This is a genomic window from Chryseolinea sp. T2 (genome assembly GCF_037203685.1).
In the GTDB taxonomy this organism is placed as follows: domain Bacteria; phylum Bacteroidota; class Bacteroidia; order Cytophagales; family Cyclobacteriaceae; genus Chryseolinea.
The window spans coordinates 1-206,632 of the sequence record NZ_JBBCAU010000011.1 but is presented as its reverse complement, the minus strand read 5'-3'; the positions used below and the strand labels follow the sequence as shown (position 1 = coordinate 206,632).

163 protein-coding genes are annotated in these 206,632 nt (G+C 46.5%); 72 read left to right on the top strand and 91 right to left on the bottom strand.

Going from position 1 to position 206,632, the window contains the following annotated elements; genetic code table 11:
* Positions 1–704: 704 nt before the first annotated feature.
* A complete protein-coding gene (locus WBG78_RS28545; RefSeq protein WP_337329948.1) occupies positions 705–959 on the bottom strand; it encodes a hypothetical protein in 255 nt (84 codons plus the stop codon).
* Between the two features lie 22 nt (positions 960–981).
* On the bottom strand, positions 982–2,289 hold the full coding sequence (locus WBG78_RS28540; RefSeq protein WP_337329947.1) for a hypothetical protein: 1,308 nt from the start codon (positions 2,287–2,289) through the stop codon (positions 982–984).
* Positions 2,290–2,739: 450 nt separating this feature from the next.
* On the opposite strand from WBG78_RS28540, the gene WBG78_RS28535 reads away from it, so the two are divergent.
* The 4 genes from WBG78_RS28535 to WBG78_RS28520 are packed head-to-tail and all read left to right on the top strand — an operon-like array spanning position 2,740 to position 4,373.
* Positions 2,740–3,078 carry a hypothetical protein gene (locus WBG78_RS28535; RefSeq protein WP_337329946.1) on the top strand — a complete coding sequence of 113 codons (339 nt, stop codon included), beginning with the start codon at positions 2,740–2,742 and terminating at the stop codon, positions 3,076–3,078.
* Positions 3,041–3,484 carry a hypothetical protein gene (locus WBG78_RS28530; RefSeq protein WP_337329945.1) on the top strand — a complete coding sequence of 148 codons (444 nt, stop codon included), beginning with the start codon at positions 3,041–3,043 and terminating at the stop codon, positions 3,482–3,484. Before WBG78_RS28535 ends, WBG78_RS28530 begins: the two co-directional genes overlap by 38 nt.
* Positions 3,481–3,660 carry a hypothetical protein gene (locus tag WBG78_RS28525; protein WP_337329944.1) on the top strand — a complete coding sequence of 60 codons (180 nt, stop codon included), beginning with the start codon at positions 3,481–3,483 and terminating at the stop codon, positions 3,658–3,660. Before WBG78_RS28530 ends, WBG78_RS28525 begins: the two co-directional genes overlap by 4 nt.
* The gene (locus WBG78_RS28520) at positions 3,657–4,373 is read left to right on the top strand and encodes a hypothetical protein (protein WP_337329943.1); all 717 of its coding nucleotides are present in this window, start codon (positions 3,657–3,659) and stop codon (positions 4,371–4,373) included. Before WBG78_RS28525 ends, WBG78_RS28520 begins: the two co-directional genes overlap by 4 nt.
* A 7-nt stretch (positions 4,374–4,380) precedes the next feature.
* Here the strand turns inward: WBG78_RS28520 and WBG78_RS28515 are convergent, their stop codons facing one another.
* Complete coding sequence (locus WBG78_RS28515) at positions 4,381–5,262, bottom strand: hypothetical protein (RefSeq protein ID WP_337329942.1); 882 nt, start codon at positions 5,260–5,262, stop codon at positions 4,381–4,383.
* 411 nt (positions 5,263–5,673) lie between these two features.
* Between WBG78_RS28515 and WBG78_RS28510 the strand changes: the two genes are divergently transcribed.
* Positions 5,674–6,507, top strand: a complete 834-nt coding sequence (locus WBG78_RS28510; protein WP_337329941.1) for an Abi-alpha family protein — start codon at positions 5,674–5,676, stop codon at positions 6,505–6,507.
* Here WBG78_RS28510 and WBG78_RS30815 read toward each other — a convergent pair.
* From WBG78_RS30815 to WBG78_RS28495, 4 genes are all read right to left on the bottom strand, one after another.
* On the bottom strand, positions 6,496–6,903 hold the full coding sequence (locus WBG78_RS30815; protein WP_443092811.1) for a phage virion morphogenesis protein: 408 nt from the start codon (positions 6,901–6,903) through the stop codon (positions 6,496–6,498). The genes WBG78_RS28510 and WBG78_RS30815 overlap by 12 nt on opposite strands.
* Positions 6,904–6,905: 2 nt before the next feature.
* Entirely contained in the window at positions 6,906–7,382 is a 477-nt protein-coding gene (locus WBG78_RS28505) for a hypothetical protein (protein WP_337329940.1), read from the bottom strand.
* A gap of 67 nt (positions 7,383–7,449) precedes the next feature.
* Positions 7,450–8,841 (bottom strand): PBSX family phage terminase large subunit, encoded by a 1,392-nt coding sequence (locus tag WBG78_RS28500; RefSeq protein WP_337329939.1) that lies wholly within the window; start codon positions 8,839–8,841, stop codon positions 7,450–7,452.
* The gene (locus WBG78_RS28495) at positions 8,842–9,297 is read right to left on the bottom strand and encodes a hypothetical protein (RefSeq protein WP_337329938.1); all 456 of its coding nucleotides are present in this window, start codon (positions 9,295–9,297) and stop codon (positions 8,842–8,844) included.
* 215 nt (positions 9,298–9,512) lie between these two features.
* Between WBG78_RS28495 and WBG78_RS28490 the strand changes: the two genes are divergently transcribed.
* From WBG78_RS28490 to WBG78_RS28470, 5 genes are all read left to right on the top strand, one after another.
* Complete coding sequence (locus tag WBG78_RS28490; protein WP_337329937.1) at positions 9,513–9,914, top strand: LPD29 domain-containing protein; 402 nt, start codon at positions 9,513–9,515, stop codon at positions 9,912–9,914.
* A 66-nt stretch (positions 9,915–9,980) separates the two neighbouring features.
* Positions 9,981–10,652 carry a recombinase family protein gene (locus tag WBG78_RS28485; RefSeq protein ID WP_337329936.1) on the top strand — a complete coding sequence of 224 codons (672 nt, stop codon included), beginning with the start codon at positions 9,981–9,983 and terminating at the stop codon, positions 10,650–10,652.
* Positions 10,653–10,695: 43 nt separating this feature from the next.
* Positions 10,696–11,565: a hypothetical protein gene (locus tag WBG78_RS28480; RefSeq protein WP_337329935.1), complete on the top strand. Its 870-nt coding sequence runs from the start codon at positions 10,696–10,698 to the stop codon at positions 11,563–11,565.
* Between the two features lie 42 nt (positions 11,566–11,607).
* Positions 11,608–12,168 (top strand): hypothetical protein, encoded by a 561-nt coding sequence (locus tag WBG78_RS28475; protein ID WP_337329934.1) that lies wholly within the window; start codon positions 11,608–11,610, stop codon positions 12,166–12,168.
* Between the two features lie 69 nt (positions 12,169–12,237).
* Complete coding sequence (locus WBG78_RS28470; protein ID WP_443092809.1) at positions 12,238–14,271, top strand: phage portal protein family protein; 2,034 nt, start codon at positions 12,238–12,240, stop codon at positions 14,269–14,271.
* Here the strand turns inward: WBG78_RS28470 and WBG78_RS28465 are convergent.
* A complete protein-coding gene (locus WBG78_RS28465) occupies positions 14,252–14,440 on the bottom strand; it encodes a hypothetical protein (protein WP_337329932.1) in 189 nt (62 codons plus the stop codon). The genes WBG78_RS28470 and WBG78_RS28465 overlap by 20 nt on opposite strands.
* 73 nt (positions 14,441–14,513) lie before the next feature.
* Here WBG78_RS28465 and WBG78_RS28460 point away from each other — a divergent pair, with 73 nt between their 5' ends.
* From WBG78_RS28460 to WBG78_RS28365, 20 genes are all read left to right on the top strand, one after another.
* The gene (locus tag WBG78_RS28460) at positions 14,514–15,551 is read left to right on the top strand and encodes a Clp protease ClpP (protein WP_337329931.1); all 1,038 of its coding nucleotides are present in this window, start codon (positions 14,514–14,516) and stop codon (positions 15,549–15,551) included.
* 32 nt (positions 15,552–15,583) lie between these two features.
* Positions 15,584–16,531 (top strand): hypothetical protein, encoded by a 948-nt coding sequence (locus tag WBG78_RS28455; protein WP_337329930.1) that lies wholly within the window; start codon positions 15,584–15,586, stop codon positions 16,529–16,531.
* Positions 16,532–16,570: 39 nt separating this feature from the next.
* A complete protein-coding gene (locus tag WBG78_RS28450; RefSeq protein WP_337329929.1) occupies positions 16,571–17,722 on the top strand; it encodes a DUF2586 family protein in 1,152 nt (383 codons plus the stop codon).
* A gap of 28 nt (positions 17,723–17,750) precedes the next feature.
* Entirely contained in the window at positions 17,751–18,209 is a 459-nt protein-coding gene (locus WBG78_RS28445; RefSeq protein ID WP_337329928.1) for a hypothetical protein, read from the top strand.
* Positions 18,210–18,310: 101 nt separating this feature from the next.
* Positions 18,311–18,640 carry a hypothetical protein gene (locus WBG78_RS28440; RefSeq protein WP_337329927.1) on the top strand — a complete coding sequence of 110 codons (330 nt, stop codon included), beginning with the start codon at positions 18,311–18,313 and terminating at the stop codon, positions 18,638–18,640.
* Between the two features lie 198 nt (positions 18,641–18,838).
* Complete coding sequence (locus WBG78_RS28435) at positions 18,839–20,722, top strand: phage tail tape measure protein (protein WP_337329926.1); 1,884 nt, start codon at positions 18,839–18,841, stop codon at positions 20,720–20,722.
* Positions 20,723–20,724: 2 nt separating this feature from the next.
* Positions 20,725–21,303 (top strand): DUF6046 domain-containing protein, encoded by a 579-nt coding sequence (locus WBG78_RS28430; RefSeq protein WP_337329925.1) that lies wholly within the window; start codon positions 20,725–20,727, stop codon positions 21,301–21,303.
* Positions 21,303–22,259, top strand: a complete 957-nt coding sequence (locus WBG78_RS28425) for a hypothetical protein (RefSeq protein ID WP_337329924.1) — start codon at positions 21,303–21,305, stop codon at positions 22,257–22,259. The genes WBG78_RS28430 and WBG78_RS28425 overlap by 1 nt, the downstream gene beginning before the upstream one ends.
* 28 nt (positions 22,260–22,287) lie before the next feature.
* Complete coding sequence (locus WBG78_RS28420; protein ID WP_337329923.1) at positions 22,288–22,767, top strand: hypothetical protein; 480 nt, start codon at positions 22,288–22,290, stop codon at positions 22,765–22,767.
* A 240-nt stretch (positions 22,768–23,007) separates the two neighbouring features.
* Complete coding sequence (locus WBG78_RS28415) at positions 23,008–23,316, top strand: hypothetical protein (RefSeq protein WP_337329922.1); 309 nt, start codon at positions 23,008–23,010, stop codon at positions 23,314–23,316.
* Positions 23,313–23,882, top strand: a complete 570-nt coding sequence (locus WBG78_RS28410; protein ID WP_337329921.1) for a hypothetical protein — start codon at positions 23,313–23,315, stop codon at positions 23,880–23,882. Before WBG78_RS28415 ends, WBG78_RS28410 begins: the two co-directional genes overlap by 4 nt.
* Positions 23,883–23,885: 3 nt before the next feature.
* Positions 23,886–24,524 carry a hypothetical protein gene (locus tag WBG78_RS28405; protein WP_337329920.1) on the top strand — a complete coding sequence of 213 codons (639 nt, stop codon included), beginning with the start codon at positions 23,886–23,888 and terminating at the stop codon, positions 24,522–24,524.
* A 15-nt stretch (positions 24,525–24,539) separates the two neighbouring features.
* Positions 24,540–25,352: a hypothetical protein gene (locus WBG78_RS28400; RefSeq protein ID WP_337329919.1), complete on the top strand. Its 813-nt coding sequence runs from the start codon at positions 24,540–24,542 to the stop codon at positions 25,350–25,352.
* Positions 25,352–25,846 carry a hypothetical protein gene (locus WBG78_RS28395; RefSeq protein ID WP_337329918.1) on the top strand — a complete coding sequence of 165 codons (495 nt, stop codon included), beginning with the start codon at positions 25,352–25,354 and terminating at the stop codon, positions 25,844–25,846. Before WBG78_RS28400 ends, WBG78_RS28395 begins: the two co-directional genes overlap by 1 nt.
* 35 nt (positions 25,847–25,881) lie before the next feature.
* Positions 25,882–27,057, top strand: coding sequence for a hypothetical protein (locus tag WBG78_RS28390; RefSeq protein WP_337329917.1), 1,176 nt, complete (start codon positions 25,882–25,884; stop codon positions 27,055–27,057).
* 1 nt (position 27,058) lies between these two features.
* A complete protein-coding gene (locus WBG78_RS28385; RefSeq protein ID WP_337329916.1) occupies positions 27,059–28,063 on the top strand; it encodes a hypothetical protein in 1,005 nt (334 codons plus the stop codon).
* The gene (locus WBG78_RS28380; protein ID WP_337329915.1) at positions 28,063–28,458 is read left to right on the top strand and encodes an NUMOD3 domain-containing DNA-binding protein; all 396 of its coding nucleotides are present in this window, start codon (positions 28,063–28,065) and stop codon (positions 28,456–28,458) included. The genes WBG78_RS28385 and WBG78_RS28380 overlap by 1 nt, the downstream gene beginning before the upstream one ends.
* Positions 28,458–31,736: a hypothetical protein gene (locus WBG78_RS28375; protein WP_337329914.1), complete on the top strand. Its 3,279-nt coding sequence runs from the start codon at positions 28,458–28,460 to the stop codon at positions 31,734–31,736. The genes WBG78_RS28380 and WBG78_RS28375 overlap by 1 nt, the downstream gene beginning before the upstream one ends.
* Positions 31,736–32,494 (top strand): glycine-rich domain-containing protein, encoded by a 759-nt coding sequence (locus WBG78_RS28370; protein WP_337329913.1) that lies wholly within the window; start codon positions 31,736–31,738, stop codon positions 32,492–32,494. The genes WBG78_RS28375 and WBG78_RS28370 overlap by 1 nt, the downstream gene beginning before the upstream one ends.
* 44 nt (positions 32,495–32,538) lie before the next feature.
* On the top strand, positions 32,539–33,201 hold the full coding sequence (locus tag WBG78_RS28365; protein WP_337329912.1) for a HEPN domain-containing protein: 663 nt from the start codon (positions 32,539–32,541) through the stop codon (positions 33,199–33,201).
* Here the strand turns inward: WBG78_RS28365 and WBG78_RS28360 are convergent, their stop codons facing one another.
* Positions 33,202–33,534 (bottom strand): hypothetical protein, encoded by a 333-nt coding sequence (locus WBG78_RS28360; protein ID WP_337329911.1) that lies wholly within the window; start codon positions 33,532–33,534, stop codon positions 33,202–33,204. It abuts the gene before it with no gap.
* A complete protein-coding gene (locus WBG78_RS28355) occupies positions 33,521–33,766 on the bottom strand; it encodes a hypothetical protein (RefSeq protein WP_337329910.1) in 246 nt (81 codons plus the stop codon). The genes WBG78_RS28360 and WBG78_RS28355 overlap by 14 nt, the downstream gene beginning before the upstream one ends.
* A gap of 295 nt (positions 33,767–34,061) precedes the next feature.
* Between WBG78_RS28355 and WBG78_RS28350 the strand changes: the two genes are divergently transcribed.
* Positions 34,062–34,586: a hypothetical protein gene (locus WBG78_RS28350; RefSeq protein WP_337329909.1), complete on the top strand. Its 525-nt coding sequence runs from the start codon at positions 34,062–34,064 to the stop codon at positions 34,584–34,586.
* Here WBG78_RS28350 and WBG78_RS28345 read toward each other — a convergent pair.
* Positions 34,583–34,957 (bottom strand): hypothetical protein, encoded by a 375-nt coding sequence (locus WBG78_RS28345; RefSeq protein ID WP_337329908.1) that lies wholly within the window; start codon positions 34,955–34,957, stop codon positions 34,583–34,585. The genes WBG78_RS28350 and WBG78_RS28345 overlap by 4 nt on opposite strands.
* Positions 34,958–35,146: 189 nt before the next feature.
* Positions 35,147–36,502 carry a hypothetical protein gene (locus tag WBG78_RS28340; protein WP_337329907.1) on the bottom strand — a complete coding sequence of 452 codons (1,356 nt, stop codon included), beginning with the start codon at positions 36,500–36,502 and terminating at the stop codon, positions 35,147–35,149.
* A gap of 1,231 nt (positions 36,503–37,733) precedes the next feature.
* Here WBG78_RS28340 and WBG78_RS28335 point away from each other — a divergent pair.
* From WBG78_RS28335 to WBG78_RS28295, 9 genes are all read left to right on the top strand, one after another.
* Entirely contained in the window at positions 37,734–39,293 is a 1,560-nt protein-coding gene (locus WBG78_RS28335; protein ID WP_337329906.1) for a hypothetical protein, read from the top strand.
* A gap of 113 nt (positions 39,294–39,406) precedes the next feature.
* Positions 39,407–40,396, top strand: a complete 990-nt coding sequence (locus tag WBG78_RS28330; RefSeq protein ID WP_337329905.1) for an alpha/beta hydrolase — start codon at positions 39,407–39,409, stop codon at positions 40,394–40,396.
* Entirely contained in the window at positions 40,365–41,423 is a 1,059-nt protein-coding gene (locus WBG78_RS28325) for a polysaccharide deacetylase family protein (protein WP_337329904.1), read from the top strand. The genes WBG78_RS28330 and WBG78_RS28325 overlap by 32 nt, the downstream gene beginning before the upstream one ends.
* A complete protein-coding gene (locus WBG78_RS28320; protein WP_337329903.1) occupies positions 41,420–42,838 on the top strand; it encodes a neutral/alkaline non-lysosomal ceramidase N-terminal domain-containing protein in 1,419 nt (472 codons plus the stop codon). The genes WBG78_RS28325 and WBG78_RS28320 overlap by 4 nt, the downstream gene beginning before the upstream one ends.
* A gap of 101 nt (positions 42,839–42,939) precedes the next feature.
* On the top strand, positions 42,940–44,241 hold the full coding sequence (locus WBG78_RS28315) for a hypothetical protein (RefSeq protein WP_337329902.1): 1,302 nt from the start codon (positions 42,940–42,942) through the stop codon (positions 44,239–44,241).
* 32 nt (positions 44,242–44,273) lie between these two features.
* Positions 44,274–45,845, top strand: coding sequence for an FG-GAP repeat domain-containing protein (locus WBG78_RS28310; RefSeq protein ID WP_337329901.1), 1,572 nt, complete (start codon positions 44,274–44,276; stop codon positions 45,843–45,845).
* Positions 45,846–46,397: 552 nt separating this feature from the next.
* Positions 46,398–47,318 carry a PKD domain-containing protein gene (locus WBG78_RS28305; RefSeq protein WP_337329900.1) on the top strand — a complete coding sequence of 307 codons (921 nt, stop codon included), beginning with the start codon at positions 46,398–46,400 and terminating at the stop codon, positions 47,316–47,318.
* A 48-nt stretch (positions 47,319–47,366) separates the two neighbouring features.
* A complete protein-coding gene (locus tag WBG78_RS28300) occupies positions 47,367–50,774 on the top strand; it encodes a SusC/RagA family TonB-linked outer membrane protein (protein ID WP_337329899.1) in 3,408 nt (1,135 codons plus the stop codon).
* A 14-nt stretch (positions 50,775–50,788) separates the two neighbouring features.
* The gene (locus WBG78_RS28295; protein WP_337329898.1) at positions 50,789–52,495 is read left to right on the top strand and encodes a SusD/RagB family nutrient-binding outer membrane lipoprotein; all 1,707 of its coding nucleotides are present in this window, start codon (positions 50,789–50,791) and stop codon (positions 52,493–52,495) included.
* Between the two features lie 87 nt (positions 52,496–52,582).
* Here the strand turns inward: WBG78_RS28295 and WBG78_RS28290 are convergent, their stop codons facing one another.
* Positions 52,583–53,599: a hypothetical protein gene (locus WBG78_RS28290; RefSeq protein ID WP_337329897.1), complete on the bottom strand. Its 1,017-nt coding sequence runs from the start codon at positions 53,597–53,599 to the stop codon at positions 52,583–52,585.
* A 61-nt stretch (positions 53,600–53,660) separates the two neighbouring features.
* Positions 53,661–54,488: a helix-turn-helix domain-containing protein gene (locus WBG78_RS28285; protein WP_337329896.1), complete on the bottom strand. Its 828-nt coding sequence runs from the start codon at positions 54,486–54,488 to the stop codon at positions 53,661–53,663.
* A gap of 225 nt (positions 54,489–54,713) precedes the next feature.
* Between WBG78_RS28285 and WBG78_RS28280 the strand changes: the two genes are divergently transcribed.
* Both WBG78_RS28280 and WBG78_RS28275 read left to right on the top strand, forming a co-directional pair.
* Positions 54,714–55,865 carry a YncE family protein gene (locus tag WBG78_RS28280; protein ID WP_337329895.1) on the top strand — a complete coding sequence of 384 codons (1,152 nt, stop codon included), beginning with the start codon at positions 54,714–54,716 and terminating at the stop codon, positions 55,863–55,865.
* Positions 55,866–56,276: 411 nt separating this feature from the next.
* On the top strand, positions 56,277–56,879 hold the full coding sequence (locus WBG78_RS28275) for a hypothetical protein (protein ID WP_337329894.1): 603 nt from the start codon (positions 56,277–56,279) through the stop codon (positions 56,877–56,879).
* Here the strand turns inward: WBG78_RS28275 and WBG78_RS28270 are convergent.
* Complete coding sequence (locus WBG78_RS28270) at positions 56,876–57,835, bottom strand: nitrilase family protein (RefSeq protein WP_337329893.1); 960 nt, start codon at positions 57,833–57,835, stop codon at positions 56,876–56,878. The two genes, WBG78_RS28275 and WBG78_RS28270, sit on opposite strands and share 4 nt — an antisense overlap.
* Before the next feature lie 112 nt (positions 57,836–57,947).
* Here WBG78_RS28270 and WBG78_RS28265 point away from each other — a divergent pair, with 112 nt between their 5' ends.
* On the top strand, positions 57,948–58,226 hold the full coding sequence (locus tag WBG78_RS28265; protein ID WP_337329892.1) for a hypothetical protein: 279 nt from the start codon (positions 57,948–57,950) through the stop codon (positions 58,224–58,226).
* 52 nt (positions 58,227–58,278) lie between these two features.
* Here WBG78_RS28265 and WBG78_RS28260 read toward each other — a convergent pair whose 3' ends face one another.
* Positions 58,279–59,202, bottom strand: a complete 924-nt coding sequence (locus tag WBG78_RS28260) for a hypothetical protein (protein WP_337329891.1) — start codon at positions 59,200–59,202, stop codon at positions 58,279–58,281.
* A 161-nt stretch (positions 59,203–59,363) separates the two neighbouring features.
* On the opposite strand from WBG78_RS28260, the gene WBG78_RS28255 reads away from it, so the two are divergent.
* Positions 59,364–59,774 (top strand): 3-hydroxyacyl-ACP dehydratase FabZ family protein, encoded by a 411-nt coding sequence (locus tag WBG78_RS28255; RefSeq protein ID WP_337329890.1) that lies wholly within the window; start codon positions 59,364–59,366, stop codon positions 59,772–59,774.
* A 65-nt stretch (positions 59,775–59,839) separates the two neighbouring features.
* Here WBG78_RS28255 and WBG78_RS28250 read toward each other — a convergent pair whose 3' ends face one another.
* The 3 genes from WBG78_RS28250 to WBG78_RS28240 all read right to left on the bottom strand — a co-directional run bounded on the left by WBG78_RS28250 (position 59,840) and on the right by WBG78_RS28240 (position 65,478).
* Entirely contained in the window at positions 59,840–62,419 is a 2,580-nt protein-coding gene (locus tag WBG78_RS28250) for an ABC transporter permease (protein ID WP_337329889.1), read from the bottom strand.
* Between the two features lie 150 nt (positions 62,420–62,569).
* A complete protein-coding gene (locus WBG78_RS28245; protein WP_337329888.1) occupies positions 62,570–65,149 on the bottom strand; it encodes an ABC transporter permease in 2,580 nt (859 codons plus the stop codon).
* Positions 65,150–65,154: 5 nt separating this feature from the next.
* Positions 65,155–65,478, bottom strand: a complete 324-nt coding sequence (locus WBG78_RS28240; RefSeq protein ID WP_337329887.1) for a PadR family transcriptional regulator — start codon at positions 65,476–65,478, stop codon at positions 65,155–65,157.
* A 402-nt stretch (positions 65,479–65,880) separates the two neighbouring features.
* On the opposite strand from WBG78_RS28240, the gene WBG78_RS28235 reads away from it, so the two are divergent.
* Together WBG78_RS28235 and WBG78_RS28230 are read left to right on the top strand one after the other, a co-directional pair.
* Positions 65,881–66,693: a hypothetical protein gene (locus WBG78_RS28235; protein ID WP_337329886.1), complete on the top strand. Its 813-nt coding sequence runs from the start codon at positions 65,881–65,883 to the stop codon at positions 66,691–66,693.
* Positions 66,694–66,881: 188 nt separating this feature from the next.
* Positions 66,882–69,425, top strand: a complete 2,544-nt coding sequence (locus WBG78_RS28230) for a PIG-L family deacetylase (RefSeq protein ID WP_337329885.1) — start codon at positions 66,882–66,884, stop codon at positions 69,423–69,425.
* Positions 69,426–69,593: 168 nt separating this feature from the next.
* Here the strand turns inward: WBG78_RS28230 and WBG78_RS28225 are convergent, their stop codons facing one another.
* The 5 genes from WBG78_RS28225 to WBG78_RS28205 form a co-directional block, all read right to left on the bottom strand.
* Positions 69,594–69,866 carry a hypothetical protein gene (locus WBG78_RS28225; protein ID WP_337329884.1) on the bottom strand — a complete coding sequence of 91 codons (273 nt, stop codon included), beginning with the start codon at positions 69,864–69,866 and terminating at the stop codon, positions 69,594–69,596.
* Positions 69,867–70,068: 202 nt separating this feature from the next.
* Positions 70,069–73,080 (bottom strand): sensor histidine kinase, encoded by a 3,012-nt coding sequence (locus WBG78_RS28220; RefSeq protein WP_337329883.1) that lies wholly within the window; start codon positions 73,078–73,080, stop codon positions 70,069–70,071.
* 132 nt (positions 73,081–73,212) lie between these two features.
* Positions 73,213–73,923, bottom strand: a complete 711-nt coding sequence (locus WBG78_RS28215) for a LytR/AlgR family response regulator transcription factor (protein ID WP_337329882.1) — start codon at positions 73,921–73,923, stop codon at positions 73,213–73,215.
* Complete coding sequence (locus WBG78_RS28210; RefSeq protein WP_337329881.1) at positions 73,920–75,152, bottom strand: sensor histidine kinase; 1,233 nt, start codon at positions 75,150–75,152, stop codon at positions 73,920–73,922. The genes WBG78_RS28215 and WBG78_RS28210 overlap by 4 nt, the downstream gene beginning before the upstream one ends.
* Complete coding sequence (locus WBG78_RS28205) at positions 75,127–76,272, bottom strand: sensor histidine kinase (protein WP_337329880.1); 1,146 nt, start codon at positions 76,270–76,272, stop codon at positions 75,127–75,129. The genes WBG78_RS28210 and WBG78_RS28205 overlap by 26 nt, the downstream gene beginning before the upstream one ends.
* Before the next feature lie 377 nt (positions 76,273–76,649).
* Here WBG78_RS28205 and WBG78_RS28200 point away from each other — a divergent pair, with 377 nt between their 5' ends.
* Positions 76,650–77,048 carry a rhodanese-like domain-containing protein gene (locus WBG78_RS28200; RefSeq protein WP_337329879.1) on the top strand — a complete coding sequence of 133 codons (399 nt, stop codon included), beginning with the start codon at positions 76,650–76,652 and terminating at the stop codon, positions 77,046–77,048.
* 37 nt (positions 77,049–77,085) lie between these two features.
* Positions 77,086–78,432: a vanadium-dependent haloperoxidase gene (locus WBG78_RS28195; RefSeq protein WP_337329878.1), complete on the top strand. Its 1,347-nt coding sequence runs from the start codon at positions 77,086–77,088 to the stop codon at positions 78,430–78,432.
* 110 nt (positions 78,433–78,542) lie between these two features.
* Here WBG78_RS28195 and WBG78_RS28190 read toward each other — a convergent pair whose 3' ends face one another.
* The 8 genes from WBG78_RS28190 to WBG78_RS28155 form a co-directional block, all read right to left on the bottom strand.
* Positions 78,543–79,391 (bottom strand): phosphate/phosphite/phosphonate ABC transporter substrate-binding protein, encoded by an 849-nt coding sequence (locus tag WBG78_RS28190; protein WP_337329877.1) that lies wholly within the window; start codon positions 79,389–79,391, stop codon positions 78,543–78,545.
* A 117-nt stretch (positions 79,392–79,508) separates the two neighbouring features.
* Entirely contained in the window at positions 79,509–80,327 is an 819-nt protein-coding gene (locus WBG78_RS28185) for an SDR family NAD(P)-dependent oxidoreductase (RefSeq protein WP_337329876.1), read from the bottom strand.
* A gap of 161 nt (positions 80,328–80,488) precedes the next feature.
* Positions 80,489–83,131 (bottom strand): ABC transporter permease, encoded by a 2,643-nt coding sequence (locus WBG78_RS28180; RefSeq protein ID WP_337329875.1) that lies wholly within the window; start codon positions 83,129–83,131, stop codon positions 80,489–80,491.
* 27 nt (positions 83,132–83,158) lie between these two features.
* On the bottom strand, positions 83,159–83,491 hold the full coding sequence (locus tag WBG78_RS28175; RefSeq protein WP_337329874.1) for a PadR family transcriptional regulator: 333 nt from the start codon (positions 83,489–83,491) through the stop codon (positions 83,159–83,161).
* 99 nt (positions 83,492–83,590) lie between these two features.
* Positions 83,591–84,817 carry a hypothetical protein gene (locus WBG78_RS28170; protein WP_337329873.1) on the bottom strand — a complete coding sequence of 409 codons (1,227 nt, stop codon included), beginning with the start codon at positions 84,815–84,817 and terminating at the stop codon, positions 83,591–83,593.
* A complete protein-coding gene (locus WBG78_RS28165) occupies positions 84,804–87,290 on the bottom strand; it encodes a DUF2339 domain-containing protein (RefSeq protein ID WP_337329872.1) in 2,487 nt (828 codons plus the stop codon). The genes WBG78_RS28170 and WBG78_RS28165 overlap by 14 nt, the downstream gene beginning before the upstream one ends.
* A gap of 103 nt (positions 87,291–87,393) precedes the next feature.
* Positions 87,394–89,535: a prolyl oligopeptidase family serine peptidase gene (locus WBG78_RS28160; RefSeq protein WP_337329871.1), complete on the bottom strand. Its 2,142-nt coding sequence runs from the start codon at positions 89,533–89,535 to the stop codon at positions 87,394–87,396.
* Between the two features lie 121 nt (positions 89,536–89,656).
* On the bottom strand, positions 89,657–90,247 hold the full coding sequence (locus WBG78_RS28155) for a hypothetical protein (protein WP_337329870.1): 591 nt from the start codon (positions 90,245–90,247) through the stop codon (positions 89,657–89,659).
* 320 nt (positions 90,248–90,567) lie between these two features.
* Between WBG78_RS28155 and WBG78_RS28150 the strand changes: the two genes are divergently transcribed.
* Positions 90,568–91,056 carry a hypothetical protein gene (locus WBG78_RS28150; RefSeq protein WP_337329869.1) on the top strand — a complete coding sequence of 163 codons (489 nt, stop codon included), beginning with the start codon at positions 90,568–90,570 and terminating at the stop codon, positions 91,054–91,056.
* A 21-nt stretch (positions 91,057–91,077) separates the two neighbouring features.
* On the opposite strand, the gene WBG78_RS28145 is transcribed toward WBG78_RS28150, so the two are convergent.
* Positions 91,078–91,449: a DoxX family protein gene (locus tag WBG78_RS28145; protein ID WP_337329868.1), complete on the bottom strand. Its 372-nt coding sequence runs from the start codon at positions 91,447–91,449 to the stop codon at positions 91,078–91,080.
* Between the two features lie 171 nt (positions 91,450–91,620).
* Here WBG78_RS28145 and WBG78_RS28140 point away from each other — a divergent pair, with 171 nt between their 5' ends.
* The gene (locus WBG78_RS28140; protein WP_337329867.1) at positions 91,621–91,929 is read left to right on the top strand and encodes a winged helix-turn-helix transcriptional regulator; all 309 of its coding nucleotides are present in this window, start codon (positions 91,621–91,623) and stop codon (positions 91,927–91,929) included.
* 30 nt (positions 91,930–91,959) lie between these two features.
* Here WBG78_RS28140 and WBG78_RS28135 read toward each other — a convergent pair whose 3' ends face one another.
* Together WBG78_RS28135 and map are read right to left on the bottom strand one after the other, a co-directional pair.
* A complete protein-coding gene (locus WBG78_RS28135) occupies positions 91,960–92,715 on the bottom strand; it encodes a DUF6544 family protein (RefSeq protein WP_337329866.1) in 756 nt (251 codons plus the stop codon).
* 269 nt (positions 92,716–92,984) lie between these two features.
* The gene (gene map / locus WBG78_RS28130; RefSeq protein WP_337329865.1) at positions 92,985–93,746 is read right to left on the bottom strand and encodes a type I methionyl aminopeptidase; all 762 of its coding nucleotides are present in this window, start codon (positions 93,744–93,746) and stop codon (positions 92,985–92,987) included.
* A gap of 107 nt (positions 93,747–93,853) precedes the next feature.
* Between map and WBG78_RS28125 the strand changes: the two genes are divergently transcribed.
* From WBG78_RS28125 to WBG78_RS28105, 5 genes are all read left to right on the top strand, one after another.
* Positions 93,854–94,534, top strand: a complete 681-nt coding sequence (locus tag WBG78_RS28125; RefSeq protein WP_337329864.1) for a PAS domain-containing protein — start codon at positions 93,854–93,856, stop codon at positions 94,532–94,534.
* Between the two features lie 121 nt (positions 94,535–94,655).
* Positions 94,656–95,495, top strand: a complete 840-nt coding sequence (locus WBG78_RS28120; protein ID WP_337329863.1) for a sugar phosphate isomerase/epimerase family protein — start codon at positions 94,656–94,658, stop codon at positions 95,493–95,495.
* 59 nt (positions 95,496–95,554) lie between these two features.
* Positions 95,555–97,198 carry a DUF5597 domain-containing protein gene (locus WBG78_RS28115; RefSeq protein WP_337329862.1) on the top strand — a complete coding sequence of 548 codons (1,644 nt, stop codon included), beginning with the start codon at positions 95,555–95,557 and terminating at the stop codon, positions 97,196–97,198.
* A gap of 11 nt (positions 97,199–97,209) precedes the next feature.
* Complete coding sequence (locus tag WBG78_RS28110) at positions 97,210–98,253, top strand: NAD(P)-dependent alcohol dehydrogenase (protein ID WP_337329861.1); 1,044 nt, start codon at positions 97,210–97,212, stop codon at positions 98,251–98,253.
* Positions 98,254–98,310: 57 nt separating this feature from the next.
* Entirely contained in the window at positions 98,311–99,264 is a 954-nt protein-coding gene (locus tag WBG78_RS28105; RefSeq protein WP_337329860.1) for an acetyl-CoA carboxylase carboxyltransferase subunit alpha, read from the top strand.
* 50 nt (positions 99,265–99,314) lie between these two features.
* Here WBG78_RS28105 and WBG78_RS28100 read toward each other — a convergent pair whose 3' ends face one another.
* The 5 genes from WBG78_RS28100 to dctA form a co-directional block, all read right to left on the bottom strand.
* Positions 99,315–100,316 (bottom strand): amidohydrolase family protein, encoded by a 1,002-nt coding sequence (locus WBG78_RS28100; RefSeq protein ID WP_337329859.1) that lies wholly within the window; start codon positions 100,314–100,316, stop codon positions 99,315–99,317.
* Positions 100,317–100,456: 140 nt separating this feature from the next.
* Entirely contained in the window at positions 100,457–102,721 is a 2,265-nt protein-coding gene (locus tag WBG78_RS28095) for an alpha-galactosidase (RefSeq protein WP_337329858.1), read from the bottom strand.
* 178 nt (positions 102,722–102,899) lie between these two features.
* A complete protein-coding gene (locus tag WBG78_RS28090) occupies positions 102,900–103,517 on the bottom strand; it encodes a hypothetical protein (protein ID WP_337329857.1) in 618 nt (205 codons plus the stop codon).
* Between the two features lie 211 nt (positions 103,518–103,728).
* Positions 103,729–106,164 carry an ABC transporter permease gene (locus WBG78_RS28085; protein ID WP_337329856.1) on the bottom strand — a complete coding sequence of 812 codons (2,436 nt, stop codon included), beginning with the start codon at positions 106,162–106,164 and terminating at the stop codon, positions 103,729–103,731.
* 161 nt (positions 106,165–106,325) lie between these two features.
* Positions 106,326–107,603 (bottom strand): C4-dicarboxylate transporter DctA, encoded by a 1,278-nt coding sequence (dctA, locus tag WBG78_RS28080; protein WP_337329855.1) that lies wholly within the window; start codon positions 107,601–107,603, stop codon positions 106,326–106,328.
* Between the two features lie 73 nt (positions 107,604–107,676).
* Here dctA and WBG78_RS28075 point away from each other — a divergent pair, with 73 nt between their 5' ends.
* Positions 107,677–109,980: an AAA family ATPase gene (locus tag WBG78_RS28075; protein WP_337329854.1), complete on the top strand. Its 2,304-nt coding sequence runs from the start codon at positions 107,677–107,679 to the stop codon at positions 109,978–109,980.
* 70 nt (positions 109,981–110,050) lie between these two features.
* Positions 110,051–110,521 (top strand): VOC family protein, encoded by a 471-nt coding sequence (locus WBG78_RS28070; protein WP_337329853.1) that lies wholly within the window; start codon positions 110,051–110,053, stop codon positions 110,519–110,521.
* A gap of 24 nt (positions 110,522–110,545) precedes the next feature.
* Here the strand turns inward: WBG78_RS28070 and WBG78_RS28065 are convergent, their stop codons facing one another.
* From WBG78_RS28065 to WBG78_RS28020, 10 genes are all read right to left on the bottom strand, one after another.
* Entirely contained in the window at positions 110,546–110,881 is a 336-nt protein-coding gene (locus WBG78_RS28065) for a T9SS type A sorting domain-containing protein (RefSeq protein WP_337329852.1), read from the bottom strand.
* A gap of 57 nt (positions 110,882–110,938) precedes the next feature.
* Positions 110,939–113,521: a M43 family zinc metalloprotease gene (locus WBG78_RS28060; RefSeq protein ID WP_337329851.1), complete on the bottom strand. Its 2,583-nt coding sequence runs from the start codon at positions 113,519–113,521 to the stop codon at positions 110,939–110,941.
* A 326-nt stretch (positions 113,522–113,847) separates the two neighbouring features.
* A complete protein-coding gene (locus tag WBG78_RS28055; protein WP_443092807.1) occupies positions 113,848–115,395 on the bottom strand; it encodes a RagB/SusD family nutrient uptake outer membrane protein in 1,548 nt (515 codons plus the stop codon).
* A 20-nt stretch (positions 115,396–115,415) separates the two neighbouring features.
* Complete coding sequence (locus tag WBG78_RS28050) at positions 115,416–118,499, bottom strand: SusC/RagA family TonB-linked outer membrane protein (RefSeq protein ID WP_443092812.1); 3,084 nt, start codon at positions 118,497–118,499, stop codon at positions 115,416–115,418.
* A 477-nt stretch (positions 118,500–118,976) separates the two neighbouring features.
* Complete coding sequence (locus tag WBG78_RS28045) at positions 118,977–120,305, bottom strand: NAD(P)/FAD-dependent oxidoreductase (protein WP_337329848.1); 1,329 nt, start codon at positions 120,303–120,305, stop codon at positions 118,977–118,979.
* A gap of 99 nt (positions 120,306–120,404) precedes the next feature.
* Positions 120,405–121,952, bottom strand: a complete 1,548-nt coding sequence (locus WBG78_RS28040) for a RagB/SusD family nutrient uptake outer membrane protein (RefSeq protein ID WP_337329847.1) — start codon at positions 121,950–121,952, stop codon at positions 120,405–120,407.
* Positions 121,953–121,987: 35 nt separating this feature from the next.
* A complete protein-coding gene (locus WBG78_RS28035) occupies positions 121,988–125,512 on the bottom strand; it encodes a SusC/RagA family TonB-linked outer membrane protein (protein ID WP_337329846.1) in 3,525 nt (1,174 codons plus the stop codon).
* A 125-nt stretch (positions 125,513–125,637) separates the two neighbouring features.
* Positions 125,638–126,600, bottom strand: a complete 963-nt coding sequence (locus WBG78_RS28030) for a FecR family protein (protein WP_337329845.1) — start codon at positions 126,598–126,600, stop codon at positions 125,638–125,640.
* Between the two features lie 353 nt (positions 126,601–126,953).
* Positions 126,954–127,532 carry an RNA polymerase sigma-70 factor gene (locus WBG78_RS28025; protein WP_337329844.1) on the bottom strand — a complete coding sequence of 193 codons (579 nt, stop codon included), beginning with the start codon at positions 127,530–127,532 and terminating at the stop codon, positions 126,954–126,956.
* 198 nt (positions 127,533–127,730) lie between these two features.
* Entirely contained in the window at positions 127,731–128,870 is a 1,140-nt protein-coding gene (locus tag WBG78_RS28020) for a hypothetical protein (RefSeq protein WP_337329843.1), read from the bottom strand.
* A gap of 41 nt (positions 128,871–128,911) precedes the next feature.
* Between WBG78_RS28020 and WBG78_RS28015 the strand changes: the two genes are divergently transcribed.
* Both WBG78_RS28015 and WBG78_RS28010 read left to right on the top strand, forming a co-directional pair.
* Positions 128,912–129,637: a DNA alkylation repair protein gene (locus tag WBG78_RS28015; RefSeq protein ID WP_337329842.1), complete on the top strand. Its 726-nt coding sequence runs from the start codon at positions 128,912–128,914 to the stop codon at positions 129,635–129,637.
* A gap of 21 nt (positions 129,638–129,658) precedes the next feature.
* Positions 129,659–133,036: a hypothetical protein gene (locus tag WBG78_RS28010; protein WP_337329841.1), complete on the top strand. Its 3,378-nt coding sequence runs from the start codon at positions 129,659–129,661 to the stop codon at positions 133,034–133,036.
* A gap of 149 nt (positions 133,037–133,185) precedes the next feature.
* On the opposite strand, the gene WBG78_RS28005 is transcribed toward WBG78_RS28010, so the two are convergent.
* Entirely contained in the window at positions 133,186–134,154 is a 969-nt protein-coding gene (locus WBG78_RS28005; protein ID WP_337329840.1) for a sugar phosphate isomerase/epimerase family protein, read from the bottom strand.
* Between the two features lie 115 nt (positions 134,155–134,269).
* Between WBG78_RS28005 and WBG78_RS28000 the strand changes: the two genes are divergently transcribed.
* Positions 134,270–135,037, top strand: a complete 768-nt coding sequence (locus tag WBG78_RS28000; RefSeq protein WP_337329839.1) for an NUDIX hydrolase — start codon at positions 134,270–134,272, stop codon at positions 135,035–135,037.
* 94 nt (positions 135,038–135,131) lie between these two features.
* Here the strand turns inward: WBG78_RS28000 and WBG78_RS27995 are convergent, their stop codons facing one another.
* The 4 genes from WBG78_RS27995 to WBG78_RS27980 form a co-directional block, all read right to left on the bottom strand.
* Positions 135,132–135,566: a hypothetical protein gene (locus WBG78_RS27995; protein WP_337329838.1), complete on the bottom strand. Its 435-nt coding sequence runs from the start codon at positions 135,564–135,566 to the stop codon at positions 135,132–135,134.
* A gap of 66 nt (positions 135,567–135,632) precedes the next feature.
* Positions 135,633–136,229: an RNA polymerase sigma factor gene (locus tag WBG78_RS27990; protein WP_337329837.1), complete on the bottom strand. Its 597-nt coding sequence runs from the start codon at positions 136,227–136,229 to the stop codon at positions 135,633–135,635.
* Between the two features lie 229 nt (positions 136,230–136,458).
* Positions 136,459–137,097, bottom strand: coding sequence for a response regulator transcription factor (locus tag WBG78_RS27985; RefSeq protein ID WP_337329836.1), 639 nt, complete (start codon positions 137,095–137,097; stop codon positions 136,459–136,461).
* Between the two features lie 197 nt (positions 137,098–137,294).
* A complete protein-coding gene (locus WBG78_RS27980) occupies positions 137,295–137,807 on the bottom strand; it encodes a hypothetical protein (protein WP_337329835.1) in 513 nt (170 codons plus the stop codon).
* 147 nt (positions 137,808–137,954) lie between these two features.
* Here WBG78_RS27980 and WBG78_RS27975 point away from each other — a divergent pair, with 147 nt between their 5' ends.
* The 6 genes from WBG78_RS27975 to WBG78_RS27950 all read left to right on the top strand — a co-directional run bounded on the left by WBG78_RS27975 (position 137,955) and on the right by WBG78_RS27950 (position 145,641).
* Positions 137,955–139,349, top strand: coding sequence for a sensor histidine kinase (locus WBG78_RS27975; protein ID WP_337329834.1), 1,395 nt, complete (start codon positions 137,955–137,957; stop codon positions 139,347–139,349).
* A gap of 199 nt (positions 139,350–139,548) precedes the next feature.
* Positions 139,549–140,796, top strand: coding sequence for a TolC family protein (locus WBG78_RS27970; protein ID WP_337329833.1), 1,248 nt, complete (start codon positions 139,549–139,551; stop codon positions 140,794–140,796).
* A gap of 7 nt (positions 140,797–140,803) precedes the next feature.
* On the top strand, positions 140,804–141,766 hold the full coding sequence (locus WBG78_RS27965) for an efflux RND transporter periplasmic adaptor subunit (protein WP_337329832.1): 963 nt from the start codon (positions 140,804–140,806) through the stop codon (positions 141,764–141,766).
* A gap of 10 nt (positions 141,767–141,776) precedes the next feature.
* The gene (locus WBG78_RS27960) at positions 141,777–142,076 is read left to right on the top strand and encodes a DUF190 domain-containing protein (protein ID WP_337329831.1); all 300 of its coding nucleotides are present in this window, start codon (positions 141,777–141,779) and stop codon (positions 142,074–142,076) included.
* Between the two features lie 3 nt (positions 142,077–142,079).
* The gene (locus WBG78_RS27955) at positions 142,080–145,223 is read left to right on the top strand and encodes an efflux RND transporter permease subunit (RefSeq protein WP_337329830.1); all 3,144 of its coding nucleotides are present in this window, start codon (positions 142,080–142,082) and stop codon (positions 145,221–145,223) included.
* Between the two features lie 19 nt (positions 145,224–145,242).
* Positions 145,243–145,641 carry an OsmC family protein gene (locus tag WBG78_RS27950; RefSeq protein ID WP_337329829.1) on the top strand — a complete coding sequence of 133 codons (399 nt, stop codon included), beginning with the start codon at positions 145,243–145,245 and terminating at the stop codon, positions 145,639–145,641.
* Positions 145,642–145,663: 22 nt separating this feature from the next.
* On the opposite strand, the gene WBG78_RS27945 is transcribed toward WBG78_RS27950, so the two are convergent.
* The 12 genes from WBG78_RS27945 to nirB all read right to left on the bottom strand — a co-directional run bounded on the left by WBG78_RS27945 (position 145,664) and on the right by nirB (position 161,305).
* Positions 145,664–146,164, bottom strand: a complete 501-nt coding sequence (locus WBG78_RS27945; RefSeq protein WP_337329828.1) for an iron chaperone — start codon at positions 146,162–146,164, stop codon at positions 145,664–145,666.
* Positions 146,165–146,172: 8 nt separating this feature from the next.
* Entirely contained in the window at positions 146,173–146,667 is a 495-nt protein-coding gene (locus tag WBG78_RS27940; protein ID WP_337329827.1) for a GNAT family N-acetyltransferase, read from the bottom strand.
* Positions 146,668–146,675: 8 nt separating this feature from the next.
* The gene (locus WBG78_RS27935) at positions 146,676–147,110 is read right to left on the bottom strand and encodes a VOC family protein (protein ID WP_337329826.1); all 435 of its coding nucleotides are present in this window, start codon (positions 147,108–147,110) and stop codon (positions 146,676–146,678) included.
* 53 nt (positions 147,111–147,163) lie between these two features.
* A complete protein-coding gene (locus tag WBG78_RS27930; RefSeq protein WP_337329825.1) occupies positions 147,164–147,736 on the bottom strand; it encodes an NADAR family protein in 573 nt (190 codons plus the stop codon).
* Positions 147,737–147,870: 134 nt separating this feature from the next.
* Positions 147,871–149,352, bottom strand: coding sequence for a rubredoxin (locus WBG78_RS27925; protein WP_337329824.1), 1,482 nt, complete (start codon positions 149,350–149,352; stop codon positions 147,871–147,873).
* 1 nt (position 149,353) lies between these two features.
* A complete protein-coding gene (locus WBG78_RS27920; RefSeq protein WP_337329823.1) occupies positions 149,354–152,863 on the bottom strand; it encodes a molybdopterin-dependent oxidoreductase in 3,510 nt (1,169 codons plus the stop codon).
* Positions 152,864–152,873: 10 nt separating this feature from the next.
* Positions 152,874–154,355 carry an alginate export family protein gene (locus tag WBG78_RS27915; RefSeq protein ID WP_337329822.1) on the bottom strand — a complete coding sequence of 494 codons (1,482 nt, stop codon included), beginning with the start codon at positions 154,353–154,355 and terminating at the stop codon, positions 152,874–152,876.
* Positions 154,356–154,359: 4 nt separating this feature from the next.
* A complete protein-coding gene (locus WBG78_RS27910) occupies positions 154,360–155,682 on the bottom strand; it encodes an MFS transporter (RefSeq protein WP_337329821.1) in 1,323 nt (440 codons plus the stop codon).
* 121 nt (positions 155,683–155,803) lie between these two features.
* Positions 155,804–156,460, bottom strand: a complete 657-nt coding sequence (locus WBG78_RS27905; protein WP_337329820.1) for a response regulator transcription factor — start codon at positions 156,458–156,460, stop codon at positions 155,804–155,806.
* Positions 156,461–156,481: 21 nt separating this feature from the next.
* Positions 156,482–158,344: a sensor histidine kinase gene (locus WBG78_RS27900; RefSeq protein ID WP_337329819.1), complete on the bottom strand. Its 1,863-nt coding sequence runs from the start codon at positions 158,342–158,344 to the stop codon at positions 156,482–156,484.
* Positions 158,345–158,420: 76 nt separating this feature from the next.
* Positions 158,421–158,795, bottom strand: coding sequence for a nitrite reductase small subunit NirD (gene nirD, locus WBG78_RS27895; protein WP_337329818.1), 375 nt, complete (start codon positions 158,793–158,795; stop codon positions 158,421–158,423).
* Positions 158,796–158,812: 17 nt separating this feature from the next.
* Positions 158,813–161,305 (bottom strand): nitrite reductase large subunit NirB, encoded by a 2,493-nt coding sequence (nirB, locus tag WBG78_RS27890; protein ID WP_337329817.1) that lies wholly within the window; start codon positions 161,303–161,305, stop codon positions 158,813–158,815.
* Between the two features lie 108 nt (positions 161,306–161,413).
* On the opposite strand from nirB, the gene cobA reads away from it, so the two are divergent.
* Positions 161,414–162,202 (top strand): uroporphyrinogen-III C-methyltransferase, encoded by a 789-nt coding sequence (gene cobA / locus WBG78_RS27885; RefSeq protein WP_337329816.1) that lies wholly within the window; start codon positions 161,414–161,416, stop codon positions 162,200–162,202.
* The gene (locus tag WBG78_RS27880; RefSeq protein ID WP_337329815.1) at positions 162,199–162,678 is read left to right on the top strand and encodes a nitrate reductase associated protein; all 480 of its coding nucleotides are present in this window, start codon (positions 162,199–162,201) and stop codon (positions 162,676–162,678) included. The genes cobA and WBG78_RS27880 overlap by 4 nt, the downstream gene beginning before the upstream one ends.
* Positions 162,679–162,688: 10 nt before the next feature.
* On the opposite strand, the gene WBG78_RS27875 is transcribed toward WBG78_RS27880, so the two are convergent.
* On the bottom strand, positions 162,689–163,273 hold the full coding sequence (locus WBG78_RS27875) for an NTP transferase domain-containing protein (protein ID WP_337329814.1): 585 nt from the start codon (positions 163,271–163,273) through the stop codon (positions 162,689–162,691).
* Between the two features lie 286 nt (positions 163,274–163,559).
* On the opposite strand from WBG78_RS27875, the gene WBG78_RS27870 reads away from it, so the two are divergent.
* Positions 163,560–164,147 (top strand): TetR/AcrR family transcriptional regulator, encoded by a 588-nt coding sequence (locus WBG78_RS27870; protein ID WP_337329813.1) that lies wholly within the window; start codon positions 163,560–163,562, stop codon positions 164,145–164,147.
* Between the two features lie 32 nt (positions 164,148–164,179).
* Here WBG78_RS27870 and WBG78_RS27865 read toward each other — a convergent pair whose 3' ends face one another.
* The 4 genes from WBG78_RS27865 to WBG78_RS27850 form a co-directional block, all read right to left on the bottom strand.
* A complete protein-coding gene (locus WBG78_RS27865; protein WP_337329812.1) occupies positions 164,180–165,838 on the bottom strand; it encodes a sensor histidine kinase in 1,659 nt (552 codons plus the stop codon).
* A gap of 205 nt (positions 165,839–166,043) precedes the next feature.
* Complete coding sequence (locus WBG78_RS27860; RefSeq protein ID WP_337329811.1) at positions 166,044–167,582, bottom strand: sodium:solute symporter; 1,539 nt, start codon at positions 167,580–167,582, stop codon at positions 166,044–166,046.
* Positions 167,579–168,844, bottom strand: a complete 1,266-nt coding sequence (locus WBG78_RS27855; protein WP_337329810.1) for a sugar MFS transporter — start codon at positions 168,842–168,844, stop codon at positions 167,579–167,581. The genes WBG78_RS27860 and WBG78_RS27855 overlap by 4 nt, the downstream gene beginning before the upstream one ends.
* Positions 168,845–168,946: 102 nt before the next feature.
* Positions 168,947–169,843 (bottom strand): AraC family transcriptional regulator, encoded by an 897-nt coding sequence (locus tag WBG78_RS27850; protein WP_337329809.1) that lies wholly within the window; start codon positions 169,841–169,843, stop codon positions 168,947–168,949.
* A 301-nt stretch (positions 169,844–170,144) separates the two neighbouring features.
* Here WBG78_RS27850 and WBG78_RS27845 point away from each other — a divergent pair, with 301 nt between their 5' ends.
* Entirely contained in the window at positions 170,145–171,086 is a 942-nt protein-coding gene (locus WBG78_RS27845; protein ID WP_337329808.1) for a dihydrodipicolinate synthase family protein, read from the top strand.
* A gap of 26 nt (positions 171,087–171,112) precedes the next feature.
* Positions 171,113–172,291 (top strand): AraC family transcriptional regulator, encoded by a 1,179-nt coding sequence (locus tag WBG78_RS27840; protein WP_337329807.1) that lies wholly within the window; start codon positions 171,113–171,115, stop codon positions 172,289–172,291.
* Between the two features lie 424 nt (positions 172,292–172,715).
* Here WBG78_RS27840 and WBG78_RS27835 read toward each other — a convergent pair whose 3' ends face one another.
* The 19 genes from WBG78_RS27835 to WBG78_RS27745 form a co-directional block, all read right to left on the bottom strand.
* A complete protein-coding gene (locus WBG78_RS27835) occupies positions 172,716–173,927 on the bottom strand; it encodes a DegT/DnrJ/EryC1/StrS family aminotransferase (protein ID WP_337329806.1) in 1,212 nt (403 codons plus the stop codon).
* Positions 173,928–173,950: 23 nt separating this feature from the next.
* Complete coding sequence (locus WBG78_RS27830; protein ID WP_337329805.1) at positions 173,951–175,210, bottom strand: hypothetical protein; 1,260 nt, start codon at positions 175,208–175,210, stop codon at positions 173,951–173,953.
* Positions 175,211–175,229: 19 nt separating this feature from the next.
* Positions 175,230–176,591 carry a sialidase family protein gene (locus tag WBG78_RS27825; protein ID WP_337329804.1) on the bottom strand — a complete coding sequence of 454 codons (1,362 nt, stop codon included), beginning with the start codon at positions 176,589–176,591 and terminating at the stop codon, positions 175,230–175,232.
* Positions 176,584–177,450: a glycerophosphodiester phosphodiesterase family protein gene (locus WBG78_RS27820; protein ID WP_337329803.1), complete on the bottom strand. Its 867-nt coding sequence runs from the start codon at positions 177,448–177,450 to the stop codon at positions 176,584–176,586. Before WBG78_RS27820 ends, WBG78_RS27825 begins: the two co-directional genes overlap by 8 nt.
* Positions 177,451–177,517: 67 nt before the next feature.
* Complete coding sequence (locus WBG78_RS27815; RefSeq protein WP_337329802.1) at positions 177,518–178,873, bottom strand: PhoPQ-activated pathogenicity-related family protein; 1,356 nt, start codon at positions 178,871–178,873, stop codon at positions 177,518–177,520.
* 108 nt (positions 178,874–178,981) lie between these two features.
* Positions 178,982–180,232, bottom strand: coding sequence for a hypothetical protein (locus WBG78_RS27810; protein WP_337329801.1), 1,251 nt, complete (start codon positions 180,230–180,232; stop codon positions 178,982–178,984).
* 131 nt (positions 180,233–180,363) lie between these two features.
* Positions 180,364–181,884, bottom strand: coding sequence for a metallophosphoesterase family protein (locus WBG78_RS27805; protein ID WP_337329800.1), 1,521 nt, complete (start codon positions 181,882–181,884; stop codon positions 180,364–180,366).
* 165 nt (positions 181,885–182,049) lie between these two features.
* Positions 182,050–183,702, bottom strand: coding sequence for a SusD/RagB family nutrient-binding outer membrane lipoprotein (locus tag WBG78_RS27800; protein WP_337329799.1), 1,653 nt, complete (start codon positions 183,700–183,702; stop codon positions 182,050–182,052).
* An 11-nt stretch (positions 183,703–183,713) separates the two neighbouring features.
* A complete protein-coding gene (locus tag WBG78_RS27795) occupies positions 183,714–187,106 on the bottom strand; it encodes a SusC/RagA family TonB-linked outer membrane protein (RefSeq protein WP_337329798.1) in 3,393 nt (1,130 codons plus the stop codon).
* 247 nt (positions 187,107–187,353) lie between these two features.
* A complete protein-coding gene (locus tag WBG78_RS27790) occupies positions 187,354–188,208 on the bottom strand; it encodes an ROK family protein (protein WP_337329797.1) in 855 nt (284 codons plus the stop codon).
* A gap of 108 nt (positions 188,209–188,316) precedes the next feature.
* Positions 188,317–190,935, bottom strand: coding sequence for a family 20 glycosylhydrolase (locus tag WBG78_RS27785; RefSeq protein ID WP_337329796.1), 2,619 nt, complete (start codon positions 190,933–190,935; stop codon positions 188,317–188,319).
* Complete coding sequence (locus WBG78_RS27780) at positions 190,932–192,029, bottom strand: acyltransferase family protein (RefSeq protein ID WP_337329795.1); 1,098 nt, start codon at positions 192,027–192,029, stop codon at positions 190,932–190,934. Before WBG78_RS27780 ends, WBG78_RS27785 begins: the two co-directional genes overlap by 4 nt.
* 13 nt (positions 192,030–192,042) lie before the next feature.
* A complete protein-coding gene (locus WBG78_RS27775; protein WP_337329794.1) occupies positions 192,043–194,319 on the bottom strand; it encodes a hypothetical protein in 2,277 nt (758 codons plus the stop codon).
* A 316-nt stretch (positions 194,320–194,635) separates the two neighbouring features.
* Complete coding sequence (locus tag WBG78_RS27770; protein WP_337329793.1) at positions 194,636–196,906, bottom strand: ligand-binding sensor domain-containing protein; 2,271 nt, start codon at positions 196,904–196,906, stop codon at positions 194,636–194,638.
* A 48-nt stretch (positions 196,907–196,954) separates the two neighbouring features.
* Positions 196,955–198,739, bottom strand: a complete 1,785-nt coding sequence (locus WBG78_RS27765; protein ID WP_337329792.1) for a metallophosphoesterase family protein — start codon at positions 198,737–198,739, stop codon at positions 196,955–196,957.
* Positions 198,740–199,079: 340 nt separating this feature from the next.
* Positions 199,080–200,006, bottom strand: coding sequence for a bifunctional helix-turn-helix transcriptional regulator/GNAT family N-acetyltransferase (locus WBG78_RS27760; protein WP_337329791.1), 927 nt, complete (start codon positions 200,004–200,006; stop codon positions 199,080–199,082).
* Between the two features lie 531 nt (positions 200,007–200,537).
* Positions 200,538–202,499: an FtsX-like permease family protein gene (locus WBG78_RS27755; protein WP_337329790.1), complete on the bottom strand. Its 1,962-nt coding sequence runs from the start codon at positions 202,497–202,499 to the stop codon at positions 200,538–200,540.
* On the bottom strand, positions 202,448–202,933 hold the full coding sequence (locus WBG78_RS27750; protein ID WP_337329789.1) for a hypothetical protein: 486 nt from the start codon (positions 202,931–202,933) through the stop codon (positions 202,448–202,450). Before WBG78_RS27750 ends, WBG78_RS27755 begins: the two co-directional genes overlap by 52 nt.
* A 405-nt stretch (positions 202,934–203,338) precedes the next feature.
* Complete coding sequence (locus tag WBG78_RS27745) at positions 203,339–203,815, bottom strand: group II truncated hemoglobin (RefSeq protein ID WP_337329788.1); 477 nt, start codon at positions 203,813–203,815, stop codon at positions 203,339–203,341.
* A 415-nt stretch (positions 203,816–204,230) separates the two neighbouring features.
* On the opposite strand from WBG78_RS27745, the gene katG reads away from it, so the two are divergent.
* Positions 204,231–206,432, top strand: a complete 2,202-nt coding sequence (gene katG, locus WBG78_RS27740) for a catalase/peroxidase HPI (RefSeq protein WP_337329787.1) — start codon at positions 204,231–204,233, stop codon at positions 206,430–206,432.
* Positions 206,433–206,632: the final 200 nt, after the last annotated feature.

Genomic DNA, 206,632 nt, shown 5'->3' with positions numbered 1-206,632 from the left:
ACACATCAAATCTCCCACGCCATAGGGTGGGTCAAACCATTAGCGGAATAGGTGGGTCAAAGCGTCCGGAATTATCATATGACAGACTTCACCTTTATTGCCACGAAGGTAGGTCATGCAATGGCACGACTAAATTTAATCCGCCTTCAGTTCGGTGATAGGTCAGATATACTGCAAAACATAATGAACTACGCCATAAAGGTTTTACAGTTGTACACGGATGCTCATGCAGAAGATGATGCACACGCCGCTATTACGAAGGCGTCAGCGATAGCAGCGGAGGAATTACGCAAGATGGAGCAAGTTCACGTACACGAGTTACGGCTTCTTCTTAACGGGTACCTCCAAGAACTATCTCGGTAACACACGCTGCTACCGACAATCAGGTTTCCGGACTAGTTCAATGTTTAATACATTGGGCGCAAAATGTTCATCCGGAATATTGTACTTGTGCTTACGGAACCAGTTCCTACTTTCCCGGTCCGGGCAATAGCCGTTGAAACTTAATAGGTGATTCTGATAGCTGGTTACTGTGTTCCTAGTCAATTGGATGTGGAGTCGACCCAAGTCGTAGCCGTGGTATTCAACTTCAGTAAAAAATGTGCCCCGGCTTAAATATACGCCGTTATCGTCCCTGTACTTCCACCATTCACGCTTGGTCTTGCAGGTGGTCCTAAGATGTTTCTGGTATTTAGTTAGTCTCTTCATTTGTTCTTTGCTCGTTTAATCTCAATACCATTATTTTCACCCATCCATCTGCTAGTCTTTATACCCTCAATGAATATTCTAGCTTCATTATCAATCTCTACCGCTATTGCGGCAGTTTCAACAGTTGAATACCCACCACTTGGTTCAACTACTGTTAGCTCAAAGTTTTCATAATACCTATTAGTTATACGCTCCACCATACTAGGGTCACGAATGATGAAGCTTACCCTCACTTCCTTATTTTGGTTCATATATGATATATTGTAAATGTTACTATATTATACACATCTTATCTGCCATCCTTTTAAGTCCCTCTGTCATTAGTCGTTCAATCTCTTCCTTCCTTCTCTTACGTTCCCTTTGCTCATGCTCCTTCTCTTGGGCAATCAAAGCTTGCTTTCTCGCATGAGCTAGGTCATTAGCTCTTACAATAGCGTAGGCTGTATCTTTTGCAGAAATAACCCCTTCACCCTTACTCACCAGCACTTGACCAAAAGAATAGTTACCACCAGATTCAACAAGGCTAACGTTGTGATAATTGTAGTCCAAATACATAAGGTCTGAATCTCTCTGATACTTGTACACTCCATTCATTTCCTTAACCTCGAAGTTAACAACCCCAAATTCAGTAAGGAGAATAGATCGCAAATCCTTATCGTTAAGACAGTATACCAGAAGCTTGCTAAACATTAGTCTGCTTATCTTCCGACCGTAACGGTAGGCTTCATTCAAACCAACGTTGGAGTCACATAAGATACCAGTAAGACCAGCATCCAATACCTTCCTGAACTTCTCTTCCGCTGCATTAAGCTTAATAGGTACTTTCTTGGGCTTCTTTGCCAGTACTATACGCTTAACCTTCTTGCCCTTAGTGGTGGTCTTAGGGTTAAGCTCCTTGAGTATCTCACTTAGTTTAGCTAAGGGGTTGGTTGCCTCTCTCTTGCCATTAAGCTTGCTCCACTTGGCAGAAGAAAGGGGATGCAAAGTAATCCTGTTGCATGCTCCGTAAGATTGACCCCTCTGGATAGAGCATAGCCCAACACTTTCCAGTTGATTCAACAGCCGCCAAACCTGCATCTTGCTCGTATAATTTCCTCTCTCCATTATCTTCTCAATGCTAAGTTCAAAGTTTTCAGGACGTGTTTCTTGGTTCCGATTGTCGGACCGATGTGTACGAGCGCCGTTCACTACGAATTGATAGCGTTGAAAGATTTCGTTAATGAGAAAATATAAAAACAGTGTTGAAAGTATGCGTTGGTCTTTGCTTACCGGTAAGGTACAGTGTAGGTAGGGTATATATTTCTTGCCTGTAAGCACTCCTGACTCGGTCTTTTTATCGTAAGCTAAATCAAGAGTCTTGTTGACTTTGCGAATCGATACTAGGGTATAGCCGCCGCCACCAACAGCTTGGGCAAATCCAACAGAAACTAGGTAGTCAAGCTTTGACTTCAGGGTAACGGGTGATTGCTTAGAATCTGCAGCGATCTTGCGTATTTCCTTCTTGGCAATATATCCCGGCTTCAAGGTCTTGCCGGTGGAGCATGCTCTGACGTTTAGCAATAACAAAAAGTCTTCCTTCAACTTGGATTTAAGTCGAACTGCTTTAGAAGAGAACCTTATGTCATTAGTAACTGTCATAAAATAAAAAAACCCGTCCGCAGTGTAAGTACGTCCGGGCTTCTTCCTATTTATGACTAGTTAAATCATTCAAAGTCCTTTAACATCCTTACACGATGCCTTTCTTGAATATAAATACGTAAAGAGTTATTAAAAATTGAATTCATTACGTCTAGCTGCGAACTAAGATTCAACAAATTTCAGGGACAGAATTGATGAAGTCAAATTTCTGAAAAATATATTTTCATCCATCTACCAACTGCATTAGGCATCGACGAGTTGCATAAGCCTAAAGTGTTGAATAAGTCTACAGTAAATCCGCACCGATCTACTCTTTTACTAAAACATTTTTAATTAAAAATAATTCAATCATCTCTTCACTTCCACGTATTTAAAGTAAAACAACATTACTCAATGAAAGGCAAATCACTATATCTCATTCCGGAAACAGGTAACATACTTGAATATGAAGACGGCAAACTTGTTCATGTCCACGAATCAGTATTCGGATTCGACCAAATTAACATCGACTTAGAAGAAACTGAAGTAACGACTTACATCATCAGCAGTATTTGCAATGACCTTGTTGACTTCTCTGCAGACGAGCACGAGTTATATACTCAACCTTCGAATATCATTTACATAGCGTATCCACACGCAGTGGTTAAACCACTTCCAACACAAATAACTCACATACTTCAAAGCAAAGACCCATTTGACCTCAAACACTTTAGCCCAATCACAGGTTGTTAAGACGCTACCCAAAGACAAATATCATATAGCGAATGCCGCACTTACAGACGTTGTTCATGACAAGGACATAGCGGTGTACTTCACGAGCGACTTCTTAACTGCCTATGTCCAACGTACAAGAAAGAAGTATGAACCGGGAACGACGACCTACAAAATTAGTACAGCAGTCCTATGCCACTTCATAAGACAACACGGCACGGCGGAACATAGGCAACTGTACAACAAGTATCGTATTGCTTCCAAAAAGAAGTACGAAGACAAAGTCCGATCGACTGAAGCCTACCGGAAATATCAGCAGGAGTACCAACGCAAGCATGCGCACAAGTACCGCTATTTGCCAAAGTGCAGGCAACGAGTGAAGGAACTGGAAGAAATAATAATGAAACTAATGAGACGACCTATATGACACCGCATTATAGTTTCAATCCGGGTGAATTCGATAACTATGACATCTTCTACTCTTGGGACGAGGTAGTGTATCTGTTACGATTGCCATTAAAGGAACTGATAAGAGAGATTGAACAAGACCACGAGCGACGCATGAAGGTGCTGCACCCGGACCATAAAAAATATCTACAATGACTATTATTAAACATATAAGACACTGGTTGAAGATGAGGGAACTATATAAGTTCTTCTATGCCGTCTTCTATAGAATGCCGTCACCCGTTCCCGTATCTGATTATAAGCATATGATACTTGTGTACTACGCTGGTTTTTCAGGAACCCAACCTTACTTGGAAGCGAGAACCCCAAAGAACACTGTAAGCTTTGAGCATACTGGATTTCTCCAACATCCGTCAGCTATCTTTCACAAACAACACGTTCTAATGAACCACAAGTTTGTAATCAAGAACCACCCACAAGAAACGGGCAACTTTCCAACTGGATATAATAGTCTCACTATTAAGATGAAGTATAATCCCAACCTAACACCAAAGCGAGTCTTCAACATCCTGAAGCCTCACAAGTATCCCGTTTGGGGGAAAGACAAACCTAGAGACTTTTACGAGTTCTTGGAGCGGCAAAACATTCCGTTCATTGATCTTACACCAAGTAAAGAAAGCGGCGGAACCGTTACCGTTGAGCTTGACGGCAACAACATTGAAACTCCGTATACATACCACAAAGCAAAAGGAGTTGATGCCTATGGCATATACAGCCAAGACCTTGGAATATTCATTGAAGCAGATACGTTCGAAGAAGGGATAGCGATATTTATCAAAGCTGTCAAACGCCGTCACGAAATAATGAAAGATAGAGAAACTGATGGAAAGGAACATCCTTCAGGGTGAACGGAGTTTAGTCTTGAAAATCAATCTTATGAAAATGATAATGGGTATCATCTATCTTAGTAATCTCGAACTCAATAAGCTTCTTGCCTGAAGAGTCTTTTGACTGAATTTTAAAGTATCGTCCACGTTCCTGAACCTTGAAGTCGTAAACTAGCGTTGGATATTGGGAGCTTAATGGAGTGTAGATGTCAACACCCAAATAGTCGTATTGTACGCCGTCAATCTTTGGCTTCACAACCTCAAACCTAATCACTTCGCAGTTCAAAGCTTTGACAACTTCCCGTACATCGTTTCCCTCTTCGTTGCCCGGAATCTTATTATGAAAGCCGTGGTATTTCTCAGAAACAAGATCGTTCAATGATATGTTCCTACCATCAGTCAGAGTAATTATCTGACTGTTATCAAGTGCCTGTTCTGTAGTAGGGAAGACAACAAATGTAACCTTCGAATCTCCCCTTATCAAATACTGCATATTCATTAGTTCATCGGGCTTGAGTTCCGTAGTCTCTTCAACAGTCAACAAAGTCATTCGTGGGGATTCCTTAGCACGTCCGACTGCTCCGCTAGTGTATTCTCTTGAAACAAAGAAGCCTTGTTGAGCATTAGCAGCATCAATTTTGTCTTCAAAAATGATTATGTCATTCTTATCAGTCTTATCCTGTCTGTTCTTGGCTTCGAATATGTAGATGTGAGGAACTCCAATATTCAAATTCACTGTAACGAAGATGTCAATCTCATGGTTTGACCCCTTGTAGTGAATAGTCTTACGGGTTTCGATCGATACTTCGCCAATGTTAGACTTGCCAATCTTGTCAACGATTTGTCTTTCAATAAGTTCAATAGCTCTCTCTAGAGCAGGTCCGTTGAAGGTCATTTTTTCTACTTGCATTGCATCAATATACTAAAAATATTAGTTAGAATTATGCCGTGGGACTGACGGCGGCGGAATGGTACGAGTTAAAGGCAATTTGCGGAACAGTTTACAAACGCATACTCAAAGAAGAACCCATTGAAGACTACCTTCACAATTCGATACTTAAGTACCTGAAGCTTCCGCATGATACAGTCTGTGACTACTGCCCCTTCGGGGATGTACAATTTAAAATGATAACCACAAGCATTACCCTATTGTATAACGATTCATTGGAGATTGACAAGAGACAAATCTTCATTTATGAAACCCCAAGTAAGGTGAAGGTATACATTCCAAAATAATTCGTTAGCCCGTCCGGATACCCAGAAAGAAGGCGACTGTAAAAAGGTTGCCTTTTTTACTTAACTTTAGTGAAACACGACCGTTATGTCTGAGGACAATAGTAACAAATCCATCCGGGTAGATATTACCTCCGGAGCAATCGAACAAGGCTTCAAACTTGCCAACGAGTTTCTTTCCAAATTGATTATGCCAACAGTTGAAGAAGCTGGACTATTGGTCAGAGATACAATAACAGAATGGCGATTCAAGAAGCAGGTAAGAATACTCAACCGCGCTCATGAATATTGTGCCAAACACAACATTAAAATCAAACCGGCTTCCTTAAAAGTGTTGACTCCCTTACTTGAGAATGCTAGCCTTGAGGAAGATGAGTTCTTGCAAGACAAATGGTCAATACTGTTGGGGAATATGGTGGACTCTGAAAACAATATTCAGAACACAGTTTTTCCTTTCATTCTTAGTCAGCTTTCAAAGGACGAATATACCAAGCTTCAGAATGAGCTAAAGCTAATAGACATAGATACGAACGAATCCAAAAGTAGACTTGAGGAAGTTCAAGCAATGCTTCAGGGAATTACCAAGAACAACCGGTTGGATGACAGGTTTGAAAGACAGAAACTTCTCCGGGAAGAGCAAGAGTTAAGGTCACACCTAAGCTTTAACGTTAATCTACTTCGTGAAAATGAACTTCAACCATTTGAAACTGCCAATGCCGTTAGGTTAGGAATAGTGCAAACAGTACCGATTCAATCAGGTTATCACAAAGGATTAAGTATTGAAACAAATACCTTTGGAACTGTTGAGACGGGAGGACTTGATATAGAAATCCGCCACGAATATGACTCCTATGCATTTACCGACTTAGGCAAACGCTTCTTTAAAGTCACTAACGAAAAGAAAAGCAAGTCAACCTCTTAAGCTCCACAAAATCTTTGCCTTTATCATTCTCTCCAAGCGTCTCATCAAGACGGCACTGCGTCCAAGGAATTGCCTTTGAGGTGTTCTTCTGGTTCCGGAGTTGTGATAGTCGGCATAAGGTACTGAACTCCCAATGCGAAAACCGTTACTAGTTACTTTGGTTAACCTAATAGATTTTCTAAGCCGTCCTGATTGTACAAGTAGTGACCTAGAACCATCGCCATCTTTACGAGATTTCCAAGCTTGCCCTTCTGGTGACTGTTGCTTTCGAAAGTTGTCGATGAACCAACGCAAGGCTTCATTGCCAACGTCACGAGGCAACCTTCTTATCACTCTCTTAACTTTCGCAAGCTTGGTTGACCAAATCTTAGCGAACTGTGCGGCGGTGTTGCTCATGCTTAGTAGTGTACATCGGGAGTAATGACGTAAGGATGAATAGCAATGATGCGATCTTGAGCAAGTGAGTCAATGTAGGAATATGTGTACTCTTGTGACCAGACAATCAAGTTGTCAAAGTCAGTGTCTTGAGTTTCGAACGAACGGTAAAAGTCTTGAAATCCTAATTTCGGTAGTTGATAGGAAAGCTGTTGGTATATATAATCCTTGAAGCGAAGATTGTATTCGTCAGACTGTTTCAAGGATTCAAGGCAGATGTTCAGAACAAATATTCCCTGAATCTGCTGAACACCGGAGCTTAAGGAATCGTAGTTGTTCTCAAAGCTTACAAAGACGGCAGGAAAGCGAACGGGATTAATGTTCCCTTCCTTCAATTTCGTCAATTGATTATTCCACAACCCGTATTGTTTTACCTCTGAAGGCAAAGCCTGTTTGATAGTATTGTATATTCTGGTTGATGTCGTTTCTCCTGTTAGCATGATTGTAAATAGTCTTATCTCCAATTATTAGCATTTCCTGAACAGATAGCGTTTTTGTGTCCAGTTTTCAAAAGATGTTTCTAGGCACATACGTGTTACCAACGTTCAAGCTGATTTCACTTCCCTTAATGAATGACTTGAAATGAGCTTTCAAAAAAGTGGTTACCGCATAGTCAAGGCAGTCGCTAAGGTGACCAAGCTTCTCGTAAGTTGCCCCCGTTGTCTTGTCTTTTACTTTTTGCTTAAGCTTACCGCCTTCGTTGTTGGCTTTTAAGTAGGTCAAGTCTTCAATTAGCTTAGGACATCCAGAGTCATCAAGCCAAATACTACATTCTTGGCTCATGGCGAAGATGTCATTGATAAACTCAAGACGTTGTACAACCGAAGCATTCTTAGAAAGGACGTAGTTCTTTAAGAAGGGCATTGACTTCAGAGAGTCGAATATTACGGTATAGTCATTGGTCCCGGCTTCCATCTTGTGGCTTTCACCGCGACCTGAAGCGTCACCAGTTACCCAAACACCAGAGGTATGAGTTCCATACTTGCGCATGAACTCCTGACAAAGGTGAATAGGTCGGTTCCTAGGATGAGCAAGGGAAATTTCTTCAAGTACAGAAAGCTCATTATCCGCAATTTGAAGAACTAACACACTACACGAGGGCAAGGCATTGAAGTCAAAAGACAACAGCAAAGGCAAGTCTACATCGTAGCTATTCTTGCGGCAATTGCTAGCGATGGAGAACTTGTGATAACATTCCCCGCCGAACTGGTCATTTCCCCAAATACCAAGAACACGGACGTTGTAGGCATTGACGTTGTTTTTGTATCGCAGTTTCATTCCTGCTCCGTAGTCAGGGTCAACGAACGGATTATCCTTCCAAGTGGAGTGATGCAGAAAAGTCTGCTCTTGAAGTTCCAAGTCGTCAAAGAACTTACGCTTTAAGAAATGCTTTTCACTTACAGGGTTGAAACTGAAGAATATTTCAGGTGGATACTTGTACCTTCCACGTATACGGTCAATAATCTGGTCAACTGTGGATTCATCTTCAAATTCAACGGCTTCCTCCAGCCAAATCTTATTGATGTTGTTTATGGACTTCAATTTCTCTCCATCATCATCAGCACCGTAAAAAATAATCTCTGAATCATTGAAGGCTGGAAACTTAATGCTAAAGGGAGTTGAAGTAGTTTCCGTAAGCATTTCTAAACCCCAATCCTTAATTACTTGCTTAAACAAATTGAAAACACTGTCACGAATCTTAGCGTGAACTTTACGCATGACCAATACACGATGTTGTTGCCTATCGGTAAGAATTCGAAGAATAATCTTCGAAGCAATGAAGTAGCTCTTACCAGACCCTTGCGACCCCCAATAGATTTGAAATTTCTTTCTGTTTGAATAGGCAGGGTAAAAGTGAGGTGAAGTGATGTTCTTTAGGTTGGATAGGTCAATTGTCACTTATTCATCTGGTGTTACATCGATAGTGTTATTGTTGGTTTCTTCGTCATGAATGGCATTGGAGTCTTGTGAGGTCATGCCCAATTCTTGCGGCTTTCCAATGACAATGATTCTATTTCCCTCTCCATCGGTCTTAACAGCGACAGCCGCAAGCCTAGGTGTGGTGAATTCAAGCAAGCGCGTTAATACTTCAATTGCCCTCAACCTTGTTGCCTCGTTGTTGGATTCCAGCAACTGGCTAATAGCGGCATCTACTTTGGGCATATTGTTCTCTAATGCAAGCTTCAGTAGCTCCTTTGAATCCTTGTTGACCCTGTTTGGAACTCCTACCTTTCTTCCTTCAGGGTTTAATACTTGCCCCTTCTCAACGTGGGTCAGTTGAAGTAAGCTCCTTTGCTTCGGCGTCAGTGTTGCGGGGTCAGCTTCTCTAAGCTTATCAATCTCTTCTCTTGTCATCTCGGTCTTGTCTTGGTTCGCTTGATTCCGGTTTACGGTATGAGCGCGAACCCGTAATAAATAGTTATCAATTGTGAATCTGATATGTGCCTAACACCTGCTAAACCCAACGACCTGACATATTTACAGTCAATTACTTACCTTAAACGTTCCTTTAAGGCTGTTACCTTTCACATTTTTACGGTATCAATGACCAAACAAAACAACAACAGGTTATGCTTACCAAGTCAACCAAGGAAATCGCAAAAGAGCTTAAACAAGCAATCAAGGCTATCAAAGGCGTGAAGTTGTCCGTAACAACCGACTATAGCCGCATATCTGTTAGGCTTATGGAAGCTCCCTTTGCTCCAATCGTCAATAATGAGATTGTTTACCGTGGTTTCAGCAACTTTGAGAGGGAACCAAAGCCGTTTACGGGTCAATATGGTGTCAACCACTACACGTTTACGGAAGACCAGAACCTAACAGCCGAAGCCAAAGCCGTGTTCGAACTGGTTCACGGCGTGCTTATGCAATACCATTGGGACAAGTCCGACAGCATGACGGACTATTTCAATTGCAGTTTCTACATCGACTATCAGGTTGGCAAGTGGGACAAACCCTTCATCCGGAAGTAAAAGGGTTAACAGGTTTATGGTTGGGGGCGGTTGCCCCTTTTTTAATTAAATTTAACCGTGTCAAAGATGTTTATCAGCTACTACCGAGTATCAACCAAGAAGCAAGGAGATTCAACCCTTGGTCTAGCAGCCCAAAAGAAAGCCGTTCAGGACTTTATTACAGGCGATAAGAGACGCGAACTCATTGCAGAGTACACAGAGGTCGAATCAGGAAAGAATGACGCTAGACCCCAATTGCAGAAGGCTATTGACCACGCAAAGAAGGCAAAAGCTACCCTACTCATCGCAAAACTTGACAGATTATCGCGTAACGTTAGCTTTGTCTTTACCCTTAGGGATACTAAGGTAGACTTCAAAGCCTTGGACCTACCCGATGCCAACACCCTTACCGTTGGGATATTTGCCACCATCGCCCAACATGAAAGGGAAATCACCAGTCAGCGGACCAAAGCAGCGTTAGCCGTTCTTAAGGCTAAGGGTGTTCGCCTTGGCTCTCCTGAGAATATGACGCATAAGGCTCAAAAGCTTGGGGGCAAAGTCTCTAGGGAGAATGCTAAGACCCACAAGAACAACCTTCAAGCGCTTGAATTAATCAACGACAAGCTGAAGAGCGGTTGGACTTATCAGGAAATTGCAGACCGTTTGAACAAGCTTGAATATAAGACCAGCTTAGGCAATCCGTTCAAAGCAATCACTGTAAGGAAGCTTTTGGAGAGGTCAGAACGTTGGAATAAATAACAGTCATATGATGCACGAGCAAAGGATGTCCACAGAGAAAACAATGCAAATTCGGAAGCAGCAAAAAACAAGCGACTACAATGGATTCTTAACTGACCTCAACACGATGGTGTTCGTTTTGAACTACACAACGAACGTTATGTATGATGCAAAAGTTAAACTCAAACCGAATCAAACGTTTCTCGAAGTTCAGCTTATAAAGCTTGCCCAACACGGCGGTTCATTAGTTGATACTGTAAGAGGCAAAAGCAGACCTACCCACGTTAGTGGCGTGTTTCACGACTACCCTGACATTTCTTCAACTTATGTTTTGGCTCGTTCAATAATTGAAACGTATCTGGTCACCTACTACCTAAATTTCGACAACATTCCAGCCGACCAGTCAAATTTCAGAAAGCTGTTGTTTGAATTCGCTGGATTAAAGCGCCGACAATTATTTGCGGTCACTACACCGGAAGGAAAAAAGCAACTCAAAAAAGAAGCAGGCGAGATAGCCACACTAGAACAGTCAATCAAGGCAAACACCTATTTCGCGAAGCTTAAAAGCGATAGAAAAAAGTATCTACTCAGTGGTAAGTCCGCAACTGAAATATCTATAGAAGACATCATCAGAGCGCGTGGCATACTGAATCAACAATTTTATATGGGATGGCGTCTATATTCCAACTTCGTGCATGCAGAGTACTTGAGCACAATTCAACTGAAAGACTATCTCACCGACCGTGCTGCACTCAATCACACACTGATGGCAATACTTGTCGACCAAATTGGCATTTTCACATTTCAAATTAACGATCTGCTTAACAACTTCCCCTCATGCAAGTTTGCATTCAATATGCTTTCGGTTGAGCAACGAACTACCTTTGACGCTTGGTCCAAGCTTGCCGAAAGCCGTCTGCTAAAACAACCTTAGTCCTTATATAGTTTAATATATCGATTCAATGTATTTATCTCTATGAGATATTTACGCCAATCCGATTACGCTTCCAAAATCACAGCCTACGACCTTGAAACTCTTCTGCATGAGGAAGAGCACCCCCAAGCAATACTTTTCGATTCAGAACTTCGTGCTCAAGAGTCAATTAGCCTATGGTTAAGGAAACGCTATGACCTAGGCAAATTGTTTAGCGTATATTCGGACTACGTTTCCGGAAACAGCTATAGCACCGGCATGACTGTTTGGTACTCTTCCACCGGATTGGAAGCTGATGAATTCCTCTACTCTCCAGACTATGCAACAACACTTGCTCCACCATCGGGTTGGACACTCACAGAACCACGCAACCCGCTTATTGTTGAATGGATGGTCACTATCTCACTCTACAAGCTTCATGAGCGAGTAAGCCCCGATAATATTCCAACACATAGAAAGAATGCTTACGACGAAGTGATGATGTACTTGAAAGCAATACAAGCTGAAAGAGTGAGTCCAGACTTCCCGGAAGTTGAAAACAGAAAGGCTTACGGAATTCTCATAAGTGGTGGCACTACTACCGGTATTGGGTATCAGTGGTAAACCGGAAAGAGCAAGAGTGAATTTGAGGACGTTCCCTACTCAGCTTAGTATTTATCTGATATAGTTACTATGTCAGAGAAAGCTTCAGATAAAATAGACAACTGGCACGACCGAACCAGAAAAACAGTTAGCCAATGGGTAAGTGCCTACGCAAATGCCGAAGTACAGAAGTATAACGGCAACATAGTTTATCCAATCAAGAAACCCTTGATTGACATCTATGAATCAATCCTCATCGACGCTCACCTCAGTTCAGTTCTCCAACAAAGGAAGAGCAAGGTATTGGGTGAAGAGTTTGTTGTCGTGGACGCGAATGGAAATATCAACGAAGATGCAACAGCATTGCTATCCAAGAAGTGGTTTTCCGCAATCCTTGAAGGCGTCATCGACTCTCGCTTCTTTGGCTACTCGTTAATAGAAGTTCAAGACTTAGTAAGCGGCGAAATAGTCTCAGTTAAGCCATTTCCACGTGGCAACGTCATTCCGGAATTCAAAGCTATTATCAGAAATCCCTACCAAGTTACCGAAGGTACTCTCATTCCAATCGAAGGAAGAAACGACTCTGATTACTACATCTTAATTGATTCTGAAACGCTTGGCATTCTTAACCAAGTGGTAAACCTTGTGTTGATTAAGCGAACTGTAATGAGCTATTGGGCTGAACACGCCACCATTCACGGTATGCCTGCCTTAATCCTTCGCAGTGACAACCTTGACCAGACACCCAAGTACTTGGCTGATATGCAGAAGTATCTTGTTTCCCGTAACATCGTAATTGGTCAAAATGACACCCTTGAGGTATTGAATTCAGCTTCAAACGACCCTCACCAAATCTATGGTCAGTTAATTAACCTTTGCAATTGGGAAATCAGTAAAGCAATTGTTGGTCAAACCTCAACCAGTGACGAAAAAAGCTACGTGGGTTCAGCCGAAGTTCATCAGGACATCTTGAACGAAATCAGTGAAGCAGATAGAGAGTATATGAGTTACTTTGTCAACGACGTTGTCTTCCCTAAGCTATCGGCTTTGGGGTATGGTTTAGATGGATTGTCTTTCAAGTTCATAACACGTGAAAAGAGAAGTTACGCCGAAAAACTTAGCACAATCAACCAGCTTACCTTAGCCGGATATTACCCATTGGGCAAAGACCTGAAGGATTATCTTGACTTGCCATTTGAAGTTCCAGACTATGCCGGGGAAAAAGCTGAAGCCGGTACTGCAGCCAACGCCGTTGAAAAAAAAAGTCCAATCGAAACCGCTAAGGCAATAGCAGAGTGTTCCGGCGCTTGCATAGCGGGAGTTTGTGATTGTAAAGACATCATTGCCTTAGCAAACGAAGACGTTGACGACCTCTACAGCAGCGAACTTGAAGCGATAGTTGACAGCATCATTGAAGACGTATACTTCAACCGTAACGTTAATGTCATAAGTGCCGAATACATTAGAAGTGTGGGCGAATTAATGTTCAATGCCGTCATGAACAGCTTTGGCTACGATTCTGATGCCGATTTCGATTCTGAAGACGTTGAATTCCTCAACGCCTTGAGGCAAAAGACATATTACTTCGTTGGTGGCAAAGCCAAAGCAATGACAAAATCCTTCAACGAAATGCTATTGGACGGTTCCGGAGCAATAAGACCCTTCAATGAATTCAAAAAAGAAGCCAAGGGAATTGGCTTAAGTTTTAACAACGCTGACCTCAAAGCTGAATACAACTTGGCAATAGCACAGGCACAGAGCATATCCGATTGGAGAAGCTATGAAGATGGTGACATCTTAGAGTTCAGCGCTGTCATGGACGCAAGGAATAGACCCGAACACGCTAAGTTGAACGGTCTACAGTTCAAGAAGACTGACAGCATTTGGAATTCCATTACTCCGCCGCTTGGTTGGGGCTGTCGCTGCCGTCTGGTTGTTGTTCCCAATGGCAAAGCATCCAAATTGTCAGCAAGCGAAAGGAAGGAACTTCGATCGATTCCAGACAAGGGATTCAAATACAACCCTGCAAAGACAGGTGATCTATTCCCAAAAGACCATCTCTACATCAAAAGCTTGAGCCAAAGCGAAAAGGATGCTATCGACATCACTTTGCAGAATAAATAATTGCCTTCACGGTTCTAGTTGACAACTTGAACTCCTTTGCAATAACACTGTAAACGTATTCAAGTTTCAAATAGTGCCAATTGTTGATGTTGTAGAGTTCTTTAAATCGCTCTACAATCAGATTGTTACGTTGCCTTAGCAACTCCTTGTACATAGCTGAAGTATCCATAGCTATAAATACTGCATAAAGAAAAACAATCCGCTGCACAAGCTTTTTCCTTCCATCAATCTATTTATCTGCAATGGAAGAAAACAAATTCATTGTAGCGAAGGACGGTAAGGTTGGAAAGATGCGTCTCTTCAATGAGATAGATACAGAAGGCTTCACCCTCGACAGATTCCTTGCAGAATTCGATACGTTACAAAACGATGACTCAGTTGACGAGATAGAAATACTTATCAATTCCCTTGGCGGTTCCACTTGGAAAGGCTTTCCCATTGTTACGGCAATCTCCAACTCTACTAAACCAGTTACCACGGTTGTCGACACCGTAGCGGCTTCGATGGCTGCTCTGATATTCTTGGCAGGTACAAAGCGTAAGGTCTACGACTACAGCCAAGTGATGATTCACGCCGCTCACTATTCAGACGGCTCCCCTGCTGATGAGAAGTTGAATCAAGTCAATGACAACATCTTCGATTTAATCAAGGCAGTCACAAAGAGAGGCAAAGACAAAATCAAAGGCTGGTTAAGCAAAGATTCTTGGTTCACGTCCAAGCAAGCACTCATCGAAGGCTTTGCAACTGAGATTATCAAAACAAGACTATCCCTTCAGAACCAATTTCAATCTGAAGTACGCAGTATGGTCGCTTCAGCCAGTTCAATTGAAGACATCAATAACCTTAAATCAAAATATGAGCAAATGGAAAACATTTATGCTCTTCTTGGTCTTCCTGCTGAATCGGATGCAAAAGCCGTTGAAGCGAAGATTAAAGAAGCTCAAACCGCTCTTGAAATCAAAACTCAAGAGATAACAAACCGAGAAAGCAAGATCGCAGAACTCGAAGCCTCTTTGAAAGTTTACAAAGACGCTGAAGTGGCAAAACACGAAGCCGAAATCAACGCTCTGGTTGAAACTGCATTCTCTAACAAACAAATCAACTCTGAAGGCAAGGCAACTTGGAAAACAATCCTCACTGCTGACTTCGAAAACGGCTCAAAGGCGATTAAAGCTCTAGCCAAAACCGAGAAGCTTTCTGAAATGATTAACACCAACCAACCACAAGAGATTGAAGTGAAGCTTTCACCTATTCAATCGATGATGGTTAACCCATTCTAATCCTAACCACGAGAAATAAAATCATTTAAATAATGGCAATTTTACAAACAGGCGGAACAGTATATACCGCATCATATCCCGGCGTAGTAGCCAGATTCATGAAGGAAGCTGACCTCATCAGCAAGGGACACGTATACGTGCAAGGTGGCTTCAACGAGTCATTCAAAATCCCTAGAGTGTCAATGAGTGACGCTATCCAAGCGCATACAGAAACACCGGCATCTGAAAAGGGTGACGTGACATTCGACAACGCAACACTTACTCTTACCAAATACGATGTATTTGTGAAGTTCAACCCGAACTCACTTGCTGGATACTGGAAACCATTCCAAGCAGACGGTGAATTCAACTTTAAAACACTTCCCGGTCAAGTTCAAGGACAAATCACGTCTGTGCTTCTTAACCAAGTAGCTGGTTACAATGACATCGTATTGCTTCAAGGTGATACTTCACTTACTGGAACCACTAACCTTAAATATGTTACTGGTTTCATTAAGCGTGCGCAAAACGCCCCTGAAGTTTACGACATCACAGGTGCGACAACTATCACTCAGGCTAACGTAATCTCTGAATTGCAACGTGCAATCCGTCAATCGAAGAGAAACAAGTCAGACGTTAGACGTGCAACTTACGACCCTAACTTCAAGTTGTTCGTGTCGCAATACACTAAAGACCTTTACGGTGATGCTTTGAGAGGGTTGACCAACAAGTCAATCTCTATCGAAGACAGAACACCAGACAGAGTTAATGGTCTTCAATTGGTTGCTCTTCCGGGCATGCCTGACAACGCAATCCTTGGTGCAGTTGGACAAAACTCGCCTAGCTCAAATTTGTGGGTTGGTTGCAACGATATGGGCGACTTCACTTCCGTAAGAATTGAAAGATGGCGTCCGGAATCGGAATTGTACTTCATGAAGATGACTATAGGATTAGATTCTGCAATTGTTAAACCAGAAGAAGTTTTCTTGTACAAAGCCTAATCAACCATAACTCTTAACCTTTAAACTAAAATTAAGATTATGGCTTTAAGTAAAATAACTATAACCGAAATCAATGGAGCTAGCAGATTCCTGACTTCTGATGACAGCAAGTCAGGTATGCTCTTCTACGTCTCCGACACCTCCGCATTGGCAGAGACGTCTTTCCAAGTGTATAGCTTGCAAGAAGCTGAAACAGCCGGTGTAACAGTGGACGACTTTCCGGTTGCTCACTACCACATCGATGAGTTCTACCGCATGAGTGATAGCGCTCAATTGCAAGTGAAGTTCGTTAGCTATACCGGTGGAACTCACGACTTCGCAGAGGTGAAAGAGCTTGTTGCTGATGCCGATGGGGATATGAGCCAAATCGGTGTGTACACTCAAGCTAACTTCTCAACAGGTATGGTTACGGCTCTCCAAGCTGTCATGTCAGACCTTAAGGAAGAAGACGACATTCCGCTTGTATCATTGCTTCAAGCAAACTTCAGCGGCGTGACGCTTTCAAGCTTGTCAGACCTTAGCTCGTCTAACGCTCCACAAGTAGCCGTGTTGCTTGGTCAAGACGGTGGTGGAACCGGTGCTGCTTTGTATAATTCAATCGGCAAGTCAATTGGTATCTTGGGTGCTGCATTAGGTAGCTTATCAGTTTCTTCTGTTCATGAAAGCATTGCTTGGAAAGGACAATATGACGTCAGCGGTGCCGAGTTGAATACTTTGGCATTTGCGAACGGTACTCCATACAAGAGCGTTAGCAAAAGTCAACTTGCAACCCTTAACGATAAGAAGTACATCTTCCTTTTGAAAGACTTTGGACTCAACGGTTCATACTTCAACTCATCATTTGTTGCAACTCAAGAAAGCAGTGACTACTACTCCCTTGAACGAGGAAGAGTAATCAATAAGTCAAGAAAGCTTCTTAGAACAAGCCTACTTCCTCAATTGAATTCACCTCTATACCTCGAAGAGTCAGGTAGCTTGAGACTGGAAACTATTGGCAAATTCACTTCGCTTGCTGAACAAGGCTTGCAAGGAATGCTTCGTGCAGGAGAGTTGTCAAACTATTCAGTCTACATCGACCCGGCACAAGACGTCTTAGCAAGTGATACGCTTGTAATCGACGTTAAGCTTCAACCAGTTGGAGTAAGCCGCTACATAAACATCACTTTAGGGTTCGCCGTTAGTTTGGCATAACCGTATTTATTTAAAACGAATATAGACTATGCCTATCCCTTCCGAATATCCAACCCTCGTAAATGGTGAAATGTACTCATGGACGTCCATCAGAGTGCAGCTATCGAATGCAGTTCTACCTTTAGTAAGTGTAACTGCTATCAGCTACTCAGACGCACGCGAAAAGACTAACGTCTATGGCGTTGGTGACAAGCCTATTGGTCGCTCTTATGGAGCAGTTACAAATGAAGGCTCAATCACAATCCATAAAGATGAACTAAGACTATTTCAAGATGCAGCACCTTTCGGTGACATTACATTGTTAGACGCATTCGAAATTACCGTTAGCTACCGCTCAACAATCGCTGGTAAGATTACAACTGAAGTTCTTAAGAACGTAGAGTTTACATCCAACCCAACTGCTGTGGCTCAAGGGGATACTTCAATCGCAATTGAAATTCCTTTGATTCTCGCAGGTATCAAGAGAGGTAACAATCCATTCTATTAATTGTTCAAAAACGACTTCTTAACAGATTCGTCTTTCAACGCTCCGAACCATCATCCAACCGGGTGATGGTTTTTTTGTTTGCGTGAACTGTATTTACTGTTATGAAAGACGAATCAAAAGAAATCACAGACAGCACCGAAGCGAAGCTCAAGAAGATTCACGGAGATGTCACAAAAATCACAATTAAAGGGAAGGACAAGAAACAATACGTTGCCTACTTAAGGGAACCCTCACTTGCTGAATTGGACGCAACTCTTCAACACTTGAGTTCCGCACCAGTAAGTGCAAGTGTTGGATTGTTTAGAAGTATTCACGTAGGTGGAGACGCAGAACTACTGAACCTTGTTGAAAAAGCAGGCTACGCATTAGCTATTCACAAAGAGATTCAGAAAACAATCCCAAACTACGACGCCACCTCAATGATTATCTAACGAGGTGGAGAATTCCCAAGGATAAGAAAGTCGACTCACTTAGAAAACAGATGGCTCTACTAAGATACCATTATCGAATTGACCCAACTGCACTAAGCATTGAAGACTTCTCCAAGCTCTGGAGTGAATTCGTCTGGTGCCGAAACTTTGAAAGTCCAGAGGAAAGAAAATAACACTTAAGCATGACATATATGACAGTTGGCTAGTAACGACAAGGTTTGGTTTGAGCTTGATTTTAAGGACGGCTTCACAGGTCCACTTAATTCAGCGATTGGGAAGGGTATTGCATCACTTAAAGGTCTTGACAAGGCTGGAGGTAGTTTATCCTCAAGTCTTGGTGGTGCGCTTTCAAGTCTCATCAGTCCCGCTGGTCTTGCAACCGCTGGTATAGCTGCTCTTGGAGCAGGGTTAGCTTCTGTCATAAGAACGGGTTCTGAGTTTCAGAAGACTATGTCCACCGTTCAAGCCGTACTTGGAGCAACATCAGAAGAAACAAAAAGGCTCAATGACCTAGCTATCTCCCTTGGTGCTAGCACTTCATTCAGCGCAAGTCAGGTGGCATCCAGCATGGTAGAGATTGCCAGAGGTGGCTTCAATACAAAACAGATTGAAGAATCAATGGCTGCTATTCTAGACCTCGCAGCAGCGACCGGCACCGATCTTACTCGTTCCGGAGAAATAGCACTATCGACATTAAACTCGTTCGGACTTGAAGCTACCAAAGCTAATCAAGTAGTTGATATGCTTACGGCAACAGCGAACAGGTCGGCAACTGGTGTTGAAGACCTCGCAGAAGGCTTGAAGTATATTTCATCCAACGCTCATGCGATGGGTGTTTCTTTAGAAGAAGTTCTTGCCGTTCAAGGTGCTTTGGGTGACGCTGGTCTTCGTGGGTCGGTGGCAACAAGAGCATTGGGTTCAGCAATGCAAAGGCTTTCCAAGCCAACCAAGGCAATGGCTGCAACAATGGAAGCGTTGGACTTGAAGTTCTTTGACGCTAACGGAGACTTCATTGGCATTGTTGGAACAGTTGAATTGCTTGAGAAGAGACTGGAAGGCGCATCCGCTGAAATGAAAGCAAACACGCTTTCCACTCTATTTGGAGCCGAAGCATTTGGTGAGTTCAATATCCTCATGCAGAAAGGTTCGAAAGGTCTTCAGGAATTCCAAGACGAATTGCTGAACACTAGAGGTGTTGCCAAAGAGACAAGCAAGACGATGCTTGACAACCTTTCAGGCGATATTGAACAGCTTGGCGGTGCATGGGAGTCATTACAACTTAAAGTATTCGGACAACAGCAAGGCTTCTACCGTTCAATCGTGCAGATGGCAACAACCTTTATCAACCGTCTAAGCGGCGCTTGGGAAGGTTTGATTGCACCACTAGCCAAAGTATGGACCTCATTGACAAAGCTCACAACTGCATTCGGCGACCTGTTCAGAGCAATAGGTTTAATCAGCGAAGGACAGGACGGTCTTGACCTCTTCTTTGACTACTTGACTTGGGGACTTAACAACCTTGCCACGGCGATTAGTGTTGTTGTCGATGGTCTTGCATGGGTGGTGAATGGAATTAAGGACGCAATCAATTGGTTGACCGACCTTTGGGATGCATCAAAGTTCCTTGCTCAAAACATCACGCGCTTGTTTGCTCCACTTGCTGAAGTCGTTTCGGGTGTGTTCTCATTTGATGGCAGTCAAATCAAATCCGGTCTTGCACACTTTGGAGAAACTTGGAAAGAGTTGCAAAATGAATTTTGGGCATCACGCACCAAAGAAGCAGGCATAGCATCGGCTGCAGATAGTGCGACTCCTTACGACTCCACCAAACCGGGAACTGTAGCCGCTACTTGGGGACTAAATGAATTAGCAGGTGAAGAAGAGAAGAAATCAAAGAGCAAGAAAGAGAAGGCATCAGACATCGACGTTGTTGGCTCCGGTTCAGGAAGAAGTGTGACAGTAAACATTAATAACCTAATTGGCAACTTAAGTGTGAATGGTGCGAATATGGCTCAAAACATAAAAGAAGCCGTGTCACAAGCGCTTGTTGATGCAGTGAGAGATTTTGAAAGCAGCTACTAACTATGATAAAAAACATCATTAAGAACAACGTTGTGGACATCGTTTGGACAAACGTCGACAAGATAACTCCAAGCACCTACGAGCCGGACCAAGCAATTGCGACGTCACTCTTAGGCTTCCCCGTCTATTCCAATCTGCAAATTAACAACGGACAATATAAAGATGTTGTTACCGGAGAGATTCACAAGTACTCAGGTCTTAGGATTGATAGCGCTATCATGGTGGTGAATGGTGGAAAGAACCTCGTTGAAACTTCCATTCAGGGAAGGAACGGAACAATTAAAGAGCTTATTGGAAATGGTGACTATCAAATCAATATTTCAGGTTTTCTGTTGTCTCAAAGAATCAATGTTGCTCCTATAGAAGAGAAGAACGTTCTTATTCGAATCTGCCAAGCACAAGCACCTCTTGAAGTTGTATCTCAGTTCTTGAATGACTTTGGAATATTCAATATCGCGATTCAAAACTACTCAATACAAGAAGACATAGGTCACAGGGATAGAATACCATTTACGATTCAGGCACTTTCAGACCTGCCTTACGACATTGAAATTATACTTGAAGAAGAACAACAATCATAATGCTGGTTCTCGCATGCGAAATACATATTGGTCAATACGTCTTCAAACAGATCGGTGAAGTTGAAATCAACTCCAGCTATGAGACGTTGACCGACACTGCTGTAATCACCATTCCAAGACGGCTGCAATTTCACGGAAAGACAATCTTTGTTGACGACCCTGCAATCTTCAAGAAAGGTGACAAAGTTAGAATCCTTTTGGGTTACGGTTACGACAACAAGACAGAGGTATATACCGGCTACTTGGTGAGAATGGAATCAGGTATTCCAACCAGAATCTTTTTCGAAGATGCTGCATATCTCCTTAAGCAAACCCAAGCCTTCAACCTAAGCTATCCAAAATTAAGCATATCGCAATTGCTTAAAGATATACTTCCGGCTGGAATGAAATACTATGTTGAAGGTGACATACAACTAGGAAAAGCAAGCTTCAAAAAAGCAACAGCAGCACAAATACTTAAGTACCTTTCAGAGAAGTTTTCAATCAACGGCTGGATAAGGAATGACGTGTTGTACGTAGGACTCAACTACTACCCCTCACTACAAACCGAACACAAATTCCACTTTCAAAGGAATGTTATCAGTAACAACCTTGCGTTCGTCAAAGCTGAGGACATCAAATACTCTGTTAAGGCAACCAGCTACATGCCTGACAATACCAAGATTGAAGTCGAAGTTGGTGATAAGGAAGGCGCAGAAAGAACAATACACTTCTATAACGTCGACGAAGCAACCTTAACTGCACGAGCCACCAAGGCACTTACAGAGTTCAAATTCGATGGCTACGAAGGAACGTTGGTGACTTTTGGAATTCCCGCCGTTAAGCATGGCGACATTGTAAACTTGACCGACTCTTACTTCAAAGAGCGTTCAGGGAGGTACATTGTCAGAGCCGTCAGAACCACTTTTGGTCAAAGTGGATACAGGCAAGAACTCTCCCTAGGCGAAAAAGTCTAAACCTACCAAATCCAGTATTTACTACTGGATGGATTTACGAACAGCAATTCAGAAACTAGCTAAACAGGACGTCTTTGAAAGCGTCTTAGGAACAGTCAAAGCGGTGGACACTTCCACCAAGACCTGTACCGTTACCCCTTTGGAAGACTCTCCGGACCTACTTGAGGTTCGCCTTAGCGCTGAACAATCTCCAATCAACGGACCTATACCAATCCCCGCCGTTGGCAGTTGGGTAATCGTAGGCAATACAGCCAACGACCAACCACATATTGTGATGTTCTCACAGTTGGATTCTTACACACTCATTTTCGGCAACACCGAATATAAGTTGAGTGAACAGGGATTGAAACTAACTGTTGATTCCGATGACCTAAAGACAGGAATGCAAGACCTCAAGTCCGCATTAATGGCAATGACCGTTAACACTCCCGTTGGTACAAGCTCCATCCCCTGCAATGTCGCAGACATCGAAGCAGCATTAAATAAGATTATTGCAACACTGGATTAAGATGTTAGTACACGCAACCATAAAAGCCGACTTAATAAGCGCACTTAACTCCATAACGTTCGATGAGAATTCAACGGACTTGGATATTAAGACCGCTTATGCTGATGCCATTGCCACTTGGGTAATCGCTGTAATACAGTCCGCTGATTTGACTATCCCAACAGGAACAATCATAACGAGCGGGTCGGCTGCAACTCAGACGCAATCAGTTCCGGGAATTGTAACAGGAGGGCTATCGTAATGACAGGGATAAGATTAAGCGATGACTTTCAATTCATTACCCAAAGAGGTGACTTCCTCATTGGCGATACTGATTTGCAGGATGAGAGAAATATTCTATATGCCGCAAAGGGTGGGTTCTTGGAATCTCCAACCCTCGGAGTTGCCATTGAAACTTACTCAAATAGTCCAATGAACAAGCCAATACTTGAACGAATCATTCGCAAGGAGTTCGAGAAAGACGGCATTAGCGTCACCTCTGTTACTGTGACACAAGTCGATGGCGACGACTTTAACATAACCTTACTGACAAATAGAAACGAGCAATGAGAGAGTATCTAGTTAGCTATGGTCAATCGATATTCGACATTGCCGTCAATGAGTATGGTGACATCACAAGAGTGTGGGACTTAATAGACGACAATGCCTTCAGTGAGGGCTTGGACACAACTCTGAATGGTGGAGAAATCATCCTGCTTAGAGATGGAACAGCATTGACTGCAAACACCATCACCGGATACTTTGACAGATACCCTGCGACAATAAACAACAGTGACCTTGAGTCTACTGGATTAGTTGAAGCGTTGAGTCTGGTGCTTAAGCAAATTGGAAACGAAAATTACGGTTCTGACGGCTTCATTCTCATCGACGTAAACGGGGGAACACCTGACTACTTCTTCGAATGGAAGCTTGAAGGAAACGACGACATAATTGCTACAACTCAAAACCTAGTAGCTCGAAGTGCAGGAACTTACTCAGTCACCTGCATGGATGCGAACGGTAACCAAGCGACACTAACCAATCTGGTGATTTCACTTGTAGACCACACAGTTTACATAGTGGATGAGCACGGAAACAATATCGTTGATGAGAACGGAAATTACATTATAGAATAAGATATGAATAAGAGAGTTATAGATTTAGAGGAAAGCATTTCACGCGACAAAACGGATTACGTGATGGCGTACAACGTGGAGCCTAGTCCCGTTGGAAATATCTTCACGTACAAAATAAAGATTGAAGACCTGCTTGCCTTGCGTCCCATTACGGTGAACGGCAAGTCAGGCACAACCATCATCGTAATTGCGGACGATATTCCAGACGTTAGTTCGACAAAGAAGTTCACAACAGCCACTGAAAAGGCAAAGGTAGCTCTCATCAAAACCGACCAAGGGAGCACTACTTACTTGGCTGGTGACGGAAGCTATCAACCCGTTCCGGTCATTCCTTCTGGCATAACCACAACAACAGTGGTGTCAACCTCAACAAGTACGTCTCTAATCTCAACCAATAACCATTTAGTAATAACAGACACAACATCTGGTGCTTTATCAATTGACCTACCGCTTTACCCTGTCAATACTCAAACTGTAAGGGTAAAGGACGCTGGCAATGCAGGAACATTCAATGTGACTGTAAATGGAAATGGTAAACAGATTGAGAATACCACTTCATCAATAATCAACACAAACTTTGGTGCTATTGAATTTGTCTTCGCAGACATCGTAAATAAATGGCTTGTTGTGTCCTTCGTTTAATTCATTCAAGAACTTATGGCAAGAACCATACAAGAAATAATCGATGCAATCTTCAGTGACAAGAACTCTAGACCTGAGTTGAATAGTTTGAATAGCACAAGCAATACCTCTGTTTATCGCAATTGGGTATTCAATGCAGCGGTTGCGCAAAACAGCCTCGAACAAATACAAGATCGCTTTCAATTGGAGGTCGACGAAATCATTGCAAACAATTTCATAGGTACGGCAACGTGGTACGGTGAACGCGCTTTAGAATTCCAATTGGGCTACGACTTGACACTCGTTGGCAATAAGTTCTCTTACCCTGTAGTCGACGAATCATCACAAATAATTAAAGCTGTTTCGGTTGTTGAAGACTCCGGGTCGACTTTATATATAAAGGTAGCTACTGAAGATTCGAACACAGGAGAATTGGAAGCTTTGACCAATCAGGAGAAGACCCAATTTTCCAAATACATTACCAAAATAAAGCTTGCAGGTACGAAGATTAATATCGTAAGCCTTGCTGCTGACCAGTTGGTCATGTCCGGTTGTACGGTCGTTTATGATGCTATCTATGACCCTGCTGTAATCAAAACAGCGGTTGAAGCTGCACTTACAAGCTATACAAAGTCAATTCCGTTTGATGGAAAGGTTAAGACAAGTGAAGTAATTGATGTCATTCAAGGTGTAACCGGAGTTACCGATGTTGTACTTGACAACTTAGCTATTAAGACCGGAAGTGATACCATTGCGGTGGGAAGGATAGCTGAATTGCCTGCAGGGTATGTAAACGAAGCAACGTCCCCGCTCTCATTTGATGACCTTATAACCTACGTAGGAGAATAATGCAGCAGATATACAGATATGACCTAAAGAAGCTTGTGCGTAGACTCATGCCGGTTCGCTGGAGAAATCCACGCAATTTGAACTGGTATGAATGCCTGCTATCAGGCATGAACTACTCTATGGACCGCTTTGAAGCTTACAAGGAGGATGCACTTCGAAGGCTCTCCTACAACGGTCAAACCTGCTACTTGGAGAAATTCCTTAATGATGTCTACGACAACACTCAGAGACGCATCCAAATTAAGCATGATGAGAGTAGCGGTGTGTTTTGGTATAACGAAGATGAGGGTCAAGCCCCGATTTACATTTACAACGAAAGTGAGAGCGGAACAACGTATTTATACAACGAGGGAGAGGACTTCGGAGCCTTACCGGATGGAATCGATTTCCGGATTGTAGCACCTGCAAGTCTTTCAAGTAAGGAATCGCAAATGCGTGCTGATGTAAAGAAGTACGCACTCGCAGGCAAGACTTTCGACTTCGTTTTTGCATAAGACAAATAACCTTTAAAGGTAAAGATGATAGAAAATTGAAAATAGTAAACCTTGACATAGATAACGGTAGACCCGTCTCCAACGACGACCTACGAATCCTACAGGAAGAATTGTATAAAGCAATTCAATATCAGTATGCGGGACTTGGAGCATTCATATTGCAGAACGTTACCGTTGCTGGTCTTAACGTAACTTCAGGACTCGTCTACATTAACGGTCTTGTATTGGAATTTGACGCAACAACTGTATCCAGTTTCCCTCAATACATTGTCCAAGCTCCTAACGTGGACGTAGATATGGACCTCACAGAGCTTGGAGACTCGTTCGCCAAAAGAACAATTCAGAAAGCAGAATTGTCCTCAAGTGTTCCGGGTTCGGGCGAATATATAATACTCAACTCGACAGGAGGTCGCAATTACAACGACATCTTAGCTAACCAGTTCGTCCGTGTTTCTGGTAATCAAAACATTGCTGGTACAAAGAACTTCAGTGCTCCGGTTATCTCCAATGGTATCAACGTCAATGATGCTCTAAACACTATTAACTCCACTGGTTGGGTAACAACTGCGAGAATAGCAGATTTCAATGTGACACACGGCAAGATTGCAGGTAATAGTATTGACGCTACACGCTTGCAAGACAGCAGTGTAACGGCAAGCAAAATTGTTGATGGGAATGTAACCACAAACAAGATTGCCGATGCGAATGTAACCACGGCAAAACTTGCTGATGGTAGCGTAACCACAAACAAGATTGCGGACAGCAACGTAACGGCTGCAAAGCTTGCTAGTGATGTGAACTTGCTTTTTACTGGTAACGGGGCATCAACCGATCTAAGTGTTGATTTTAGTACGGTTGCAACCTACACAACAAGAACATACGGCAACAAGTTATTCACCCTTACGAACAACCCCGGCAAAATGCGTCCGCTGGTTTACTTCCAGTGCCAACTTGCTCGTGACTCTGGTGGCTCGGACTTCTGCCAACTTCAATTGCAAAGGTCAACCAACCTTTCGTCATGGGTTACAATTGCTACACGTAGCTACAAGTTAGACGGCGATTCTTGGACAACCGGTGCAGTACTTACCGTTGATTCAGGTGCAAGCAGTGGAACAAACTGGTACCGTCTTGTGGCAACAGTAACATCCGGGGGACTCTGCTATATGTCGAACAATTACACTGCAACTATCGTTGGCGTAACCCTGTATTAATATGGCATTATTCGATACTAAACAGAACTTAAATAACGGTCGCTTTGAACAGGCTTCAGGCGACACTCTTACTCTAGGAGGTATTACCAATGTCACAGGTGACTTGCAAATCGACGGTGTAAGCATCAGAGATTTGACAGGTTCAACCAGCGGAGGAACCGGTAACGATATGTATACCCTTGGCTCCCCTGCTGCAATCAGCCTTGGAGGCATTACAGCAGGCTACATCATGACTGGTAAGACCTATGGTCAAATCCTTGAAAAGCTCCTTGTGCCTACACTGAATCCAACACTTACAGCACCAAGTTCAACCTTTACCGACAACGTTGCAGCAACATTCGAAGTTGGAAGCAGTCAGAACATTACCTTCACAGCGACCTTTAGCCGTGGTAGTATATCACCAGCTTATGGAACCTCAGGATTCCGAAGCGGATTGCCTACCAAATATGTCTATACAGGGTCCGGAATAGCTGGTCAAGTATCAAGTTCATCCTTGAGCAACAACCGTTCTTTAACTGGATATACCATTCTTGCAGGCTCCAACACGTGGACGGCTTCAGTAGCCTATTCTGTCGGTGAACAACCAAAGGATAGCAGCGGAGCGAACTATTCAACTCCGTTGGCATCTGGTGCGACATCTCCACAAAGCAATACTATTACCGGTATCTATCCATACTTCTACGGAAAGTCCTCAACCCTACCAACAGCAAACAACGCACTGGTAACTGGCGGAACGAAAGTAGTTGCCTCAAGTTCAGGAAGCATCAACATAAGTTTCAATGCAAGCTCGGAATATCTGTGGTTTGCTCATCCTTCCAGTGTAACCACCAAAACCGCTTGGAGCATTTCAGCGCTTAACAACGGTGCTATTGGTTCTGGAAGCGATCTGTTCAATGCACCTTCAACTGTATCGGTAACAACCGTGTTGTGGTCTGGTGTAAACTATAAAGTGTACTTAAGCAACTATGCTACAAGTACCGGAAGTGATGTAATGACAATAAGCTAATGAGAGTATTTACCAAGAAGCATAGAGAGAAATTGAGACAAGCGAAGTTGGGACACAAGCAAAGCGCTGAAACAATTGAAAAACGAGTTTCCAAAATGCGAGGCAAGAACAATCCCAATTATGGCAAAGTCTATACGCTGGCTGAACGAATTGAGATGTCAATTGAAATGACAGACAAGACACTAGGTTCAGACCACGTAAATGCAAAGCTTGATGAAGAGAGGGTTTCAATCATTTGGAAACTATTGAACGAGACGCAACTGAGTCAATCTTACATCGGCGAACTGTTCAACGTTTCAAGAAGTACAATAAAGAATATCAAAGCTGGAATACTGTGGACACACGTAACCGGACTGGAAAGAAATTACAATTATGTCAAAGATTCCCTTAAGTAATGGCAATAACTCTAAATGACAATATAAAAGTAAGTGCAAGCAAGCCGACTGATTCAAGATACTTGAACGTATCCGCTCCGTGGGCTTCAACATCTGCCGTCAACTCTGCAATTCCATCAAGCGAACGTCACAGAGGTCTAACTGTATTGCTTTCCGGTGGTACTGAATATTGGTACAAGAACGGCACAAGTGACGGTGACTTAGTGATTAAGTCAGTCGCTTCTTCTGGTTCGACTACCGGTATCACTGCAAGCAATGGTCTTACCAAGACAGGTAACAACATTGCGTTGGGTGGTACCTTGAACGCGTCGACAAACATTTGTCTTAACAGTTGCAACTTCAGCGTCTATAGGCAAACTACTGCTGTAGGTGGTCAGGGATTGATAGAACTCAATCAGTCCAGCACATTTAGCAAGTTCGCTTCATGCACCATTGGTTCCAATTCGTGCCATTCAGACCTTCTTCTTAGCGCGGGAGCTTGCCCTCAATTGAACTTAACGGCGATAAAGTCAACCTGTAGTGTCGAAATTTGCGGACACGTTGTAGACAACTATCTGTATCTCCGAAATAACAACAGCGCTGCATGTCTAAACCTTACTGGTTCATCAGTGAACGTAACCGGTAGCCTGAGATTAAATACAATCTCGACCGGTACAACTGGTGACTCTGTACTTGTTCGCTCATCAAACGGTGTTGTTAAGCAAGTTTCAAGAGCTAGTTTTTCTGGTTCAACTAGTCCTACAATCACAGCAAACAACGGTCTTACCAAGTCAGGTAACAATATCCACTTGGGTGGAGCTTTGACAGGCGATACCACAATTGCCGCTGCCGGTCACAGCTTCTCTGTTGCTAGTGCGCAAGTGCTTTCATTGGATGCTGAAATTGTAAGCATCACTGGAACAGATGGCGGAATTGCCATTGGTTCAACTGATGGTAATGTAACCCTGACAACTGTAGCCGACGATGTTAATGTTAACTCCGGTGGAAATTTCGCTATTGACGCTGACGAGAATATCACAATGCAGGGTGAGATTGTTTCCATTACAGGCAACGACTCTGCTAGTCTTGCAGGTGACAATGAAGTTACCATTGCTAGTAGTGGGATTATCTCAATTACTTCATCGGCAAACGTCATCAACTTGTCTGCTGGTAGCGGCACTACAATTGCTGGTGCCCACGCAAAGTATGACGCTGATTATTCAGCAGATTTTACAGACAGGTCAATCCCGGACGTTGCTTGGGTTCTTGCCAATGCAGGAGGTTCAGGTAGCACGAACGTTGAGGCTGGAAACGGTCTTACTAAAGTTGGTGACACTATCATTCTTGGTGGCGCATTGAGCGCTGACACTTCCATTAATGCTTCTGGAAGCAGCTTGTACATCAGCAATCTGGACCAATTTCAAGTATCGGCGGCTGATGACATTTTCATTGCATCAACTTCCGGTGACGTGACAATACGTTCAGGTTCATACAGTGGAGTGGGTAACATTTGTTTGGTTGCTGGCACCTATGGAAACAGCAGCAACATCAATTTAATGGGCTATGGTTGTGTAACTATCACTTCCTTCTCAGGTCTTACGATTTGTAACAACAGCGACTTTGGAAAAATCCTTGTTGCCAACCATAATGAAGCTGGTGTATGTATGTACGCTGATGGTGGTGGATTCGTTGTTGAAAATAACGGTTCATCTGGTTGCGTAGATATTCACGACAATTCAGGTGGTGGCGTATGCATCGCAGGTAATTCAAGCGGTGTTGTTGACATTAGATCAAACGGCAATGCAGTTAATATTCAGGGTAACGTCACATCATGCTTCAGCGCATTCGGTGCAGGTATTTGTATGACTGCGTTCGGCGGTGTTGCTCAACTATGTGGAACTAACGGTTTCGCGATTTGTGGCAATGACGATTCAAGCATTTCTTCTAACGGTGAACTTACTTTATATTCCGATTCAGGAGTATTAGTAAAATCGTCCGCTAATCTTGACGTTCACTCTACTGCTGCATTAATGCTTAGTGCAACAACACTTACAATTGATGGAAGTCAAAACCCTTCATTCGCTGGTGCCGAATACGATGCTGACTATTCAGCCAACTTCACAAGTCGCTCACTAGTTGACAAAGAATACGTATTGAACGCAATTGCTACCGGTTCGACTGGTGGTTCTGGTTCGACTGTTAGTGCAGGTAACGGTCTTACAAAACTTAGTGATACAGTTGTACTCGGTGGTACCCTTACAGGTAATACAGTAATCAATACGTCAACTTACGGTATTCTAATCGGAAGTGGATGTGCAACCGGGGCGAAGTCATTTGCTGTTGGTTGTGATGTGAGAGCTACAGGGAATACAAGCGCTGCCTTTGGCTGTGGTTCAATAGCCCACGGTGTTAACTCATTCGCTGCTGGTCAAAACGCTCGTGCTTGGGGATATAACTCGCATGCTGAAGGACAAAATACTTGTGCGATAGGTTCACAAGCCCACGCAGAAGGTCAATCGACAAGAGCCATTGGATACAACACTCACGCCGAAGGTGTAAGCACTCGTGCCTGTGGTTGGTTCTCACACACACAAGGATATAGAACAGAGACGCACCCTAACGCGCAATTCGCTCACGCCGGGGGTGGAACATGCAGCGGGTCGGTCCCTGTTGTCTTGTCTGTAGGTTGTGCGGCATTTAACCACTCATTCAACACAGCTAGTCAATGCACAAGTCACGGTGCGCTTGCAAACCAATCTGCAATACTCGGTGGTATAAACCACAATATTGAGTCTGGTAGTACACGAGCGGCAATTATCGGTGGCTCTGGAATTAAACTTACGGGTTCAACCTACATTGACACTACAGCGGTAGGAAAGTTCGCGATGATGTGTACACCTTCAACTGGAACTGGTTCGATGTGCTATTTGGTTCGCGATTCGGCGACTGGTATTATCAAGCAATGGTCAGGTGCAACAGGTGGTGGAAGTTCATCAGCTTCAAGCATATCCTTTGCAACTGGTGGAACCAATTTAACTGGTTCAACTGTACAAACTGCGATAGCGGAAGTAAACAAGATGCACTTTGTAGACATCAACTTTACCGTAACCGGAAAGACATTTACTTATAAAACTCCATTCAACGCAAGGATTGAAAGCACGTCAACTCAAAGTGGTTCAATCACTATGAAGGTTGGCGTAACAACCAAGAACGTGGGAGATTCAATAAGCCAATACGATAACCTAGATGTAACGACTACAGCGGTATCATTGGCAACTATTAAACTGAAACGAACATAATGAATAGAAGTTATCACGTTGTAGAAAACAAAGTAGCTGGAAACTTAGAGTTCACGTGGACAAGTACAGCTACTCAGTCAATTGTAGTTCCGTCAGGATTCACATCAATGCAATATCTTATTGTAGGTGGTGGCGGCGGTGGTGGAAACCTAGCTGGTGCTATCAACTCTGCTGCTGGTGGTGGAGGTGCTGGTGCTGTTATTGAAGGAGCTATTTCAAACCCAAAGGCAGGGACATATACTTTTGTTGTTGGTGCTGGTGGTTCTGGTGGTTCCGGTAATGGAGCGAATTCAACGCTCACAATCCCTGTTGTTGGAACCATCACGGCAAACGGTGGCACAGGTGGAGCAGCTAACAATGCAGCGGCACCGACCAACAGTAACAACGGCTCTGGTGGTGGTGGCGCTTCCGTTACTGCTTACGCTACTGGTGCTGCTGGTGGAACTTACGGTTATGCGGGTGGCAATGGTACCGATACTGTTGCCGGTGCTGGTGGTGGTGGTGCTGGTGGAGCAGGTTCACAAGCTACGTCGACAACTGCAACTCCAGACGGTGGTGGTGCTGGAAAGGTATCAACCTACTTCGGTGGAACTTTTGGTGTTGGTGGTGGCTCCTTCGCTGTTCACGGCACAAATAGAACTAGCGTCGCTGGTACTGCAAATACCGGCAATGGCGGTAGTGCAGGTATGAGATTCAATGCCGGTCAAGCAGGTGCCGCTGGTGGTTCTGGTATCATCAAAGTCAGGTTCATTGCCTAATTACCTGCAATTGCATAGCTTCGAAGAGGAATACACTCTCCGTTATGATAAGGCAGATTACGCACAACCGGGACATTCAGGTAAGAATTGAAAGGCAAATAGCACGCTACCAACAACAGTCTAAACCCTTCAACGCATTTATTGAGGGAGTTGGAAAAGCTCAGGAGGTTACAACAAAATTCCACGACATAGACGAAGGACTCAATAGAATCGTCCGACAAAACTTCTTCATTAATGCGATAACCTGTCTTGAGGTCTATATAAAGGACACGATAGTTCATCGTGCAGATGCATGGTCGCCCGAAGGTCTGGATAAATTGCTTACCATTAATCTTACCCTAAAAGATGCAGCGAAGCTCCTATCCATTAAAGACGCAACACCTACCCTTCTGTATTCACACTATCGAAACTACTCCAATCTAAAAAGCATAGCAGACGATCTCAATCTCCTTGTCAAACCCAAGATTGATTTCATTAATTTCATCAACAAACAGATGCCGAAAGCCGACGAAGTAGGGAACAACACTTTTGAAGAATGGGAAAGCGCTTTAGAAGAGATGTATGAACTTCGACACGAATTTGTTCACTCAAAATCTGACTATGACCCTCACCCTGACGAAATCAATGATTTAGCTACAATGCTTCAACTGTTAGGTAACTTCGCTGAATTCTTCTTTGAAGACTACCTATCCAAAGCAAAAGACTAATTACTTCTTATTCTTACCCAAAAGATTTCTCTCAATCCACCTTATTGAACCAACCGGAACATCGGCTTCAATAAGCGCATACATAAGCTTATGTTTAAGCTCGTCCGTCAGTGCACCGGTATTGATTGCCGTCTTGAATATGTCGCTAACGTAAATGGTATTCGTATCATCGTCCATTCCATCAGCCGTCAGAAGGCTACCTAACAGGTCGGCTATTAGCTTATAATCTTCCGTCATGGTAAGCACATAATGGAACATATTGAACTTACCTCGAAGCAACCAGTAGTCCGTATCGGCTTCCTTGTACTTTAATTTAATTTTACTTAGCGTCATCCTCTTTCTTCTTCTCGTTGTCAATCTTCACACCAAGTAACTCGAATACGAGTTTCTGAAGGTTGTTGATGAAACCATCACCAGTGAAGAATAGTGACAAACCCACAAAGGAAATAGCCCCTAATACCCAAACGTCCGTAGTGTGCTTGGTAATGAATATATACCCGGCAAAAACAAGAAGGATTAAGCCAAGAGTCGTTGATTTGTACTTTGAGATGTTGGAGAGTTTCACTTCGGAAATAGCTTAAATATGCTATCTCTAAATACCCGTGAAAAAGAAAAAGAGTCGGCAGGGTCAAAACCACCGACTCTCCATTAAAAAAACCCAATAATTTTCACTAAAGAAAATACACCTATAAATACTCTTTGGGAGAAGAAAAGGGATAAAAGAAAGGGAACAGCGTGTTGAGGCTGTTCCGATTCCGTTTGCTTTGTTAATTAAAAAATCTGACTACTCATAAATACGAGCCTTTACCCACAAATTGGACTATTTATTATCAGCTTGTTTAATTAAAATATTTTGACTCATGACGTTACAGAATAGTAACCCGTTGGCGAATCTCTTTGTCAGATACTTCTCCAACATTCAGGGTACGCACTTGATTGAGATGCAGTACCAATACGCTACGGCGGACGCAATACTAATATTATCAGGAACAACCAAACTCGTGGAACACAAGGATAGAAACAATAGCTGCATCCACTACGACAGCGCACTACTTGAAAAGCAAAAATTCGACTCGCTTTCGGCGGTCAACAAGCTGTTAGGTATGGACTTGCTTTTTGTTATGGAGTATCCTGAGGTTGTCATGCTCTACTCACTCTCTCCAAATCCAGACCACTACGATTGGTTCGAACTGAAATGTCCGGCAGATAAGAACCAAACCTACGAAAAGGATAAGATCGTTACCTATCTACCATACTCCCAAGCCCGAATCATCAGCAAAAAAACTTGGAGAGAAGTCGACTTCCAAGTCTTTCATGAATGGTGGACGGTCCAGAAGGAAAAGGCAAGCCTTGAAGTATTGCAGTGGGCAAGTCAGCAGAACTAAAAGTGTTCAGCCGTTCTTGAACCAAGATACTCAAGAAGCTCCATCTTGTACTTTCTCGGTAACACGCGCCAAGTCGTCTTAAGGTCGACAACATACTCTTCAAAATAGGCTCTATTGACATCATCCCAATCAATAGTGAATTCTCTTGTTTCTCTTCCTGCATTCTCTAGCAATATTCCCTCAAGTCTTTTCATCAGGGATTTATGAACACTCTTTTCCAGCTTGGTGTGCGCAGGAACGTTAGAGTTGAACCGTATCTTTAACTGATGAACATCAGCCTCACTAGTTGCTGTAAAGATACCATTAGGAACATATGGAATACCGACAAGCCTAATTGTAAAAGGAAACTTCAAGGGGTCAACGAAATGCATATTAACGGGATTAAGTTTGTAACCTAAGTAAGAAAACTCTTTTTGCTTAAAATTATCGTTTGCGTCTATCTGCTCTTACTGACGAGGAACGGCAATAAAAAAGGGTTAAACTAGTCAGGCACAACCCTTTCTTAATTAAAAAATATCCTTTAATTAAAGAACATTTTTTAATTAAATCATTTTTCTTAATTAAAAATTGAGATTAGCCAATAGGCGTTTCTTATGCTCAATGCTTCCAGTCTCAACGTAGCTATTCATAAGTTCGCTCTGACCGCGAATAAGGTGACCGGTGAATAGGGCTATCTCACTCTCGCGCAGGTTGAGGTGGTGATAACAAATCGTTCCAAATGTTTTTCTTGCCCAATACGGATTGAATACATCGTGAATCGGCTGGAAGGAATTATCTACACTTACCATCCTATCAAGTCCACAAAGTATTCCAACCTTCCTCAATCGCTCTCTGTAGTGCTGCTCGTTCTGGTCTACATTCTTGCTCACAGTAATGTTGGGAATCTTCCCTTGGTATCTTCTAATAATTTCCAATGTGTAGGCATTCATTGGATTCATTATTGTCTTATCCACCTTGGCTTGGTAGAATGAAAGCACCTGCTCTGTTGCAGAATACTTGAGCAACTTCAATGTTGAATATTCCTTGAACCCCCTTAGACCTCCACTAAAGGTTTGCATTATAAACATATCCCTTGCGACTGCTAAGTCAGCGTCATCGAACTCGAAGTTGAGCAAGTGGTCAATCTCTTCCTTACGGAGGTTGTGTTGCAGTCTTGTTCCCGAAAGGTTCTTTGACTTCATGAACAGCGAAAGCTTCAGTTCATCTACATCGAATCGCTTAATCAATCCTTTCTTATATAGTGAATAGGGCATGTTGGAAACTGTGATACCTTTCACAACACTGATGTACTTGTTGAATGTTTGCTGCATATACTGCTGCCTTGGTTTATCCCGGAAGAATATTGCACGGTCATAGTCCTTATAATTGAACCCTTTGGTTGAGAGGAAATAGTAGCCCCTTGCATGAAGGAACTTGAAGAACGACAGCAGCCACTGAAGGTTCAGGTCTTCAACTCGCTCACTTGGCTTACAATGCTCACGGAATTCAAAGAGCCTAATTAACACGCCACGAGTTTTGACCGATAGACGAGGGTCATCGTATAACTTTCCGAAGAGGTCAAATAGATTGAGCTGCTGCTCCTTCTTTTTCTTAACCAAGAATAGTTGCTCGTAAAAGTAGGTTGCCGATACTTTGTGACTAAGTCCGTCAGCAATGGTCAGAGCTTTGAGTGCAATCTGTTGGAGCATGATATTGATTTCAACCGAAGGAATAAACCGGTTGTCATTGAGGTCGCCGATTCTGCACTTCAACCCTTGACCATTAACTTGAACAGGGATGTCAGTGATACCAAACGGGTAAGTAATACGCATCTTCACGGCATACAGTCCGGTTGAAGATTCACGGTTTCGAACCAGTGAATAACGAAGTGATGATTTGGTTGATTTAATCGATGAGGGAAGGACATTTTTAGGCATTGTTTTGGGGATTATGTACCCCGTAAAATGCTCCCTACGAAGAATTTTTAATTAAAAAATGTGGTCCAGCGGGATGGAATCGCAGTCCATTTTTCTAACCCGAACTGCCGGGGCTACAAAAAACAGAGTGAGAGTGAGAGCGAGAGCGCAGCTTGAGCGAACATACTCACTCTGTTTTTTCTTCGCTCTCACACTGTTCCTCATTAAAAGTCAGAGCGAGAGCGCAGCTTGAGCGAACAACCTCAGTCTGTTTTTTTCTTTGCTCTCACACTGTTCCTCACTCTTAATTTCGACGAGTGCCACTAACTCAAGGACGAATGTCACCAACTCCAAATTAGGTCAGGTTCAATATTCGTACCTTCGCGTTAACCAAAGAATTCAATTCTGGATAATATAGCGTTCGTAGAATTATTTAACATCACGGACAATGTCGCTATAGCAAACTCGGAACTCCAAATCAGCGCGAGTGGAGCGAGCAAGACGGCGTTCATGGAGACCGGAGACTTGTATGCCTCACTTCCTGACAAAGAAATTATACTCGGCTTTCGCTTAAAGTGCAGTAGTTTGAATCATGCCGCTTCTGCTGGCAATGCATACATATTCATTTACAAGAACTAGAAGGCGTATAAAAAACATTGCAGATTTAGAAAACAGCGACTTCTTGAGGGAGCGTTTTCTATCACCCTAATGAAAGTACGTTCAGGCTTTGAACGTACTTTCACACAATGATTGTTACTATGCCTTGTTCCATTTCAAAGGCACATTCGCTACGATCGGATCAACCATTGTGTTCAGCATTATGAGTGTAGAATCATCAAGAATGGTGCGTTGGCTCGCTCTGTTTTTTTCTTCGCTCTCACCCTCAATTAAAACTCCCGAGCGTTAAATCTTGACTGGAGAACTTGAAAATTGTTCGATACCCGGACCCTCTGACTACAAAATCTAAGCTACTTTCCTAGCCCATTCTTTGTATCTCCCGTCCAGGAAGGCCTGCGGCATTCCTGACGGTATTGTTGTAGCATACCCGCACCGTGGCTATTTCTTACAAATGCGCAGAATGCGCAAAGAAATACGCAAAGGTAAATCGTCTTGAAAGGCAAAGTTTACACATTCCGTAGCTCGATTTCGATCAGCGAAACAAAACTTTCATTCTCAGAAAATAGGTTTCCTGACCAAATCCAAGAGGCCCTACTCAACCTTAACACTTATATAACCTTTGAATAATTAGTTGATGAAAAAAATCTTTAAAACGATTGGATTGATCTTGCTGATCGCAATAGTCGGGTTAGCAATTTGGATCCATTCAAATTTGAAAGATCGCAATCCTGATTACGCTGCAGATTTACGAATTATGGCCAGCAATCCTTCTTCATTGAACGCAGGATTTGCCGCCATGAAGATCACACCTGAAATTCCTGATCGTTGGACGGATGCAAACAATGATTTTGAATATCGGACAAAAGACGGAGACACCTTTGAGGATGGCAACGGCAATGGTGTTTTTGATGCCTTCTGGATAGCCGGATTTAGTGGTGGCAGAGCGGCCAACGGAATTCACGATGACCTTTGGGCAAGGACCATGGTGATTGATGACGGAACAACCCGTATCGCCATCGTTGTACTTGATGCCATTGGCTATTTGCATGATGATGTTGTAGATATCCGGTCGCGCATACCGAAAGAAGCAGGAGTTACCTATACCATAATTGCATCTACCCATGATCATGAAAGCCCTGATCTCGTAGGTATCTGGGGCGACTCGCCTTTCAGGAGCGGTATTAACAAGCAGTACATGGAGTTTGTGAAAGATCAGGCCGTAATGTCTGTAGTGACCGCTGTGAAAAATATGCGCCCCGCCCGGTTGTCGATTTCTCAGGATCTCACAGGCGCAATTCCTCTGGTGAAAGACACGCGCCAGCCAGAAGTTTTTGATTCAGGCTTGAGACTTATCAAAGCCATCGACAAAGAAAATGGTAACGTACTCGGTTCATTAATTTCCTGGGCCGATCATCCTGAAACATTGTGGGGCGATAATTTGCTGATCTCTTCGGACTTTCCTCACTATGTGCGGGAAGGTGTTGAGAAAGGAGTTTACAAGGGAGACAGTCTGGTTAAGGCTGGTATTGGTGGAATAGCTGTCTATATCAACGGTGCTATTGGAGGATTAATGACCACGCATCCCAGCCTAACCGTGAATGATCCATTTTCTGATCAAAAATATGACGAACCAACTTTTGAAAAGACGGAGGCACAAGGCAAGCACCTGGCCTTGCTTGCTTTGAATGCCATGGATCATCCGCTTGAAGAAATTGATTCAGCGGCAACTTCACTTATCGTAAAAACAGTTTATTTTCCAGTAGCTAATAAATTGTTTCAACTGGCAACAATGATTGGCACATTAGATCGGGGAGTAACCGGATGGATGAACATGCGTTCCGAAGTTTCAGTCTTCAACATCGGGCCGCTTTCGTTTACAACAATTCCGGGGGAAATCTATCCGGAAATTATTAACGGTGGTGTAGAAGCACCTGAAGGCGGAGACTTTGGAATTAAACCAATGGAGACGCCACCGGTGAGAGAGATGATGGCCGGCAAGTATAAATTTGTGTTTGGCCTGGCTAATGACGAGATCGGTTATATTGTTCCCCGAAGTCAATGGGACGCTGAGGCACCGTTTACATACGGAAAAACTGGTAGGCCCTACGGAGAAGTAAATTCTCTGGGACCAGAAACTGCACCGTTGTTGCATCAAAGCATTACGCAGTTGCTAAAGGAATTGAATCAACCCTGAGATGACAATTGATAATTGATAATTGATAATTCTGGAGGGCCCTTGTCGGGCCCAGTAAAAAACAAATGCCAAGTTCCGGAAAGTCAAAATGATAGTAAGCAAATCAGCTATTCATGAAACGTAAACTCATCAAACGCTTTTCTTATGGGCTGTTAATTTTGCTTGCAATAAGTTGTTTGATAATGCTCATACCAAGAGCTTATGATGCGTTGTTGCCTGAAAAGCCTCCTCTTGGATATCACTTCCTTGCAACCTCCTATCTGGCTATAATGATTGGCCTCGAGGATTTGATTGAAAGGACCCCTGTTGTGCCCGAAGATATAGATCATATTAAAAACATAGATTATAAAAATATTAATGGCGAGTCTCTTCAGTTAGATTTCTGCAAACCCAAAAAACTGGATAGGTCCGCACCTCTCGTAGTTTTCTTACATGGAGGTGGTTGGAAGAAGGGTAACCGGGCCGACATGCTGCCCCTGATGATTGACTTTACTAAAGAGGGATACATTACCGCTACTGTTTCCTATCGGTTCGGCCCATACCCACAATGTGTTGAAGATATTTCGGATGTAGTCAACTGGTTTTACAACCACGGAGACGAATATGGCTATGATCCCGATCGTATTGCATTGGTTGGAGCATCCGCAGGAGCACATTTAGCTATGATGGCCGGCTACGGTTGGAAAGAAAAAAAGCGGGGTAATGAAAGCCCGGACACGGTTGCCAACAAGCATCACATAAAAGCGATTGTTAATTTTTTTGGCCCCGTTGATCTGACTACAGACTTTGGCAGGAATCACCCCACAGCAATTTCCTTCATTGGTAAAACGTATGCTGAAGCTCCAGAACTTTACCTGGAAGCTTCTCCTCTGCAATACATAGATAAAAACTCTCCACCAACCATGACTATTCAGGGAACCTCAGATGAACTGGTACCTAACAGTCAGGCGGATCAGCTAAAAGAACGATTGGATAGTCTGGGAGTTCCTTGTGTTGACTATCGTTTCCCATTGTGGCCGCACGCCATGATCCTGGTGCAGCGGGTGTATGACTATTCCATTCCAAAGATGAATGGATTTTTTGACCAGTATCTTAAGCAATAAACGAATGACTCTATTCAATCAAATAACGAAAGGTGCGTTCCATTTTGCCGTGCTTAGCATGGTTACGTTGGCGTCAATTCTATTGGCGCCGCCAGTGTTGGCGCAATCGGATAAAACGAATAAGGAAAATAAAACCCAGGCCGAGAAACTGAATTTTCCGAAAGGGAAGAAAGTACTACTTCTCCATATGGACGATATCGGTATGTGCCCGGAAGCCAACGCAGCCGCCATACGCTATATAGAAAACAAGAACATAATGTCGGCAGCCGTGATGATGCCCTGTCCGAATGCTGTGGAATTTATTGAGTGGGCAAAAACTCATCCGGAAGCTGAGATTGGTCTGCATCTTACCTTAACCAGTGAGTGGCAAACGTACCGTTGGCCTCCTGTAACCGATGCTGCAAAAGTGCCCGGCCTAATAGATCCAGATGGAAAACTATGGCACGAAGTACCCGATGTGGTAGTTCACGCATCAGCACAAGAGGTGGAAACAGAAATTCGCGCACAGATTGAAAAATGCCTGGCCCTTGGATACAGGCCTACTCACATAGATACACACATGGGCACCCTGTATGGTTCTGTAGAATACACCAAAGCCTTTTATAAGATTGCGGAGGAATATAATATTCCAGCGAATGCTACCTCCATGTCTGATCCCGATGTGGTAAGTCGATTTAGACGAATGGGCTTTCCATTTGATGAAGAAATGATGAGCGTCTCAGCCAAATACCGGTTGCCTAAATTGGACAATTTCACCAGTGTAGAAACTGGCGCTACGTACGAACAAAAGCGCGACAAATTCCTGACCATGATAAAATCTTTAAAGCCGGGACTAACGGAGATTATTTTTCACCCTTCGGTGCAAACCGATAATCTAAAATCTATCACAGGCTCGTGGCAGCAAAGAGTCTGGGAAGCAGAATTATTTTCCGATCCAATAGTTACAGCATTCTTTCAGAAGGAAGGTATCATTATTACCAACTGGAAAGAGATCATGAAAAGATTTGAAACGAAGATCAAGAAATGAAGCGCGTTATTCTATACCTGAAACGAGCCGGAATCATTTTGGGCGTTTTCCTGCTCATCATCTTTTTGGTTTTATACTTCAGTACTTCATTTGTTGAAAGAGAAACCTATTTTAATGAAAGGTACTATAATGAAACGATCGCCAGGCTTGATACGATAAAAAAATCCATGGTCGTTACCACGGATTCGATTCATGCCGGCTTTGCGAAAGTCAGCATTACGCCCGTACTCAATGAAGCTGAAGACAACTACGCTGAAGGCAAATTCACTCAGCTTCCATTGGCCGGATTTGGCGGGCGAAAAGGCAAATCAGCTACCGGTATTCACGATAGTATTTTTGTTAAGGCCGCTGCCATCAAAGTGGGCCGTCAAACGATTGTGTTGGTAGCATCCGATTTACTCATCATGCCACCCAATGTTGTTGATTCTGTAACTTTAATACTTTCGAAAAAGGGAATTACGCGCGAGCAGATATTCTATTCGGCAACGCACACGCATTCCAGCGTTGGAGCCTGGGGTCCCGGCTTTATTGGAGAACAGTTTTCAGGAGAAGAAAATAACCTCGTAGAGAAATGGCTGGCTCTTCAAATTTCAAAAGTGATTACATCCGCCATTGCTGACCTATCTCCCGCACGAATCGGCACCGGAAATTTTGCTGTAGAACAATACACGCGTAATCGTCTGATCGGTGAGTCTGGCAATAAAAATAATGACTTTAGTTTCATTACCCTCCAGCAAATTGGAAAGAAGAAGGCGGTTATTGGTTCCTATTCCGCACACGCCACCACCATGGGATCAGACAATATGCAAATCAGTGCAGACTATCCGGGGTATTGGGAGCGGAAAGTGGAAGAAACATCAGCTGATTATGCACTGTTCTTTGCCGGTTCGGTGGGCAGTCAAAGTCCAACAGGTAAGGGTGATGGATTTGACAGACCTAAATTTATAGGAGAAGCCCTGGCCGACAGTCTTAGCGAACACCTGCCTGGCATAGTCTTAAAAGATACGGTAAAGTTTTCTGCGCTCTCATTGAGAATAGATTTGCCAGAATATCACATCAGGTTGACAACAGAAACTAATCTCGCTACTCCATTGAGTAATTCATTATTACCTAATTCAGGAAATGTGTATTTGCAGGCCGTACGAATGGGAAACATGATATGGATTACAACTCCCTGCGACTTCAGTGGCGAGTTTGCACTCCAGTTAAAAAACTCACTTTCTGCCTATGGTTATCAGGCAAATGTGACCAGTTTTAATGGTGGGTATATAGGATATATCGTCCCTGGCAGATATTTCTACCTGGATGAGTATGAACCTAAACTCATGGGCTGGTTCGGTCCAAACATGGGGGAATATACAATGGACCTGATCCGACAACTTTCGAGAGTCATTACGAATACGGACAACATTTAAGCGTATCAAACTAATGATAATGTATTGACTGAGTATCCTTACAAAATGAACAAAAGACTTATGTCGCAAACGCGCTGGACAGTTGATATCCGCAACGCATTATGATAAAAAAGATACTGAAATACTTTTCGCTTTCTGTATTAGGTTTGCTATTGCTGTTGTTTCTGGTTCTATTTTCACCCGGGTTGTGGAACAGGTGGGTCGTGTATCCAAAACTTGAAAAACAAATAAAGGCCTTCCAGTCTCTTAGAAAAGAACCAGAATCGTTAACCGAACTTAATATTTATCGCGGCGCCCTTCATTCTCATAGTTTTTGGTCACATGATAGCGAGGGAACTCTATCGGACATTATTCCGGCAGCAAAAAAAGTGGGGATTGATTTTATATTCCTCACCGATCATGCACACAGTAACAGTGATACAATTCCGCGCGGCTATCAGGGTTACTATGATGGTGTGCTGATTGAGCCAGGCACGGAAAGGCAAGGCTTTTGCACGTGGCCACTTCGTTCTACCGTAATTGATTGGAGCTTAGATAAAGACACGGTTGCTAAAAATATAGTCTCGGATGGGGGAATAATTTTTTACGCCCATAGCGAAGAAGATCATAATTGGCGCAATCCCTACTACCAGGGAATGGAAATTTATAGCATTCATACCGATATAAAAGATGAATCATTACTTCCTCTCATCGGTAACTTTATCGCAAGTGGTGCAAAAAACAGAGAATGGTCGATGCGCGAATCGTTTGATGAACAAACTTCCATTCTTGCGCACTGGGATTCACTGAACCAATGGAGAACAATTGTAGGCTTTTCTGCTGTCGACGCGCACGAGAATCAGAATTTCAGAGCTCGTTACCTCCAAGATGGACGAGTCGAATGGGTAGGCCCAAATGCAAAACCGATTGATACGGTTGAGACTTCCATTTTGAATCGCTGGCTATTTCACGAGCCGGATGAAAATGGCTGGATATTCAAGTTTATGATTGATACTTACGAAGGGAGTTTCAATAATGTCACCAACTATGTATTTGCTGACACGCTGTCGGTGCCTTCCATCAGCAATCACCTGAAGAAAGGAAATCTTTTCATCGCTTTTAAGAGTCTTGGTGATGCAAAAGGATTTATGTTCTGTTCGAAGAATAATGAAGGAAAAGTTAGTGGCATTCTCGGAGATTCGGTCGAATTAAATCGGGTAAAATCCTTTCAGGTTGTCTCTCCGTTGCCGGGCCAGTTCAGACTTATTTATAACGGAAAGGTTGTTGACACTTCTTCCGAAGGACAATACGAATATCAATGGTCTGAACAAATCAGGAAAGGTGTGTACAGGATTGAAATGCACATTAAACTGAACGACGAATTTGTTCCCTGGGTCTATTCGAATCCGATACATGTATTCTGATAAGCCAGTGGTTTTTTGATCTTACGAATACTATGGTGATTAAGAAAATATATTTCCTGTTTTTATTCACAAGCATTCTTTCATGTAAACGCTCCAGCGAAGCAACCCGACCAGACACCAGTAAAGAAGATGGAGCCCAGCTGGCTGCCCGATACTGTACCAGCTGCCATGCCTTTGTCCCGCCAGAGAAACTGACAAAATCATCATGGAAAGAAGATGTGCTGCCCACCATGGGAAATAGAATGGGAATCTATAAAAACAATAAACGCCCCGAAGACCTGTTTGAGCCTGGTGAAGGCGGTCAGGTTGTAAAAGCGGCGAATATCTTTCCATCTACTCCAAGTATATCAAACGAGGAATGGGAGCGCATTGTTGATTATTATATCTCCAGAGCGCCTGCCTCAATACCCGCCAGTAGAAGTGCGTCCATTCCTGTTGGACTCGCCAATTTTGAATACAAACCCTACCGGCTACCGTCCCCAATGCCTTTAACATCTTTTGTCACCATCTTACCGGAGACATCTCAAATCGCGTTCGGCACGACCTATGGACGCTCATATACGTTGAATATTCTAAACGCAGACTTAAAAAATGTGCAGTCATACAAGATGACCGCGCTGCCTATTCAATTCACAAAACTTAATGATGAATCGTACTCCCTTACCACTATCGGGAAGGGCTCATTCCCAACGGATGCAAGAGATGGATGGGTAAGTCACTTGCATTTGCGGGATCTTAACAATCTTTCAACTGAAACCAACTTTGTTTTAGACAAACTCAAAAGACCTGTTAATATAGTTTACAAGGATCTGAATGGCGACGGGCTTGACGATATCGTGGCCTGCGAGTTTGGTTCATATACTGGAACACTGGGCTGGTATGAAAACAAGAAAGACAAATACGAGTTTCATCCGTTAGTCGGAAAGCCAGGTGCAACTAAAGTTGTGATAGACGATGTCGATGCTGACGGCAAGCCCGATATTCTAGCATTGATGGCGCAAGCAGATGAAGGAATATTTTACCTCCATAACAATGGAAAAGGATTTGACCCGGCACGATCGATATTGAGTTTTTCACCATTATATGGATCAACATTCTTTGATTACATCGACTTCAATAACGACGGAGTTAAGGATATCATTTATACATGCGGAGACAATGCCGATTACACACCCTTCTTAAAAGAATATCATGGCATTTATATATTTCTGGGACAGCCTGACTTTACTTTTAAGCAACATTTTTTTCACCAATTAAATGGGGCTTACAAGGCAATAGCCAGAGATTACGACCAGGATGGTGATCTTGATATTGCGGCCATATCCTATTTTCCCGACTATGCGAACGCTCAGGAAGAAGGGTTCGTCTATTTACAAAACCAGGGTAATATGAGATTTAATGCTTCAACTTTCGCTGCGGTAGGAATAGGCAGATGGATTGCCATGGACGCCAATGATTATGATAAAGATGGAGACGTGGATATTGTGATAGGATCTAACGTCAGCATATTACCTATGGGCGATGTAACGGGTATAAACAAGCGATGGTTGAAAGAAGCCGTTTCGCTGGTCGTTTTGGAAAACAAAGTCAAGCAAAAACGATAAGTGCACGGAAACAATTCAGACTGAAATCTTAACCAAACAGCTCGTGCGTTCTTTTCAAAGGACGCCTTCCACAAAGAATGACCATGATTTCGTTGGTAGCATGGGGCTGCACAACAAATATGGAACCGAATAATTTGAAAGTTCTTCACTAACAGCCGGTTAAATAACATTCCAAGCTTTGCGCAAAAAGACGCTTTTTTGACGCAAATACTGGCTGATATCAATGGAAATAGAAATATTTTCAAACTCAAAGAGAAAATCCTTTAAGACCCAACAATCTCTACGGAATACATGGCTTCAGTCTGGCGGATTTATCAGGCAGATTATTAAGCCTGAACTCCGATGGATCAGCATAGATCACAATAACACAATATTTGAATACTATGCAGCGGAAAAATATTCAATACCTTTTGCAGCACGACAGCGGAAGGGGTTCCCCCGAGCATAGATAGAGTTGAAACTCCATCGAACGGCAAAGAGCAACAGAGATTAAAATGATACCTCGTAAAATTTCACCCATCAAATTATAGCTTATAATTAAACCACTAAGAAATGAAGATTCTATACAAAAGATTTTATACGGCCATCATGCTAGCCGTGATTCTGTTAGCGTGCTCGGATGATGATGGTGTCTCGGAATTCCCAACATCGGTTGAACTTTCTTATAGCGTAGCTGGAAAGCAGGCAGCATTCACCGCGTTGTCGCACAGTGTGGATACGTACTCATGGGATTTTGGGGACGGGAAAACGAGTACAGAGAAAGATCCCGTGCACGTGTACGCAAGCGGAGGCTATTATACAGTGACTTTGAGTGTGACCGGCAAAACCGGAACTGATCAGAAGACCGCTCAGTTGGCAGTCGATGTGACCCCCTACATATTACTAACTGGCGGGCCTACGGCTGCGAGCGGAAAGACCTGGAAAATTGACAGTTCGCATCCAAGTGGCGACAAGTTTGCGCTCGCGGATGCTGATTTCACATCTGTTCAGCCGCTTAGCACCGGAGTCTTTAGCAGCATTGGATATCCCGAAGCCTATGATGATACGTTCACTTTCTATTTCGATGGCAAATACGCAGCTGACGCCAACGGCGCTCCCAGCGGCGATAACAAAGCCTTTGGAGGCTACGTGAACGCTCTGGCAACAGGTAAATCCGGCGTAAAGGCGATTAAGGGCGTATCGGATGTGTACGACTTATGTACAGTCAACTACACTTCGGACGCGACCGCTACCTTCACCTACACTGAGGAAGAAGATTTCGCGGTGCCGTCCGTTGCAGGCGTGACTTACTCCGGCGTAAGTACTCTCGCATTTACCGGAGGGGGATATGTCGGCTTTCTGGATGCTCAGACCAAAGTAATCCTGCAAAGCATCTCAGATAAAAGCATGCGTGTGGTTATCTTCATAGCTGCCGTTCCTGGCAAGTACCCCATGGCTTCGCACGCGCTTGTGATGACGTTTAAAGCAGTCTAAGACTGTCTACTGAAAAGATTGAATAGACTAATGAATTTATTAACCTTTATGAAAAGACTCTACGAAAGATTAACGCGAACAAGTTTGGTTTTCGTTTTTCTGGTGATGTTCTCGAGCGCCTTTGCGCAGGAGCGAATTGTTACCGGAACAGTAATCGATGCCGACAATTTGGCTGTTCCCGGTGTGAACATTGTTAAGAAAGGAACTACGACTGGTACCACTAGTGATAGTGAAGGAAAGTTCTCTATTTCTGCTGGCGAGAATGACGTGCTTATATTTTCATTCATCGGTTCCGAAACACAGGAAATAACGGTAGGAACGAGAACTACCATCGATGTATCCATGGTGGCCGATGCAACTCAGCTCGGAGAAGTAGTGGTTACTGCCCTGGGTATCGAACGGGATGAAAAATCGCTTGGTTATGCTGTGTCAAAAGTGAAGGGCGCAGAATTCACCAAAGTGGCTCGGGAAAACTTCCTGACTTCCATGCAGGGAAAAGTAGCTGGCGTTACGATAAACGAGACGGGAGGCGCCGGTTCAACGGTAAGTGTGATTATCCGCGGCGCAAAATCGCTGAGCAACGATAACCAACCCTTATACGTGGTTGATGGTGTGCCCCTCTTCAACAGCGCTAATAACGTAAGCGGCTTTGGTAGCGGTAACAACACGGTCGATTATGGAAATGCCATTTCTGATATTGATCCGGAAAGCATTGAAAGCGTATCGGTGCTGAAAGGTGCGAGTGCTACTGCGCTTTACGGTTCACGTGCATCGAATGGTGTGATACTCATCACTACCAAAAAAGCCAAAGCGGGTTCGGGTCTCAAAGTATCCTTATCAACCAACAATAGTTTTGACTTACCTCAACGTTACTTAGGTGTACAACACAAGTACGGTGGTTATATCATTACGACACCAGAGCAAAATGGCAGTACGGTATTTCCTGCTCTGATATCACCTTTCGGTGTTGGTGCAGAATTGAACAAAGGCTACTGGGCGGCGCAATGGAATTCGCCTTTGGATGCCAACGGCCAACCTATTCCTACAGAGTTGAAATCGTATCCCAACAACGTAAAAAATTTCCTCAACGACTACGCTGTCACGAGCACCAACTCCGCACAGGTTTCCAGTGGTGGAAAGTATTTGAACCTTCGTCTGGGCCTGACCAACATGACCAACAAAGGTTTGATTCCCAATTCTGATATCAACAGAAACAACCTCTCGTTGTCGGCATCAGCAAAGGCAACCGAAAAGTTTACGGTGAGCACCGATATCAACTATGCAAACAGCTGGTCTAAAAACAGGCCTTCCGGCGACCGGGGAACAAACCCGCTGCAATGGGCTTATTACACGCCTGTTTATGTTAACATCATGGACCTGAAAGACTATGACATCGGTCAGGGAAATACTATTAAAAACGTGGTGCCTGGCGATAGCGACAATCCCTGGATGTTGGCCAATGATGTAAATAACGGTTTTAACCGCAATCAGCTTTACGGCAATGTGATGGCCACATATGAGTTTACTCCAAAAATCTCTCTTATGGGGCGGATGATGATCGATAAAGTGGACGAAGTAAGGGAATCAAAAATTGGATTGGGCTATTCGCAGGAACCGCATAATGGAGCCTACGGCATCAGCAACAGCAACAGCTTTGAACGTAATACGGATGCCTTACTTTCCTACAGAGACACCTTTGGTGATTTTTCAGTGAATGTTTCAGTGGGGGGCAACGTTCGTTATAGCAAATCGTCGAACGTTAGCAACTCATCAAAGCCTGGTTCGGGGTTGATAATCCCTAATCTTTACACCTTAAGCAATATTGCCAACACATCATTGAACTACTCTTCTGCCAGCTATGAAAAAGGCGTCAACAGCGTTTATGGTACGGCCAACCTGGCATGGAAAGAATCGATCTATCTTGACTTGACTGGACGTAACGACTGGAGCAGTACATTGCCAGCATCCAGCCGTTCATTCTTCTATCCGTCTGCTTCATTGAGTGTTTTGATCAATGAATTTGTGAACATTAATCACGTCGACTTACTAAAAGTAAGGGCAGGTGTAGCACGCACGGGATACGATACCAACCCCTACAACCTGCTCCAGGTTTATACCAACGCAGGCCAGTGGGGCGAAGCCCTCATGTTGGCTAAGCAAAGTGGATTGCTCAACCCTAACTTGTTGCCGGAGCAAATTACTTCGCAGGAATATGGTGTGGAAGCCAGGTTATTTAACAACCGCATTCGTTTTGACGGAACCGTTTACAACATGGATGACAAAAACCAAATCTTCCAGGTTCCGATTGCTCAGTCCTCAGGGTTTGGAAGTGTTAATATCAATGCAGGTTTGCTCCAAAGCCGGGGCGTTGAAATTGTGATTGGCGGCACCCCTATTCAAACTAACAACTGGACATGGGATCTTAACCTGAACTTTACCAAAAACGAAACTAAGGTATTGGAGCTGGCGGAAAACATTGACTATGTTCAACCCTGGAGCCAGGCCAACGTAGCGAACAGAGGATATGTAAAAGGAGCTACTTTACCGGATGGTACCATTGCCGACGGGTTGACAGGTAATTTATACACACGCAAAACGCTTAGGGTTACTGACAAAGAATCACCTTACTATAATTACCCGATTATTCCTGGAAATCCATTAACAGGAAGTTTTGATGATGATCCTGAGTTGACCAACTCCAACATCTATTCTAAGGTTGGAAACTACAATCCTAAGTTCATCATGGGGTTGCAGACCACTCTTACCTGGAAAAACTTCTCACTCAGCGCAACCTTCGATTGGCGTCATGGCGGGCAATTCGTATCACAGACGTCACGCTACCTGAATGATGACATGCTTACTGAATGGTGGGCTAGCAAGGTAGTCACTCCAGGCGTATCGGGTGGTGAAGCAAGTCAGGAACTTCGCGATTGGGTAGTAGCGAATGCGAACACTTTAATTTATCCAGAACGCGTTTATCCTATTGGTGGCCCTACACCTGAAACGGGAGGCTTTCCGGAAAGTGATGTAATGGCATTCCCCGGCAATAAGGATGGCGTTTTCTTCCCTGGCGTGTTCGGTGAAACGGACGAGGATGGACATTTTACTTTGTACCAGGAAAACCTCGGAAACCCGGGAACCATTTTTGAACCATGGGGTTCCAGCAATCCATGGGCTGTAGGTACGTACGCGGTTTATGATGCCGATTATATTAAGCTTCGTGAAATTTCACTGAGCTACAACATTCCAACAGCTTTGACAAAGAAGCTGAAGATGGAGAATGCCTACATCGGGGTTTACAGCCGAAACATCATGTTATGGACAGCGAGTGGATTTGGCGTCGATCCTGAACGTGCATTCCAGCCTTCAGGTAATGGATTATATCAAGGCGTAGAACGTTATAACGTTTCTCCGTGGATGGTCCCTGTAGGTTTTAAACTGGGTGTTACATTCTAAAATCAGATGCGAGTATGAAAAAGATGAATCATAAATTAATGGCCTTATCGCTGAAATTGATGGCCTTATCGCTGGTCATTCTGATGGCGGCTGGCGCATGCAAGGATTTGGATGAGTTGAACATAAACCCCAATGCGCCCTCTCCGGAGTCAACAGACCTTAACCTGTTGCTTCCCACCGTGATCACAGGTTTGGGAACGCAGGTGGTTAACCTTGGTTTCGGAGATGTTGCCGGAGTAGTACAACACACGCAGAAGACGGGTTGGTCGAGTAGCCACAACAACTACGATTGGAGCTCACCCGGCCAGGGATGGTCAGATTACTATGGCGTTCTACGCAATGCCGACGAGTTGTATAAGAAGGCACAGAAAGGAGGCTACGTATATCACGAAGGAGTGGCCATGATTTTGAAAGCCTACACTTTTGGATTAATTGCCGACTTGTGGGGCGACGCTCCATATAGTGAGGCTCTGCGTGCAGAAGAAGGTGCAGCGTATTTCAAACCTGCATTTGACTCACAACAGACCATTTACCACGGTATTCTTGCCGATCTTGAAACCGCCAACTCACTTTTATCTCAAGAAGGTGAAAAACCCCTCAATGCAACGCAAGATGTGCTCTTCGAGGGTGATTTGACCAAATGGAGAAAGTTTGCTAATTCTTTGGCGCTACGTTACTACATGCGTTTGCAAGCCAAAGAAACTGATTTTGCAAAATCAGGTATTCTCAAAATCGTAAATGACCCAGGTACGTTTCCCCTGATTACCACTGCCGATGACGATGCCAACGTGGGCTATCCTGGAACAGCAAATACTACGATCCCAAGTGGCGGCATACCTGCATCCTGGCCTACGAATACAGTGTACAACATTTCACCCGATGGTGAATACATGCGCAGAAAACCCTGCTCTACGTTGGTTAACGTGCTCAAAGATTTGAACGATCCCCGTATTGCCGTCTGGTTTGATAAAGTGGAACTGCCGCTGGTCCTTGTAGGTGGCACAGACGTAAGTCATATCAGTGCCGATGGTAAAACATGGGAAGTTTCTGCTGATGTGGTAAAAACCTATGAAGACACCTATAATACCCCAATAGATTATAGCACCGACTACATTGGTATTCCTCCAGCAATAGGGGGAGCGTTGTTCTACAATCTTCAATTGGAAGGCAACGCCGCCGGACAAGGCCGCTACAACTCACATATATCGCAATTGAACACCATGTACGAGGATGCTACGGGTGATTTGCTGCAGATGCGGCTTTCATCAGCTGCCGAAGTAAATTTCATTTTGGCCGAAGCAGCTTCTTACGGCTGGATTGGAGGAGCATCAACTTATTATGCCAACGGAGTTCATGAATCACTCAACGCCTGGGGCGTGGGTGATGAATTTGACACTTACATTGCTGGGGTGCCATATAATGGACTTGAAAGCATCATTCAGCAAAAATGGATAGCCAGCTGGAGCGCTGCAACCGAAGCGTGGTTTGATTGGCGCAGAACCGGCCTGCCGAAACTGGAAGCCGGCCCTTCGGGCGCCCGGTCTAAGTTGCCAATTCGCTTCTATTACAGCCTGGACGATGACATAAACACGAACACAGAGCATGCCAATGAGGCAATCTCTAAACTTGTGCCTACATCATATAAGGGTAGTGATCCAACCAACAATAGCGCATGGTCAAAAACCTGGCTGTTGGATGGCACTGGACTGCCGTATAATTGACGAGCCCTGAAAGAAAAAGAGTGTGAGTGTGAGAGCGAAAGCGATCATGCTCACACTTTTTTTTGTTCTCAAACTGCTGGTAACTTCCTAGTCGGCATTGTTCCATTTCAAAGGCACATTCGCCACGGACGTATGAACCTTTGTGTTCAACATTGTTGTGAAGGAAGTATCATCAAGAATCGTGCGTTGTGATTTTAATGCAGGCCATAGATTCTTAAGTGCGACCACACCGGCTTCATTGTAAATACTGGCAGCGGCCATATGCCATCGGCATTGATACCATCCATAGTTCCGGGGGAATTTTTGAGCAATTTCATTGTAATGTAATTCCAGATCTTCGAGGGAAGTATACTTCAACATTGTGCGATTGGTAGTGGCCACAACCATCTCAGGAAAGAGTGTTAATGCAGGCAAAAGTCCCGGCTCCACCTCAGCGATGTAGGTATGGAGAAGTATGTTTGCAAATAATTCACCCATCCATTTTCGCTGCATCACCAGGCTGTCCTGTATATGAAATGCGTGGCCCAGTTCATGGATCGCAAGCAGGTCGAAGAATGGTTCCATAGTTAAACCGCCTTTTCCATTTGAGTACGTTTCAGAGACCATCTTTGAAAATGCTGCGGGCATTTTATCAGTTGGTGGTATGAAGCTTCTCCAAAACTCATTGTCTTCGGCAGCAACAAAAAGTGTCTGACTTCCACCGTAGTGCGGCATGCCGTATACTGCGCCCGTTGTATAGGTCTTCCAATCATCTGGTGACAGTACGAGCAATTTCACTACCGGAGAAAACCCAATCAGCTTGTTATAAAACGAGATCACCTGATCAAGTTGCTTTGCCATGCGCCGGGCTTTAACTTCTGCTCCTGTGCTATAATAAACTTCAGGTGTATGACCTTTCAGGCTATTCAGGTTAGCATAAGATTGAGCCATCAGATCCGAGTATCCCAGGATGAGGAACAGAATGATCAGCCAATGAAAATAATCACGAGCATTCTGTCTGCCAAAGTAGTTTGATACCTGAATGCTGTAAGATGGCGTGTGAAGTTTCAACGATTCAGTTAAGACCGATTCAGTTAAGACCGATTCAGTTATTAGCGTATCCATGTCGTTCCTTTTAAATAAAGGTATGTCGCTCCGGATCCTACCTTATAGTAAAAATTGGACATCAATACGGTAAGTCCTTCTGCATTCTGAGAGGTGTGGAGCCTAGTTCCTGTTCTATGATCGATGGATTTACGCCTGCAAAGTCTTTGAAGTCGCGGATCATGTGCATCTGATCAAAGTAACCCGCCTCATAAGCAATGCTGATCCAGTTGAGATGAGGATAGGTTTCGCGCAGCCGGTATGCTTTTGAAAATCGAAGGATACGCGAGTACATTTTGGGATTCATCCCAATCCGTTCCCGGCATTTTCTTTCAAATTGTTTTATACTCAGACAGGCAAGCGATGCCGTTTCTTCTATGGACAGGAGTCCGTTGTGTTTTAGCAGCACTCGCATCGCTGAATCAAACGGGAGTGCAGGTTTCAATTTGGCAGCTTTAGCAATAAGAAACTTTTCGACGACGCCCTTTCCGGCTTCAAGGCTTTCAAGATTCCGGAGATGTTCATTAAGTGACTTCAATTCAGTTCCGAAAAAGTCAATAGCGTCGAATCCAGCATCGGACAGTTCAAGCATTGGCATTCCCAATAGCCTGTACATGCCGCCGGGATGAAAATCTACTCTGATCGCGCGGAGGTGGTTGGTGACCCTGATATTAACTCTGGAGAGCTGCGGTCCGATCAATACTGAATGTGGTTGCCTGCTGAATCGTCGGTCTTTCATATTTGCCATGTCTACCTGATGATCGCAGTAAAAGATCATCGACTGAAATGGCGTAGGTGGATAGGGAGTTACTACGTCTTTAATGCCCTCTGGCAACACAGCATCTACAGTTGATATGTTCATCACATACTGTTGCAGTGCGCCAGCTGGCACGTATATCTTTACATCCATGAAGGCAAGTTGGGATCGGATTGCAAATGAAGATACGACATTTTTCCAGCATGTTTAGCCGGCCAGACGACAAGCCGATTTTTGCCAGAGAGCAGGGACTAGCACCCAGTCATCACAAAAGAGTATGAACTGCGTTTTCAAAGAAATATAATCACGTATCCGCGAACTGTCGGAGATATCATCGCGTACGCGCAATTTACCGGAAGACAATTTTAAGCTACTGCTATGAAGCCCTTATTAAAAATCACGCTATCAGTTCTCTTCGCTGCCGCGCTCGTTGCAACGCTATCGTCAGCCCTAATGTTATCCGGGGAGACATCAGCCGATGTTAATGCCGCGAAAGTAAAGCGGTACCTGTACGTAGCTACTCCTGGCATCCGGGATTATCTTGAGTACGGCGGCCATGGAATTCTTGTTTATGACATTGCCGACAAGTACAAGCTGGTGAAACGCATCAGCACGGGTGGGCTAAAGGCAAATGGAACGCCATCGAATGTGAAGGGTGTGGCAGTGAGTCTTGCTACAAATAGTATTTATGTCACTACGCTTGAAGCACTTCAGCGCATCGATCTGGCTACCGAGAAGATTGTATGGGAGAAAAAGTATGAGGGCGGTTGCGACAGGCTTTCTATTTCGCCCGATGGCAAAGTGATTTACCTGCCCACGCTGGAGAAAGAAAACTGGAATGTTGTAGACGCAGTATCAGGAGATGTGATTAAGCAGATATTCACAAACTCCGGGGCACACAATACTCTTTATGGAGGTGATGGCAACTATGTTTACATGGCGGGGCTGCGTACCAATACGCTTGGTGTGTCCGATGCGCGAACACATACCATGATCAAACAAGTTGGACCATTTGAAAAGCCGGTGCGTCCATTCACGATCAACGGTTCTCAAACACTTTGCTACGTTAACGTCAATGGATTGCTGGGGTTTGAAATTGGGGATCTGAAGACGGGAGAAAAACTTCATCATGTTGAAGTAATCGGATTTCAGCAAGGACCTGTAAAGCGTCACGGCTGCCCGAGTCATGGTATTGGTCTTACACCAGACGAAAAGGAAGTTTGGATCTGTGATGCCTTCAATCAGCGAATGCATATTTTCGATAACACCGTGATGCCTCCCAAACAATTAGCGAGCGTTGAGGTGAGAGACCAGCCCGGATGGATTACGTTTAGTCTTGATGGAAAGCATGCATATCCATCTACTGGCGAAATATTTGATCTCAAGACGAGGAAAATTGTAGCTACGCTCAAGGATGAAAAGGGAGGTGTTGTGATGAGTGAAAAAGTTGTTGAGATACACATGGATGGCACTAAGGCGGTGAAGGCAGGAGATCAGTTTGGAATTGGGCGGGTTTCGGGAATTGAATAGAGTAAGCATCATCATCAGGAGCTGCGCCGGTTTTAAAAAATTTCTATAAGGAGACCGTTACTTTTTTTCGAGAAGTCCGTTACACTCACATAGGGCCACATTGCGCTATGTTACTGGCTATTGTGATAAAGAAGCGCACGTGTGGATCAGCGTGATTTTGGCCACAAAAGTTGAAGGGGCACCCATTTTCCAGCTCAATTTCGCAACATCTGAAGCCATCAACCTAATTTCCAGCCTGATTTCCCATCATTTAAGGATTTTTGACCTACAGTGAACCTTCTATGAACCTTTTGTGAACCTATGGTGGATGGGCTAAGTGCACTTACAGAGCGAATGCAGAGCAATGGCAAGTCGAGTTAATCAAGTAGCGGATTCACTCGAGGATTAATATGATTTATCTAATGAATATACATGGCACGAGCGAAAAATAATGTCGTTTTAAAAGGCACATCCGGGCAGATCGGTATGAACATTGTTGTCAAGGACTACAAGGATGGCAGACAAGTGATCGCTAACATGCCCACAAAGCGGAAGAAAACGTCCGCGAAGCAAAAGGCGAACGAGGACAATTTTACAGACGCCAACTCTTATGCCAAGCATCAGATGGCTATTCCCACTATTGCTGACCAATATAACAGGCGTGCAAAAGGCACTACAAGGCATGGCTACAACCTGGCTGTACGCGACTACAGTCATCCACCGAAGATCCATGGTATAGAAGCAGAAGAATATAAGGGGCAGCCAGGAGCTTTGATTAGAGTTCGGGCAACGGACGACTTCAAAGTTGTTTCGGTAACTGTTACAATCACCGTTGGCACGAAGGTGATTGAGAAAGGAGAAGCCACTCCACGGGGGAAAAGAGGTTTATGGCGATATACAACTACCTCTAGGAATACAAGACTTAAGGGAAGCGTAATTACAGCAGTGGCCCACGACATGCCTCAACATAAAGCGACCGCCTATTATTCGTGTAGCGACGGCGTTGTAACGTGGATTGAGTCTGCGAAAAGCTAAATCTTAGCTTCGGACTTCAACCATACGACGCGCTGCTGTGACTTATGCTCCTGCCCTATGATATCTTTATACAGCTGCGGCCTTCGCGCTTGTATGTATCGATGCCCGCCCGCCAATGTTAGTTTGTCCGGAGTAATCAGGGCAGTGCAAAATGAGTCATCGAATGAACGACATTCGGAAATCACATCACCAAAAGGATCGAGGATCATGGAACATCCGTTTTTCAGTTGGTCATCATCCATGCCTATGGGATTTGAGAAGACGGCATAGATAGCATTGTCGTACGCACGGGCCGGGAGCCATTTCATTAACCAGGCTCTCCCCTTCAGTCCGTCGAATTCAATGCGCAGTGAGGTAGGATCTGCTTCGCGGTTTTTCCAAAGGTCCGGGTCTACGAAGCCGGCACCGGGGCGTGTCGAAGGTGTGCACATCGTTACGTGAGGCATGAAGATGATCTGTGCGCCGAGTAGTGTTGTTGCCCTCACATTTTCGATGACGTTATTATCGTAGCAGATCAATATGCCACACTTCCAGCCTTTGATATCAAAAACACAATATTCACTCCCGGGAGTAAGATGCGGATTGATGAACGGATGGAGCTTGCGGTACTTGGCCACCAGTCCATTCTTATCAACGCAGACATAGGCCTTGTAAAGGAAGTTATCCTTGTCCTTTTCAAAAAGGCCGGCGAGCAAAACGATGTCGTAACGGGCCGCTATCTCTTTGAGGCGGCCAACGGTCGGGCCATCCGGAATCAGCTCGGCAACATCCAGCATTTGCTCTTTCGACAAGTGCCTGGCGAACGTATAGCCAGTCACCGAGCACTCATGGAAGGCTATTACATCAGAACCACTGGCAGCAGCTTCACGTGACAACTTTTCAATCACTGATAAGTTATAGTCTTTGTCACCGCTGCGATTTTCGAATTGTGCCGAAGATATCCTGAGAGGTTGCATCGTATTATCGTAAGCATCAAAGTTACTTATTAAGGGACAAACCAAAAATGTTTCGATTGATTGACTATTTTGGTATTAAAACACACCTCAACCTTCCAATATCAGTTGATCTATGCTACCTACGCTTGAATATCATAACCAGGGCCGGGGCGGCGCTGTCGTTTACAAAGATGAGGAGGGCGACATCAGATTGTCCTTTGAGTTCGGCGCCGGCGATTGTGTGGCCATCATCTTCGTGCCGGCTCCTGAACACTGGACGCGTTCAACAAACCGGTCGTTATCAGAGCGCGATACGATATTGACGTTTGTGGCGGAGAGAGCTGCCAGAGATCAGACGTCGGGCGGCTCTTATACGTTGTCGGATAGTTGGATAGAGATTTTTTCCAGGTAAACACTAATACCATTCCTGAAGTAACCATATCACCGATTGAACTATTCACCTTCTAACGCAATCTCCCGTCGACTAAAAAATCTTCCAGATCAATATCCGATCTTGAAAATGAAAGGTCGCGTGTACCATTGGGTTGATAAAGGAAGCTAAAGGATTTACCGATATCGCGATAGTATACACTTTCGTCCATTTCCGCCCCCCAACCCTGGTCTATCTCAACCTTTTCAAAAATAATTTTACCAAATGTTTTACCGTCCCGGCACAAAACAAATAGCCCTTCCTCGGTTCCGGTCAACGTGTACTCATGCAAGTATCCATCAGCCGGTGCGATTGGCCTCTCGAAAAGAAATGATGAATTGATATCCTTCGTGAACACCGGAATAATCCCACCACCGCGATGTGCAACGATTACTTTTGGTTGCACCAGTTCATGAACAGGTTTGAACCAAAGGTCACAGTTAAGTGTATCACTGTTCGCCCTTTGCGTCATTAAATCGAAACCTAATGTCTCAAAACCAAACATATCCCAACCGTTACCATTACGGGAGTTTTCTATTCTGATCCTCAGGAAAGGGTAATCGTCATCACCGGGCAAACCATCAATCGTGAGGTGACTGACCAGAGAGGGGTTCTCATTGATTCGCGCAAGCTTTAAATCGATTTGAACATGACGGCTGTCCAACTCTCGATTGCTGCGAGCCGGATTGAAGCCCGTTATTCTTGCCGCTGCCTCAATTTCATGGCCCTTATCGAACTCGACGTAATAGCTACCAAACTTGTCTGTTTTTACAGACTGCTTAACGAACGACGCTTCGTCAATCCCGTGCATATACCAGCACAATACTACAACCTCGGCGTTGGGAATAGGCTGTCCGTTTTCCTCGTCGGTGACCAGACCCTTTACAACAATATTCCGCCGGTCCCAGCAAGACGACGTTACCAATAAAGCCAACGACAGTACTATCAACCTCTTCATTTCCGAACTCAATAACGACGCAAAGAAATACTTATCTTCATCTCGCGTGATATATCAAATATACGGAACCATCTATTGCGACCACCTTTTTCAGCTATGAATCTGCAGTTTGCGTGCTGCGACCATTTCAGCAAAACGTGACAAATCGTTAAATTGATGACATGAAAGAAGTAGAGACCCTAATTCCCCATCGCGCTCCATTCCTCTATGTTGACCGGCTGACCAGTGCTACTGCAGCAGAGATTATCGGAGTTAAGACTTTTTCAGATACAGATGAATTTTTGAGCGGCAGCTTTCCAGAGTTTGCTTTTGTGCCTGGCATGGTACTCGTCGAGGCCATGGCACAGTGCGGCGGTGCCGGAATAAAGAAAGCCGGCCTGGGTGAACGCATGTTCGGCTTCGCGGGAATTGAAAAGGTCCTCTTTCACAGGGGTGTCCCTTTAAACAAAGAATTTGTAATGGTCGTGACGAACATCAAGATCAGTGACAAATACTTCAAGCAGTCGGGTAAGGGTTACGTTGGCGATGACCTCTGCGTTGAAGCAACGTGGATGTGCGTAAAGATTCAATAACACAAGCATTGCCGCCGGGCGGTAGAAATGAAAGTTCGTCTGTTTTGTGAGGAACAGAATTTATATCACTCCGACCTCAATGTGACGCCCGGTCTGGTGACCACAACCTTTATCGCCTGCGATCCCACGGTGGCGAATGCCAGGGCAAGAGCCATCAGTCCTCCAACTGCAAATGGCCAAAGACTGAGTGTTACGTGATAGGCGAATGAACTTAACCATTGATCAGCAAAATAATAGCCAACCGGCGTAGCTATAACCGTCGCGATCAGCACGAGCACCAAATGTCCCATCGTTGATGAGTAAAACAAGTTCGACGAAGAAGCTCCAAATATTCTTCTGATTGAATACTCTTTACTCTTCATCTCGGCCGTGTACGACGACAAACCAAACAAACCCAGGCATGCTGTAACGATGCCTATGGCACCAAATATTTTGAAGAGCATCTCGGTTATTTGCTCTGAACGATACATTGACTGAAAGTCGTCGTCCAGAAAGCTGTAGGCAAGCGGCTTCTGCGGATTGAATTTCTTCCATGCTTTTTCAATAGCATCTAAGTTCTGCTGCGGATCGCCTTCAATTCGAATCAGCATGTTCGTGTAAAAATCGCGAGTGTTGCCCTGATTGATGATGAGCGGTGCGACATTTTCGTGAATAGATCTGAAATGAAAGTCCTTCACTATGCCGACAACTTCCAATCCTTCGTTAGTAATACCGAAAATTTTAAGGCCCAGGGGGTCAGATAAACCAAACAGTTTAGCTGCTTCCTCGTTGACCAGTACTGCAGCGGTATCCAATCTCGCGTCACTATGGAAGTCGCGACCCTTCACCAATGATATCTCCATCGTTTTGAGAAAATCCTGATCAACACTAATCGAAGTAACAATGGGCACTCCGCTTGTTGTCCGACCTGGCCAATCGATGGGGCCGCCAGTAAAGACGTCAGTGACGTTTTGGTCCATTGCGCAAATTGCTTGAATGCCTGGTACCTGAAGTAGTTCTGATTTGAATGTTTTATAGTCTTTCGACCAGTCGTGTACGCTTATTACATTCTCGCGCTGGTATCCAAGATTTTTCATTCTAATGTACCGCAGCTGGCTATATACTACCAGTGTCCCAGAGATGATGAGGATGGAGAAAACAAACTGCAACACAACAAGCGATCTCGACAAGGTGCCACCTCCCAATGTAGTACCATGAGCACCCTTCATCAGCAATGAAGGATGAACAGAAGAAAGAATCACGGCCGGATATATGCCGGACAACAAGCCCGCTAAAACCATGGCACCAAGCGAAATGAGCAATGGAGTTCCAAAAGTCTGAATATTAAATGAAAGGTCCTTTCCAACCATTGAATTGAATAGTCCGAGCACCGCAGCTGCAATCACGATGGCAAACATCATTGCTATACAAACCGCCATCAGCGATTCTCCCAGCAGTTGCGCTACCAACTGGAGGCGATAAGCTCCTATCGTTTTTCTCAAACCAATTTCCTTTGCACGTCGGATACCACGCACCGTAGTCAGGTTGGTAAAGTTGACGCAGGCAATGGCGAGAATAAAGACGGCCAGTAAGGTAAAGATCAGCACGTATTGTTTGTTGCCTTTTCCTTCGGGTTCTAAAGTGTAGGTTGTCTCTCCAAGATGTATTTCCGTGACTGGCTGAAACACCAGATCTCCCCTTGCTCCCGCTGTTTCGGGATCGGATGCCATCCTGGACAGAAGAACCTGATTAATGCTTCGCGAAACTTCATCGACCTTCGACGGATCTTTAAACTTAACGTAGTGATAGGAGCTGTAGCTACTCCATACGGCTGCATCTTTTCCAAGGTCGAATATGCGTGTGATGAAGTCGAACCGGAGATGAGAGTTGGCGGGAATGTCTTCAATAACTGCAGATATGTGTTGTCCATTCCGAAGGACCTTCCCCACATTATTTATTGGCTCACCGAACAGTTTTAGTGCAAGGCTCCTGGTGATCACAACGGATTCGGCATTTGGCAGTGGATTGCCGGCATCTCCTTCAATGAATTTATAGGGAAAGATCTTAAAGAACGCGGCATCAGCAGCGAGCCCTACGGCAAATACTTCCTTTGCGTCAGTAGCTATGGCCTTATCGGTCCCGAGCAATGAGGCGCGAGATATCAACTCGATCTGAGGATAGTCGTGCGCAACGGCGTCGGACAGCGCATTGGGGCTAAACGATGTATACATCACCTGACCACCCATATCGAGCGAACTTACAATTCTGAAAATTTTATCGGCATCAGGATGAAATTTATCGTATGACCGTTCGTCGTTTACATACACCAGGATCAGCAATACAGTTGAAAGTCCTACAGACAATCCGGCGATGTTGATGAATGAATAGCCCGGATGTTTCTTCATACCCCGAACGGAGAACTTAAGGAAATGGCCTATCATTGGTGCGATCGATGGTCTCTTGCTGCGTCTCGAGATTATACCAATCCTTACGAAATCAAATGTATGTACGATGGCCCTTAAGCGTGCGCGTGATTCACCGACCCGTTGGACGTCGTATTCAAATTGTTCGACCACATCGCCCTCGATGGTTTCGATCAGGTCTTCAGGACAAATCCAACGGAGGAATGTCAGCAGCCAACGGGGCATTTTAGCATCTTGCTTCATTGCGTTTTACTTTAATTGACGTATCAGTATCCAGCGTTGTTGGTTCTTCCTTTATCGGGTTGGTTAATTAATGCCTGCGCCGCTAATACTACACATCGGTTTCTTAACCCTGCACTTGCGAATTCATACCGAATGGGTCGCAAAAATCCATCACTCCGACCTCAGTGTGACGCTCGGTCTTGTGACTATAACTTTCATCGCCTGTGATCCCACGGTAATGAGTGCTAAAGCAGTAGCCATCATTCCGCCAAGGGCAAAAGGCCAGACACTGAGCGATGCGTGATAGGCAAATGAACTTAACCATCGGTCGGCAAGGTAATAGCCAACGGGCATGGCAATTGTAGTCGCTATAAGGACCAGGACCAAATGCCCAATTGTCGACGAGTAGAACAGGTTTGAAGATGATGCTCCAAAGATCTTTCTGATCGAATACTCTTTACTCTTCATCTCTGCGGTGTACGACGATAGTCCAAACAAACCCAGGCACGCTGTAACGATACCAATCGCAGCAAATACTTTGAAGAGCACCTCCGTTATTTCCTCCGAATGATACATTGCCTGCAAGTCATCGTCGAGAAAGCTATAGACAAACGACTTTTGCGGATTGAACTTCTTCCATGCTTTCTCTATTGCATCTATGTTCCTCTGCGGATCGCCTTCAATTCGAATCAACATGTTCGTGTAGAAATTGCCGATGTTACGCTGGTTGATGAAAAGTGGAGTAACGCTCTCGTGAATTGATCTGAAATGAAAGTCCTTCACTATGCCGACCACCTCCAGCCTACCCTTCGTAATGCCTCTGATTTTAAGTCCCAGGGGGTCGGCTACGCCGAGAAGTTTAACTGCCTCTTCATTAACAATTACTGCAGCGGTGTCCAATTCAGCGTCGCTGTAGAAATCGCGTCCCTTCATTAGAGTTATTTTCATCGTTTTCAGAAAGTCGCAATCTACAGTAAGCCCATTAACAATGGGGACTCCGTTGGTTGTCCGGCCTGGCCAATCTATGCCTCCGCCTCCAATAACGTCAATGAGGTTTTGATCCAATGCACATATGGCCTGTATGCCCGGAACCTGAAGTAATTCTGATTTGAATGTTGGATAGGTCTTTGACCAATCGTGAACACGGATCACATTCTCGCGTTGATAGCCAAGATTCTTCGTTCTGATGTATCGCAGCTGACTGTATACCACCAGCGTTCCGGAAATGATGAGGATTGAAAAAACGAACTGCAATACCACAAGCGACCTGGACAAAGTGCCGCCTCCCAATGAGGTTCCATGAGCACCCTTCATCAGCATTGATGGATGAACAGATGATAGAATGACCGCAGGATAGATGCCCGATAATAAACCCGATGCTGCCATGGCACCAAGTGAAATGAGCAATGGGGTACCAAACGTTTGAATATTAAAGGAAAGATTCTTACCTACCATAGCATTGAATGGCTCAAGCGCAAGAGCGGAAATCACGATTGCAAACAACATCGCTATGCAGACCGCCATCAACGATTCCCCCAGCAGCTGTGCTACTAGCTGGAGGCGATATGCTCCTATAGTTTTCCTCAACCCAATTTCCTTGGCACGCCGGATCCCGCGCACAGTAGTCAGGTTTGTGAAGTTGATGCAGGCAATGGCGAGAATAAAGATGGCCAGAAGGGTGAAGATCACCACATACTGTTTGTTGCCTTTACCCTCCGGTTCCATGGTGTAGGTTGTTTCGCCGAGATGTATTTCTGTAAGCGGCTGAAATACCAGCTCTCCCTTGAATCCCGATGTTCGTGGATCGGATGACAGCTTGCTAAGAAGCACCTGATTAATGCTTCGCGACATTTCATCCACATCAGATGGATCCTTAAACTTCACATAGTGATAGGAACCAAAGTTGATCCACACAGCCGCATCTTTTCCATAATCCATCATGCGCGCAACGTAATCGAATCGCAGATGAGAATTGTCAGGAACGTCGTCAATGACTGCAGACACATGCAGTCCATTACGAAAAACCTTTCCCACGTTGTTAGTCGCTTCACCGAACAGCTTCAAGGCAAGACTTTTTGTGATCACAACTGAGGCGTTATCCGGGAATGGTTTGCCGGCATCGCCTTCTATGAACTTATAAGGGAAGATCTTAAAGAATGCCGCATCAGCTGCGAGTCCGACGGCAAATACTTCTTTCGTGTCGGTTGCTACAATCTTATCAGTCCCGAAGAATGAAGCCCGGGAGATAAACTCCACCTGAGGATAATCGTGCGCAACGGCGTCGGACAGCGCATTGGGACTAAACGATGTGTACATCACCTGGCCACCCATATCGATGGTGCTGACAATTCTGAAAATTTTATCAGCATCAGGATGAAACTTGTCGTATGATCGTTCGTCGTTCACATACACAAGGATCAGCAACACGGTTGCCAATGCAACAGACAATCCGGCGATGTTGATAAAGGAATAGCCCGGATGCTTTTTCATTCCTCGTAGGGAGAATTTAAAGAAGTGACCAACCATTGGCCCGATTGAACGTTTTTTGTTTCGTCTGGAAATAATGCCAATCCTTACGAAATCAAGCGTGTGAATGATGGCTCTCAGGCGTGCGCGTGGGTGACCGACCCGTTGGACATCGTACTCAAATTGTTCGACCACGTCGCCTTCGATGGTTTCGATCAGATCGTCGGGACAAATCCAACGGAGGAATGTCAGCAGCCAGCGAGGCATTTTAACATCTTGCTTCATGGGGTTTACTTTAATTGAGGTATCAGCTTCCAGAGATGTTGCCGTTCTTCCTTAATCGACTTCAATAGTGAAAGGCCGGCGCCTGTAATGCTGTAGCAACGCTTTCTTCTCCCTCCTCTTACGGATGTTGCACCGCCCACTTTTGATTTTATGTACCCTTTGTCCTCGAGCCTGTACAATGTTACATGTACGCCTCCAAGGTTCACGGCGCGGCCCAGCTGACTTTCAATCTCCGTTACAATTGAATTGCCATAGGCGTCGCCGTTCAATACGGCTACGATGGTTAAAATCAATTCCTCAAACTCACCAAGCCGGTCTTTGTTGTTCATTTCTATGCGATTTGTCTAATAAATATAGAATATTTCTATTATAGTTGTCTAACATATAAGGAAACAATTTATCCGAACCAAAGCCGCGTCTTCCGATAGGTTTGCAAATCGCTATCGTTTCCGGGTAGAATCCGTCAGGTGAACAGGCTGTAGGTGAACCACCACTGGTTAATAGGCCTCATGCATTCCATACACAAAGCCGGCCCGTTGCCAGACGGCCCATTTCCGTCCGTTTCTTATAAATTGGTCTAATTTTGTGGTTACACAACGGTTTAACGGTGACTCACGGGTTGATTGAGAGAAATCATAAGTGCATTATTACAAATCAGAGTGAGAAACGAAAATCAGAGTGAGGAACAGTGTGAGAGTGAAGAAGGGAACAGCGTCCAGAGCAAATATTTTATGAAGGTTAAATTGAAAGTAGCATTAATTAGTCTCCTCCTGCCCTTCGCCTCCGTGAGCTTAAGGGCACAGGAAAAGCCCGCGGAGAGCGCGCAGGAAATGGCGGACAAACTGGCAAACCCCGTGGCCAGTATGATCAGCCTGCCCTTCCAAAATAACACCGACTGGGGCATCGGAGCATACAGCGGCTCAAAAAACACATTGAATATCCAGCCCGTTATCCCCATTAAGATCAATGCGAAGCTTAACCTGATAACGCGATACATCCTTCCAGTAGTTGATCAAAGAAATGTAACGGAGTTCAATACACATCAGTTTGGTCTGAGTGACTTAACTGCCAGTGCATGGTTTTCGCCTGCCCAGCCGAAGAACGGACTTATATGGGGTGCTGGTCCTGCCCTGCTGGTGCCGACTGCTACAAACGAATATCTTGGAACGAAGAAATTCGGCGTTGGACCAACGGCATTGCTACTGAAGCAGACACACGGCATGACCTTCGGTTTCCTGGTAAACCAAATCTGGAGCATCGCCGGGGATGAGGACCGGCAGGATATAAATCAACTATTTGTACAACCCTTCTTTGCCCGAACCTTTGCCAGCGGTGCCAGTATTGGTGGCAATATGGAACTAACGCAGAACTGGCAAAACAGTACCACATTGCTGTTCTTCAACCCAACGCTATCTGCCATCACCAAGATTGGCAAGCAACCAATGCAGCTTGTGCTCGGTCCACGCGTACCGTTGAGCGGTCCCGACAGCACCAAGCCAAAGTTCGGGATTCGGGCTGTGTTGATTTTCATCTTTGCGGAATAAGAAGATTATTCTGTAATCAGATATTAAATATTCCTGTAATCAGACACTAAAATGAACACCACCGTCATTAAAACAGAGTGAGGAACAGTGTGAGAGTGAAGACATTTCATTTTCCCCAGGCGGCATTCGGATGACCATTAAAAAATACGAAATTGGCATCCGACATACCACCCAAGAATGTCTGAAAGATGATAAATACTGCTTGCGTACAGACCTCATTTAATACCATAATTAAGCATTCAATCCTCCTCTCCGGTTTCCTGCTTTCGGCACTCCTTTGTACTGTGGCAGTGCCAGGCAGAGCTCAGGCCCCATTGCGGCACCCCACCGGCGACATATACCAACGACTTCATAAATTAAATACCGTTGGTTCCGTACTTTATCTTGCTGCACATCCCGATGATGAGAACACACAACTCATTGCCTACTGCAGCAACGAGCTTAATCTGCGCACCGGCTATTTGTCGGCAACGCGAGGTGGTGGCGGTCAGAACCTGATAAGTTCCGAAATCCAGGAAGAATTGGGCATCATCAGAACTCAGGAACTACTTGCTGCACGAAACCTCGATGGCGGAGAACAGTTTTTTTCAAGAGCGATCGACTTCGGCTTTTCAAAGAACCCGGATGAAACATTTGGCAAGTGGGACAAGCAAAAGATCCTTGCCGACTTTGTATGGGTGATCAGGAAGTTTCGCCCCGATGTGATGATCACACGCTTTAACCTTGAACCAGGTATTACTCATGGTCAGCATACTGCGTCTGCCGTACTGGCCCTGGAGGCATTCAAACTCAGTGGCGACAGCACAGCGTTTCCTGAGCAATTAAAATATGTGAAGCCCTGGCAGCCCACCCGTATTTTCTGGAATGCAAGCATATTCTTTTATAAGAATCCGGAAGAGCTGAAGTCTGATAAATTCATCAAGGTGGATATCGGCAAGTACAACCCCTACTTTGGCAAGTCTTACAACGAGATCGCTGCGGAAAGCAGGAGCATGCATAAGAGTCAGGGATTTGGGCGTGCCGGCACGCGGGGAGAAACGTTCGAGTATCTTCAGCAATGGGGCGGCACAAAGGCGCTGGGTATGTTTGACGGAATCAATACTACCTGGACAAGAATGCCCGATGCGAAGCTGGTGAGCAAGTACATACAACAGGCGTTGCACGAATTCAATCCAGCCAACCCATCGGCTATTGCTCCAGTATTGCTGCGCGCCAGGACTGAGATCCTTAAATTGAAGGACCAATACTGGAAAGAAACGAAGCTCAGGGAAGTAAATGAACTGTTGCTCGCTGTTACGGGATCGTTTATTGAATTCACCGCAAAGCGTGAATCGTATTCTCCTTCTGACAGCATAGCCATCCAGCTGGAAGCCGTGAACAGGAGCCGCACACCAATGGATCTAGTCAGCGTTTCACTTTCGAGCTGGAAAGACAACGACAACGTCAACAAACGACTGGCGGAGAACGTGCCGTTCACAACAACTTACAAGCAGGTGCTCAATGCTGACAGGCCGATTTCAAATCCATACTGGCTAGCGAACGCCTGGACTGAAGGGATGTACGATGTGAAAGATCAGAACCTTATCGGATTAGCACAAAACAAACCAGAGATCACGGCGAAGGTTACATTGAAGATCATCGATCAAACTATCGACGTTGATGTGCCCGTGGTCTACAAAGAATCGGATCGCGTAAAAGGCGAAGTTTATTCACCCGTAGTGATGGAGTCGGACGTGATGATAAACATTGAACAAAAGGCCCTCGTCTTTCCCGACCAGGCAGGTCGTGAGATTAAAGTAACACTGGTCGCAGGCCAGGACAATGTTACCGGTCGCCTGGTTCCTAAGGCGTCGGCCGGCTGGAAGGCAACTCCTGATCACTATGATTTCAAGCTCAGTCAGAAATCTGAAGAGCAGGATTTCATCTTTCAGCTGATGCCTCCCGATGGTGCGTCGATAGGAACGATGGGTGCCGTGGCTATTGTGGATGGGCACGAGCTGGCGAGAGGCATTCATGTCATCGATCACGATCATATTCCCCGTCAGACGTGGTTCCCTAAATCGGAGACCAAAGTAGTGCACGTGGATCTGAAACGGAAAGGTCAACGCATAGGCTATGTGATGGGCGCCGGCGACGAAGTTCCCAACAGCCTGCAGCAGATGGGATACCAGGTAGATATGCTTCAAAAGAACGACCTGGAGGCAACGAACCTCGCAAGGTATGACGCGGTGATCGTTGGTGTAAGGGCGTTCAATACCGTCGACTGGCTCGCGTACAAAAACCAGGCGCTATTCGACTATTCGAAGAATGGCGGCGTGGTGATTGTTCAATACAATACTCCTGGTACAGTAACCGAGCGACTCGCGCCCTACGCTGTGACCTTGTCCGGAAGTCGTGTTACGGTCGAGGACTCGGAAGTCAGAATCCTTGCTCCTGATCATCCGGTTCTTAACACTCCCAACAAGATTGTGAAAGAGGATTTTTCCGGATGGATACAGGAACGTGGACTTTACTTCCCGTCGAAGTGGGGTTCGGAGTTCGAGCCTATCATCAGCTGCAATGATCCGGGTGAAGCACCACTCAACAGCAGTATGCTTGTTGCACGACATGGAAAGGGATACTACATATACACGGGCATATCGTTCTTCAGGCAGTTGCCTGCAGGTGTGCCGGGAGCATACAGACTCTTTGCGAATATGATCTCACTCGGTGCGCAGAATGCACGACCGTAAAGCTGTCGCTAGTTTTACATTTTAGATTTAGAGTTTTACATTTTGCGGTTGTTGCTCCGCAGAGGTAATGCAATTACTGCAGTTAGTTTTGCTCACCTTTACGACTCAGATGTTGTTGAAAGGGCTTAACCGCAAAATGTAAAACTCTGAATGTAAAATGTAAAAGTTTTAAGAACCCCAAAAGCGATCGCCGTTGATCGCCTTGCCCATCATCCTCAAATACGATGGACGATTTGCGTAGCGATAGTAATCATATCCTTTCAGGTAGCGGACCTTTTTAACAGTACGGGCACGATCGTAGCCATAGACCTTCGTTCTTTTTGTTTTGTACTTGTTTGTTCTGGCTGTTCGATGGGGAGGCTTTGCATCACGAGATGGGGAGGCTTCGCCATATGACGTAATGAATACGCACATGATGGCAATCAGAATGTACTTCTTCATTTAGTTTGTTAGTGGTTATTGATTTCGGAATGATATAATGCAAACAGTGTGCTAAATAAAAAACAACTCTTCCCGTATTGGGAAGACGATGTTGACGCGCACACGAAGCTCGAATTTCCGAAAACCACTGTGTAGCTAGACGACGGTCTCAGCTACAAACTTTACTCCTGCTCCTTCCACCCTTCATCCTATTGAAATGACATTATGCTATTCTCTTAAACGAAACAAAAAAACTTGCACCTCTGCCTCCCACACTTTCACACCATATCTTTCCGTCCATTTCATTTACAAACTTCCTGGCTATTGACAGACCGAGTCCTGTTGAGTTTTCATTGTTGGTAGGCCTTGCGCTGAGGCGTTGATACTTCCCGAATAAACGGCTCTTATCATCGTCATTAAGTCCTGGCCCCTGGTCTCTTACCTCGCAGATCGCTTCGCCGTTGTCGCCAACAAGAGATACAAAGACTTCCCGCTCATGAGGTGAAAACTTAATAGCATTACTGAGAATGTTTTCGAGGACCTGTCCGGTGTAGCTCTTGTCGGCGGTTATGAAGATATTCTGGGCGACATCTCTATTTATTTTTATGTTTTTCTTTGATGCGTCTGAGGTATAGCGTTCAACGATAGCATGCACCATGTCGGAAATACATACGCGCTCCATAGTGAGATTCAGTTGTCTTGATTCAATCGCATTCACATCGAGAATCTTCGATACCATTTCATTTAAGCGAACCGTGCTGTCCATCATTACGTTGATGTATCGCTCGCTCTGTTCATCGATTGAGCCGGTCATCTTAATAAGAGATATCAACCCCTGCACCTGGTTCAGCGGACTCTTCAGGTCATGGGCAACGATTCCAATGAGGTTGTTCTTCTCCTGATTTAAAGCAATCAGATCTTCGTTGCTTTGCTTGAGAGCAATTGTTCTTTCGTCGATCAGCTTTTGAAGTGCAATGTTCTTCCTTCTGTTCTCCGCCTGAGCGAACGCGAACGACACCGTTACAAGCACTGACACTGCGAGCAAGATGAGAGCAAAGAACCACAGCTTCTGCCAGAACGGCTGTTCTACTGTAAACGACAATGAAGATACTTTACTCCAACCATAGGGGCCGCTTTTCTTCGCTTTCACTTCCAGAACATGGCCGCCCGGATCAAGCGATGGCAGAGATATTAATTGTGCCTGAGTAGTAAGCCAGGCGGTGTCTGGCTGAACTCTGTATTGAATTGTAAGTTCATGTTCAGGAAACGTGATAGAGGAAACCAGCACCGAAATAAAATCGCGAAAGGCAACGTGAGCGCCTGATTGAATACCTCTAGGCAGTCCGTTGATACGTGTTTCAATAAAGCGCGGTCTGGGCGTTTCCTGCCTTCCGGACGACATTTGTGAACCATAGCACAATCCTTTCGAAGTTCCCACCCAAACCTGTTGATCACGCGCCACAAGTAACCCTCCGTGTCCAATAGCATTCGACGGAAGACCGGAACTCTCATTAAACAAATCGTGCGTTTCGGTTGCAGGGTCGAAAAGCATTACGCCAAAAGCGTTTGAAAGCAGCAGCCGGTTACGTCCATAAACTTCTACGAGCTTCACTGACTGCTCTGCGAACTTCGATCCCAGCATGATCTTCTTCACCGAACCATTGCTGTACTTCAGCAAGCCTTCGCTGGTCGCGAGCCAAATATTGCCATCAAGGAAGGCCATGTCTGTAACATTGAAATCACCTATAACCGGAAAGCTGATGGGAAGGCTTATGTTTCTGAACTGCGTCGCGTTGTCAGGCTTGAAGAACAAATATGAATCTCGGCCATTAGAGGCAGCGTAAATGCCGTCCTTTCCAACATATACACCATTAACCACACCCTTACTGCCGATCGGTATCTCAAAGGATTCAAGTTTATATTGAGGATTGATCCTGTATGCGGAGTGATTGCCAGGAATAGTGAGCCAAATGTTGCCGTCACGATCCCTCCTCAACTGAGTCACAAACCTTCTGTTGGCGCTAAAGTCGAAATTACGTTTTACATGAGCTCCGTCCAGCAGCAGTACCTGAAACGCGTTAGCCGCCCAGATGCCTTCATCGGTTACCAGTATCGACTGGAAATATCCATCTTCCATTTCAAAGATGGTGCTGTTGGTCTTCGTCTTTTTATCGTAGCTGTACAGGGTGGATTGAGTAGCATAGTAAATCTTGTCTGCATGAATATCCTCAGCAATCGATTCAATAAAATCATTAATATTTTCCGAAACCGTCTGAAAAAGATTCTCCTTCATCCGGACCCATCCATCGTTTCCAGAGATCCATATGTCACTTTCATTGCTGACATAAACATGATTAACGTTATTAATAGCAAGCGGAATCTGGCTGTAACTATCCGTGGCCAGATCGTAGACGAAGTGACGATTTCCATGAGTGGCTACAAACACTTTCTGATCGCGAATTGTTGTGATGAACGAAACTTCCGCTGCCTGAAATCTGCGTTTCAAATCACCAAAGCCACCGTTCTTTAGCAACGGTGCAGTGTAGAGTCCATCATGTACGCCAACGACCAGGCTACCACCGATAACAGAAGCAAATTCAACATTCCGCGGAAACTGCCTTCCAACCGGCTCGAACGAATCCTTAGCCACATCGAATTTAAATACATGACCCTGATAAGAGACCGTGAACAGGTTCTTTGCTTCATCTTCAAAGAAGGAAAAAGCACGAAGGAAACGCGGCGTTCTGTCCGCTAAATCAAATTCAAATCGTCGGAGGGTTTTGTCCTGCAACCGGACTACGGATTGCGATTCGCTCACCCATATGGTTCCGTTACCATCCTCATATAACAGCTTTGGATACGATAGGGATGAATCATTGGCGTGATCGCGCACTACCTGGCATACCTGTTCGAAGATTACATTCTGGCCCTGATTTTTTATCTCTAATACGTCAAGATCACCGAATGCCAGGAGTCTTCCACTCCTGGTCTTCAGAAATCCTTTCATATAGTGATTGTGAACAGCCGCTCTGTATTCGGTAAAACGGATGCCGTCATACTTCACAAGGCCTTCATCGGTTGCAATCCAGAAATAGCCCAATGAATCCTGGATCGAGGCTTTGATGATATCGCTGGGCAATCCCTCTTCTACCCGATAGCGCTTGAAGTTGTAATCCTGCGCCGTCGAGGAAATAAAAATGAGCAATAAAAATACTGTACCGAAGCCTCGGAACATGCGTTTTGGGGAGGTTGGATGAGCTACATTAATTTAACACTTTAATTGAGCAACTCAACGCCCGGGCGCCAGTCTTGTTTGTCGAGCTACCGTCGGAAAGCCGAAGAACGAGAAGAAGGGAACGGAGTAGGATTACTCCTGAAGGCGCTCCATCACAGCCTGTTTGTAAAGTCTGCCTATGGGTATCTCATGGCCGGCCAGCTGGACGGCAACACCGTTGTAACCTGATATCTTTTCGAACGACACCATGTAAGATCGATGCACCCGCAGGAACTTATGATCAGATAAGAGGTTTTCCAGCGCGCTGATTGATTGCTTTGCCAGCACATTCTTTCCACCATTCAGAAAGACCTTGACGTAATCTTTCCAGCTTTCGATGTAGACGATATCATTCACGAATATCTTCTTCATGTCGCGATCGACTTTAAGATAGATGAAGGAGGCTGTTTTCGGGGCTTCATGTTCTGCAATGAAATCCGTGTCACGTCCCATGAGGCGATTGAGCTTTGTGATGGCCTTGAGGAATCTTTCAAACGATACTGGCTTCACCAGGTAGTCGACAGCATCGAGCTCGAATCCATCCACTGCAAATTCACGATATGCGGTAACGAATATAACCTTTGGCGGCTGCGAGAGACTCTTTAGAAAATCGGTTCCGATGATGTGGGGCATTTTGATATCGAGGAAGATCACATCGACAGGCTTGTGCCTTAGCACGTCCAACGCCTCAAGCGCGTTCTTGCACTGTCCGGCGATCTCGAGACCATTGATGGTACCTATATAGTTAGACAGCACCTTCAATGCTGGTGGCTCATCATCAATCAACAGACACCGCAGTTTCACGAGACTTGAGTTATTGATGACAATGATGACTGAGACGACCAGGACGATATTTTTCTGTATCCATTCAGCTTAACGAGTAATGACACCACAAAGAAGTCGCCTTCATCATGCATTTTCAGTTCATGATTTTCAGGATACATCACGGCCAGCCGCCGCTTTACGTTGCTAATGTCCAAACCGGAACGGTCCCTGTCGTAGAGTATAAATTCGCTTTTACTATTCGCCACCTTACAGCGCAACAAGCCGGACTTTACAGAGATATCAACGCTGATCCAATGGCGCTCCACTTCGACGGCCATACAGTGCTTAAAGGCATTCTCAAGGAATGGAAGCATCAGCAAAGGCGATATGAAGCTGTCGCGGATATTGCCATCGACACTCCACGACACATCAACATTGCTGCCATGCCGCTCACTTTCGAGATCTATGTAATTTTTCATCATTTCAACCTCCTTCTCAAGACGAACCTGTTCAGTGTTGCAGTCATAAAGCATGTAGCTTAGCAACGAAGACAGTTTAAGGATCAGTCCCGGGGTCTTCGGCGAATTATCCGCCGAGAAGGAATAGATGTTATTGAGGGAGTTAAACAGGAAATGCGGATGAACCTGAGCTTTCAGCAGTTGAAGTTCTGCAGCAATTTTTTCCTGTTGCGTTTCCATCCACTCCTTTTGCTTGTGGCTCCATAGTTTAAAGAATTTCACAATCATGGGACTGGCGGCAGAAGTAGTCATGCACAAATAGCTGTGAGGCTGAAATCCCTTCGCGGGTATAAATTCAAAGCCAAGCATGATCTGTATTGGAACATAAATGTAGGTACGGTAGCCGCCATTAATCAAAAGGCCTACTGCGCCCCACGCAAGAACGATCAGAAAGAACTGTACAACCTTGCCCTTAAACAGCAAGCGTGGTACGGCCCAATAGGCAAGCGGATATCCAAACAAAATAAAAATGGGAACCCACAAGATCATATTAAAAACATATCGCCAGAAAGTTACCGGCGCTGTGTTCATGATCGTCCAGAACACTGCCCATATAGTTACGTGAAACGTCCAGTAAACGACATGCCTCGTTATGCGATAACGAGGTGAGAACACAAACTCGTTCAACAGGAAGGCGTCGAGCGACTTTCTGTAATCATTTAGCACTTCAAGTCTGACCTTTAATGCCTCGATCCAGCCGGCCGGCTTGTGCGTCAGATCATTGTCAATATGCAGGCTGCGGGTCTTCATTTTTTATGAACTCGGTATTGATCGGCCGTCCTGGAGACTCAATAATCGATGCTGATCTGCTTACCAGCTTAACAGCCATGGACACGACGAAAAAGTTGCCTTCATCGCTGATCTTCAGCTCGTGCTTTCCAGGATACAGGAACTGTAATCTCTTCCTGACGTTCCTGATGCCGATACCATTTTCACGATAAGCAACGTACTCATTTTTACTATTGATGATCTTACAGCGCAGTGCATCGTTCTTAACCAGTACATCAACACTTAACCAGTAGCGTCCTATCTGCTGTGAAATGCCGTGTTTGAAAGCGTTCTCCAAAAATGGCAGTAATAACAATGGGGCGATTAGTTTTTCCTTTACGTCACCCTGAACACTGAACGATATGTCAAGGCGGCTGCCATATCGTTCTCTTTCCAGGTCAATGTAATTCTTCATCACTTCCATCTCCTTTTCGAGAAACACTTCCTTTGTGTCGCATTCATACAACATGTAACTAAGTAATGACGACAACTTGAGAATAAGCCCAGGCGTTTTGGGAGAATTATCCATCGAAAATGAATAAATATTATTGAGCGTATTGAAGAGGAAGTGCGGATGAACCTGAGCTTTTAATAACTGTAACTCTGCCGTTACTTTTTCCTTTTGCGCCTGCATCCACTCTCTTTGCTTTAGTGTGCAAAGTTTAAAGAATCTGATGATCATCGGGCTCGCGGCAGAAGTTGTCATGCACAGATAGCAGAATGGCAAAGGTCCCCTTGGAAGGATGTTATCCAGACCCATTGCTTCCTGCACTGGTATGAGGACATAAGAACGATAGGCTGCATCGATGAAAAGCCCAACGGCACCCCATGCCAGCATGACAAGAAAGAACAACGATACCCTCCCCTTCAGCAACAGATGAGGAATTGCGCCATAGACGAGAGGGTAACTGAATAGGATGAAAACGGGAACCCACATGGTCATGTTTAGCAGATGGCGTCCAAAGGATAAAGGGACGCCGATCACGAGCCAAAAGGTAGCCCAGATTGTAACATGAAAAGACCAATAGATCACATGCCGCCAAACGCGATAGCGTGGAGAAAAAATGAAGTCGTTGCTTAGGAATTCGTTGAGGCGCTTCATGCATTACTAAGTTAGTGAATACGCCGAAATACCTGTCCTCCGGGATGCACAAAAAGACATACGACAAAAAATTGCGACGAACTACGTTAGTAATTCTTTGAATGCCCTTCAGGCGGGCCAACCGCTTTATTTCTGACATGTTCTTCGTTGGGCTATTCATGTTAGCGAGGGCAAAATCTGCACGTTAGTTTTCACAACACATTCACAAACACATTGGCGAACTGGTAAAAATATCATGGTTTTAGTTGGCTGTTACTTTGGGTTAATACCATCCGGAATCGTTGCGTTGGATACGTCTGCTCATGTATCTGCGCGACGACCGGTGGGCCTACACGGTTAGACAAATCCAAGAATTTAAACATAAATAAATCCCTATCATGAAAACTGATCCCATCATTGTCTTCAAGTCGGCGACAGATCTTGTAAAGCAGGCGAAAAGTGAAATTGAAAACCTTACTCCGCAGAAGGCAAGCGAAGAGCTTGCCAGGGGAAACGTTGTTCTTATTGACGTTCGCGAGGCAGACGAATTTCGTCAAGGTTATATAGCAGGCGCCATTCATGCGTCACGCGGCATGCTTGAATTCTATGCTGATTCAACGCTGCCATATCACAGACCCGAATTTGATAAAAGCAAAAGGCTGATCCTGTATTGCGCTTCCGGCGGACGCAGTGCGCTGGCCGTGCAGACGCTCGAAGATATGGGCTACAACAATATCGCTCACATCGATGGCGGTTTTAAAGCATGGCAAGCGGCGAATATGCCTACCGTTAAATAGAAAACTAAATCAAAAAAGACCCTCAACTCATTACATTATGAACTTACCCTTCCTTAAGAAACTACTTTGCACGCTGATTGTTGTCATTATTCTTCCGGTTGCATGCGACGAAGATGATGCTCCCGATACCTCTGCAAGAAAATACTCTTCAGAAGTTGTTGAACGCTGGCTTGAAGTGCAGACGTCGATGTTATATGTCGCTACCGGCAATCCATTTGGATTTAACCCATCGCGATATATGGCCTACTGCGGAGTTGCGTTGTATGAAGCAATACTACCGGGAATGCCGTCTTATCGCACCTTGTCAGGACAACTTACAGAAATGCCTGCGATGCCTAATCCCGAGAGCGGTGTGGAGTATTACTGGCCCGCAGCGGCGCATGCAGCACTGGGCACTATGACGCAGAAGTTCTTTAGTCCTGTAACTGCCGCTTATAATGAACAGGCCGTTACGGCATTGAGAGATGGGCTTAACACCCAGTACCGATCAGAAGTTGGTGATGCTGTATTTGAAAGGTCTGTGGCATTCGGCGAAGAGGTAGCCAATCTTATTTTCGACTGGGCAAAGAGCGACAATGCTGCCTGGCCCACGTCGTACACTGTCCCAACCGGCAATGGAATCTGGAAGTCGGAGACCGGTGCAGCGCCGGTAAATCCATATTGGGGATACAATCGTTTAATCGTAACCGGTAGTCTTGACAACGCCATTTCGCCACCCCTGGGCTACAGTACCGACGCAAGCTCGCCGTACTATGTGAACATGAATGAAGTTTACACCGTATCGAAATCCCTGACACATGAACAAAAACTGATTGCGAAATACTTCAATGACTCTAATCCAGGATATCCGGCTGGCGCTCACTACCTGGTAACATTGAAGGATGTGATCAATCAATTTGATCCCGACCTTGAGAAGGCCGCATATACGTATGCAAAGCTTGGCATCACGATGCTTGACGCGAGCACCGGCTCATTCAAGGCAAAGTATACGCATTGGGCAGAGCGACCATTCTCCTATATACGTACGGTGATCGATCCGACAGCTAATCCTGCGTGGAAGCCCTTTCTTGCAACACCTGGATTCCCCGACTTCCCTTCCAATCACGCTATCTTCAGCAGCAGTTTGGCGTATGTACTCGCAGGAATCTATGGAAGCAACGTTCCTTTCACCGACACAGCATATGATGGAGTGACCGCTGATATTGGCAACGGTCCCGAGAATCTGGGGTCGCGTCACTATGAATCGTTCGATGCGATGATGGAAGAAATATCAATGTCGAGGTTGTACGGTGGTATTCACTACCGTTACTCCTGTGAGGAAGGAAAGAAACAGGGTAAGAAAACAGCTCAGAACATAGAAGCAAAAGTGAACTTTTTGAAGTAACCACTTCAATATTTACATGCTGCTAACACGTTGTGTGAAACACCTGCTGGCGCGGTTACCCATTCAGATCAACGGGTTGAACCGTTGATCTGAACCGCGTTAATAGTCATTTACTTCAGGCTGGTTAATAAACTTCTAAGGGAATTATAATCACTGTCGGAAGCCTTTGTGAATCCTTCAGTTCCGTATAATTCCAATAACACCTGCTTCCCCTGCGCATCTGTTGAGAGTTTTACAAGAGCCGTGTAGAGTTTTCTTGCCGTCTCCGGATCAAACTTCTTCGAGAAAACGATCGGGTCGTTTGGAATAGGGTCTGTGGTTGCAAGTACAATCACTTTCTTTTCAACATCTGGATATTTTGCCTTAACGCGGGCGCGTGCGTCGTGAATTTCGCCTTTCGAGGACGGTGGTGAATAAAAGGCTGCACCCGCATCTGCTTTTCCCTCGTAGACAAGTTTAATCACTTCGTCGTGCTTCCTGGCGAACACTTCGTTTCCTGCTTTTACTCCGGCTTTCTGCATCATGCTTTTCGGATACAAATACCCTGATGTCGATAACTCATCTGTAAACGCAATAGACTTACCGTTGAGATCCTTGATGTCCTTCACGTTGCTATTTGCGCTAACAACGATCATTCCCTGATATACAGAGCGTCCGTAACGGACAGTACGCAGTTTTACAACGGCCTCGTGCTTCTTATTTGCATGCACGTAACTAAGGCTGCTCATGATCGCAAAACATGGATTAGGCTTTCCAAAGCCGTCCACCAGTTCATCGTACGAAGATGGGATAATGAGATTGATCGTTACTCCGGTTTCCTTCCCGAGAAACTCTTTAATGTAGCTTCCGTTTTTTTCAAGGACCTGGTTGGAAATGGATGGGGTAAGATAAAAATCTACCTCCTGGGCCAGAACATTCGTTACGGCCAGGAAAAATGGCAGCAGGAATAAGAATCGCATAACGACGGGGATCTTTGTTTATCGAATAACGGAATTCTGTTATTAACAACAGATGCGTACTCGATTGACTGTCGTATTATCAGATGGTCTGCTTTGAGACTGGTCCGCGACGATAAATCAATATTCACGAGGCCAGTTCCCCTCGCGGGCAACCCGGTAATTGAGACCTGAAGTGGAGCCTGCGGTAACGTCGATGGAAACGCCAGTTATTTGTCGCGCGTGATCAGAACAGAGGAACACTGCGACCTGTGCAATGTCCTTCATCAATGGAAGGCGTTTAAGCATAGTATCGTCCTCCATTCCCTGCAATACGTTTTTCATAAGCTCGGGATTACTGGCAATGACGTCCTTGAAGACACGGGAATCGGGCGAGCCTCCTGAACGAATGTTCACAGCACGGATGCCATACACGCCGAGTTCGGAAGCCAGATTTTTGGTGACGAGCTCAATAACGGCGCCAGCCGGTGCGAATCCTCCGGTATAAGGATAAGTGATACTGGAAGATGTCGCCGTGAGGGTTAGAATCAAGCCAGAGCGTTGTTGCTTCATGATTCGCGCGGCGGCTGTTGCCGTAACGAACAGGGATCGGGTTGCAAGCATGACGGGTCTCACGAAATCTTCCGTTTTAAGGTCAACAAGGGGCAATCCCTGAACAGGGTTCAGGTCGATGGCACAAAACGAAATGTCTATCGTACCGAATCTTCGTATAACGTCATCGAGATGATCTTTGACCTGGACTTCATCCAATGCATCTACCTGTCCGGCCTCGGCCAATCCGCCACTGCCGGTAATGCCATCGGCAGTTCGCTGAACCGATTCCATAGTGCGACCGACAACAAATACACGCGCTCCTTCATTAGCCAACGCCTGGGCTATAGCCGAGCCAAGCGAACCGCCACCTCCATAGATTACAGCATTCTTTTTTACCAGCAACATACTCCTGAATTAATGATGATAGGTTGATTCAGATTCACTTATAATCCAAATTCGTTAAGCAAAAATAGGAAGGCAGGATCGCCTCACCAAGGGGTGAATGCGTCAAGGTAGCGGGCAGAATGCGGCCCGTATCATTAGTTGTTACGTTGGTCTCCGGATATTTATTCAGCCTTTAAGGTTGTCGTCGGGCTGATCTTCGCGGCCCTATAGATCTGGAAGATTATTGTCGCCATGGCCATTGCCAGCAGCGTCATTGATGCTACGGGGATTATCCACCACGAGATGCCCGTTCTGTATTCGTAAGTTTGCAGCCACCAGTGCATTGCCCACCACGAACCCGGGCTGAATAATAAAATGGCCCACAGTATCGGACGCAGAGAACTTCTGGCAAGTAAGCCAATGATACTGGCTATAGATCCTCCCAGCACTTTACGAATACCTATTTCCTTAATGCGAGCCTCTATGTAATATGTTGACAACCCAAGCAACCCGAGACATCCTATGAATATGGCGAGACCGCTAAAGATGCTGGTGATCGCCAATGTTGTTTCTTCATTGGCAAACTTGCGCGCGTATTCCTGATCAACGAACTGATACTCGAACGGATAATCAGGGTTTAATCTGTTTGCCACCTTTCCTATTGCACCGATCGCCTCGCTTACAGGACGCTCATCGTTCAATCTGATATGAACAACTCCCTCCATATGCTCACCCAGTTTTGCTCCCTGCATAACAATCGGTTCAACGCGGCGGTATGGCGAAGTGAAAACAAAATCCTTTACAACACCAACGACGTGCCACTCGCGGCCTGAGTCCCTGATCAGTTCGCCGATGGGATTATCAAATTTCATCAATTGTGCGGCTGCCTCATTTATTAATGCTCCGGTTGAATCGGAAGGATACTTCATAAGGTCCAGATCTCTGCCTTGCACTATTTCGACACCCATGGTGGTGGACAAGTGCTGGTCAATGGAGAAGCGTTCGATGATCGAATTGTCGGACGGGTCCTTTCCATTCCAGCTCATGCCGCCCGTATTGCTCAACCGTTGCGTTACAGGAGAACTGGTGCGGGTAACAGATGAAACGTAGCCGGAGGAAAGTAAGGCCTCGCGGTAGTTCACAAAATCCTTGAGGAGATTTCCTGTCACGTATTGATAAATCAGATTATTCCTGTTGTAGCCAATGCTTCGCTCCTGCAGAAACCTTGTTTGCTTATAAACAACAACGGTCGAGACAATCAATGTAAGCGCGAACCCGAATTGCATGACGACCAGCAGAGATCTTACGCGACTCTTACCCAGCTCCAGCCAACCACCGCGAAAAATGCTGAGAGGTGACAGTGCTGACAGATACAGGGAAGGATATCCGCCGGCCAGTAGTCCCACAGTGAAGACGGCAGTACCTATGGGCAACCAGAATGCCATGGTCTTCAGGTTCATGCTGAGCGACAGACCTATCAGGGCGTTGAAGGCAGGCAGCAACAAATATGCGGCTGCAATAGAAATGACGGCAGCAAACAATGCGACAAGAACAGACTCACACAAAAATTGCAAGACGAGAGCGCTCCGGACTGCTCCTGTAACCTTGCGTATCGCAATCTCTTTGGTTCGCCGGGATGCCCGTGCCGTGCTCAGATTAATAAAATTGATGCAGGCTATGAGCACAAGAATGACCGCAAGTAATGCGATCATCCTGATGATTTTGATCCTGCCGCCAGATGGCACTCCATTTTCAAATCCGGAATACAAATGCCCACGCTCAAGTGGATATAGAAAGAGTTCAGTTTGCTCACCCTGAATGTTCTTTTTCTTCAGGTCGCGGATCTGTTTACTCACATCCTCCATGGCCGCTCCTGGTTTGATCTTCACCAGCGTAACCACCGAGTTGTTACCCCAGTTTTCTTCCTTACCAAAATTGGTTTCAATAAATGAGAACGGAAGCAGGTAGTCAAAATGGAAATCGGTGTTGGAAGGTAAGTCCTTCAATATACCTTTAACGGTAAACGGTATCTTGTACTCTCCCTGAGCAACTGTAAGAGCGCTTCCCAATGCTTCCTGGTCACCGAACAATTGCTTTGCAAACTTCTCTGTCAGCACGATCGAGTTCGGGTCATTCAGCGCAGTTTTTACGTCACCCCTGATCATTGGAAAAGATAACATTGTAAGAAAGGAAGGGTCAACGAAGTTTGCCTGATTCTTAATTACTTTCCGATCACCGGCTGTGAACAGATATGTCTCGTTGTAATCGGCAAAACTCGCGGTAGATTCTATAGAAGAAAAGTCAGCGTTTAGTGCGCTGGCCAGTACCCTGGGCGTTGCACTCCAACACATAACGTCCCCACCCTGCTGTTTCTCCCTGTTCCAGACGATGCTGAGTCGCTCGCTGTCCTGGTGAAACTGATCATAGCTAAATTCGGTAACGACCCATAGTCCAAGTAAAAGCGCACCTGTCATACCCATGGCAAGGCCCAGCACATTTATGCCAGTGTAGCCCTTGTTCCGTCCCATTATCCGGAGAGCGATTGTAAAATAATTACGGATCATATGAGTTGGTGTTACGTTGAATCTTAATTGATTACGCATCAGTATGCCCGGACGCAAAAAGCGAATGGCATTCCATCTAAGGCGACGACGGGCAGCTGGCTCGCCAGATCTGAGGGCATCTCTTTTATACCTTTGAATGAGATCGCCCTCAATTTCTTCATACAGCCAGGAGGGACAAACGCGTTGTAATAAACGCAGGGACCAGTCGCGGACGACGTTCTCAGAAGGTTCCTTTGATGCCGGCGAAGTTTGTTCATTCATACGACCTGAACTGCGCTTATTAATCGATCAGCCTACGATCAGTTTCAACTGAGGTACAAGGTTCCAGAGGTCAACGCGTGCTGCACGCATTGCTTTAAGAGTGGCCATTCCAGCACTTGTGACGGTGAATATTCTTTTGCGTCGTCCTCCTCTTTCCTGTGTTGCTCCTCCAAGACTCGACTTGACATAGCCCTTGTCTTCGAGGCGGTACAGGGTTACATGCACCGCGCTCAGATTCACCTCGCGATTCAGGCGACTTTGAATCTCGTCGGCAATTGCGGCACCGTAGGCATCCTCGCGAAGTGCCGCCACCATAGTCAGGACCAACTCCTCAAATTCGCCGAGAAACTCTCTTGTCATATCCTTTATTTACGATAACCTTATATTTTGTTAAGTAAATAAGACAATCAGCAGGCACATTGCAAGAAAAAACCACACTATTTCGTTGGAAGGATCGATCTACATCTCTCTGGTCATCTTCACTGCCAGCAGTCCCAGCACTCCGATCACGACAATGATTGCGGCCCAGATCACCAGGCGGTTGGTAAAGAATGTCGGGCTTTCGCTCTGCTGATTCTGCCTGATAGCCTTAGCAGGGCCAGGTTTAAGGCGCACCAGGTTGTCAGGAATGGAGTCTTTAAAATTGAGAAGGTCATAGCTGGGTGCCTGCAGGTCAGGAGTGCCGAACTTAATCTTGTGTTCTCCCTTAGAAAGCCAGGCAACCAGGTAACGGTTCAACTGTTCAACTGCAATACTTTTTACTTCCAGGGCAGGATTGTCCTCATTTTCAATCTCAAGGTATAGCTCATTGCTTCGTAAATCCGTCAAGTCGATAATTGCCGGTTGTCTTGAACTTACCATAAACGACGCGAGCCGCTCGTAATATGGCTTCCTGCTTTTGCTCTGCTTCATTTCGCGGAGCACCGTACCTCTTCTTAAGAAATAGGGACTACCCTTCATAGAAAGGACGATGCGATCTACCAACTGTGCCTGTGAAAAGCTGAGTTTAATATACGTGCGTTTAAGAGAGGAACTGTCAGATTTCTGGGAATCAAAAGGAACAGCACTGTACTTACCCTCTGATGCGCTTACCTCGAAGTATCCGGCGGCGGTAATATTCAATGGAGCTGACGTAGAATCGTCGATATCGATCTTATAGTACGCGTAGTTGCTCATCGGGAAATCGACAAGCTTCATGGTAGAAGTTTTTGTTCCTTCTCCGGACGCTGAGATACTCGTTCTTGATTTAAGTGCATACCATTCCTTCCTGTCATCGCTTCCCGTGAGAACCATGGCTTTCGATACATCGGCGTTACGAATAGCCAGGTGGATGTTGTTGATCGGTTTGGCTTCGGGGTTCTGAAGGACGATAGAGGTACAGCAGTCTTTGATCTTGTCGTAGCTCGCAATATTATATGGATGAAAAACTTCACTGAATGTAGCCGGCTGCTCCTGAATGAACAGGTACGGCACTTCCTTGTCGTTGGCGTCAACGATACGAACGTTAGAAAGAGCCGCGTTTATGTTGGGCATTACTTCAGGTGAAAGATCAATACGGTAAAATCCATCGGCCTGCACGGATTCGAGCGATCGCTCCAAAACGAATGACTGTCCAGAAGCGACGGCAACCGAGAAACAAAATGCTGCTGTAAAAAGGTTATCAACAATACTTCTATAACTGATCATGAGCGTCACTTTCATTAACTGATTTGCCAGGTTCATCCGCAAGCAGGATCTTCTTTAACCTTTGATACATAAAGGATACGATCAGCAGCAACACTCCCAGCGAAATGAAGGCAGCAATCTTTCCTCCTTCAGAGATTCCCCTGATATCAATGAGGAAAAGTTTAAGCAAAGTCAACAGAAACAACGACAGTGAAACAATCCGGATATGTTTTTGTTTCCTCTTCAACCCCATGAATATGAGAATGAATGATGCAAGTCCCCACAATATCGGGAAACCAATCTTGTGATTCTGCGAAAGAATATGATAGATGTCTTCTTCGTTCTTCGCTAAAAGTACTACGAGCAGGTTATCCAGTTCTGCGCTGGCCAGAAAGAGAAAGAATCCAACGAAGACCCATGCATACACATTGCGCGTTTCCTGATTGAAGGCAGTATTTACCCGAACCTTCCGCAAAGTGATTATGGCAACCGTAATCATGATTGCAAGCAGCACGTAGTGAAAGACAAACCCCGTAGCTGTTGCCTCACCCAGCACATACCCATTTCTTGCGTCAATGATCTGACCGTGATAGAACAACACGTAGGATGCCATCGCCAATATCCCAAATCCACTAAAGGCAAAGCTGATTTTGGTGTCGCGGATCCATTTACGCTGAGCCATAAAGAGTGCTACGATAAATACAAGATTGTAAGCACCAATGATCACATTTTGCGCGGGGTAATCCACGCCACGGTTGAACAATTGATACTGCAACTCGAGCAGGTGTGTTACATAGGCAATGACAGCTCCTGCGACACATAAAGCGATGGTGTAATACTTCACCAGCTCCATATCTTCATTCTTTTCCCTGCGAACGAGGATAATTGAAAATACGATTGAGGCAACTGAGAATATGCCTGTGAGGTATCCTTTATTGAAAATGATCGACATCAGCGGTGGCACTGACGAGCTGTAGATTTGTTCCCAATCCATCACAAGACTGAAGAGCATCAATACCATGAGCACCACTGATGCTCCTTTCATAAGACGAATGCCCGACTTTTGCGACAGCCACAGCAACAATACTGTTTCTGCTGACCAGAACATGGTAATGTAATTCCCTTCAAGCTGGACAGGTGCAGCGAGGCTCACAAAGGTGAGCACCAACCCGATTAGTAAAAACACGAGGTTCCTGTCGACTCGGGTATTCTTATAAAGTGCGAACGCAAATGCAAAATTAAAGATGGCAAGTGTGGCCGTAAATAGTCCTTTGTAAATGCTTGCGGATGGTGTATCCAGAATGACCATCCCAGCGGCGTAGTAGCAAAATGTGTTACTTAAAAGAATGCTGATCTCGATCGCTTTGAATGGCGTTCGTTCCTTTATGTTGTTAACCACGTTCATCACAAAGAATACAACATAAAACAAAGTTGCAAAGATCAACGCTCCGACGACGGGTGTTGGCTCCAATGTATCGTACTTCGCTCCCAGCCAGCCGCCAAACAGCAACACAGTGAATGCGTAACAAACGATGTTGACAAGGTTCCATTTTTTATAGTATGCCAGCACAAGCATCCCGCCATCGAGGATCAACACATAGGTAAACAGAACCACATAGTTTCCTTCACCAGTGCTTACCATAAACGGAGATGCAAATCCACCGAGGATCGAGAGCACTGCCAGTTCGATCCGATTGTACGCGAGTGATAACACAACAGCAAAAGCTGTTATGATCAGCATGAGAATAAAGGCGGCAGTCTGTCCAAAAATCTGATATTCATGAAAGGCGATGGCAATAGTCAGGTATAAAACGGCGATACCACCTCCAACCAATACTGAACTGAACGCAGCAAATGTTCGCCGCAACCAATGGGCTACACCCAGCAATATGCCACCGCAGAGAATACCTATAAAGACACGACCTATTGGCCCGATCCAATCACGATCGATGGCATACTTTACAAAGAAACCGATACCGAGCACCAGGACCCCGATACCGATCTTGTTCGCGAGGTTCTCGCCAATAAATTTCTCGAGGTCGGGATTTCGCTCGAAGAAGCCAGGCTTTTTTGGCGCCGGAGGACGAGCAACGGGTGGCCTGACGGCGGCCGGAATCCGGACAACCTCTGGCTCACGCCCGACTGGTTGAGTAACTGGCTGGGGAATCTTTTCAGTTGGTTTTTCTTCCGCTGGAACCAGAGCTTCAGGGACGATAGGTTTCGATTCGGTACGTACAGGGGGAATGGGCGGTTTCTCTGCAACTGGTTTCTGTTCGGCCTTTTCCGTCGGTGACGGAGCAGTCGCGGGCAAAGGAGCAGTGACAGATGTTGCCGGTCTCCCCTCAGCCTGGCTTTGCCGGACCTTCTTTAATTCTTCACGAAGATGGTCGAGTTTAGAATCAAGGAGGTTAAATCTGTCAGTGATTGATTTTCGGATGCCAAACAGAATAACCAGGACGATCGTCGCTACGACGAATACGAGGAATTCCAACATGCGGGGATCAGGGTGATGTTCAACATCAAAGATGCCAATTCCCCCAGCCGAAAACAATTGCTATCGCGGGCCTGCATGGCAGGTTACCGAGACTAAACGCTTCCTAAAGTCCCTTCTTCACCAAGGGGGGCACAATGCCCATATTGTACCATGCGAACGCATATTGATCAGCAGTCGTTTCAATGGCCTTTGACAAGTTAGAAGCCCCGTGCCCCGACTTTGTATCGATACGGATGAGCACAGGGTTAGGTCCAGAATTCGCCTCCTGAAGAGTGGCTGCAAACTTAAAAGAATGCGCCGGAACCACACGATCGTCGTGGTCGGCGGTCGTAACCATTGTTGCCGGGTAGGCTGTATTGGGTTTGAGCGCGTGGACAGGCGAATACCGCTTAAGATATTCAAACATTTCCTTCGAGTCGTCGGCGGTTCCGTAGTCATACGCCCAGCCGGCCCCTGCTGTAAACTTATGGTAACGCAGCATATCCATTACGCCGACGGCAGGCAGCGCGACCTTAGCGAGATCCGGTCGCTGTGTCATTGTTGCTCCTACCAGTAGCCCTCCGTTGGATCCCCCGGCTATAGCCAGGTACTGACTGGAAGTATACTTTTCTTTGATCAGGTATTCGCCGGCAGCAATAAAGTCATCAAATACATTCTGCTTGTTTAGTTTGGTGCCGGCGAGGTGCCATTTTTCGCCATACTCGCCGCCGCCACGAAGATTTGGCTGTGCGTAGATGCCACCATTTTCAAGCCACATCATCCGTGATGGACTGAACCCAGGTGTAAGACTGATATTGAATCCACCGTAAGCGTAGAGCCATGTAGGATTTTTTCCATTCAGTTCAACTCCCTTTTTGTAGACAATAAACATTGGCACCTTCGTACCGTCTTTGCTTGTATAAAACACCTGCTTAGTCTCATAGTCTTCGGGATTGAAATCAACTTTTGGTGAGTAGTATACTGAAGACTTGCCGGATGCGATATCGTACCTGAAGATTGTTGTCGGGTAGGTGAATGAAGTAAATGAATAGTAGAGAACCTTCTCATGTACTTCAGCACTAAAGCCACCGGCTGTCCCAATTCCCGGCAATTCAATTGACCGCACCAATTTTCCGTTCAGGTCGTACTGCCTGATCTGCGATTTCACATCGATCATATAGTTCGCAAACAGATAGCCACCTCCGGTACTCGTGTTCAACACGTCTTTCGTTTCAGGAATTACGTCCTTCCAGTTCTGTGGTAATGGATTCGCAAAATCAAATTCAACGAGGCGGTTGTTAGGCGCATTAAGATTTGTTTCCAACAGAATGCGACTGCCTTTGTTTGTAACCACACCGTGATTGTTGTCGAAGTTATTTACCACGACAACAAGGCTGCTCTTCGGATCGTGCAAATCCTGAATGTACAATTCATTCCCCGTGGTGCTGGTAGCTGCTGAGACAACCAGGAAGCGCTCATCTTCAGTAAGAGATCCGCTAACATACCTGCGTGGATTCTTATCATCTCCAAATATGATCTTATCATCGCTGCGGGGTGTTCCAACGCGGTGGTAGTACAATTTGTGGCTCTGGGTTTTCGCCGACAACTGACTTCCCTTAGGTTTTTCGTAGGTACTGAAATAAAAACCATCGTTGCCCTGCCAGGCGATGCCGCTGAACTTGATATCCTGGATTGTATCTTCAAGGATCTTTTTGGAAGACGCGTCAATAATAATTGCTTCAGTCCAGTCCTGACCTCCTTTGGAAATCAGGTAGGCCAACCGTGATCCATCTTTGGAAAACGATACATCGGCAAGACGTGTCGTGCCATCTGATGAAAATGTATTTGGGTCCAGGAATACTTCCGGTTCTCCCTGTTCCCCTTTTCTTCGGTAGAGAACACTGTGATTCTGGAGCCCTTCGTTCCTGAAATAATAGATATACTCGCCTTTTGTGAAAGGAGATCCCAACTTCTCGTAATTGTTTAAAGTTTCCAGACGAGTACGTATCTCCTCCCGATAAGGAATCTTTCCGAGGAAGCCGAAGGTCACCTTGTTTTCTTCCGCAACCCAGTCGGCCACTTCCGCACTGGTATCGTTCTCCATCCATCGATATGGATCAGCAACCGATTCACCGAAATAAACATCAACGGTGTCCCCTTTTTTGGACACGGGATAAGAACTCGGATTCTCTGTCTTTGAACTTTTTGAGCAGGCGGCCAATACCACGATAAAAGCAAGAGAAAGTAACAGGGTCATAGATTTCATAGCGTAATCCCGAAATCATTCGTTTCGAAGCCGAAAGCTATTAATCTGCTGCTAGTATTACAACCGCCGTAACAGAAGAAAAGATGCCACCTGGGCGCAGGCCTGGTGGCATCCTGAGAATTTATCGGACCGTGTACTGGTAGCAGTCGCTGGATAGCACCACTTCCATGGTAGTTTCCTTAAGGATTTGAAAATGAATGTCAAATGTAGAGCCAACGGGAATTGCTGCAACGCTTCTGAATAGCTCCTCGTGCCCGAACCCAAACTTGTTCGTCACGATGGGCTTTGGGTCAAGGCCCAATCCCAGCGTCAGCCATGTTGCACTTGTGCAATTGTTATCCAACGTGGTGTCTACAGCACGTTGAAGTATGTAACTGGTGTTTGGTTCAAGGCCGCGGATATACGTGTCCAGGTGAATCATTTGGGTTTCATTCTCTTTCTGACGGAACGCAATGAATCCAAGTTCGCCACGTTTATCACCCATCAGCCAAACGTTGAGATTATAGTTTGGCCCGCCGGGTTTGCAATCACGATCAAAGCCCTGAAAGATGCGATCAAAATCGCCAGATTCCGAACGAAGCTCTTTTCCGAAAGGAACCTGATCATTGCGCCGAGGTGAAATCTGCTCATCCGAACACGCAAAAAGGAAGATGATGGTGCCAACGACCCCGAAAATACCCGGGCCGGGCCTCTTGATGTTAACATTTTTCATGATGGGTATAGTTTGATTAGTTTACTCTTGCTTCCGGCAACGTCTATTGCGTACCGAACGTAGTAGTAAACAGTCCCGAAGGCCAGGGCCATCGAGCAGCGCCCTGCTTTGATTGAGTAATTGACGTTTCGTGGAAGTGGTTAACCTGCGATTAAACCTGGTTGTAGAGCTGATATACCTGTAGCGATTTAACGAACAGATCGTATCTTCGCTCCATGAAGAAATTGGGTTGTGTATTACTTTTGTTTGTAATGTTATCTTGTGATGAGGATGTAGAAATCCCCCAGCCTGACACTCCGTACAACGTAAAAGCTATACGTATGTCAGAAAAATCAGCCTTGATTTCCTGGAGTGATAGCACAAAGATCGACGGAAATTATCTTATTCTGCGTGCCGTAAATTCATCAGCGTACGAAGAGCTTACGACTGTGCCCCGGGGCAGGTTGTCGTACATCGACAATGCAATAGAGCCGGAAGCAACCTATAGATATCGAATGACACTGGTTGATCTAACCGGAACCAGCAGCGAATACTCTGAAGTTGCAACTGTAAACAAGTTGCAGAATTCTCAGATGTCAACGTTCATCATCCCCGGCAAAAAATCAGGCGATTCACCTTTTTCCATCACGGCGCCTACAACTCTAAATCCTTCGCCCATAACATACACATCGTCTGATGTCGCAGTGGCCACAGTCGGCGGAAATATCATCACTATTGTCGGAGCGGGTACAACAACGATCACGGCATCACAGACTGCAACGTTTGACTACATGTCTGCGTCGGTTACTGCGACCTTTACTGTACATTAGCCGTACCATACTGACTATTTTCTATCTTCTCCTGTACCACCAAATGACGGAAGCAAGAGCGAGGAAAACGATGTTTACTCCGATTGAAGATGCTTCTCCCCGCGCTACATGAAAAATTATGGCGCAAATCATCAGGAGCACAACACCAAGAGCAGCGATAGCGGTAAGACGAGATTTGATGTTAAAGATACCCGGTAATATCAATCCCAAAGCACCGGTCAAATCAACTATGCCTGTGAATTTTACCAGTGCATCTGAAACCTCACCTGCCCACGACCACATTTGAGCCAGGTGAGATGTGGGTGTAAATAACTTCATCCACGCAGACCATATGAGGCTGAGGGCAAGCAGTGACTGAATTGCCCAAAGCGCGATTGACTTTGCCTTTTTCATTTACAAAATAGTTACCTGCAAAAATATCTAACTTTGCTATCCAACAGATAGTACTATCCTGATGGATAGCGCTATCCAGTAGGAAAGTGCGCGCTTGTGTGCATATCCGAGGCACAATTAATCATTGACAAAGTACAAGACATGTTAACGGCAGGTGGTTGTCCTAAAACAATGCTATCAATCAAGGATGCGCTCGAAGCAATCGAGGGAAAATGGAAGCTATTGATACTATTTTCACTAACGTCCGGCCCCAGACGTTTCAAGCAAATTTCACGGGATGTAGGAGGTATTACTGACAAGACCCTGTCGAAAGAACTGAAACTGCTGGAAATCAACAAACTCATTTCCCGCGATGTCTACGACACCTTTCCGCCAACAGTCGAGTATGCGCTCACTTCTCATGGAAGATCCCTTGAACGCGTGCTGGAAGAACTTCATTACTGGGGATTGCTGCATCGGAAGAACATCATTGGAAAGTAGCAAAGTTATATTGTCAGGTTAAGTCATCATCTACTCATCAACGTTATACCGAACGTCTACTATTTTGAACTTTCCATAACAAAAGTCTCCGGAAGGGTACTTCACAATGGCCTCGGCATATGATGAAAGTCTCATGCCGGCGAAATTCTGATAGGCTTTCAGCGGGGTTAACCAGGGATACCGTTGCATCGATCCGTCTTTCTGAAGGGCGTAGCGATCGTGCGACATAAACTCGATGAGTTCTCCGTCCCTATTAAAGTGCAGGTCTGCCGAAATCGAGACATCTCCGTTGACAAACGTCGCGGTTACGGACAGGTCCGATATATTAAACCAGGCGATTCGTTTATCGATGAGTGTAGCCGGAGCCATAACACACATATCGTTGAACGCAGTCACGGTTTCTGCGATGTTCATAAGCGGCCCATCAGCATGCTGAACGCGGATCATTGAAAGAAGTCTGATCTCCATGGATGCCAAGCCATCCACAAATCGATGATAGCCGGCAACCGGTAGCCTTTTCATTACTGCATCCAGAAAAAACAGACGTGATGGATTCCTTATGCCGTTGTACTGCTTCGATTGAAATTTCATCCAAGGTGATTGTTCGTCCTGACGGAGAGTACCTTCAAGTAAAACTGAGAAGTTTAATACCCTGGGTTTATTCATGGCCCCGGATTGTCGTATGTATTTTTTAACAGTCTCTGGCACGTGCGCCAGGTCAGACTCCGTGAGCAACTCATTATCGCCGGACGAATTTGTCCTGAGCAGAACGGTCACGTCCTTCATGAAGCTATTTCTAAAATATCTACGACTCAGCACTGGCGCGAGTATGCAAAGTGCTACGCCTGAGATGGCGCTAAGAACTGATACTATCAAATAGTGACCATGCATACGACAAAGGGTGCCGCGCAAGGATCGTTTTAACATTATTCAAAACGATCGCTAATGTAATCCCGGGATTACTTGCGCGCCTTATTACAGGTCTTAAGATAATATCACAGTGACTATCGTCTCATGACAATTCATCAGGACTTCATCTGACGTTTGTCAGTTTCTTACTCTATACCATTCTCCGCTGTCAGTATTATTGGCTTCCCGTCTGTAACAACGATGGTATGCTCATGCTGTGCCATAAATCCGCCGCGGTTTCCTACTAAAGTCCAACCGTCGCTGGCAGTGACCGCCATGGTTGAAGCTGTGGCAATAAAGGTTTCTATGGCAACTACAGAATTTTTTGTGAATCGCTGACTATTACCTGAGTCGCGATAGTTTGCAATGTATGATGGATGTTCATGCAGGCTTCGTCCTATTCCGTGTCCGGTGAGATTGCGTATCACTTTGAATCCACGCTGCTTCGCCCTTTGCTCTATCCATCCACCCAGATCGGAGATCCTCACTCCTCCTCGTATCTGATCAATTGCGTTTAACAAAATATGCTTCGATGCATCTACAAGCAACTGATGACCATTCACATCATCACCAATAACAAAGGATGCTCCGTTGTCCGACCAGTAACCATTCAGTTCTGCTGATACGTCTATGTTCACAAGATCACCTTGCCTCAATATTGTTTGGGGCGATGGTATCCCGTGACAAAAAGCTTCATTCACACTAATGCAGGTAGCACCAGGAAAGTCATACGTCAGGCGTGGAGCAGAGCGGGCGCCTAAAGACCTGAGAATATCATTGCCAAAGTCGTCGAGTTCCTTTGTGTTCATTCCGGCCCTGGCATGCTTCTGCATTTCTTTCAGTGTGCTGGCAACGGCGTGACTGACACGAGTCATGCCTTTCAGTTCCGACTCTTTTGAGATTGACATATATGAGAAGTTATTACTTTATTCAAAAACAATTAACACCGTCATGTAAATGTAGTTCCGGTAAAGCAGAATTATTGTATACCTTGGTCAAAAGTATACCTCGAAATATGAGCAAGCAACCCGCGCCGGCAATTGCCGAGATGCTTCAGGAGTTGGATATGTCCCGGCAAATCCTCAGGATAGTGTTCGACAACATCACGTCGGCTATCGTGCTCGTTGCTCCGGATACACGCATGATATTTGTGAACAAGTACGCCCGCGAAGGTAGTGTTACAATTCATGGCCGTCCAATGGAGGTTGGAGACAGCATTATGAATTACAGGCTTCCGGGAGACGATGAAACTCACAGCAAGTTCAAGAAAAACTTTGAACGCGCATTACAAACAAGAACAGCGATTATTGACGAAGGTGAAATGTTCTTTCCTCCATTGACCTTTTGGATACGGACCGAGTTTACTCCGATATTTGATCACGATAAACCAGTTGGCGTTCTGCTTCATTTTCATAATGTCACCGACCGGAAGAAAATGGAGACGTGGACTGCGCAGCAGGCGGATATCCTCAATCATATCGCCTGGTCGCAATCTCACGAAACCCGACAGCCGGTAGCTACACTTTTGGGCCTGATCAATATCCTTGATAAGAAGTCGCTGACTGAAGAGAATCAGAAAATTATTGGGTTGCTTGAACAGACCGCGCATAAACTCGAAAATGTCATACGGCAAAATGTAATTCGCGCAAATATGGGAGCAACTCGTTCGGGAGAAGGAGAAAACAGGATGCAGTAACAACACAATTGATATAACTAACCAAAATCTTCCAACCAACATGACCAGTAGCGGTTGCGTTACACGACGCCAATTTATCACTTCTACAGCAGCTGCCCTTTCTGCTGTCACTTTACCCTCTATGATACAAGCTAATCCTCAACCAAATGCGTCTAAGTATAAGATGGGACTTCAGCTGTTCACCATCAATTCGATCATTGGCCGGGACGTTGCTGGCACGCTCAAGCGCGTCGGTTCAATCGGCTACCAGGACACTGAAACCTACGGATTCGATCCGGAGAAAAAAACGTACTACGGCATGGCGATATCAGACTTCAGGCAGGCACTTGCTGACAGTCAGCTTACCACCACCAGCGGGCACTACGACTTTGCAAGATACTTCGCTCAACCTGCTGATGAGATGAAACGGTTTGTAGACCGTTGTATCGAAGGTGCGAGCGGACTGGGACAAAAGTACATCACATGGCCATGGCTGGATCCATCATTGCGATCAATCGAAAAATTCAAGGAGCTAACGGGCAAGCTAAACGCAATCGGTGAACAGGTGAACAAAGCGGGACTTGGGTTTGCTTATCACAATCATGATTTTGAATTCATTGATCACAATGGTCAGATTGGCTACGATATAATTATGAAAGAAACTGACCCCAGGCTGGTGAAGTTACAGGTGGATCTTTACTGGGTGATGCATTCCTCGAAACGGAGTCCTGCTGAGCTCTTCAGCCTGCAGCCAGGCCGATTTGTGATGTGGCACATTAAGGATATGGATAAAGTCTCGCGCGATTATACAGAGATGGGCAATGGTTCCATTGACTACACCAAAATACTCCCCGACGCTTCCCGCTCAGGCATGCAGTACTATTACATTGAGCAAGGCGGAAACTTTGCTATCAACCCAATGGACAGCATTACGAAAAGTGCGGCATTCTTTAAGAAGAACCTTGAAAAGTATCTCGCCTAGAGAACAATTTATGAAAGACCTAAGGTTTAGTAGTCAAACAAAAAGATTGCGCGAATAAAATGATCAATCGACTGACAGCACTTCTTTTCTGTTTTCTTTCGGCAAGCGCTTTCGGACAAAAAGCCACAAGTCAAAAGCCGACAGAGTTGCCCAGGGTCGTTACTGATAAAGGCACTCACAACCTGATCGTTGATGGCAAACCTTTCCTCCTGCTTGGCGCTCAATTGTGGAACAGCAGTGCATGGCCATATATAACTGATCAATTCTGGTTGCAGCTTCGGTCATTGAATGCTAATACGCTTGAAGTTCCTATCTACTGGCAAAACATTGAACCACAACCAGGGCAATTTAACTTTAAGGAGCTCGACGACCTTATTCAGCACGCACAGCAAGAGCACATTAAACTTGTGCTCCTCTGGTTTGCTTCATGGAAGAATGGAACATCGTCGTACGCTCCGGCGTGGTTGCTTGAGGATCCGGCAAAGTATCCGCGGATGAATAGCGCAGCTGGAGACGAGTTGTTGATTCTTTCACCCGTGAGCACAGCAAACCGCGATGCCGATAAACGCGCGTTTGTCGAGTTGATGAAACGCGTTCGATCGCTTGATGCTTCAGGAAAGACAGTGATCATGGTTCAGGTACAGAATGAGGCCGGTTCGCTGGGTACAAACCGCGATTACTCTCCGGCAGCCAACAAACTTTATGCGCAAGAGGTACCATCCGATCTAGTCAAGGCGTTGAACAAATCAGCGGGTACATGGGAACAGGTATTTGGTATCGATGCTCCCGAAGCATTCAATTCGTGGCATTTTGCAACCTACATCAATGAAATAGCAAAGGCCGGAAAGGCAGTTCATAATCTTCCGATGTACGCCAACTCCTGGACGAGAGAAAATTCTTTTCAACGCCCGGGTGAATACCCCAGCGGTGGTCCATCTTCAAACATGCTTGATCTCTGGAAATTTGCTGCTCCTGATCTTTCGTTCCTGGCACCGGACCTGTACTTCGGCAATCCCAACATGTTTAATATATCCTGCGAGCTGTACAAAAGAAAAGACAATCTGTTAATGATTCCTGAAACCGGCAATGGTGTTTCATTTGCACGATTTCATTTCTATGCGATCGGAAATCACGATGCGAAAGGAGTTGCAGTTTACGGTGTAGATCCATTCCATGCCGATCCGAATGATAAACGTAACTTTACGCGGCTCGATGAGCGCTTCGACGACATTGCTGCGAACTATGCATTGCTGTCGAAGGCGGCAGATCAGATCCTTGCTTTACAAGGTCAGCAAAAGTTGAAGGCTGTTGGTGAAGAACAGGGATTGATGGAACAGCTTGTTCACTTCGATGGTTATGACGTTCTCTTTGAATACGGATATCCCCGATACAGAGAGAAGGGTCGCCAAAGCGGACGCGCATTAATAGGACAGCTCAGTGCAAATGAATTTCTAATTGTTGGTTTTGATGCCCGGTTCAGATTCAGACCCACATATGGCTCGGGTTTTTCAAATGCAGAAATGATCGCAGTTGAAGAAGGCTACTACGATACGGCCAACAATTGGGTGCGTCAACGTTTCTGGAACGGTGATGAAGTTTATCATTCTACACTAAGGCCTCAGGGCACGATTCTGAAGATTCGTCTCCGACCTGTCAAGGCATCTGACAATGGGAAAGTCAGGGCCAACTTCGAGCAGAATTAAACCCAAATAATATGATACCAACCAAAGGATACGCAGCGCAAACAAAGGAGACACCACTTGCTCCGTGGAATTTTAATCGCCGTGAGGTCGGCCCTTATGATGTTCAGTTCGACATCGACTTTTGTGGTGTGTGTCATTCCGACCTTCATCAGATCAGAGATGAGTGGGGAGGATCTATTTTCCCTATGGTACCGGGCCACGAAATAGTGGGACGTGTTGTGGCCGTGGGGAACCAGGTAAAGAAGTTCAGGAAGGGAGATCTCGCGGCCACCGGATGCCTGGTCGACTCCTGCAGGACGTGTGAGAACTGTAAGCGTGGGCTTGAACAATATTGTCTCGTTGGAGGATCTCAGACCTACAACGGGTATGAACAGGATCGCAAGACGCCAACGTATGGCGGATATTCCAAAACGATAGTTGTCCACGAAGACTTTGTGCTTCGCGTGCCGGCCTCATTGGATCTTGCTGCAACGGCTCCCCTATTGTGCGCCGGAATAACGACCTATTCTCCGCTGCGTCACTGGAAAGTAGGCAAAGGGCATAAGCTGGCAGTGCTTGGTCTCGGCGGACTTGGACATATGGGTGTTAAGTTCGGAGTCGCGTTCGGTGCGGAAGTAACCGTACTCAGCACATCACCGTCCAAAGAAGCGGATGCAAAAAAACTTGGAGCTCATAAGTTTGTCGTCACAAAAGATCCTGCCCAGTTTAAGGCTGCAAGGGGATCGTTCGATTTCATCCTCGACACTGTTTCAGCGGAGCACGATTACAACCAATACCTGAAGTTACTCAAGACCGACGGTGTACACATATGTGTAGGTGCTCCTCCTACACCTTCTGCGGTAAGTGCTTTTGCATTGATGGGAGGACGCAAGAGTATTGCAGGTTCTGGAATTGGAGGCTTACCCGAGACCCAGGAGATGCTCGATTTCTGCGCTGCTCATAATATTGTTTCTGATATTGAAATGATCGACATCAAAAATATAAACTCTGCGTATGAGCGGATGCTGAAAGGTGATGTTCGATATCGCTTCGTGATCGACATGGCAACGCTTTAAAAGGCACATGAGGATTAATCATATTTCTTGATAATTTGCGGGTCAGAACTGACGACTATGCTACTGGATTTTGAAAAGCCTATTGCTGAGCTCGAAGCAAAATTAGAACAGATGAAACACCTGGCGTTTGACAGTGATGCCCAGGTGAGAGACTCGATTTCAGTACTCGAGAAAAAAATTCAGCACCTTAAGAAGGAGACGTTTGAAAATCTAACGGGGTGGCAACGCGTCCAATTGTCCCGCCACCCCGATCGTCCATATACACTGGACTATGTCTACGGATTGACGTCTGATTTCATCGAGCTTCATGGCGACCGAACTGTTCGTGATGATCCCGCCATGGTTGGAGGATTTGGCACGATCGACGGCCAAACGTATATGCTAATCGGGCAGCAGAAGGGTCGCAATACCAAGCAACGTCAGTTCAGGAATTTTGGTATGGCCAATCCTGAGGGCTATCGCAAAGCACTCCGGCTGATGAAGCTCGCCGAAAAATTCAATAAGCCAATCGTTACGTTCATTGATACGCCAGGTGCATTCCCTGGTCTTGAGGCTGAAGAGCGTGGTCAGGGTGAAGCAATAGCCCGTAATCTTCAGGAAATGTTTACGCTGAAAGTTCCCGTGATCTGCATTGTTATTGGAGAAGGCGCCTCTGGGGGCGCTTTAGGTATTGCGATCGGCGATAGAGTTCTGATGCTCGAGAACAGCTGGTACTCGGTGATATCGCCGGAAAACTGCTCTACGATTCTATGGCGAAGCTGGGATTTTAAAGAGCAGGCCGCTGAGCTCCTTAAACTTACTGCCAAGGATATGCAGTCGCTCCGTCTCATTGATGGCATCATAAAAGAACCTCTTGGTGGTGCACACACAGACACGAAGTCCATGATTGCAGAGGTTCGTAAGGCGATTCTGAGTTGCACGGATGAGCTTAAAAAGATCAAGCCAGAAAAAAGAATTGAGCAGCGAATAGAAAAGTTTGGCTCAATGGGTGTCGTCAGCGAAAAGAGTTGATGATGCTAAGAACTCTTTTCGCTGCCCATGCTCAGGAGATTCAGACCTGCTTACTTGAATTTACTTTCATCCAGACGAAAGAACCGTACAGCGTTGTTGAACAAAATATCGCGCTTCTGATCAAATGAAAGGTAATCGGCGTTTTCGATAACACCGATTGACGTTTCAATCAGTTTCGGCCACACCAAAAGGTCTGTTCCATACATTATTCGTTTTCCAAATCCCGCCTGGACGAGTCGATTCAGGTAGGCATGAATCTCTGCCTGCGGGTAGCTCCAGATAAAGCCTGCAAGGTCTACGTACACATAAGCGTGCGCCCCCATTAAGGCTATCATTTCATCGATCATTGGATAACCAGCGTGCATAACCCAGATCTTTAATTTAGGGTGTCGCGCCAGCATGTCTTCGAGCAGGAACGGATTTCCAAGCGAAGCACGGTATTTGGGTGAGGTTATGTTAGCCATACCGTTACCGCCCGTTCCCATATGAATTCCAACCGGGATGTTAAGCTTTTCAGCAACGCTAAAGTATTCGTCAAGTGACATATCACTCGGCGACAAGCCTTGATACTGCGGTGCAACCTCGCCCATCACTTTATAAAATCCAGATGAGAGAGAATCCTGGAAAGCCTTAACGGTCATATCTTTCGAAGAGCTCACACCAATACCAGGAATCACTCTGCCTGGCACCGCTTTCTGAAGTTTTCTGATGAGTCCGGGATCGCCATAGGTTACAACCGTCATATTCAACTTCTTCATCGTAGAAACCAGTGCATCATGCATCTCCTGGTCGGTCTTTGCTGCCTTCAATGGCTCGGCACAATCCGTATTCAGGAATGATGGTGGAGGCAATGTCGGATCACCACCAGGCATGTTCCTCAAAAACCACGGGCACATATCGCTGGCAAACGCTGGGTTCACCTTCATCATATGAACGTGAACATCAATTATTGGCAAGTGTTTCTCCTGGGCAAACAGTGGAGCGTTAAACAGAATAACCAGTGCGGCCAGGAAGAATCGGACGAGATAAGCGCGGAGTGTTGGTGTCCTCATAAAGAAAGATTCAGGTGTTGTGTATTGCAAGTGGTGTGTATTGACTGTTCCAATCTACATTTATTCGTGCTTAAGTAGCAAGGATGTTTGAACAATTGCTGTGCGCTCAACTTTTTCACCTGCAAGTCGTGTAGCAAAGGTTATAGAGGCGTCACGGTTGCCCACCAGGTTGTTCCCGGCTGAAGTGTAACATCGAGTTCGATCTCGTAAGATCGATTGAGAGAATAAATCTGGGGCGTGCCCTCACCCACCTGCAGTTTTGCCTTGTCCTTCAGCCCCGTGTAGTATAGTGGGACAACGATATGCCTGGTGATCGGCTGCTGCAAGGGATTAAACAAGAAGAGCATGCCACGCTCTTTTCCCTGCGGAGAAACGTGAAGCCATCCATCCCAGTCACGACCGTCTGCGCGTCTGAGATGAATCAGATCCGCATTTAAAACGTCGCGGTACTTTTTGTACCAGGTTACAACATCAGAAACGACTACCCGTGTTTTTTCGGTATCGTACAATCTTGGTCCACGATAACAAGCTTGTATTCCGGCACCGTAGTATTGCATCATCAATTGCTTATATGCATCAAGATGCTGTTCCAAAGGCTCGAGAACAGCTTCAGGTCCACCGCCCTGATATTTAGTCAGAGGCACAAAACCCCAGCTCATAGACGGAGTTTTTTCCCAGGTACCATCGAAGATATTCTGGCGGTTGAGAATTAGTTGCTGATCGCGGGGCAATGAGAAATTCACCTCGCGATAGCCAAGGCCACTCTTGTGTGTTCCGTCGAGATGATACCAGTCCGGCGCATTTATGTAGACACCGTGCTCATTGCACCATCGATAAAGCTCCTTTTGCAATGCCAACTGACGCCATCGCGAATCGTTCACATCGCGATGGCCTGGATGAGTTGTCGAAGCGCAAAGATCTCCCGCGTATGGGCCATCATTTTCCCATATGTCGAAAGTCGTATTGGCAATGAAGTATTTTATCTTGTCCCGAAACCCGAGCCCCCATTTACTTCCAAAACACGGGGCATTTCCAAAGTATGCTCCACCGGGTTTGCCCGTGGTGGGATCGATTACATCATCTTCATCACTGATGCGGCGTGAACTGAACAGTGCATAGCTTCCGATCTGAATCCGTTTGGAGTGCGCATAGTCGGCCAGTTGTCTCCATCTTCGCACATTGGAAGCGGTTGTATCTTCCATATTGCAATGACTGCCAAAGCTTAATATCAGTGCCTCGTAACCGGTATCTGCACATTGATCGATCGCTGTTCTGACTTCATCATCGTTCTTGCTAACCAGGTGCATAAATATCGGATTCTGCGTCGTCCAGGGTGCAAGCACGCGGTACATTCGCCTTATCATCAAACCACGACGCTCCCGATCGTATGTATCTATTAATAGCTCAGCGGTTCTGACAGAAGTCAGTGCCTCACCCTGACGCAACAACACACCCGGCGCATGCTCGGGATACACTTGCAACATAGCGGGGCTTCGCAGTGCATAGTTCACCTGCGATGTGTAACTAGTATCTGGCAACCAATGTGTGGTCTGATCACTCAAGTCATAGCGCATTGAATTATTATACGCAACATTCGTCTCAACGTAGATGCCGTGCTGCTTCTTCATGTTCATCTCATTGCCCTCAACTGCACTTTCTTCCTCAACAACCGCCAGCACCTCATTAACTATCTTATCAATCATGACTGGTTTCTTTGCTGTGCTTTTAATGACAAGCGACTTAACGAGCAAAGGCAAACCATCGTAAAGTTCGTATTGGACATCTATTGATATACCCTTCACGTTTTCGGCCGCCCCCTCGAAACGAAAAGTCAGTGTCTTTCCGGTTGGCATTTCCTTATTGCCTGTCCACGTAGTCGACTTCCATTTTATACGCGGTGCTAAAAGAGAAATAGTGTAACCCCTGAATACAAAGTCGGTGCCTGCTGGTTTCATGACGTCAATCCATTCCGGACGCAGATAAGCATTTTCAGGCTGACCCTTCAGACCTCCAATGGTGTACTGATGTCCGTCGAGTGTTACGTAAGCTTCCGGTTTGATTGCCCGCAGTAATTGCTGGCCACTGCTCATGTTACGAAAGTCAACGCAGGCAATACCAGGCTGTAGCGCAAACGCCCTTCTGATTAACCCGTTGAATAAAACCAATTGCTTTCCATCAGACGAGGAATACACCTCAGCTCTTTCTTTAACCGGTGTTAACAACCAGTCGGACGATGCCATCCGCGAACTGTTTCCATGATCATCCACAGGTCGTAGCTGAGCATTGATTGAAAAGTTGCCGTTACAAAGCAACCCGAATAACAGCAAAGTAAACTTTACAATGACACTATGGGCAGAAGGATGGCAGGACTTACCTGTAAGGAAGCGGTCTGGATGTTCATTCATGGAGAGCGGCATATGCGGCATACACTGATGCCATACGCTCTCCAATCTAATACACCGCTACGTTGAAAGCAATGACTGGTGAGGGCAGACAGTCAGGCAGACCATCGGCTCCCAGAACACGATAGATCCTCACCTACTGATGATACGTAGGAAATGGCGAGAACGGAGAAAAAGCAGACTATGTTGGAATCTCATCAATAAACTCCAGGTAGTCATCGCTATTAAATGCATGCGCGACCATGTGAGGTGAAACCGTCTCAAGCGCAACAATGTCATCAACCTCCTCCCTTATTTTCATGTATGCATCTACAGTAATGACAGGCGTAGCGAGCGTCAGCAACTTCGGCTGATAACCCCTGATCAACCTGATGGCAGCAATTACAGATGCCGCGTTCTCTACAACGTCGTTCACAATTACCACCTGATTATTCAAAAGGACTTTGTTGAATACTGCGGACTGATCAACAAAATTGCTTTTAAGCTCTTGCTGCAACTGCTGCACCTGCCTGTAAACATAATTTCCGGGCAGCTCGTTACCTTCATCATTCGTGACAGCACAACCAAAATTGACCGCCCCAATAGTCTTCTTCGGATTCGCAGGATCGGGAATATATAATGTAGGAAGATATACAGTGACCGCATGCATAATGCCAGCGACACTGTCAGCCACTGGAAATCCGCCGGCCGAGACAGTAACTACAATAATTTCTCCTTTCAAGTTGGTTGCGAGGCGTTCACCCAGCAATCGACCCGCAGCAAGTCTGCTTCGAAAAATAGTGAATCCTTCGGGTGCCATGGTTATGTTGTTAAAGTAACCAAAGCTAACGCTCACCTGACATCCGGAAGCTGGCAATTGTCAGGTTCGAAAATGAGTTGCATCAGGAAATGAAATAGAAAGCCATTGGGGTCACCGCAACCTTCGTCGGGATACCGTTTCTTATTCCGGCCTCGTACGCGACGCCAATGGCGCCTTCATTTGAAATACAACTTAAATACCACAATAAAGTTTATTCATCCCGAAGGGCATCAACGGGGTTCGCAACGGCTGCCCTATATGACCTGAAGCCAACGGTGACTAATACAACAAAGCAAGTAAAAGCAACACCCATCAGGAAGGTCGGAGCATTGAGTGAGATCCTGTATTCAAAGTTGCTCAACCATTTGTTCATGAAGTAGTAGGTTATGGGCACTGATAAGACAAACGAGACGCCTACAAGAATCAAAAATTCTTTCGAGAACAGCATTACTACCTGGCCTACGGAAGCACCTAGTGACTTCCTGATCCCTACTTCCTTGGTCTTGCTGCGCGCCATAAATGAAATGAGCCCGAATAGCCCAATGCATCCAATAAAAATTGCTACGCCGGCAAACAAAGCAACCAATCTTGTCACGCGGCGCTCGGCGTCGTACAATCCTTTAATTGTATCGTCAAGGAACTTGTATTCATAAATGTGCGTATCAAAAATATCCTCCCAAACTGTCTGCACTTTTTTGAGTGTTTCAGTCATGTTCTCAGTCCTTAGACGTACAGCTCCTTTGTAATAGGCATTTGCATCACAAAAGACAATTGTCGAAGTGATTTTACCGTGCAATGAGTTAGCATTAAAATCCCTGAAAACTCCGGTCACCACGGCCTTGCGGTCCCACATGTTAATAGGCGTGCCAATAGCCTCCGGCGGATTGGAATATCCCAATGCCTTTGCCATAGTTTCATTGATGATGAACCTTGTGGCACTATCGGCAGGAACTAGATTTTCTCCATACAGCAATTGAATTCCGTAGGTCTCTACATAGTTCGCATCGGCAAGTTTGGCAACGGCATTATCTTTGATCAGCTTACCGTTCACTTTTGCTTCATAGTCTCCTGACCACTGACCATCAGCGATTGAACCCGTGTTACTGGCTGAAAAATTCTCCACTCCCTGAATAGCCAACATACGTTCCGAAAGCGTGCGCATTCTTTCCGGTCCACGTTCAGGGATCTGAAATTCTACAACGGCATGGCTATTCAAACCAAGCGGCTGCTTCATAAAATGGTTGATCTGTTCTATGGCGATAATAGTACAGACAATCAGCACCTGGGAGGTCAGCAGCTGAAACACGATAAGCGATCTCCTCAAAGTCATGCCGCGCTGAATATCTCCGCCGATCTTGTTCTTCAATGCCTTCACTGGTTGGAAACCCGCCAGTTTCATAGCGGGGTACAGCCCAGCTAAGACCGTTACGATTAAAACAACACCCGTCAGATAAATAAATGTACTGGCATCTGAAAATGGGCGGTACGCCAGACGATAACCGAGCAAAGGCGACAGCTGCATGAGCATAAGTTCAACCAGTCCCGAAGAGAGCAATAATGCGATAAATGTGATCATGATCGTTTCACCGAGGAACTGGCTAATCAGTTGCGACCTGCTGGAGCCCATCACTTTTCGTACTCCGGCTTCCTTTGACCGATCGATAATTAATACTGTATTGAGGTTGATGAAGTTTACACAGGCTGTGAGCAGTAATACGGCACCGATAAGTCCCATCGTAAGCAAAGACGACTTCGAGACGACGCGACCACCCGGATTCCAGAAGTGCTCATTAAAGTGCATTTCGGCCATTGGCTGAAGGAAGTATGTTCTGTTCTTGCCATCGTCTGCGTTGTCGCCGGTAAAGTACTTCATGTGCCAGCCTTTCATTTTTGTTTCCAGCTGTTGACGTGTTACTCCTTCATGAAGCTTAACAATGCAATTCACGTTGGAAGCAGTGGCTCCCCAATTGTCCCATCCGCGCTTTGTTGCACCGAGCTGATTGGTGATATAAATCGTAAAGTTAAAATCCGTGTTCATCGGTGGATCCTTAACCACACCTGTTACCGTAATATCGAATTCGTTATTGTAGTTGATGACCTTATTGATGGGATCTTCATCCCCAAAATATTTCTTAGCCACAGACGCGGCAAGCACAACAGTGTTTGGTCTTGTTAATGAACGACGATCACCTTCAATCCAGTCCTGCAGCATGATGTCGAAATAGGAAGAGTCTACAAAGACAATACCGCCCTCCTGAAATTTCTCGTATCGGCCGTCGCCCCGGGGTACACGTACAACTGCCTGCTGACCATCAACGAGAGATGCATATTCAACATCGGGAAAGTCATTGCGCATGGCGGGAACCAATGGATAGGTAGCCCCAGAGTTATAACCGGTTCTTTCTCCATAATCGAAAGAGGTAACGACGCGATAGATACGATCGCTGTCCGTACGATATGTATCAAAACTCCATTCGAACTTCAGAATTAGAAAAATTATGATGGCACTGGTGATGCCCAGCGAAAGCCCCAGGATGTTCACGGCCGCATGGGTACGGTTTCGCCAGAGAGCCCTCAGTCTGAGTAGGATGTTGCTTCGAAACATGTCGTCAGGGAATTTGAATTGCCATGCTAATCCAAAGGCCATACCACATTTATTTCACTGATAATCAATTCAATACATCATAGCATGGTATCAGTGTGTATCAAAAACGATACACGGCTTCGTACGGTAATGTTACAAGGCTGCAACCCTTGTTACGGTGAAGGCGCGTATCCATATCGCACAAATTAGAAGTCCGGCTGATGTTAACGGCGACGGTGTGGAAGGGGGTTGTCGGGCTGCTCGAGGTTGTCTGTCACTATATTCTCAGTGAATGGGACGTCGTGAAAGGCAGCATGCATCTTGTCACGATCAAATTCTTTTTCATTGTTTGCCAGCCATACGGTAGCGACTCCGTTGCCAATGAAATTTGTAATGGCGCGCGCTTCAGACATGAATCGGTCCACGCCCAGTAAGAGTGCCAGCCCTTCTATCGGGATAACCTTCACTGCTGTTAATGTTGAAGCCAGCACTATGAATCCACTGCCAGTAACACCAGCCGCTCCTTTCGACGTGACGAACAGGATGCCTATAATCGACAGTATTTGATTGATGCTGAGATCAACCCCAAAAGCCTGTGCCAGGAATATGGTAGCCATCGACAAATAGATGGTTGTGCCGTCGAGATTAAATGAATAACCTGCAGGAACAACGAGTCCGACCACAGGCTTCGAGCACCCCATTCGTTCCAGTTTCTCCATGAGGGATGGAAGCGCAGCTTCCGACGAGGACGTACCCAAAACGATGAGCAATTCCTCCCTTATGTATTTCAGAAACTTCCAAAGGCTTACGCGATACGAGCGGAGGACCAGGTACAAAACAACAAAGACGAATAGTCCCATCGTTGTGTAAACAGTTACCATAAGTTTCGCCAGCGGAAGCAACGTCCTTAACCCGTACTTTCCAATAGTGTATGCCATTCCCCCGAACGCCCCAACCGGCGCGAACAGCATTACGAAGTGCAGCCCTTTAAATACATACTTTGACAATTGGGTTAACACTTTCACTATGCGCTCCCGTACACGCAAATGGCTCAAAACGATTCCGGCGATGATACTGGCCAACACCACCTGGACGGTAACATTGTCCCTGAAAAAATGCCACCAGCTGAAGTCGCTTGCTTTTTGTGCATACGTTGCCACGTCCTTACTTTCGCTCTGATTCGTCACAATTCCCACACCTGGCTGTATGACGTGAGCGACGACGATGCCAATAATCAAGGCCAGTGTTGTGATGACTTCGAAATAAATGAGCGCCTTTCCCCCTACCCGTCCCACCTTCTTCAGGTCATTCATCCCACTGATGCCGAGCGATATAGTGAGGAAAATTATCGGGTTGATAAAAAGCTTGACGATGCTTATGAATCCTTTTCCCAGGAATTCCATCGCTACGCCCTTCTCCGGGTAAAAATGCCCAAGTAGTGCCCCTGCGGTAATCGCAGTCAACACCCAGAAAGTCAGATTTGTGAATATTTTTTTGAACATGCGCTGAGGCAAACCATAACGATATACCTAATGCCGGCGAGAATTGCAACCACGGGTGTTTTGTTATTGCATCATGGCAGTATCTTGCATGCAGGACCAGGAGCGCATGGAGCAGCAGCCCGAAAGTTTTCAGTTCACCTCAAGAATGAGTCAGGCGTTACGCCTGATCAACACAACCGGCCGGCATATTTACCTCACAGGTAAAGCCGGAACCGGAAAGACCACCTTTCTGCGCTCGCTTCCGGAGCACACGTATAAGCAGCACATTATTGTGGCTCCCACAGGGATAGCGGCTCTCAACGCAGGAGGTACAACGATCCATTCTCAATTCCTGTTGCCGTTTGGAATGTTTATCCCGGACAGGAACTATGCGGAACCACCGACGGAAAATGCCAACTGGTACACCGAGACTGTTCTGGCAAAACGCCATCCTATCAATAGTGTGCGAAAACAGGTGTTGCGAACAATAGACCTTCTGATAATAGATGAAGTCTCTATGCTCAGGGCGGATCTTCTCGATGCGATCGACTACAGACTGCGTTATGCAAGAAATAACTATGCCCAGCGTTTCGGAGGAGTTCAGTTGTTGTTGATTGGAGATCTGTATCAACTACCACCTGTAGTTAAGAAAGAAGAAGAGTACAAACTTCAGCAGTTCTATCGCACGAGCTGGTTCTTTGAATCCAAAGCATTACAGCAGGATGGATTTAGCTATGTCGAGTTGGATAAGATATTTCGTCAACGCGACAGGATCTTTATCGATCTGCTGAATAACCTGCGACACAATTGTCCAACGCATGAGGACATCAACACATTAAATGAATTTTATCATACTCCGGAGACAATACGTGAGCTAAAGGAAGTAATCACGCTAACGACGCACAATTACAAGGCTGATGAGATGAATCGTCGGGCGCTCGAGGCGCTTCCCTCCGTCTCCAGATTTTTTGATGCAGAGATCCAGGATGACTTTCCTGAGGGAATGTATCCAGTGTCGGCGCGGCTTGAGCTTAAGGTTGGAGCCCAAATCATGTTCATCAGAAACGATTCAGAAGCAGGTGTATACTTCAACGGGAAGCTTGCAACGGTGTCAGAGATAAACTGGGACTCAGTTGTCGTGATCATGGCGGGAACCAACGCCAGTTACACCCTGCAAAAAGTGATGTGGGAAAACAAGAAGTACACTATTTCCGAATCAACCAAGGAGCTGGTGGAAAACGTTACGGGAACGTTCTCACAATATCCGGTCAAACTTGCCTGGGCGATAACTGTTCACAAAAGCCAGGGTTTGACGTTTGAAAAGGCGATCATTGATGTAGGTTCCGCATTCGCAGACGGGCAGGTATATGTAGCGTTGTCAAGGCTTCGATCCATCGAAGGTCTCATTTTGCGCACGCGAATAGATCCATCAGTTGTCAGCACGGACCGGCTCATTGTATCCTTCGATGAGTATCATAACAAACCCGATGCACTGGACGCTGAAATATCCCTGCGTCAAAAAAGATACCTCATTGAGCTCACGGGTAAGACGTTCGACTTTGAGCCGCTTGCACGTGAACTGGCATATCTTATCAGAAGTTCATCAGCTGAAGCTACGCTCTCTGATAAAACAATGCACGATATTCCGCATCAGATCTCAGACGCCATTGCTTCAGAGGCGGGGAACACAAGGAAGTATCGGGATCAGTTGCGTGCGTTGGCAGAGGCTGACAAGTTCGATGACTTCCTCACGAGGGTGTCGAAGGGAATGGGGTACTATCAATCACTTCTCCTCGAACAACGCAAATCGCTTGTAAAACATATTCGCATAGCAACGCAAGCGAAGCGGGGGAAGAAATATATAAATGACCTGACGGATCTCGATCAATTGATGGGTCACTACTGGATGCAGGTGGCGAAGGTGTTTGCTCTGGCCGAAGCCATTGTAAATAGTAGTGACACCTTCGACTTTTCAGAAGCACAGCGGGCGAATGAACAGGCACAGGAGGCCATTGCTTCTGCTCTGGCCGAAGTTCCATTGAAGAAGTCCAAGAAGAGGAAAGGCAGGAAGAAGGCTTCATCAACCGGCTACCCTGACCTTGCTGATCTCGCTGTTCATATGGTCAAAGAGGGAAGTGACATCGGCGAAACTGCCACAAAGCTTAATGTCACTCACTCAATGATTGAAAATCAACTGGCCGAATCCGTAGAAGGCAGACGCGTTATGGTCACCGATTTGATCAACAGAGAGGCGATAGACGAAATTACAGCTGCTATCGCACAGATGAAAGATGGCTTTGTGATGGCAGACCTCGAAACCCACCTTCAGGGCAAGTACGCTGTATGGATGTTACGAGCGGTAATTTCTGATCTGGTTACTCGTGATAATTTACACTAACTTTCAGGGACAACCTGGTGAATTCCGGCAAATCAACAGTCATCGATCATCAATTCAATTGAAAGACAAAATGAAAACCATTACGGCAATACTTATTGCAGCATGCTGCGCATCAACCTCGTCACTACTGGCACAGTCTGATAACCCGGATATAGCGGTTACACTCAATCACGTGGGCGTTTATGTAACGGATCTGAAGAAGAGCACTTCTTTCTATGAAGAAATCCTGAGTCTGAAACAAATCCCTGAGCCCTTCCACGATGGAAAGCACACCTGGTTCACCATTGGGAAGGCCGGTCATTTACACCTGATCGAAGGAGGTAAAAAACAATATGAGCGCGACCGGAACGATCACCTTTGCTTCAGCGTGAAAGACATCGATGCTTTTATAACAAACCTCGACAAACATCACGTCGAGTATACTAACTGGCCCGGCACAGCAAAGGAACCGACTGTTCGTGTTGACGGTGTGAAGCAGATTTACTTCAAAGATCCTGACGGGCATTTGATTGAAATCAACAATGACACGTCGGTCAAATAACTGACCGATCCGGGCTCATCCGTGTCATTCTATGAATACGCGCGATGTATATGCCTGTGTGCCGATCTGAATGCGCAGCAGGTATATTCCCGCACTCACCGGCGGTTGTACCTGATAAGTTTGATTCAATACGTCGGACAATTGCACTGTCGTGAGTGATCTTCCTGTCATATCCAACAATGCGTAAGAAACATCCTGCCGCTCGCCGAGATGGAAGGTGATGTAGAAATCTCCAGGGATAGACGGGTCGGTGCCATAAACCGTAAAGGGTTGATCTATTGCCACGGGTGTCGAGTCAGCGGAGACGAAGAATTCAACATTGTTGAGGAAGACGGCGTTGCCCGGATGGTTGATCTGCAAAGCAACGCGTACGTTGGGTTGTCCTGCGAAACCGCTAAGGTTTACATATCGTTTACTTCATTGCATCGAGGCAACAGGAACTCCCGAATCATTAGCAACGGATAAAGGGATCTGTCGCTGTGCGACGTAAGATGCGCCACAATCGGTGGACACCATGATTTTTAGTGTGTCACTGGAATCAGCCCGGGATCCCGAACCAGTTGCAGCACGAAGGCTTGCATAGTCGAAAAACAGACTCGCTTCTGACGCACTGGAAAAGTCTAACACTGGGCTCGCGAGCCAGGCTGACCGTATATCCTCCACGTTACTCGCATTCAGAGAGACGGTAGCATCTGCATTGCCGGTGTTTAGTTGCCAGCCAGTGCCACCGTATGGACTGATACTCGTCCAGCTTTCCATCCCGTTGTCGAATGTTTGTCGAAGCGGAATGATGTCCTGATCACCATTTACAGCAGTTGTGATGGTGAATGAATCGTTGGATGCCTGAACATCGAACAACCCGTTAGGTCTTAACAACTGAAATTCAATTGTGTTCGTGGTTTCAGTAACTAAAATGTCATTGATTGAAACAACGGCCGCTGAACCGGCCGAAATCGCGAGGTTGTCGAATGTCTTTACGTCGGTCAGCACACCGTTAACTGAGTATCCTACCTGCAACTGATCGAGATTATGTGTGCCCTTATTTCGTATGGTAATGTTTACATTTCTTTCTGATGTGCAGGACACAGGACTGAAATCTGTTACATCTGCGAGCTGTACATCTTCGGCAACACCATCGGCCACATGCACGTTATCGATGTAGAGGTTGTTTCCCTGGGCCGTCGTCATTACAAAGGCGAATCGCACTGGTTGACCGACCGGCAAAGCCGATAGGTCAATTACCTCCTGACGCCAGGAAACGGTCGTTGGGGCAAAAACTGAGCTGCTGGCCGGGCTGGTGGCAAGATCACTTCCTGTCTTACTGAAGAGCAAGGTTCCAGTGCTGATATCGTCGCTGCATACACCCAGTGCGTAGACGGCCAATCGGGTGGCGTCAGAGGCAGACAACGACGCGTATGCTACATCGAAAATCAAAAAGGTTGATGAAGTACTAAGAGTAAATCTTGGTGTAATGGCAGTAGCCTCTCCGCTTATGGTGGCGTTAAATGCATCGACATATAATGTTGATCCCGTAGCCCCGGCGTTGGTTTCCCAAGCCAACGTTTCGTCCAGGAGTTTCCAGTCTTCAGGGTCCTGATCGAAAGTTTGCCTGTAAGGAATAGTTGCTGCAAAGTAAACGTAGGTACTTCCGGTAACTGAATTGTCCGATGGTTTGCTGTCATCTTCGCCATTGACTGTAACGACGGTGGCCAGCAGACTGTTGTTGCCAGAGGTAAAGTCAAAGTTATCCAGGGATACCGTTGCGCTGTCGCCCGAAGAAAGTAGATGGGGCAAAACCACATTCGAAACTACAGTGTCGCCGGACGCGGCAAATGCAATGGTAGCGCGCGCAACGACATTGCTGCCTTTGTTAACTATGCGAACTACGGGTGTGACGGACGTTTCACACAAATTAGCTGACGGCGATACGATTGAAACAACCGCGAGGTCGTTAGCTGCCGGGGCTGGATCATAAGCACCATTCGAAATCAATAAACTGGCCCTGCGCGGGCTGCTCTCGATTACCGTGGTCATTCGTGACACCTGACCAGCAGTGAACAGATTCATGCACGCGTCATTAGTGTAATCCATATAGTTTTGAAACATGGAATGAAGGCTGCATGTTGTTTGAGGGTGAGATGGGCATCCGTCTGTACTATTCGCCTGGTTTGGTGTGTCGCTCACGTAGTCGCCGTTTCCTGAGCACGAGCCATTATCATCACCCCATATATGACGCAGTCCAAAGAAGTGGCCAACTTCATGTGTGGCCGATCTGCCCTTATTGAAGTTAGACGACAAATTAAATGTGCCGTCCTCGTTGCTTCCAACTACGGAATAATCGAGCACCACACCATCGGTAAGTCTGTTATCTTCCGCGTCCTCAAGGCCAGCAAGATCCGATATCGGAAACTGCGCATAGCCCAGCAGTGTTGATGAAAGATCTGTTACCCAAATGTTGAGATAATCTTCTGCAGGCCAGTAACTGATGCTCTTTAAAGCCGACTCATCGTTTGTTGAATACTGACTTTTTGAGCCTTTAACCCGAACAATTCCTGACGTCGGATTGCCGTTAGGATCTTGTTTGGCCAGCACGAATACGATGTTCATGGATCCAGCAGTTGACGCAAACTCTGCCGGAGTGGAAGAAGCGTCTATGTTGGTTCTGTTGTAGTCGCGGTTAAGGACAGCGATCTGTGAAATAAGCTGTGCATCGGGAATGTTAACGCCACTTCCGACGGACTCACCTTTATGGATAACATGGAAGACTACGGGAATGATATACGCTGACGTCCTTCCGGAACGCTTCTTTCTCAATGCTGTGCGCTCATTCATCCATTGCTCAAATTGTTCGTCTGTTTCGCGAACGACGGATGCCCCTCTCTTCTTTACCAGCAAGTCCACCGTTCCACAACGGTCCTGAGCGAAAGTTGTCCGGTGCATCAGCGCTATGACGATCACCACGATGTATTTCAGATGTGAGGGCGATTTGGTGAATGTCATGCGTCGGCAGATTTATCACGGATCGCGATAGTTAAAAGTCAGGTCGCAAACGATCGCCCGCTGGTTTCAGACGCAGCAACTGACGTTAAGAATGTATCGCATCCTGTGATATAGACAGCAAAGGTAGCGGTATCCACTACGGACGACGGAAAAAGATGCAGGATGCCCCGGAACAGCGACGAACAGGCTACATGTGGAGGTGTTTCAAATGGCGGATTGTCGCGCTGGCTAATGCGGCATGTTGATGGCTGCTAACTTTACACGTAAAAAAAATAACCCGCCAAAAGGTTGGCGGGTTAACTTCATAATAATACTCCAAACAAAAATTAAATTCCAGTATATCCAGGGTTCTGTGGCGTAAGGCTTGGATTGTTAATCATCTCCTGCCTTGTGAGCGGGAATAACAAGTGTTTCTCCTGCAACGCCTGATTTGAATTCTTGTTTATGTGTCCGACAAAGTCATCAAACCCTTTAGTGTCGTGGTTATAAACTTTTCTGAGGCGAACCATGTCAAACCAGGTGATGCCTTCAAAGCACAACTCCAACCACCTTTCTCTCCAAACAGCTTGCTGAAAAGATGCTTTTGTGTAAGTACCAATGTCTGGTGTTGTTAGCTGGGCCCTGTCTCTGATCTTCTTGAATGCATCGTAGGCAGCTTGTGTAGGACCGCTTACTTCATTTTGCGCTTCAGCATATGTAAGAAGAACTTCCGCGTAACGAATCATAGGTACGTTGAGGTTATCTTTTGCAGTGCCTGCAGTACCAGATGTACCGTTGGCCGTCATGTTAAAGTGCTTAAAGATGTAAGGAGCGCCAAGTGAAAACGGTGCGCCATTTCCATTGGTATAGTAGGTCGTGTAGAAATAACCTTCCTGATCTTTAGTCCTACGGTCACCGGCATCATAAGATTTATAAAAATCCTGTGTTGGTATGGTGCTGCCTGTTCCAGAAGGGCCGCGATAACTCACTGGTTTAAAGTTCGGGAACATGTTCTGCATAGGATTTTCAGCTACATCAAAATTGTACTGAATCATGAAGATATGTTCTCCAACGTTCTTCAACGACTGATCGTGAACCTTGTAATAGTTATCAAAGAGAAGAATGGTTCCAGCGTTGTCAATGACCTCTTTCGACTTGTTAGCGGCCAGCGTGTAGTACTCTGCACCTTTGTTGAGTGGTTGACCTGCCATCGTCAGATAAACCTTGGCCAGAAGTGACTTTATCGCAGACTGCGAAACACGTCCTGACTTATCAGTCCAGGGTAATCCAGCAGCTTCAGCTTGCACGAGGTCGGCTACGATCTGAGCATAAACTTCAGCTTGTGGCGTACGGCCAGGGAAGAAGTCTTCAGATTTGGCTGACTGAGGAGAAAGTATTAGCGGAATATCACCCCAAAGTCTGACGGCATAGAAATAAGCCCAGGCACGGAGAAAAAGCGCTTCGCCAATTACTTTAGTCTTGGCCGCTTCATCCATGGTAATGCCTGGAACGTTCTCAATTACGAGGTTCGCATTCGCCACAACTATATAGAGACCTCTCCACCAGTTTTGGATGTGACCCGTATTAGGGTCCCAGGAAAGCGTATACAAGTTGTTCAGGTCAGAATTTTGCGCTGTTTCTGTAGTCGTCGTTCCAGTGGGCGCCTCCAGCAGCTGCCAGTTAGACGAGAAGATTCCCGCTCCGTCACCATAGAATCGAGTCGAGGCGTATGTGGCAAAGATTGCCGCATCTGCGTGCTTTGGCAGTGTATAAAAGCTTTCTGGCGTAAGGTTGGAAGGGTCACTTTCCTCGAGGAATTCTTTACACCCTGACACGCCGATCAACAACGCTGCGCACAGAAATACTTTGCCTATATATCCAATACGATTATTCATATCAATCATCTTTTAATTAATTAAAAGCCTATGTTCAAGCCGGCCATCCAAAGTGTTGACTTAGGATATTCGTGCCACATCATACCTTGTGAGAAGGCGCTGTTGGTTCCACCCTGGTTGGTTGGAGTGATCTCGGGATCTCCATACAGTTCATCATCAACAATCAGGAAGAAGTTCTGCACAGAGGCAAAAACTCTCAGCTTGCTCATTTTTATTCTGTCAAGGAACGCAGGCTCAAAATTATATCCGAGTACAAGGTTTCTTCCGCGGATAAATGAACCGTCTTTAATCCAGTGCGTGTCTACGTTGGTTACATAACCTGCACGGGTATCGCGTACCTGAGCGATCATCGTGTTTTGGTTTTCAGGAGTCCATGCATTCAGCACGCTTTTGTAGCTGTTTGCCAGTGCCTGACGATCCTCGCTTGGGTGGAGGTTCATATCCATGATGTCGTTGCCATACGAGTACTGGAGTTCGAGAGTAAGATCAAGTTGTTTAAACTTCACAGAGTTGGTAAACGCACCCCATGCTTTAGGGCTACCGTTACCGATGATCATTCTGTCTGCGTCGTTAATGATGTAGTCACCATTTACGTCTTCATACTTGATATCACCAGGCAGGATTGTAAGACCGTTCCTGTAGCTCACGAATTTCGCTGCCTCTTCACGTTCTGCTTCGCTCCATGTTCCCAATCTGTGCAAGCCCCAGAAAGAACCCACAGGTTCTCCAACACGAATAATGTTGGTAGGGTTGGTAAAGTTAGGGCCACCAACGTTAAAGATATCAGAAGGCGTAGCCAACGAAAGCACCTTGTTCGTGTTGAACGATATGTTGAAGGTGGTATTCCATGTAAAGTTGCTGTTTTGAACGTTAACTGACGTGAGGGTAAACTCGACACCTTTGTTTTCCATAGATCCTACGTTCTTGCGAATGATTGCGTATCCGCTTGATTGAGGTACGGGAGCATCCAACAGCATGTCAGTAGTCTTCCTGTAGTAGAGGTCAGTCTCGATGTTCACTCTGTTATTGAACAAACCTAACTCAAGACCTACGTCGAATTGAGCTGTTTTTTCCCATCTCAAATCGGGGTTAGCCAATCTGTTGATACCAGTTCCACCTACACCAACGTCGTTTATAACGGCGCGGTAATTCGAACTCAGCAGGGAAAGAGATGAATAAGGAGGTATTTCAGAGTTACCTGTCAGACCATAGCTTGTACGGAGCTTCAGGTTGGAGATGGTACGGTTGTCAGACAAGAATGATTCATCCGAAACACGCCATGCCAATGCTGCCGAAGGGAAGAAAGCGTACTTGTTACTTTCACCAAACTTTGTAGAACCGTCAGCACGACCTGTGAAAGTCACGAGATATTTACCCATTAAACTGTAGTCCAAACGTCCAAAGTATGAGTTCAATGCATGACTTGTCGCGTTAGAAAAAACAGTTCTGTTATCACTACCCGCTCCGATGTTGTTGTACAGGAAATAGTCGCTCGGGAAATTACGGGATCCCTGATCTATGATGAAGTAGTTCGTTTGCTGCCATGAAGCTCCGAGGAGGCCGGTGAAGGCATGGATATCGCTAAACGTCTTCTTATAAGTCAGATAATTTTCGAAAGACCAGAATGGTTCTCTTGAGTTACTGGTCGCAGCCGTAGCAATACCAGAAGGGCTTAAGTAACTGGTGCTCGATTCGTTATTTTCCTGTGTTACCACATTGGCTCCCAACACGCTTCTAAAGGTAAGATCCTTGGTTATGTTGATGTCCGCAAACACGCTTCCCATCAGCGTTTGAGTATTGAGAATATACTTGCGGCCATAAAGTCTGCTCATGGAGCTATAAGTACCTTCGGCATAAGGATAGTCACGGTTATTTGCAAACGTGCCATCAGGATAAGTTACTGGCATGAACGGGAAGTCTTCAACGATCTGACGCGCTACTGCGTCGTTGATGTCGACCAGGTTTTCAGTCTGATAGTTGTAGCTTAAAGTACCACCGATTTTCAACCATTTTTTGATCTGATCATCTATTGAAAATCTTCCAGAGTACCGGGTAAGGTAGGATGTCTTCACGTAGCCGACATCATTCCTGTAACCCAGTGAAAGGGAGTATGTAGTGCGCTCGTTTCCACCGCTAAAACCTAATTGGTGATTCTGCGAAAAGCGATGTTGAGTTGTTTCCTTCAACCAGTCTGTATCGTAAAGAGGCTTTTGGTTGGAGTCAAAAATACGAGGATCTGTTCTTCTCAGAGCAGGGTTCAGATAGGCCCATTTACCGGCATTCCAACCGACAGGGTCAAATTTCGCCATGTTCTGCCATGCGAGGTCTTCAGTATCCAGATACTCCTGTGCATTCAACACTTCGCGTGAATTAGGACCTTTTGTAGGAACGCTAAAGTCAACGTCGTATGTAACTTTTCCTTCACCAGATTTTCCACGACGGGTTGTAATCAGGATTACACCGTTAGCACCACGCGCACCATAGATAGCTGTGGATGAGGCATCTTTCAGAACTTCCATAGATACCACGTCGTTTGGATTGATGTAATCTATCGCCGAGCTGAATTGGTCTTTTGTACCTTGAGGCATTTGAACACCATCAATTACGTACAATGGGTTGTTCGAAGAGTTGATTGAACTGAAACCACGGATACGGACCGTTGACCGTCCACCTGGACGACCAGAGTTGTTATTCACCTGCACACCGGCCACTTTGCCGGCCAAGCCCTGGTTCAGGGATGAGGAAGGACGTTCCTTAAGCTGATCTTCATCTACAGAGCCTACAGCACCGGTTAAGTCAGACTTTTTTGCAGTACCATAACCGATTACCACAATTTCATCCAATGCAGTAAGATCCGCCGTAAGCATAACATCGAGCTTAGTTTGCTCGCCTACTGGCTTTTCTTCTGTAATATAACCGACGAATGAAAACACCAGCGTAGCGTTAGATGGGGCGTTGATCGAAAAGCCACCTTTGGCATCCGTCACGGTACCTGTTGGTGTTCCTTTCACAAGAACGTTGACGCCAGGCATGGTTGTTCCTTCATTGTCGGTGACTGTACCCGACACAAGTCGTTCTTGCGCCAGGCCCACCGATACTATCATCAGCAGCAGGGCCAATGACAAACTCAATCTTTCATAGAGTCTACTCATAGTAATAGGGTTAAGGGTTGATTTAGATCATGAGCTCCCAATACGCTGCGTATAGGGCACACGTATTATAGTCGTACTCATAGGAAAATAGCAGGTTGGAAATCGATTTAACAAGCTGGCAATCGAAAACTTCACAGTGCGAAAAGCGCCAAAAAATGCCTAAGTCCTATTTTCGTAGGGGAAAGGACAATTTTACATCTGGCTAATAATCAAAGCTTTACAAAAATACCCTTACATGACCATCGCCACTCATATCAATTATCTACCGTTAATATTAAAGTGCAGACATGCCCCAAGTTTGTGCGGGAATAGTTTAAACGCTAACGAATGCTGTCGCATGTTAGAACACGTTTGCATCCAAACTCACTCTGATCGGGGGAGAACAGCCTTCTACGGGACAATTGGAATTGCAGCGAACCGACCCTGCGTCTACACGACGGCTTTTGTAGTTGTTGCTTCAACAGGCGTGTTTTCTTTCCGGCGTCCAATGATCAAACGGATTCCAGTATCATACGTGAAGTAGCTCCACATCCAGTTGATTACAACGATTAGTTTGTTGCGAAATCCGATCAGCGAGATCAGGTGAACGAACATCCAGATAAACCAGGCTTTGAAGCCCTGCGTCTTGTATGTGTTTCCAAATATGACGAGGTCGGCGACAGCTTTATTTCTGCCAATCGTTGCCATTGAGCCATGGTCGTGATATTTGAAGGGCACGAGCTGCTCGTTATTAAGTAGTCGGGCCAGGTTCTTTCCCAGCCATCCTCCCTGTTGAATTGCAGGCTGCGCCATCATGGCGAAGCCTTCCGGATTTTCAGTGGTAGACATCAGGGCAATGTCGCCGATGGCAAATACATTATCGTAACCTTCCACTCTATTGAAAGCATCTACCTTTAAGCGATTCTGCTTTACTGCCTCAGGGCGAAATCCATCGATCAAAGTTCCCGCAACACCCGCGGCCCAGATCAAGGTTCGCGTACATAGTGTCTCGCCTGTGTCCAGTGTTACCGTAAATCCATCGTAAGATTTCACGCGACAATTCAGCCACAACTTCACGCCTGCACGCTCAAGGATCTCCTTTGATCGCCTGGCGGCTTCCAGTGACATGCCCTTTAGCAAATGGTCTCCGCTCTGTACCAGGTGTATGTCCATCTTTACAAAATTCAATTCGGGATAGTCTTTTGGAAAGACATGTGAACGCAACTCACTGAGCGCACCGGCAATCTCGACACCGGTTGGTCCACCTCCTACTATAACAAAATCCATCAGGCTGTTCAATTGTGCATCATCCTTAATCTGGAGCGCCTTTTCGAAATTCGAGAGGATAGTATTGCGGAGTGACAACGCATCGTCTATGTTTTTTAAGGCAATTGCTTTCTGCTGTATTTCTGCGTTGCCGTAAAAGTTTGTTGACGCACCAGTCGCTACGACCAGGAAGTCATAATTAACATATCCAATAGACGTTTCAACGATCTGTCGGGTCGTATCAACTGACAACGCCTCCGCCATACGAAAGTAAAAGTTTGGATGGTCGTCGAAAATCTTTCGGAAGGGATAAACAATGGACTGCGGTTCGACTCCTGCCGTTGCCACCTGATATAGCAAGGGCTGAAAAGTGTGGAAATTCTGACGGTCGATGAGGACCACCTGCACATCGCTGTGATGCAGTGCCTTTGCCAATTCCACTCCGCCGAAGCCGCCCCCCAGAATAACGACACGGCGTTTGTCACTTTTATCTATCAAAGGCGTTTTCACCATAGCGTACAGTCATTGAATAAGACAATGTATGCAAAAAAAAAGCCTGTTCCCCACTGGAACAGGCTCTGAAGGCAATGAGGTAAGGTCGTACGCCCAGCCCTACCATCCCGGGTTGTTGGGCTGCAGGTTTGGATTATTTCTGAAATCTGCAGCCGGCAATGGAAGCAGGTAATGCTTCGTTGCTAAAGGAGCTCCGTTGATGACGGCACCGGCGAAGTCGACGAATTTCTTTGAATCAACATCATATACTTTGCGTAAGCGAAGCATATCGAACCAGGTGATACCCTCGTAGCTCAGCTCATGCCAACGCTCGGTCCATACGGCCTCTCTGAAAGTTGCCTGATTATATGTTCCCTGATCAGGTGTTACCAGGCCAGCCCGATCCCTGATCGACTTCAATGCGTTATACGCTTCAGTGTTCAAACCTGATTCATTCTGAGCTTCAGCATAGATAAGCAACACGTCCGCATAACGAATCAAAGGATAATTCAGGCCTGAATTACCCGATCCGACAATCGGTGGCTGATCGCCTATCGCCGCCTTTCCATTGGCTACTACATCAAAGTGCTTATAAATGTAATGACGATTAAGTGTAATGGGGGCGCCTGTTCCGCCGCCGAGGTAGTATTCCTTAAAGTAGAATCCTTTTTCCATAATCCGGCGGTCGTTCTCTTCGTATGTAGCGAGGAATTTTGCCGTGGGAACTGTGGTTCCTACTTCACCAGAGGCAGTGATGTTGGTATTATTTGGCAGAAAGAAAGTCTGATAGTTTGCATTCGCGATACCTGCAGCATACTGAATCTGAAAAATATGCTCCAACAGATTGTTGTTGCCCGGATTGTGAAGACCATCGTAGTTCGGAAACAATCCAATCTTGGCTGGATTGGCAACTGCAAAATCAATTACTTCTTTAGCCTTGGCCGCTGCCAGCTGGTAATACGAAGCGCCTTTATTAAGTGGGAAACCTGCCATTGCCAGGTAAACTCTTGCGAGCAAAGACTTCACTGCACATTTTGAGGCATATCCGGAGACGTCTGTGTCAGCAAAACCAGCCGCTTCTGCATCTTTCAAATCCTGTATGATCAAATCATAAACGGCCTGTGTAGCGGCACGAGGTGCATTTACTTCAGGATCGTTCCATGAAGAGATAGGACGTGTGATCAACGGAGCATCACCCCATAGTTGTACGATCCAGAAATGATAGAATGCACGCAGGAATTTCGCCTGCCCCACCCACTTCGTGGCATCTGCTTCTGGTATCGCTGGAATGGTGGGAATTTTCTGAATGGATAAGTTAGCATTCGCGATACCTTCATAGCATTGTTGCCACCATTGTTGAAGATGGAGATTATCCCCCGTGTACTGATAACTATACAGATTATTCAAGTCTGAATTTTGACCTGTCTCCGTTTCCGCCGTTCCGCTTAGTGCATCCAGCATTTGAAAGTTTGCGCTGAAAATGCCTGCACCATCTCCATGAAATCTGAAATTTTCATAGATGCCTCTAACGGCTGATTCCGCATCTTCTGGCGTCGTGAAGAACGTTTCCGGAGCGATGTCGGAAGCATCCTGCTCCTCAAGGAAGGATGATGAACAACCTGTCGCTACATACAAGGCGATGCAAAGCAATGTGATATGTCTTTTCATTTGTCCTTGTTAACCATTAGCACTATTCATTTCAATTACAGTCCTATGCTCAAACCAAGCATGTAGGTAGTTGGTTTTGGATAATCAAAGAAGGTCTGCCCCTGAGCAAAGGGATTAGTGTAGGTCGACACTTCCGGATCGTTTCCGCTGAACTTCGTTTCGAGGAAGAAATTCTGTAATGACACATACACCTGAGCACGATTCAGATGTATTCGTTCGATTAACTGTGTGGGCAGCGTATAGCCTACGAGGAGATTTCTGCCGCGTATGAATGACCCGTCTTCGATCCAATGAGTATCGACGTTAGAAACATAACCCGCTTTTGAGTCACGGATTGCTGCAATGTCAGTATCCTCGTTAGCCTCTGTCCACGCATTCAATACACTCGCATAGCTGTTGGCAAGGCCTGTACGGTCTTCCGCGGAGTGCATTGTCATATTCAGCACATCATTTCCATAAGAGTAACTGATATCCAGTACAATGTTGAAAGCTTTGTACTGCCAGTTGTTGATGAATGAACCATACGATTTCGGATTACCATTACCTATGATCATGCGATCGTTATCATTGATAGCATAGTTGCCATCGACATCCAGGTATTTAACATCACCTGGGAGCAAAGGCTTACCAGTGCCCCGATAAGTGTTAGTTCCAAACTTTGCAGCTTCGGCGGCTTCGTCTGAACCCCAGGTTCCTTGTCGCACCAATCCCCAGAAAGCGCCAACGGGCTGACCTTCCATGATCACACCTGTCTGGTTGGTGAAGTTCGGGTTACCCACACCAAAAATCGGCGCGGGATTGGCGAGCTTCAACACCTTGTTACGGTTCATTGCCATGTTGAACGTGGTGCGCCAGCTGAAGTCAACGGTTTCGACATTTTGCGTCGTTATCGCTAATTCGATGCCCTTGTTTTCCATAGACCCTACGTTGCGCGTAATGGTACCGTAACCCGAAGTGACAGGCAGTGGAGCCGCCAGTAGCATATCCGTGGTCTTTCTATAATAGACGTCAGCCTCTATAGCGATTTGGTTGTCAAACAATCCTACTTCAAGGCCTATATCAGACTGAGCTGTTCGTTCCCATTTCAGGTCAGGGTTACCCAGGCGATTTGTGGCCACACCAGTTTGCCTGGTGTTGCCGAATACCGCAGTGACTATACGCAACGTGGGAAGGGCGGAATATGCAGCGATTTCCGAGTTGCCCGTGAGGCCGTAGCTGGTACGAAGTTTCAGGTTGGAGATTAGCCGATTGCCTTTTAGGAATGGTTCCTCCGAAATCCTCCAGGCAACGGCCGCAGAAGGGAAGAATGCATATTTATTCGCGTCGCCGAATTTCGATGATCCATCAAAACGACCAGTTACCGTCAGCAAATATTTATCCATCAACCCGTAGTTCACGCGACTGAAGTATGAACTGAAAGCATACCTTACCCTTCCTGAACCTATTGGAGGAGAGTCCACAGCAAAATCCTGTGCAGCCCCCATATTGTTGACCTCAAAGAAATCGGAAATAAAATTTCTGGACGACTGTTGAAACCAGAAGATGTTAGTCTCCTGGGCCGATTGACCAAGCATTGCAGTCAAAGAGTGCAGGCTGCCAAATCGCTTGTTGTACGTCAGATAGTTTTCAAACGACCAGAAAGTTTCTCTCTCGCTGCGCAAGCGGGCTGTACCTCTTTCATTTGGGGAGGTTACGTAAGTTGGTGTTTGAGGAGCAGGCCGGCTGTCATAACGCTGACGCTCCCGCTCAAGGATATTCAGGCCAACCGTTGAACGTAATTCGAGCCCCTCTGCCAGCCTGATGTTGGCATACATATTACCCAGCGTTGTGCGGCTAATTAGAACGTAACTGTTGTTCAGCATCTGATCGACAGGATTCCGGCCACCTTCTATTGAAGCGGAATAATTCTTATTGTGTGAGAATACTCCGTTGGGATAGCGCACGGGCAGAATGGGCAGAGCTTCAGTGATCATGCGAACTGAATTAAGTCCACCTGTACCATAGTCGACAATGTTCTCCTCCTGATAATTGTATGCAAGTGAGCCACCCATCTTAAGCCATGACTTGACTTGTGAGTCCATTACAAAGCGACCGGAATAACGCTTGAGGTAAGAATTCAGCAAGAGACCATTGTCACCGCGAAAGCCAAGAAAAACGCCATAACTGTTGTCGGCGTTACCGCCGGTTAATGCAAGCTGGTGATTCTGAGATAATTTATTTTGTGTTGATTCTTTTAACCAATCTGTATCGTACAATGGCTTGCCGTCCGCATCGAACAACGAATAGACACCAATATTCGTGAGCGCTTTGCGGGCATCTTGCGGGTCCTGGCGTCCAGAAGAGTGAGAGCCAGTTCCGTTCGGCCCACCGGTTGGATTCCAGCCTGCGGCGTCATAATATTTAATGTTATCCCAACCCAATTGTTCGGTGTCCAGGAATTGCTGGGAGTTCAGCATCTCAACCCGGTTCGGTCCGATGGTTGGAACGCTGAACTGCATATCGTAAGATACTTTAGTGCCCGTAGTGCTACCGCGCTTGGTGGTAATCAGTATTACTCCGTTCGCACCACGGGCTCCATAAATTGCGGCAGCTGACGCGTCCTTCAAAATTTCAATTGAAGCAATGTCAGCCGGGTTAATGTTGTCGATAGCGTTGTTAAGCAAATAGGATCCATCTGTCTGTGACCCTACGGGCATGATTACACCGTCTACCACATACAATGGATTATTGGAGGTACTAATGGAGCTGAAGCCTCTGATACGGACGTTCGATTGCCCTCCAGGCCGTCCTGAATTAATACTAACGTTCACGCCTGGTACCCTTCCGGCCAGTGCCTGAGAAACGGTGGGCAGTTGACGCTCACGAATATCTTCAGACTTTACAGTTCCGACGGAACCAGTAAGATCATTCTTCTTTTGCGTTCCATAGCCGACAACGATGATCTCCTGGAGCGAGGTAACATCCGGCTTCAGGGCTACGTCGATTACGGTTTGGGTGCCTACAGTAATATCACGACTTTGATAACCTATAAATGAAAACGTCAGAATTGAATTCTGATCCGGTACTTCAATCGTATAGTTACCGTACCCATCGCAGGAGGTTCCGTAAGATGAACCTTTTACCAGGATGCTTACCCCAGGAAGTTTAGCATTGTCGATGCCATCAGTTATGGTACCTGACACCGTAATGGTTGCCCTAACTTCCTTCGTAGGAGATTGCGCCGCCACAGCAAGCGAGGCGTCGGGTGCAGCGGTAATGGTATAGTCAATAACCTGGAATTTGAGATGCGCGGCCTGACGCAGCCGACGCAGAACATTTTCCATATTCTCGTCGGCGAAATTGAAGGAATAGGTATCGTCTTCGTCTTTTACTTCCGATGGGAACACGAATACGAAGTCTGTTTTGTCCTCAATTATCTTGAAGATCTCTTCAATTCTTTTCTCTTTAATTTTGGCAGAGACTTTCGTCGACATGAGGCTCTGCCCAACTACTTTTTCGGTTATCAACAACTGCATTGACATCACTTGCAGGAGGATGATGATCAAACGTTGCCGCGACATAAACTTTAGCAGTCTAGTGGTATAATTTCCATAGTTTATTAATGGTTGAAATCAGACAATATCTCAAACTATCTTCAAAGGAATTCCCCGGCAGCGTGTCATAAGAGACACGACAATGAGGCTATTCAATTCTTACATCCTTTTCCGAAGAGTTTAACTTTGTTTGGAGTGGTTATCTCGTATTCAATGTTGTACATGTAACGAATGCTTCGCAACACTTCTTCCAACTGCTGGCCCTTGAACTGACCATTTATCCGGCAGTTGACGATATCGGCATTATCGAATGCAATAGTAACACCGTACCAACGTGATAATACTACGCCTACAGATGACAAAGGAGTTTCGTCAAATTGGAGCGTGTTGCTTTTCCAGGCCATTGCTTTTTCGATGTCGACATAACTTAAGGTGAAGTGATGATTTTGATAGGTTACCTGCTGTGAGGGATCCAGAAAAACAGTTTGAGACGAACCCTCCGGCGAGTCTTTGCCGCCCTGACTAACCTGTACCCTTCCCGTTGCGACACTCACTTTGATGTCGTTATGACTGAAGGCCTCGATGTTAAAAGAAGTACCTAAAACGCGGGTAACAATATCGCCTGTAGTTACAATAAATGGCTGCTTTGGATTTCGCACAACTTCAAAAAAAGCCTCGCCTTCAAGGGTGATCTCCCGTGTCGATTGATCAAAGACCCTGGGAAAAGAAATAGAACTTCCTGAATTCAAATATACCTTCGAACCGTCGGCCAGGGTGACAATCGACTTTTCTCCCGGCAAAGCTGTCTTTGTGATCAATTCCCTTGATTCCGTCGTATACCGCTGATAGCCGAAATAGCCCAATATGGCTACAACGAGAAGGCAACACGCGATTGCCATTAAACTGCGCCGGGAATTCGACCTCGCGCGCGGCATCGGCTCACTCTCAACAGCTGCAGCGATATGTTGCCACATTGCCTCAGTTACCACTGCCTCAGGCTCTGGTTGTTTCCTTTCGTTGCCTTCGAAGAATGCGTCCACCAATCGCTTTTCTCCTTCCGTTGCCTGTCCGGATGTATACCGCTCAATAAGTTGGACAAATTCTTCGTCAGTCATTTATATCTTTCCTTTTGTAGTCTGCCGTACCCGGGTCTAAACCTGGCCGCAGCCCTGACTATTTAAATAATTAACCTGATTAAACAAGCTGCAAAGCCATTTTAATTAGCGAGAATCCCCAACGCGAGGGAATTATGAATAGCATTGCAAAATCGCACCTTTCAAACCTTCATCCAACGGACGTTAACAATCCGCGGAAGGGTTTTTCAGGGCCAGCAAGACATGCCAAAAACGTGCTACAAACAGAGGATCCCCTCCGGGGATCTAATGCAATTCGTGCAACAGACAACAAATTCCCTCCGGGGATCGCTGGCCGCCAATGTACAGTCGCAACCCTGGAGTTTGAGCTGAAGCTAGCCGAAAAGTGCTATGATGCTGATAATTATCGCCTTGTCAAGCTTCTTTCGCAGCAACGTTAATGCCTTGTGAATCTGCACTTCTACCGTCTTAGGCGTGATGCCCAGACGGCCCGCGATCTGCTTGTGCGTGAGGTTTTCGAAACGACTGAGTTCAAATACTTCCTTGCAGCGTGGCGAGAGTTGCGACAAGACCAGCCGCAACGAATGGTTCAGTTCCTGGACGTTAATGGCATCCTCAGTCTGGTTCACAAACTGAATTCGTTCCATCATCGCAAGATGTTGGGCCTTCACCTTGCCTTTACGCAATCCCGAAAGTGCTTTTAATCGCACTGCCGAAATCAGGTATGGCTGCAGCAATTGAATATCGGCGGATTCACGCCGGTTCCAGAGATCAATAAAGATTTCCTGTACGATGTCTTTGGCCAGTTCGCCATCCATCAGTACACCCATGACGGTTTTATATAGCCGTCCGTGGTAACGATTAAAAATCTCATGAAGTGCCGACGTATGGCCGCTTCGAAGCATCAATAGCAATGCCTCATCAGATAATGCAGAATTCGCGTCGCGGGTCAAAGGGTTAGTACTTTAGTCGCTGCAAACGATTCCAAGTTAGCAAAAAAAATTTCGATAGATGCACGCGAGTTCTCAAAAAACTTAAGGCCCTTGATTGCGTAAGTCGACAATTCACACTAGCCAACATTAATACTTTGATTCAATTCATTGGTTAGCTAATTGTTACCCATTCGTTAAGGCTGGTCGATAGCGATGATTCTAAACCATGTCTACCAGATTTAGGGGGATAAGATTAACGTTGAATTTTTTGACGATCATATTCATTATCGGGTCGTTCTCTACCTTTTGAAGCATACGCGAGGTTTGGTGCTTGTCATATCCCATCACAATCTGGTCGGTAAGCGAAAGATGCTTAACGCTGAAGTAAAAGCCGGCGATAACGTATGGACCAAAAGGCGTCGATGGAATATCGAACGAAGTGCCCGTCATATTAAAGATGGTATTTGGAAGATAGTCATCGTATGCTATGCCTCTAAGTTTCATGTAGTATCTGGCAGCTTGCGAGCGCGATGATTGCTTCGGATCACTCATAGAGAGTAAACCTGCGTAAGGTCGCTGCTTCTTACTTTGATTGATCAGTAGTTCTTTGGCAGTGCGGTCGTTCTGTGATTGTTTTCGAATTTCCTGCTGAACTGTATCCCAGAAAGGAACTGCAGGCTCGCCATCGTCAACGCGAATCAGCGAGTGTATAGCGTAGTCCTGTATGCCGCAAGTAATCAGAATATTAAGGACTTTGAGTTCCGGATCAATACTGATTGCTTTCTCAAGCACAGTTCGCTGATGTCGTGGGTGTGTTCGCAATGCATCGATGCTCGTGATCCAGTCTCCGGCCAGGTACCCGTCATAAGCATAGATCTCGCGAAGCATTTGTTTTATTTGAGTATCGTTTGTGATCTTCACTTTCTTGCCTCTGATCTCTATCTCGGGCTGCTCATCCACGATCATTTGTTCAATCTCGATGGCAACGTGTGTTGCTGCCAGCATACCGCAATTAAGCGGGGAATCAGGCACGATGTGAAGATCATGAACATGACAGATATAGTTTTCCTGTGAATCTTCTGTAAGGTGTCCGTGTGTTTGAATGTGCACGAAGAAACGCATAGGAAGGTTCTCGTTGTTGAGACGCTGAGCCTCTTCCAATGTGCGCTTGATATCCATAACAACGTCCGGGGTAATGAACGAACCGGCAGCGCGGATAACGTGCACATCGACTTCAATACCGTTGTTACGATAGTCTTCTCTTGTTGCTGATATCGCATCCAGTTGAACCTGGCTCAGGTCACGCGCATCGGCGCATCCAACCAATACATGCAGTTGTAATTCTTTTCGTCTTTGCATTGTGAATTCTTAACTTTCTAAATTAAAGAAAATTCACCCATTTGAAAGAAGACCTCCACCGTTTCATTCTTGACCAGATTCAAAAACGGTCTGGCAAACCTACAAAGCACACGTTTCTTGATAGTTACCTTGGAAACAAACATCCCCGGTATCCGATCGATAATCCAGCGATGCGAGGTATTGCCAGGGAATTCATGCGGGCGCATAAACATCTCTCCGCCGTTGAGTTCTCGAAAATACTCACCAGTCTTATCCAGGGTGAATCAGGCACTGAAAAAATGATGGCGGGATTTCTCCTTGACTACTCCCGGTTGGATCAGCGAAAATTCAATCCAAAACTCTTCGATAAGTGGTTAAACCATCTGGAAGGTTGGGCTGAGATTGATACCCTTTGCACCGGAAAGTATGCGAGAACGGAGATACCGGCTCAATGGCAGAACTGGGAACCCATACTCAAAAAATTCGCCAGCAGTAAAAATATAGGTAAGAGGCGTGCTTCGTTAGTGTTTCTATGCGCACCTGTGCGCTATACACAGGACTCAGAGCTATCGCAAATGGCATTTCAAAACATAGCTGTGTTGTCAGGTGAGCGGGATGTGCTGATTACTAAGGCTATATCCTGGTTGTTGCGCAGCATGATCAGTCTTTATCGCAGGGAAGTAATGGCCTTTGTAACCGAAAATGAATCATCACTGCCTGCGATAGCAGTTAGAGAGACCCGGGCTAAATTGTCGACGGGAGTAAAAGGAAAGAGAAAGAGCGGCTAGACCTATCGTTGCACGAATGCTATGAACGAGCGCAGAAGTTTCAACTATCAAAAGTTGGTCAGGATCACGGCCTTTGTGGTCATCCCTGCTGTGCTGCTGTCTCTGTTGCTTGTTTATGGAAGGCTGTACGGAATGCGTCAGGCCTTGCAGGAGCTCGTTCGAACTGAAACTGACAATCACTATGCGCTTTCAATCGGAAAGACGGAAATCCGTTTACGTTCGCTGAGCTTTTCATTTCACGACGTCAAAATTACACGCGTTAAGAGCGACACCACGAGCGGCGTGAAGTTTGTTCAGGTGCCAGAATTTGATCTTCAATTCGGATCCCTCCGATCGCTCTTTTCAAAACAGCTGGATATCAGCTTACTCGTCGCGAAAGAACCACATATCACGATCGTCACCGGGCATCGCCGCGTGGAACGGTCAATGATCACCAAACAGATTATCGATTTGTATCCTGTTATTGAATCCATATTGGCGGGCTTCAACATTCAATCGCTTAATGTGTCGCGCGCCACACTGCAGTTCATACAGGACGACGAAGAGATATTCAGAGTTCGGTATGTAGATTTGAATATTAAAGACTGGCGCATGCGCGATTTGAGCAATACCAGTCAACTGAGAATAAACATTGAAAAACAAAATCTTGATTTGGGGAAAGCCAACCTCAATTTTTCGGGGGTTGAATACAATTACCTGAAACATCATCTTGTTTTCACAGACTTTAGCGTATCAGCAGCAGATTCAGCTTCAGGTTCTATTATCGAAATAACCGGAAAGGCATTAAAGCTAAGTAATCTGGATTATCCGGCTTTGTACAACGAACTGCGCTATGATCTAAAGCGGGCCGAAATTGTCGAGCCCATTATCACAGCGAAATTTCAATGGCGGAAGGGGCGCAAGTCACGGGAGATCAACCGTGATATCGTGACCCGTATGGTTAAACAGACCATCGGTGAATGCCGTCTCGATAGCGCATTGATCTCAAAGGCACGTGTTCATCTTGAACTCCGACAGGCCGAAGACACCGTAACAATCAATCTGCCGCAGGTAGATTTTCGCCTGCATACTTTCGCGGTGACAAAAGACAGCAGCAATTTTGTAATTGGCGAAATGCAGGTCAATCTGAACGGATCTGCATTGTCGTTGCCTGGCAACTGGACAGTTGAACTGGATGAAGTTCTATTTGATCGCCACCGGGATCTGACGTTGAAGAACATTGCAATCAAGAACGCTGTTGAGCCTTCCCCTATTGCAACATTATCGACCCTCCGGATAGGATACTTCAACCTCATCGCACTGATCTTCCAGCAACGTTTCATAGCATCAACCATACATGCCGAGGGCGGAAATATCGATTTACATCACTTTGCCAAAAGCGCGGTAAGCAGTGACAGCGCGCTCCGCGCTCCGGAACTCCTGGTTCATAACTTGTCACTTAAAGATATCGATCTGTCATACCGTTCAAAGAAAACGTCTATTGAAGTGAAAGGTTTGTCATTCAGAGGCACACACTTTCGCACAAACGACGAAGGTTTGATCCGGTATCAACTCAAAAGCGTGTCGGCGGATGAGGCTCAGTTGCGCGCTAAAGAAATCGGACTGCAAGCTACTCTCAATGATCTCACTTTTAATGGCGAGCGCCTGAATGCAAGGAAGGTCAAAGGCATGAAAGATAGCCTTACCGTTGCCATCGAAAATTTTGAAACTGAGATATCAGGCAGCACGCAAAAAATACGATCGCTGAAATACATCTCTGCGGATCGATTACTTCTTGAAGGACGTTTGCCCGTTAAAAATAATACTCGTGGTCAAAAACATGAGGCCTTCTCATTGGGTCGGTTGGATATCGGATCCGTGCAGGTAAAACTGTCACTGGAATCCACCAAACTTTCGTTCAATGCCAGGAACCTACGGACAGATCAACTGCAATTTGCAGAGTCAGTGTCATGGCCGCGACATGTTTCCGGTGAGTTAACGGATGTAATAATAAAATCACAAAATACCGACGCGCACATCGGGCAACTGGAAGTCGACTATCCTCGCCGGCTAAGTGGAACAAGCATAAAATTGTCGGGACCAAAATATCATCTTGATGCACGTACGGCGATCGTTCGTCGTCCGGCATATCAGCAGCACTGGACGATCGAACGTATGCTGCTTGATGCGGTCCATCTGTCTTCCGGGTCACGTACGTTGAACGCAGACAGCATTTCTATTGCATCAGCGCGACTAACAAAAGATGATCCTCAGGCCGATCGGATTGATATTTACAAACCCGTGGCAACATTGAGCTCTCCGGCAACGACGGAGAAAAGTGAATCAAAGGCACGTCTGCTCGACGCACTTCCCGCGCATCATTTATATCTGCATCCGGGCGAGATCACCCTTGCGAATAACCACAAGGTGGAATTCGGACTTGTACATGCCGACCGCCAAAAGCAGATTGTCAGAGCTTCTTATGTGAGTACTGCATTGAAAAAGTCCAATTTAACGATGCGTAATGTAGTGCTGGAACCTGGCCGCGTAGCCTTCGACAGCGTATTGCTTATTCCAAACCGTAAATGGTATTCTTCCCTTGAGGTAGAAGAGACTCAAATAGCTACCCGCTTCGGGCAGGTTGCTATCCGTGAATTTTTCATTGAACAATATCTGCGAAAGCGAACTGTAGACAATCTGGAAGTAGACGTTGGCTATGCTGACTTTGACCTGCGCCGAAACAAGCTACTACCCGATCCTCCTCCCAATCGGAAGCCCGTCACATTGGATGGACTTATTCCGCTTCCCGAGAATGTCCGTGTCTCCACAGTCACCATTCGGGATGGCAGAATCCGGTATAGGCAGATCTCCGACAAGACCGGTGAAGAAGGCTACATAATAATGGACAAGCTTGCTGCCAGTGCACGCTTCGACAGCCTGTCATCTTTCATAATGCTGCATGCCAGTACAAAGTTGTATCAGTCCGGAGCAGTACAACTAAACTATAAAACACTGGCTAAAGACAAGTTTCAACTGGACATCCAGGTTCGTGATATGGATCTGACGAAATTCAACGAGATCGTGATGCCTCTTCAATCGCTACGAATAAAGTCCGGTTACCTCAAGGAATATAAACTTTCGATACATGCCGACGACGAGGCAGCTACCGGAAATGCGACCATAAGTTATGACGGCCTTCATCTTGAATTGTTTAAACACGACGAACCAGAACGCAAAAGCCTGGGAACGGAGGTGCTCTCTTTACTGGCCGATGGCATCATCCTTAAGCACAGCAAAGAAAACGCTCAGTCCGCGGTTAACCATCCCCGTGTGAAACACAAGTCCGTGTTTCACTACTGGGTTACGTCCGCCATTCAGGGAGCAACCGGCGCGATAAGGAGAGGCAAAAAGCAGAGATAGTACTTATCGAACTTTAGGTTTCGCAACTTGCGCCACAGAGAAGCGGCACCCTTTTTATCCAATACAAATCCAATTAAATCCAATATATATCCAATATATATCCAATATATATCCAATATGCATCCGATATGTACCCAACAGAGCGGCTATTATACAGCGCCAACCTTCTCCAGCAAGGCCCGGGTCGCACGGATGCCTGCGGCATTGTCGAGATAACCGGGCTGGCCTGCCATCTGCATTAAGCCGCCTTCGTACTCAATGCCTACAATTCCATCGAACCCCGACTTTCGAATGATCTGGAACATGCGGGCGAAGTCCACCTCCGTTTCATTTCCCGCTGCATCAAACTTGTGCGATTTGGCGCTCACCCCTTTTGCATATGGCATCAGCTCTTCAACGCCCAGGTATTTGTCATATTCTTCCAGACAAACTGTTCCCATATATCCAGCGATGTCCATCGTCTTGGGCATCGTTCTTTTGACACAGAAGTTTCCGAAGTCCGGCAGTACACCGGCTCGTTTGTGGTTCACGGTCTTCATCACATTTGCGAGCCACTTGCCATTGCAAGAATGGCCAACGTGATTCTCCACGATTACATTGAGCTGAACTTTGTCGGCATATTCAAGCAATTTCGAATAGCCTTCAATGGCAGCTTTTGAAACTTCGTCGGCTGTTCCCTCCTGTCCCATCGCACCAAGGTTCACCCGGATTGAATTGCAATCCAGATATTTGGCTGCGTCGACCCACTTGTAGTGACTCTCGACAGCGTGATCACGCTTGCCTTTATCAACGTCTGCAATGTTCTCATCATCTACCATGATGAGGTTGTTCTTGACGCCATTATCGGCCGCGCGTTTCTTCAGCTCTGAGAGAAATGTTTTGTCGGTCGCCTTGTCTTTGAAGAACATGGAAACATACTCCACAATTGAGATTCCGAATTCCTTTCGCGCGCGCTCGGGAAATGTCAAAGTATCGTGCTTCCCCGCGAAAAATTCGGAAGCAAGGGAGAACTGTGCGAGCGACAGTGGATACTTCTTTTCAGATCCAAATACGGTTATGGGCAATGCGGCCGCCAGGGCTGCAACGGAAGTCCGTTGTAAAAAGTCTCTTCGTTTCATGGTCCGGTTGATGTTTATAAATGATGGGAACAGTATCTTTTAATGAGTACTATTTACTCAATAAACATCAATTTTGAAATTTTTTATCAACTTGCATTAAACCACTCCTCTTTACATGAACATCGAAGAATTTGTGCGCGATGGTCACCTGACGTATATGCCCAGCGTGGCTGTTGATTGCGCCATTTTCGGATTTCACGACAACACGCTTAAGATATTACTGCTGAAGTGGAAAAACCTCAAGGGCTGGAGCCTGCCGGGAGGTTATATGAAAAGGACAGAAGAAGCTGATGAAGCTGCGGGCAGGCTCCTGCGCGAACGCACGGGCCTGGAAAAGATCTTCCTTCAGCAATACCACACCTTTACAGGTATTGACCGAACTAAAATTCCTGGCATGGACATGCAGGAATTTGGACACAGCATAGGCGTTGAGATCGGACCTGAACACTGGCTTCGTCAGCGGGTAGTGTGCGTTGGTTATTACGCCCTTGTGGAGTACTCGCGGGTACGCAACCCTCAGGCTGACACTTTCACCGAAGTTTGTGAATGGTGCAATATTGATGAACTGCCTCACCTGCTTTTTGACCATAAGGAAATGATCGAGATGGCGGTGAAGACACTAAGGCTGCAACTAAACTTTCAACCGGTTGGTTTGAATTTGCTTCCCCACAAGTTTACAATGAGTGAGCTGCAAAAGCTTTATGAGACGCTGTTGGGCTATCCTCTCGATCGTGGAAACTTCAGAAAGAAAATGCTGGGCACTGGCATTCTTCGAAAGACGGGTGAGCGTCCTACGGGAAAGGCGCACAAGGCCCCTCACCTGTACTCCTTTAACAAGCAGGAATACGTGCGATCTTTAAAATCGGGAATGAGATTCTCGTGATGCCAATAGAAATGCAACGCCACGGATATACGCGGACGCCGCGGTAACAAATGTGTGGAGACGCAATGTCGTAGAGACGCAATGCATTGCGTCTCTACGTGCGATCCTCTTCGAGGTCTTCGTGGTTTTCGCCGCCGAGGCTATATAATTTGTTTTCTTCGTCCTCGTTGCCCGTTTCTTCGTCGGGGTCTTGCTGTGCGCCGGGCACGTCGAGATCTTCTCCGGAGAAATCGACGGGATAAACCCGACCTTTCAAAACCTCATCATCGCCTTCGAAACTTCTCTCCTCGGAATTCAGGGCCTGAAGATCATCCCGCGTCACGTCGGACGGAGATTCGCTCCCACCCTTAGATGCCGCAGAGGGACGTGCCGGACGCTTGCGCTCATCTACATCCTGCGCATTCTCGTCGCCGTCAAGATCCATCTCAACGCGCTTCGCTCTGTACACAATGTCTTCTGTTGCAGGATACTTTGGATAGCCGGGAAAAGATTGCTCCCCTTTAGCTGCTGGTTTCTTCGTCTTCTTCATGATCGTTTGCGTTTAGTGAGACACTCGTCATGGGTGCTTCTTAAACGCCTTCAACTATCATGCCTGTCATAATTGTTCCAGCTGCGACAACACGGCCTGGAGACCAACAACAGATGCCAGCGCATAAAGGTGGTTGAGTTTTTCCTTAGTCCTCATCAACCGCATCTTTATTGCACTTGGAGATGCTGCATAAGATTCCTGTAATTGTTCTATGGTCTCCCCATGTGTGTATTTGGCCACCAGTAATTCGCGCTCAGGCTTTGGCAAGGCGTCAACTAAGGCTAACATGATCGAGTGCTGTTCTTCATTTTCAGACGATTCGCCAAGGTCTGAAGCGGGCTGATCCGATTCTGAAAGCTGTTCTGTCGAATCCACGACTTTCTTCTTCTGTTTTCGGATTGCTTCCAGACAATGCCGGTGCGTGATCGAATAGAGCCAGGTCGAGAAAGACGACTGGCCGCGAAAACCTTTAAGACTTTCAAAGGCTTTCATAAGAGACTCCTCGGCGAGGTCGAAGGCAACATCCTCATCCTTCATCATGGTCATGCATTTTTGATAGACCTTGCCAAAGTAGCGGGTATACAGCTCACCAAGTGCTGCTTTATCATGCTCTACGATACGGGCAATAAGTTCTGCATCCGTAGTGTTTTCAATCTGCTTCATCTTTTGGTTCGGGTAGCGTTAGTGATAGCAAATTTGGACCCTCATCCAGAAGTTTAAAACGGTGAAAAAGCGTATTTTATCATCTACGCAATTCTCGTAGAGCGAACCTCTGATGTGTGCAGAACATACCAAAAAATGCTGATTATCAGATGATTGCGAAACAATATGATCAATTACCCGAGATTACCGCTTATCAAAAAATCAGGCGGCGCAGTGCACCACATCTGACTCAAATAAGCTGGTGCTGGATCGCATACTTCACCATGCCGGCTGTGTTCTTAGCCTGGATCTTTTCCAGAATGTTGCGTCTATGGGTATCGACTGTCCTCACACTTATAAAGAGCTTATCCGCGATCTCCTGATTTGAAAATTCGTGAGCAATCAGCCGAAGTACTTCGGTTTCCCTTTGCGTAAGCGTCTGACTCAACTGCTGCGGGCGCTGTGCTTTTGTAAACACCTGAAGCAATGTGGCAGAGACTTCAGGGCTGAAGTAATTATTACCATCAGCAACGGCCCTCACAGCGGCAGACAATTGCTCAGGTCCAACATTCTTAAGGAGGTAGCCGGATGCACCTGCCTGCAACATGGCAACAATTTGCTGCTGTTCTTCATGCATGGTAATGCCGATAACACTGATATCGGGACACCTGCTTTTGACCTGGCGGGTGGTTTCTATTCCATTGGTCGTTCCCATGTCGATATCCATTAGGATGACATCAATCACCTGCTTATCGATGGCCTCCAGGACACCGTGTCCATCCTCGGCCTCACCAACAACTGTCATATCGGCCTGCAGATTTAACATGCCGCGAAGGCCGACCCTGACAATTTTGTGGTCGTCCGCAACGAATACTTTTATCTTCTCCATGCGTATCCCGCAAATTTATGAATCAGACGGAAAACACACAGCATCTACCTGAAGGCTGTTAGCGATAAGAACCTGAAATGGATAAGAGGACGAAAGGCGGACTGACCTTAGCATAGACTTCAAAAGCGCCATATAAAAAAAGAAAGGTCACCTCGTCCAGGTGACCTTTACTACCCCTAACCCTACAAACTAAACAACTAATTTGTCTTTACTATTTCGCCGGAAGCGCGAACTACAATCGATTGTAAATCACCTTCCCTGCGAACTACAATGAGATAATATGGAGGCGCCGAAGCAGCATCCAGAACCTCTTCGGCGGAGACGATTTCAGCACTTTTTGTCATGTCCTGAACCGTTCTTGCTACTGGCGACGGTAAAGAGGCGGTGGCGACTGCTTTTTTCACACCCACATTGTGACCAAAGTGATCGTACACCACCTCCTTGTTTCCGTCAGATGCGGAGAAGGAAACTTCGTAATAGGTTGATTTCTCTCCCTTTGTGTTATCCCGAATTCCAAATTCCGCTTGAAGGGACGACGACGAAATGATTGCCCAGGTGGCTTCGGTTTCTTTTCCGAATTCCTGCCTGAATGCTCCCACGACCTTCCTTGGTACTTCATTCTCCTCTGCTCTCAGTCTGAGGTTCACATGTTGTGCACCTCCCTCCACAAAGCCAAGAAGCATCGCCGGTATAAGAATCAACTTCATCATCGGGCCAACCTTCGTACTTTGGATGCAGATTACACCGGCGGTCACATGATCGCGAGCATTTTTTTCTCTTGGCTTTTAACATTTCGAAGTCAAGCCGCATATTCGTTTCCAGGATTGCACCGCAACCGCGATTTTTGCTTAAAGCCCATGAGCCGAAGAAAAGACAAGGTGTTTATTATGCTGATCGTGAGCATCGGTTTATCCATAGTATGCTCTTTTGTGGCGTACCTGAGCACCCGTGAAAAGGCCGAGACGCAGGAGCTTGTGATTGACACCTACCAGGCCATCAATGCGTGCGAGCGCCTTTTCTCGCTCGTGAAAGACATGGAGACGGGAACGCACGGGTACAACATAACGAGTGACAGTATTTTCCTGGAACCATTCTTTGAAGCTATCGAACGGATCCCCGAGGAGACAGAAAAACTCCGAATGGCCGTGGCATCAAATGATCAGCAACTGCGATTCCTGGACAAACGGATTCTCCCTGCTGTTGAGAATCGTAAGAACGCTTCAATACTCAGCTTGAGGATACATAATGCTTTTGGCAGAGACAGCGCCTCCCATTGGGTAGCCATGCCGATCGGGAAAGCGCACATGGATACAGTAAGGCTTTTGGTTTCGACGTTTGTACACAATGAGCAAGCTACTCTTGCTGAACGTGAAGCGACTCTGGACCGTAACTCACGTATTGAAGAAATTGTTCAGTTCTCGTCTTTTGGTCTCATTGCACTGACGTGTACACTCGCCTTTCTGCGCCTATCCAAAGAGTTACGTAAGATAAGCCATCTCGTTGACCGGTTGGAACTGGCAAATGAAACCCTTGAGGAGAAAGTGCAAATGAGGACGCAGCAATTATCAGAAGCAAACGCATCCAAAGACCATTTTTTGGGCGTCGCCTCTCACGACTTAAAGACGCCCCTCGCCGGCATGCAAGGTTTAGTTCGTCTGATGAAGCTGGAAAAAAAAGATCGCTCAGAAAATGACCTTGACTATCTCAACTATTTAGAAGATGCCTGTCAGGCGATGCTCAACATGATCGCGAATCTCCTGGATATTAATCGGATCGATCGTAAAGAAGTCTTATTCAGGAAAGAACCCGTCGCAGTCAAAAAACTACTGGGGCAAATCGAGCAGGAGTTCAGTGCACACGCAATAAAGAAAGGTATTCCTCTGCATGTATCCAGCGACGACGTTGTAATTCAGACCGATCCGGCCAATCTTGTTCGTATCCTTGAAAACCTGGTGTCAAACGCCCTGAAGTTTTCATCTCGCGGACAGGAAGTGTCATTGAAAGCGTCAGTAGCTGACTCGCATATTACGTTTGACGTTCTCGATCACGGTCCCGGAATTGTACCTGAAGAGATTCCCTCGTTGTTCACAAAGTTTGCTAGGCTAAGCAATAAACCTACAGGAGGCGAGGGCTCAAGCGGATTAGGACTGGCGATTGTAAAAGACCTTACAGAGGTGGCCGGTGGAACGTTAAGCGTTGAAAGCAAGCGCGGCCAGGGCAGTGTGTTTTCTGTCCGCCTGCCTGTGAATTAGATTGTTGCACGAACAGGCTCAATGTTATCCTCATATGATTGAAGTCATTCATTTTAACAGGAAGCTGCAGGCAATGATTGATTGAGCTGGTGTTCGGAAGGCAAATTTGAATTAATTTAACATTTCGAAGGTAACACGTGTGACCATTAGGCCGCCGCGCATCTAAACAGCGACTCCTGATCAAACAAACCAGCACGACATGTTAAGGTCACTGGCAATACTGTTATTAATCTCGATTCCGTTTGTGCTTAAGGCGCAACAAGCAATCGACTTGCGCGAAACATTACAACGCGCCCGGCAGCACAATCCTGATCTGCGTGTCCTTGAACAGGACATTTCATCAGCCCGTGCCGATCGTACTACTGCTGCGATCAAACCCAATCCGGTACTCAATCTGCAATTGCTTCACATGGCTAACGAAGTTGATCAGGCACCAAACACCAGCTTCTTTAGTGCAAGGAACACGCAATACTGGTATCAGGTGACGAAACCTTTTCAGGTAGCTGGTCAACGACAAAACAAAATAACACTGGCAGATCAGAATGTAGAACGATCACAATTCGACTATCAGGAGGCCGCGCGCAATGTATATCTGAGTGCCGCATCATCCTGGATTGATGTTTGGGCGGCTCAGGTTAATCTTAATATTCTTTTAGAAGGAAAAAAGAATATCGATAGTCTCGTCATGATTAACACCTACAGACTAAAGAACAAAGTAATTACGGACACCGACCTTGCCCGTACTCAATTACTTGCCGAACAGTACAACAGGGACATCGTTACAGCACGACAGGCGCTGCTCAATGAGCTTCAGTCGCTGCGTTATCTGCTCGGAACATCGGACAGCCTCTCCATACAGTTGGAGGATCCAACATTTCAATCCGTAGCACTTCCTATTGACAGTCTTCTGGCAGCGGGAACCGAGCGGCGTTCAGACATTTTATCGGCACGAAAGTCAATTGATGTAAACCGAACGAATATCAATCTTCAAAAATCATTGGCCTATCCTCAGCCCGAAGTGGGTGCTGTTTACAATCCGCAAAACACAACACCCTATGTTGGTTTTTATGGAACTGTAGAGATACCCATTTTTAATCGTAACCAGGGTAACCGTGAAAAGGCCCAGGTACTTGAACTGCGGGCGGAACAAAACCTGCTGGCTACGGAACGACAGGCAGAAACAGAAGTAGTAGCTGCCTATAGAACTTATACAACTCAAAAGGCCAATCTAAGCGCATACCAGCAGAACCTTGATAAGGCCGGGCGCATTCTGAATAGTGTTCGGTATTCTTATCTGAAGGGCGCAACGTCGGTGATCGACTATCTCGAAGCACAGCGGTCGTGGCTGGATACCCAACAACGTTATTATGCAACTATGGAGGCGTTCAGACGAAGCTACGTGAATCTTTTTTACGCCACAGGGATGATTAATCAATTAGCCGAATAAGGATCACATGAATAATAAAGTAGTCATCCTCATGATCGCTTCGCTGGCGCTTGCCTGCAAGAAAAAAGAAGTGCAGATAAGTCCGTCCACGCCACTTCCTGTTGTAGACGACGGTGGCGCCAAAATAACTTTTACGAATGATCATCGAACGCTCTCGTTCTTTAATGTTGATTCGGTGAAGGCGGAAAACCTTGCAGGGAGTTTTGAAGCGCCTGCCTCTGTGGCCGTGACCATTGCGCGTCCTGCAACACGGGACGGAAGAGGGACAGTGCTCTTTGACAATCCCGATCTCGGATCAACATACTCTGCATTTTTACAGCATTTAATTAACATACGAACGAACAAACTGAACCTTGATCGGGTACAGGATCTTTCACAGCACGGTGCGGCTACTGGAAAAGAGGTCCTCGATGCCGAGACACAACTGGCTAACGAAGAAGCAGCGATTACTGAACAGGAAGCAAAACTTCGCATAGCAGGACTTGATCCAGATGCATTGAAACGCCCTTCGCGTGAGGAAGCATGGCTGCTTTGCGAGGTACCTGAAAGTCAGATTCAACAACTGAAGGCGGGAACATCATGCAACGTACGGTTTACTGCGTATCCTAATGAGACTATCGCAGCCCGCGTCAGCGGACTTGGTGCTGAAGTAGACAACGTTACCCGTCTTGTAAAGGCCAGGGTTTCATTGCCCAATCCATCAAACAAGTTCCAGGTAGGAATGTTTGCGACAGTCTCTTTCGACATGAAGGCAACGAATGCGCTCTCTGTTCCCGTGTCTGCAGTGGTTAACGTACAGGGTAAGGACTTTGTATTCGCTGCGGTGAGTAACACTGTCTTCGAACGACGTGAAGTATTGCTGGGCCAGCAGATCGACGACAAGGCGATAGTTCTGCACGGCCTCTCGCCAGGTGAGCGCGTTGTCACTAAAGGCGCTATGGAATTGAAGGGAATCTCGTTTGGATACTAACACAACGGCTATGCTACAGGCTCAGCTATTTATAGACCTTGACGAAATGCGGGGAGATCAATCGCTGCACGACTATGTTATCAAGTTTCTGTCCCAGCAAAACATTGCAGGTGCGACTTCATTCAGAGGCTACGCAGGCTTTGGAAAAAATCACCGGGTAAAGTATCCCAGAGAACTCTTTTCTTTTGACGAGACTCCAGCCATGATTCTGTTCATGGATGAAGAAACAAAAGTCCGGAAAGTCGTTGGCGAGCTTCGAAAAATTCTTCCCAACAAACCGATCTTTCTTCTACACGCCGAGAACGCTTGATCCATGATCAGAAGATTGCTTATTCTTTCTCTGTCGAACCGTACGGCTGTTGTTGTCGCGTCTCTGGTGCTGATGGCCGTTGGCATTGTATCATTCGAGCTACTCCGGATAGAGGCGTATCCCGACATCGCAGACACTAACGTAACCATTATCGCCAAGTATCCCGGCCGTGCGGCCGAAGAGGTCGAGCAACAGGTGACTATCCCAATCGAACGTGCATTGAACAACGTTCCCAAAGTTATTGCCCGTCGTTCACGTACCGTATTTGGTTTGGCGCAGGTGCAATTGTCCTTCTCCGATGGTACAGATGATTACTTTGCAAGACAACAGGTCATCGAACGACTTGCCAGTGCAGAATTACCCGATGGTGTAACGCCCGAAATGGGTCCACTGACTACGGCGGTTGGAGAAATCTATCGCTACGTGCTTGAAGCCGAACCCAACGTAACCCCTACTGATCTTCGCGACCTTCAGGATTGGGTTATTGTTCCATCACTTCTGCAGGTTCCGGGCATCGCCGACGTTGTGACATTCGGAGGTCCGGTTAAGGAATTCCACGTATTCACCTCGCCGGAGAAACTTCGAAAGTTCAAGCTCAGCATTCCTGATGTAATTACTGCCATTGAAAATAATAACCTCAACACCGGCGGCAATATCGTGGAACGCGGCGGACAGGGACTGGCAGTACGCGGCATTGGTGCCATACGCAACGGAGAGGATATCGGTAACATTGTGCTCACTTCTGTCAATGGCGTCCCTGTGTTCGTGAAAGATATTGCCAGCATTGAAATTGGTCCTCCGCCGCCCCAGGGCATACTGGGGTACGCACTGTTCAAAGAGGGCAAAAATGTTAACTCCGGAATAGAAGGGATCGTATCCATGCGTCGCGGTGAAAACCCGTCGGAAGTATTACTCGCGCTTAAGGAGAAAATGGAAGAGCTAAGGCAGAACGAGTTTCCGCAGGGAGTGAAACTAACGCCTATATATGACCGCACTTCGCTCGTGGATAACACACTCGAAACAGTATCTCATACTCTGCTCGAAGGTGTTTCAATAGTTGTGATCGTCCTTGTGCTGTTCCTCGGTAACATCAGAACGGCGCTGGTGGTAGCATTTACCATTCCATTCGCCTTGCTGTTTGCATTTCTTCTCATGAAGATCAATGGAATTCCGGCGAACCTGTTGTCGCTCGGAGCGATAGACTTCGGTATTATCGTTGATGGCGCTTGTGTTATGGCAGCGCACCTGGTGCACAAGTTCAAAACGGCCTCGGCAGAGGAACGAAGGGAAGGTGTTATTAAACTCACCATGTCGGCAGCCCAGGAAGTAGGAAGAGAAATATTCTTCTCGGTAACGATCATTGTTCTGGCCTACATGCCTATCCTCACCATGCAGCGTGTAGAGGGCAAGTTATTCTCGCCTATGGCACTCACACTTGCCTTTGCTGTTGTCGGGGCGATGATCTGCGCCCTTACGGTTATTCCCGTGCTGATCTCTATTGCCTACAATAAGCATCTCAAAAGCGACGTCCACAACGAAGTGCCAGAGTGGAGAAAAAAGATTGATCTGATCGCCTGGTTCGAGCGCAGCTATCGTAAGTCGCTGGGAAAAATACTTAAAGCGCATAAGGTGGTCGTCATATCCGGATTTGCCATCGTATTGGTTATGATTTCTTTCTTTCCACGGTTGGGTACAGAGTTTCTTCCTCCTCTTGACGAAGGCTCAATTTGGATGCGGGCATTCCTTCCGGCAGGTACATCAGTAAATGAGACGCAGAAGATCGCACCCGTTATCAGGCGGGTTGCATCTCATCATCCTCAGATAGCTAATGTGGTTACGCAGTCTGGTCGAAACGATGATGGAACGGATCCGTTTCCCTCCAATCGCACGGAGTGCATGATGGTGCTAAAGGACTATAAAGAGTGGGCGCAAGACACCACCAAGCAGGAGCTTATTAACGTGCTGCGCCAGGAGATGAGACGAGAGATACCATCGGCGTTCATTTCATTCGGGCAGCCCATCATCGATAACGTGATGGAAACCGTTACCGGTTCCGCTGCTGATCTCGCGATCAACATTCAGGGTTACGACATTCAGAAAATGCGCGTTATCGCGGATACCGTCAGGCATATCATTCGAAATATGAATGGCGCTACCGATGTAGGCATGGAGCAGGAAGGTCAGCAGGCTCAGCTGAATATTCAGATCAACAGGACCGAGGCTGCACGCTATGGTATCAATATCGCAGACATACAGAATATTGTCGAGGCTACTATTGGTGGGAAGACCGTCGGAACCGTGTATGATCGCGATAAGCGATACGATATAGTATTGCGCTACGTGCCGGAGAACAGGAACAACATCAACATGATCAAAGCCATTCAGGTGCCTTCTGCAACGGGGGAGCTGGTGCCTCTGGATCAGCTTGCCGTAATCAAATTGCTAGATGGCGAAACAAACCTGTACAGAGCGAATGGGAAACGGCTGCTCATCGTAAAAACAAACGTGCAGGGTCGCGATCAGGGCGGCTTCGTTGCTGAGGCGCGCCAAAAGATCGAACGTGCAATCAAATTAGAACAGGGTTACACTATTGACTACGGCGGTCAGTTTGAGAACCTGCAGCGTGCCGGAAAACAACTGATGATCGCTATCCCACTTACTGTCGTTATCGTACTGGTAGTTTTGTTTATGCTGTACAAAAATCTAAAGTACGCTTTGCTTACGCTCGTCTGCGTGTTGTTTGCGCTTGCAGGAGGTATCATCGCGCTGTGGATGCGCGACTATCACTTTAACGTTTCGGCAGGCGTGGGCTTTGTATCGTTATTTGGATTGTCAGTGATGGCAGGTGTCCTGCTGATCTCAGCGATAAATCGCGAACGGAGTCTGGATGATAATACGCTCGAGTCAACGATTATCAGTGCCAGTACCGGTCAGCTTCGGTCTATTATGATGATGATGATCGTTGCCATCATAGGTCTTATTCCAGCGGCCCGATCGTCGGGCATTGGCTCCGACATTCAGCGACCACTGGCTACAGTAATCATAGGTGGATTAACTTCAACATTGATCTTCACTCCGTTTGTCCTGACTGCGCTCTACTACTGGATAGAACGAAAATCAAATGGTGAACGGACAGAGGTTTCTTAACTTACCATGAAAACCTTGTATGAAAATCACTGCTTCCGTAACCAATGAAGGCAATCACCACTTTGTTATAGTGAAAACCAACGAAAGTGAAAAGACATTAAATGTCGCCGCAAAATCATCGGGAAACGGATCGTCGGTGAATGGTGGTGAGTTTCTTTGCCTTGCATTAGCAACGTGTTTCTGCAATGACCTTTATCGCGAGGCCCTTAAGAGAGGAATGAAACTCAACAAAGTAACTGTCGATGCCTGGGCGGAGTTCGGCGGTGAAGGAGAATCAGGTTATGGCTTTAGTTACCAGGCGCACGTCGCCGCGAATGCAACCGCTGAGGAGATATCTGATCTTATCCGCTCAACGGATAGGGTAGCTGAAATTCAGAAGACATTGCGTGATGGTGCCGGCGTAAGACTCCTAATGTAATGCCTCATTGATCAGGCTTCTGCTATTTGGCTCTTTTACGAGCAACCGTCTTCTTACCCTTAGTCGCCTTTGCCCGCTTATTAACCTTTGAACCTGTCTTCTTTTTGGCAAGGGCCTTAGCCGTAGCCGATGGTGAAGCAGCTTTCTTCACCTCCTTAAGCTTGGATCGTTTGGCCATGTTTTCCGCCACCCTGAACTTCACAATCTGCGATATCAGCGAGAGTGGCAGCGGCTTGTCAAGTGGAAATTTTACAGAACCTTTGGCTGATTCGTAAGGAGCCAACTCCTTCCTGAATTCAACGATGCCCGAGGGCGCAGGATAAAATCCAATATGGTGTTGGTACCCCGCGAAGTGGACAAGGTTGCCATTAAGCACGAAAGTTGGAATACCATACTTGATCTCTTCCGTTGCAGCTGGCGCTGCCTTTCTTATTGTCTCGCGCATCTTACGAAGCTTCTCCTGCGTGGCCGGCGGAAATGCTGCTATAAACTCATCAATGTTGGTGGCGTTAATCCTGAGCATAACAAAAATCAGATAAGTATCTTTTGATAAAACACGACATTGAGCATTCTTCCAAACTTCTCGCCTACCTCTTTAAGCTCACCACACTTGAAGTAACCTGCGGTAGCAAACATACGAATGCTTTGCTCATTATCTCCCGATATAATGGCCAGCAACACGACTATGCCTACGTCCTTAGCCATGTCTTCCAATTGCCTGAGAACTTCCCTACCCGCTCCCCGTCCCTGAAAGTCCTGTGATAAGTAGATGCTGAGTTCCGCAGTACGGTCGTATGCCTGTCGCTTGTTGTACTGGGAAAGATAACAATAGCCGCGTATTAAGCCATCCGCTTCAACTACAAAAGATCTGTACTTCGGATGATTGATAAGAATCTTTTCCCTCAGTTCGTTCGACGTTACATTCCCCGTATGAAATGTCGCGGTGGAATGATCAACATAGTATTGATAAATCTCCCGGATAGCGTCAAGATGTTCATCACGAACAGGAATGAGTTGTATATCCATGAAATAATTCAGTCAAGGTTTGAACTGACTCCGCCCCACTCTTCCGGCAGAACGTCTTTTACTGATTCACTGAACGTCCAGACTGTTCCGTCGAGATCCTCTACCGTGTATTGCATCTCACCGTAAGGGAACACCTGGGGTGCACGCAGTACTGCCACACCTTTTTCATTCAATTGCTTGAAGTGCTCCATCACATCATCGACGCGAACCAGCATTGCACTGTTATGAATTTCAAGGTCCGTAGCCTGTTTGGTAACAACAATGGTGCTGTTGCCCAACGTCAGCTGAGCACGATGCTCACCTACGCGCCATCTCTCGCGAAATCCGAACATATCACAGAGCCAGCTGATCGTGGCGTCGAAATCACGGCATGTCAAAACCGGAATTACGCTACTCGGTGGCATCGATCGGTTGTTCACCTTTCCTTCAAGTTGTTCTTCCATAATAAGCCAGCTATTGCAATTATTACAGCCAGCAACGCTAGCTGTATGCGCACTCAAAGTGCTGAAGAAGCCGCCTCCACGATGCCAGCCAAAATATCTCTGACCTCCATTAAGGCAAATCCCAAAAGGTTCAGACCCTTCCACTGATATGGATCAGTAATTCCAGGCGCGCCGGCAGGCATGCCTATTCCCCAGATACTGTCCTTTGGATTTGCCTCGGTAAGCACCATTGGATACGTACCCGAAATATACGCATGAAGCGTCTGGTGTTGAGAAAACTTGTGCAAATTACCTTGAAGCACGATGTTATATCGATGGTCGTCCCAGTGCTTTTGATCAAACCCTGAAATCTGCTTCCCTCTTTCACCAATCTCTTTGTTGTCCGACAAACTGAGGAGCTCCGATGCGGCCTGTGGATCGTTAAATAACCGTGCTTTCTGTACCATCATCCAGTGGGCAGCATTATGATACTGGTCGCTGTCAACACGAAAGGGGCTGGGAAACCATTGCGTCAATGTGGCAACACCAGGCGTCTCATTGGATGCAGATTCATCGCCAAAGAATACAAATTCAGGCCGGTCACCACCATCGTATTTCCGTTTCAGCCAGGCAAGATCATATTTCATGACAGGTTCCAGCGGTTTGAGCGGCCGGATTGTACAAAGGTATATCGTGGAGCTTATAAAACCAGCCCCTGCCTACGACCTGCTTTAAGCAGGGACAGCAACTTTTAATGTTCGATAAAGTAAAAAAAGTCAGGTCAGGCATGAGCCCCCACAACGGCGAAGTACTTTTTGCCTGTATCGCAGACGTGGCAGCGGTACGAATCGGGCAGTTCGGCAAAGCTCACCCCAGGTTGAATTCCTGCAAGTTCATCACCATAACGGGGATCATACACCGTTAGACAATTTGTACATTGATACACGGGCATCGTATTCTTTCCTCCGGCATTCGGCTCGTCCCGGATCTCTTTCAACGGCTCTTTTTCCGGATTCAATTGACGGAAGTACAACTTGCTTAGCTCAACCAGAAGAGACGGTATCACCTCCTTCCGAACATGCTTGGCATATGGCAGATACGTAACCGTATTTGGATTAAAATTCTTTGCATAGAGGATGTTGTATCCACCATATCCGGTAAGACTCTTCTCAATCACAACAGATGTGAACAGGAACATGTCGCGATTCGTCTTGATGGTAAACGTCAAACCGTGAATGCTTATATCCTGCAGATCGAGTTCGCGAACGAGAAATCTTTTCAACTCCAGCGCCTCGGCATCTATTACAGGCAGATGCCAGTTCAGTTCCAGCGAAGAATGGCGTTCATTGATACCAAATTTTCCCATCACCTTTTGCCAGCGCAATCTGTCGCTCGACTTAATCCCCTTAATGATAAACGCCTTCCATGGAATGATGTTGATCTTGCTGATGTTCGTCTCCTGACAAAGTTTGCAGGCGGCGCTCATGAATTCAATATCATACTCGTTGTTCCGCCAGTACAGACCGAGCCAGTACTGGTTGTTGAGCATGGCATTCAGTCCCTCGTAGATGGGAAACGCCGTGTCCTGAAGTTTGAGTTTTTCCGTAATGGGCTTATAGGTGATGCGAACGTAGTTGTTCAGCAACATAAGATATAGCTCCTCCGTTGTGAAGGGCCGGAATTCAAGAAACAGGCTTTCAAGTTCTTTGGAGATCTTTGGAATGTCCTGGCCGAACACCAGTCGTGGCCAGCATTCCAGAACGTTACCTTTACGCGGATCACGGATATAAAGGTACCAGTAGTTCTCCTCACGCGAAGCGATGAAGTTCAACTCGCCGGAAAACAATGGCACCAGTCGTTGCATGGGATCAACTATGTTGATCTTCAGACGTGGTGTGAACTCAAAACCGTCCATCAGCACGTTGTAAGTGTCTTCCTTTACCCAGCTGGTAGTCTCAACAACATTAACAGCAACATAAGAGGTAACAATATTTTGATGGACAGAAATATCGCCCGACAACTCATGTTCTATTTTGATAGCATTGAAGACCGCGTCAAGCTGTTCTTCAGAAACGTTGTTCTTTGGAAACATGATGTCCTGCCGCGAACCAAACAGCACGTATTTGTTGCCCATGCTTTTGGACAACTCCATGATTTTGAGAAGCGCAGCCGGTGAAAGAAATCCGCCCTTCACAAACGCGCGTATAAGCTCGCTCTTCTCGCGACGCGGCACCTCGCGGCTATGGGCAACGTTCAAACTCATCTCAGACATTTACTTTCATTGCTTGCAAGATAGCCTGAATTTCCGGCTTGCAGCTACCACATCCAAGTCCAGCACCTGAGCGCTGGCAGATATCAGATAGCGTATTGCAGCCAGTGGCAATTATTTGTTCGATATTTCCTGAACCAACCTGGTTACAGGTACAAACGAGTTTACCGATCACCGGAGGCGCTGTAGTGCCGGATCGGAGCAACTGGAGACGGCGTTCAGACAGCTCCAGTCCATCTTCAATCAACTGCTTGAATTCGGCGAACTCGGTTTTATCGCCAATGAGGATTGCGCCTACCAGGCGATCATCTTTGATAATGCACTTCTTATAGTAACGCTGCGTACGATCAACAAAGAGGATCTCTTCGTATCCCTGACCATCGCCCGGAATATCGGGTATGCCGATGGAACACAGGTGTAGTCCCGACAGCTTCAATATATTCATTGGCACAGTGCCGGTGTACATCGATTGAGCGTCACCCAGCAGGAAGCGTGCAAGTACATCGGCCTGCTTTTCCGCAGCAGCAGTGATGCCAAGCATATTGCCACGATGTTCAGCTATCTCTCCAATGGCAAAGATGTTAGGATCGCTTGACTGCAGGTTGTCGTTAACGACAATGCCCCGTCCTGATTCAATGCCTGCGGAAACAGCAAATTCGATATTCGGACGAGTACCTACCGCGTACACCAGGGCGTTTGCAGGTATGATCTTTCCACTGCGGAATTGAATCGACAACGTCTCGGTCGTCTCCTCAAAGCGAACAGACTGGACCTGGTCATTAAGGTAAACGGCGATGTCTGATTCTTCTATAAACTCAAGAAGCAGTTCGGCTGCAAGCGTATCAATTTGCCGTTCCATCAAACGGCTACCGAGCTGCACAACTGAAACGGCGATATCCATCTCGCGCAACGATACAGCCAGTTCAAGCCCGAGTAAACCACCACCTACAATCAATACGTGGCCGGGCGCTTTAACGAATTGTCTCAACCGGTCGGCATCTGCCCGTGTGCGCATGGTGAATACACCGGGTAGTTTCACCGGAGCATCATTAGGAATATGCGCACGCGTACCTGTTGCGAGTACGAGCTTATCGTAATGATGCTTACGGCCATATTTATCAATTGCTACGCGTGAGAACCGATCAATTCCAACTACTTCATTTTCGAGTTCGATATTCACATCGAGCACTTCGAATTCACCAGCCTGGAACTTTCTTAGCTTCTCCCACGAAAGATTTCCATTTACATATTCAGGAAGGAGGACGCGGTTGTAAAATGGGTCACGCTCTTTTGAGATGACCGTAATTTCATCTTCGCTGTTTCGTGCCCTGTAGGAACAAATGAAGCGGTACGCAGCTGCTCCGGCTCCAACAACCAGGATGCGTTCCTTCGGCTTTTCGTACAGGCGCACATCAACTGCCGAGAATTTAAAGTCCGGTTCCTTGGACGTGGGGTCGACGCGTATATCCGTCAGGTTGTTTGCTCTGGCGAGTGCATTCGCAAAAGACTTTCCCCAATGCATGGGAAGGAATAGGGTACCTGGTTTAATGTCTGTGCTGATGCGGGCACATACCCGAACCTCGCCGCGCCCATTGCTGATCACAACAGGATCGCCCTCTCCGATGCCGCGATTCGCTGCATCTTCCGGATGAATCTCGAGGAATGGTTTACTGATGTGCTGCCTGAGACGATTTACCTTGCCTGTTTTCGTCATCGTGTGCCACTGATCGCGTATCCGTCCCGTTGTAAGTATAAAGGGAAAATTCGGTGTCAGAGGTTCTGATAGCTCGTTGGCAGGGGCGACGGCAAAGAAGCGCGCTTTCCCGGAAGGTGTGAAAAACTTTTTGTTTTCGAACAAGCGTGGGGTTCCGGTATGCCCTTCGTGTGGCACAGGCCACTGAACGGAGCCCTGGTTCCGAAGGGAGTCATACGTCACCCCACTAACATCGATCCGCGTATTTTTCGTCAGGCGTGCGTGTTCCAGAAAAACTTCTTCTGCCGACTTATAGTCAAATCCGTGAAAGCCCATTCCTTTCGCAAAACGGCAAAGAATATCAGCGTCGGGAAGGGCTTCACCGGGAGGGTCCACGATCTTCTGCAAGTGACTTACGCGACGCTCGGAGTTTGTCATTGTTCCTTCCTTTTCGAAATGCCCTGCAGCAGGAAACACAACGTCTGCAAAAGGTATGCTGTCAGACTTCCGGGAAATATCCTGAACAACAACAAAGCGTGCCTTGCGCAACGCTGCCTCTACACGCGTAGTGTCCGGCAAACTTACCAGGGGATTTGTACAGATTATCCAAATGGCTTTCAGTCGACCGTCTTCAAGTGCTTCGATCATTTGTGTAGCCGTGAGTCCTGGCTTTTCGCTCACTTTCTGAACGCCCCAGAATTCAGCAACTTCCTCACGATGTGCCTGATTCTGAATACTGCGGTGTGCAGCCAGCATGGTCGCAAGTCCGCCAACTTCACGGCCGCCCATTGCGTTGGGCTGACCCGTCAGCGAGAAAGGTCCGGAGCCCGGCTTCCCAATATGACCAGTGATCAGGTTAAGACTGATTAAGGCGTGATTCTTTTTCACACCAACCACGCTTTGGTTAAGCCCCATCGCCCAGAGTGTGAGGAAACCTTTAGCTTGAGCGATGTATGTAGCAGCAAGTCTTATATCGCGTTCATCGACATCACAAATCGCTGACGCCTCGGACACGCTGTGTGTAAATGCCGTTTCACGGTACGCATCAAAATTCTCAGTATGATCAAGTATAAACGATTCATCTATGGCATTGCTCTCAATGAGAATCCGGCCAATAGCATTGTACAGAACAACGTCAGTTCCCGGCTGTATCTGCAAATGTAGATCTGCCCATGCGGCACTCTGAGTCCTTCTCGGGTCAACAACAATTACCCTTACATCCGGATTCAATTGCTTGTGTTTCTCCATCCGCCTGAATAGTATCGGATGACACCACGCGGGATTGGCCCCTGCAATCAGCATACAATCGGACAGCTCGATGTCTTCGTACGCAATGGGTACGGCGTCTTCTCCAAGCATGCCAGCATACGCCGAGACCGCACTGCTCATGCATAGACGTGAATTGGTATCTATGTTGTTCGTACCTAAAAAGCCTTTTACAAGCTTATTGGCCACGTAGTACTCTTCCGTAAGGCACTGACCTGAAACATAGAATGCAACTGCATCAGGACCGTGAGCCCGAATGATCGACTTAAATACCGCTACGGTTCGTTGCATCGCCGTATCCCAGCTTACCCTCTGGAAGGGATGTGAACGAGCCGCGCGCATCTCCGGATAAAGCAACCGATCACTCTTATCCTGCATCGCGTAGTGAAGGTTCATGCCCTTTGAGCAGAGCATTCCGCGATTGACAGGATGGTCCTTGTCGCCCTCCACGTGCAACTTACCCTTCCTGTCCTTCGACACTATCATGCCACAGCCAACACCACAATAGGAACAAGTAGTTTTACGCGATTGGTGATCCGATTTCATAACGTTACGGTTATTTGCCAGGGGATTTGTCGAACGAAAAGGAAGGCTTAATGTTAATCATGAGCCAGGCCCATTGTGCCCCCCTGCCTGCATCGGCAACATTCTTAACCTGCGGGTTCAACATAGTTGAACTCATGTGCATAAAAGAGTAGCCGCCTTCGATGCTTACTATTTTGGTGAGAGCAAATGATCCAACGAGATCGAACTCAATGCCCAATGATTTGTTCATTACGTTGCCCTGCTCGTCGGTTACGGCATTGGGCAGTGAGAACTGATGGACGTCAAAAGTGATGTAAGACTTTTCAGTAGGCGTAAATCTCGTTTTGAGGTAGAGATCTAATAAACCATTGGGGCCAAAACCGTCAGCTGCGTAGAAGTAATCCATATATCCCCAAAACTTGTGGGGTGTACCATATAGTGGATCAAATCGCTGATATTTCTTTGACGGATCTGAGCCGTTATTTCCTGATGTGAGATCCACTCCCGGTCCGATGCTGAAATGCTTTGACTGAGTATACATCGCAGCGAACGAAAAGAAATATTCATTCAAAGATGTCCCCTCGCGATAGCTGCCGCCCTGGTAGAACGCATCGGCGCTGGCGTTAATTCTCTTGGTAAGAGCGCCCGTAAAATGCGCTCCGGTTGTAAACCGACTCCAAACACCCGACTCATAAACCGGCTTCGGCTGCTGCGGATTACTGTTGTCTGCGTGGAATTTACTGAAGTCATCCTTGAAGAATAAGAACGACAGCGTAGATGCCTTGAATTTCCTTGCTGCGTAAAGGAACTGCATTGACTTGTACATCGTACCTATGCCATTCGTACCTGCCGAATATCCGGTAGGTACGCCGTTGTAAATGGTGTTTGATTTCCGCTCTTCATTCTGGTTAAAGGCAGCTCCCGCATGAGCTACGATGTCTTTGTTCTCAAACTTCAGCAAAACTGCATCATGCCGGCGTGCCTGTTGAAGCCAATCGAGGTTACCAACGAGCCGCGCATCATCGTAATTTAATTCCTGACGCCCGACTTTTAGCGTAAACTGATTCACGTGGTTCGCTGTGTCGAGCAAACTGATCTCGCCCCAGGCTTCATGAAGCATCAGGGTGCTTTGACCGGAAGTTGTTACACGATTTACTGTTGATGCATCCTGCCCCCAGACGCGTACGTCCTGAATGACAGAGTAAAGTTTGAATCTATATCCTGTAAATCCGATGCTTACTCTCGTGCGCTGCGACGTAAAGAATGCAGGAACCGTATCCGCTACAGAAGGTGTTCCCTGGCCATCTCTCAATTCCGAGCGTGTACGAAGCTGTGCAGAAACCGAAAGCTGAGCAAAGCAGGGAGCTGCGGCAATCATAACCACGAAAACCAGGCAACATGAAGCAATCACCTTCCCGGTTCTGGCATGGTAGAAAGATTTCAGAACACCTCGCGCGCGTGATAGTGGAGGTTGAGCACTATGCGTGCAGTTACCAGTAGAATTACTGAACATTCCGTTAAGCTTTTACTGGTTCCAACACAGGCTGCAAACTCTCTGGTGCTGACGACCTCGCAGTTAACGCTGTGAGTGCAAATGAAATGACCGCTACAAATACCACAGCCACGCCAATGATGAACAGGCTTTCGCGATACGACAGCTCCTCAGACTTAAACAGAAACCCAGCGAGCACGGCACCGACGTTTCCTCCTGCTCCAACAACTCCGGATACCATTCCAATTGCACGCTTGTTAATAAAAGGTACCACAGCATATGTTGCCCCGTTCGACATCTTCAGGAACAATGCAAATACCAGCATAAGAACGATAGAGGCAAAGAGCGTTGTAGTCGCGCTGAAGAGCATGATTCCAATACCCTCAAGCAGCAAGAACATCCCAAGCAACATGACACGACCGCGAAGTCCGAATTTCTTTCCTGCTTTATCGGCAAAGATGCCTCCGAGCGCACGGGCGAAAATATTCATCATACCAAACATCCCCGCGATCAACCCTGCCTCCTTGATACCCAACTTGAAATTGTCCACAAAGTACAGTGTGGCGATGTTGTCGATAGTTATCTCTATTCCAAAACAGGCGCCATAAGCTAGGAAAAGTACCCACACCCGGTAGTCTCTACATATCGACCAGATCGACATGCGTGTAGCGCCATCGTTATTGGTCTTAGTGATTTCCTTCTGAATATCTTTTTTGTTACCCTGCGGATAATCCTGCGTGCATGTATAATAAACAATACCCATGACAAACAGAGCGATACCGGGCACGACCATACTCAGTCTCCAGGCAGTTGCATCGGCATATCCCAACGCAATAAAGCCAGCGCATATCAAAGGCATCATAATCAGCGTAGCTCCGCCGCCCATGTTACCCCATCCGGCAGCGGTTGCATTTGCAGTACCCACTACGTTGGGAGCAAACATAACGGACGTGTGATATTGGGTGACGACGAATGACGCACCAATTACACCAATTGCCAGTCTGAACAGAAGAAACGATTCATAGCTATTGCTAAGTCCTATGAAGGTTACCGGCAATGAACCCAGAAGCAGTAATATGGTGTAGGACAACCGCGGGCCGATCTTATCGCAAAGCCATCCGAACAACAATCTCGCGAAGATGGTAATGGAGACCGAGGCGACGATTACGTTTCCGATTTGCGCCTTGGTCAGACCAAGATCCTCACGCACCAACGGCATCAGTGGCGCGATTCCAAACCAGCCAAAAAAGCAGCAGAAGAAGGTAATCCACGTTAGATGGAAAGTGCGCATCGGCACCGACGAGAAGTCAAACAGGTTGATCCGGGTTGCTTGAAGGGTTGCTTTCATTATTACGTATTTAATACGTAATAAATGTACACATTTCCAGATCTTCTACGTATTTAATACGTATTAATTTACGTATTTACTGCTATTTTTCTCAGAACACGATTGAAATTACGTAGGGTAGCTAAAGCAAATTCTCACGCAGCGATTTGTTAATCATGTCTACTGCATTATTCACGTCCATTTTCTTCATAATGTTGAAACGGTGGGTTTCGATCGTCCTCACGCTTTTTCCCATAGACTCTGCTATCTCCTTGTTTTGCTTCCCGTCGACAACGAGGCGCAGGATCTCCTTTTCACGCCGCGTCAGATGATACGGGTCCGGCTTCGTGCTGGTCGCGGGAAGAGCAGGGCGGGAATTCAGAATGCGGTTGGCCAGTACGTTGGACACCGCTCCGCTGAAGTACTTAGTCCCGGTATTGATTTGTTTTAACGCTTTGATGAATTCAAACTTGTCGGTATCCTTTAAAAGGTACCCAAATGCTCCGGCGTTGAGCGCTTCAATAACATACTCTTCGGAATCGTGCATCGATAAGATTACCGACTTCACGCCAGGAACTGCCTGCCGGAGCTTTGCTGCCGCTTCAAGTCCGGTCATGCGAGGCATTCTGATATCGAGTATGACAATATCCGGCTTCAATTTCTTCACCGATTCAACGGCTTCGGCGCCATCGCTTGCCTCACCTACTACACTAATATCAGCCTCCGACTCCAGCATGGATTTAATACCATTGCGTACCAGTACATGATCATCGGCCAGTAAGACATTTATTTTACTCATCTCTCAATTCGCTATCTATAACTATCCGGCTACCTGTTCCGTTCTTTGTGCCACTTTTGTTCCCCCGGCAGTTTGAATGGGTACTCTGAGCAACACGCGTGTCCCTTCTCCAGGATGGGACTCAATTTCAATCTTACCGTTGATATACTCGGTACGTTCATACATATTAAAGAAACCGCGGCCAGACTCAATGTTAACACTCCGCTCTTCGATCAGGCGGGTGTCGAAACCCTGTCCATTATCAGTAACCGTTATGACGCACTCATCATCATTCTTTTCCAAAGCCACCGTTATCTGACTTGCATTGGCGTATTTGATCGCGTTGTTGACTGCTTCCTGAATAATCCGGAAGGCATTGTTTTCAATCTTCTGAGGAAGGCGCTCCATCTGTCCATGCGTCTCGTAAACCAGAGCTACGTCAGTAAGCTTGCCCATTTCCTGAATATACACTTTGAGACCGGCCTGCAAACCGTAATCACCCAACACAGTAGGCTTAAGGTTAAACGTTACGCGACGAACCTCTTTGATCGTTTCTTTAATGAGTTTGTCGACTTCCTCAATTCGTTCTTTTACTTTGACGTCGGTCGGAACCATTGACTCAATCTGATATTTCAACGAAGTCAGCATTTGACCGATCCCATCGTGAATATCCATGGCAATACGCTTGCGCTCCTCTTCCTGCCCTTCTAGTATAAGAACCGAACGGAACTTTTGCTGATTCACGAGCTTGTCAATCTCAGCCCTGTTCTTCTTGTTCATGGTCAGTTCGGCCTGCTTACGCGTGGTGGTGTTTGATCCCATCATCAACAATTCCTGTTCTCCTTCGTCTGTATACACTGGTTGAATGATGAGCATGGCCCAGCATTCAGCACCGCTAAGTGTATGAAACCTGACCTCGCCCTGCCATGAGTTACCCTCCGACACTGTATCGACAATTTCATCCATCCAATCGTCAGGGTGAGCCATCCCTTTGAACAGATCGCAGAGTCGATCTGATTTACCAACACCGCCATTAAGTTCATGGAAGACATCACTTACAAAAGTCACGTTTCCTCCGGCATCCGCCTTCGCGTACAGACGCGGATTTTCCACCGGCTGATTAATTACAGAAAGTTGTTCATACGATCGCTCCAGTGAGGAATACAGTGCGCCAACTTCCTTCAATAGTTTACGGGCATTCTTCTCGGAGGCACGAAGCTTCTTTACCGTGCGGGCTACATGCACCGCAGTAGGCCTGAAGATATACATCACTTCAGCGGCAATGACCAGTAAAGACACAATCAGCAGAAGATACTCCAACCTGCTTAAGGTTGTTACCTTATGATTGGCTTCATCAGCATATTGCTGGACGATTCTGTCCATGCCTGCAAGAAATGCAGTCTCATTATTAAGTACTCTGTTGATGTGTGGCTGAAGATAACCCATCGCCACCTGTTGATGAAAGGCCAGCTGTTCTATGATGCCTTTCGCTCCGGTCTGCATTTCATTGAACGGAGTTTCAATAGACTTGAATATCTCATTGATCGCCTCTGAGTTCTCTCCGGGCAGGTGCAAACTGTCGTTGCCTCTTTGAAGCCCGGCCTGGGTTACCTGCCACAGGTGAAGCGTCTCGGAAAGATCATCAGCAATTTTCTCACGTTCTTCGCTTGATTGATAACTCCGTAACATAAGAGTTACTTTTGCAATCCGCTGACTTAGCATACGTTGCTTGCCAGCCAGATTCACAACTTGTGAGTCGTAGAACTGATCTGCCAGATGGCGTTGAATAAGAATCTGCCCAAGAATAGAGATGGCGGCAATTGCGCTTAACGCAAGTATGTACCATCTCCCAAGATGACGGAACTTGGGTCGCGAGTTACCATAGAAGTCCTGAGTGAGTCGCATGCGATTTCAAGTTACACAAATTCACGAACCCGACTACTTAGAATTCACGTAGAATCGCGTCCCTGTTACAATTGCACTACTGAGCGAACCCAATTAAAACGTAACCATCCTCGACTTTTACAGGGAAAGTAACAATGCCCTCGTCTGCTGAATTCATGCAAGCACCCGTTCGAAGAGAAAAGGTGCGTTTGTGAAAAGGACAGGCGACCTTCGGCTCGCCTTCAGTAGAGCCAATGATACCGCGCGACAGAACCATCTGCATCTTATGAGGGCAAAGATTTTGACAGGCATACCATTCGCTCCGGCGCGAGAAGTTAAATACGGCGATTTGTGCGTCCTTGTATCGGACGCACGCACCGCCGTTCTCCGGAAAATCCGCCGCCCTGGCGGCCCTAAACCAAACCTTTACCTGAGTATCGTCTGCTGTCGACAGCATTTTAATTTCTTTCATCGTCTCTTAGATTAAGATTACTTCTTGTTCCAGTCTGGAGGAGATTTCTGCTCACGCATTCCAACAAATGATATCGTTGGATCCTGCTCATCGTCATTGATGAAGTGTCTGAATTGCGCCCGCAGTGATGGATCTTCCACAACCTTCTTCCATTCGCACTCATAATGCTTCAACAATTCTACCATGTCCTGCTCAAGTGATTCGGCCATGCCAAGAGAATCGTTCACAATAACATCTCTCAGATATTCCATTCCTCCTTCCATCTTATTGAGCCATGTTGCAGTACGCGTAAGAGGATCCGCTGTTTTAATATAGAACATCAGGAAACGATCGATCAGCTTTACGCAAGTGTCCGTGTCTACGTCACTTACAAGTAGTTTTGCGTGCTGAGGCCTCGATCCTCCATTTCCACACACGTATAAATTCCATCCCTTCTCAGTTGCAATCACCCCAAAGTCTTTGGATTGCGCTTCAGCACACTCGCGTATGCATCCTGATACTGCTCCCTTCAACTTATGGGGTGCACGCAGGCCCTTATATCGTTCTTCAATGTATATGGCAAATGAAACTGAATCCTGAACGCCATAGCGGCACCAGGTGGATCCGACGCAACTCTTAACTGTTCGGAGCGCCTTACCATAAGCATGACCACTCTCAAATCCTTCACTGATCAGCTCTTCCCATATTTCAGGAAGTTGTTCCACGCGGGCACCAAACATGTCGATACGCTGACCACCGGTGATCTTTGTATACAAATCATATTTCTGCGCAATGCGACCGATGGCGATCAGCTTGGCCGGTGTAATCTCACCACCGGCAATACGGGGCACAACGGAGTAGGTACCCCCGCGCTGAATGTTTGCAAGGAAGCGGTCGTTGGTGTCCTGTATAGTTGCCTGCGAAAGAATCGTCTCATTCCAAATGCTGGCCATGAGTGAAGCAACGGCGGGCTTGCAGATTTCGCAGCCATCACCTTTTCCGCATGCTTCAAGAAGGTCATCATATGTACGAATGCCTTTTATACTGATGATGTCGTAAAGCTCCTGGCGGGAGTAATCGAAATGTTCACAGAGTGATTTTTTCACTTTGTGACCGAGCGACTCGAGCGTATACTTCACGATATCGTTAACCATCGATGTGCATCCGCCACATCCGGTACACGCCTTTGTGAATTTCTTGATATGGTCTACAGAGCTTGCTCCCTTCTCCCTTACAGCATTCGCTATATCGCCTTTGGAAACATTTTCGCATGCGCAGATCATTGCAGTGTCGGGTAATGCCTTCACACCATCTGTCGCATTGTTCTTGTCGCCCGTGCCGATGATCAATGATTCAGGCTTAGGGGGAAGCGCTAACTGATTAAGCGCCATCTGATGAAAGGCTCCATACTGAGAAGCATCTCCAACGAGGATACCGCCAAGCAATCGCTTTCCATCAGAAGAAATATTTATTCGCTTATAGGTCCCGTTGTGTCTGTCCTGAAAAATGATCGGTACAGCACCAGGTGTTTCACCTAAAGCATCCCCGAAGCTTCCCACGTCGACACCCAACAACTTCAGCTTCGTCGACATATCGAAACCCGTAAATGTCCGAAGCTCCTTGTTTGCCAGCTGATGAGCGACCACCTCGGCCATTTCGTAACCGGGGGCCACAAGTCCATATATGAAGTTCCGGTGTACTGCCACCTCTCCAACGGCATAGATATGCGCATCATTGGTTTTCATCAGGTCATCTACAATCACCCCGCCTCTCGGATGCGTTTCAAGGCCCGATCTCTTAGCCAATTCATCACGGGGACGAATGCCCGCCGATATCACAACCATTTCAACGTCGAGGAACGTTCCATCTTCAAAGTCAAGTCCTCCTACCACACCATTACCTGCAATTTCCCGTGTCGACTTCTTAAGGTGCACAGAGAGCCCAAGAGATTCGAGCTTCTGCTGAAGTACTGAAGCTCCGGTTTCATCAAGCTGCCTGGGCATCAGCCTGGGCGCGAATTCAACTACGTGAGTTTGTAATCCCAGGTCCTGCAAAGCCTTGGCCGCTTCAAGTCCCAACAATCCACCACCTATAACTGCCGCACGCGAAACGGTCTTGCCAAAGTTGATGATCTGATTCAAGTCATCAATCGTACGATATACGAATACACCATCGCGCTCGACACCCTTAACCTGTGGTACAAAGGCGCTGGAGCCAGTAGCCAATACGAGATAGTCATAGTTATCTGTGCGCCCGGTGTGGGTAATGATTGTCCGATGCTCACGATCAATCTGAGTGACCAGCTCGCCGAGATGCAGTTCAACGCCCTGCTCTTTATACCAGGAGATTGGAGCCATCTGCAGATCCTCCTCCGTTTTCCCGTTGAAGTAGCTACTTAGATGGACTCGATCATATGCCGGTCTTGGCTCTTCGCCATATACTATAATATGGGCCGAAACCTGATGCTTCTTCAGCTTCTCGCAAAGCTTGTAGCCCACCATCCCATTTCCTACGATGATAATCCGGGTCATGTGCAATCGTTTTAAGTAGTGGTTTAGTATAATTTTACGTAATTATACGTACTTTAGATTTGAGATCAAATCATTTTCTGCGTATTATTACGTAATTAATTTAAGTAAATGAGTACGGACGACGAAAAATCACGAGTAGTGCTGATGGGCGCAGGTCCCGGCGATCCCGAGCTGCTCACTATTAAAGCCGATCGCCTACTGAGAGAAGCCGATGTGGTTCTATATGACGCGCTCGTAAATACTGAAATATTGGAGCGCTGCCGGCCCGGGTGCAAACTTGTCTACGTAGGAAAGCGCAAAGGGAATGCCTCACTCAGTCAGGACGAGATCAACAGACTTATCCTTTGGCATGCTCATCACCATTTCCTTGTGGTAAGACTTAAGGGCGGTGATCCCTTTGTCTTCGGTCGGGGTCACGAGGAGGCTGCATACCTGTTACGGTTCGGTATCCACGCTGAAATCGTTCCGGGAATTACCAGCGCTCTGGCTGCCCCTGCCCTCGCCGGCATCTCGGTCACGCAACGCGGAGTTAATGAAAGCTTTTGGGTAGTAACGGGAACCCTATCCGATGGCGGACTCAGCACCGACATTACCTATGCGGCACAATCCAGCGCTACAATTGTCATTCTTATGGGCTTAGGTAAACTGGCAGAAATAGCTGCGCTGGTAGCCCGGTACAGATCGCCACTGGAGCCCATGGCAATCGTACAACATGCGTCAACACCGGGCCAACGAGAAGTGTATTCCAATGCAAATAACATAACCGCCGACGCTGAAACGCATCAGATATCGGCTCCGGCTGTAATCATCGTTGGTAACGTAGTTGAAAATACCCTTTCATCTATTGAACCAATTGTACGTACCTATCAACCATCACTTTTACCGAACCACTTATGAATACCATATTCCAATCTGTATCGAAAGAATACTTTCAGTTTGAAGAAGACTTTATTGAAGACAACATCAGGTGCATACCTATGATTGTCAGATACAAACTTGATGCGTGTGGAATAAAATTAAAACTCAGGGAATGGAGCCGCTTCAGTCCCCCTGAACGCGAGGCGCTCGCAACAATGCCCTGTGTAACGAAGGCTGACATTGAGACGTACAGGCGATATCTGAAAGGGCTGATCTGGCATCACACTGGACAAACAGCCACACCGTTGGCACCCATAGTTGACGCCCCGTGGGAATACGGTAAAGATGTGCCCGAAATTGTCCGTACCCGACTGGATGAACTTCAAAGTTATATTTCCTATTTGCAATGGAACGGGCTTCGTGAACTACAGCGCTTTGCACTGATCAAACTGAGTTCAAGTGAACATGAGCATAAGAATTTCCGAAGGGCGCTCGTGGAATTTAACCTGGCATGATCAGCCTTCACTACTTGCCCAAATTCGCCGAAGCATAAGCGTCGCGTGATGTGGGATCATTAACGTTCAGAAATATGGAGTGATCCATTCCATAAACCACCTTAACATCATGAGTCAAAAGAAATGAACGCGGACTGATGTCGCCTTTCGCTGCATTTGCAGCAAGCAAAGCTTGAGAGCCGGGCTCCCATATGGCGAGCAGTGGCTCAATGCTTCCAGCCGATGAATCAAAAAAACAGGTAGCGAGCTTAGTGGCATCGCGATGAGATACAATACTTTTAAACACCTCGCCTGAAATATTAGGAAGGTCGACGGGTACAGTTAGCCACGCACGATCGGAACGAACTTCGAACGCGGAAAGAATTCCATTCAATGGACTCCTGATCTCGAATTTATCGGGAAGCGGATTCAAGGATGAAGGAACATCGGTATCGCGCCGGCACGAAACACAAACATCTTTGCATACAAGTCGAAGCAACTCGAAAAGATATTCGCGTTGAGGCTTTCCATGATAAGCGATCAACGATTTATCGCTTCCCATACGAGTACTCAGACCGCCGGCAAGTACAAGTCCGTTTAAAAGTGGCAGATCCATTTCACTAAGATAACTCCGAGTTAGTGCTTTTCACGTGTGGATTAATACCTCACGTAAAGTTTTACTTTAAATAGACTTTCTTACATCTGCCTTTAAACTGCAACATTCGAAGTCTACGCAAACGTTGCTTATTTTGGAAACATGGCACTATAACGTCTTTGACGAACATTCATAAGCCAAATGGTGTTAATTTTGCATGGTACACCAATTAAAGGCGGCGTCTGATTTTTTTGAACGCAAGATTACAGGAAACCGCTCTCTGAATAACACCACTAACTCATTAACAATGCAAAAGACGTTAAGTCCAAAAAGCACTGTACAGGAAAGGAAATTGCTCTTCGATGCTTCCATGCAACTCATCGGCAATGGAAGATTCTTAAATGCTACCATGCAGGAGATCGCCTTTCAAGCTCGAATGAGCGAAGCAACCGTGGCATACATTTTTGAAAACAGAACACATTTACTTGCCGATCTGATTGAATACACCGTTGGCAGCATAAATGATATAATCGACGAAGCAACACGTTCAAGCGTGCGGCCCTTCAAGGATCGATTCTTCGATCTCTGGAAAAGATTATACAATAGTTATTCATCAACGCCAGGCCTACCTGCGCTCTTGCTGCAATACGATGTATTGTCAAAGAATGCACGTTCAGTGAAACTCTATCCCGGCCATTCGCAACGTCTGATAGAATTTTTCAGCAACGCACCATCTGGTCTGCTGGATGTGTCCGATGCAGAAACCATTGCCTATCTGTTTCACGAGAACGTATTGACGGCAGCTCAGATGAAGACGCGTGTAGCCGGTCGTAATGAAAGCGCGAACACACACATGCCGGAGATGTTGTGGAAATACCTTGCTGAAAGCAATTAATCAGTAAACAGGAATGCGATTGATGGAACAGATTAATCGTAGTGCTGTAGTGAAATGGTGAATATCGAACCTATTTTCGGATCGCTTTCGATACGAATGGTTCCGCCTAACGCTTCTACCTGCGTCCGTACCAGGTAGAGTCCCAATCCTTTGCCCTCCACGTGAAAATGGAAACGCTTGTACAAATTAAATACGGTATCGCGATGACGGTTCAAATCAATACCGAGGCCGTTATCTGAGAATATGATCTGTGTCGAGCCGTTGTCCCGACGTGAACGCACGTTTATGATGGGTGAACGATCGGGACTTCTGTACTTAATTGAATTGCTAATCAAGTTAAAGAAAATGCTTTCGACATACTGAGGAAGCGAATGCAGCAAAGGAACCTCTGAAAAATCAGTCTTAACTTCTACGCTCGTATCCCTGATTTCAGACGAAAGTTGATTCATCACCTTTTGCGTGACCTGATCCAGGGGTATCGTTGTATACACTGCAGGGCTCAATTTCTGAATACTGAGTATCATTGATAGGTCTCTGAACACCTCATCAAAATCCGCTGTGGACCTCACCATAAGATCGATGATGTCCGATTTTTCCTCCTCGTCACCTGACTTTCTCAGCACGCTGGCCAATCCCACCAATCTTGCCATAGGCGCACGGAGATTGTGAGAAATGATGTATGCAAATTGTTCCAGTCTTGCATTCTGTTCAGCAAGCTCCTGGTTCTTCATTCTGAGGTATTGTGTCTGATGATCAACTTCGGCCATCAATTCCCTGTTCTTCTGTTGAATGATGAGGTTCTGGCGCTCGATCGTTTCATAAGCCTCTTGCAACCTTTCGTTCTTATCAAGAACATCGATGCGCTGGCGATCGATCTCCTTTTGATGCAGCATGATCTGTTCATTATGCTGTCGGATCTCTTCGTTCTGCGCAATGATCTCGCGATTTTGTTCCACGATGTCATTTGTGCGTGCCGCCACTTGTCGTTCCAGATCCTCCTTTTGAGATGCCAGTGAATTGATGGCCGCCCGTTCGGCCTCTCCCAGCATGCGCGATATTTTTACGTTGCGATCGAAAAGCCGCATCATCATCATCAGGGCAGGCACTGTGATAAGGAACAACGCAATCTGCAGCCAATAGCTGTTTTCCAGGGCGCGGTTGTAGCGGGCCTTTGCGTTGGTGGCTATATTATCTTCAAAGGAAGTGACCTCGGCAGAAAAGCGGAGATAGTGTTTATAAGTAAAATAGCCAAGGTCTTTCCTGAGCACGTTCTTAAATCCCTCAAGGTTCTTTGCGTGCAGCATGTCAATCATCGCGTTCACCGTATCGAGATATTGATACGTAGAATCTTCCAGCGACTGAAGACTATGCATGGGAAAATCCTGCCTCGAAAGTGAACGTCGCAGGTTGACAAAGATCGTGTCCAGTCTTGGATAGCCATCTGTAACAACTTTGTACTGCACCGGCGATTCAATCAATGCATATGCCCTCAAACCCATGTCAATCTGATGGATAGTCCGGATGATATCGAGCGTGTTTACTTTGATCTTTTCCGCCTCTTCCTGCAGTTGCTTGTTCAATTCGATGACCCGGCTGTTGCGATAAATCAAAAAGATGTTGAGCAATAGCAAACCAGCTATGGATATCATCAAGGCATGAATCGCATATTTTTCGAACCTGTTGCTAGTCATCAATAAAGAAATAGGTCAGCTGGGCTTAAAGTCGGGTGGGTAACGGCAGTTAAACAATGCCACTCCTCCCAATTTATCGCTTATCCCACGTATTTCCAATACCATCGCATCTCGCTGGCCCTCAATGGAAAACAAACACCGCCTGCGGTGATCATAAGGCAGGATTGGTTGTGCGAACGTTCAAAAATGTTTTGCCGGAAATCGTTCAGGCATGTTGTGCCGTAGGTCTACGGAGTCTGGCTGTAATGGCACCCACAAGAAATATGGATAGTGTCCCCACAACGATGACCATATTCAAGTGAAACGGATTTCTTATTGCGTTCAACTCTTCCGGCAACATGAATGAAAAGGTCATCCACAGAATAACAATGATGCCAATCACTGTCGCGAGCTTAGCCTCAAAGTTGCCCGCGGTACGGCTCAGCATGCCCAGCAGAAAAAGTCCAAGCATACCGCCGGAGAAAATACCCGCCAGCTGCCACCAAAGATCAAGAATGCTTTTTACACCAATCATGGCTATGCCTGCAACAATTGCAAGCACGCCCATCGTGGCCGTCGAGACATATAGCACCATCATTTCACGGCGCGGCGTGATGCTCTTATCAATGTATCGCTGATAAATATCTTTGAGAAATACGGTTGCGCTACTGTTCATACCGCTGCTGATTGTGCTCATCGCTGCAGACAAAATCGCGGCAATGATCAGCCCAAGAAGACCATGGGGCACGCTGGTAACCATGAAGTGAGGTAACACTTTATCGCCATAGTCCGATGGAACCAGGGCTCCAACCGCGATTCCTTTCTCCAATGCAACCTGTTCCTTGACATGCTGAATAAGTTCGGGATGCTGATCAAAATAGGCAAACAAGGCACTGCCTATGAAAAAGAACACCAGCGAAACCGGCACGTACCAATATACACACAACCATATGCTTCGCGCTGCTTCCTTCTCAGAACGGGCGGCGTGATAACGTTGAACGTAATTCTGATCGATTCCAAAATTATTGAGGTTAATGAAAAACCCGTATAACAGCACAACCCAAAACGTTGATGAGCTCCAATCAGAAAGACTGTAACTACCAAGGCTGAATTTTTCATTCACACCACCGATATGCCAAACATCCGAGATGCCGTTTTCCATACGGGACATGACCAGCCAAACAACGGCGGCAGCTCCGATTGTTTTAATGATGGCCTGAACAACTTCTGTCCATATTACTGCCTCCATGCCGCCCAATAGAGTATACGTGATGATACATATACCGCTTACCATCATGATCGTGCGCATATCGATCCCGGTAAGTGCTTCGATCGTCAGAGCTATTCCGAAGAAAATAGAGCCCATACGGGCAAGTTGTGTCAGCACGAAACACGCCATGGTATAAGTGCGGGCCCACGCACCAAACCGATGCTCGAGATGTGTGTATGCACTGATCTCTCCGGTCTTACGATAGAACGGGACAAAATACTTCGCCGCTACCCAGGCAGCCAGCGGCATCGACAAACTGAAAACAAAGGAGTTCCAGTTACTGCCAAAGGCTTTTCCCGGAACACCAAGAAATGTGTTGCTGCTTAAAAACGTTGCGTAGAAGCTTAGTCCCAACGCCCATCCCGGAATATGGCCCGAGGCCTTGGTAAATTGGTCGGCATTCTTGTTCTTCCTCGAAAAATAGAATCCTATGCCGATCATCGCCAGCAGATAAAGGCCAATGATTGCAATATCTACAATAGGTAATTCGCTCATGACTCAGACACGGTTTTACGAGAGAAGAGTTCACTGAATTTCACTGTGGCATTGTTCACGAGAGGTTTTGCCCATATGCCCACACTAAGAACATATCCTAGCGTGAAAACCATGATCAGCATCGCGAACTGAAGTCCAATCAGTTCAGCAATGCCTCCGATAATCAAAGGTACAACAGCACCTCCCACAATACCTGTACATAAGATCCCTGAAAAAGTACCATGATGTGATGGAAGAGAATTCATGCCCAGCGAAAAGACCACCGACCACATGATCGAAAGAAAGAAACCTGTCGTCGGGAATGCCCATAGTGCAACGTCCTTACCACCGAACAATGCAGATAGCAGAGCCGTAAGCGCGCCGATGGCGAACACGACAAGCACTGACCGGCTATCGAACAACTTCAACAGCAACAACCCGACAAAGCAACCAACTGTGATCAGTCCCCAGAATGAAGATATGACGTCTGCCCCCTGCGTTGCAGGATCAACGCCATGATAGATCTGAAGAAACTTCGACGTCCAGTTGGCAATACCCTGTTCCGTGCCGACATAACAAAAGATACCAATAAAATATAAAATTACGGTCCGGTTCTTAAGAAGCTTAAACAATACTCCACCCGTCTCAATTCTTTCATCGTCCTTAAGCTCAACTTTCGGAAACTTTACGAGATAAACAATGAGTATCATCACCAGGCTCGTGGCTGCGAATACCCAATACAATGAAACCCATTTAAGGTTGGGTGAAACGAGGTCATCAAACAGGGCAACAAACGGGTCCGCTGATCCTGTTTGAATATTATTCACCAGGTAGCTGTATAAAAGTGGACTGAGAAACGAGGCTGCACCAAAGAAGAAGTTTGCAAGCACCGAATTAAAAGCGAAATGTTTGTCACCTCCGGCATGACGGAGCAGCGGATTGATCACCACTTGCAGCATCGCCATTCCAATACCAATTGTAAAAAGAGAAAAGAGCGCCGTACCGAAGGCAGGCAACACAGCGAAGAAGAGTGCGGCTACGAAAGCAACGATAAAGCCAATTAGAATTACAGTCTTCTCTGAATAGCGCTCAATTAGCAATCCGCCTGGTACCGACATCACGCCATAGGCAACAAAAAAGGAAAAAGGAAGGAAACCGGCGAGACCAATACTCAGATCAAAGCTTGTGATAATATCAGGAACCAAAGGTCCCAGAATATTTGTCAGAAATGAGATGACCGAAAAGATCAGAAAGATGAGGATGACAATGAGTGTGTTCTTCATACGCATTCAAAACCGGACGCTGTACCTCGGGCACGCGATTCCTAAGATGGACGATAAGTTCAAGGTGTGATAATTCATCACGACTATGCGGGCATTTAACGATTAATAACCCTCAATTTGCGAAATAGCCGGTTTGGCGCTTCGCTGCTTTTTATAAAGTTTTGGAGAAACTCCCATCACCTCCTTAAATACTTTAGAGAAGTGATATTGATCAAAGAAGCCGAGACTATAGGCGATCGCCTTGATCGTCACGTTTCGGTTCAGCAACCACTGGCACGCACGCTGGATTTTCATAGAAGTGAATAACTGCATGGGCGTCTGCGACGTCCTCTTCTTAAACACAGCACAATAATGAGACACTGAAAGTCCGGCCCTCGACGCCAGTTGTTCAAGCGTTATTGCCTTGTCGAGATTGGCCCGCATAAACTCTATGGTATGAATTGCCCGGTCCTTCTTACTATGTATTCGTGCTGCGAGAACTTTCAACTTGAAGGAACAAACAAACGAATAAAACCGACTGTTGAGATACACAAGATTCTCAACATTGTCCATCAGGTCCATGTGATGTAAAATATCATTAAACTGCGCTACACGACCCACAAGCGGCTTGGCTTTTTTCGGTTTGAAATCTTTCCCCATAAGATACCGCGACACATCAGTTGCATGATCGCCGGCGAATACAGCCCAGAATATCGTCCATGTTTCTCCGGGAAAACTTTGAATGGCAGTGACCAGTCGGACAGGCATTACGAAATAGTCATTCTCTTCCATTTCATAAAGAGAACGCTTTGACCGATATGATCCTCTCCCTTTAGCAACATAGAAGAGAAGGTACTCATCGGGCTTTCGGTTTGTCAGAGAAGGAGAATAAATACTCTCTTCGTCAAATCCGATTTCAGCAACATAGAAGTTGCTGCAAAGCGCATTGTTTTTAATGCGTCGATAGATATTATCTGGTACTGCAGCGTAACGGCAGTGAGCAGTGGCTCCTGGTAGCATAACCTACTGATAACACTTTAATAATAGAAGGTGTTTTGCAATGAAGGTAAATAATCCATTCAGACGAAACCAGAATTTTATACATCTTTTCAATAAACGGCTCCATTGAAAACGCCTGACAGTATTCTGAACTTCATTTCGTCAAACACACCAACTACCGCAACTCCGCAAACACGTTGAAATGTCCTTCTTACGGAGGGCAGGACACACCATGATACCTGACGATTGGCTTCCAATGGTATCATGATCTCAGTTGACGGTCAGACTGCATGTGAGACGCCACCTACGCAAAAAAATACAAATGAAAAAGAATACTGTTGAGATCCTCTGCGCATCCTTTACACCCATGTTGCCAGATGGTTCGTTGAACCTTTCCCGCATTCCCGATCTGTATACTCATTGCCATGACGTTCGGGCAAACGGAATCTTTCTGAATGGCACCACAGGTGAGTGTATGTCTTTAAGTACAGCTGAGCGCATTCAGCTTGCCGATGCCTGGATGAACGAACAAAACAACAGGCGCGACAATCTTAAGATCGTAGTCCATGTGGGCAGCAGTAATCTCCTCGAAGCTGCATCAATGGCCGAACATGCTCAGTCGCGTGGCGCACATGGAATTGCGATGGTGCCTACGTTCTACTTCAGGCCAAAGGATATCAATGATCTGATCAATCAATGCGTTTACGTTGCTGCAGCAGCTCCATCAATTCCGTTCTTCTACTATCATATTCCTTCGCTTACAGGCGTGCACTTTCCCATGATTCGATTCATTGAGCTGGCCGCCAAGCGCATACCGAATTTTGCGGGTATCAAGAACAGCGCCAACGACCTCGTTGATTACCAGCACTGCCTCCACTTTGCCAAAGGAAAGTATTCACTCTATTGGGGAACCGATGAAGTATTTACCATGCTCTATCCGGGTGGCAACAGGCATTGGGTGGGTAGCACCTATAATTATATGAATGCGCTCTACCTGCAGGCAGTTGATGCAATTGAGAGCGGCGACTCAGAGGCCGTTGCAAAACTGCAGGCCGATGCTGATGCGATCTACCACATCATTCTTGCTTACAACAACATCATTTCGGGCAAAGAAATAATGAAGTTTCTGGGTGTTGACTGCGGACCGGTTCGTCGTCCACTCAACAGCCTTACACCTGCCGACAGCGAAGTACTGTTTCAGAAATTAAAGGCCACACCACTGTTTGCCTATACGCCGAAGAAATTAAGCACTACCGTAATTTAAATACCCACCATTTAAACGCTGTTATTATGATCAAGATCATTCTACTAAGCGATTTCGAAGAGCAATACGGAAAAGACCTGTTGCGTGGAATTACCCGCTATTCGAAGGACCACGGTCCGTGGACTTTTTGCAGAATGCCCAACAACTATCGTGAAAAATTGGGTCTCAAGGGAATGCTGAAATGGGCCAAAGAATGGGAAGCCGATGGCGTAATTGGTCGTTTTGAAGACGACGAAGAGGCGCAGGTGTTCACGAAGGCCGGTATTCCGGTTGTCGCGCAGGACTACAAGGAGCGACTCCACACTGTGCCGAACATCACCAGCTCGTATTTTGAAACGGGAAGATTAGGTGCCGACTATCTGTTGAAAAAGGGGTTTACAAACTTTGCCTTCTACGGGTTTAACAACATCGTTTGGTCACGCGAGCGTGCCCAGGGCTTCGAAGAACGAATCCGTTCCGCCGGCTACGACGTCCATTATTATGAACACAAGGACTCCAGAACCGAAGAAGATCTCTGGTATTACAAGCCTTCGGAATTGAGCGAGTGGCTCCAGTCGCTGCCGAAACCAATTGGGGTAATGACTTGTGATGATAACCAGGGGCACCACATCACGGAAGCAGCACGTCACGCTGGCATCAGGATCCCTGATGAAGTAGCCGTTCTCGGTGTCGACAATGATGAGATGGTCTGCGAACTTTCCGATCCTCCTCTGTCAAGCATTGCGCTTGATACTGAGAAAGGTGGATACGAAGCTGCTCGTCTCATGGACAGAATGATCAGAAACAAGGACTGTGGAAATCAGGCCGACATCATTGTCCAGGCAACTCAGGTAGTGACACGATTGTCAACCGATTTCTTCGCGAGCAAGGATGCTTACATTGTTACAGCGTTGAAGTTCATTCATCAAAACCTCGACAAGAATCTAAAGGTTGATCAGATATTAAAAGAAGTTCCCTTGTCGAGAAGGTCGTTGGAAAAGAGATTCGCGCAGACAACCGGATATCCGGTGTACGAATACATCTACAAACAACGGATCGAACAATTCACCAAGAAACTTCTGGAGACTGAATTGTCAATATTTGAGATCGCTCTCGACCTTGGACTCAGCGACAGCAAAAATATTGCTCGTCAATTCAAACAGATCAAGGGTCTGACGCCAATGGAGTACCGGAAAAAGTTTCTCATCACGAAACAAGCCTCATAAAGGAATCGTCGATACGAGGCACGAAGTATTTGGAGTTCTTCGTCTGTGAGTGCCCTTCGGGGCACTCGCTGTTTATCTCAGCTTATCCCAGGCGTTCTAAGCTCCATCAGTTCCTGTTGTTTCTGGAATTAATAATCCCGTGCCGACAACGCTTCACTGATGAATCGTATAGGCAAATTCGATCATCTGTGTTACCAAATTCCGGACCAGTGTATAGCCCAGTCCGGATCCAAAAAGACTGTATAGTTAAATCCGGATCGGACAAGGTATAGAGAACTCTAGAGAAGTATAGAGCAGGTATAGAAAAGTATAGAGCGCATATAGAGAAAGTATAGAGCAGCTATAGAAGCACTATAGAAGATCTATAGAGAACGGCGAGCACGAAATCACACGTGTATCATTCACAGTTATTGTGAAAGTCTGATCACTGCAACACCTCTCTCTGGACCTTCCCTATCGCCCTGGCAAATGCTTCCATATCTTCCCGCGTTCCCAGCATAGCGTGCTGCAGTATCCACACGGCCTCCGTAGCGCACGCCCGCTCGGCCACCGGACAAAAGACCTTCGTGTAGTCCACGTCTTCCGGGATCGCATAGCACATAAAGTTCTTCTCCTGAAAAACAGTTTGCTTATACAATGGATAAGGATAACCGGCTGAAGCAGGAACACCCTCTTCGATCAGTCGGGCCACAAAATCGCGCTTAGGCATTCCTTTAAAATGCGACTCATCGTAACGGAACATGTACAAATGGAAGGTATGAACGTCTGCGTCGTCTGGAAGCAACAATGGCGTCACGCCTTTTACATCCTGCAGCAATTGATTGAGGTAACGGCCGTTGCCATCGCGGGTTGTCGTCTGAGCTTCGAGGCGTTTCAGCTGGCTGGACAATAGTGCAGCCTGAAACTGAGTGATGCGGTAATTACATCCGAGGAAGTGGTGCTCATACCACATTCCACCTTTTACCCGTCCTACGTTGCGCAGGCTGTTTATGCGATCATACAACTTCTCATCGTTGGTAACAACGATACCTCCTTCTCCTGAATTGAGATTCTTTGAAGACTGAAAGCTGAAACTCCCAGCATGACCGATGGTGCCGAGCCTTTTGCCTTTGTATATGCCACCGTGAGCATGGGCTGCATCTTCGATAACGGTAAGGTTATGCTTTTCTGCTATGGCCATGATGCGGTCCATGTCGCATGACAGACCTGCAAAGTGAACAGGGATGATCGCCTTCGTACGTGGTGTTATCGCCTCAGCAATCCTGTCTGGATCAATATTGTAAGTATTGGGGTCGATATCAACGAATACCGGCACGCAATTACATTCAATAACAACAGAAGCTGTAGCAATAAAAGTATACGGCGGCACGATCACTTCATCGCCTGGACGTACACCAGCGGCAATAAGCGCTAGTCGGAGTGACACCGAACCGTTGGCGCAAGTCACCGCGTATTTACTTCCACAAAAGGCAGCAAACTCCTTTTCAAACTTCTCCACCAGTCCACTGCAGTCGGGATTGCCCCAGGCACCGCTTCGGGCTACATCGGTAACGGCATTAACATCGCTTTCATCAAACACTGGCCACGCAAAAGTTTTGGTGACCATTTTCTGAGATTCCTTTGAAGTTGCGTTCATCACTATCGATTAAAAATTCTAAATCAAAACCTCCCCACTGTATCCAGCATCTTCGGATTGCAGGTCAGCACAACCAACGTGAGCAGCGCGATAACTGCTACAGCGCTCATCGCAGTTACCAACCAGGTTGTCGCTGGCTCGTTTCTCGTCGTGAATGGAGAGTGCATTCGGGCGGCCACAATCAGGATGACGGCCACGTTAACCAGATAAAGGTACTGCTCTACAGGGTGCACGGCAATGCCGGTAAGCAGGAAGCTCAACAGAATATAAGCTCCCGCAAACAGAACAAATGTCCTTTGTACTGTCGAATAATCAGTGACCTTCTTTGAAACAGTACGCCATAAAGCAACAGCCATCAGTGTTATCGTAATTATAGCGATCCATTGAAACACAGTGATTAAACTTTCTGTACCGCCAAGCTTTAATATATGATCCAATTGTTTCGGGTTAAATGACTGGTCCCACACGACAAAGGGGATTACGATTAGCACAAGAGCCGCAGCAATCTTGTTTGCACCTGACGTTCTAACTTCAAGCACCGGCCACGTCGATGTCAGCGTGCTGTAACACATTCCCAACCCGCCGAAGAAGCCTATAGAATACTCCATGATGTTCCAGGGGTTCATCGGAAAGTTGACAGCGTTAGCCATCACCTGAAGGAAGTTTCCAAATGCAAATCCCCATCCGCTGCCAAGGGCTGACCAGATGGCTACACGCAGAACCTGCCGCTTGTTTGTTCTGAAGGCATACCACCCCACAGGAATGCAGGCACCCAGACACGCCGCCCACAACTCAGACCGCGGCGGAGTCATCAGCCATCCCAATTGATTGATTAAAAGTCCATAGGTAAGCAACCCGAAGGCTAACATTTCTGTGAGCAGCACTGCCCACGGAACACGGTCCTCTTTGGTGTCACTCAGCGAAAGTGCGAACAGCCCCCCTCCGAGAAATCCATACAGGCTTCCAATCACAAACAACATCGACAGCCCATAGAAGATATTAATGAAATCATCGGCTCTTGCGTAACCAACAACGGCACCGTAACTGATCATGCCACTCAGGCCCCAGCCGAAAGCCGAGGCAAGAACGATCTCCCACATACGGTTATACCAATCAGCGCGTTTAGCGACGAGAATCACACCCATTGCCCCGATGCCTCCTGCCCAGGCAGCTCCCTGCTCATGGCCAAACTTTCCGCGTACAGCCCAGGCGGTGCCAAACGCAAGTGCAGACAGCAGGCATGCCGTTATAACTTCATTTTTCTTCGTAGTGTTTGATTGCATAGCTGAGACTTTTTAGGGCTCACTGATTTTTTACCCAATCTGTTGTGAAGGTCACATACTTCACAGTCTTACCAGGAGTAACGTCATCGCGATGGTAGCTGTAAGACACATGAATCCTTCCATCTGCACCCACCACGACCGATGGATAGTGACTGGAAGTCTGCTTCTCGTTGCGCGTATCGTTTTCAATTGCCTTCTTCCACTTCCACGTCTTGCCGGCATCATCGGATATGGCCACCGACAGATTGAAACGCTCATACTCGGTATCGTTAAACACCATAAGCCATTCACCGTTCGGAAGGGTTACTGCATCAAAGCCTGCACCGGGATTGGGCAGCAAATCATCTTTAGGGATACTCCAGGTGACACCATTGTCATGAGAGTCTGTGCGCTGCATTCGACTTGGTGGTGGTCCGTTGTCACGAAGGTAGGCCGACAAAGTCCCATCAGCTGCGCGTACTATGGTTGCCTGAATACCTGCGCCACCCAATACGGGGTTGCTATACGTCCAGGTCTTGCCGCCGTCATCAGTGAGTGCGAACAACGTACAGTCAAAGCCGTCGGAGTACAACGGTACGATCATACGCTCACCTGAAAAAACGGCCTTGTTCTTTGTCTGCCAGCCGATGCGTCGCGTAAGCGGATATCCTAAACCGGAGGACTCATCCCATCCGGTGTTCGTCTTTAGTTTACCACCGCGTACCATGTTTTGCCCGCGCGACAGGCTATCCATCTTCACCTTATAGCGATTCCATTCAGGAAGCAATGCCTTCCAGGCGCTGTCGCCCATGCTTTGCTTCAGCGTTGAATTCAGATACGCTTCGTAATCGCGAAGCTGTTCATCTACCTGCTTTACGAACTTATCGTTGGGCTGAATGCCGCGCTCCGTCTTATCACCAACTTTTACGAACAAAACGTCCTGCCAATTCCACTTTGGTGCTCCCGGAGAATTGTAGTCCTCGCTTAACCGGTACATAGGTATCGAAGTCTCCCACTGATTCGCGAGCACGGGATACCACATCATCCACAGGCGCTTGCTGTGGTCCATAAACAAAATTGGATTGATATCGGGGAATCCATCTACGTCGGCCATGACGAAAGGCGCCGACCACGTCGTATCACCCTTGATTAATCTTGAACCCATGATCCGTACATCATCCGCCCACCTCTCACCTGAACCCTGAAACCAGGCGGTGAGTATGTCACCATTGGGAAGCTCAACGATCGTAGAACCGTGCACATGTTCCGACTGATAAGGAAATACGATCTGCCCGTGAAAGGGAGCTTGCTCGATAGACTTCTTTGTACACGCCGTTAATATAATCACCAGCACAACGCATGCACTAGTGTACGGAACGCATCGCCATGTATTTTTAGTCATGTGCTGCTATTTTTTCTTTTTGCAAAGTCATGACGAATGCACCTGGCTCGTCGGTCTGAATGATATTGGCACCATTATACAGGACCTTCTTAAGTGCCTTCTTCGCCTTTCCATCTCTGAGGATCTGGTCTGGTTCGCCAAGGGCATTGATCCACACGCGCGCCATACTCCCTTTGATCACACTTACTGTTTTGGGTGTATAAAAATCGAAGTCAATATGCACCACGGGAGGATCGAACATCGCGATAGCCGAATCCGCCTGTGTAATCCGATAAGCACGCGGCATGATCATAAAATCCGGGTTCTTGATTTTTACACGTTGCAGCACACTATACTCACTATCAAAGAAGAGAACGTAATCCTGCATATCGGTCTTCTCCACAACGCGAACGACATCATCAATGCGATCGGTCTTCAAATCCAGATCAACAAGAATGTTTCCATGCGCAGCCTTGAGCGCCATTTCCAGTGAAGGGATCTTCCATTCGGTAACTTTACCCTTGTCGACAATGTTATACTGCTGTAATTGCTCCCAGGTGAGCTCTTCGGGATCGCCTTTGCCATTTGTTGTGCGATTCATGGTCCGGTCATGCATCAGAAACGGAACGCCGTCCTTTGATACTTTAACGTCGATTTCAATAATATCGACCTGAAGCTTTATCGCCTCGCGGATTGCATCGATCGAGTTCTCCGGATACTTATCATGTGCCGCGCGATGCGCCGCCACCATAACGTCACCGTTGGGATCCAGCAACTTCTTCCTCAACACATCCGCTCTCTCCTGCGCCGCTGCCGCCAAGCCAATCGCCAACAGCACAACCACACCAGCAACACGCCGCATCTTAAAAAGCTCTTTCATACATCCATCTAAACTAGCCTACCCCTCGAACCAAAATTCTTAATTCTTAATTCTTAATTCTTAATTCTTAATTCACAAAGACCTCATCCGTATCCGTCAAATACATCCTCGTACTCTCCGTATACTCGCCACCATTAGGGTCCTTGTATTTCAGATCGACATAGAATGCTCTGTATCCCGAAGCAGGATATTCCGGAGCAACAGTCACCATGTCCGACTTCTTTTTGATCACTACTTCCTTCGAACTCCATTTGTCATTGCGGAAGTCCGTATCCTCCGAGTCCGCAGACCAAATTGATACACCGGTAAGCTCGCTTGAAGAAGCCTTGATCTTTACTGTTATCTTCTTCGGTGAATAAGTGATGCTCGGCGTCAATGCCGGGTATGGCTTGCTGCTGATCGTTTCACCGAAGAATGCACTGAGTGCGGTCAGTGCCTGCTTCTTGTCGCCGAGGTCGTGACCAACATTGGGAACGTAGTGAATGAAGTTCTTGCCCGGTATGCTGTCGATGTAATGCTTCACAGCATCAACAGTCCAGTACTCATCGTTGGTACCCATGAAGAGCATCTTTGGCATAGTAAGCTTCTTGCGATAGGAATAAGGATCAACCATGGTTGTGATCGCTCTGCCCTTTTCGCTGGTTGCCGTCTGCGGTATCTCGAGCTTTACATAGTCCTCAATCTGTTCGCTGTACCCTTTGAACATCTTCACCTGGTATTCGAGGTTTACAGGCATGTTAAGAATGTCGATTACCATTGGAGCAATTGCTGCTACTCTTGGATCGCTTGCGCCAGTTAGCCAGGTTGTCCATCCTCTTTTTGATGCGCCGGATACAACGAACCGGTTCACTTTTACATTGGCTTTCTGCTTTGCAAACTCCTGAACGGCATCCATTGCTTTCACCGCAGTCTTTACCATCGGAAACAGGAGTGGCCACGTATAGTCACCGTCCTTCTTGAAGTTATGCAAAGTGTATGAGATCAGGGCATCTTCAGTAAGGTCGCCTGCGAGGGGCTGGTTGGGCGTCTGGCGAATGGTGGCCACGATGCCTTTATTCTTGGTCGCCACTTCTGCAAGTGACTTCACCAGGCCGTCATCCTCCTTCACCCAATTAGGAATGCCCTTCTTGTTGCTGCCACCGTTGATAAACAACAGGGCTCCATCAAACTGAACATCCTTAGGCACGAGTACAATCAGCTCGTGTGTCCACACGTATTCATGCCACTGCTGCGACGTAAGTAAAATGCTGGTCGCTGTTACATCGCCAACAGTGTAAGTCTTGTGGATCGACCACTCATATCGCTTGTCATCAGTTTTGAGATACGACTCGAGAGCATTCTCTGGTCGAACGGTTTGAGCGAAGCTTTCTGTAAGCACCAGCACCGCTGAGAGGACAAGACATATTGATCGGAGTTTCTTCATATTGTATATGCGTTGAATTTGTTAGGCTTTGTTGTTTTATAGATTCTCGATTGTTCAGAAATGATCGATCCAAAACATTCAGTCTCAATGTTCCCACAATCGGGGTTGTTATGGGTTGCGTTCCACGAGTTTAAGGGCTTCTTCAACGTAGATATCGGCGGTGCGCTCACCCAGACTCGTGCGACTCACGTATTCATATCTCTTAAAACTATTGAAGTCCTCACGCGTAAGCATATAACCAAATGCATCGTTCGTGAGGCCAAACAGAAAAGGTTTGGGAGCATTCATCTTGCGCTTCACATAATAACCGACGTTGGGAAGGGCCTCACCAGGAATTGTAAGTGCGCGGGCCGAGCCGATTTTAAGATAGTTAACCACAGTTGATACGGTGTTATCGGGCGAGGCCTTTAATTTAAGCGGCGAATTTTTCAATATGTACCGCATGATCTCCGAGTCGATTGGAAACGTAACAACGCTTGAGCTACAGGCCAGCACCGGGTCTTTTTCAACCTCTGCATTTGCAATGAGCCTCAATGCCTCATCGCCAAGTAAGTTTCCGATCCGCTGACACTCTTCCCAGGTATTGTTTTCCTTTCCTTCACCTGCCCGCGTATCAGCAGTAACCATCCCGCCCTGTGCACCATTCATGAACAATGCCATTCCTCCGCCTTGTGATTCGATGCGGTCATAGAGTGGGCCGCACAGATCGGGGCTTAGAATACCCCTGCCCGATCCGATTACCTCCGGATGGATCGCATAGTTCACGAGCGTTGCAATGGCCTGGCCTTTCTTCGGACCGGATTCGGCTATAGCCTGTATCACGCCACAACGCGGGTCATAAAGTTCAGGAGCATAATAATTGTAAGCGATCTTTCCTTTGGCCTCTCCTACCACAATCTTCAATGATGCGGGCTGCAGATTTTTCTCCGCTTCCTGAATTGCCTCTGCCATGAGGCTGACGCACTTTTTCAGATAGTTAAGATCTGCATTGCTCTTTCCTGTTTCATCGGGAAAGCCGTAGGCATCCGGCGCGCTGTGCGTATGCGTTGCGCCGATAAGAATATTCTGAGGTGGTATTCCTTTTACGAGTGCCCGAGTCTGATCACCTAAAACAGAGGGCCATCCGAGATTATCGACACTGACGATGGCCACTTTTGTACCGTTCTTTTCAAAGACGACGGCCCTTACGAAAAGGTCACCCTTTTTTTCAGTTGATGGTTTGGGAACTCCGATGCCTCCCGAAACCGGAAGCAAAGGATTGGGTGTAATCACCCGTAGTGCTGCTCCTGCACGGAACTGAGCATTGATTTGTCCAACGAGAACGAACGTGAGGACAACAATCGTAAACAACTTTTTCATGACCTGCCTGGGTTTATCAAAGCTAGAAAGACAGGCGCAGGGCGCTTACTAAGATCACGCAAATGACGGACGAAATACCGTCATTTTGCGCATCTTATTTTTCGGGTTAAGGCAACGGTTTTTTTCAGCTTCTACTGGCGTTCCGGGGTTGCCGGAATGCGGTTAACGACCTTATTAGGCTTTTTCCCGGATTTGATCAGATCAAACGCGTCATACAGCTCCCCAGAGGCCGTATAAGCCTGGTAAGTGAGCTTATCTCCCTCAATACTGATAATCTGAAACAACTGCGTATTGCGGGCCTTGCGCTGCATCCACGGATCATTGGATACGTCATACATCTTCGGACCGCTCACCGATACTACATACATGGTACCAGACTTGGTATCTTTCACACCTGCACCAGCCGTAACGTTGTTCACCATGCCGCGACCATAAGCGTGATCATGTCCCTGTAATACGATATCAACGCGGTGCTTGTCGAGGATGGGCTTAAACGTACCCCTGAGTTTCTCATTATCGCGGTTTGGCTTCGTGGAGAAGAACGGATAATGAAGCGTGACTGCAGTCCACTTCCGCGGATCATTCGTCAGTACAGAATCCAGCCAACGCGCCTGCTTCTCCTGGTAGTAAGGCGACTCATCAATCTGTTCGGCATCCAGAGAAATTACCTTCAGATTAGAATAATTAACAACGTAACAGGTTTCCTCAAGTCCCTTCGGACCGTTCTTAGGAAGATTAAACTGCGGCCTCCAGTTCGGCGATAACTTTACCCCCGTTCCATACTCGTGATTCCCGGGAGTCATAACGCCCGGGATAGTCGCGTGAATGAAGTTGCCTGCATAAAACCACTCTCCCCATTCAAGGTCGTGGTCATGGCGATTGATAAGGTCACCGGCATGCAGCATGAAGTCGACATCGGGAGTCGTCTTGTACGCCTCGCGTATTACCCGCGACCACAATGATTTGATATCATTTTGTGCATCACCAAAATAAATGAACGCAAGCCTATCGGGACGAGGCATGCGCACCTGGTGCCATTCGCTCCATCCGCTGGAACTACCCACGCGATATACATATCGTGCGCCGGGAGTAAGATTGTTAAGCTCAGCCGAAAAATAGTTTGCTCTGATTACGGGTTCATCACCATGCTTTACCCGGAGCGTCTCTTTTCGCGCTGGTACTCTCGAAACGTTTGCCTGAAACTCGGGGCCGGAAGTTGCCACTGCCCATTCGAGAAAGTTCTCAACGACTGTAGTATCTGTTCGCCAGTTGATAGCCAGGGATTTCTCAGGCGTCTCTGTTACGTTCAATATAACGCGGTCGGGTTCAGGCGTCGCATAGAACTGACGGCTTACACTTTCAGCGGCATGGCTGTGTTCGTGATCTGCATGGTGACCGTCGTTGTGTTCGTGATCCTCTTCATGTTCAGAATCTTCATCATGCGAAACATCTCCACTATGGCTGTGTGTATGACCTTCTTCATGATCATGAAGATGACTCTCTTCGTGATAAACATCTGAGTGATCATGTCCTTCAGGGCTTCCATCGAAACCGACCTCTCTCAAAAAACCGGTATACAATACAAACGATAGGATCGTTCCGCCCACCAGTAACGCAACACCTATCCGCTTCTTCGAATGCTTTCTACTCATCTCTTTCTTCCTTAGATATTCTTTATCCCGTTTCAATTACTATTTATCGTTGTGAACCAGTGTGAAACCAATTCCATTAGTCTACGGTTAAAAAAAACCGACGGGGCCGATGAAGCCCCGCCGATAAACTAACTAACTAAATAACCAAACCCAATCTTTGATATTTTACCAGGGCTTACCTGTTCCCTGCAACACCCAGGATTTTGACCAGGCGCTGTTCTCGCCGTCAGCCTGAGAATAATTTGTTACCTCAATCTGCTCGAGTGCGCTCGTTGCATTTGCTTCGTTAAGCAACAGCTCATTCGTCATGTAGTAGAAACGCACTGGCAATTGTGTACGCTTTCCGGCAGGACCAGCCTGAAGGGCTGGAAGACCGGTTCTTCTATAGTCAAACCATGACTCTGTTGCCGCTGTCCAGCTGGCAATCCACTTCTGTTCCATGATTTGGTCGAGGGTACCTTTGTAGGCAACATCGGCTCCGGCGATATAATCGTCATAGTCATCATCAACTCCCCACGACTCGAGTGAAGCCTGAATAGCTGCTTCATAGTGCGATTTCGTATCACCAACCGCCCAGCCTTTCAAGCCTGCTTCGGCAAGAATAAAGTGTACTTCAGCTGCTGATATCCAGCGGGCAAGCAGCATGTCTCCGCTTGCAGCCTTGTACATATCAGCAAGTTGTGACACGTGCGGATTGTACTGACCCTGATTGTTCGTAGGGTTGAAGTTGTAAGTGAAAGGCAGACCGGACATGCCGGCAGGAAGACCTACATATTCAGGATCGGTATTGATCGACGTAGTGCCAACAACATCCGGAGACAAAACCCGGTATTGCTTACCATCGATCTCCATGATCTTGTTTGTACCTGCAGGTTGAGTTGCATCCACTTTCAGCGGAATCTTAACCTTTGCTGCCCACACTCCGATACGAGGGTCGCTAAGATCCTGAAGCTTCTCCAGCAATGTTGCGCACATTTTGATACGGCTGAAGTTACTTTCGCTCGCATCAAACTTCGTTGTGTTCGGCCATGCTGTGCCAGCACTTGCTCCGGGAAACGACATTGCTGCATCCTCGTCAGACGAGCTGATGATTGGATATTGCGACGGATTGCCGGCGATCTTTTCAATACCAGCCTTTGCAACATCGGCTTTCTTGCCCGATATGCGCATGTAGTAGCGCAGTGCCAAAGAGTTGGCGAGCTTACGCCATGCTGAAGCATCGCCTCCGTAGATGACATCGGCATCAGGAGAAATACCTTCATACTCATTTGGCGCTTTCGACAACAATGTGTTCGCAGTTTCCAGATCGGCAAGAATACCGTCGTAGATAGTCTCCTGTGAGTCAAAACTAGGCTTGAGATATTCGCCACCCTTGTCGCCTTTCAACGCGTTGGTATAGGGAGCATCTCCCCAAAGATCAGTGATCAATCCGAACATGAATCCCTTCACCACAAGAGATACTCCCTGATGGAACTCCAGGCCCAGATCAACAGCGCGATCATAAACCAACTGGTTGTCTTCAAGAACGCTATAGTATCCATCACTCCAACTCTGGTTCGCCCAATCGTAATTATTGTGATCGCTGAACCATCCATCCTTTTGAGTATGCTGCATAACGCCACCTATTATCCCGTAGCCGAGATTAACATAAGTCTTTGATGCTTCAGTCAGCACGGATGATATCACCAGGTTCGGGTTCACCGTTGCTGGATATGATCCGTTCGGGTTTTCATTGAGCACCGTCAAATCTTCGCAGGCAAACATCATTCCCAGGAAGATGGCCGATGCACCCAGATTTCTTATATACTTAAATTTCATAAGATCAGATTTTAGAAAGTGAAATTGAGTTTGAAGCCCACTGGCATCGTCCACGGAATTACGTTGTAGCGTTCGATACCTTGCTTGAACTGGATTTGTGCACCCTGTGCGCCAGACTCCTGCTGATATGCCGTTTCCGGGTCAACACCAATCTTCGCAGCTGTCCACAACATAATGTTTCTGCTGTAAACTGATATGTTTGCGTTCCTCAAACCAAGTTTCTTAGTAAGTGTTGAAGGGATTGAATAACCCAGCGAGATCTCGCGCAACTTGATGAACGATGCATCGAATGTTGCTGCACGGGTGAAGTCCCATGGATAGTTGTCGCCGTAAGGAATAATCTTCGTTCCAGGGGCACCAAGGTTTTCAACGTAACCAGTGATGTTACCATCGTCATCATATTCTGCAATTACGCCAGGATTAAACACACCATAAGGGAAGGTTGTGCCATAAGCCTCGAAGGGGAATCCACCATACTCTTCAGTTGGACCACCTACGATATTGAACTTGTTGCCATTTACCTTGATCAGCTCATCAGCATTTGCCACGAGATAGTTACGCAGCTCATCGCCTGAACGTCCACCTGGATTGATCAGGTTGTCAAGGAAGCGCTGTGATTTAAGGTCAGACTCGCTATAACGATACGTCTGTGAAACGAACTCGCCACCAGCTCTCCAGTCAAATGACAAACTCAGAGTGAATCGCTTGTAATTGAGACTGGTCTGCAAGCCCATGAGGAAATCAGGGTTAAAGTTTCCAATCTTGTTCTTCGCGTTAGCCGCAGACTTCGATTGCCAGCTTCCATCCTCATCCAGCAAAGGATATCCATAGTAAGGAGAATTTTTATCATCTACAGTAATCAATTGATTGTCGTAGATATCACCTACGCGATCACCAACGTAGCTCCATGCACCGCCTTTAGCATCCTGCCAGAAGATGAACTTGTCCTGACCCTGTGTAAGCTCCTTGATAGTAGTTGTGTTCTTGGAGAAGTTCAGATTGGCGTCCCAACGGAATCCGTTCTTGTCTATTGGTGTTACTCCAAGAGTAAGTTCAACACCTTTACTTGCAACCAGACCGGCATTAAACTTCAGGTAGTCAGCCCCGGTAGAAGAAGCGATATTGTTATCGAAGATCTGGTTCACATTCTCGATGTAGTAGTAGGTCGCACCGAACCTCACCTTGTTGGCGAACAAATTGAAATCAAGACCACCTTCGTAAGCCGTCGACATCTCAGGCTTTAAGTTTGGCACGAGGATCCTGTTCGACTTAGACAACCTTGGAGTATTTCCCCAAGCCTCCAGTACATCGAGTGTATTGATCAGATTATAAGGATCGGTGTCATTACCCACTTTGGCAATGCTACCGCGGAGTTTAAGCTGGCTGATCGCTGTTGGCATAGCAAACGCTTCATTCAACAATACGCTAAGAGTTGCTGAAGGATAAAAGAAGGAACGGTTTTCAGCAGGCAAGGTACTTGACCAGTCGTTACGCGCAGTAAGATCCAAAAAGACAAAGTCCTTGAAACCGAGGTTCACCATTCCATAGAGACTGTTGACAGCCTTTTGGCCCAGGTAACTTCCGTATTCCACATCAGAAGGTGATATGTTGGCAAGTGTATAAACTCCAGGTACAATCAGACCACCGCCATTCTTGGTACGGGTATAATCGTTGGTCGACTTTAAGAATCGCGTGTTACCGCCTACCGAAGCATTCAGGTGCAGCGCACTAAGGTTCTTCTCGTAGCTCAAAAGGAAGTCTATGTTGCGCTCTGTTGTTTTGATATCGTTGATACCATAACCACCGCGTTCCTGATTGGTATAGCTGGTTGGAAGTTTAGTCTCACGGCGCTCAGTATAGGTATCCAGTGAGTACCGGCCCATCAAAGTCAATTCTGGTGTGATCTGCCAGTCTGCTTTTAGGTTTCCATGCACACGGTCGCGCACGAAATTATTTCGTACCTCATATGCCAAAAAGTAAGGGTTGTTGTACTCACCGGCATTGTCGTCCTGTGTACGTTGCTGGATACCCTCCACATTCCAGTAATCTCTCAGCTCATTGATATTGATGTGAGGAGAAACCGCATACGCCCATTGCATAGGGTTAGTTCCGCGGTTGGTAGCAGGCCTGTTGTTTGAGTTCGTTCTCGTGAAATCAACGGCTGTACTAACCCTTACCTTTTCGTGAACTTTCACAGATGAATTCAATGCGAGGCTGTTTCGATACAAATCCGAACCAGGAATGACACCTTTGTTCGACATGTTTGTATAGCCCAACCGGTAGTTCAAAATATCGTTGCTGTTGGAAACAGAAACATCGTTGGTAGAAGTTACTCCGGTATTCACAAAGTCCTTCACGTTGTCCTTGTAAGAACGCAGCGGAGTGGCTGTGCGATTGCCATCGGCATCCGTAGGGCTATTCCATTGAATGGCGTTATATCCTTTGTCCAGTTCAGGCCCTACACCACCAACTGATGTCTCATCGATTTCAAGGGTACCTCCTGGATAGTTGTCAGGCGTAAACGGCAGATATCCCGATGCAAACTTGTGATGCATGTCCAGATAGTGATAAGGAATCTCAAATACAGTGTTCGAGCTTACGTTCACCGTCATACCTTTTGCGTTCTTTCCGCTCTTGGTAGTGATCAGGATTACACCGTTACCCGCACGTGAACCATAAAGCGCTGCAGCGCTCGCGCCTTTCAGTACGCTGATGCTTTCGATGTTTTCAGGATTGATATCTGATATCGCGTTACCATAGTCAACGCGGTTATCGCTACCGACCTGTCCAACGTTATTGAGCGAGTTCACCATGGGAACACCATCAACAACGAACAAAGGCTGGTTACCAGATACGAGCGACTTAGCACCGCGGATCGTAACCTGCACAGAAGAACCCGCACCACCTGTTGAGTTGATCGTAACACCTGGAACGCGACCTGCCAAACTGTTCAGTACGTTTTCCTGAGCGACGTGAGTAAGGTCTTCACCTTTCACCTTTGCGATTGAATAACCAAGCGTTCTTTCATCACGCTCAATACCGAGGGCAGTTACCACTACTTCGCCTAACTGTTCGGAGCTTGCTGCAAGAGCGATGTCGATTGTTGATCGTCCGCCTACGCTCGCTTCCTGACTGGCATAACCGATAAAAGAAAATACCAGTGTTGCATCGTTACCGGCGTCTAAACTGTATCGACCGTCTGAATCGGTGATCGCTCCAAGTTGTGTGCCTTTTACAGACACGTTTACGCCTGGCAAACCGTCGCCATTTGGGCCGTCGGTCACTCGCCCGGCAACCTTCGCTTGTGCAAAAGCAGAAATCTGACAGACCAGTAGCGCTGCCGTTAGCAGCATCATTTGTCCCGTCACTCTGCAGCACCTTCTTAAGTAAAAGTTTACGCTCATAAGTGATTGTATTGGTTAATGTTTAAGGGTTCTGGGGTTACAGATCCGGCGTTCTATGAGGGCGTTTAAACACCTTATGATGGAATATCGGATACTACTATCTAAAGGTCGTTATTCAACAAACAGCACTAAGCGCTTATTGCGTTAACCATTACAACGTTTGCGCAGATTTAAAAGGCTTAATGTTGCGGTAACAACTTGCTTCTCATCCGCAAACAAGGCTTAACACTGGCTTGAAACTTAGTTATTAAGCGATCGCACGTTCGCCATTTTTTCCCCGCAACAGCGCTGCCGCTCCAAGCAATGCCGCATTCTCATTCTGCGATCTGAATATCTTCAATCGTTTCATTGACTCTCCGAAAGGAAAGTCGAGCAAAGCCGATTTCATGCTATCAACAAAGAAGGGATAGGCCTTCGACACTGATCCTCCCAACACCACCGCCTCCGGATCAAATGTGAGTACCACGTTCTTGATAGCCTGCGCAAAATGCTCCCCGAACTGCGACCACGCCTCCAATGCAATCGGATCGTCATCTTTTGCACGCTCATGCGCCTCGACAGCGCTCATACCATGAAACGCGGGAAAGAAATTGCCACTTGCATAGTATTCAAGAGTGTGCCCGAGGTAAGGCAATAAGCCAATCTCACCCGCTCCACAATTGTTACCTACATATAATGCATCGTTAATAATAACTCCAAGCCCAAGGCCCGTACCGCATGCCATACCCACCACGTTGCGAAATCCCTTCAATACGCCGAAGCGATGTTCACCCAGCACGAAGCAGTTGACATCATTATTCACGCGAACCGGAACGGAGAATGCATCTTCGAGAATACGCTTCAGCGGAACGCGCTCCCATGAAGGAATGTTCATGACATTGTACACAATGCCCTCTTCAACATCTACAACAGAAGGTACTCCGATGCCAATGCCATTGACTCCTCTTTGCACAGACGGTCGGATAAAGTCGATCAGCTCGCGAAGGGTATCTTCCAGTGAACCCGTGGTGTTAAATGCATTCCTTCTGGGTGAATGAATGACACCGTCAACTTCAATGGCGGCTCTGACATTTGTACCTCCCAAATCAACTCCAACAAACATGGTCAACGGCAGTTGTTAATGTGATATACCAAAGCTATCGTAACATGCTGCCGGATTACAGTCCCATTTGCGTCAATAAAGTTTCAATTTGCGCAAGGAAGAATTGCGCTATTCGACACTCGGTCCGGCGAGCTTAATGCTTCGGCTGCCCTTGCCGGCAGCATCGAAACATCGCAACGTCACGCCTGTGGTTACGGGAACGTCCTGCTTATATAGTAAGGACTCACGCGTCGGTTCAGATCCGTCAAGCGTATAACGAATTTCAAGACCAGGATATGCGGTGTTTGCTTTCAACACTCCTTTATCAATGATTGCCCCTGGAACGGGAACACGATAATTATAACCCTCATTAAGGTATCCCATTCTCGGCAGTTCGCGTGTTCCGAGTGCAGTAGCAAATGAATTCCAGCCTTCCTGCATCGACTTATCGCGCTGCTCTTTTGATTCAATTGTTTCCCAGGGACGCGGCTTTGACCACGCGCTTTCAGAAAAACCAATGAGCTTGGGCAATACATAATACTCCATCATCTCACGTCCCTTTACAGTCTCACTCCACAACTGCGCTTCAACTCCCAGAATGTTTCTCTTTGAATCTTCCTTCAATGGTTCTATCACAACCTCCTTCTGATTTCCTCCGGATGACTTATAAACGAGGTTCAGTGGTCTGCCCATGGCATCGTGCGTTGTTGTCTTGGCAAGATCGTACGGAGCAAAGCTCCAGGCATTCTTTTCATTAACAAATCCGGCCCAGTACAATCCCGGCTCATTCGGATCCTTGTCGTAGGCGAGATCGAAATAAAAGTTCGACACATTGCAGAGAACGATCTTAAATCCTGCATTGGCCAGGCGATAGCTCAACTCGGGATCGAAAAGATTGTTCCAGATATAAGGAACGATGCGTTCACTAGCCAGTTCGTTGTTTGGATGATACTTTCCATCCTTTCCTTTAACCAGCGCTACTTCTTCCCAGCCATGCAGTTCCAGGTTCTTTGACTTCAGGCGCTTCACGAGTTCTTTAAAGAACCACATCTGCAGATTCTTCGGATCGCCAACTTCGGGATGCTCTTTCAACAGCGCAGCTGCCATCGGAGATTGAGTCCATGCACCTTCGGGTACTTCGTCGCCACCGGTATGAAACTCATCAAGAGTCAACCCTGCTTCCTTATACATTATAATGAACTCATCAACCACCTTTTCATAAAAATGGAAGGACGACTCACGTGCGACACAAACAACATTGTCTTTGTATCCCTGCGCGGACAGATAAACCGACTTATCCTCCGGATCGAGCAGACGATACTCTTCAGCTTCTTCTTTCTTTCCCTCCTTCATCAATCGCTGATAACGTGCTTCCATTGCCTTAATAGCTGCCCTTGCATGGCCCGGGAAATTCAATTCAGGAATCACTTTGATATGGCGCGCCTGTGCATACTTAAGGATCTCAATAAAATCTTCACGCGTATAATGACCCTGACCATACGTACCTTCTTTTCCTGCGAAAGGACCTGAACCATATGCCGGATGCAATACTGCATCGCCGTACGACTTAGTATGCTGCCTGCGGGCACCGACCTCGGTCAATTCCGGAAGTCCGTCGATGGCAACACGCCAGCCTTCATCTTCTGTCGTGTACAACAGGAAGCGGTTGATCTTGTATAACGAGAAGAGGTCGAGCATTCTCTTAATGGATTCCTTCGTCTGAAAATTCCTGCTCACGTCCACGTGTACGCTTCTGAATCCAAATCGTGGTGAATCCTCGATAACCATAGCGGGTATGCGAATGGTAGATGCCTGGTTCTTAAGAACGTCGATGGGAAACATCATCCGCAGACTCTGGATACCATAAAATGCACCGGCCGCCTGGCCTGCCTCAATAACAATCTGGCGGGGGGTGATCGTAAGCCGATATGCCTCTGGCGATTCGACTAACGTTTTGTCTACACGCAACAGCAGTTGGTTTGAAGTTCCCCGCATTTCAGCAACATCCATGGGTGCGCCCATCGCCTCTGCGATCCGTGCCTGCAGAAACTCAGCCTCTCTGGCAAATGCTGAATCGAACGAAAGCGTTGACGCGTCATTGATTTCAAAATAGCCTGTTCCCTTTTTTACTTTGGCCGGCGTAGGTATCACAGGTGATATCTTATCGTCTGAGACCGCCCGCACGGATTTATAATCTGCGTATAGCCAATCCGGTGTCGGGATGGGAGTCTGATCGTCGTCGCGCCGGTTAACCTGAGTAGCCTGAGAAAAAGGTATCAACGTATAGTCAGATACTTCTGTGATTTGTTTCTCCTTTTCTCCGTCATAGAAAACGAAATACAGTCCCAGGGGACGGTCCGTATTCTTGATCACCGCCTCTGTTCCTCTGTAGGTAATCTCAACTGTTTTACCAGGCTCCAGTACAAACTTCTCACCGGGCGTAAGCTTGTACCAGTCTCCATTGATATGGTGAACGATAGCTGCCTGTGGCTCTTTGTTTTGAAGGATTGGCCGCGGCGCCATGCTGAAGAACAGGTTCCAGTTCGACTCAAGCGTCTGCTCTCCGTTGTTCGTAAGAACGAACTTAGCATTAAATACATCAGTGCTGTCGGTGAAGTTGGTGACCAGTTCCCACTTCACCGCTATCTTGTCTGCGGGAAACGTCGTCGTTTGCTTTTTACATCCGATTACCACGACTACTATCGCGACAAAACACAATGTCCGGGCAATGCTTGATTTGAATTTCATACTTTGATGAAGATCTTCTTTCGATACAGTATATAGGCCGGAATGAAGTTAATGCAGACAAACAACATTGCATACAAACAGCTCGATAACTTTGGAGAAAGTCCTATTGACGTCATCCAGTCTGTGACGTGTATATTCAGTGTGGCTGTGCCCCAGGGGAACACGTAGAAGATCAATGCCAGCAGGTCGGCCAGCACGTATGTGCTGATGGCGTTCGCTCCGAATACAATTCCGGGGAACGTCCCCTGCTTAAAGCCGCGTATATCCATCACGTAGTAAGCAGCGCCCAAAATCAATGCTGCAAAGCCCGAAGTCACGAGAACAAATGAACTCGTCCAGAGGTTTTCATTCACAGGGAACGTTAAACCCCACACGTAACCGGCACCTGATGATACAAGCCCAGCTATCATAAGGTAGATCACTTTATCGGCCGGCGATCGCTTGCTGATCAGCAAATGTCCGGCAAGCAGTCCTGAAATGCCCGACACGATGGAAGGGAACGTGCTCAATATTCCTTCAGGATCCCAGGTGCCCTGCCACATCTTCCCTGGCAGATATTTCGAGTCGATCCACGCGGCAAGATTTACGCCGGGCTCCAGCACTACCGCGCCTACCCCTGGCGTTGGTATCAGTGTCATCGCCAGCCAGTAGGCTACAAGGATCCCGATTCCAATCCACAATTGTTGACGAAAGGTTGTATTCAGAAACAGCAAAGCGCACGGCAGGAACACCAGCGCAATACGCGGCAATGTGCCTGTGTAGCGGAGATCCGGGAAATTGAAATCAGGTAGCAGGTTGAGAAAGATCCCCAGCGCAAAGATTTTCAGCGCACGCCAAACAATCTTCCAGTAAAGTTCGCTCTTGTTCGCCTCATCACGCTTCTTCCCATACGACAGCACGATGGAAATCCCTACGATGAACAGGAAGAAGGGAGCAATTAAATCAGTAGGCGTAAGACCATTCCAGATGGTATGATGAAGTGGCGCGAATACGTGCTCCTCATTTCCCGGAAAGTTCACAAGGATCATCGCCGCGATCGTGAAGCCTCTCATAGCGTCGAGGAAGACGAGCCGATTTCCCTGTTGTATAGTCATTGCCGTAGTCAGATCACATTTTAGCAGCTCCTGCTTTGGCCTGAGGCGCACTGATCACATTCAGATAGCGTCCCATCCAGTATGGCAACAGCCAGATATCGCCTGCGCTATATTCCGATTGGCCATTATCTCCTCCGTCGAGCTGAAAGCGGTTTGCGTTGTGACGATTGATGGGCAACTCATCCGGCGGCAGCACTTCTTTCGTCAACTGATTCCTGAAATTCGGCTCCATCATTTCAATATCCTTGCGATGACTGTTTTCAATTCTCCAATGAATCAGATCCATTGGATGTTCGCGCAGATACCACGCTGCTTCATTTAAATCAAACTCGCGCGTTCCGGTAAGCGCTGTAAAAATGTTCCAGGCCCCTTCCTTTTCGGGACGTTCAATCTGCCAGTGGTCGATGATCGCCTCTTTGAACCGTGCTTTTAACGTATCATTAAATGCATAGCGATACAATCCCCAGTAACCTACAAAGTACATTTCATCATCCGAGTGGTTCCATGATTCAGAAAGCATCTTGCTCCAGTCATCAGCATTGTCAGGAGCTTTGCCAACCTGTGCCATTGGACGCATAAGGTTTTTATAATATCCGTTCTTCTCGAAAAGTTCGAATGCCTTTTGTTTGTATTCTTCCTTCTTCGTGAAATGATAGGCCGTTTGCAACATGGCCGTTATGTTCGAAGCATTGATCTTCCTGTCACCGACGTTTTCTGGTCGTGCGTTTACGTATTCAGGATTCCATTTACCCCAGAGTGTTGGCTGTCCGTTCCAGTCAACGAGATACATGTTATTGTCGAGTACGTGCTGCATCAATGAGTCTATCAGAACGATCGAACGTTGCTTCAGGTCAGCATCATCCAGCAATTCCGCTGCAGCACCAAAAGCAAAGATATGTCCGATGGCCTCGTCGCTGCTCGTGGTAGATTTCCAGTCCCATTCAGGATGAGTGGCACGTCTCCAGGGTTTGTCGTCGTACTTGTAGCCTCTGCGTTCAAATGATCTTGAAGGAAAGCCTTTTACTTTATTGATCTCGTACAAGCGCTCCATTGCCTCCATGCATTCGCGAATGTTTAGCAGCGCATCCTGGTCATGCGTAACGGCATAGCGAAATACCTCGGCTCCAAAATACATGGTTGTCCAAAGTCCGTCGTTATCTGAATCCTCGAGAGAACCGGTAGCAAGACTTCCGTCGGTCATGTATCCCATCGTTGCATTAAATCCGTGACGGATGTGTCTCGCTCTCACCTGTTCCTCGAAATACATCGCCTTGTCGTGAAGGGTCATGTCTTTGAACACGATCTTCGCGAGTCCTTTTGTGGTGAGCACCAGTACAGAATGATCAGGGCCTTCGGCAATGTCGATAACATTATCAGAGGGCAACCAGCGTTTCGACGCATAGTAAACGGCATGATCACCAGCTTGTTCATTAACATTAACCTTGAATGCGCCGCGCGTGGTACCAAACCACAGTTGATCACCGATTAGCTCTACCGTTGTGATCTCGGTCCAGGGCAGTTTAGTACGCATTCCTCCTTTTGCTTCCTTGCTACCGGCATCGTAAACAGTATAGCCTTCGGAAGTTCCGACAACAAGATTAGCACCTCCCTGCATCAGCGCAAGACAGGTAAAGTTTTCACCGGCAATCGCGGGACTGATCGCCCTCTTCTCTACATCAAAAGTCTCAATACCCGTCTTGCCCAGTATCCAGAATACATTGCGCGTGGAATCGAAAACCATATCGGTTACTTCACGGCCCGCTTCACCCTGCCAGGCGATCGTTGAATCGCTCACATACTGCAGCTTCTTTCCATCAGTGATGAGGAAATCAAATGAACGTCCTCCACGCAGTACATTGGCGCCAGGCATTGTATGACGGGCGAACAACCTGCCTGCCCATGCATTTGCCAGAACTGACTTGTCGTCGACGTAAACAAACTGGTCTCGATAAAGATCAAGTCCGCTTATTTTCTTGTCTGCTATTGGGCGATAGGTGCGGTCAGCTACGAGCGAACCGGGATAAAGAAATTCACCAGCATAAAGCTTGAACAAACCTTTTGATGACACTACCTGTACCACTCCATTGCGATCGGAAACAACTCTCCGAAGACGAGCAGTTGTATCCACGAGGTCATATTTGATGCTGAAGTCCTGCTTAAACGCGACATCGTGGTAAACAGGTTGCGCCTGTTGCTTCTCCTGTGAACAGGATTGCAATAATACAGTCAGTAATAATAATGGCAACGCGCCTTTAAGAAGTTGTTGGAAACGGCCCCGACACTTGTCCATGCATACCCAATCGATGCGTTTAATTTGATGCGCGATTGGGCTCATGTTTCGAACGAATACTCTCATATGGAAAGGAAACAATATTGGTATATGCAAGTACACCAATATCTCCTTCGCAAAGAGGTGCTTTTACGTCAATGAGGTGATCCTTTGCGCAAAGGAAGCCGTTCAAACTTGAATTGCGATCTGCGATGTTTCCTAGCTTCTGATCTGCTTATGCTACCAGGCCTGCCTGAGCTACCAGATCTTTCCAAGCAACTCGTCTTAAGCTCAATCATTTTAGGCTACATGATATTTTTAAGCTACTGATCTTGAGCTACTCGATCATCGTCAGATATCTTCCCATCCAATACGGAAGGAGCCAGAACACGGGCTCTCGCTCCATGTTCGGATTTCCATTGTTTAGCGACCACGGGTTCTTGTCCCAGCGCACCGTCGCGCGAATACTAGCTGGCGGCAACTCACTCACCTGAACCTCATCCAGTATCGGAGTGCGCACGAGCTGAATGTCTTCGCGTTTTTCATGATCGATCTTCCAGTCAATGAGATCCAACGGTGTGTCTATAAGAAAATCGACTGAACGACTGAGTTCCGCCTTTTTACCGCGTGAATAGGAGTAGATAAAATTGATGAGTGGATTAGCGTCATTCTTTCTGCGTTCGATCCAATCATCCGCGTGCTTCTCATAGAACTTAAGCAACTCGGGGTCCTTCTCACATTTTAGCAATATAGGATACTGGTAAGCAGCGAGGATAACATCGAAGTAGATAAACCATCCCGGATTCTGTCGTGGTACGTTCGACATGTTGTCGAGGTAATGCTCTTCCTTAATAAGGCGCAGATACTCGTTCTGATACTTATCTTCATGCGTTACATGATATGCAAGTTTCAGAAATGCCAGCAGCTCCATAGAATTAAGACTGCGATCCGGTTCCCACTCGGGATCGTGATTCAGCCGGTCCGGCGACCAGACACCCCAACGAGTGTGAGTGCCGTCTGTATCTGTCAATGTGTAATTGTTCCGCATCAGATGATCGACGATGCGTTTCACATGGGCGGCGATCACTTTCTTCTCATTCTCATCGGCAACGAGTTCGTGATAAAAGAAGTAGCCCATCATATGACCACAAATCTCGTCACTGCTCGTATCACCTTTCCACAACCACTTGCCATCCTTCGATTTTCTCCAGCGCACTTCAACGGGTTTGAAGCGTGGCTCTTTCACCAGTTCATCGGCAAGTTCGCGCGCCGTGTAGGTTCGGTTACCATCATCGATAGCCGTCCAGCTGGCAGGCACTATGGTGCGGGCAAAGAATCCGTCGGTCTCGGTCACTTCCTGGAGCTTCTTCAAAAACTCGAAGGCCTTCTTTGCTTTTGCCTTTGCATCCTCGTCTTTGGTTGCAGCAAACCGAAACGACTCCATCGCCAGGTAGTTGCTGGTATATTCTCCGTCGTTGTCGTCATCGTCACCTTCCCAACGCGTGGTGTCGCCGGCAATTGGAAGCTTGCACTGACCTGCAATCCATGGCTCGCGGATGTGACGACGCATCAACACATCATAGAAATAAGTTTCCTTCGACGCCAAAGTCATTCGCTTGCGATGGATGGCACTCACTCCACCATCGGTGGCAATCCAGGCGGTACCATCTTTTGCAAACGAGATGTCAGTGACCCGATCATTCAACAGCCAGCGGCGGCTAAACAACAAAGAATGTTTCTTAAATCCTGTATAACGGACTACGCCCACATCCGTCCCGATCCACATGCTCCCATCGGGCGCCTGCTCGACGCAATTAACCTGTATGGAAGGTAAACCATTTGCGGGTCTCATCTTGATCGTCTTCCCGGAGGACGTCCGGATGCTCACTCCACCGAGACCACCGAACCAAATGTTTCCATCACTATCGGTTGCTATACCTCTCACGTACGCGCTTATCAGGTCCGTTGTGTCGTTAGTATGCATCACGGAATCACCCTCACCATGATAAATACCTACATCACTTCCAACCCATAAGCCGCCCTTTCCATCGCTCATCGAGGCCCGCACGGACCTTGCAACGGTATAGCTAAGCGGTGTTGGGGGCTCTCCCTTTATCAGCCACGCCCCTTTTGGTCCCAGGGCGTACACTCCTTCATTTGCGGGGGCGAGTGAGCCCACTGGCGAAGTCATTCCTTCGATTGCCTGCAACCTACCTTCACTTAATCTGTAAACCTTGTTCCAGTTCGACATCCACAAAGCACCGTCAGCTGCTTTAACGATCGCAAACGACGGACCCTGCTCAGTTGTTGGAATGCCATCCTTCCACTCCCGCGAGTTTGGATGTTTCACAAAAATGCCAGCCGCCGTCGATATCCACACTGCACCATCATTTGCAACGCACACTGCCCGAACGGGAAGTGTTTCCTTACCCTTTACCACGGGATGTGCATCATGAGTCAGTTGCCAGAATGCAGTATCCCGATAAACAGTATCAGCCGATGCGGCCGCCAGTTGTTTTTGAACCTGGCCCTTTGGTTTTTGGCAGGACGTCATTGCCGACCCGAAGGCAACGACAAAAGCCAATGGTGTAAGCATCGATCGCTTCATGGTGCTAGGTTTAGGGTGGGTGATTTATGGTGAGCGTTTATTAGCGAACTACTTTTTGATTGCAAACTGATCCCTCACTACTCCCTCCGAATCAACTGCCTTATACCTCATCTCATTTGGTCCAATTTCCACGCGCTGATAAAAATAACCCTCGGGATACTGCTTCACTGCGTATGGCTCCGGACCGAGATGCTCATGTTTGCTCGGGATGCTGATCGAGATCGCATACGCCGTTCCCTTCGAATAGTCATCGACCACTTTGCCGGCATTCATAGGTTTCGAACGCATGTAATAATGAATATGTCCTCCCATCACCATGTCAACATGATACTTATCAAACAATGGTACCCACTCCTTTTGGATGTCTAAATAGGGCTCCTCAAAATTATAGGGAGGGAAGTGAAACATCACAAACTTCCATTTCGCCTTAGTGCCAGACAGGACCTTGTCGATCCAGGGCGTATGATCATCCACATCGGAAGTGGCGTCGATCATGATAAACAATGCATCACCGTATTCAAAGTAATATGACAGCTCAGGATCAACTCCATCGGGATTGTTCACGGGCAGAGCAAACAGATCGGTATAAAGCTTAGCACCCAATCCGTCCTGACGATCGTGATTTCCAGGCGTAGGCATCAGGGGCTTATTGGCAAAGGCAACTCCCGAGCGATAGAAATAACGGTCCCATTCATCGCGATACAAACCGGTGCTCACATTATCACCGGCAACTGAATAAAAGGCGGCGTCGGGGTTTTCGCGCATGGCGCGCGTGACGATCTTACCTGAATCAGGGAAATAATGTGTATCACCAAACCATACGAACGAAAATGGCTTCAGCCCTTCTGGCTCAGTTGTGAAGGAAGCAACATCAGACCAAACTGCAGGGCTACCCGCACCTGCCTGATATTGATAGTTTGTTCCCGGATTAAGACCTTTTAACGCTGCCGTGAACCGGTTCACATAACGATCATTGTAAAGCAGGCGATCGTCCAGAGAAAGTTTACTGGCATCAACGCGTGTCGTGTCCTTCGAACCCTTCTTCCAGTATCGTACGAAACCTTCATTTACGTTCCCGGCATTTCGCCATTGAACGTTAATGCTTGTCTTCGGCGACTCCGACCAGGTCAACAAGATCTCATCGGGCTTCTCCGACGATGGATGAGGCGTTGCCCTGAATGCATCGATCACATGCGCCTCGCGCGCCCTTCCACGTACCGTTGTAAAATATAACTGGCCCTGCAGCGCCTCCGGCACTTCCGTCAATTCCAAACCCGACCAGTCATGATAGGTGAATGCACCAACCCGAAGTGTATCTGAATTATAAATCGATGGATAAATACCAGTCACACTTAAAGATGCCCCCTTGTCCTTTGGTGCCACAGAGACAAAGTAAACAGGTCGATGCTTGTCGAATCCGTTTACACCCAATTCCACGAGTCCTTTGTCGAAGTCCTTCTGCCAAACTTCATACGTATACTCTTCATTCTTCACAAGCATGTCGGTCTTTTTGAATCCCGACGGCTCAAGCCAGAAAGGAACATGTGCCTGCGCCTGATCGCGCATCAGCGACACGGTGACCGGTACATTAACGTTAAAATACTGATAACGCGTCGCCAGGACCTGCTTCTCCTGGTCCGTAAGGAAAGACATCATAAATGAGTCGTTTACGGAGGCGAACTGTTCGGGAGAGATCTTCGCATACAAGCGTGTCATCACGCTATCTAAAACCGTTGCCACGGTTCCATTAACAGAAGTGACTTCAGGCTCCGATCTCTTGCAGGATCCAAGCAGGATGGCAGCAGCGGCCATCAGCAACAGGGGTGTTCTCATTAAGAACAAATCTACCTTTAATGGGCAATGAGGTCCCGCTGTTTTACGCAAACAAAGCGGCGAATTGCGCATTTGTCTGCGGGTAGTTCCGGTCTTAATGCGACACTATCGTTTGTTTTTAATGAACATAAAATTCGGACAGTCGAAGCTCCCGTCACTTGTCTGACTACGCTGACAGAATTGATACGATGTCATTTGTAACGTCTTAGTACTGCAGTCAAAAGCAAGTAACAACCTGAGCTCTGAGTCAAAGTCTTATCTCTGGTAAGTCTCTGATAAGTCTCTGACCAACCCGTGCCCCCGACTATCTGATCGACGTAACAATTGGATGAAATAACCTTCAGGAAATAATCAGATCATATCGCTCTTCTTTGAGACGCATGCCCCACTGATTCGTATCCACCGAACTTGTTAGCGTGAAGCCCGCACGTTTATACATCGCTATCGCCTGCTGTTGCGTATCGGCGGTCATCAGATAAACACTTTTGAACCGCGAGCGGCAATAAGACAACGCCATATCAAACAAACGACTTCCGACGCCGGTACCTCTGAACATGGGATTGACAAGGAACCAACGGAGTTGGGCCTCTTTCTGCGAACGTCTGAGAATGGCAATGCTGGCGACGATCTCTCCCTGATATTCCGCCAGCCAGACCTTATCGTTCTTCTCGTCATATCGCCCGACGAACTCGAAAAAGGTTTTAGCTACATATCCCTCAAACTCCATCGAATATCCCTCATCCTGCGCATAGTACTTACCATGCATGTAGGTCATATAACCAAGATCACCGGGCTGCAACTTGTCGCGATAGGTAACTGCTGCCGCAAGTTTCTTCTTGTCATAGCCTTCATCAAGCATGAGACTGATCTCATTCATGGAGTTCACCATCGACTCCAACTCTTCCCGCGACAGCCGCGATGTAAAGCCGGCGACTTGCTGATCGGACTGAAGTTGCAGCGATGCGAGTTTTTGTTCACCCTTCTTCGTAAGACTCAGATTCGATGAACGCTTGTCATCCTTCGAAGTTCGCCTCAGCACCACCCCACTTTTCACAAAGCCAGTGATCACGCGACTGAGATAGCCTTTATCAATTCCAAGCAGTTCAGAAAGTTCACTCATCCTGATCGGCTGCCGCGTTCCTATCTCGAAAAGAATCCGCGCTTCGGCAAGTGAATAGTTGCTGTCGAGCAGGCGGTCATTAAGCAGACCCAGGTGGCGGGTATAAAAACGGTTGAATGAACGGATGGCCTGTATGTGCTGTTTCATGCAACTAAATTATGAAATTAGTTGACAAAAGCAACCATTGCCGTTCTGGTCCCGTATTTCGGATCCCGTAGGCTGTCATCGATTGATAAAATGAAATGTATTTCGGATCCCGTAGGGATCATTGATCAATAGAAAAAAAATGCGATGATCTGCATGCCGCGTGTCGAAGATTCGCCGATTGTAGAACGCAAAATTCAATTCGACACGAAATGCAGACATTAATTCGTTCGTGCATTTCGTGCGATGAAGGTGTGTGTTTCATAGAACGATTGCAGATCGCACGAGTTGCTCATTTAAATGATCGTTTTCTATTGATCGATGATCCCTACGGGATCTGAAATACGTCCATTCTATTGATCAATGATCCCTACGGATCTGAAATACGTCCATTCTATTGATCAATGATCCCTACGGATCTGAAATACGTTCCATTCTATTGATCGATGATCCCTACGGGATCTGAAATACATTCCATATTATTGATCGACGATCCCTACGCGATCTGACACAAATTCAACTCGGACGTCAACCCTACTGCGCCTTAATCACATCGACCGGATTCATATTCCCCGATCTCACAGCGCTGTATCCTCCCGAAATAAGAACAAGAACTACTGATATCCCGCCAACAGCCAAAAAGGGTACGATCGTGATAGTCGTCCGATAGGCAAAAGTAGATAGCCACTCCGTTGTGAGCCAATACGCGATTGGCAATACCACCACATTCGCCAGCAACGCTATCCGCAAAAAGAACTGCAGATTCAAACGCGCAATCTGTTTGCCCGACGCACCCAGTACCTTTCGTATACCAAACTCTTTCATCCGTCGGGTCGACATGTAGGCAGCCATCGAAAAGATCCCCAGCAATGCCACCAGCACGATGGCAATAGTAGTGAGCTTCAACGAATCGAATGCGCGTTGCTCACTTCTGTGTGTGCTGTTATAAAGTTCATCGACGTATCGCAGCATCAGTGGATACCCGGGCATTACATCTTTATACCGCTCTTCAATCTGCTTGGCAACAGCCGTTGGGTCTCCTGAGTATCGGACATATATGAATGCATCCGGATACTCATTCTGCCACGGCAATCGCATCACCAGCGGATTAACCTTTTCATACAGGGGACTGATGTTTATGACTGCCACAACACCAACTACGGTTCCATCCCATTTTCCTTTCTCCTCAGGATGCGTGTAGATCCGTTTGCCTACAGGATCGTCCCAGCCCAGCAGGCGTGCAGCCGTCTCGTTGATCACGAAGGCCGCGCCACTGTCGGAGGGAATATGGCTATCGAAAGTCCGCCCCTGTAACACGGGAATTTTCAGTGTTTCAAACAGCTCATCATCCGAGAACACTTCATATAACTCCACCTCTTTCACCCTATTGCCATCCTCTACAAAATACCAATCCTTCCAGTAACCGTTGCCAATGCGGAATGAGCTATTCGCGACATCCGTAACACCCGGGATGTTCTTTATCTCATTCTTAAATGTTTGAAGCTTGGCTACCGTGAATTCGTCGGGCATGCTCAACACCAGAAGATCACGACGATCAAATCCGAGTTCTTTGTTATGAACAAAGGCAATCTGCTTCCCCACAACGAGCGTGCAAAACAGGCAGAGGACAGAAACAGAAAACTGAGTAAACAGAAGTGTTCTGCTCAGGCCAGAATTATAACTACGGTCCAATCCTTTCAAACTGTTTACTACCCGTCCAAAGGCTACATGTCGTGCGGGTAGCCAGCACGATATAAATAGCAGGCCGATCAATCCGGCAGCAACAATACCAAGCGTTATCGGATTTAAAATCATCCCGAAGCGCATATCCGCATCCAGCAGCGGTGCGATATAGGGAAACGACAGATACAGGAGGACGACCGCCAGCATGAAGGAAAGGGCCGCCGATGAAATCGCTTCAATTGAAGCCTGCCACATCAACTGAACCTGCCGCGCACCCAACACCCTGCGAACACCTGTTTCTGTAGCGCGCCCGGAGTAGTCGGCAATAGATAGATTCACATAGTTTATAGCGGCGACCAGCAGCAGGAGAAGCGCAAGTACCGAGAAGGTATACACGTAGGCAATGCTGCCATGGGACGCTGAGTCATACCGATAATCTTTGCTCAGGTAAATGTCTGCGAGCGGCTGCAGCGTAATGGCAAATGCAAACTCCTCGCGAACGGCGCGTGGCACAAACTGTTCAACCAACGCATTGGCCTGACTCGTAAAACCCGTTGCACTACCTTTATGAAGTCTTACATAGTAGGAAGTCGATTCATCAGTGAAGGCCACCGGATCAGAAATGTTCCTTGCGCTGAAGTCACGCTCACTGCGCAATCGCTTAAATGCTGCCAGGTTGAGATGCGAATTGGATGGAGTGTCTTCCACAACTGCAGTCACCTGCAAAATATCGGTCTCACCGTTGTAAGAGACTAACTCATTCAGCACATCAACGGTACCAAACATGCGAAGGGCAATCGCTCTTGTGAGCACGATGGCATTTGGTCTTTGCAACGCCGATTTATCGCCTTTGATAAACTTAAAAGTAAAACATCAAAGAAGGTACTATCGACATCAGCGAGCGCTTCACAATCGAATACCTGATTGCCTTTTCTAAGAGTTGCATGCCTTCCTGTGGCAACGCGGGTGGCTTTGGATACCGCCGGAAGCTGCGATAACATAGGTGTAATTCCCAAGGGAAGGAATGCATATTTATCAACAGTGCCTCCATCCTTTCGCTCACAGGCGACACGGTAAACATTCTCATAGTCCACATGAAACCTGTCGTACGAAAGCTGATAGCCCACAAAGATGGCGATCGCCATAAACGAGAACAACGCAAGCGTAAGGCCTCCGAGCTTGAAAGCGAAATTGACTTTGCTTTTCCGTATGTGTCGAAGGGCGGTGAGAAAGTAGTTCCTGATCATAACATTTGTGGTTATCAGCGCATCAGCCCCGTGCTCATACAAAAATAAAGCAAAGAATAAGACTGGTTTGCCGTTTCTTTCCGTTTGATGGCGATCGATTAAAACACTCTTCGCTCTTTACAAACTCTCTTCGCTTGTTTCCATGGTGTAGATATGAATCGATCATCTGATTGAAAGAGGCAGATTTCATCAACAAATCCTTTCGTTCGTTCGATCAGAATAAAGAGTGCACAACTGCATAAGTTGTCTGTTGTAACATGCGCTTCTTCAGTCCTTCATCGGCCTAGGATCGGTCTTCCATCGGTCTTCCATCGGACTTTCATCGGAGTCGCATCGGAGTTCCATCGGAGTGGCATCGGACTTTAATCGGACTCGTCCAGACTTCATCGGACTTTTGACAGGCTACTATTCGGTCCCCACATAAGGCCCGCCCGTTTCTCCCCATCCCCACTTCGGCATCGGCTCGGATTCCTTCAATGGATTTTCAATAAGTTGTGAGTTGATTACTGCCAGCCTGGTACCCCATTCGATATACCCAACAAACGCCGACCGGAATTCGGGATCACTTTTCAATCCCACCTCATCAGCGGTCTGCAAAAGCAGGTATACCCACCGTTGTCGCTTCTCCTCCGTCAGCATTTTGCCGATGTGCCTGCCTATCATCTCGGCATGACTTCCACCGTCCTGTCCGGAGTACAACTTAGGTCCGCCGAATACCTCGGCCACAAAGTGCGCTACGTGTTCAACATGCTGAGGCGACATGTGCCTGAACACTTCACCTAACAGATCGTCCTTTAACACTTTATCATAAAACCTTCCAAACAGCGCCTCGAAGGTCTTCATATCACCTGCCCATTCGTATAACGTAGGAACATTTCTCATATTCTCAGGAAAATTAATTTATGGTACATTCTCGTTGGCCGTTAACATAAAACGGTCAGTTGTCTATAGTTTTCAAAATCAGACTAATATACCAACCTTTTGAGACTCACATCATTTGCAGCGCTCTCCCGCCGGCCGCAGGCCGGACCCCCAATTCTTAATTCTTAGCCCTTAATTCTTAATTCTTTCATAATTCCCACCATAGATTTTAACTATAATGCCATAAAGTCAATCGATTTGCTCTATCCAGATGGTTATCGGACATTCGCAGATCAAATAAAAGACAACCCTCAAATAAGCCTTGTTCATGACTGGCTACATGAACAACAAACGATAGAGGATCCTGCATCGCTAAAAACGAAAGCAGGTAATTTGAAAACAGTTTTTTGAACACTTAGAAAACACTCTACAGCAAATGGAAAACAATTCTGGTGACATCAGCAAATGTCCTTTTCACGGGGCGATGCAAAAACACAATGTGGGCGGCGGCGGAACACAAAACCGCGACTGGTGGCCCAACCAACTTAAAGTGAGCATCCTGCGTCAGCATTCAACGCTCTCTGATCCCATGGATGAGAACTTCAACTATGCTGAAGCATTCAAGAGCCTGGACTACCAGGCTTTGAAAAAAGATCTTCACGCCCTAATGACAGACTCCCAGGATTGGTGGCCTGCAGACTTCGGACACTACGGTCCGCTCTTCATTCGCATGGCGTGGCACAGCGCAGGAACTTATCGTATCGGCGATGGTCGCGGTGGTGCCGGTGCCGGACAGCAACGCTTTGCTCCACTCAACAGCTGGCCTGACAACGTAAGTCTCGATAAGGCGCGCAGATTGTTGTGGCCTATCAAACAAAAATACGGAAAGAAGATCTCCTGGGCCGACCTCATGATCCTCACCGGTAACGTAGCGCTTGAGTCAATGGGATTCAAGACATTCGGTTTCGCCGGCGGACGTCCCGATGTATGGGAACCAGAGCAGGATGTGTATTGGGGTTCCGAAACAAAATGGCTCGGCGACCGACGCAACAATGGTGAGCTCGAGAATCCACTCGGAGCAATCGAGATGGGATTGATCTATGTTAACCCTGAAGGACCAGGTGGCAATCCTGATCCAATCGCTGCTGCGAAAGACATTCGCGAAACATTCGGAAGAATGGCCATGGACGATGAAGAGACTGTTGCTCTTATTGCCGGCGGTCACTCGTTCGGTAAGACTCACGGCGCTGCTCCTGCTACAAACGTTGGTGCAGATCCTGAACTTGCTGAAATTGAATCTCAAGGTTTGGGCTGGGCCAACAGCTTTGCCTCAGGAAAAGGTGCTCATGCGATCACCAGCGGTCTGGAAGTTACCTGGACTACTACTCCTACAAAGTGGAGCAATAACTTCTTCGAAAACCTCTTCAAGTTCGATTGGGAATTGTCGAAGAGCCCTGCAGGCGCTCATCAGTGGGTAGCTAAAGGCGTCGGAGAAATCATTCCCGATGCTTTCGATTCTTCAAAGAAGCGCCGCCCGACTATGCTGACTACAGATCTCTCGTTGAAGTTCGATCCGATCTATGAAAAGATCTCACGTCGGTTCCTCGAAAATCCTGACGCGTTTGCTGATGCATTCGCCCGTGCATGGTACAAGCTTACCCACCGCGATATGGGTCCTCGTGCCCGTTACCTCGGACCTGAAGTTCCGAAAGAAGAATTGATCTGGCAGGATCCTATTCCTGCAGTAAATCATAAGCTCGTAGACGATTCTGATGTTGCTGCCCTGAAAGCAAAGGTTCTTGCGTCAGGATTAAGCGTATCTCAGCTCGTATCTACAGCATGGGCATCTGCATCGACATTCCGCGGATCAGACAAGCGCGGTGGTGCCAACGGTGCCCGTATACGCCTTTCTCCTCAAAAGTATTGGGAAGCAAACAATCCTTCACAATTGTCTAAGGTTCTCGAAAAACTCGAAGCTATTCAAACTGAGTTCAACAACGCTCAAAAGGATGGCAAGAAGATTTCTCTCGCCGACCTTATCGTGCTGGCAGGTGCTGCCGGTGTTGAGAAGGCAGCAAAGGATGGCGGCGTGAACGTTACCGTACCTTTCTCTGCCGGAAGAGGCGACGCAACTCAGGAACAGACAGATGTTGAGTCATTCTCTCTCCTCGAGCCAGTTGCCGACGGATTCCGTAACTATCTGAAGAAGGTAGGCGCTGTTTCTCCTGAAGAGCAACTGATCGACAAGGCTCAGTTGTTGAAACTCACTGCACCTGAACTTACTGCCCTTGTTGGTGGATTGCGTGTATTGAATACAAACTTCGACGGATCGAAACACGGTGTATTCACCAGCCGCCCCGGGGTATTGTCGAACGACTTCTTCGTTAACCTTCTGGATATGGGCACAGCCTGGAAATCGGTTCACGAGCACAAAATATTGTTCGAAGGAAGCGATCGCTCCAGTGGTGCTAAGAAATGGACAGCAACCCGCACAGACCTCGTATTCGGTTCGAACTCTGAACTCAGAGCCATCGCCGAAGTATACGCGAGCTCCGATGCAAAAGATAAGTTTGTAAAAGACTTCGTAGCTGCCTGGGCGAAAGTAATGAACCTGGATCGTTACGATCTGGCTAAGTAATCTGTTAAAACATAAATGAATGAGAGAGTGAGAGCCCGGCCAACGTCGGGCTCTTTCATTTAGATCCCGGAGCCTGTATGTTTAAAAAAGGAAAGCCTGGAGACTATATTTAAAGTGAATTACCATATCATTTTAAATAAATCTTCCAGGCTTATGAAAACAATACAAGCTAAGGATTTTTCCTTTGCCGGGGAACCTGT

Excerpts from the sequence above, each read along its gene's own strand:
- WBG78_RS27970 (WP_337329833.1), top strand. The coding sequence starts at position 139,549 with ATGTTAAGGTCACTGGCAATACTGTTATTAATCTCGATTCCGTTTGTG.
- WBG78_RS28110 (WP_337329861.1), top strand. The coding sequence starts at position 97,210 with ATGATACCAACCAAAGGATACGCAGCGCAAACAAAGGAGACACCACTT.
- WBG78_RS28450 (WP_337329929.1), top strand. The coding sequence starts at position 16,571 with ATGGCTTTAAGTAAAATAACTATAACCGAAATCAATGGAGCTAGCAGA.
- WBG78_RS27765 (WP_337329792.1), bottom strand. The coding sequence starts at position 198,739 with ATGAGAACACCCCTGTTGCTGATGGCCGCTGCTGCCATCCTGCTTGGA.
- WBG78_RS28060 (WP_337329851.1), bottom strand. The coding sequence starts at position 113,521 with ATGACATTCACCAAATCGCCCTCACATCTGAAATACATCGTGGTGATC.
- WBG78_RS28230 (WP_337329885.1), top strand. The coding sequence starts at position 66,882 with ATGATAAATACTGCTTGCGTACAGACCTCATTTAATACCATAATTAAG.
- WBG78_RS28070 (WP_337329853.1), top strand. The coding sequence starts at position 110,051 with ATGAAAACCATTACGGCAATACTTATTGCAGCATGCTGCGCATCAACC.
- WBG78_RS28465 (WP_337329932.1), bottom strand. The coding sequence starts at position 14,440 with ATGGATACTTCAGCTATGTACAAGGAGTTGCTAAGGCAACGTAACAAT.
- nirB (WP_337329817.1), bottom strand. The coding sequence starts at position 161,305 with ATGACCCGGATTATCATCGTAGGAAATGGGATGGTGGGCTACAAGCTT.
- WBG78_RS28400 (WP_337329919.1), top strand. The coding sequence starts at position 24,540 with ATGGCAAGAACCATACAAGAAATAATCGATGCAATCTTCAGTGACAAG.
- WBG78_RS28040 (WP_337329847.1), bottom strand. The coding sequence starts at position 121,952 with ATGAAAAGACATATCACATTGCTTTGCATCGCCTTGTATGTAGCGACA.
- WBG78_RS28520 (WP_337329943.1), top strand. The coding sequence starts at position 3,657 with ATGACTATTATTAAACATATAAGACACTGGTTGAAGATGAGGGAACTA.
- WBG78_RS28030 (WP_337329845.1), bottom strand. The coding sequence starts at position 126,600 with ATGACTGACGAAGAATTTGTCCAACTTATTGAGCGGTATACATCCGGA.
- WBG78_RS28205 (WP_337329880.1), bottom strand. The coding sequence starts at position 76,272 with ATGAAGCGCCTCAACGAATTCCTAAGCAACGACTTCATTTTTTCTCCA.
- WBG78_RS27995 (WP_337329838.1), bottom strand. The coding sequence starts at position 135,566 with ATGAAGAAGACGAAGAAACCAGCAGCTAAAGGGGAGCAATCTTTTCCC.
- WBG78_RS28335 (WP_337329906.1), top strand. The coding sequence starts at position 37,734 with ATGAAAAAAATCTTTAAAACGATTGGATTGATCTTGCTGATCGCAATA.
- cobA (WP_337329816.1), top strand. The coding sequence starts at position 161,414 with ATGAGTACGGACGACGAAAAATCACGAGTAGTGCTGATGGGCGCAGGT.
- WBG78_RS28195 (WP_337329878.1), top strand. The coding sequence starts at position 77,086 with ATGAACTTACCCTTCCTTAAGAAACTACTTTGCACGCTGATTGTTGTC.
- WBG78_RS27920 (WP_337329823.1), bottom strand. The coding sequence starts at position 152,863 with ATGAAATCGGATCACCAATCGCGTAAAACTACTTGTTCCTATTGTGGT.
- WBG78_RS28300 (WP_337329899.1), top strand. The coding sequence starts at position 47,367 with ATGAAAAGACTCTACGAAAGATTAACGCGAACAAGTTTGGTTTTCGTT.
- WBG78_RS28315 (WP_337329902.1), top strand. The coding sequence starts at position 42,940 with ATGATAAAAAAGATACTGAAATACTTTTCGCTTTCTGTATTAGGTTTG.
- WBG78_RS27780 (WP_337329795.1), bottom strand. The coding sequence starts at position 192,029 with ATGACTATACAACAGGGAAATCGGCTCGTCTTCCTCGACGCTATGAGA.
- WBG78_RS28535 (WP_337329946.1), top strand. The coding sequence starts at position 2,740 with ATGAAAGGCAAATCACTATATCTCATTCCGGAAACAGGTAACATACTT.
- WBG78_RS27830 (WP_337329805.1), bottom strand. The coding sequence starts at position 175,210 with ATGCAATCAAACACTACGAAGAAAAATGAAGTTATAACGGCATGCCTG.
- WBG78_RS28510 (WP_337329941.1), top strand. The coding sequence starts at position 5,674 with ATGTCTGAGGACAATAGTAACAAATCCATCCGGGTAGATATTACCTCC.
- WBG78_RS28100 (WP_337329859.1), bottom strand. The coding sequence starts at position 100,316 with ATGAGGACACCAACACTCCGCGCTTATCTCGTCCGATTCTTCCTGGCC.
- WBG78_RS30815 (WP_443092811.1), bottom strand. The coding sequence starts at position 6,903 with ATGAGCAACACCGCCGCACAGTTCGCTAAGATTTGGTCAACCAAGCTT.
- WBG78_RS27870 (WP_337329813.1), top strand. The coding sequence starts at position 163,560 with ATGCAAAAGACGTTAAGTCCAAAAAGCACTGTACAGGAAAGGAAATTG.
- WBG78_RS28345 (WP_337329908.1), bottom strand. The coding sequence starts at position 34,957 with ATGCATTTCGTTGACCCCTTGAAGTTTCCTTTTACAATTAGGCTTGTC.
- WBG78_RS28225 (WP_337329884.1), bottom strand. The coding sequence starts at position 69,866 with ATGAAGAAGTACATTCTGATTGCCATCATGTGCGTATTCATTACGTCA.
- WBG78_RS27925 (WP_337329824.1), bottom strand. The coding sequence starts at position 149,352 with ATGAGTTTGAACGTTGCCCATAGCCGCGAGGTGCCGCGTCGCGAGAAG.
- WBG78_RS28445 (WP_337329928.1), top strand. The coding sequence starts at position 17,751 with ATGCCTATCCCTTCCGAATATCCAACCCTCGTAAATGGTGAAATGTAC.
- WBG78_RS27820 (WP_337329803.1), bottom strand. The coding sequence starts at position 177,450 with ATGAAAGAGCTTTTTAAGATGCGGCGTGTTGCTGGTGTGGTTGTGCTG.
- WBG78_RS27790 (WP_337329797.1), bottom strand. The coding sequence starts at position 188,208 with ATGTTTGTTGGAGTTGATTTGGGAGGTACAAATGTCAGAGCCGCCATT.
- WBG78_RS28120 (WP_337329863.1), top strand. The coding sequence starts at position 94,656 with ATGATACAAGCTAATCCTCAACCAAATGCGTCTAAGTATAAGATGGGA.
- WBG78_RS28105 (WP_337329860.1), top strand. The coding sequence starts at position 98,311 with ATGCTACTGGATTTTGAAAAGCCTATTGCTGAGCTCGAAGCAAAATTA.
- WBG78_RS28250 (WP_337329889.1), bottom strand. The coding sequence starts at position 62,419 with ATGAAGCAAGATGCTAAAATGCCCCGTTGGCTGCTGACATTCCTCCGT.
- WBG78_RS28125 (WP_337329864.1), top strand. The coding sequence starts at position 93,854 with ATGAGCAAGCAACCCGCGCCGGCAATTGCCGAGATGCTTCAGGAGTTG.
- WBG78_RS28430 (WP_337329925.1), top strand. The coding sequence starts at position 20,725 with ATGATAAAAAACATCATTAAGAACAACGTTGTGGACATCGTTTGGACA.
- WBG78_RS28090 (WP_337329857.1), bottom strand. The coding sequence starts at position 103,517 with ATGGCACCCGAAGGATTCACTATTTTTCGAAGCAGACTTGCTGCGGGT.
- WBG78_RS28185 (WP_337329876.1), bottom strand. The coding sequence starts at position 80,327 with ATGTTGCTGGTAAAAAAGAATGCTGTAATCTATGGAGGTGGCGGTTCG.
- WBG78_RS28190 (WP_337329877.1), bottom strand. The coding sequence starts at position 79,391 with ATGCGATTCTTATTCCTGCTGCCATTTTTCCTGGCCGTAACGAATGTT.
- WBG78_RS28045 (WP_337329848.1), bottom strand. The coding sequence starts at position 120,305 with ATGGTGAAAACGCCTTTGATAGATAAAAGTGACAAACGCCGTGTCGTT.
- WBG78_RS28175 (WP_337329874.1), bottom strand. The coding sequence starts at position 83,491 with ATGACAAGAGAGTTTCTCGGCGAATTTGAGGAGTTGGTCCTGACTATG.
- WBG78_RS28425 (WP_337329924.1), top strand. The coding sequence starts at position 21,303 with ATGCTGGTTCTCGCATGCGAAATACATATTGGTCAATACGTCTTCAAA.
- WBG78_RS28235 (WP_337329886.1), top strand. The coding sequence starts at position 65,881 with ATGAAGGTTAAATTGAAAGTAGCATTAATTAGTCTCCTCCTGCCCTTC.
- WBG78_RS27770 (WP_337329793.1), bottom strand. The coding sequence starts at position 196,906 with ATGAAGCGATCGATGCTTACACCATTGGCTTTTGTCGTTGCCTTCGGG.
- WBG78_RS28340 (WP_337329907.1), bottom strand. The coding sequence starts at position 36,502 with ATGCCTAAAAATGTCCTTCCCTCATCGATTAAATCAACCAAATCATCA.
- WBG78_RS28260 (WP_337329891.1), bottom strand. The coding sequence starts at position 59,202 with ATGAAGAGGTTGATAGTACTGTCGTTGGCTTTATTGGTAACGTCGTCT.
- WBG78_RS28415 (WP_337329922.1), top strand. The coding sequence starts at position 23,008 with ATGACAGGGATAAGATTAAGCGATGACTTTCAATTCATTACCCAAAGA.
- WBG78_RS28455 (WP_337329930.1), top strand. The coding sequence starts at position 15,584 with ATGGCAATTTTACAAACAGGCGGAACAGTATATACCGCATCATATCCC.
- WBG78_RS28055 (WP_443092807.1), bottom strand. The coding sequence starts at position 115,395 with ATGAATAATCGTATTGGATATATAGGCAAAGTATTTCTGTGCGCAGCG.
- WBG78_RS27850 (WP_337329809.1), bottom strand. The coding sequence starts at position 169,843 with ATGCTACCAGGAGCCACTGCTCACTGCCGTTACGCTGCAGTACCAGAT.
- WBG78_RS27915 (WP_337329822.1), bottom strand. The coding sequence starts at position 154,355 with ATGTTCAGTAATTCTACTGGTAACTGCACGCATAGTGCTCAACCTCCA.
- WBG78_RS28245 (WP_337329888.1), bottom strand. The coding sequence starts at position 65,149 with ATGAAGCAAGATGTTAAAATGCCTCGCTGGCTGCTGACATTCCTCCGT.
- WBG78_RS28495 (WP_337329938.1), bottom strand. The coding sequence starts at position 9,297 with ATGACAAGAGAAGAGATTGATAAGCTTAGAGAAGCTGACCCCGCAACA.
- WBG78_RS28050 (WP_443092812.1), bottom strand. The coding sequence starts at position 118,499 with ATGATAGTATCGGTGGGCCTGGCGCAAGAACGACTTGTGTCGGGTACA.
- WBG78_RS28180 (WP_337329875.1), bottom strand. The coding sequence starts at position 83,131 with ATGAATGAACAAACTTCGCCGGCATCAAAGGAACCTTCTGAGAACGTC.
- WBG78_RS28005 (WP_337329840.1), bottom strand. The coding sequence starts at position 134,154 with ATGAAACGAAGAGACTTTTTACAACGGACTTCCGTTGCAGCCCTGGCG.
- WBG78_RS28505 (WP_337329940.1), bottom strand. The coding sequence starts at position 7,382 with ATGCTAACAGGAGAAACGACATCAACCAGAATATACAATACTATCAAA.
- WBG78_RS28280 (WP_337329895.1), top strand. The coding sequence starts at position 54,714 with ATGAAGCCCTTATTAAAAATCACGCTATCAGTTCTCTTCGCTGCCGCG.
- WBG78_RS27805 (WP_337329800.1), bottom strand. The coding sequence starts at position 181,884 with ATGAGTAGAAAGCATTCGAAGAAGCGGATAGGTGTTGCGTTACTGGTG.
- WBG78_RS27750 (WP_337329789.1), bottom strand. The coding sequence starts at position 202,933 with ATGATCAGGAACTACTTTCTCACCGCCCTTCGACACATACGGAAAAGC.
- WBG78_RS28310 (WP_337329901.1), top strand. The coding sequence starts at position 44,274 with ATGGTGATTAAGAAAATATATTTCCTGTTTTTATTCACAAGCATTCTT.
- WBG78_RS28380 (WP_337329915.1), top strand. The coding sequence starts at position 28,063 with ATGAGAGTATTTACCAAGAAGCATAGAGAGAAATTGAGACAAGCGAAG.
- WBG78_RS28160 (WP_337329871.1), bottom strand. The coding sequence starts at position 89,535 with ATGAAATCTATGACCCTGTTACTTTCTCTTGCTTTTATCGTGGTATTG.
- WBG78_RS28095 (WP_337329858.1), bottom strand. The coding sequence starts at position 102,721 with ATGAATGAACATCCAGACCGCTTCCTTACAGGTAAGTCCTGCCATCCT.
- WBG78_RS27990 (WP_337329837.1), bottom strand. The coding sequence starts at position 136,229 with ATGAAGCAGATTGAAAACACTACGGATGCAGAACTTATTGCCCGTATC.
- WBG78_RS28405 (WP_337329920.1), top strand. The coding sequence starts at position 23,886 with ATGAATAAGAGAGTTATAGATTTAGAGGAAAGCATTTCACGCGACAAA.
- WBG78_RS28370 (WP_337329913.1), top strand. The coding sequence starts at position 31,736 with ATGAATAGAAGTTATCACGTTGTAGAAAACAAAGTAGCTGGAAACTTA.
- WBG78_RS28135 (WP_337329866.1), bottom strand. The coding sequence starts at position 92,715 with ATGAAGGACGTGACCGTTCTGCTCAGGACAAATTCGTCCGGCGATAAT.
- WBG78_RS28470 (WP_443092809.1), top strand. The coding sequence starts at position 12,238 with ATGTCAGAGAAAGCTTCAGATAAAATAGACAACTGGCACGACCGAACC.
- WBG78_RS27860 (WP_337329811.1), bottom strand. The coding sequence starts at position 167,582 with ATGAGCGAATTACCTATTGTAGATATTGCAATCATTGGCCTTTATCTG.
- WBG78_RS27875 (WP_337329814.1), bottom strand. The coding sequence starts at position 163,273 with ATGGATCTGCCACTTTTAAACGGACTTGTACTTGCCGGCGGTCTGAGT.
- WBG78_RS27865 (WP_337329812.1), bottom strand. The coding sequence starts at position 165,838 with ATGACTAGCAACAGGTTCGAAAAATATGCGATTCATGCCTTGATGATA.
- WBG78_RS28545 (WP_337329948.1), bottom strand. The coding sequence starts at position 959 with ATGAACCAAAATAAGGAAGTGAGGGTAAGCTTCATCATTCGTGACCCT.
- WBG78_RS27900 (WP_337329819.1), bottom strand. The coding sequence starts at position 158,344 with ATGCGACTCACTCAGGACTTCTATGGTAACTCGCGACCCAAGTTCCGT.
- WBG78_RS28360 (WP_337329911.1), bottom strand. The coding sequence starts at position 33,534 with ATGACGCTAAGTAAAATTAAATTAAAGTACAAGGAAGCCGATACGGAC.
- WBG78_RS28140 (WP_337329867.1), top strand. The coding sequence starts at position 91,621 with ATGCTATCAATCAAGGATGCGCTCGAAGCAATCGAGGGAAAATGGAAG.
- WBG78_RS27800 (WP_337329799.1), bottom strand. The coding sequence starts at position 183,702 with ATGAAATTTAAGTATATAAGAAATCTGGGTGCATCGGCCATCTTCCTG.
- katG (WP_337329787.1), top strand. The coding sequence starts at position 204,231 with ATGGAAAACAATTCTGGTGACATCAGCAAATGTCCTTTTCACGGGGCG.
- WBG78_RS28220 (WP_337329883.1), bottom strand. The coding sequence starts at position 73,080 with ATGTTCCGAGGCTTCGGTACAGTATTTTTATTGCTCATTTTTATTTCC.
- WBG78_RS28305 (WP_337329900.1), top strand. The coding sequence starts at position 46,398 with ATGAAGATTCTATACAAAAGATTTTATACGGCCATCATGCTAGCCGTG.
- WBG78_RS27840 (WP_337329807.1), top strand. The coding sequence starts at position 171,113 with ATGATCAAGATCATTCTACTAAGCGATTTCGAAGAGCAATACGGAAAA.
- WBG78_RS28150 (WP_337329869.1), top strand. The coding sequence starts at position 90,568 with ATGTCAGAAAAATCAGCCTTGATTTCCTGGAGTGATAGCACAAAGATC.
- WBG78_RS28410 (WP_337329921.1), top strand. The coding sequence starts at position 23,313 with ATGAGAGAGTATCTAGTTAGCTATGGTCAATCGATATTCGACATTGCC.
- nirD (WP_337329818.1), bottom strand. The coding sequence starts at position 158,795 with ATGAAAGAAATTAAAATGCTGTCGACAGCAGACGATACTCAGGTAAAG.
- WBG78_RS28325 (WP_337329904.1), top strand. The coding sequence starts at position 40,365 with ATGGATTTTTTGACCAGTATCTTAAGCAATAAACGAATGACTCTATTC.
- WBG78_RS28165 (WP_337329872.1), bottom strand. The coding sequence starts at position 87,290 with ATGTTGGAATTCCTCGTATTCGTCGTAGCGACGATCGTCCTGGTTATT.
- dctA (WP_337329855.1), bottom strand. The coding sequence starts at position 107,603 with ATGTTCAAAAAAATATTCACAAATCTGACTTTCTGGGTGTTGACTGCG.
- WBG78_RS27905 (WP_337329820.1), bottom strand. The coding sequence starts at position 156,460 with ATGAGTAAAATAAATGTCTTACTGGCCGATGATCATGTACTGGTACGC.
- WBG78_RS28440 (WP_337329927.1), top strand. The coding sequence starts at position 18,311 with ATGAAAGACGAATCAAAAGAAATCACAGACAGCACCGAAGCGAAGCTC.
- WBG78_RS27965 (WP_337329832.1), top strand. The coding sequence starts at position 140,804 with ATGAATAATAAAGTAGTCATCCTCATGATCGCTTCGCTGGCGCTTGCC.
- WBG78_RS27825 (WP_337329804.1), bottom strand. The coding sequence starts at position 176,591 with ATGACTAAAAATACATGGCGATGCGTTCCGTACACTAGTGCATGCGTT.
- WBG78_RS27835 (WP_337329806.1), bottom strand. The coding sequence starts at position 173,927 with ATGAACGCAACTTCAAAGGAATCTCAGAAAATGGTCACCAAAACTTTT.
- WBG78_RS27910 (WP_337329821.1), bottom strand. The coding sequence starts at position 155,682 with ATGAAAGCAACCCTTCAAGCAACCCGGATCAACCTGTTTGACTTCTCG.
- WBG78_RS28170 (WP_337329873.1), bottom strand. The coding sequence starts at position 84,817 with ATGATCAGTTATAGAAGTATTGTTGATAACCTTTTTACAGCAGCATTT.
- WBG78_RS28145 (WP_337329868.1), bottom strand. The coding sequence starts at position 91,449 with ATGAAAAAGGCAAAGTCAATCGCGCTTTGGGCAATTCAGTCACTGCTT.
- WBG78_RS28330 (WP_337329905.1), top strand. The coding sequence starts at position 39,407 with ATGAAACGTAAACTCATCAAACGCTTTTCTTATGGGCTGTTAATTTTG.
- WBG78_RS28320 (WP_337329903.1), top strand. The coding sequence starts at position 41,420 with ATGAAGCGCGTTATTCTATACCTGAAACGAGCCGGAATCATTTTGGGC.
- WBG78_RS28035 (WP_337329846.1), bottom strand. The coding sequence starts at position 125,512 with ATGTCGCGGCAACGTTTGATCATCATCCTCCTGCAAGTGATGTCAATG.
- WBG78_RS28385 (WP_337329916.1), top strand. The coding sequence starts at position 27,059 with ATGGCATTATTCGATACTAAACAGAACTTAAATAACGGTCGCTTTGAA.
- WBG78_RS27975 (WP_337329834.1), top strand. The coding sequence starts at position 137,955 with ATGAGCCGAAGAAAAGACAAGGTGTTTATTATGCTGATCGTGAGCATC.
- WBG78_RS28285 (WP_337329896.1), bottom strand. The coding sequence starts at position 54,488 with ATGGATGTAAAGATATACGTGCCAGCTGGCGCACTGCAACAGTATGTG.
- WBG78_RS28265 (WP_337329892.1), top strand. The coding sequence starts at position 57,948 with ATGCTACCTACGCTTGAATATCATAACCAGGGCCGGGGCGGCGCTGTC.
- WBG78_RS28490 (WP_337329937.1), top strand. The coding sequence starts at position 9,513 with ATGCTTACCAAGTCAACCAAGGAAATCGCAAAAGAGCTTAAACAAGCA.
- WBG78_RS28155 (WP_337329870.1), bottom strand. The coding sequence starts at position 90,247 with ATGAAAAATGTTAACATCAAGAGGCCCGGCCCGGGTATTTTCGGGGTC.
- WBG78_RS28000 (WP_337329839.1), top strand. The coding sequence starts at position 134,270 with ATGAACATCGAAGAATTTGTGCGCGATGGTCACCTGACGTATATGCCC.
- WBG78_RS27785 (WP_337329796.1), bottom strand. The coding sequence starts at position 190,935 with ATGAAATTCAAATCAAGCATTGCCCGGACATTGTGTTTTGTCGCGATA.
- WBG78_RS28020 (WP_337329843.1), bottom strand. The coding sequence starts at position 128,870 with ATGCAAAGACGAAAAGAATTACAACTGCATGTATTGGTTGGATGCGCC.
- WBG78_RS28420 (WP_337329923.1), top strand. The coding sequence starts at position 22,288 with ATGGATTTACGAACAGCAATTCAGAAACTAGCTAAACAGGACGTCTTT.
- WBG78_RS28200 (WP_337329879.1), top strand. The coding sequence starts at position 76,650 with ATGAAAACTGATCCCATCATTGTCTTCAAGTCGGCGACAGATCTTGTA.
- WBG78_RS28085 (WP_337329856.1), bottom strand. The coding sequence starts at position 106,164 with ATGGCCTTTGGATTAGCATGGCAATTCAAATTCCCTGACGACATGTTT.
- WBG78_RS28270 (WP_337329893.1), bottom strand. The coding sequence starts at position 57,835 with ATGCAACCTCTCAGGATATCTTCGGCACAATTCGAAAATCGCAGCGGT.
- WBG78_RS27955 (WP_337329830.1), top strand. The coding sequence starts at position 142,080 with ATGATCAGAAGATTGCTTATTCTTTCTCTGTCGAACCGTACGGCTGTT.
- WBG78_RS27855 (WP_337329810.1), bottom strand. The coding sequence starts at position 168,844 with ATGAAGAACACACTCATTGTCATCCTCATCTTTCTGATCTTTTCGGTC.
- WBG78_RS27845 (WP_337329808.1), top strand. The coding sequence starts at position 170,145 with ATGAAAAAGAATACTGTTGAGATCCTCTGCGCATCCTTTACACCCATG.
- WBG78_RS27945 (WP_337329828.1), bottom strand. The coding sequence starts at position 146,164 with ATGCTCAGGATTAACGCCACCAACATTGATGAGTTTATAGCAGCATTT.
- WBG78_RS28395 (WP_337329918.1), top strand. The coding sequence starts at position 25,352 with ATGCAGCAGATATACAGATATGACCTAAAGAAGCTTGTGCGTAGACTC.
- WBG78_RS28115 (WP_337329862.1), top strand. The coding sequence starts at position 95,555 with ATGATCAATCGACTGACAGCACTTCTTTTCTGTTTTCTTTCGGCAAGC.
- WBG78_RS27745 (WP_337329788.1), bottom strand. The coding sequence starts at position 203,815 with ATGAGAAATGTTCCTACGTTATACGAATGGGCAGGTGATATGAAGACC.
- WBG78_RS28365 (WP_337329912.1), top strand. The coding sequence starts at position 32,539 with ATGATAAGGCAGATTACGCACAACCGGGACATTCAGGTAAGAATTGAA.
- WBG78_RS28475 (WP_337329934.1), top strand. The coding sequence starts at position 11,608 with ATGAGATATTTACGCCAATCCGATTACGCTTCCAAAATCACAGCCTAC.
- WBG78_RS28460 (WP_337329931.1), top strand. The coding sequence starts at position 14,514 with ATGGAAGAAAACAAATTCATTGTAGCGAAGGACGGTAAGGTTGGAAAG.
- WBG78_RS27960 (WP_337329831.1), top strand. The coding sequence starts at position 141,777 with ATGCTACAGGCTCAGCTATTTATAGACCTTGACGAAATGCGGGGAGAT.
- WBG78_RS28515 (WP_337329942.1), bottom strand. The coding sequence starts at position 5,262 with ATGCAAGTAGAAAAAATGACCTTCAACGGACCTGCTCTAGAGAGAGCT.
- WBG78_RS28485 (WP_337329936.1), top strand. The coding sequence starts at position 9,981 with ATGTTTATCAGCTACTACCGAGTATCAACCAAGAAGCAAGGAGATTCA.
- WBG78_RS28010 (WP_337329841.1), top strand. The coding sequence starts at position 129,659 with ATGAACGAGCGCAGAAGTTTCAACTATCAAAAGTTGGTCAGGATCACG.
- WBG78_RS27795 (WP_337329798.1), bottom strand. The coding sequence starts at position 187,106 with ATGAGCGTAAACTTTTACTTAAGAAGGTGCTGCAGAGTGACGGGACAA.
- WBG78_RS27950 (WP_337329829.1), top strand. The coding sequence starts at position 145,243 with ATGAAAATCACTGCTTCCGTAACCAATGAAGGCAATCACCACTTTGTT.
- WBG78_RS27815 (WP_337329802.1), bottom strand. The coding sequence starts at position 178,873 with ATGAAGAAACTCCGATCAATATGTCTTGTCCTCTCAGCGGTGCTGGTG.
- WBG78_RS27980 (WP_337329835.1), bottom strand. The coding sequence starts at position 137,807 with ATGATGAAGTTGATTCTTATACCGGCGATGCTTCTTGGCTTTGTGGAG.
- WBG78_RS27810 (WP_337329801.1), bottom strand. The coding sequence starts at position 180,232 with ATGAAAAAGTTGTTTACGATTGTTGTCCTCACGTTCGTTCTCGTTGGA.
- WBG78_RS27880 (WP_337329815.1), top strand. The coding sequence starts at position 162,199 with ATGAATACCATATTCCAATCTGTATCGAAAGAATACTTTCAGTTTGAA.
- WBG78_RS27935 (WP_337329826.1), bottom strand. The coding sequence starts at position 147,110 with ATGGAAGAACAACTTGAAGGAAAGGTGAACAACCGATCGATGCCACCG.
- WBG78_RS28480 (WP_337329935.1), top strand. The coding sequence starts at position 10,696 with ATGCAAATTCGGAAGCAGCAAAAAACAAGCGACTACAATGGATTCTTA.
- WBG78_RS28255 (WP_337329890.1), top strand. The coding sequence starts at position 59,364 with ATGAAAGAAGTAGAGACCCTAATTCCCCATCGCGCTCCATTCCTCTAT.
- WBG78_RS27930 (WP_337329825.1), bottom strand. The coding sequence starts at position 147,736 with ATGAAATATGATCTTGCCTGGCTGAAACGGAAATACGATGGTGGTGAC.
- WBG78_RS28290 (WP_337329897.1), bottom strand. The coding sequence starts at position 53,599 with ATGGATACGCTAATAACTGAATCGGTCTTAACTGAATCGGTCTTAACT.
- WBG78_RS28275 (WP_337329894.1), top strand. The coding sequence starts at position 56,277 with ATGGCACGAGCGAAAAATAATGTCGTTTTAAAAGGCACATCCGGGCAG.
- WBG78_RS28525 (WP_337329944.1), top strand. The coding sequence starts at position 3,481 with ATGACACCGCATTATAGTTTCAATCCGGGTGAATTCGATAACTATGAC.
- WBG78_RS28375 (WP_337329914.1), top strand. The coding sequence starts at position 28,458 with ATGGCAATAACTCTAAATGACAATATAAAAGTAAGTGCAAGCAAGCCG.
- WBG78_RS28240 (WP_337329887.1), bottom strand. The coding sequence starts at position 65,478 with ATGAACAACAAAGACCGGCTTGGTGAGTTTGAGGAATTGATTTTAACC.
- WBG78_RS28210 (WP_337329881.1), bottom strand. The coding sequence starts at position 75,152 with ATGAAGACCCGCAGCCTGCATATTGACAATGATCTGACGCACAAGCCG.
- WBG78_RS27760 (WP_337329791.1), bottom strand. The coding sequence starts at position 200,006 with ATGAAACAGCACATACAGGCCATCCGTTCATTCAACCGTTTTTATACC.
- map (WP_337329865.1), bottom strand. The coding sequence starts at position 93,746 with ATGTCAATCTCAAAAGAGTCGGAACTGAAAGGCATGACTCGTGTCAGT.
- WBG78_RS28350 (WP_337329909.1), top strand. The coding sequence starts at position 34,062 with ATGACGTTACAGAATAGTAACCCGTTGGCGAATCTCTTTGTCAGATAC.
- WBG78_RS27940 (WP_337329827.1), bottom strand. The coding sequence starts at position 146,667 with ATGGATATACAACTCATTCCTGTTCGTGATGAACATCTTGACGCTATC.
- WBG78_RS28295 (WP_337329898.1), top strand. The coding sequence starts at position 50,789 with ATGAAAAAGATGAATCATAAATTAATGGCCTTATCGCTGAAATTGATG.
- WBG78_RS27985 (WP_337329836.1), bottom strand. The coding sequence starts at position 137,097 with ATGGAGAAGATAAAAGTATTCGTTGCGGACGACCACAAAATTGTCAGG.
- WBG78_RS28075 (WP_337329854.1), top strand. The coding sequence starts at position 107,677 with ATGGCAGTATCTTGCATGCAGGACCAGGAGCGCATGGAGCAGCAGCCC.
- WBG78_RS27775 (WP_337329794.1), bottom strand. The coding sequence starts at position 194,319 with ATGGACAAGTGTCGGGGCCGTTTCCAACAACTTCTTAAAGGCGCGTTG.